Annotated in this window: 221 protein-coding genes, 3 tRNA genes and 3 pseudogenes (1 of these 227 cut by a window edge); 142 read left to right on the forward strand and 85 right to left on the reverse strand. The window is 70.1% G+C overall.

Features of this window, described 5'->3' with window-relative positions; genetic code table 11:
* Positions 1-578, reverse strand: partial view of an aminotransferase class IV gene (locus tag ACSHV8_RS43545; protein ID WP_436525918.1) — the 5' portion only. Its footprint begins 157 nt before the window's first position; the window shows 578 of its 735 coding nt (coding positions 1-578); the start codon lies at positions 576-578; the stop codon falls past the left edge of the window.
* A 55-nt stretch (positions 579-633) separates the two neighbouring features.
* Here ACSHV8_RS43545 and ACSHV8_RS43550 point away from each other — a divergent pair, with 55 nt between their 5' ends.
* From ACSHV8_RS43550 to ACSHV8_RS43585, 8 genes and pseudogenes are all read left to right on the forward strand, one after another.
* Positions 634-1,032 (forward strand): Fur family transcriptional regulator, encoded by a 399-nt coding sequence (locus ACSHV8_RS43550; RefSeq protein WP_436525920.1) that lies wholly within the window; start codon positions 634-636, stop codon positions 1,030-1,032.
* Positions 1,033-1,040: 8 nt separating this feature from the next.
* Positions 1,041-2,066 (forward strand): CAF17-like 4Fe-4S cluster assembly/insertion protein YgfZ, encoded by a 1,026-nt coding sequence (ygfZ, locus tag ACSHV8_RS43555; protein WP_436537219.1) that lies wholly within the window; start codon positions 1,041-1,043, stop codon positions 2,064-2,066.
* A 125-nt stretch (positions 2,067-2,191) separates the two neighbouring features.
* On the forward strand, positions 2,192-2,923 hold the full coding sequence (locus ACSHV8_RS43560; protein WP_436525922.1) for a 3-keto-5-aminohexanoate cleavage protein: 732 nt from the start codon (positions 2,192-2,194) through the stop codon (positions 2,921-2,923).
* A complete protein-coding gene (locus tag ACSHV8_RS43565) occupies positions 2,920-3,849 on the forward strand; it encodes an asparaginase (RefSeq protein ID WP_436525924.1) in 930 nt (309 codons plus the stop codon). The genes ACSHV8_RS43560 and ACSHV8_RS43565 overlap by 4 nt, the downstream gene beginning before the upstream one ends.
* A gap of 79 nt (positions 3,850-3,928) precedes the next feature.
* A pseudogene (locus ACSHV8_RS43570) lies at positions 3,929-4,271 on the forward strand (helix-turn-helix domain-containing protein); the annotation flags it as partial.
* Between the two features lie 127 nt (positions 4,272-4,398).
* The gene (locus ACSHV8_RS43575; protein ID WP_436525926.1) at positions 4,399-4,908 is read left to right on the forward strand and encodes a hypothetical protein; all 510 of its coding nucleotides are present in this window, start codon (positions 4,399-4,401) and stop codon (positions 4,906-4,908) included.
* A gap of 201 nt (positions 4,909-5,109) precedes the next feature.
* On the forward strand, positions 5,110-5,424 hold the full coding sequence (locus ACSHV8_RS43580) for a DUF2516 family protein (protein ID WP_436525928.1): 315 nt from the start codon (positions 5,110-5,112) through the stop codon (positions 5,422-5,424).
* A gap of 58 nt (positions 5,425-5,482) precedes the next feature.
* Entirely contained in the window at positions 5,483-6,367 is an 885-nt protein-coding gene (locus tag ACSHV8_RS43585) for an alpha/beta fold hydrolase (protein ID WP_436525930.1), read from the forward strand.
* Positions 6,368-6,766: 399 nt separating this feature from the next.
* On the opposite strand, the gene ACSHV8_RS43590 is transcribed toward ACSHV8_RS43585, so the two are convergent.
* Both ACSHV8_RS43590 and ACSHV8_RS43595 read right to left on the reverse strand, forming a co-directional pair.
* Positions 6,767-7,567, reverse strand: coding sequence for an EI24 domain-containing protein (locus ACSHV8_RS43590; RefSeq protein WP_436525932.1), 801 nt, complete (start codon positions 7,565-7,567; stop codon positions 6,767-6,769).
* Positions 7,568-7,605: 38 nt separating this feature from the next.
* Entirely contained in the window at positions 7,606-8,049 is a 444-nt protein-coding gene (locus tag ACSHV8_RS43595; protein ID WP_436525934.1) for a hypothetical protein, read from the reverse strand.
* Positions 8,050-8,130: 81 nt separating this feature from the next.
* Between ACSHV8_RS43595 and ACSHV8_RS43600 the strand changes: the two genes are divergently transcribed.
* A complete protein-coding gene (locus ACSHV8_RS43600) occupies positions 8,131-8,643 on the forward strand; it encodes an O-acetyl-ADP-ribose deacetylase (protein ID WP_436525936.1) in 513 nt (170 codons plus the stop codon).
* Positions 8,644-8,647: 4 nt separating this feature from the next.
* Here ACSHV8_RS43600 and ACSHV8_RS43605 read toward each other — a convergent pair whose 3' ends face one another.
* The 3 genes from ACSHV8_RS43605 to ACSHV8_RS43615 all read right to left on the reverse strand — a co-directional run bounded on the left by ACSHV8_RS43605 (position 8,648) and on the right by ACSHV8_RS43615 (position 11,942).
* The gene (locus ACSHV8_RS43605; RefSeq protein ID WP_436525938.1) at positions 8,648-9,661 is read right to left on the reverse strand and encodes a LacI family DNA-binding transcriptional regulator; all 1,014 of its coding nucleotides are present in this window, start codon (positions 9,659-9,661) and stop codon (positions 8,648-8,650) included.
* A 10-nt stretch (positions 9,662-9,671) separates the two neighbouring features.
* Positions 9,672-11,075, reverse strand: coding sequence for a GH1 family beta-glucosidase (locus ACSHV8_RS43610; RefSeq protein ID WP_436525940.1), 1,404 nt, complete (start codon positions 11,073-11,075; stop codon positions 9,672-9,674).
* Positions 11,076-11,180: 105 nt separating this feature from the next.
* Positions 11,181-11,942, reverse strand: coding sequence for a maleylpyruvate isomerase family mycothiol-dependent enzyme (locus ACSHV8_RS43615; protein ID WP_436525942.1), 762 nt, complete (start codon positions 11,940-11,942; stop codon positions 11,181-11,183).
* Positions 11,943-12,003: 61 nt separating this feature from the next.
* Between ACSHV8_RS43615 and ACSHV8_RS43620 the strand changes: the two genes are divergently transcribed.
* Complete coding sequence (locus ACSHV8_RS43620) at positions 12,004-13,077, forward strand: UDP-N-acetylmuramate dehydrogenase (RefSeq protein ID WP_436525944.1); 1,074 nt, start codon at positions 12,004-12,006, stop codon at positions 13,075-13,077.
* Here the strand turns inward: ACSHV8_RS43620 and ACSHV8_RS43625 are convergent.
* Positions 13,074-13,745, reverse strand: a complete 672-nt coding sequence (locus ACSHV8_RS43625; RefSeq protein ID WP_436525946.1) for a CAP domain-containing protein — start codon at positions 13,743-13,745, stop codon at positions 13,074-13,076. The genes ACSHV8_RS43620 and ACSHV8_RS43625 overlap by 4 nt on opposite strands.
* Before the next feature lie 413 nt (positions 13,746-14,158).
* On the opposite strand from ACSHV8_RS43625, the gene ACSHV8_RS43630 reads away from it, so the two are divergent.
* The 25 genes from ACSHV8_RS43630 to ACSHV8_RS43750 all read left to right on the forward strand — a co-directional run bounded on the left by ACSHV8_RS43630 (position 14,159) and on the right by ACSHV8_RS43750 (position 36,176).
* Complete coding sequence (locus ACSHV8_RS43630; protein WP_185038054.1) at positions 14,159-14,857, forward strand: response regulator transcription factor; 699 nt, start codon at positions 14,159-14,161, stop codon at positions 14,855-14,857.
* 103 nt (positions 14,858-14,960) lie between these two features.
* Complete coding sequence (locus ACSHV8_RS43635) at positions 14,961-17,312, forward strand: chemotaxis protein CheW (RefSeq protein WP_436525949.1); 2,352 nt, start codon at positions 14,961-14,963, stop codon at positions 17,310-17,312.
* 1 nt (position 17,313) lies between these two features.
* Positions 17,314-17,751 (forward strand): chemotaxis protein CheW, encoded by a 438-nt coding sequence (locus ACSHV8_RS43640; protein ID WP_436525951.1) that lies wholly within the window; start codon positions 17,314-17,316, stop codon positions 17,749-17,751.
* Positions 17,751-18,623 (forward strand): hypothetical protein, encoded by an 873-nt coding sequence (locus ACSHV8_RS43645; protein WP_436525953.1) that lies wholly within the window; start codon positions 17,751-17,753, stop codon positions 18,621-18,623. Before ACSHV8_RS43640 ends, ACSHV8_RS43645 begins: the two co-directional genes overlap by 1 nt.
* A gap of 13 nt (positions 18,624-18,636) precedes the next feature.
* Positions 18,637-19,809: a protein-glutamate methylesterase/protein-glutamine glutaminase gene (locus tag ACSHV8_RS43650; protein ID WP_436525955.1), complete on the forward strand. Its 1,173-nt coding sequence runs from the start codon at positions 18,637-18,639 to the stop codon at positions 19,807-19,809.
* The gene (locus tag ACSHV8_RS43655) at positions 19,806-20,651 is read left to right on the forward strand and encodes a CheR family methyltransferase (protein WP_436525957.1); all 846 of its coding nucleotides are present in this window, start codon (positions 19,806-19,808) and stop codon (positions 20,649-20,651) included. Before ACSHV8_RS43650 ends, ACSHV8_RS43655 begins: the two co-directional genes overlap by 4 nt.
* Entirely contained in the window at positions 20,648-21,043 is a 396-nt protein-coding gene (locus tag ACSHV8_RS43660) for a response regulator (protein WP_436525959.1), read from the forward strand. The genes ACSHV8_RS43655 and ACSHV8_RS43660 overlap by 4 nt, the downstream gene beginning before the upstream one ends.
* A complete protein-coding gene (locus tag ACSHV8_RS43665; protein WP_436525961.1) occupies positions 21,040-21,525 on the forward strand; it encodes a chemotaxis protein CheX in 486 nt (161 codons plus the stop codon). The genes ACSHV8_RS43660 and ACSHV8_RS43665 overlap by 4 nt, the downstream gene beginning before the upstream one ends.
* Positions 21,522-21,884 (forward strand): response regulator, encoded by a 363-nt coding sequence (locus tag ACSHV8_RS43670; RefSeq protein ID WP_436525963.1) that lies wholly within the window; start codon positions 21,522-21,524, stop codon positions 21,882-21,884. Before ACSHV8_RS43665 ends, ACSHV8_RS43670 begins: the two co-directional genes overlap by 4 nt.
* A gap of 7 nt (positions 21,885-21,891) precedes the next feature.
* The gene (locus ACSHV8_RS43675; RefSeq protein WP_436525965.1) at positions 21,892-22,380 is read left to right on the forward strand and encodes a hypothetical protein; all 489 of its coding nucleotides are present in this window, start codon (positions 21,892-21,894) and stop codon (positions 22,378-22,380) included.
* 156 nt (positions 22,381-22,536) lie between these two features.
* Positions 22,537-22,983, forward strand: a complete 447-nt coding sequence (locus ACSHV8_RS43680; RefSeq protein ID WP_436525967.1) for a flagellar hook assembly protein FlgD — start codon at positions 22,537-22,539, stop codon at positions 22,981-22,983.
* 51 nt (positions 22,984-23,034) lie between these two features.
* On the forward strand, positions 23,035-24,309 hold the full coding sequence (locus tag ACSHV8_RS43685; protein ID WP_436525969.1) for a flagellar hook protein FlgE: 1,275 nt from the start codon (positions 23,035-23,037) through the stop codon (positions 24,307-24,309).
* 205 nt (positions 24,310-24,514) lie between these two features.
* The gene (locus ACSHV8_RS43690; RefSeq protein ID WP_436525971.1) at positions 24,515-24,796 is read left to right on the forward strand and encodes a flagellar FlbD family protein; all 282 of its coding nucleotides are present in this window, start codon (positions 24,515-24,517) and stop codon (positions 24,794-24,796) included.
* A 1-nt stretch (position 24,797) separates the two neighbouring features.
* Positions 24,798-25,589, forward strand: a complete 792-nt coding sequence (locus tag ACSHV8_RS43695) for a flagellar motor protein (RefSeq protein WP_436525973.1) — start codon at positions 24,798-24,800, stop codon at positions 25,587-25,589.
* Between the two features lie 5 nt (positions 25,590-25,594).
* On the forward strand, positions 25,595-26,671 hold the full coding sequence (locus ACSHV8_RS43700) for a flagellar motor protein MotB (protein ID WP_436525975.1): 1,077 nt from the start codon (positions 25,595-25,597) through the stop codon (positions 26,669-26,671).
* Between the two features lie 14 nt (positions 26,672-26,685).
* Positions 26,686-27,144 carry a flagellar basal body-associated FliL family protein gene (locus ACSHV8_RS43705; RefSeq protein WP_436525977.1) on the forward strand — a complete coding sequence of 153 codons (459 nt, stop codon included), beginning with the start codon at positions 26,686-26,688 and terminating at the stop codon, positions 27,142-27,144.
* Between the two features lie 113 nt (positions 27,145-27,257).
* Positions 27,258-28,208 carry a flagellar motor switch protein FliM gene (locus ACSHV8_RS43710; protein ID WP_436525979.1) on the forward strand — a complete coding sequence of 317 codons (951 nt, stop codon included), beginning with the start codon at positions 27,258-27,260 and terminating at the stop codon, positions 28,206-28,208.
* Complete coding sequence (gene fliN / locus ACSHV8_RS43715; protein ID WP_436525981.1) at positions 28,205-28,972, forward strand: flagellar motor switch protein FliN; 768 nt, start codon at positions 28,205-28,207, stop codon at positions 28,970-28,972. The genes ACSHV8_RS43710 and fliN overlap by 4 nt, the downstream gene beginning before the upstream one ends.
* Positions 28,973-28,983: 11 nt before the next feature.
* The gene (gene fliO, locus ACSHV8_RS43720) at positions 28,984-29,424 is read left to right on the forward strand and encodes a flagellar biosynthetic protein FliO (protein ID WP_436525983.1); all 441 of its coding nucleotides are present in this window, start codon (positions 28,984-28,986) and stop codon (positions 29,422-29,424) included.
* A 4-nt stretch (positions 29,425-29,428) separates the two neighbouring features.
* A complete protein-coding gene (gene fliP, locus ACSHV8_RS43725; RefSeq protein ID WP_436525985.1) occupies positions 29,429-30,304 on the forward strand; it encodes a flagellar type III secretion system pore protein FliP in 876 nt (291 codons plus the stop codon).
* The gene (locus ACSHV8_RS43730; RefSeq protein WP_436525987.1) at positions 30,301-31,065 is read left to right on the forward strand and encodes a flagellar biosynthetic protein FliR; all 765 of its coding nucleotides are present in this window, start codon (positions 30,301-30,303) and stop codon (positions 31,063-31,065) included. The genes fliP and ACSHV8_RS43730 overlap by 4 nt, the downstream gene beginning before the upstream one ends.
* A gap of 13 nt (positions 31,066-31,078) precedes the next feature.
* Positions 31,079-32,164 carry an EscU/YscU/HrcU family type III secretion system export apparatus switch protein gene (locus ACSHV8_RS43735; RefSeq protein WP_436525990.1) on the forward strand — a complete coding sequence of 362 codons (1,086 nt, stop codon included), beginning with the start codon at positions 31,079-31,081 and terminating at the stop codon, positions 32,162-32,164.
* Between the two features lie 154 nt (positions 32,165-32,318).
* Positions 32,319-34,361 (forward strand): flagellar biosynthesis protein FlhA, encoded by a 2,043-nt coding sequence (flhA, locus tag ACSHV8_RS43740; protein ID WP_436525992.1) that lies wholly within the window; start codon positions 32,319-32,321, stop codon positions 34,359-34,361.
* Positions 34,351-35,955, forward strand: a complete 1,605-nt coding sequence (locus tag ACSHV8_RS43745) for a hypothetical protein (RefSeq protein ID WP_436525994.1) — start codon at positions 34,351-34,353, stop codon at positions 35,953-35,955. The genes flhA and ACSHV8_RS43745 overlap by 11 nt, the downstream gene beginning before the upstream one ends.
* A gap of 17 nt (positions 35,956-35,972) precedes the next feature.
* On the forward strand, positions 35,973-36,176 hold the full coding sequence (locus tag ACSHV8_RS43750) for a hypothetical protein (RefSeq protein ID WP_436525996.1): 204 nt from the start codon (positions 35,973-35,975) through the stop codon (positions 36,174-36,176).
* Between the two features lie 102 nt (positions 36,177-36,278).
* On the opposite strand, the gene ACSHV8_RS43755 is transcribed toward ACSHV8_RS43750, so the two are convergent.
* Genes ACSHV8_RS43755 through ACSHV8_RS43765 form a run of 3 tightly spaced genes read right to left on the reverse strand, consistent with a single transcriptional unit; the run spans position 36,279 to position 39,878 of the window.
* On the reverse strand, positions 36,279-38,384 hold the full coding sequence (locus ACSHV8_RS43755; RefSeq protein ID WP_436525998.1) for a flagellar hook-length control protein FliK: 2,106 nt from the start codon (positions 38,382-38,384) through the stop codon (positions 36,279-36,281).
* A gap of 43 nt (positions 38,385-38,427) precedes the next feature.
* Entirely contained in the window at positions 38,428-39,414 is a 987-nt protein-coding gene (locus tag ACSHV8_RS43760; RefSeq protein WP_436526000.1) for a transglycosylase SLT domain-containing protein, read from the reverse strand.
* Entirely contained in the window at positions 39,411-39,878 is a 468-nt protein-coding gene (locus ACSHV8_RS43765; RefSeq protein WP_436526002.1) for a flagellar export protein FliJ, read from the reverse strand. The genes ACSHV8_RS43760 and ACSHV8_RS43765 overlap by 4 nt, the downstream gene beginning before the upstream one ends.
* Positions 39,879-40,479: 601 nt before the next feature.
* Between ACSHV8_RS43765 and ACSHV8_RS43770 the strand changes: the two genes are divergently transcribed.
* Positions 40,480-40,647 carry a hypothetical protein gene (locus ACSHV8_RS43770; protein WP_436526004.1) on the forward strand — a complete coding sequence of 56 codons (168 nt, stop codon included), beginning with the start codon at positions 40,480-40,482 and terminating at the stop codon, positions 40,645-40,647.
* A 161-nt stretch (positions 40,648-40,808) separates the two neighbouring features.
* On the opposite strand, the gene ACSHV8_RS43775 is transcribed toward ACSHV8_RS43770, so the two are convergent.
* The 11 genes from ACSHV8_RS43775 to ACSHV8_RS43825 all read right to left on the reverse strand — a co-directional run bounded on the left by ACSHV8_RS43775 (position 40,809) and on the right by ACSHV8_RS43825 (position 50,307).
* A complete protein-coding gene (locus tag ACSHV8_RS43775; protein ID WP_436526006.1) occupies positions 40,809-42,116 on the reverse strand; it encodes a FliI/YscN family ATPase in 1,308 nt (435 codons plus the stop codon).
* On the reverse strand, positions 42,113-42,781 hold the full coding sequence (locus tag ACSHV8_RS43780) for a FliH/SctL family protein (RefSeq protein WP_436526008.1): 669 nt from the start codon (positions 42,779-42,781) through the stop codon (positions 42,113-42,115). Before ACSHV8_RS43780 ends, ACSHV8_RS43775 begins: the two co-directional genes overlap by 4 nt.
* On the reverse strand, positions 42,765-43,790 hold the full coding sequence (gene fliG / locus ACSHV8_RS43785; protein WP_436526010.1) for a flagellar motor switch protein FliG: 1,026 nt from the start codon (positions 43,788-43,790) through the stop codon (positions 42,765-42,767). Before fliG ends, ACSHV8_RS43780 begins: the two co-directional genes overlap by 17 nt.
* 37 nt (positions 43,791-43,827) lie before the next feature.
* Positions 43,828-45,447: a flagellar basal-body MS-ring/collar protein FliF gene (fliF, locus tag ACSHV8_RS43790; protein ID WP_436526012.1), complete on the reverse strand. Its 1,620-nt coding sequence runs from the start codon at positions 45,445-45,447 to the stop codon at positions 43,828-43,830.
* A 1-nt stretch (position 45,448) separates the two neighbouring features.
* On the reverse strand, positions 45,449-45,808 hold the full coding sequence (gene fliE, locus ACSHV8_RS43795; protein ID WP_436526014.1) for a flagellar hook-basal body complex protein FliE: 360 nt from the start codon (positions 45,806-45,808) through the stop codon (positions 45,449-45,451).
* Between the two features lie 2 nt (positions 45,809-45,810).
* Entirely contained in the window at positions 45,811-46,203 is a 393-nt protein-coding gene (locus ACSHV8_RS43800) for a flagellar basal body rod protein FlgC (RefSeq protein WP_436526016.1), read from the reverse strand.
* 2 nt (positions 46,204-46,205) lie between these two features.
* Positions 46,206-46,553 (reverse strand): flagellar basal body rod protein FlgB, encoded by a 348-nt coding sequence (locus ACSHV8_RS43805; RefSeq protein ID WP_436526018.1) that lies wholly within the window; start codon positions 46,551-46,553, stop codon positions 46,206-46,208.
* Positions 46,554-46,732: 179 nt separating this feature from the next.
* A complete protein-coding gene (locus ACSHV8_RS43810; RefSeq protein WP_436526020.1) occupies positions 46,733-47,053 on the reverse strand; it encodes a hypothetical protein in 321 nt (106 codons plus the stop codon).
* Positions 47,054-47,061: 8 nt separating this feature from the next.
* On the reverse strand, positions 47,062-47,445 hold the full coding sequence (gene fliS, locus ACSHV8_RS43815) for a flagellar export chaperone FliS (protein WP_436526022.1): 384 nt from the start codon (positions 47,443-47,445) through the stop codon (positions 47,062-47,064).
* Positions 47,446-47,501: 56 nt separating this feature from the next.
* A complete protein-coding gene (gene fliD, locus ACSHV8_RS43820; RefSeq protein ID WP_436526025.1) occupies positions 47,502-48,908 on the reverse strand; it encodes a flagellar filament capping protein FliD in 1,407 nt (468 codons plus the stop codon).
* 148 nt (positions 48,909-49,056) lie between these two features.
* A complete protein-coding gene (locus ACSHV8_RS43825; protein WP_436526027.1) occupies positions 49,057-50,307 on the reverse strand; it encodes a flagellin in 1,251 nt (416 codons plus the stop codon).
* Between the two features lie 245 nt (positions 50,308-50,552).
* On the opposite strand from ACSHV8_RS43825, the gene ACSHV8_RS43830 reads away from it, so the two are divergent.
* From ACSHV8_RS43830 to ACSHV8_RS43860, 7 genes are all read left to right on the forward strand, one after another.
* Positions 50,553-51,038 (forward strand): flagellar protein FlgN, encoded by a 486-nt coding sequence (locus tag ACSHV8_RS43830; RefSeq protein ID WP_436526029.1) that lies wholly within the window; start codon positions 50,553-50,555, stop codon positions 51,036-51,038.
* Entirely contained in the window at positions 51,038-52,471 is a 1,434-nt protein-coding gene (flgK, locus tag ACSHV8_RS43835) for a flagellar hook-associated protein FlgK (RefSeq protein ID WP_436526031.1), read from the forward strand. The genes ACSHV8_RS43830 and flgK overlap by 1 nt, the downstream gene beginning before the upstream one ends.
* Before the next feature lie 11 nt (positions 52,472-52,482).
* Entirely contained in the window at positions 52,483-53,415 is a 933-nt protein-coding gene (locus ACSHV8_RS43840; RefSeq protein WP_436526033.1) for a flagellin, read from the forward strand.
* 2 nt (positions 53,416-53,417) lie between these two features.
* The gene (locus ACSHV8_RS43845; RefSeq protein ID WP_436526035.1) at positions 53,418-53,855 is read left to right on the forward strand and encodes a flagellar assembly protein FliW; all 438 of its coding nucleotides are present in this window, start codon (positions 53,418-53,420) and stop codon (positions 53,853-53,855) included.
* An 82-nt stretch (positions 53,856-53,937) separates the two neighbouring features.
* Complete coding sequence (gene csrA / locus ACSHV8_RS43850; protein WP_436526037.1) at positions 53,938-54,177, forward strand: carbon storage regulator CsrA; 240 nt, start codon at positions 53,938-53,940, stop codon at positions 54,175-54,177.
* Positions 54,178-54,318: 141 nt separating this feature from the next.
* The gene (locus ACSHV8_RS43855; RefSeq protein WP_436526039.1) at positions 54,319-54,999 is read left to right on the forward strand and encodes a hydrolase; all 681 of its coding nucleotides are present in this window, start codon (positions 54,319-54,321) and stop codon (positions 54,997-54,999) included.
* Between the two features lie 74 nt (positions 55,000-55,073).
* Positions 55,074-55,892: an SRPBCC family protein gene (locus ACSHV8_RS43860; protein ID WP_436526041.1), complete on the forward strand. Its 819-nt coding sequence runs from the start codon at positions 55,074-55,076 to the stop codon at positions 55,890-55,892.
* Between the two features lie 205 nt (positions 55,893-56,097).
* Here the strand turns inward: ACSHV8_RS43860 and ACSHV8_RS43865 are convergent, their stop codons facing one another.
* A complete protein-coding gene (locus tag ACSHV8_RS43865; protein ID WP_436526043.1) occupies positions 56,098-57,870 on the reverse strand; it encodes a PAS domain-containing sensor histidine kinase in 1,773 nt (590 codons plus the stop codon).
* Between the two features lie 68 nt (positions 57,871-57,938).
* On the reverse strand, positions 57,939-58,151 hold the full coding sequence (locus ACSHV8_RS43870; protein WP_436526045.1) for a DUF7455 domain-containing protein: 213 nt from the start codon (positions 58,149-58,151) through the stop codon (positions 57,939-57,941).
* A 216-nt stretch (positions 58,152-58,367) separates the two neighbouring features.
* On the opposite strand from ACSHV8_RS43870, the gene ACSHV8_RS43875 reads away from it, so the two are divergent.
* On the forward strand, positions 58,368-59,798 hold the full coding sequence (locus tag ACSHV8_RS43875; protein WP_436526047.1) for a S8 family peptidase: 1,431 nt from the start codon (positions 58,368-58,370) through the stop codon (positions 59,796-59,798).
* A 156-nt stretch (positions 59,799-59,954) separates the two neighbouring features.
* Positions 59,955-60,371 carry a response regulator gene (locus ACSHV8_RS43880; RefSeq protein WP_436526049.1) on the forward strand — a complete coding sequence of 139 codons (417 nt, stop codon included), beginning with the start codon at positions 59,955-59,957 and terminating at the stop codon, positions 60,369-60,371.
* On the opposite strand, the gene ACSHV8_RS43885 is transcribed toward ACSHV8_RS43880, so the two are convergent.
* Together ACSHV8_RS43885 and ACSHV8_RS43890 are read right to left on the reverse strand one after the other, a co-directional pair.
* Positions 60,325-61,101, reverse strand: coding sequence for a class I SAM-dependent methyltransferase (locus ACSHV8_RS43885; protein WP_436526051.1), 777 nt, complete (start codon positions 61,099-61,101; stop codon positions 60,325-60,327). The two genes, ACSHV8_RS43880 and ACSHV8_RS43885, sit on opposite strands and share 47 nt — an antisense overlap.
* Positions 61,102-61,106: 5 nt before the next feature.
* Positions 61,107-61,862, reverse strand: coding sequence for an SDR family oxidoreductase (locus ACSHV8_RS43890; RefSeq protein WP_436526053.1), 756 nt, complete (start codon positions 61,860-61,862; stop codon positions 61,107-61,109).
* A 94-nt stretch (positions 61,863-61,956) separates the two neighbouring features.
* On the opposite strand from ACSHV8_RS43890, the pseudogene mshA reads away from it, so the two are divergent.
* Positions 61,957-63,280: pseudogene (gene mshA / locus ACSHV8_RS43895) on the forward strand (D-inositol-3-phosphate glycosyltransferase).
* Positions 63,274-63,780 carry a YbjN domain-containing protein gene (locus ACSHV8_RS43900; RefSeq protein ID WP_436526055.1) on the forward strand — a complete coding sequence of 169 codons (507 nt, stop codon included), beginning with the start codon at positions 63,274-63,276 and terminating at the stop codon, positions 63,778-63,780. Before mshA ends, ACSHV8_RS43900 begins: the two are co-directional and overlap by 7 nt.
* A 754-nt stretch (positions 63,781-64,534) precedes the next feature.
* Here the strand turns inward: ACSHV8_RS43900 and ACSHV8_RS43905 are convergent.
* The 3 genes from ACSHV8_RS43905 to ACSHV8_RS43915 all read right to left on the reverse strand — a co-directional run bounded on the left by ACSHV8_RS43905 (position 64,535) and on the right by ACSHV8_RS43915 (position 68,077).
* Positions 64,535-65,668 (reverse strand): MFS transporter, encoded by a 1,134-nt coding sequence (locus ACSHV8_RS43905; protein WP_436526057.1) that lies wholly within the window; start codon positions 65,666-65,668, stop codon positions 64,535-64,537.
* Between the two features lie 153 nt (positions 65,669-65,821).
* Positions 65,822-66,019 carry a hypothetical protein gene (locus ACSHV8_RS43910; RefSeq protein ID WP_436526059.1) on the reverse strand — a complete coding sequence of 66 codons (198 nt, stop codon included), beginning with the start codon at positions 66,017-66,019 and terminating at the stop codon, positions 65,822-65,824.
* Between the two features lie 768 nt (positions 66,020-66,787).
* Positions 66,788-68,077 carry an MDR family MFS transporter gene (locus ACSHV8_RS43915; protein ID WP_436526061.1) on the reverse strand — a complete coding sequence of 430 codons (1,290 nt, stop codon included), beginning with the start codon at positions 68,075-68,077 and terminating at the stop codon, positions 66,788-66,790.
* A gap of 113 nt (positions 68,078-68,190) precedes the next feature.
* Here ACSHV8_RS43915 and ACSHV8_RS43920 point away from each other — a divergent pair, with 113 nt between their 5' ends.
* Positions 68,191-68,937 carry a phosphoglyceromutase gene (locus tag ACSHV8_RS43920; protein ID WP_436526063.1) on the forward strand — a complete coding sequence of 249 codons (747 nt, stop codon included), beginning with the start codon at positions 68,191-68,193 and terminating at the stop codon, positions 68,935-68,937.
* A 57-nt stretch (positions 68,938-68,994) separates the two neighbouring features.
* Here the strand turns inward: ACSHV8_RS43920 and phoU are convergent, their stop codons facing one another.
* Complete coding sequence (gene phoU, locus ACSHV8_RS43925; protein WP_436526065.1) at positions 68,995-69,648, reverse strand: phosphate signaling complex protein PhoU; 654 nt, start codon at positions 69,646-69,648, stop codon at positions 68,995-68,997.
* A gap of 199 nt (positions 69,649-69,847) precedes the next feature.
* Here phoU and ACSHV8_RS43930 point away from each other — a divergent pair, with 199 nt between their 5' ends.
* Together ACSHV8_RS43930 and ACSHV8_RS43935 are read left to right on the forward strand one after the other, a co-directional pair.
* Positions 69,848-71,134, forward strand: a complete 1,287-nt coding sequence (locus ACSHV8_RS43930; protein WP_436526067.1) for a sensor histidine kinase — start codon at positions 69,848-69,850, stop codon at positions 71,132-71,134.
* Positions 71,135-71,163: 29 nt separating this feature from the next.
* Positions 71,164-71,847 (forward strand): response regulator transcription factor, encoded by a 684-nt coding sequence (locus ACSHV8_RS43935; RefSeq protein WP_067697652.1) that lies wholly within the window; start codon positions 71,164-71,166, stop codon positions 71,845-71,847.
* On the opposite strand, the gene ACSHV8_RS43940 is transcribed toward ACSHV8_RS43935, so the two are convergent.
* Positions 71,829-72,674, reverse strand: a complete 846-nt coding sequence (locus tag ACSHV8_RS43940; RefSeq protein WP_436526070.1) for a hypothetical protein — start codon at positions 72,672-72,674, stop codon at positions 71,829-71,831. The genes ACSHV8_RS43935 and ACSHV8_RS43940 overlap by 19 nt on opposite strands.
* An 85-nt stretch (positions 72,675-72,759) precedes the next feature.
* On the opposite strand from ACSHV8_RS43940, the gene ACSHV8_RS43945 reads away from it, so the two are divergent.
* The gene (locus ACSHV8_RS43945; protein WP_436526072.1) at positions 72,760-73,581 is read left to right on the forward strand and encodes a sugar phosphate isomerase/epimerase family protein; all 822 of its coding nucleotides are present in this window, start codon (positions 72,760-72,762) and stop codon (positions 73,579-73,581) included.
* An 824-nt stretch (positions 73,582-74,405) separates the two neighbouring features.
* On the opposite strand, the gene ACSHV8_RS43950 is transcribed toward ACSHV8_RS43945, so the two are convergent.
* On the reverse strand, positions 74,406-74,945 hold the full coding sequence (locus tag ACSHV8_RS43950) for a CGNR zinc finger domain-containing protein (protein ID WP_436526074.1): 540 nt from the start codon (positions 74,943-74,945) through the stop codon (positions 74,406-74,408).
* A gap of 89 nt (positions 74,946-75,034) precedes the next feature.
* Here ACSHV8_RS43950 and ACSHV8_RS43955 point away from each other — a divergent pair, with 89 nt between their 5' ends.
* The 5 genes from ACSHV8_RS43955 to ACSHV8_RS43975 all read left to right on the forward strand — a co-directional run bounded on the left by ACSHV8_RS43955 (position 75,035) and on the right by ACSHV8_RS43975 (position 78,869).
* Entirely contained in the window at positions 75,035-75,955 is a 921-nt protein-coding gene (locus tag ACSHV8_RS43955) for a proline dehydrogenase family protein (protein ID WP_436526076.1), read from the forward strand.
* Between the two features lie 161 nt (positions 75,956-76,116).
* Positions 76,117-76,329, forward strand: coding sequence for a helix-turn-helix domain-containing protein (locus ACSHV8_RS43960; RefSeq protein ID WP_014694808.1), 213 nt, complete (start codon positions 76,117-76,119; stop codon positions 76,327-76,329).
* 188 nt (positions 76,330-76,517) lie between these two features.
* Complete coding sequence (locus ACSHV8_RS43965; RefSeq protein ID WP_007465623.1) at positions 76,518-76,619, forward strand: 30S ribosomal protein bS22; 102 nt, start codon at positions 76,518-76,520, stop codon at positions 76,617-76,619.
* A gap of 148 nt (positions 76,620-76,767) precedes the next feature.
* Positions 76,768-77,847 (forward strand): NAD-dependent epimerase/dehydratase family protein, encoded by a 1,080-nt coding sequence (locus ACSHV8_RS43970; protein WP_436526079.1) that lies wholly within the window; start codon positions 76,768-76,770, stop codon positions 77,845-77,847.
* On the forward strand, positions 77,844-78,869 hold the full coding sequence (locus ACSHV8_RS43975; protein WP_436526081.1) for a lysophospholipid acyltransferase family protein: 1,026 nt from the start codon (positions 77,844-77,846) through the stop codon (positions 78,867-78,869). Before ACSHV8_RS43970 ends, ACSHV8_RS43975 begins: the two co-directional genes overlap by 4 nt.
* Before the next feature lie 142 nt (positions 78,870-79,011).
* Here the strand turns inward: ACSHV8_RS43975 and ACSHV8_RS43980 are convergent, their stop codons facing one another.
* Together ACSHV8_RS43980 and ACSHV8_RS43985 are read right to left on the reverse strand one after the other, a co-directional pair.
* On the reverse strand, positions 79,012-80,178 hold the full coding sequence (locus tag ACSHV8_RS43980; RefSeq protein ID WP_436526083.1) for a DUF5667 domain-containing protein: 1,167 nt from the start codon (positions 80,176-80,178) through the stop codon (positions 79,012-79,014).
* 175 nt (positions 80,179-80,353) lie between these two features.
* On the reverse strand, positions 80,354-81,205 hold the full coding sequence (locus ACSHV8_RS43985; RefSeq protein ID WP_436537221.1) for a sigma-70 family RNA polymerase sigma factor: 852 nt from the start codon (positions 81,203-81,205) through the stop codon (positions 80,354-80,356).
* Between the two features lie 479 nt (positions 81,206-81,684).
* On the opposite strand from ACSHV8_RS43985, the gene ACSHV8_RS43990 reads away from it, so the two are divergent.
* The 8 genes from ACSHV8_RS43990 (at position 81,685) to hemB (ending at position 90,118) form a co-directional block, all read left to right on the forward strand.
* Positions 81,685-83,202: a class I adenylate-forming enzyme family protein gene (locus ACSHV8_RS43990; RefSeq protein WP_436526085.1), complete on the forward strand. Its 1,518-nt coding sequence runs from the start codon at positions 81,685-81,687 to the stop codon at positions 83,200-83,202.
* Positions 83,203-83,275: 73 nt separating this feature from the next.
* Positions 83,276-83,524, forward strand: a complete 249-nt coding sequence (locus tag ACSHV8_RS43995) for a glutaredoxin family protein (RefSeq protein ID WP_436526087.1) — start codon at positions 83,276-83,278, stop codon at positions 83,522-83,524.
* A gap of 11 nt (positions 83,525-83,535) precedes the next feature.
* Entirely contained in the window at positions 83,536-84,177 is a 642-nt protein-coding gene (locus ACSHV8_RS44000) for an HAD family hydrolase (protein ID WP_436526089.1), read from the forward strand.
* A gap of 232 nt (positions 84,178-84,409) precedes the next feature.
* Positions 84,410-85,150 carry a redox-sensing transcriptional repressor Rex gene (locus tag ACSHV8_RS44005; RefSeq protein ID WP_436526091.1) on the forward strand — a complete coding sequence of 247 codons (741 nt, stop codon included), beginning with the start codon at positions 84,410-84,412 and terminating at the stop codon, positions 85,148-85,150.
* Positions 85,147-86,460, forward strand: a complete 1,314-nt coding sequence (locus tag ACSHV8_RS44010; protein WP_436526093.1) for a glutamyl-tRNA reductase — start codon at positions 85,147-85,149, stop codon at positions 86,458-86,460. Before ACSHV8_RS44005 ends, ACSHV8_RS44010 begins: the two co-directional genes overlap by 4 nt.
* On the forward strand, positions 86,457-87,419 hold the full coding sequence (gene hemC / locus ACSHV8_RS44015) for a hydroxymethylbilane synthase (RefSeq protein ID WP_436526095.1): 963 nt from the start codon (positions 86,457-86,459) through the stop codon (positions 87,417-87,419). Before ACSHV8_RS44010 ends, hemC begins: the two co-directional genes overlap by 4 nt.
* Positions 87,416-89,002, forward strand: a complete 1,587-nt coding sequence (locus ACSHV8_RS44020; protein WP_436526097.1) for a uroporphyrinogen-III synthase — start codon at positions 87,416-87,418, stop codon at positions 89,000-89,002. The genes hemC and ACSHV8_RS44020 overlap by 4 nt, the downstream gene beginning before the upstream one ends.
* 126 nt (positions 89,003-89,128) lie before the next feature.
* Positions 89,129-90,118 (forward strand): porphobilinogen synthase, encoded by a 990-nt coding sequence (gene hemB / locus ACSHV8_RS44025; RefSeq protein ID WP_436526099.1) that lies wholly within the window; start codon positions 89,129-89,131, stop codon positions 90,116-90,118.
* A 30-nt stretch (positions 90,119-90,148) separates the two neighbouring features.
* On the opposite strand, the gene ACSHV8_RS44030 is transcribed toward hemB, so the two are convergent.
* Entirely contained in the window at positions 90,149-91,165 is a 1,017-nt protein-coding gene (locus ACSHV8_RS44030; protein WP_436526101.1) for a GNAT family N-acetyltransferase, read from the reverse strand.
* 199 nt (positions 91,166-91,364) lie between these two features.
* Entirely contained in the window at positions 91,365-92,309 is a 945-nt protein-coding gene (locus ACSHV8_RS44035) for a hypothetical protein (protein ID WP_436526103.1), read from the reverse strand.
* Positions 92,310-93,009: 700 nt separating this feature from the next.
* Here ACSHV8_RS44035 and ACSHV8_RS44040 point away from each other — a divergent pair.
* The 3 genes from ACSHV8_RS44040 (at position 93,010) to ACSHV8_RS44050 (ending at position 97,625) form a co-directional block, all read left to right on the forward strand.
* Positions 93,010-93,219: an FmdB family zinc ribbon protein gene (locus ACSHV8_RS44040; protein ID WP_436526105.1), complete on the forward strand. Its 210-nt coding sequence runs from the start codon at positions 93,010-93,012 to the stop codon at positions 93,217-93,219.
* A gap of 741 nt (positions 93,220-93,960) precedes the next feature.
* Positions 93,961-96,528 (forward strand): ATP-binding protein, encoded by a 2,568-nt coding sequence (locus ACSHV8_RS44045; protein WP_436526107.1) that lies wholly within the window; start codon positions 93,961-93,963, stop codon positions 96,526-96,528.
* 80 nt (positions 96,529-96,608) lie between these two features.
* Positions 96,609-97,625 (forward strand): potassium channel family protein, encoded by a 1,017-nt coding sequence (locus ACSHV8_RS44050; RefSeq protein ID WP_436526109.1) that lies wholly within the window; start codon positions 96,609-96,611, stop codon positions 97,623-97,625.
* Positions 97,626-98,023: 398 nt separating this feature from the next.
* Here the strand turns inward: ACSHV8_RS44050 and ACSHV8_RS44055 are convergent, their stop codons facing one another.
* Together ACSHV8_RS44055 and ACSHV8_RS44060 are read right to left on the reverse strand one after the other, a co-directional pair.
* Positions 98,024-99,046, reverse strand: a complete 1,023-nt coding sequence (locus ACSHV8_RS44055) for a 2-oxoacid:ferredoxin oxidoreductase subunit beta (RefSeq protein WP_436526111.1) — start codon at positions 99,044-99,046, stop codon at positions 98,024-98,026.
* Entirely contained in the window at positions 99,039-100,892 is a 1,854-nt protein-coding gene (locus ACSHV8_RS44060; RefSeq protein ID WP_436526113.1) for a 2-oxoacid:acceptor oxidoreductase subunit alpha, read from the reverse strand. Before ACSHV8_RS44060 ends, ACSHV8_RS44055 begins: the two co-directional genes overlap by 8 nt.
* A 163-nt stretch (positions 100,893-101,055) precedes the next feature.
* Here ACSHV8_RS44060 and ndhC point away from each other — a divergent pair, with 163 nt between their 5' ends.
* The 5 genes from ndhC to ACSHV8_RS44085 are packed head-to-tail and all read left to right on the forward strand — an operon-like array spanning position 101,056 to position 103,567.
* A complete protein-coding gene (ndhC, locus tag ACSHV8_RS44065) occupies positions 101,056-101,433 on the forward strand; it encodes an NADH-quinone oxidoreductase subunit A (RefSeq protein WP_436526115.1) in 378 nt (125 codons plus the stop codon).
* A gap of 52 nt (positions 101,434-101,485) precedes the next feature.
* Positions 101,486-101,977 carry a DivIVA domain-containing protein gene (locus ACSHV8_RS44070; RefSeq protein WP_436526117.1) on the forward strand — a complete coding sequence of 164 codons (492 nt, stop codon included), beginning with the start codon at positions 101,486-101,488 and terminating at the stop codon, positions 101,975-101,977.
* A complete protein-coding gene (locus ACSHV8_RS44075; RefSeq protein WP_436526119.1) occupies positions 101,974-102,468 on the forward strand; it encodes an SRPBCC family protein in 495 nt (164 codons plus the stop codon). The genes ACSHV8_RS44070 and ACSHV8_RS44075 overlap by 4 nt, the downstream gene beginning before the upstream one ends.
* Positions 102,465-103,043, forward strand: coding sequence for a DNA-3-methyladenine glycosylase I (locus tag ACSHV8_RS44080; protein WP_436526121.1), 579 nt, complete (start codon positions 102,465-102,467; stop codon positions 103,041-103,043). The genes ACSHV8_RS44075 and ACSHV8_RS44080 overlap by 4 nt, the downstream gene beginning before the upstream one ends.
* A gap of 5 nt (positions 103,044-103,048) precedes the next feature.
* A complete protein-coding gene (locus ACSHV8_RS44085; RefSeq protein ID WP_436526123.1) occupies positions 103,049-103,567 on the forward strand; it encodes a hypothetical protein in 519 nt (172 codons plus the stop codon).
* Here the strand turns inward: ACSHV8_RS44085 and ACSHV8_RS44090 are convergent.
* Together ACSHV8_RS44090 and ACSHV8_RS44095 are read right to left on the reverse strand one after the other, a co-directional pair.
* Positions 103,564-104,349: an enoyl-CoA hydratase-related protein gene (locus tag ACSHV8_RS44090; RefSeq protein WP_436526125.1), complete on the reverse strand. Its 786-nt coding sequence runs from the start codon at positions 104,347-104,349 to the stop codon at positions 103,564-103,566. The two genes, ACSHV8_RS44085 and ACSHV8_RS44090, sit on opposite strands and share 4 nt — an antisense overlap.
* Entirely contained in the window at positions 104,346-105,143 is a 798-nt protein-coding gene (locus ACSHV8_RS44095) for a PaaX family transcriptional regulator (RefSeq protein WP_436526127.1), read from the reverse strand. Before ACSHV8_RS44095 ends, ACSHV8_RS44090 begins: the two co-directional genes overlap by 4 nt.
* Before the next feature lie 273 nt (positions 105,144-105,416).
* Between ACSHV8_RS44095 and ACSHV8_RS44100 the strand changes: the two genes are divergently transcribed.
* On the forward strand, positions 105,417-105,584 hold the full coding sequence (locus ACSHV8_RS44100; protein WP_014447667.1) for a DUF3117 domain-containing protein: 168 nt from the start codon (positions 105,417-105,419) through the stop codon (positions 105,582-105,584).
* Positions 105,585-105,661: 77 nt separating this feature from the next.
* Positions 105,662-107,065 (forward strand): leucyl aminopeptidase family protein, encoded by a 1,404-nt coding sequence (locus ACSHV8_RS44105; protein ID WP_436526130.1) that lies wholly within the window; start codon positions 105,662-105,664, stop codon positions 107,063-107,065.
* Here ACSHV8_RS44105 and ACSHV8_RS44110 read toward each other — a convergent pair.
* A complete protein-coding gene (locus ACSHV8_RS44110) occupies positions 107,039-107,650 on the reverse strand; it encodes an O-methyltransferase (RefSeq protein WP_436526132.1) in 612 nt (203 codons plus the stop codon). The genes ACSHV8_RS44105 and ACSHV8_RS44110 overlap by 27 nt on opposite strands.
* Positions 107,651-107,909: 259 nt before the next feature.
* Between ACSHV8_RS44110 and ACSHV8_RS44115 the strand changes: the two genes are divergently transcribed.
* Together ACSHV8_RS44115 and ACSHV8_RS44120 are read left to right on the forward strand one after the other, a co-directional pair.
* Positions 107,910-109,175 (forward strand): S1C family serine protease, encoded by a 1,266-nt coding sequence (locus ACSHV8_RS44115; RefSeq protein ID WP_436537223.1) that lies wholly within the window; start codon positions 107,910-107,912, stop codon positions 109,173-109,175.
* Positions 109,176-109,246: 71 nt separating this feature from the next.
* The gene (locus ACSHV8_RS44120; protein ID WP_436526134.1) at positions 109,247-109,699 is read left to right on the forward strand and encodes a preprotein translocase subunit TatB; all 453 of its coding nucleotides are present in this window, start codon (positions 109,247-109,249) and stop codon (positions 109,697-109,699) included.
* 164 nt (positions 109,700-109,863) lie between these two features.
* Here ACSHV8_RS44120 and ACSHV8_RS44125 read toward each other — a convergent pair whose 3' ends face one another.
* From ACSHV8_RS44125 to ACSHV8_RS44135, 3 genes are read right to left on the reverse strand one after another with little or no spacing between them, the layout of a single operon-like run.
* Positions 109,864-111,012 (reverse strand): Mrp/NBP35 family ATP-binding protein, encoded by a 1,149-nt coding sequence (locus tag ACSHV8_RS44125; protein ID WP_436526136.1) that lies wholly within the window; start codon positions 111,010-111,012, stop codon positions 109,864-109,866.
* 21 nt (positions 111,013-111,033) lie between these two features.
* A complete protein-coding gene (locus ACSHV8_RS44130; protein WP_436526138.1) occupies positions 111,034-111,558 on the reverse strand; it encodes a DUF1003 domain-containing protein in 525 nt (174 codons plus the stop codon).
* The gene (locus tag ACSHV8_RS44135) at positions 111,555-112,829 is read right to left on the reverse strand and encodes a magnesium transporter MgtE N-terminal domain-containing protein (protein ID WP_436526140.1); all 1,275 of its coding nucleotides are present in this window, start codon (positions 112,827-112,829) and stop codon (positions 111,555-111,557) included. Before ACSHV8_RS44135 ends, ACSHV8_RS44130 begins: the two co-directional genes overlap by 4 nt.
* Positions 112,830-112,856: 27 nt before the next feature.
* Between ACSHV8_RS44135 and ACSHV8_RS44140 the strand changes: the two genes are divergently transcribed.
* Positions 112,857-113,720: a PhzF family phenazine biosynthesis protein gene (locus ACSHV8_RS44140; protein ID WP_436526142.1), complete on the forward strand. Its 864-nt coding sequence runs from the start codon at positions 112,857-112,859 to the stop codon at positions 113,718-113,720.
* A 132-nt stretch (positions 113,721-113,852) separates the two neighbouring features.
* Here the strand turns inward: ACSHV8_RS44140 and ACSHV8_RS44145 are convergent, their stop codons facing one another.
* Together ACSHV8_RS44145 and ACSHV8_RS44150 are read right to left on the reverse strand one after the other, a co-directional pair.
* Positions 113,853-114,353, reverse strand: coding sequence for a hypothetical protein (locus ACSHV8_RS44145; protein WP_436537225.1), 501 nt, complete (start codon positions 114,351-114,353; stop codon positions 113,853-113,855).
* Between the two features lie 5 nt (positions 114,354-114,358).
* On the reverse strand, positions 114,359-115,057 hold the full coding sequence (locus ACSHV8_RS44150) for an HAD family hydrolase (RefSeq protein WP_436526144.1): 699 nt from the start codon (positions 115,055-115,057) through the stop codon (positions 114,359-114,361).
* Positions 115,058-115,191: 134 nt separating this feature from the next.
* Here ACSHV8_RS44150 and ACSHV8_RS44155 point away from each other — a divergent pair, with 134 nt between their 5' ends.
* The 3 genes from ACSHV8_RS44155 to ACSHV8_RS44165 all read left to right on the forward strand — a co-directional run bounded on the left by ACSHV8_RS44155 (position 115,192) and on the right by ACSHV8_RS44165 (position 118,111).
* On the forward strand, positions 115,192-116,124 hold the full coding sequence (locus tag ACSHV8_RS44155) for a DMT family transporter (RefSeq protein WP_436537227.1): 933 nt from the start codon (positions 115,192-115,194) through the stop codon (positions 116,122-116,124).
* 273 nt (positions 116,125-116,397) lie between these two features.
* Positions 116,398-117,042, forward strand: coding sequence for a hypothetical protein (locus tag ACSHV8_RS44160; RefSeq protein ID WP_436526146.1), 645 nt, complete (start codon positions 116,398-116,400; stop codon positions 117,040-117,042).
* Between the two features lie 133 nt (positions 117,043-117,175).
* Positions 117,176-118,111, forward strand: coding sequence for an SDR family NAD(P)-dependent oxidoreductase (locus tag ACSHV8_RS44165; protein WP_436526148.1), 936 nt, complete (start codon positions 117,176-117,178; stop codon positions 118,109-118,111).
* Positions 118,112-118,751: 640 nt separating this feature from the next.
* Here the strand turns inward: ACSHV8_RS44165 and ACSHV8_RS44170 are convergent.
* From ACSHV8_RS44170 to trxA, 3 genes are all read right to left on the reverse strand, one after another.
* Entirely contained in the window at positions 118,752-119,159 is a 408-nt protein-coding gene (locus tag ACSHV8_RS44170) for a CoA-binding protein (RefSeq protein ID WP_436526150.1), read from the reverse strand.
* A 369-nt stretch (positions 119,160-119,528) separates the two neighbouring features.
* Positions 119,529-121,454 carry an intein-containing Rv2578c family radical SAM protein gene (locus ACSHV8_RS44175; protein ID WP_436526152.1) on the reverse strand — a complete coding sequence of 642 codons (1,926 nt, stop codon included), beginning with the start codon at positions 121,452-121,454 and terminating at the stop codon, positions 119,529-119,531.
* Positions 121,455-121,598: 144 nt separating this feature from the next.
* Positions 121,599-122,024, reverse strand: a complete 426-nt coding sequence (trxA, locus tag ACSHV8_RS44180; RefSeq protein WP_436526154.1) for a thioredoxin — start codon at positions 122,022-122,024, stop codon at positions 121,599-121,601.
* A 478-nt stretch (positions 122,025-122,502) separates the two neighbouring features.
* Here trxA and ACSHV8_RS44185 point away from each other — a divergent pair, with 478 nt between their 5' ends.
* From ACSHV8_RS44185 to ACSHV8_RS44215, 7 genes are all read left to right on the forward strand, one after another.
* The gene (locus ACSHV8_RS44185) at positions 122,503-123,135 is read left to right on the forward strand and encodes a TrmH family RNA methyltransferase (protein WP_436526156.1); all 633 of its coding nucleotides are present in this window, start codon (positions 122,503-122,505) and stop codon (positions 123,133-123,135) included.
* A 73-nt stretch (positions 123,136-123,208) separates the two neighbouring features.
* Complete coding sequence (locus tag ACSHV8_RS44190) at positions 123,209-123,871, forward strand: DUF6758 family protein (protein ID WP_436526157.1); 663 nt, start codon at positions 123,209-123,211, stop codon at positions 123,869-123,871.
* Positions 123,872-123,978: 107 nt separating this feature from the next.
* Positions 123,979-124,137: a hypothetical protein gene (locus tag ACSHV8_RS44195; RefSeq protein WP_014447648.1), complete on the forward strand. Its 159-nt coding sequence runs from the start codon at positions 123,979-123,981 to the stop codon at positions 124,135-124,137.
* A 9-nt stretch (positions 124,138-124,146) separates the two neighbouring features.
* Entirely contained in the window at positions 124,147-124,962 is an 816-nt protein-coding gene (locus ACSHV8_RS44200) for a PH domain-containing protein (protein WP_436526158.1), read from the forward strand.
* Positions 124,959-125,813 carry a PHP domain-containing protein gene (locus ACSHV8_RS44205; RefSeq protein WP_436537229.1) on the forward strand — a complete coding sequence of 285 codons (855 nt, stop codon included), beginning with the start codon at positions 124,959-124,961 and terminating at the stop codon, positions 125,811-125,813. Before ACSHV8_RS44200 ends, ACSHV8_RS44205 begins: the two co-directional genes overlap by 4 nt.
* Before the next feature lie 51 nt (positions 125,814-125,864).
* Entirely contained in the window at positions 125,865-126,482 is a 618-nt protein-coding gene (locus ACSHV8_RS44210; protein ID WP_436526160.1) for a MarC family protein, read from the forward strand.
* A 92-nt stretch (positions 126,483-126,574) separates the two neighbouring features.
* Entirely contained in the window at positions 126,575-127,402 is an 828-nt protein-coding gene (locus ACSHV8_RS44215) for a RecB family exonuclease (protein ID WP_436537231.1), read from the forward strand.
* Between the two features lie 29 nt (positions 127,403-127,431).
* Here ACSHV8_RS44215 and ACSHV8_RS44220 read toward each other — a convergent pair whose 3' ends face one another.
* Both ACSHV8_RS44220 and ACSHV8_RS44225 read right to left on the reverse strand, forming a co-directional pair.
* Entirely contained in the window at positions 127,432-128,286 is an 855-nt protein-coding gene (locus tag ACSHV8_RS44220) for an oxygenase MpaB family protein (protein WP_436526162.1), read from the reverse strand.
* Between the two features lie 90 nt (positions 128,287-128,376).
* Positions 128,377-128,808 carry a Fur family transcriptional regulator gene (locus ACSHV8_RS44225; protein WP_436526164.1) on the reverse strand — a complete coding sequence of 144 codons (432 nt, stop codon included), beginning with the start codon at positions 128,806-128,808 and terminating at the stop codon, positions 128,377-128,379.
* A gap of 168 nt (positions 128,809-128,976) precedes the next feature.
* Between ACSHV8_RS44225 and ACSHV8_RS44230 the strand changes: the two genes are divergently transcribed.
* Positions 128,977-129,447: a DUF2231 domain-containing protein gene (locus ACSHV8_RS44230; protein WP_436526166.1), complete on the forward strand. Its 471-nt coding sequence runs from the start codon at positions 128,977-128,979 to the stop codon at positions 129,445-129,447.
* Between the two features lie 137 nt (positions 129,448-129,584).
* On the opposite strand, the gene ACSHV8_RS44235 is transcribed toward ACSHV8_RS44230, so the two are convergent.
* On the reverse strand, positions 129,585-129,917 hold the full coding sequence (locus ACSHV8_RS44235; RefSeq protein WP_436526168.1) for a translation initiation factor 2: 333 nt from the start codon (positions 129,915-129,917) through the stop codon (positions 129,585-129,587).
* A 64-nt stretch (positions 129,918-129,981) separates the two neighbouring features.
* Here ACSHV8_RS44235 and ACSHV8_RS44240 point away from each other — a divergent pair, with 64 nt between their 5' ends.
* On the forward strand, positions 129,982-130,161 hold the full coding sequence (locus ACSHV8_RS44240) for a hypothetical protein (protein WP_203743160.1): 180 nt from the start codon (positions 129,982-129,984) through the stop codon (positions 130,159-130,161).
* A 202-nt stretch (positions 130,162-130,363) separates the two neighbouring features.
* Here the strand turns inward: ACSHV8_RS44240 and ACSHV8_RS44245 are convergent, their stop codons facing one another.
* Positions 130,364-130,855 carry a hypothetical protein gene (locus tag ACSHV8_RS44245; RefSeq protein ID WP_436526170.1) on the reverse strand — a complete coding sequence of 164 codons (492 nt, stop codon included), beginning with the start codon at positions 130,853-130,855 and terminating at the stop codon, positions 130,364-130,366.
* Between the two features lie 226 nt (positions 130,856-131,081).
* On the opposite strand from ACSHV8_RS44245, the gene ACSHV8_RS44250 reads away from it, so the two are divergent.
* Positions 131,082-131,303, forward strand: a complete 222-nt coding sequence (locus tag ACSHV8_RS44250) for a hypothetical protein (protein ID WP_436537370.1) — start codon at positions 131,082-131,084, stop codon at positions 131,301-131,303.
* A gap of 62 nt (positions 131,304-131,365) precedes the next feature.
* On the opposite strand, the pseudogene ACSHV8_RS44255 reads toward ACSHV8_RS44250, so the two are convergent.
* Positions 131,366-131,587, reverse strand: a pseudogene (locus ACSHV8_RS44255) (FmdB family zinc ribbon protein); the annotation flags it as partial.
* A 366-nt stretch (positions 131,588-131,953) separates the two neighbouring features.
* Positions 131,954-132,574: a 5-formyltetrahydrofolate cyclo-ligase gene (locus ACSHV8_RS44260; protein WP_436526172.1), complete on the reverse strand. Its 621-nt coding sequence runs from the start codon at positions 132,572-132,574 to the stop codon at positions 131,954-131,956.
* An 81-nt stretch (positions 132,575-132,655) separates the two neighbouring features.
* On the opposite strand from ACSHV8_RS44260, the gene ACSHV8_RS44265 reads away from it, so the two are divergent.
* The 6 genes from ACSHV8_RS44265 to ACSHV8_RS44290 all read left to right on the forward strand — a co-directional run bounded on the left by ACSHV8_RS44265 (position 132,656) and on the right by ACSHV8_RS44290 (position 138,924).
* On the forward strand, positions 132,656-134,794 hold the full coding sequence (locus ACSHV8_RS44265; protein ID WP_436526174.1) for a diguanylate cyclase: 2,139 nt from the start codon (positions 132,656-132,658) through the stop codon (positions 134,792-134,794).
* Positions 134,795-134,854: 60 nt separating this feature from the next.
* Complete coding sequence (locus tag ACSHV8_RS44270; RefSeq protein ID WP_436526176.1) at positions 134,855-135,766, forward strand: UTP--glucose-1-phosphate uridylyltransferase; 912 nt, start codon at positions 134,855-134,857, stop codon at positions 135,764-135,766.
* Positions 135,763-137,073, forward strand: a complete 1,311-nt coding sequence (locus ACSHV8_RS44275) for a molybdopterin molybdotransferase MoeA (protein ID WP_436526178.1) — start codon at positions 135,763-135,765, stop codon at positions 137,071-137,073. The genes ACSHV8_RS44270 and ACSHV8_RS44275 overlap by 4 nt, the downstream gene beginning before the upstream one ends.
* Positions 137,074-137,709: a GNAT family N-acetyltransferase gene (locus ACSHV8_RS44280; RefSeq protein ID WP_436526180.1), complete on the forward strand. Its 636-nt coding sequence runs from the start codon at positions 137,074-137,076 to the stop codon at positions 137,707-137,709. It begins immediately after the preceding gene.
* Between the two features lie 113 nt (positions 137,710-137,822).
* On the forward strand, positions 137,823-138,581 hold the full coding sequence (sepX, locus tag ACSHV8_RS44285; RefSeq protein WP_436526182.1) for a divisome protein SepX/GlpR: 759 nt from the start codon (positions 137,823-137,825) through the stop codon (positions 138,579-138,581).
* A 269-nt stretch (positions 138,582-138,850) separates the two neighbouring features.
* Positions 138,851-138,924 (forward strand) — tRNA-Ala (locus ACSHV8_RS44290).
* A gap of 64 nt (positions 138,925-138,988) precedes the next feature.
* On the opposite strand, the gene ACSHV8_RS44295 is transcribed toward ACSHV8_RS44290, so the two are convergent.
* The 6 genes from ACSHV8_RS44295 to ACSHV8_RS44320 form a co-directional block, all read right to left on the reverse strand.
* Positions 138,989-140,245: a tyrosine-type recombinase/integrase gene (locus ACSHV8_RS44295; RefSeq protein WP_436526184.1), complete on the reverse strand. Its 1,257-nt coding sequence runs from the start codon at positions 140,243-140,245 to the stop codon at positions 138,989-138,991.
* Between the two features lie 2 nt (positions 140,246-140,247).
* A complete protein-coding gene (locus ACSHV8_RS44300; RefSeq protein WP_436526186.1) occupies positions 140,248-140,457 on the reverse strand; it encodes a helix-turn-helix domain-containing protein in 210 nt (69 codons plus the stop codon).
* Between the two features lie 109 nt (positions 140,458-140,566).
* Positions 140,567-142,306 (reverse strand): replication initiator, encoded by a 1,740-nt coding sequence (locus tag ACSHV8_RS44305; RefSeq protein ID WP_436526188.1) that lies wholly within the window; start codon positions 142,304-142,306, stop codon positions 140,567-140,569.
* Positions 142,296-142,571 (reverse strand): hypothetical protein, encoded by a 276-nt coding sequence (locus tag ACSHV8_RS44310; protein WP_436526190.1) that lies wholly within the window; start codon positions 142,569-142,571, stop codon positions 142,296-142,298. Before ACSHV8_RS44310 ends, ACSHV8_RS44305 begins: the two co-directional genes overlap by 11 nt.
* A complete protein-coding gene (locus ACSHV8_RS44315; protein WP_436526192.1) occupies positions 142,568-142,984 on the reverse strand; it encodes a helix-turn-helix domain-containing protein in 417 nt (138 codons plus the stop codon). Before ACSHV8_RS44315 ends, ACSHV8_RS44310 begins: the two co-directional genes overlap by 4 nt.
* A complete protein-coding gene (locus ACSHV8_RS44320; RefSeq protein WP_436526194.1) occupies positions 142,984-143,511 on the reverse strand; it encodes a hypothetical protein in 528 nt (175 codons plus the stop codon). Before ACSHV8_RS44320 ends, ACSHV8_RS44315 begins: the two co-directional genes overlap by 1 nt.
* A 204-nt stretch (positions 143,512-143,715) precedes the next feature.
* On the opposite strand from ACSHV8_RS44320, the gene ACSHV8_RS44325 reads away from it, so the two are divergent.
* Together ACSHV8_RS44325 and ACSHV8_RS44330 are read left to right on the forward strand one after the other, a co-directional pair.
* Positions 143,716-144,489 (forward strand): GntR family transcriptional regulator, encoded by a 774-nt coding sequence (locus ACSHV8_RS44325; protein ID WP_436526196.1) that lies wholly within the window; start codon positions 143,716-143,718, stop codon positions 144,487-144,489.
* Positions 144,486-145,094 carry a GNAT family N-acetyltransferase gene (locus ACSHV8_RS44330; RefSeq protein WP_436526198.1) on the forward strand — a complete coding sequence of 203 codons (609 nt, stop codon included), beginning with the start codon at positions 144,486-144,488 and terminating at the stop codon, positions 145,092-145,094. Before ACSHV8_RS44325 ends, ACSHV8_RS44330 begins: the two co-directional genes overlap by 4 nt.
* 608 nt (positions 145,095-145,702) lie before the next feature.
* Here the strand turns inward: ACSHV8_RS44330 and ACSHV8_RS44335 are convergent.
* Both ACSHV8_RS44335 and ACSHV8_RS44340 read right to left on the reverse strand, forming a co-directional pair.
* Positions 145,703-145,775: transfer RNA gene (locus tag ACSHV8_RS44335), tRNA-Ser, on the reverse strand.
* Between the two features lie 857 nt (positions 145,776-146,632).
* Entirely contained in the window at positions 146,633-147,139 is a 507-nt protein-coding gene (locus ACSHV8_RS44340) for a DUF2199 domain-containing protein (protein ID WP_436526200.1), read from the reverse strand.
* Positions 147,140-147,282: 143 nt separating this feature from the next.
* Between ACSHV8_RS44340 and ACSHV8_RS44345 the strand changes: the two genes are divergently transcribed.
* Positions 147,283-148,527, forward strand: a complete 1,245-nt coding sequence (locus ACSHV8_RS44345) for a GAF domain-containing sensor histidine kinase (protein ID WP_436526202.1) — start codon at positions 147,283-147,285, stop codon at positions 148,525-148,527.
* Positions 148,528-148,580: 53 nt separating this feature from the next.
* Here ACSHV8_RS44345 and ACSHV8_RS44350 read toward each other — a convergent pair whose 3' ends face one another.
* The 3 genes from ACSHV8_RS44350 to ACSHV8_RS44360 form a co-directional block, all read right to left on the reverse strand.
* Positions 148,581-150,878: a bifunctional polysaccharide deacetylase/glycosyltransferase family 2 protein gene (locus tag ACSHV8_RS44350; protein ID WP_436537233.1), complete on the reverse strand. Its 2,298-nt coding sequence runs from the start codon at positions 150,876-150,878 to the stop codon at positions 148,581-148,583.
* Between the two features lie 50 nt (positions 150,879-150,928).
* Complete coding sequence (locus ACSHV8_RS44355) at positions 150,929-151,627, reverse strand: hypothetical protein (RefSeq protein WP_436526204.1); 699 nt, start codon at positions 151,625-151,627, stop codon at positions 150,929-150,931.
* A 582-nt stretch (positions 151,628-152,209) separates the two neighbouring features.
* Positions 152,210-153,790 (reverse strand): dolichyl-phosphate-mannose--protein mannosyltransferase, encoded by a 1,581-nt coding sequence (locus ACSHV8_RS44360; RefSeq protein WP_436526206.1) that lies wholly within the window; start codon positions 153,788-153,790, stop codon positions 152,210-152,212.
* Between the two features lie 60 nt (positions 153,791-153,850).
* On the opposite strand from ACSHV8_RS44360, the gene rsmI reads away from it, so the two are divergent.
* Positions 153,851-154,702: a 16S rRNA (cytidine(1402)-2'-O)-methyltransferase gene (gene rsmI, locus ACSHV8_RS44365; RefSeq protein ID WP_436526208.1), complete on the forward strand. Its 852-nt coding sequence runs from the start codon at positions 153,851-153,853 to the stop codon at positions 154,700-154,702.
* On the opposite strand, the gene ACSHV8_RS44370 is transcribed toward rsmI, so the two are convergent.
* Positions 154,699-155,592 carry a hypothetical protein gene (locus tag ACSHV8_RS44370; RefSeq protein WP_436526210.1) on the reverse strand — a complete coding sequence of 298 codons (894 nt, stop codon included), beginning with the start codon at positions 155,590-155,592 and terminating at the stop codon, positions 154,699-154,701. The two genes, rsmI and ACSHV8_RS44370, sit on opposite strands and share 4 nt — an antisense overlap.
* Before the next feature lie 131 nt (positions 155,593-155,723).
* On the opposite strand from ACSHV8_RS44370, the gene metG reads away from it, so the two are divergent.
* Together metG and ACSHV8_RS44380 are read left to right on the forward strand one after the other, a co-directional pair.
* Positions 155,724-157,526, forward strand: coding sequence for a methionine--tRNA ligase (metG, locus tag ACSHV8_RS44375; RefSeq protein WP_436526212.1), 1,803 nt, complete (start codon positions 155,724-155,726; stop codon positions 157,524-157,526).
* A gap of 216 nt (positions 157,527-157,742) precedes the next feature.
* Positions 157,743-159,065 carry a hypothetical protein gene (locus ACSHV8_RS44380; protein WP_436526214.1) on the forward strand — a complete coding sequence of 441 codons (1,323 nt, stop codon included), beginning with the start codon at positions 157,743-157,745 and terminating at the stop codon, positions 159,063-159,065.
* 48 nt (positions 159,066-159,113) lie between these two features.
* On the opposite strand, the gene ACSHV8_RS44385 is transcribed toward ACSHV8_RS44380, so the two are convergent.
* Positions 159,114-160,148: a hypothetical protein gene (locus ACSHV8_RS44385; RefSeq protein ID WP_436526216.1), complete on the reverse strand. Its 1,035-nt coding sequence runs from the start codon at positions 160,146-160,148 to the stop codon at positions 159,114-159,116.
* A gap of 70 nt (positions 160,149-160,218) precedes the next feature.
* Here ACSHV8_RS44385 and ACSHV8_RS44390 point away from each other — a divergent pair, with 70 nt between their 5' ends.
* The 5 genes from ACSHV8_RS44390 to ACSHV8_RS44410 all read left to right on the forward strand — a co-directional run bounded on the left by ACSHV8_RS44390 (position 160,219) and on the right by ACSHV8_RS44410 (position 165,428).
* Positions 160,219-161,139, forward strand: a complete 921-nt coding sequence (locus ACSHV8_RS44390; RefSeq protein WP_436526218.1) for a TatD family hydrolase — start codon at positions 160,219-160,221, stop codon at positions 161,137-161,139.
* A 29-nt stretch (positions 161,140-161,168) separates the two neighbouring features.
* A complete protein-coding gene (gene rsmA, locus ACSHV8_RS44395) occupies positions 161,169-162,050 on the forward strand; it encodes a 16S rRNA (adenine(1518)-N(6)/adenine(1519)-N(6))-dimethyltransferase RsmA (RefSeq protein ID WP_436526220.1) in 882 nt (293 codons plus the stop codon).
* A gap of 2 nt (positions 162,051-162,052) precedes the next feature.
* Entirely contained in the window at positions 162,053-163,000 is a 948-nt protein-coding gene (locus tag ACSHV8_RS44400) for a 4-(cytidine 5'-diphospho)-2-C-methyl-D-erythritol kinase (protein ID WP_436526222.1), read from the forward strand.
* A gap of 87 nt (positions 163,001-163,087) precedes the next feature.
* A complete protein-coding gene (locus ACSHV8_RS44405; protein ID WP_436526224.1) occupies positions 163,088-164,887 on the forward strand; it encodes an ABC-F family ATP-binding cassette domain-containing protein in 1,800 nt (599 codons plus the stop codon).
* 79 nt (positions 164,888-164,966) lie between these two features.
* The gene (locus ACSHV8_RS44410; RefSeq protein ID WP_436526226.1) at positions 164,967-165,428 is read left to right on the forward strand and encodes a DUF4383 domain-containing protein; all 462 of its coding nucleotides are present in this window, start codon (positions 164,967-164,969) and stop codon (positions 165,426-165,428) included.
* Positions 165,429-165,489: 61 nt separating this feature from the next.
* Here the strand turns inward: ACSHV8_RS44410 and ACSHV8_RS44415 are convergent, their stop codons facing one another.
* Positions 165,490-166,122 carry a TetR family transcriptional regulator gene (locus ACSHV8_RS44415; protein ID WP_436526228.1) on the reverse strand — a complete coding sequence of 211 codons (633 nt, stop codon included), beginning with the start codon at positions 166,120-166,122 and terminating at the stop codon, positions 165,490-165,492.
* Positions 166,123-166,212: 90 nt separating this feature from the next.
* Here ACSHV8_RS44415 and ACSHV8_RS44420 point away from each other — a divergent pair, with 90 nt between their 5' ends.
* From ACSHV8_RS44420 to ACSHV8_RS44465, 10 genes are all read left to right on the forward strand, one after another.
* Complete coding sequence (locus ACSHV8_RS44420; RefSeq protein ID WP_436526230.1) at positions 166,213-167,133, forward strand: resolvase; 921 nt, start codon at positions 166,213-166,215, stop codon at positions 167,131-167,133.
* 19 nt (positions 167,134-167,152) lie between these two features.
* Positions 167,153-167,223, forward strand: a tRNA-Gln gene (locus ACSHV8_RS44425).
* Between the two features lie 106 nt (positions 167,224-167,329).
* Positions 167,330-168,772 carry a bifunctional UDP-N-acetylglucosamine diphosphorylase/glucosamine-1-phosphate N-acetyltransferase GlmU gene (glmU, locus tag ACSHV8_RS44430; protein ID WP_436526232.1) on the forward strand — a complete coding sequence of 481 codons (1,443 nt, stop codon included), beginning with the start codon at positions 167,330-167,332 and terminating at the stop codon, positions 168,770-168,772.
* Positions 168,773-168,882: 110 nt separating this feature from the next.
* A complete protein-coding gene (locus ACSHV8_RS44435; protein WP_436526234.1) occupies positions 168,883-169,863 on the forward strand; it encodes a ribose-phosphate diphosphokinase in 981 nt (326 codons plus the stop codon).
* 362 nt (positions 169,864-170,225) lie between these two features.
* Positions 170,226-170,834 (forward strand): 50S ribosomal protein L25/general stress protein Ctc, encoded by a 609-nt coding sequence (locus ACSHV8_RS44440; protein WP_436526236.1) that lies wholly within the window; start codon positions 170,226-170,228, stop codon positions 170,832-170,834.
* Between the two features lie 80 nt (positions 170,835-170,914).
* Positions 170,915-171,526: an aminoacyl-tRNA hydrolase gene (gene pth / locus ACSHV8_RS44445; protein ID WP_436526238.1), complete on the forward strand. Its 612-nt coding sequence runs from the start codon at positions 170,915-170,917 to the stop codon at positions 171,524-171,526.
* A 137-nt stretch (positions 171,527-171,663) separates the two neighbouring features.
* Positions 171,664-173,415, forward strand: a complete 1,752-nt coding sequence (locus ACSHV8_RS44450) for an exopolysaccharide biosynthesis polyprenyl glycosylphosphotransferase (RefSeq protein WP_436526240.1) — start codon at positions 171,664-171,666, stop codon at positions 173,413-173,415.
* Positions 173,416-173,435: 20 nt separating this feature from the next.
* The gene (locus ACSHV8_RS44455; protein WP_436526242.1) at positions 173,436-174,326 is read left to right on the forward strand and encodes a 3'(2'),5'-bisphosphate nucleotidase CysQ; all 891 of its coding nucleotides are present in this window, start codon (positions 173,436-173,438) and stop codon (positions 174,324-174,326) included.
* Between the two features lie 51 nt (positions 174,327-174,377).
* The gene (gene cysD / locus ACSHV8_RS44460; protein WP_436526244.1) at positions 174,378-175,289 is read left to right on the forward strand and encodes a sulfate adenylyltransferase subunit CysD; all 912 of its coding nucleotides are present in this window, start codon (positions 174,378-174,380) and stop codon (positions 175,287-175,289) included.
* Positions 175,289-176,581 carry a sulfate adenylyltransferase subunit 1 gene (locus tag ACSHV8_RS44465; RefSeq protein WP_436526246.1) on the forward strand — a complete coding sequence of 431 codons (1,293 nt, stop codon included), beginning with the start codon at positions 175,289-175,291 and terminating at the stop codon, positions 176,579-176,581. The genes cysD and ACSHV8_RS44465 overlap by 1 nt, the downstream gene beginning before the upstream one ends.
* A 7-nt stretch (positions 176,582-176,588) precedes the next feature.
* On the opposite strand, the gene ACSHV8_RS44470 is transcribed toward ACSHV8_RS44465, so the two are convergent.
* The 3 genes from ACSHV8_RS44470 to galE all read right to left on the reverse strand — a co-directional run bounded on the left by ACSHV8_RS44470 (position 176,589) and on the right by galE (position 179,835).
* Positions 176,589-177,392 carry an ATP-binding protein gene (locus tag ACSHV8_RS44470; protein WP_436526248.1) on the reverse strand — a complete coding sequence of 268 codons (804 nt, stop codon included), beginning with the start codon at positions 177,390-177,392 and terminating at the stop codon, positions 176,589-176,591.
* Positions 177,393-177,721: 329 nt separating this feature from the next.
* Entirely contained in the window at positions 177,722-178,864 is a 1,143-nt protein-coding gene (gene galK, locus ACSHV8_RS44475; RefSeq protein ID WP_436526250.1) for a galactokinase, read from the reverse strand.
* Positions 178,861-179,835, reverse strand: a complete 975-nt coding sequence (galE, locus tag ACSHV8_RS44480) for a UDP-glucose 4-epimerase GalE (protein WP_436526252.1) — start codon at positions 179,833-179,835, stop codon at positions 178,861-178,863. Before galE ends, galK begins: the two co-directional genes overlap by 4 nt.
* A gap of 137 nt (positions 179,836-179,972) precedes the next feature.
* Here galE and trpS point away from each other — a divergent pair, with 137 nt between their 5' ends.
* The 12 genes from trpS (at position 179,973) to ACSHV8_RS44540 (ending at position 191,404) form a co-directional block, all read left to right on the forward strand.
* A complete protein-coding gene (trpS, locus tag ACSHV8_RS44485) occupies positions 179,973-180,998 on the forward strand; it encodes a tryptophan--tRNA ligase (RefSeq protein WP_436526254.1) in 1,026 nt (341 codons plus the stop codon).
* A gap of 5 nt (positions 180,999-181,003) precedes the next feature.
* Entirely contained in the window at positions 181,004-181,534 is a 531-nt protein-coding gene (locus ACSHV8_RS44490) for a 2'-5' RNA ligase family protein (protein WP_436526256.1), read from the forward strand.
* 21 nt (positions 181,535-181,555) lie between these two features.
* Positions 181,556-182,476: a YihY/virulence factor BrkB family protein gene (locus ACSHV8_RS44495; RefSeq protein ID WP_436526258.1), complete on the forward strand. Its 921-nt coding sequence runs from the start codon at positions 181,556-181,558 to the stop codon at positions 182,474-182,476.
* Between the two features lie 8 nt (positions 182,477-182,484).
* The gene (locus tag ACSHV8_RS44500) at positions 182,485-182,871 is read left to right on the forward strand and encodes a hypothetical protein (protein WP_436526260.1); all 387 of its coding nucleotides are present in this window, start codon (positions 182,485-182,487) and stop codon (positions 182,869-182,871) included.
* A 22-nt stretch (positions 182,872-182,893) separates the two neighbouring features.
* A complete protein-coding gene (locus ACSHV8_RS44505) occupies positions 182,894-183,130 on the forward strand; it encodes an SCO4848 family membrane protein (RefSeq protein ID WP_436526262.1) in 237 nt (78 codons plus the stop codon).
* 256 nt (positions 183,131-183,386) lie between these two features.
* Entirely contained in the window at positions 183,387-184,484 is a 1,098-nt protein-coding gene (locus ACSHV8_RS44510; RefSeq protein WP_436526264.1) for a BMP family lipoprotein, read from the forward strand.
* Between the two features lie 157 nt (positions 184,485-184,641).
* On the forward strand, positions 184,642-186,120 hold the full coding sequence (locus tag ACSHV8_RS44515; RefSeq protein ID WP_436526266.1) for an ABC transporter ATP-binding protein: 1,479 nt from the start codon (positions 184,642-184,644) through the stop codon (positions 186,118-186,120).
* Entirely contained in the window at positions 186,117-187,376 is a 1,260-nt protein-coding gene (locus ACSHV8_RS44520) for an ABC transporter permease (protein WP_436526268.1), read from the forward strand. Before ACSHV8_RS44515 ends, ACSHV8_RS44520 begins: the two co-directional genes overlap by 4 nt.
* 4 nt (positions 187,377-187,380) lie before the next feature.
* Positions 187,381-188,649 carry an ABC transporter permease gene (locus ACSHV8_RS44525; protein WP_436526270.1) on the forward strand — a complete coding sequence of 423 codons (1,269 nt, stop codon included), beginning with the start codon at positions 187,381-187,383 and terminating at the stop codon, positions 188,647-188,649.
* Between the two features lie 80 nt (positions 188,650-188,729).
* Positions 188,730-189,443, forward strand: a complete 714-nt coding sequence (locus ACSHV8_RS44530; protein WP_436526272.1) for a cytidine deaminase — start codon at positions 188,730-188,732, stop codon at positions 189,441-189,443.
* A complete protein-coding gene (locus ACSHV8_RS44535; RefSeq protein ID WP_436526274.1) occupies positions 189,440-190,717 on the forward strand; it encodes a thymidine phosphorylase in 1,278 nt (425 codons plus the stop codon). Before ACSHV8_RS44530 ends, ACSHV8_RS44535 begins: the two co-directional genes overlap by 4 nt.
* Before the next feature lie 6 nt (positions 190,718-190,723).
* The gene (locus ACSHV8_RS44540; RefSeq protein ID WP_436526276.1) at positions 190,724-191,404 is read left to right on the forward strand and encodes a DUF4272 domain-containing protein; all 681 of its coding nucleotides are present in this window, start codon (positions 190,724-190,726) and stop codon (positions 191,402-191,404) included.
* Positions 191,405-191,419: 15 nt separating this feature from the next.
* Here the strand turns inward: ACSHV8_RS44540 and ACSHV8_RS44545 are convergent, their stop codons facing one another.
* Complete coding sequence (locus tag ACSHV8_RS44545) at positions 191,420-192,271, reverse strand: putative RNA methyltransferase (protein ID WP_436526278.1); 852 nt, start codon at positions 192,269-192,271, stop codon at positions 191,420-191,422.
* A 26-nt stretch (positions 192,272-192,297) separates the two neighbouring features.
* Between ACSHV8_RS44545 and ACSHV8_RS44550 the strand changes: the two genes are divergently transcribed.
* The 5 genes from ACSHV8_RS44550 (at position 192,298) to ACSHV8_RS44570 (ending at position 198,814) form a co-directional block, all read left to right on the forward strand.
* The gene (locus tag ACSHV8_RS44550; RefSeq protein WP_436526280.1) at positions 192,298-193,419 is read left to right on the forward strand and encodes an adenosine deaminase; all 1,122 of its coding nucleotides are present in this window, start codon (positions 192,298-192,300) and stop codon (positions 193,417-193,419) included.
* A gap of 452 nt (positions 193,420-193,871) precedes the next feature.
* Positions 193,872-197,351, forward strand: a complete 3,480-nt coding sequence (locus ACSHV8_RS44555; protein WP_436526282.1) for a sensor histidine kinase — start codon at positions 193,872-193,874, stop codon at positions 197,349-197,351.
* Positions 197,348-197,752 carry a roadblock/LC7 domain-containing protein gene (locus ACSHV8_RS44560; protein WP_014447580.1) on the forward strand — a complete coding sequence of 135 codons (405 nt, stop codon included), beginning with the start codon at positions 197,348-197,350 and terminating at the stop codon, positions 197,750-197,752. The genes ACSHV8_RS44555 and ACSHV8_RS44560 overlap by 4 nt, the downstream gene beginning before the upstream one ends.
* 89 nt (positions 197,753-197,841) lie before the next feature.
* Positions 197,842-198,222 carry a DUF742 domain-containing protein gene (locus ACSHV8_RS44565; protein ID WP_436537235.1) on the forward strand — a complete coding sequence of 127 codons (381 nt, stop codon included), beginning with the start codon at positions 197,842-197,844 and terminating at the stop codon, positions 198,220-198,222.
* Between the two features lies 1 nt (position 198,223).
* Positions 198,224-198,814, forward strand: a complete 591-nt coding sequence (locus ACSHV8_RS44570) for a GTP-binding protein (RefSeq protein WP_436537237.1) — start codon at positions 198,224-198,226, stop codon at positions 198,812-198,814.
* 943 nt (positions 198,815-199,757) lie between these two features.
* Here ACSHV8_RS44570 and ACSHV8_RS44575 read toward each other — a convergent pair.
* The 5 genes from ACSHV8_RS44575 to deoC form a co-directional block, all read right to left on the reverse strand.
* Positions 199,758-202,064: a transposase gene (locus ACSHV8_RS44575; protein ID WP_436526286.1), complete on the reverse strand. Its 2,307-nt coding sequence runs from the start codon at positions 202,062-202,064 to the stop codon at positions 199,758-199,760.
* A gap of 64 nt (positions 202,065-202,128) precedes the next feature.
* Complete coding sequence (locus tag ACSHV8_RS44580; RefSeq protein WP_436526288.1) at positions 202,129-202,998, reverse strand: DNA primase; 870 nt, start codon at positions 202,996-202,998, stop codon at positions 202,129-202,131.
* A 104-nt stretch (positions 202,999-203,102) separates the two neighbouring features.
* Positions 203,103-203,918 (reverse strand): aldehyde dehydrogenase family protein, encoded by an 816-nt coding sequence (locus ACSHV8_RS44585; protein WP_436526290.1) that lies wholly within the window; start codon positions 203,916-203,918, stop codon positions 203,103-203,105.
* 28 nt (positions 203,919-203,946) lie between these two features.
* Positions 203,947-205,371, reverse strand: a complete 1,425-nt coding sequence (locus tag ACSHV8_RS44590) for an aldehyde dehydrogenase family protein (RefSeq protein ID WP_436526292.1) — start codon at positions 205,369-205,371, stop codon at positions 203,947-203,949.
* A gap of 5 nt (positions 205,372-205,376) precedes the next feature.
* A complete protein-coding gene (gene deoC / locus ACSHV8_RS44595; RefSeq protein ID WP_436526294.1) occupies positions 205,377-206,306 on the reverse strand; it encodes a deoxyribose-phosphate aldolase in 930 nt (309 codons plus the stop codon).
* A gap of 60 nt (positions 206,307-206,366) precedes the next feature.
* Here deoC and upp point away from each other — a divergent pair, with 60 nt between their 5' ends.
* On the forward strand, positions 206,367-206,999 hold the full coding sequence (gene upp, locus ACSHV8_RS44600) for a uracil phosphoribosyltransferase (protein ID WP_436526296.1): 633 nt from the start codon (positions 206,367-206,369) through the stop codon (positions 206,997-206,999).
* 169 nt (positions 207,000-207,168) lie between these two features.
* On the opposite strand, the gene ACSHV8_RS44605 is transcribed toward upp, so the two are convergent.
* Positions 207,169-207,657 (reverse strand): NUDIX hydrolase, encoded by a 489-nt coding sequence (locus ACSHV8_RS44605; protein ID WP_436526298.1) that lies wholly within the window; start codon positions 207,655-207,657, stop codon positions 207,169-207,171.
* A 204-nt stretch (positions 207,658-207,861) separates the two neighbouring features.
* Between ACSHV8_RS44605 and ACSHV8_RS44610 the strand changes: the two genes are divergently transcribed.
* Both ACSHV8_RS44610 and ACSHV8_RS44615 read left to right on the forward strand, forming a co-directional pair.
* On the forward strand, positions 207,862-208,965 hold the full coding sequence (locus ACSHV8_RS44610) for a DegT/DnrJ/EryC1/StrS family aminotransferase (RefSeq protein ID WP_436526300.1): 1,104 nt from the start codon (positions 207,862-207,864) through the stop codon (positions 208,963-208,965).
* Positions 208,962-209,966: a Gfo/Idh/MocA family protein gene (locus tag ACSHV8_RS44615; RefSeq protein WP_436526302.1), complete on the forward strand. Its 1,005-nt coding sequence runs from the start codon at positions 208,962-208,964 to the stop codon at positions 209,964-209,966. The genes ACSHV8_RS44610 and ACSHV8_RS44615 overlap by 4 nt, the downstream gene beginning before the upstream one ends.
* Before the next feature lie 67 nt (positions 209,967-210,033).
* Here ACSHV8_RS44615 and ACSHV8_RS44620 read toward each other — a convergent pair whose 3' ends face one another.
* From ACSHV8_RS44620 to ACSHV8_RS44630, 3 genes are read right to left on the reverse strand one after another with little or no spacing between them, the layout of a single operon-like run.
* Entirely contained in the window at positions 210,034-210,549 is a 516-nt protein-coding gene (locus ACSHV8_RS44620) for a hypothetical protein (RefSeq protein WP_436526303.1), read from the reverse strand.
* On the reverse strand, positions 210,546-211,742 hold the full coding sequence (locus ACSHV8_RS44625; RefSeq protein ID WP_436526305.1) for a glycosyltransferase: 1,197 nt from the start codon (positions 211,740-211,742) through the stop codon (positions 210,546-210,548). The genes ACSHV8_RS44620 and ACSHV8_RS44625 overlap by 4 nt, the downstream gene beginning before the upstream one ends.
* Entirely contained in the window at positions 211,739-213,361 is a 1,623-nt protein-coding gene (locus ACSHV8_RS44630) for a glycosyltransferase family 4 protein (RefSeq protein ID WP_436526307.1), read from the reverse strand. Before ACSHV8_RS44630 ends, ACSHV8_RS44625 begins: the two co-directional genes overlap by 4 nt.
* Before the next feature lie 538 nt (positions 213,362-213,899).
* On the opposite strand from ACSHV8_RS44630, the gene ACSHV8_RS44635 reads away from it, so the two are divergent.
* The gene (locus tag ACSHV8_RS44635; RefSeq protein WP_436526309.1) at positions 213,900-215,279 is read left to right on the forward strand and encodes a glycosyltransferase; all 1,380 of its coding nucleotides are present in this window, start codon (positions 213,900-213,902) and stop codon (positions 215,277-215,279) included.
* Complete coding sequence (locus tag ACSHV8_RS44640; protein ID WP_436526311.1) at positions 215,272-215,859, forward strand: hypothetical protein; 588 nt, start codon at positions 215,272-215,274, stop codon at positions 215,857-215,859. The genes ACSHV8_RS44635 and ACSHV8_RS44640 overlap by 8 nt, the downstream gene beginning before the upstream one ends.
* A 60-nt stretch (positions 215,860-215,919) precedes the next feature.
* On the opposite strand, the gene wecB is transcribed toward ACSHV8_RS44640, so the two are convergent.
* Positions 215,920-217,008 carry a non-hydrolyzing UDP-N-acetylglucosamine 2-epimerase gene (gene wecB / locus ACSHV8_RS44645; RefSeq protein ID WP_436526313.1) on the reverse strand — a complete coding sequence of 363 codons (1,089 nt, stop codon included), beginning with the start codon at positions 217,006-217,008 and terminating at the stop codon, positions 215,920-215,922.
* A gap of 105 nt (positions 217,009-217,113) precedes the next feature.
* Between wecB and ACSHV8_RS44650 the strand changes: the two genes are divergently transcribed.
* Entirely contained in the window at positions 217,114-218,358 is a 1,245-nt protein-coding gene (locus ACSHV8_RS44650) for a hypothetical protein (RefSeq protein ID WP_436526315.1), read from the forward strand.
* Between the two features lie 154 nt (positions 218,359-218,512).
* A complete protein-coding gene (locus ACSHV8_RS44655; protein WP_436526317.1) occupies positions 218,513-219,796 on the forward strand; it encodes a nucleotide sugar dehydrogenase in 1,284 nt (427 codons plus the stop codon).
* Between the two features lie 74 nt (positions 219,797-219,870).
* Here the strand turns inward: ACSHV8_RS44655 and ACSHV8_RS44660 are convergent, their stop codons facing one another.
* Positions 219,871-220,395, reverse strand: coding sequence for an acyltransferase (locus ACSHV8_RS44660; protein WP_436526319.1), 525 nt, complete (start codon positions 220,393-220,395; stop codon positions 219,871-219,873).
* A gap of 174 nt (positions 220,396-220,569) precedes the next feature.
* Between ACSHV8_RS44660 and ACSHV8_RS44665 the strand changes: the two genes are divergently transcribed.
* A complete protein-coding gene (locus ACSHV8_RS44665) occupies positions 220,570-221,253 on the forward strand; it encodes a GOLPH3/VPS74 family protein (protein ID WP_436526321.1) in 684 nt (227 codons plus the stop codon).
* 24 nt (positions 221,254-221,277) lie between these two features.
* Here ACSHV8_RS44665 and ACSHV8_RS44670 read toward each other — a convergent pair whose 3' ends face one another.
* Together ACSHV8_RS44670 and ACSHV8_RS44675 are read right to left on the reverse strand one after the other, a co-directional pair.
* Positions 221,278-222,927 carry a phospho-sugar mutase gene (locus ACSHV8_RS44670; RefSeq protein WP_436526323.1) on the reverse strand — a complete coding sequence of 550 codons (1,650 nt, stop codon included), beginning with the start codon at positions 222,925-222,927 and terminating at the stop codon, positions 221,278-221,280.
* Between the two features lie 23 nt (positions 222,928-222,950).
* Positions 222,951-224,834: a protein kinase domain-containing protein gene (locus ACSHV8_RS44675; protein WP_436537239.1), complete on the reverse strand. Its 1,884-nt coding sequence runs from the start codon at positions 224,832-224,834 to the stop codon at positions 222,951-222,953.
* Between the last annotated feature and the right edge of the window lie 174 nt (positions 224,835-225,008).

Here is a 225,008-nt window from a genome sequence, read left to right on the forward strand (position 1 = left end):
GGGCGCAGCCCGACCGTCGGCGCCAGCGACAGCAGGTGCGCCGCGGTGATCCCGGGCAGGATGGGTGCCTGTTCCCACGGGACGGTGCACAGTTCGTCGCCGGCCAGCCACACCACCGACGATGTGGGGCCTTCCAGGACGTACCCCTCGCTGGAGAGCCAGACCACGTCGTCAGCTTGATGTCGCGCCGCCCAGCGGCGGGCCGCGAAGTTGCTCGCGTAGGAGAGTGACTTGGCGGCGGACAGCGACCACGGCGGGCGGCGTGTGACGGTGACGCCGAGGTCGGCGCTGAGCACCCGGATTCCGTCGTGGCGTTCGCGCAGCACTTGGGCGGGGATTTCGGTGACGCCGACGTGCAGCAGGTTCCGCGTGTAGATGATTCTCATCGCACCGACTTGTCCGATAAAGCGCGACAGATCGGGCGGTTCAAAAACTGGCAGGTCGAGCAGCGCCGCCGACCGGGTCAGGCGCGCGAGGTGCTCGGCCAGCAGCCACGGCCCGGACGGGCGCAGATGCAGGGTCTCGAACACCCCGTCCCCCAGAAGATCGGCGGGGGACACCAGGATCTGCTCGTTCATCAACGTGAAACTAGCGAACTATGCTCGTGGGGTGTCCGCCACTTCGCTTGCCGCCATGCTTCGAGAGCGCGGCCTGCGGCTCACCCCGCAGCGCCAGCTGATCCTGGAAGCAGTGCACGAGCTCGGCCACGCGACCCCCGAGTCGGTGCACAACGCGGTCCGCGAGCGGGTCGCCGGAGTCAACATCACCACTGTGTATCGGACGCTGGAGCTGCTGGAAGAGCTCGGCCTGGTCAATCACACCCATCTCTCGCACGGTTCGCCGACCTATCACGCGGCCGGGGAGCATCAGCACGTCCATCTGGTGTGCCGGTCCTGTGGCTCGATCGAGGAGATGGATCCGGCCGTGCTGCGCCCGGTCTGTGATCAGCTGCTGGCCGAGCGGGATTTCCGGGTCGATGTGGGGCACGTCTCGCTGTTCGGGGTTTGTGGCAAGTGCAAGGAGTCGGAGTGACCGTCGTCATGGTCGAGGATCTCGACCCCAGTTCGGCCGACGCGGGCGTTCCCGCGCACTTCGGCGACCCGATGAAGGAGCAGCGGCTCCTGGAGACCGCGGTCGGCCTGGTCGATCGGTCGAATCGGGACGTCATCGCCGTTCCGGGTCCGGAGCGGGCGAGCTGGCTGCACACGCTGACCACGCAGCATCTTTCCGCGCTCTCCAGCGGCGAGGCCAGTGAGCTGCTGGTTCTCTCCCCGCACGGGCACGTGGAGCAGCACGCCTTCGTGACCGAGGACGGGACGACGGCCTGGCTCGACACCGAGCCCGGGGCCGGCGCCGGCCTTTTGAAGTATCTGGAGATGATGCGCTTCTTCACCCAGGTCGAGCCGCGCGAGGCGACGGGCGAGATCGCGGTGCTCTCCCTGGTCGGGCCGGCCGCGGCCGACCTGTTCCCCGACCTGGCGGCACCCCGGGTGGGCGCGGTGCCGGGTCCGAAGTTCGCCGCCGGGTCCGTGCCACCCGAGGCCACGGCCATTTATTCGGTACGGACTTTTGAGGGCGGCCTGGCTCGCCGCGTCCCGCTCGGTGTGGACCTGCTGGTGCCCCGCCAAGCGAAGACTTCCGTGATCGAGAAGCTCGGCGTGCCCCGCGCCGGCCTGTGGGCTTACGAGGCGATCCGCGTCGCCGCCCGCAGCCCGCGCCTGGGTCACGAGACCGACCACAAGACGATCCCCGCCGAGGCCGACTTCCAGGCGGCCGCCGTGCACCTGGACAAGGGTTGCTACCGGGGGCAGGAGACGATCGCCCGGGTGCATCACCTCGGCCGGCCGCCGCGCCGCCTGGTCATGCTGCACCTGGACGGGATCGCCACCGACCACCCGCCGGTGCACGGCACGCCCGTGGAGTTGGACGGGCGGGCGGTCGGTTTTGTCGGGACCGCGGTGCGGCATCACGAGTTGGGGATGGTCGCGCTGGCCGTGCTCAAGCGGAACGTGGCCGACGACGCGCGGTTGACCGTGGGTGAGTCGGCGGCGGCGATCGACGCCTGATCGGCGGCTGAGGGGCGGCGTGGCCGGCGCTTGAGGGCGGTCGGTGGCTGGCTGCTTGTGGGGGCCTGCTTCCGCCGTACGGCGAAAGCGGTTTTGGTTTTCGGTGCCGGAAGCCCGATGGCAGGATGACCGGCATGACCGGGACCTTGATCACCGTCGCCCCGACCGGCGCGGAGAGCGACAGGACGGACGTGCCGGCTCGGCCAGAGACCCTGGACGAGCTGGTCGCGACCGCGAAGGAGTGCGAGGCGCTCGGCGCCTCGATGATCCGTGTGCACCTGCGGGACGCGGACGGGCGGCGGACCGTGGACGCGCTGCGCGAGTCGACCGGGCTGATCGTTCAGCTCGCGTCCGGCCGCGCGGTGGACGGCGTGGAGATGGCAACGTGCGCGGTTGATGCCGCGTCGCACACCCGGCTGCGGGCGAGCGGAGTCGTTGCGACGTACGAGATCACCGACCTGGGTCAGTTCGCCGGCCTGCGGCGACTGCTCGACGAGCACGGGCTGCCGTTCGGCGGGCACGTTCACCTGGACCTGGTGCTGGGCGCGCCCGGCGGGATGCCCGGCACGGCGGCCGCGCTCGTCGCGTGCGAGCAGGCGATCCGCGACCTGCCGCCCGGGACCACGTTCTCAGCGACCGGCGTCGAGACCGCCACGATCCCGGTTCTGCTGACCTCACTGGCGACCGGCGGTCACCTGCGGGTCGGATCGGAGGACACCATCCGGTACGACAGGAGTCGTCTCGTCGAGTCGAACATGCAGCTGGTGGCCCGCGCGGTCGGGTTCGCCCAGCTGGCCCAGCGCACGCCGCTGACCCCGGCCCAGGCGCGCGAGCTGCTGGGGGTTCCGGCCCGATGAGCAGCAGCAGCGTTGTCGTCGCCGAGGTGGTCCGCTCCGGGTTCGTCGAGAGCGTGCACCACGGGATCATCGCCTTCAGCGACAAGTCGGGCGTGGGCGAGATCGGTCAGCCGTTCTTCCCGCGCTCGTCCAACAAGCCGTTGCAGACGGTCGGGATGCTGCGCAGCGGTCTCGTGCCGCGCGAGGAGACCGACCTCGCCATGATCAGTGCCAGTCACGATGCCGAGCCGTTTCACGTGGATCGGGTGCTCGGCATCCTGGCCGCGGCCGGGCTCGGGCCGGAAGCGCTCGGCTGCCCGGCCCAGCTCCCGCACGGCGAGCAGGCGCGTGACGCGTGGCTGCGGGGTGGGGGCGGCCCGGAGCGGATCCTGATGAACTGCTCGGGCAAGCACGCCGGGATGCTGGCGACCTGCGTGGTGAACGGGTGGGACCTGGGCACGTACCTGGATCCTCGGCACCCTCTGCAGGTCGCGCTGGCCGACGCGGTGAGCGAACTCACCGAGGAGCCGATCGCGGCCGTCGGCGTGGACGGCTGCGGTGCCCCGGTCCTGGCCGTCACGCCGATCGGGCTGGCCCGGGCCTTCCAGCGGCTGGTCGAGGCCGAGCCGGGCACGCCCGAGCGGCGGGTGGCCGACGCCATGCGGGCGCATCCGGAGCTGGTGGCCGGGACCGGGGCGCCGGACACCGTACTGATGGGCGCGGTTCCCGGGCTGCTGATGAAGAGCGGGGCCGACGGGGTGGTGGCGGCGGCCGTGCCGTCGGTCGGCGGGGTCGCGGTGAAGATCTCCGACGGGGCGATGCGGGCCCGGGTGCCGGTGCTGATCGAGGCGTTGCGGCGCCTCGGGGTGTCGACACCCGACCTGACGGAGCCGGTGCTGGGCGGCGGACAGCCGGTCGGCGAGGTTCGCGCGGTCCGGTTCGCCTAACGCCCGTGTGGGATGACTCACGCTAGCTCTTGTTAGCACTTTGCTTGCAAGAGCTAGCAGGGCGCGCTAACTTCGGGACATGGCCAACAAGGACCTGCCCCAGGACATCGGAACCTTCATCCGCGACCTGAGGCAGACCGCGAAGATCTCGCTGCGGCAGCTCGCCGACAAGGCCGGGGTGAGCAACCCCTACCTCAGCCAGATCGAGCGTGGCCTGCGTAAACCGAGCGCCGAGGTGCTGCAGCAAATCGCCAGCGCCTTGCGTGTGTCGACGCCCGCGATGTATTTGCGGGCCGGACTGCTCGATGGCGAAGGCCAGCAGGGAGTGCTGGCCGCCATCGCGGTCGACCCGGAGCTCACGATCGCGCAGAAGCAGTCCCTGACGCAGATCTACGAGACGTTCCGCAACGAGAACGCTCGGAACGCGCCCGTTCCCCAGGAGCCGGCGCCCGTGACAGACCCCTCGGAAGAGGAGGAGCTGTTGAAACAGGCCCTGCTCGCGGAAGAGAGCGGCGCGCCCCGGACCACCCCGATCGCCGAGGAGACGAAATGACCGAGCAGACCAAGACCAAGATCCCGACCCCGCTGTACGCCGCGGCCGGCGCCGGTGACCTCGCCTACCAGCAGCTTCGTAAGCTGCCGGCCGTGCTGACCGAGCTGAGCGACCGCGCTGTCGCCTCGCTGCGGACGGCCAACGTGCAGGCCGGCGAGTTGCAGAAAAAGGCCGCCGTCCAGGCCGGTGAGCTGCAGAAGAAGGCGGCCGGGACCGACTTCGACGCGCTGCGCACCAACGCGCAGACCGCGGCCACCGCGTTCGCGCAGATCGCCCAGGAGCGGGCCGTCGCCGCGTACACCGCCCTCGTCGCTCGCGGCGAGAAGGTCGTCGGCACCGGCATCGTCGAGTCCGCCGAGGTGGTGAACGCCGACATCGAGGCCACCGAGGCGCCGAAGGCCGTCGAGGCCGCGATCGACGAGGCCAAGGCCGTGGAGTCGGCCGAGGCCGCCCCGAAGCCGCGCAAGCGGGCCAAGGCGACCCCGGCCCCGAAGCCGGGCGAGTAACAAGCCCAGGCGCGGCCGTCTCCCGCTCTCCACTTTTTGCGCGAGCGGCCGTCCCCTGCTTCCTCAGTTCTTTACGCGAACGGCCGTCCCCCGCGGGGCGGCCGTTTCGCGTTCCCTCCACGGCGTTCGTTGCGGGACCGGCTTTGCGACATGATCGGCGGGGCCCGGCGTTGTCGCGGGACGCGGCATAGACTTCCCGGCATGGCTCTCTCCGCGCCGATCTTCTTCGACGATGTTCGGTACTACACCGAGCAGGTGATTCTGCTCCTGGCACTGATCCTGGAAACCGTCGCGTTCGTCCACTGCCTGACCCAGCGCGGTGCGGCCTTCCAGGCGCTCGGCACCCTGCCCAAGGGTGCGTGGGCTGTGATCATCGGCTTGTGTGGCCTCCTGACCTGGTGGGGGAGTTCCGCACTGGGCATTTTCGGTCTGGTCGGGATCGCGGCCTCGATGATCTACCTGCTTGACGTACGCCCCGGCTTGCGCGACATCGCCGACGGCAAGGGCTTCTGGTGACCCTGGCGCCGGTTGTGGGAGCGGGCGCGGCGGTTCGTGTGGTTTCGGTAGGTCGGGTGTGAGGGGACGCTTCGGCCCTCCGCCACCCGACGGCGGTCCGCGCCTGCAGCGCGCCGACCAGACCGGGCCGCGATCGGGTCGCCCTACGCTGCCGGGTGCGGCGACCGAGGTGGTCACTCTCCCTTCCGGCGTACGGATCGAGCAGCTGATCACCGGCACCGGCGAACCCATGACGGTCTTCGCCCACGGCCTGGCCGGGGACATCGTCGGCACCCGCCCGCTCGGTAGCGGAGTCGTCGGCCGCCGCACCTTCTTCCAGTTCCGTGGCCATGGCCGCTCCGACGTGCCGCCCGGCCCGTGGAGCTTCGGGGACCTGGCCGCCGACCTGCGTGGCGTATCCGACCTGGCCGGCGCGACCCGGGCGCTCGGCGTCAGCATGGGCGCGGGCGCGCTGTGCCGCCTGCTCGCCGAGACGCCGGACCGCTTCGAACGCGTCGTCCTCTACCTCCCGGCCCCGCTCGACGGCCAACGCCCCGAGGCCGCCATTCAGCGCCTCGACCGGCTGCTCGCCTCCGTCGAATCCGGCGAAGCCGCGATGATCGCCAACGCGGTCGAGGCCGAACTGCCCCCGTCGGTCCGCAACACCCCGGCCGGCTGGAGCTACCTCCGGCAGCGCGTCGAACAACTCCAGCGTGACGGCCTGGCCCCCGAACTCGCGACGCTCTGGACCGCCCCGGCGGTTCCCGACGACTCCCTCCTCAGAGCGTTTCGTGGCCGCGCCCTGGTCCTCGGCTGCCGGGACGACGAGATCCACCCGGCCGCCTGGGCCGAGCGGCTGGCCGAGCTGCTCGGGGCGGACCTGCACATCTACGACCGCCCGGCCGTCCTCTGGACCAACCGCAACGACCTTCGCGATCGAGTATCCGCCTTCCTGAACGCCTGATCCGGGTTATCCACACTGGCCGGTTATCCACAGGCCAGGCACGTGATCTTCCGGTTTTCCGCGACAATGGAAGCAAGGGCGGCCCCCTTGGGGGCGGGTGGGCCCTGTGGTGAGGGCGACCCGCCAGCCGTAACCCACCGCTGACCCGGCACCCCCGAAACAGCCATGAGAACCAGCCGAGCCCGTCGAGCCGGCGCTGGCGGCTGGGTTTGGGCGGCGTAGGCGACCGTGAGTGCCAGCTGGGCCTGTCGGGCTGGTGCTGGTGGCTGGGTTCGGGCTCCGAGGTCGACCGTGGGTGCCAGCTGAGGTTTTCGAGCTGGTGGCTGGGAGCGACACCGTGGGTGAGTGCCGCGGGCGTGAGCCGGGCTGCGGGGTGAGTGGGGCTGCGCGGCGGGGGCGCTACAGGGAGTTCACCGTCGTGATGTCGATGGGTTTGCCGAGGACTCGGCGGGCGAGAAGGGTCGCGCCGGCGATGGCGGCGGGCATGAGGAGGATGGCGCCGAGGGGGATGAGGAAGGCGCAGAAGACCGCGACGCCGAAGCCGAGGGTGAGGGGCACGTTGGCGGCGAGGGCGACGCGGCGGTGGCGGAGGCGCTGGCCGCGGCGTTGGAACGGGACGCCGGTGAGTTCGAGGGCGAGCAGCCAGCCGCCGACGGCGGCGGCCAGGACCGGGATGACGGTTTGGCCGACCAGTGGGAGGAAGCCGAGCAGGAACAGGGGGATGCCGGCCAGGATGGAGAGGGCGATCAGGCGGATCGAGTCGGCCAGGCTGCGGCGCAGGGAGCTCCAGAAGCCGACCTCGACCGCGTCCGGTACGCCACCGAAACGGTCCTCGACCAGTTCGGAGATGCGTTCGTAGAACGGGTCGCCGATCAGCAGGGTGACCGCGGTGAAGGTGAGGATGCCGAGCAGGAGGGCCAGGCCGACCAGGCCGGCGCCGGCCAGGACTTCGACGAAGTCGCGCCAGAAGCCGGACCAGTCGTCGGCGAACCAGGTGACCTTGGCCGAGAGGTCGGGCAGGAAGCGCAGGAGCAGGACCAGGGCGATCGTGTAGATCACCCCGGAGATCAGCGCTGGGAGCAGGCCGAGGCCGAGCAGCCGGGGGCTGCGCAGGACCAGGCCGAGGCCGCGGCCGAGCAGGCCGGCGCCGACGGCGAATTGACGAACGGCGGTCAGCGGCCGATTCGGATCTTCCTTCACGCCCCGCGAGCTTAGTGGTGCCTGTCCTGTTTCCCCTATCAGGAATTCGAGCTGGCCGTGGCCGAGGGTTCGGCGCTGGTGCTCGGGGCGACGCTGTCGGACGGGGTCGGTGTGGGGTCGGGCGGCCCGGTGATCTGCGTGGGTGTGGGTACCGGGGGCATGCCCAGGATCGGTGGCGGCGACGAGGTGGGTACGGTCGCCGGGGGTGCCGTGACCGGAACCGTGACCGTCTTGGTGATCACGGTGCTGCTGATCACCACGACCGGGGCGGGGTCGCCGGCCGGGGAGTGCCCGGTGTAACCGGTGGTGGTGTGGGTTCGGGCGGGGGCTACGCCGAGGCCGTCGCTGCCGCCGGCGCCTCCGGTCTCCGGGGCGGCGGCGGTTCGTGCGACGGGTGTGCCCAGCGCCCAGCCGACCACGACGGCGAACGGAAACCCGATCGCCAGAACACCGATAAAAACGGATTTAGGGGACAAGCGCACGTTGGGAACATCGCTCGGGAGCGGGAAAAGTTACGGTTTCCGGACATAAGCCGCAGAAGACGTGCGGGTGATAATCGTGTGATGAAGATCGAACTGGTGGAAGGGGACATCACGGCCCAGCGGGTGGACGTGATCGTCAACGCGGCCAACTCCTCGCTGCTCGGCGGGGGTGGGGTGGACGGCGCGATTCATCGCCGAGGCGGGCCGGAGATCCTGGCCGAGACCCGGAAACTGCGAGCGGCCAAGTACGGGCGCGGGCTCCCCACCGGTCAGGCCGTGTCCACCACGGCCGGGCGGCTGCCGGCCCGCTGGGTGGTGCACACCGTCGGGCCGGTCCACAGTGACACCGAGGATCGCTCCGAGCTGCTGCGGGCCTGCTACGCCAACTCGCTGCTGGTGGCCGACGGGCTGGGAGCCGAGACGATCGCGTTTCCGCTGATCTCGGCCGGCGTCTACCGGTGGCCGGTGGAGGACGCGGTCCGGCAGGCGCTGGACGTGCTGCGGGCCGCCGAGCCCGAGCACCTGCGGACGGCCTACCTCGTGCTTTTCGGGGAGGCGGTGGCGGCTACCGCCCGTACCGTCGCAGGCTTGTGAAAAATCATGCGGAATCGCGGACTATGAGCTCGGTGGGGAGCACGAGGGATTCCGGCACGTCGGGGTCGCCGCTGATCAGCAGGAGCATCTGGCGGGCCAGGGTCTGACCGATCTCGGCGATCGGCTGGCGGACCGTGGTCAGCGGCGGATCGCTGTAGCGGCTGATGTCGAAATCGTCGAAGCCGATCACCGCGACGTCCGACGGGACGGAACGCCCGGCCTCGCGCAGCGCCAGCAGCGCGCCGTGCGCCATCAGGTCGGAGGCGACGAAGACGGCGTCCAGGCCCGGATCGCGGTCGAGCAGCGCCCGCATCCCGGCGATGCCCGACTCCCGGGTGAAGTCGCCGGTCGCGATCGACTCGGGCAGGCCGGCCGCGCGCAGCGTGTCCCGATACCCGGCGAGGCGTTCGACGCCGGCGACCATGTCCTGCGGGCCGGCGATCGTTGCGATCCGCCGCCGGCCGCCGTCGATCAGGTGACGGACCGCGGCCGCGACACCGCCGGCGTGGTCGACGTCGACGAACGGCACCGGGGGCTCGGCCGTCATCGGGCGACCGCTGCAGATCACCGGGATGCCGCGGCGGGCCAGCACGCCGGGCAGCGGGTCGGCGCCGTGGATGGAGGCGAACATGACGCCGTCGACGTGGCCGGCGACCGCGTACCGCTCGACGCGGTGGTGGCCGGCCTCGGAGCCGGTCATCATCAGCACGAGCTGTTTGTCCGCGGCCTCCAGCTCCATGCCGACACCGCGGATGATCGCCGGGAAGAACAGGTCGTCCGAGAAGACCCGGTTGGCCGTCTCGGGCAGGATCAGCGCGATCGAGTCGGTCCGCTGGGTGACCAGGCTGCGAGCCGCTTGGTTCGGCACGTAGCCCAACTCGTCGACGGCCTGGTTGACCGCCTCCCGGATCGCGACGGCGACCGTGGTGGAGCCGTTGACGACGCGGGAGACGGTCGCCCGGGACACTCCGGCCCGCTTGGCCACCGCTTCCAGCGTGGGCCGCTCCCGCGTCGTCACAAATCGCTCCTTACGAAAGCCCGTTGCGCTTGATCACCTCGCGGTACCACTTCGCGCTGTCCTTGAGCACCCGCTGCTGCGTCGTGTAGTCGACGTGCACGATACCGAAGCGCTTCGCGTAGCCCTCGGCCCATTCGAAGTTGTCCATCAGAGACCACAGGAAGTATCCCCGCAGATCCACTCCGGCGGCCAGCGCGTCGTAGCAGGCGCGCAGGTGGCCGTCGACGTAGTCGATCCGGCGGGTGTCGGCGACATCGCCGGTCGGGCCGGGGCCCTCCGGGAACGCGGCGCCGTTCTCGGTGATCATCAGCGGGGTGCCCGGGTAGTCCTTGTGGATCCGGGTGAGCAGCCGGGTGAGGGCGGCCGGCTCGATCGGCCAGTTCATGTCCGTGACCGGGCCGACCGGCGGGCGGAACGCGATGCCCTCGCTGCCCGGGTACGACTTGTCGCCGGGCGCGCCCGGCTTGGCCGACACGTACGACGGGTTGTAGAAGTTGATCCCCAGCACGTCGATCGGCTGGTTGATGACCGCCAGGTCGCCGTCCTTCAGGTAGGACAGGTCGGTCAGGCGGGAGATGTGCTCCAGCACGTCGGCCGGGTACTCCCCGCGCAGCAGCGGGTCGAAGAAGATCCGGTTGGCCAGCCCGTCGATCAGCCAGGCGGCGTCCCGGTCGGCCGAGTTCTCCGGGTCCACCGGGTAGACCTCGCACGGGTTCAGCGTGATGCTGATCCGCCGGGCGCCGGCCGCCCGCAGCGCCTGCGCGGCCAGGCCGTGACCCAGGTTCAGGTGGTGCACGGCGGCCAGGGCCTTGGCCGGGTCCTGCACGCCCGGGGCGTGGATGCCGGAGCCGTAGCCGAGGTAGGCCGAGCACCACGGCTCGTTCAGGGTGGTCCAGGTGCCGACCCGGTCGCCGAGGCGCCGGTACACCACCTCGGCGTACTCACCGAAGGCCTCGGCGGTCTCCCGGTTGGCCCAGCCGCCCCGGTCCTCCAGCGTCTGCGGAAGGTCCCAGTGGTAGAGCGTGACGACCGGCTCGATGCCCTTGCCGAGCAGCTCGTCGGTCAGCCGGTCGTAGAAGTCCAGGCCCTTGAGGTTGACCGGGCCGGTACCGTCCGGCCGCACCCGCGGCCAGGCCACCGAGAACCGGTACGAGGCCAGGCCCAGATCGGCCATCAGCGCCACGTCGTCGGCGTACCGGTGGTAGTGGTCGCAGGCGATGTCGCCGGTGTGGCCGGCGAACACCTTTCCCGGCGTACGGCTGAAGGTGTCCCAGATGGACGGGCCGCGACCGTCCTCCCGCGCCGCGCCCTCGATCTGGTACGAGGCCGTGGCCGCGCCCCAGACGAAGCCGTCGGGGAAGGTGATCCCCGCACGCGCCGGCTGCGCCGACGTGGACGTGACGGTTGCCGTCATGTCTTCACCGCTTCCTTGTTCCGCATGATCAGTCGCCTCAACTTAACCGGTTCATCTTACGAGATGGAACCGGCGCCGGGACGGGCCTGCGGAGTGAAGTGGCCGTCAGCCGGTTCGGAGGGCCTGGAACAGCCTCGGATCGCCGCTGATGGCCAGCTGGTCCGGGCGTTTGCGGCCCATCAGCACCAGCTGAAGATCGCTTGTCGTGCCCATCGCCTTGGCCCGCGCGTGGTGATCGTCGGTGTCCAGGATCGTTCCGATGTCCAGCAGCGCTATACCCGCACCGCGCAGCCGGACGAACCACTCCTGCTCGGCATCCGTCCCGACCAGGTGCACCACGCCGTGCAGGTCGGTCGGACCCTGACGCCGGCCGGCCGGCAGCCAGGTGTCCAGGATCTCGGCCACCCCGTCGGTGGCCAGCTTCGTCTCGATCGGGGTCGGCCGGCCGGCCGCCGCCTCGGCGTCCCAGCGGTGCACCGAGATCTCGTGCGCGATCCGCCGGTCCCAGAAGACCGCCCGTTTCGGCTGGGGCGCCCAGTTCCACGCGGGGAAGTCCGGGTCGAGCGCCTCCAGCGTCTCGATCGTCCCGGTCAGCTCGCGGCGGAGCTGGTCGAGTGCCTCGTCCCACTCCGGGCGCGGCTCGGGCGCCGGGTCGGCCTCGGGACGCTCGGTCACCCCGCGCGTGACGGTGGCCCGCACCCGGCGCAGCGTGTCCAGCAGGTGGAAGGTGAGGTCGGCGGTGGTCCAGTCGGGGACCTGCGGGATCGGCTCGCCGGGTCCGGTCTCGGCCACGGCGTCCCACAGCGCCGGGCCGTCGGCGCGCAGAGCCGCCAGCCAGAAGTCCTTCGTCGCGTGCAACCTGGTCATCGAAGTCGTCTCCCGCTCGGCCGGACCGCCGGTGCCAACACTTGCGCCTGATGAGCTTAGGGTGAACGGCGTGCCCGACGCATTCGCCGATCACCTGACCGACACTTCCCAAATCCTGGCGGCTTACACGACGCTACGCCTCGGCGGCCCGGCCGGCACGGTGACCACCGCTGTCGACACGGGCGAGGCCATCGCCGCGGTGCGGCGGACCACGGTCGAGGGACGTCCGCTGCTCGTCCTGGCCGGCGGCAGCAACGTCGTGATCGGTGACGCCGGCTTCGACGGCGAGGTGCTGCTGCTGCGCAACCGCGGGGTCGAGGTGGTCTCCGAGGGCGCCGGCGAGGTGGTGGTCCGGGTCGCCTCCGGCGAACCCTGGGACGACTTCGTGGCGTACGCGGTGAGTAGTGGCTGGTCGGGCGTCGAGTGCCTGTCCGGTATCCCGGGCGCGGCCGGCTCCACGCCGATCCAGAACGTGGGGGCCTACGGCCAGGAGGTGGCGCACACCATCACGGCGGTGCACGCCTACGACCGGCTCGACGACCGGCAGCTGGCGATGACGCCCGAGGAGTGCCGCTTCGGCTACCGGTCCAGCGTGTTCAAGCACAACGACCGTTATCTGGTCACCGCCGTGGACTTCCGGCTGACCAAGGAAGATCTTTCAACCCCGATCAGGTACGCCGAACTGGCGCGCCAGCTCGGTGTCGAGGCCGGCGACCGGGTGCCGCTGGACCTCACGCGCGAGACCGTGCTGAAGCTGCGCGCCGGCAAGGGCATGGTGCTCGACCCGGAGGACCGCGACACCTGGTCGGTGGGCTCGTTCTTCACCAACCCGGTGGTCTCGGCCGCGTTCTTCGCCGAGGTGACCGCGGCCCGCGGTGAGATCCCGGGCTGGCCCGGTGAGGACGGCACGGTGAAGCTCCCGGCGGCGTGGCTGATCGAGCGGGCCGGTTTCCCGAAGGGCTTCGGCGACGATCGGGTGGCCATCTCCACCAAGCACACGCTGGCGCTGACCAACCGCGGCGACGGTGACACCGAGGCGCTGCTGGCTCTGGCCCGGACCATCCGGGACGGGGTGCGAGACCGGTTCGGCATCGAGCTGCACCCCGAACCCGTACTGGTCAACTGCGCTCTCTAACGCCAGCCGAAGGTCTGGGTGTAGTAGGGCGTGCCGTCCGCGGCGTAGACGATGGCCGCGCCCATCTTGCGGGCACCGCAGTTGAGGATGTTCGCCCGATGTCCGGGGCTGGCCATCCACGCCTTCATCACCTCGGCCGCGGTCGGGTAGCCCCAGGCGATGTTCTCGCCGGCCGGCGCCTGATAGCCGGCCCGCTCGGCCCGCATGGCGAAGGTCGAGCCGTCCCGCCAGACGTGACTGAACAGCCGGGTCCGGGCCATGTAGTAGCTCTGCGCGGCCGACGCCACGATCAGTTCGTGGTCCACCCCGAGCTGGGGGCAGCCGGCCGCGACCCGCTCCCGGTTGGTCAGACGGACCACCTGGTGCATCAGCTTGCGGGCGCGAGCCTTCTCCGGGTCCGGAGTGGCCGCTCCGGCCGGGATCGCGGCGAGGTTCGGCGTGATCGTCGTCTCCGGGGTGGACGTCGTTGTCGCCGAACCGGGTGACGCCGCCGGAGTGGGAACCTCGGTCGGCTTCGCGGCGTCGCCGGCGTTGCCCGGTGGGCGTTCCGGGACGACCGGCCCCTGGGCGTGCACCGCGTGCGGCAGGGCGAAGAGCGCGACGGGCAGAGCTATCAGTACAGGTCCCGCCGCTAGTGCGGAGGCACGTCGTACCACCTTGTCGAACACGGGTTCCTCCCGGATCCGTGTGGACGCGATTCGTCCACCAGGGTTATCCGACCCCGTACTTGGCCACTTGTCACATCTTTCGCGGAATGGCGGAAATGTCGTACTGGAAATGAAATCCTGGGGGGATGGTCGGGCCGGCCGTGGTCCCTCGACCGTGTGCGCCGCCCGGTCCCGGGCGGTCGGCCGGTTCCTCGAAGACCGGGCCGTGTGCCGGTCCTTTGCCCGCTAAACTGTCACTGTCCGTAAATAGGCGGTGACATCACGCTATGGTGTCTTTGCGCCTTTGAATATCCCGCTCGCGGTCGTGTGAGCGGTGCCAGGCAAGACACCGAATTCCCGGCCCTCCAGGGCCCGGGGATCGGCCGTGCCCGAAAACGGGTGCGAGCGCGGGTTGGGGGCAGGGTGAACACACGATGAGTCGCCTACTCGTGGTCGAGGACGACCCGGACATCGCACTCGCCCTGCGGCTGTTGTTCAGCCGCGCCGGGTACGAGGTGGCCCATGCCGCGGACGGCCGTTCCGGCTTGAAGGAGGCCTACGCCGAGCACCCCGACCTGGTGGTGCTGGACGTGGGCCTGCCCGAGATGGACGGCTGGCAGGTGCTGGAGCGGCTCCGGGACGTCTCGGACGTGCCGGTGCTGGTGCTCACCGCGCACGGCCAGGAGGCGGAGAAGGTGCGCGGCCTGCGCGGCGGCGCCGACGACTACCTGACCAAGCCGTTCGCCAACAACGAACTGCTGGCCCGGGTCGAGGCCCTGCTGCGGCGCTCGTCGAGCGGGCAGAACAGTTGGGCCAGCCAGATCTACGACGACGGCCTGGTGCATCTGGATCCGACCAAGCGCCGGGTCTACGTCAAGGGTGAGGAGAAGCGGCTCACGCCGACCGAGTTCCGCCTCCTCAACGCACTGGTCCGGCACGCCGGGGCGGTGCTTTCGCCCAACCAGCTGCTGACCCAGGCCTGGGACGACCCGACCGGCATCGGCCAGGAGCGGGTCAAGTTCGCGGTGCTGCGGCTGCGGCGCAAGCTCGGCTGGTCCGATCCGGACGAGTCGCCCATCGAGTCGGTTCGTGGATTCGGATATCGCTACCGCCGCCCGGGTGGAGAGGCCTGATCTTTTCGGGGACACCCGACAGATGAGGCGTATCGGGCGAGTCTTCTCAGTTGGCGCCCGCGAGGGTCGATGAGGGCTGTGAAGCCGAGCAGGAGGAGTTGACGTGGAAGACCTTGGTGAGATCGTCGGCGAATTCCTGATGGAGTCCCACGAGAACCTGGACCAGATCGACCGGGACCTCGTGAGCCTTGAGCAGGAACCGGACTCGCGTGACCTGATCTCCCGCATCTTCCGGGCGATCCACACGATCAAGGGCACGAGCGGGTTCCTGGCGTTCTCCCGGCTGGAGAAGCTGGCCCACGCCGGCGAGTCCCTGCTGTCCCGGCTGCGTGACGGCGTCCAGCCGGTCACCCCGGACACCATCACCGTGCTGCTGCTCTGCATCGACGGAGTCCGCTCGCTGCTCGCCTCCATCGAGGAGAAGGGCACCGAGGACGAGGTCGACGTCGACAGCATGATCGTCCGGATCAAGGCCCAGATGGACGCGCCCACGGACGGGGCTGCCGCGGCTCCGGCGGCCGCGCCCGCTCCGGCCGCCGCGGCCGAGACCCCGGTGACGGTCGAGGACGCGCCCGCGGCCACCCGCCCGGCCCCCGAACCGGTCGCCGAGCAGCGGCAGCCGATCGGCCAGATCCTGGTCGACGCCGGCGCCGCCCAGCCGGCCGACGTCAGCTCGGCCCTGCAGCAGCAGATCGAGGGCGACGAACGCAAGCTCGGCACGATCCTGCTCGACGAGGGGAAGACCCAGCCGGCCGCGGTCAACGAGGCCCTGCAGTCGCAGGCGCCCAAGCGGAGCATCGCCGACAGCGCGATCCGGGTCGACGTGGACCTGCTGGACACCCTGCTGAACATGGTCGGCGAGCTGGTGCTGGCCCGTAACCAGCTGGTCCGCGGCGTGATGGAGATCGGCGACTCCGGCCTGGTCCGCAGCGCCCAGCGGCTCGGCATGATCACCAGTGAGCTGCAAGAGGGCATCATGAAGACCCGGATGCAGCCCATCGAGCACATCTGGTCCAAGCTGCCCCGAGTCGTCCGGGACCTGAGCAACTCGCTCGGCAAACAGGTCGAGCTGGTCATGCAGGGCAAGGAGACCGAACTCGACCGAAGCCTGCTCGAAGCGGTCAAGGACCCGCTGACCCACCTGGTGCGCAACGCGGTCGACCACGGCATCGAGGACCCGGAACGCCGGGCCGCCAGCGGCAAGGGACCCGTGGGCACGCTGACCCTGCGCGCCTATCACGAGGGCGGGCACGTGGCGGTCGAGGTGGCCGACGACGGCGCCGGCCTGAACGTCGAACGGATCGCGCAGAAGGCCGTGGAGAACGGACTGCTCCGCCCGGAGCAGATTCCCAACATGGACAAGCGCGACATCATGGCGATGGTCTTCCAGCCCGGCTTCTCCACCGCGGCCAAGGTCACCAACGTGTCCGGCCGCGGCGTCGGCATGGACGTGGTCAAGACCAACATCGAGAGCATCGGCGGCGCGGTCAGCGTCGACTCGACGGTCGGCGAGGGCACGGTCTGGCGGCTCACCATCCCGCTGACCCTGGCCATCATCCAGGCCCTCACCGTCGACTGCGGCGACCAGCGGTACGTGGTTCCCCAGGTCGCGGTGCTCGAACTGGTCTTCGTGGACGGCAAGGCGACCAAGGTCGAGTACGCCTCGGGCGCGCCCGTCTACCGCCTGCGCGGAAAGCTGCTCCCGCTCGTCCGGCTGGACCGGGCGCTCGGCTTCGAGATCGGCGGGGACCAGGGCGTCTACATCATGGTGCTGCAGGCCGACGGCCGACGGTTCGGCCTGGTCGTGGACCGGGTGCTGAACACCGAGGAGGTCGTCGTCAAGGCGCTCAACTCGCGGCTCAAGGACATCGGGATGTACGCCGGAGCCACCATCCTCGGCGACGGCAAGGTCGGCCTGATCCTGGACGTGTCGTCGCTGGCCCGCCGTTCGCACCTGGCCGTGGACTCGGAGCGGGAGAACGTCATCGAGAAGCGCACGCAGGGCGGCGGGGGGACCGAGCGTCTGCTGGTCACCGCGGTCGGCGAACGCCGCGTGGCGATCCCGCTCGACACCGTCACCCGGCTCGAGGAGTTCCCGCGCGATCGGCTCGAACACGCCGGATCCCGCGAGGTGGTCCAGTACCGCGGGCAGATCCTGCCGCTGGTGCGGTTGTCGCATCTGCTCGGGGCGTACGGCGAGGAGCCGGAGGGCGAGACCGTGTCGGTCGTCGTCTACAGCGAGGGCGGACGAAGCGTGGCGCTGGTGGTCGACCGGATCGTGGACATCGCGGAGAACTCGACGACGGCCCGCCGGGACGCCGACGAGGACGGCCTGGTCGGCACCGCGGTGATCCAGCAGCGGGTGACCGAACTGCTCGACGTTCGCCGGGCGATCCTCGCCGCGGATCCGAACTTCTACAGCGATGCCGGCGACGAGATGCTGGTGGAGGTCTGACATGGCGAGTCGCCAGTTCGCCACCTTCGAGGTGGACGGCCAGCTCTTCGGCGTCGAGGTGCACACGGTGCAGGAGGTGCTCTCGTACAACGAGTACACCCCGGTGCCGCTGGCCCCGTCGGCCGTCGGCGGCCTGTTCAACCTCCGCGGTCAGGTGATCGCGGCGGTCGACCTGCGGGTGCAGCTCGGGCTGGCCCGGCAGGCCCTCACCGGCCCGGTGATGAACGTGATCCTGCGGGGTGACGGCGAACCGGTGAGCCTGCTGGTCGACAAGATCGGCGAGGTGGTCGATCTGGACGACGAGACGTTCGAACCGCCGCCGGACACGCTGAGCGGCCCCACCCGGGAGTTGGTAGTGGGCACGTTCAAGCTGGACGGGCGCCTGATGCTGGCCCTCGACGTCAATCAGGCGGTCGACACGTACCGCGCGACGATCTGATGTACAGCCTGGTCAGCGCCCCCGTCCTGGGCTTCGACCTGACTCGCCTGCCGGGTGGGTCGTCGGCCGCCGAGGTGTTGCTGCGCGCCCTGCGCCTGCAGCGTGACGACCTGCCCGTGCTCGCCGAGCGGCTCCCGGACGAGGGTGTCCGGGGCCCGCTCTGGGTCGAGGTGGAGAGCGCCGCCCGCCGGATGCCCAACCTCAAGGGCATGTCCAAGGATGATCCGGCCGGAAACCTCGCCCTGGTCGAACGCGCGCCGATCGGATCGGTCGACTCGCTGCTCACCTGTCTCCGGTACGACGTCATGTCGTGGACCTGGGAGGGCACGGGCCGGGACGCGCGGCAGACCGAGGAGGCGGCGGCCGCGACCGCGCTGCTCTGTGACGCGGCGGTCGCCACGTACCTGCGTGAGGTTCTGGACGACGACACCCGGCGACGGCTCGGGGCCGGCTGGGTGGCCGCCGTGAAGAAGCTGCCGGCCGGTGCGCCGATCGATCTCGGCCCGCACCACTACACCGTCTCCGCCCTGCTCGACCGGTTGCGCACGCTGCGACCGGAGGATCGGGAGCGGGTCGCGACGGCCGCCGACGACGCCCGGCGCAACACCGCCGGATGGTCGCCCGCCGTGCACTCGGCGTCCTGGGCGGCGTACCTCTCGGATCGGGTCCGGACCGCCGCCGCGGCGCAGATGCTGCTGGTACAGGCGGTCGACACGGCCGGAATCTCGCTGGCCGATCGGGCCGGTGGGGTCTGGAACATGCTCAGCGGCGCCGTTCAGGCGCTGGTGGTCCGCGATCTGCTGGACACCGCAACGGCGCACCGGCTGCTCGCACCGGTCGTCGCGGCGCTCGGTCCGGCCTGGCTCGGTTGAAGGGAGTGGTCGAATGATCTCGGTTCTCGTCGTCGACGATTCCGTGGTGGTCCGTCGGCTGATCGTCGACGCTCTCGGGGAGGCGCCGGGCATCCAGGTGGTCGGCACCGCGTCGAACGGCCTGCTCGCGCAGGCCAAAATCGACCAACTCAAGCCCGACGTGATCACCATGGACATCGAGATGCCGGAGATGGACGGCATCGAAGCCGTCCGTGAACTCCGGAAACGGCATACGCAGCTGCCGGTGATCATGTTCAGCACGCTGTCCGCGGCCGGCGCCACCGCGACCCTGGAGGCCCTCTCCGCGGGGGCGACCGACTACGTCACCAAGCCCAGCAACGTGGGCTCGGTGAAGGAGTCGATCCAGGCCGTACGGGACCAGCTCGTGCCGAAGATCCAGGCGCTCGGCGGTCGTCGCCGCCCGCCGGCCGGTGCACCGGCGCGGGGCCCGGCCCCGGCGGCCGGTGTCCGTCCGGGCGCCGCTCCGGCCCGGCCCGGTCTGCCGCCGACGAGCGCGGCCCGGCCCGCCGCGGCCGGTCCGCCGCCGCCCGCGGGTCGTCCGGCTGCTCCCCGCCGCGCGGCCGGGGGCCGGATCGACATCCTGGCCATCGGCTCCTCCACCGGCGGCCCGGACGCGCTGACCAAGGTGCTGCTCGGCCTGCCGGCGGATCTGCCGGTACCGGTGGTGATCACGCAGCACATGCCGCCGGTCTTCACCAAGATGTTCGCCGAGCGGCTCGATCGCAGCACCCCGCTGAAGGTGGTCGAGGCCGGCGACGGGATGGAACTCGCCGCGGGCACGGTCTACATCGCCCCGGGCGACCGGCACCTGGTCTTCAACCGCAAGGGCACGTCGACGCTGACTCAGCTCAGCAACGCGCCGCAAGAGAACTCGTGCCGGCCCGCCGTGGACGTGATGTTCCGGTCGGTGGCGGCGCTGTACGGCGGCACCGCCTTCGCGACGGTGCTCACTGGGATGGGACAAGACGGACGGGGTGGTGCGAAAGTGCTACGCGACGCGGGCTGCGAGATTCTGGCCCAGGACGAGGCGAGTTCGGTGGTCTGGGGCATGCCCGGCGCCGTGGTCGGCGCGGGGCTGGCGGACGAGGTTCTGCCTCTCGACCGGATCGCGGCCGCCCTGCTCACGCGGGTCCGGGTGGGCCGCTCCGCGGCGGTGGCGCGATGACCCTGTCCCAGGCGGAGTTCACGTTCGTCGCGAACCTGGTGCGGCGGGAGGCGTCGATCGTGCTCGCCGCCGGCAAGGAGTACCTGGTCGAGGCCCGGCTGATCCCGGTCGCCCGGGCGGTCGGGGCGGCCAACGTCAACGACTTCATCAACGACCTGCAGAAGCGGCCCAACCCGCAGTTCCAGCGCAAGATCATTGATGCGCTGACCACGAACGAGACGTCCTTCTTCCGGGACCGGGAGCCGTTCGCCGCGCTCACCGACGTGGTCCTGCCGGAGCTCGTGAAGTCGCGGGCCAGCGTGCGGAAACTCCGCTTCTGGTCGGCCGCCAGTTCGAGCGGGCAGGAGGCGTACAGCCTGGCCATCACGCTGCAGGAGTCGCTGCCCGCGGGCTGGTCGTTCGAGATCCAGGGCACCGACATCTCCACCGCGATGGTCGAGCGGGCCGAGAAGGCCGAGTACAGCCAGGTCGAGGTCAACCGGGGGCTGCCCGCCACCCAGCTGGTCCAGTACTTCGAACGGGCGGGCGCCCACTGGCGGATCATCCCGGCGCTGCGCCGGAACGTCTCGTTCAAGCACATGAGCCTGACCGCGCCGTTCCCGCCGATGCAGCCGTTCGACGTGATCTTCCTGCGCAATGTCCTGATCTATTTCGACGTCGCGACCAAGCGGCAGGTACTGCAGAACGCCGCCAAGATCCTGCGCCCCGACGGCTGGCTGTTCCTGGGCGCCGCCGAGACGACGATCGGTATCGACGACAACTACGAGCGGGTGGCCGCAGGCCGCACCTCCGCGTACCGAATCCGTAGCGCGGTGCCCGCGGGCGCCGGGAGAAGGGGATGACGCCGATGCGCGCCATGGTGATCGACGACTCGCGCGCGATGCGCATGATCCTCAAACGCATCGTCACGAAGCTCAGCTTCGAGGCGGTGGAGGCCGGCGACGGCAAGGAAGCGCTCGATCTGCTGGCCGACATGACCGAGGTGCCGGAACTGGCCCTCATCGACTGGAACATGCCCAACATGAACGGGCTCGAGTTCGTGGTGAAGGTCCGTTCGGACCCGCGGTTGCGTGAGATGACCCTGGTCATGGTCACCACCGAGAGCGAACAGAGCCAGATCGTCCGGGCGCTCGCCGCGGGTGCCCACGAATATGTGATCAAGCCCTTCACCGAGGGCGCCATGATCGAGAAGCTGGCCCTTCTGGGCCTCGTGCCGACCGGAGCGAACTCATGAGTGTCGAAGTCGAGGTGGACGAGAACGACCTCGCTGAGATGGTGGAACAGGTGTGGGAGGCGTACCTGGACCCGGAGGGCGTGAGCCCACTGATGCAGACGTACGACGAGAACCAGCCCTCCGAGGTGCACTCCTCGGTGTCGATCACCGGATCGTGGAGCGGGCACATCGTGTACGCGTCCTCCCGGGCCGCCGCCCAGCGCGCCGCGGCCGCGTTCCTGGCCATGGAACTGGAGGAGGTCAGTGAGGAGGACATCTCCGACACGCTCGGTGAGTTGGCGAACATCGTCGGCGGCAACGTGAAGGCGATGCTCCCGCCGGGCGCTCAACTGTCACTCCCGCAGGTAGTGCTCGCGCCGGAGAGCTCGGCGCGTTATCCGAACACCGAACGCATCAGCGGCGTCTATGGACTCTGGGAAGGCGAGCCGGTGTCCATTTCGATGTGGCAGAGCAGCACAGACACGAAGGAGGAGGGTGCATGAAGATCCTCATCGCCGATGACAGCCGGGTGATGCGGCAGATCGTCGTTCGTACCCTGCGGCAGGCCGGGTTCGGCGACCACGACCTGGTCGAGGCCGCGGATGGCCAGGAGGCCTTCGACAAGACCACGGCGGAACACCCGGACCTGGTCATCTCGGACTGGAACATGCCCGGTATGACCGGTATCGAGGTGCTGCGGCAGCTCCGGGCCGCGGGCAACAACGTCAAGTTCGGTTTTGTCACCTCCGAGTGCACGCCCGAGATGAAGACCGCCGCCGAAGCCTCGGGTTCGGCCTTCTTCATCGTCAAGCCCTTTACCGCTGAGCGATTCGACGAAGTCTTCGCTCCTATTTTGGGATGATTGCGACATGTCAGACGTCTCGGTTCTTCCCGGCTCTCTAGCCGTACGAAATCTGTTCGAGGACCTTCTCGGTCGTGAGGTCATCGTCAGCCCCGGCGACCCGCTCAGCGCGGAAGAGGTCCGGACCGCCACGGTCGCGATCTTCACGGACGCCGGCCAGAAGATCTACGCGGCCATGGGTCTGCAGCTGAGTCTGGCGGCGAACGCCGGCGCCGCGCTCGGCTTGCTGCCGGCCGGTGCCGCCGAGGACAGCATCGACGAGAAGCAGCTCTTCCCGAACCTGGCGGAGAACGTCTTCGAGCTGTGCAACATCTTCACCAGCCTCCTCAACAAGGAGGGTGCGCCGCACGTCAAGCTCTACCAGGTGATCTACCCGGGCATGGAGCTGCCGAGCGACGCCCGCGCGGTGCTGCTCGCGCTGGGCCGGCGACTGGACCTGATGTGCGAGGTCAGCCGGTACGGCAAGGGCAAGCTCAGCCTCTCGCTGGCGCCCTGAGGCCGCGGCCGGGCCGCGCCCGCGAGCGCGGAAAAACTGAAGATCTCCTGTAGCGGGCCCACCGAATAGGTGGGCCCGCGATTTTTTTTGGGGCCTAAGCAAATCCGGGGGCGGGCCGAAGATGGTGTTGAGCTTGCCAAGGGACAGGAGAAGTCAATGACCTCGCCGACCTCTGGATTCGGCGCCACCGGCGCCTCTTCCGAAGCCGCACAGACCGCCGCAGCGCTGAAGGCCGAAGCCGCGAAGCGGCAGGCCAAGGACAAGGACCTGGGGGACAAGGACACCTTCATGAAGTTGTTGGTGGCCCAGCTCAAGTACCAGGACCCGTCCAACCCGGCCGACTCGACCCAGTTCCTCGCCCAGACCGCGCAGTTCACGCAGGTCGAGAAGCTGGAAGACATGATCAACATGATGAAGTCGCAGCGCATGACGAGCGCGGCGCAGATGGTCGGCAAGACGGTGACATTCCAGGACGCGACCGGTGCGACCCAGACCGGTGTGGTGTCCGCGGCAAAGCTCAACGGGGACAGCGAACCGACCCTCAAGGTCGGGAACACGGATGTAGAGCTGTCCAAGGTCACGGAGATTCAGCAGACCGCTTGATAAGACCGCCCCTTTCGTAAATCCGCTTTCGATTCCTAAGGACGATCTTTAATGCTGCGTTCTCTCTACTCCGGTATCAGTGGCCTGCACGCGCACCAGCAGATGATCGACGTCACCGGTAACAACATCGCGAACGTCAACACGGTGGGTTACAAGACGCAGTCGGTCGAGTTCCAGGACACCCTGAGCCAGATGGTCGGCGCCGCCGGCTCGCCCCAGAACAACATGGGCGGTACGAACCCGTCCCAGGTCGGCCTCGGTGTCCGGGTCTCCGGCATCAACTCCAACTTCAGCCAGGGATCGGCGCAGACCACCGGCAAGTCCGGCGACATGATGATCCAGGGCGACGGCTTCTTCATCACCCGCCAGGGCAACGAGCAGATGTACACCCGGGCCGGCTCGTTCAGCTTCGACGCCAACGGCACGCTCGTCACCTCGACCGGCCAGCCGGTCCAGGGCTGGACCGCGGTCGACGGCAAGGTCAACGCCGGTGGCCAGCCCGGCGACATCAAGATGCCGCTGGGCGCGACCATCCCGCCCGCGGCGACCACCACGATCACCCTCAAGGGCAACCTGACCAGCGACTTCCCGGAGAACAAGCTGGCCACCGAGGACGTGGTGTCGATCCCGGTCAAGGTGTTCGACAAGGAGGGCGCCACGCACACGGTGACCGCCAAGTTCACCCGGACCATCGACCCGAACCGGAGCACCGGTGACGTGCCGGACACCACGTGGGACGTCGCCCTCTACGACGAGGACGGGAACGCGATCTCCGGGGCCACCGGTGAGCTCGACCTGACCAGCGGCAAGGCGATCGTCAGCGCCACCGACTCACCGGCCACCGGTGAGCTCGACAAGGACGGCAACATGCAGGTCGGGGACTACAAGGTCAACATGGCCGACATAACCATGTACTCCGGGCAGTCCGACGCCCGGGTCTTCAGCACCGACGGCCAGACGGCCGGCGCGCTGACGTCGCTCGCCTACACCGTCTCGGACACCGGTGAGATCACCGGTGTCTACAGCAACGGCTTGAAGCAGACGCTCGGCCAGGTCGCCATGGCCACCTTCAAGAACCCCGAAGGCCTGGAGAAGGTCGGCAACTCGACGTTCCGCAGCACCGTGAACTCCGGGTACGCCCAGGTGGGCCAGCCCGCCAGTGCCGGCATGGGCCAGGTCATCAGTGGCGCGCTGGAGATGTCGAACGTCGACCTCGCCCAGGAGTTCACCAACCTGGTCGTGGCCCAGCGCGGTTTCCAGGCCAACTCGAAGATCATCACGACCTCGGACGAGATCCTCCAGGAGCTCGTCAGCATGAAGCGCTAGCAGTAGCAGCAGTCTCTCGGCCGGCGGCCGGGGCAGGCGTTCGCGCCCGCCCCGGCCGCCGTTGTGTGAGCGCCGGATCCCGGCAGCTCGCACCCGGATAGCGACCGGCTCGATCTCATCGGCAACCGGGATCGGGCCGAAGTACTAGGCGTAGGGCCACGGAGGGCCCGACACCAGCCAAGGACGACCCAAGGACGGAACAGTCTTGATCCTCGTAACTCGAATCAACGGTGCCGTGTTCGCTCTGAACCCGGACCTGGTCGAGCGTGTGGACTGCACGCCCGACACGGTCGTCACCCTGGTGGACGGCACCAAGTACGTCATCTCCGAGTCGGTACCCGAGTTCATCGACTCAGTGCGCCACTACCGCGCCTCGCTTATCGCCCAAGCAAGCCGCATGGAGCCCGAGCCCGTGGCTGCCGCCCCTGCCTCGTCCGACGACGAGCTCGACGCCAAGGTGCTCCCGCTGCACCGGAAGGAACGCTGACATGGACATCTCAACCATTGTCGGAGTGGTCGCCGGACTGGTGATCGTCTTCACCGTCCAGATCCTGGAGGGCGGCTCGCCGTCCTCCATCCTCCTGATCCCGTCGATGCTCCTGGTGTTCGGTGGCGCGTTCGCCGCCGCCATGGCCGGTGGTGTTCTCAAGGACGCGACCGGGTTCGTCGGAGTGCTGAAGAAGGCCTTCACCGCCAAGGTGACGCCGCCCACCCAGCTGCTCGACAACGTCGTGAAGCTGGCCGAGCGGGCCCGCCGCGAGGGCCTGCTGGCCCTTGAGGACGCGGTCAAGACGGTCGAGCACCCGTTCCTCAAGCGCGGTCTGCAGCTGGCGATCGACGGCACCGACCCGGACGAGCTGCACGACATCCTGCACGCCGAGGTCGCGGCCAAGAAGAAGGCCGACAACGCGGCCAAGAAGTTCTTCGAGAACATGGGCGGTTACGCCCCGACGATCGGCATCATCGGCACGGTCATGGGTCTGGTGCACGTTCTGGAGAACCTCGACAAGCCCGAGACGCTGGGCCACTCGATCTCCGCGGCGTTCGTCGCCACCCTGTGGGGCGTGCTCAGCGCCAACATCATCTGGCTCCCGATGGCGGCTCGACTGACGCGGCTCAGCGCGGTCGAGGCCGAGGAGATGGAACTGGTGATCGACGGTGTCCTGGCGATCCAGGCCGGCTCCAACCCGCGTCTGGTCGCCCAGAAGCTGCGGAGCCTGCTCCCGCCGGACGAGATGAAGAAGGCTGAGGCCATGGCCTCCTCGAAGAAGGCGGCCTGATCTAAATGAGTTCCGGTGGCGGGGGCGCCAAGCGCAAGAAGAAAGGCCATGAGGAGCACGAGGAGCACGTCAACCACGAGCGCTGGCTCGTGTCGTACGCCGACATGCTCACCCTGCTGTTCGTCCTCTTCGTGGTGCTCTTCTCGATGAGTGACATCAACCAGAAGAAGTTCGCCCAGCTCGCTCAGGGTCTGTCGGCGGGCTTCGGCTCCAAGAGCGCGGCGTTCAGCGGAAGCTACGCCCCGCTGGACGGCGCTTCGAACAACGCTCAGATCGTGCAGATCGACCCGGGCTCCAACCCCGGTGACGGCGCGTCCGGCACCGAGGGCCTGAACCAGAAGCAGAAGGCCGCGGTCGACCGGGCCGTGCAGGCCGAGGACCGCAAGAAGGCGTCCGCGAACGCCGACAAGGCAGCGAAGGAGGCGGAGAACATGAAGGAGATCGAGAACAAGATCTCGGATGCGCTGTCCGCCGTGAAGCTGCTGAACAACGTGAAGTTCACGATCGACCAGCGGGGGCTGGTCATCACCGTGGTGACGAACGAGGTCGTCTTCGACGGCGACCGGGCCGACCTGCGCCCGACCGGCGAGAAGATCCTCAACGCGATCGCTCCGACGCTGGCCAAGCTGCCGAACAACATCGAGGTGGACGGCAACACCAACCAGCTCAACTCGAAGACCAAGTACTACCCGAGCGGCTGGGAGCTCTCCGCGGCGCGGGCCTCGACCACGGTCCGCTACTTCACCGGTCACGGCATCCCGAAGAAGCGGCTCAGCGCGGTCGGCTTCTCGGACACCAAGCCGCTGATCGACCCGAAGGACCCGCGCTCGATCACGATGAACCGTCGTGTCGACGTGGTCGTGCTGACCATGCTCACGGCCGACCAGGCGGCGCTGCTGCCCGACGCGGCCGGCACGGACAGCAAGCTGCACTCCGGCCAGACCAGTGCGCAGGCCAAGGCGGCCGCCGAGGCCGCGGCCAAGACGGTCGAGGCGAACAACGCGGCCGGCACGACGGACACGACCAGCACGGACACGACCAACAGCAACTACTCGACCAACGTCGCTGACACCAAGAACTGACTGGGGGGATTCTGATGGCTGACGAGAAGGACACGACCGCGGAAGCGGCGCCGAAGAAGTCGAACAAGATGATGATGATCGTCATTGCTCTCGCCCTGGTGGTTCTGGGCGGCGGCGGGGCCGGGGCGTTCTTCATGCTGAAGAGCGACTCGGCCACGGCCAAGGCACCGGTGAAGGGCATCGTGACCGCGGCCGACAACACCATCACGGTGAACCTGGCCGACGGGCACTACCTGAAGCTCGGCTTTGCCCTGGTGCAGACCAAGGACACCGGTACCGAGGCGGTCGACCTGAACGAGGCCTACGAGATCCTGATCGACGAGTACACCGGCAAGAAGGTGGCCGACCTCTCCACCGAGGAGGGCCGGACGAAGATCAAGGAAGAAGTGGTCGCCAAGCTGGTCAAGGCCTACACGGTGGACAAGAAGCAGGAGGTCATGGACATCTACTACACCTCCTTCGTGACCCAGTAACAGCTGGTGGCAGTCGGGGCGGGTCTCTTCGGGGAGACCCGCCCAGACGTGTATTAAGGGCAGAAAACGGCCCCGGGGCTCAGCGGTTCGCTTAGCCCGCCGATCAGGACGACGTGACCACTGCCGCACGCACCCCGGGCAAGATGTCGCGCCGTGGCCACGGTGCCGGGCCGACGGCATACGACTTCCGCCGCCCGATCAAGCTCTCCCGTGAACACGTACGCACGCTGCAGATCGCCTTCGAGACCTACGCCCGCAGCTGCGGCACGTTGCTGACCACCCGCCTCCGCGCGGTCAGCAACGTCTCGCTGATCTCGATCGAGCAGCTGAACTACGACGAGTACGTGGCTTCCCTGGCCAATCCCACGATCATCGGGGTGGTCACCCTCGACCCGCTGCCCGGCACGGTCCTGCTGGAGATCGCGCAGTCCGCGGTGATGACCGCGATCGACCACATGCTCGGCGGTCCGGGCGGCTCCCAGCCGGAGCGGCCGCTGACCGAGGTGGAGATGCCTCTGCTGCGCGGGCTGATCGAGCGGATGCTGGGCGAGCTGAGGTACGGCTTCGAGAGTCTCGTCGACATCCAGCCGCACCTCAAGGAGATCGAGTACAACGCGCAGTTCCTGCGCGCGCACGCGCCCGGCGACGCGGTCGTGGTGGCCTCCTTCGAGACCAAGATCGGCGCCGAGGAGTGCATCGCCACGCTCTGCCTGCCGTTCAACACGATCCTCCCGGTGCTGTCCCGGCAGGAGGCGGTCGTGCTCAGCGCGGCCGAGCGGCAGGCCAAGGACAAGGCGCTGCGCAACCTCACGGCCGGACTTTCCGCAGCTCCGATCGACGTGGCTGTGCGATTCCAGCCCATTCGGATGCGTACCGATGACATCGTGGATCTACGTCCGGGTGACGTCGTGCCGCTGGGGCATCTGACCAGCCGGCCGCTTGAGGTGACCGTGAACGACATCGTCTTCGCACATGCCGTTCCCGGCAATCAGGGCGCCCGGCTCGCCTGTCTCGTCGTGCCGCCGCCCAACGAGAACTCGTCCAAGGAGTCTGGCCGCTCATGACCGCCCCCACCATCACCGCGCCCCAGCTGTCCCTCGCCCGCCAGGCGGCCGACGCCGCGCTGGCCGTGCTGCCGACCAGCCATACCCTGGTCGCCGGCGATCCCACGGTTCCCGACGCGGGGACGGCGATCGAGGGCCAGGCGGTCACCGCGCGTTTCAGCGGCCCGGCCACCGGCGAGGTGGTCGTGGTGGTCGGCCAGGACCTCGCGGACGCGCTCAAGGAGAGCCCGCTCGGCGAGCTCGACCTGACCGCGGCGGTCCGGCCCGCCCTGGAGGCGGCCGCCCGGATCTTCGGGCCGGTGGTCCTCGACCCCGGCCAGGTGATGGAACCGCAGGTCGCGCTCAGCGCGCTGGCGGCCAAGGAGGGCTCGGTCGCGATTCCACTTCGCGACGACGAGGACGTACGGGCGGTGCTCGCCCTCTCGCTGAGTCCGTGGCCCGGCGAGGATCCGCTGCTGGCCGCCGCGACCGGCGGTGGAGTGGCGCAGCGGACCGAGGCGCCCGTGGTGGGCCGGCGCGCCAGCGGCCTGGACATGCTGCACGACGTGGAGATGGAGGTCTCGGCCGAGTTGGGCCGGACCCGGATGAGCGTGCGGGAACTGCTGTCGCTGACCCCGGGGGCGATCGTCGAACTGGACCGGGCCGCCGGAAGCCCGGCCGACCTGCTGGTCAACGGCCGGCTCATCGCTCGCGGCGAGGTCGTCGTGGTCGACGAGAACTTCGGCATCCGGATCACCGAGATCGTCTCGCCCGGCGCCGAGTAGGGGTCACGACGTTGTCCGGGGTTTCCTACCTCCAGGTCGGCTCGGCCCTGTTCATCGTCTTGCTGATGATGTGGGGGCTGGCCTGGGCGCTGCGGCGCCCGTTCGGAAGAAGCAGCCACGGCCATCTGGCCGTGCTCAACCGTCAGCAGCTGAGCCGGGGGTCGGCGGTGGCCGTGGTCCGGGTGGCCGATCGGGCGCTGGTCCTCGGGGTCACCGACCAGCAGATCAGCTACCTGGGCGAGGCCGACCTGGACGTGTTCGTGGCCGAGCCGCACGAGTACCGCGATCACCTGGTGATCGAGCCGGACGAGGTGTTCACCAGCAAAGGGGACCTGCCCGGGTGGCATCCGGCGGCGCCGGGCGGGCCGGACCACCACCACGGCTCGATCCTGTCGCCCAAGACCTGGACCTCGACTCTCGAGTTCCTGCGTGAGCGGACTACGAGGCGATGATGTGATGCGACGCGCGATAGTGCTGCTGTTCGCGACGGTGGGGCTGGCGCTGGCTCTGCCGGCTCCGGCTTCGGCGGCTCCACCGGGGGCGGGGGCGGCGGCCATGGCCGTACCTCAGCAAGCGCCGGAGGCGCCGGCCGAGCCGGCGGCGAAACAGCTGCCGCGAGCACCGCGACCGGTGCCGAAGGCGCCGGCGACGTCGCCGCCGAGCATCAACCTCAACATCAACGGCACCAACCCCGACGGCAGCCGCCCGGCGTCCAGCCTGGTGATCGTTCTCGGTCTGACGCTGCTCTCCGTGGCGCCCGCGCTGCTGCTGCTCTGCACGTGTTTCACCAAGGTCTTCATGGTCCTCGGGATCACCCGCAACGCGCTGGGCCTGACCACGCTGCCGCCCAACCAGGTGATCGCCGGGCTGGCCCTGTTCCTGAGCCTTTTCATCATGGGACCGACGGTCTCGCAGATGAACGACGTCGGCGTGCAGCCCTACCTGAAGGGCGACAAGACCCAGTCGCAGGCGTTCAACGACGGCATCAAGCCGCTGCGCGAGTTCATGTGGAAGACCACCCGGGACGACGAGCTGGCGCTGCTGATCAAGGTGTCCGGCGAGAAGCAGCCGGCCAACCGGGACGCGGTGCCGCTGACCACGCTGGTCCCCGCGTTCGTGCTCTCCGAGCTGCGGGCCGCGTTCATCATCGGGTTCGTCATCTTCATCCCGTTCCTGATCATCGACCTGGTCGTCTCGGCCTCGCTGATGTCGCTGGGCATGATGATGCTGCCTCCGGTGACCGTCGCGCTGCCGTTCAAGCTGCTGCTGTTCGTGCTGGTCAACGGGTGGGGGTTGATCATCACGGCGCTGGTCGGCTCGTACAAGACATGAACCTCGACATCCCGATCGCCGAGCTGATGGCGATCATGCTGGGGGCCTGCCGGACCGGCGCGTGGATGGCGATCTGCCCGCCGTTCAACTCGCGGATGATCCCCACGCCGGTGAAAGCGCTGCTCTCGGTGGCCATGGCGCTGCCGATGGCGCCCTACCTGCGGGGCACCCTGCCCTCGCTGGAGACGTCGGCGCTGCTGCTGGCGGTCGGGATGCAGATCTTCATCGGGTTCGGCCTGGGCTTCATCACGGCGCTGCTGTTCGCCGCGCTGCAGGCCGCCGGTGACCTGCTCGACCTGTTCGGTGGGTTCACGCTGGCCACCGCGTACGACCCGCTGGGTTTCAGTCAGAGCTCGATCTTCGGGCGCTTCTACAACCTGGTCGCGGTCACCCTGCTCTTCGCCAGCGACGGGCATCAGCTGATCCTGCGCGGGTTCCTGCAGAGTTTCCGCACCCTGCCGCTGAACACCACGTTCTCGTTCGAGACGTTCAGCCGGCTGCTGGTCTCCGGCATCGGCGAGATGTTCCTGTCCGCGCTGCAGATCGCCGGGCCGCTGATCTGCGTGCTCTTCCTGGCCGACGTGGCGCTCGGCCTGCTCAACCGGGTGGCGCCGGCGCTCAACGCGTTCCAGCTGGGCTTCCCGGTCAAGATCTTCCTGGTGGTCACCCTCTCCGGCCTGGCCATCTCGACGCTCCCGGGCATCCTGCACACCCTGGTCGAGCGGGCGGTCACCGCCGTCATCAAGCTCGGCGGCGGCTAAAAGGGGGTGTTAGTTGTCCGGCGAGAAAACCGAACAACCGACACAGCAAAGGCTTAAAAAAGCCAAACAAGAAGGGCAAATTGGGCGTACGCCCGATCTGGGCGCCTGGTTCGGAATGCTCGCGGCCAGCGTGCTGCTGCCGCGCACCCTCAAGCAGGCGATGGAGCATGCCGAGGAACTGATCGGCAAGGTCCCGGACGTCATCCAGAACCCGGATCCGGCCAAGACCCTGGTCCTGTTCAAGGAGGGTCTGTTCGGCGCCGCCTGGGCGGTCGCGCCACTGGCGTTCACGCTGATGGCGGTCGGTGTCGCGGCGGCCGGCGCGCAGGGTGGCATCCGGGTCGCGACCAAGCTGTTCGTGCCCAAGTTCAACCGGCTCAACCCGTTCAGCGGCCTGAAGAAGATCGCCGGCCCGCAGGCGCTCTGGGAACTCACCAAGTCCCTGTTCAAGACCCTGGTGCTGGGGGCCGTGCTCTACATGACCCTCAAGAGCATCGTGCCGCAGCTGATGCAGGCGGGCCGGCTGCCGCTCACCGCCCTGCTCGCGATCGTCACCGACTCGGTGATCGCGCTGATCCGGGCGGCCGCGATCGCCGGTATCGCGATGGCCGGGGCGGACTACCTGGTGGTGCGCCGGCGTACCCAGAAGCAACTGCGGATGACCAAGGAAGAGGTCAAGCAGGAGAACAAGAACACCGAGGGCGACCCGCTGATCAAGGCGCAGATCCGGGCCCGGCAGATGGCCATGTCCCGGAATCGGCAGATGGCCGACGTGCCGACCGCGGACGTCGTGGTGGTCAACCCGGTGCACGTGGCGGTCGCGCTCCGGTACGAGCCCGAGAAGGGCGCGCCGCGGGTGGTGGCCAAGGGCAAGGGCCCGCTGGCCGCCAAGATCCGCGAGCTGGCGACCGAGAACCGGGTGCCGATGGTGCAGGACGTCGCGCTGGCCCGGGCGCTCAACTCGGGATGCGAGATCGGCCAGGAGATCCCGGCCGAGTTCTTCGGGGCGGTGGCCCGGGTGCTGGCGTTCGTGATGAGCCTCAAGGCGCGGGGGTCGGCGGCCGGCCTGCACCGCAGCCCGAATCCCACCACCGTCTGAGCATCGGGATCGCCACTCCAACCCCAGTTCCGCCATGACGTAACCGAAAATTCGGGAGATTTACTCACATCGCGGGCGGCAAGCAGGGAAGATCGGGGCGTGGCGGTGCCACAGGGGTCCCAGTGACGGCGACGGAACGCCGAGCGGAGGTGTCGTGAAAAACCGGAACCTCAGCAAGCTCGCCGTACCCATCGGCGTCATCGGCATCATCATCATGATGGTCGTCCCGTTGCCGACCTTCCTGCTCGACCTGTTCATCGCCCTCAACATCACGGTCGCCCTGCTGGTGCTCCTGATCAGCATGTTCGTCGAGAAGCCGCTCGACTTCGCGGTCTTCCCGGCGCTGCTGCTGGTGATGACGCTGTTCCGGCTGGCGCTCAACATCAGCGCGACCCGCCTGGTGCTGCGCGACGGCGACGCCGGCAAGGTGATCCACGCGTTCGGCAGTTTCGTCGTCGGTGGCAACCTGGTCATCGGCCTGGTCATCTTCTCGATCCTGGTGATCGTCCAGCTGATCGTGGTGACCAAGGGGGCCGAGCGGGTCGCCGAGGTCGGCGCCCGGTTCACCCTCGACGCGATGCCCGGTAAGCAGATGGCGATCGACGCCGACCTGAACGCCGGCCTGATCGACGAGTCCGGGGCCAAGAAGCGCCGGGCCGAGGTGGCCGCCGAGGCCGAGTTCTACGGCGCGATGGACGGTGGTTCCAAGTTCGTCAAGGGCGACGCCATCGCCGCCATCATCATCACGCTCATCAACCTGATCGGCGGCTTCGCGGTCGGCATCCTCCAGCACGGGCTGGCGCCGGCCGACGCGATGAACCAGTACAGCATGCTGAGCATCGGCGACGGCCTGGTCTCCCAGGTGCCGGCGCTGCTGCTCTCGGTGGCCACCGGTCTGATCGTGACCCGCTCGGCCACCTCGGGCGACATGGGTTCGAGCGTCACCGCCCAGCTCAGCCAGAACCGGCTGGCGCTGCGCATCGGCGGGGCCGCGGCCCTGGCCCTGTGCGTCATCCCGGGCCTGCCCAAGGTGCCGTTCCTGCTGGTCGGCGTGACCGTGCTGGCGATCGCCCAGCGGGTCAAGGAGAAGCTGCCGGAGGAGACGATGCCGATCGCCGAGGCGGTCGAGATGCCGGCCGCCGACTCGCCCGAGTCGCTGCTCGGCGAGATGCGGATCGACCCGCTGGAGCTGGCCCTCGCCCCCGACCTGGTCGACCTGGTCGAGGCCAGCGGCGGCGACCTGCTCGACCGGGTGCGCGCGCTGCGCCGCAAGATGGCCCTGGAACTCGGGGTGATCATGCCGCCGGTGCGGACCCGGGACGACCTGGACCTACCGCTGTCGTCGTACGCGATCCGGATCTCCGGCACCGACGCCGGCAGCGGCCAGGCACCGCCCGGCACGGTCCTGGCCATCGGCGAGGGCCTGCAGGCGCTGCCCGGACGGGCCGGCGTCGAACCGGTCTTCGGGCTGGCCGGCAAGTGGGTCCCGGCCGAACTGCACTACCAGGCCGAACTCTCCGGGGCGACGGTCGTCGACCGGGCCTCGGTGATCATCACGCACCTGGCCGAGGTGGTCCGCAACAACGCCAGCCGGCTGCTCGGCCGGGAGGACGTGCGCGCCCTGACCGACATGGTCAAGCGCACCCACCCGGTGGTGGTCGAGGAACTGACCCCGGGGCTGCTCAGCCTCGGCCAGATCCAGAAGGTGCTGCAGTCGATGCTCGACGAGGGCGTGCCGATCCGCGACCTGGTCCGGATCTTCGAGTCGCTGTCGCTGCGGGCCAAACTCTCCACCGATCACGACGGCCTGGTCGAGGCCGCCCGGGCCGCGCTCGGCCCGGCCATCGCCGCCCAGTACGCGACCGCGGGCCGGCTCACCGTGATCACGCTCGACCCGATGCTCGAGCAGAGCCTGCTCGAGTCACTCCGGCCCAGTGAGACCGGCGCCTTCATGGCGATCGACGGCATGCGTGCCGAGGCGATCGTCAGTGAGGCCGGCCGGCTCGCCGAGGCCGCCGAGCAGCAGGGCCTGAACCCGGTCCTGGCCTGCTCCCCACAACTGCGGTTGCCGCTGATGCGACTTCTGCGAGCCGGTTCACGCCGGGTGCAGGTGCTGTCGTACAGCGAGATCTCTGGTTCCACCGCACAGATCGAGACGATAGGGGTGGTGAACGGTGCCTACGCGGGTGCTGCTTGAGGGACCGGCCATCGAGCCGTTACTGGCTCAGGTACGTGACGAGTACGGCTCGCGCGTCCGGATCATCTCCGCCGACAAGGTACGAAGCGGTGGCATCGGAGGCTTCTTCGCGAAGCAGCACTACGAGCTCTCCGTCGAGGTACCGGACGCACACGAGGACAGTGAGGACAAGGTGGCGCAACAGACCGTTGCCGAGAACGGCACGAACCCACTGGAACGGCTGCTCGAACAGGCCGAGTCCCGGGATCGGTTCAACGCTGACGCGGCAGTCGCGCAGCCTCCCGGACGACCATCGGCCCCGAAACTGGGCCCGGCACCCGGACTGGGTGACCGGCTGGGCAGCCGGGACGCCGGCATCGGGGACACCGGGGCGGCGTTCGCCGAGCTGATGGCCGGCCTGGACGTGGCCAGTCATCTGGGCGAGGCGACCCGGCCCGGCAACCGGATACGGCAGCCGGCCGACCCGGCGGTACGCCCGTTCACCCCGGCCATCGCGACCGAGTCACCGGTCAACGGGGGTGCCCGGCCCAGCCTGCCGGCCGCCCTGCCCGGACGCCCCGGGAGAGCGGCGCCACCACCGGTCCCGGTCTCACCGGCCCCGGCGGCACCCCGGCCGGTGTCGCCGGCCCCGGTCTCGCTCGTGCCCGAGGAGGTCGCGCCGCACACCCGCCGGGCCGTGCAGCAGAGCCCGGCGCCGGCCCCGATCCGGACCGCCGAGCCGAGCGCCGCACCACCACGGGCCGCGTTCCAGACCATGCCGTCGACCCCGGTCCGGTCCGCCGCCGAGGTCTACGGCCTGCCCGACGACGCGGCCCCGGTCTCGCCCGCCCCGGCCGCCGCGCCACCGGCACCACCGCCCAAACCGGCGACGGTCCGGGCCAAGGCCGGCAGCGACCTCGACCCGGTGCAGCGCAACCTGATGACCGTGGGCATGCCCGAGGAGATGGCTCGGCAGATCACCGGCGGGGACACGTACGCCGGAGTGCTCAGCGTGCTCGCCTCCCGCCCGGCCGCCCCCGGCATCCCGGACGGGCCCGGCGAGATCCTGGTCATCGCCGGCGAGGTGCACACGGCCGTGCCCATCGCCAAACAGCTGCTCGAACAGATCCACGTGGACCAGACCCACCTGCTGCTGGCGGCGCCGTCCACGGCCGGGACCGGGCTGCACTCGTCCCGGCTGATCTCCAGCCCGGGGGCGGCCGAGTCACGCGCCGACAAGCTGCAGACCTCGGACCATCCGTGGATCGTGGTGATCGACGCACCGGTCGGCGGCACCGACGAGTTCTGGGTCAACGAGATGTGTGACGCGCTCGGCGCCACCGCGCTCTGGGCCGTCGTCGACGCCACCCGCAAGACCGCGGACACCGCCCGTCACCTGCGCAATCTCGGTGAGGTGGAGGCGCTCGTGGTGCACAGCGTGGAACTCACGTCGGACCCGGCCTCGGTGCTCGGACTGGACGTGCCGATCTTCTCGCTGGACGGTAAACCGGCCACACCGCACGCCTGGGCCGCGATGCTGTGCGCCCGGATCGCCGCCGAGGTGATGCCGGCCGCCGCCTCGCCGCGCCGGGCCACGCGTACCAGCCGGCGATGATCCGACCGTCGGTCCTGGTGTTCGCGCTGCTGATCAGCCTGCCGGCGTGGTACCGGCTGATGTTCGACCAGCTCGAATTCACCCAGGTATTGATCCGGTTCCTGATCGCGGTGCCGATCGCGGCGATTCTGCTGGCCGCTTTCCGGTTCGTGACCTCGGGATATGGCATCACCGAGGAGACACCGGCGACGCCGGTCGATCCCAGACCGTTGGAAGAGTAAGCGGGTTACGAGAAGCACTGGTGCCTTGGGGAAGAGCTATCAGTGTTGCGGCGCCGGCCCTGAACAGGACCGGCGCCGACTCGTATCTCAGGCGTGGCTGCCTCAGGCGTGGGTGTCGAATCGGCCGGGGCTGACCCGCCGGGTCGTCACCGGGGCCGGCTCGTTCGGGAGCTCGGACTCGCGGCCACCGCCCTCGCCGCCGCGCCGCCCGGACCCGCCACCGGCCGCCTCGAACTGCTGCCGCGCCTGATCCTGCTGCGGCGAACCCTGACGCAGGTCCAGCGAACAGTTCCCGAACCCGGATTCCTGCAGCTCACGCCGCAGATCGTCGAGCCCCTGGCGGAGCGCGTCGGTGCCCGCGTCGGTGCCACCGGTCAGCTGGACGGTGATGTCACCGTTGCGGATCTCGGCGACCACCTGGACCGGACCGAGGTCGACCGGGTGCAGCTGCACGGTGAGCCGGTGCACGCCGTCGGCGTCCAGCCGCAGCGGGGCGATCCGCATGGCGATCTGCTCGGCCGGCGGTCCGGTCGGAACCGGAGTGCTGTTCGCGGCCACCGGAGTCGCCGGTGCGGCCGGGGCCGCGGCCTGCGGGGCGGCCACTCCGGGCAGCGGGGCGCCCGGCGGGAGTCCGGTGTCGGCGACGGGCTGCGCCGCCGGCATCGCGGTGGGCGCGGTGGGCGGCGCGGCTGCGGCTTCGGGCATTTTTTCCGCCGTACGGGCGGTCTCCGCCCCCGGCTGCTGCCCCGACCCGCCGGGCGAACCGTCACCGGTCCGGCCGGCGTCGGCGCCCGGAAGCGGAACGTCCGCCCCGGGGACCGCCGCCGCGGTGGCGTCGGTGGGTACGGCGGTGTCGCGGCCCTTCTCGGTGGTGGTGGACTCGGCGGTCGCGCGGGCGGTGGAGGCCCAGGCCGGGCGGGCCGGAGTCCCGGCGATCGCGGCGGTCGCGGGCTGGGGCGTACCGGTCTGAGCGGCGGTGACGACGCCGGGCTGAAGGGCTCCCGGTGCTCCGGGCGGGCCGGCCGGTGTGCCCGGCACGACGGGGCCGGCGGTCGCCGGGTTCGCGGTGGCGGCGGCCGGGTTGGGCTGGGCCGGACCGGTGGCCTGGGCGAAACCGGTCGCGCCGGCGGCCGGCTGGGGTGTGGTGGCGGCAGCCGGGGCGGCCTTCGCGTCGGTGGTGGCGACGGCGGCCGTTCCGCTGACCTTGGCCGTGGGCGCGGTCTCCTGGCCCGCGACCGGTGCGGCCGGGCCGATCAACGGCTGGGCGGTCATGGCGGCGACGGTGGCGGCGGCCTGCTCGGTGCCGGCGGCTTGGCCGGTCCCGGCGGTCGCGGTCTCGCCGGTGGCCTTGGTCTTCGGGTCCTGCTCCGGGCGGTCCTTGCCGCGGGTCTCGGCCGGCTTGTCGTTGGTGACCGCGCCGGTGGAGTCGTCCTTGTCGGCCGGCTGCGGGGAACGGTCGTCGCCGGCCCGGTCATCGGCGGCTCGCGCGGCCCGGTCATCGGCGGCTCGCGCGGCGCGATCGTCGGCCGCTCGGGCCGCGCGGTCGCCCGCCGCCCGGGCCGCCTGGTCATCGGCCGCGCGGGCGGCCGAGTCGGCGCGGCTGGTCGCGTCGGCTCGGCTCGCGGCGTCGGCCCGGGCCGCGGCGGCGCGGTCGGCGGCACGATCCGCCGCGGCCTGTTCCGAGGCAGCGCGATCCGAGGCAGCCCGATCCGAGGCGGCCCGATCCGAAGAGGCCCGTTCGGTGGCGGCACGGTCCGCGGCGGCGCGGTCGGCCGTGCGACGTGCGTCGGCCCGTTCGGTGGTGGCCTTGGTGGCCGCACGATCAGCCGCATTTCGGTCGGCGTCACGGCTCGCGGCCCGCTCGTCCGCGGCCCGGTTGCTGTCGGCGCGCTCCAGACCCGGCCGGTCCAGAGGCGCGGCCCGGTTCAGGGCGGCCCGTTCCACGCCGGCCCGGTTCGCGAGAGCGCGCTCGGTGGCCGCACGATCGGCGGCCCGGCCCGCGGCTCGGCTCTCGGCCGCCCGGCGGTCGGCCGTCCGGTTCGCCGCCCGCAGGTCGGCGGCCTGCTCGGCCACCTCGTCCTGCTCGTCGCGGTCCAGCTCGGCGGAGAGCGCCGAACCGAAGTCCGCCCCGTCCTCGCGCCGCGCGGCCTGGCGACGGCCGGTCTCGGTAGCGGGCCGGTGCTCCGGTCCCGTCACGGAACTCGGCATGATCATGCCACTCCTCACCACTCGAAACGGATTGACGAGAACCTCAGCCGCCGAGCGCGGCCAGGGCCTTCTGCACCTTCGGCACGTACGCCTGCGTCTCGCTGAACGGCGGAATACCGCCGTACTTGTGCACGGCCCCGCCGCCCGCGTTGTACGCGGCCAACGCCAGCGGCACCGACCTGAACTCCTTCAGCAGGCCCTTCAACATCTTCGCGGCGCCATCCACGGCCTGCTCCGGGTTGAACGGGTCGTCGACGCCGAGCCCCCTCGCCGTACCGGGCATGAGCTGCATCAAACCGCGCGCACCGGCCGGGCTGACCGCCCGCGGGTCGTAGCCCGACTCCACCTTCGCGACCGCGGCCAGCAGCTTCGGGTCGACGTTGTACTTGGCGCCGGCCTTGAGGAACAGATCCGCGTACGGCACCCCGGCCAGCCCGCCCCCGGCCACCGACCCGCGCAGCCCGGCCGGTCGCAGCGCCGACATGTCCTGCACAGCCGCGGCCGGCACGTTGTCGATGATCCGCCGGATGGTGCTCGGCTTCTCGTAGACCGACTCGACCTTCACGTGGTCACCCGGCTTCGGCGCGGCGATCATCTTGTTGTCGCCGATGTAGATCGCCACGTGATGCACCGGCGAACCGAACGCCAGCACGTCACCCGGCTTGGCGTCGCCGAGACTGGCCACCGGGCGGCCCGCGGTCGCCTGCTGCCACGAGTTGCGCGGCAGCTTGACGCCCAGATCCTCGTACACCTGCTGGACCAGACCGGAACAGTCCAAACCCTTGGACGGGTCGGTGCCACCGAAGACGTACGGCGTACCCAGGTACTTCCGGGCGGCGGCGACCACCTCGTCCCCACTCGGGCCGGCCGCCGACCCCAGGGCCTGCCCCGTACCGGTCGCCTTGGCCAGCGCCGACGCGAACTTGTCACCCGACGCGTCCGTACCCAGCGCGGCCGGCGGCGGGGTCAGACCGAGCTGCTCCTGCAGCTCGGAGATCCGGGACATCACACCGCTGACACCGAGGCTCATGCGTCGCTCCCGTTCTCGTCCGAGGGCGCCGCCACGCCCCGGGCCGCGTTCCGTGCCTTCGAGGTGACCGCCAACTCGTCGAGGTTGGCCTGGTCGGTACGCAGATCGTTGGCCTTGACCATGGCGGCGTGCCGCTCCGACAACATCTCCACGGCACGCCGGCGCTTCGCGGCATCGGTCAGGGCGGCCATTTTGCCCCGCTCGGCCTCCTCGGCGTCGGTGACCATCCGCTGCGCCCCGAACACCCCGGCCGCCAGCGACTGCCGGGCCACCAGGGCGGCCACCATCGCCCGAGCCGAACCCTCACTCGGCGCGTCCTGGCCGACCAGATCCAGCTGCCGGCGCTTCACCAGAGCCTGCGCCTCCCGGATCTCCTGACGCGACTGGACCAGCTCGCCACGGGCGGCGTCCTCCTGCGCCTTGCGTGCACGCAGTACCGGAGTGAGTCGGAAGATGCGGTTCACGTTGGCCTCCTAGCGGGGCCGACAGGCCCTCACATTCCCGCTTCGGCCTCCGGCCAGATCGACTGAGCCCCTGCACCCAACCCGCAACAACTGAACCCCTCGCGACGTCCGCCGTGCTCCCGCCCGCCCCCGCGACACACCGTTTCCCCCACTTCCTTCCCGTACGCCCACAAAGCCCCCACCACAACCTCCCCGCCCCCAACACGCCCCGCCGCCCGGCACGACTTCCGCTCCGCACCGGCGCGCCCGGCCGTCGCCCGCCCGGCCCGGCACCCTGCCCGCCCAGCCCAGCCGTGCCCGCCCAGCCGTTCCGCACCGGCGCGCCCGGCCGTCGCCCGCCCGGCCCGGCACCCTGCCCGCCCAGCCCAGCCGTGCCCGCCCAGCCGTGCCCGTCCAGCGCCGCGCGCCCAGCCCTGGGTGCCAGCTCGCGGCTGTCGGCTGGTGCTGAGGGCTGTTCGCGGCGTCCGGATCCAGCCGTGAGTGCCAGCTCGCGGTCGTCGGCTGGTGCTGGGGGTTGTGTGCGGGGCTCGGATTCAGCCGTGAGTGCCAGCTTGCGGCTGTCGGCTGGTGCTGAGGGCTGTTCGCGGGTCCGGATTCAGCCGTGAGTGCCAGCTCGCGGTCGTCGGCTGGTGCTCAGGGCTGCTTCGGGGGCTCGGAAGCAGCCCTCACGACCAGCTGGGCCGCCCGCCCCATGATCAACACCGCAGCCATGATCAACACCGTGACCATGATCGACTGCTGGGAGCAGGCCCACCCCAACCTGGGGTAAGCCCCCGTTGAGCATTGTCGTCGGGTTGGGGGTGATCGTGTTGGGGGCCTGTGGACAACCCGCTGGTGTGGAAAACCCGCAACACGCTGCGAGACCTGCTATCGCCGTACGGCGAAATCTTGAAGCGGAACCACCCGCAAGCCGCCGCCGTCGGGGTGGTTTCAGGTGGTCGCGAGCAGTGCGCGCAACGCGGCCCAGGCGTCGTCGGCGGTGACCCGCTCGTCCAGGTCTTGGCGCAGGAAAGCGCTGATCTGGGGCCAGGCCGCGTTGGCCCGGTCGGCTTCCGGGTTGGTCCCGGGCACGTAGGCGCCGATCTCGACGAGTTCCCGGACTTCGCGGTGAGCGGCCATCAGGCGCCGGAGTTCGGTCGCGTCGGCCCGCTGCTCCCGCGAGGTGATCTTGTTGGCGACCCGGGAGATCGAGTCGAGCGCCTGGATGCTGGGGAAGTGTCCAGCGGTGGCGAGTTTGCGGTCGAGGACGATGTGCCCGTCGAGGATCGAGCGGGCCGCGTCGGCGATGGGTTCGTTGTGGTCGTCGCCTTCGACCAGGACCGTGTAGAGGCCGGTGATGCTGCCGCGGGCGCCGGGCCCGGCGCGTTCCAGCAGTGAGGCGAGCATCGCGAAGACCGATGGGGGGTAGCCGCGGGTGGCCGGGGGTTCGCCGACCGAGAGGCCGACTTCGCGCTGGGCCATCGCCGCGCGGGTGACGCTGTCCATCATGAGCAGGACGTCGGCGCCTTCGTCGCGGTAGTACTCGGCGATGCGGGTGGCGACCGAGCCGGCCCGGAGCCGGACGAGCGGGGGTGTGTCGGAGGTGGCGATCACGACGACCGAGCGGGCCAGGCCTTCTTCGCCGAGGTCGTGTTCGATGAACTCGCGGACTTCGCGTCCGCGCTCGCCGACCAGGGCGACGACGTTCAGTTCGGCCGACGTGCCTCGGGTGATCATGCTCATCAGGGTGGATTTGCCGACGCCGGAGCCGGCGAAGATGCCGATGCGCTGGCCGCGGCCGCAGGGGACGAGCGTGTCGAGGACCCGTACGCCGAGCGACATCGGCCGATCGACGAGTTGGCGTTCCATCGCGGAGGGCGGTGCCTGTTCGATCCCGACCAGTTGGCCGCGCAGCGGGGGGCCGCCGTCCATCGGGCGGCCGAGGCCGTCGAGGATGCGTCCGCGCAGGTCGGGGCCGACCGAGATGCGTAGGGGCCCGCCGGTGCTCATGGCCGGGGTGCCGGTGCCGATCCCGGCGATCGGGCCGAGGGGTAGGCAGTTGAGCTGCTGGCCGTCGAGCGCGGCGACTTCGGCGAGGACCGCGCTCGGCCCGGTGCCGATCTGCAGGAGTTCGCCGACCCGGGCTTCCAGGCCGCTGACCGTGACCCGCAGGCCGACCGCGCCGGTGACCCGGCCGGAGACGGTGGGCCGGGCGGCGCTGACGGCGGCCTGCATGCGGTGCTGGAAGACGTCGGTCATATCCGCAGGGCCTCCCGGGCCCGGATGATGGCCGCCTCGATGGTCGCGTCGACGGTGGCGGTGCCGGTTTCGGCGATCGCGTCGCCGCCGCGCAGGCTCGGGTCGGGGCGCAGGTTGATCTGGCGGCCCTGGTAGTCGAATTCGCCGTCGGCGTCACCGACCAGGTTGGCGTAGTCGTCGGGGTGCAGCCGGACCACCACGTTGCCGTGTTCGGGGGCGGCGGTCATGGCCCGGCGCAGCGCGTCCTGCCCGCGTTCCGGATCGTCGCGCAGGTTGCCGGCGACGATCGCCTCGGCCAGTTCGAACGCGCTGGACAGGACGAGTTCTTGCAGCTCGGTGAAGGTGGGCATGAGCTGGTTCTCCAGCTCGGTGACGGCCCGGCCGAGCGCGTTGACGGCGTGGGCCAGGGCGGCCGACCGGCGCTGCTCGTGGTGTTCTTCGGCGGCCTGGGCGCGGGCCGCGGCCTCTTCGGCGGCGGCCACGGCGTCGCGTTTGCCCTGGGACCAGCCTTCGGCGTATCCGGTGGTCCGGGCGGCCATCCGTTCCTCTTCGAGGACTTTCGGGTCGTTCGGTTCGGGCGGTCGCAGGTCGGTGGAGAACCGGGCGGTGGCCACGTTCTGGGCGGTCACCCCGCGCAGGACCGGGCTGTCATGCGATGAGCTCATCGGCCTCGCCGCCACGCTGGATCTCGATCTGACCGGAGTCTTCGAGGGTACGGATGACGCCGACGATCTTGGCCTGGGATTCCTCGACCATCTTGACCTTGACCGGGCCGAGCAGGTCCATCTCTTCGAGCAGGTTCTCCCGGCCGCGTTCGGACAGGTTCTTGGTGACCTTGTCGCGCACGCCTTCGGGCACGCCTTTGAGCGCGGTGGCCAGGTCGGCCGGCTCGACCTGGCGCAGGATGAGCTGTACCGCCCGGTCCTCCAGGTTGATGATGTCCTCGAACATGAACATCCGCCGGCGGATCTCCTCGGCCAGCTCCGGGCTGCGGGCGTCCAGGGCTTCCAGGATGAGGCGTTCGGTCGTACGGTCGGCCCGGTTGATGATGTCGACCAGTGGTTGCAGGCCGCCGACGGTGGAGAGCTCGTCCGGCTGCAGGACGCTGGACAGCTTGCGCTGCAGCGCGCTCTCCACCTGCCGGATGATGTCGGGCGAGGTGCGGTCCATGATCGCGATGCGGTGCGCGACCTCGGTCTGCACTTCCAGCGGCAGGCCGGCCAGGATCGACGAGGCCAGGCCGGCCGGGATGTGCGCGAGGACCAGCGCGATGGTCTGCGGATGCTCGTACTGCACGTACGAGAGGAGTTGCCGGGGGTCGGCGTTGCTGAGGAAGTTGAACGGGATGTCGTTCATCGACGCTTCGAGCCGGTCCAGGATCATTGCCGCCCGTTCCTTGCCGAGCGACGCCTCCAGCAGCTCACGGGCGTAGTCCATGCCGCCCGACCCGGCGAACCGGGTGGTCGCCATGGCGTAGAACTCGTCCATCACGTCGTCGACCTGGACGGGGTCGAGCTTGCCCAGCCGCGCGACCTCCGCGGAGAGCAGCTCGACCTCCTTCTCCGACATGTTCGCCAGCACCTGCGCGGATTGGTCCCGGCCGAACTGGATCAGCATGATCGCGGCCTTGCGGACGCCCGTCATGGAGAGCGTGGTGAGCGCGGGTGTTGACAACGCCTACTCCTCGAACCGTCTTTCGTGCGTGCGGGGGTCAGTGGTGCGTCGCGTCGGCGGACATCCAGCCGCGCAGCAGGGTGGCCATCTCGTCCGGCTTCTCCTTGACCATCTCTTCGATCTCGCGGTGCCGTTCCTCGCGAGACTCGTCGCGCTCCTCCACCGCTATCCCTCCCTCGATCATCGCCGCCGCGTGCATGGCCTGGGTCGCCTCCAGTTCGGCCTGGCGTTGCGCGTCCAGTGCGGCCTGCATCTCCTCCAGGTGCGCCTTTTCCTCGGCGGTGAGCTGCTGGCGGCGCTTGGCCCGCTGGCTGGCCCGCCAGGCCAGGAAGATCAGCGCCAGTACGACGAACGCGAGCGCGCCGGTCTTGATCAGGGTGAGTTGCTTGTTCTGCTTGTCGGCGGCGGCCGCGGCGGCCAGTTCGTTCTTGGCCGCCTGCTGGGCCGAGGTGTCGAACGGCATGGCGCTGACCGCGATGGTGTCGCCGCGGGTGGAGTCGATGCCGGCGGCCGAGCTGACCAGCTGCTGCACCTGGGTCGGGTCGACCGAGGCGGCGGTGGTGCTGTCCAGCAGGACGGCCACGTTGAGCCGGCGGATGCTGCCGGGCGCCTTGCGGCGGACCTCCTGCACCTCGTTGAGGGCGTTCTGCCGGGCGTCGTTCTTGTTGGCGTACTGCCCGTTCGAGCCGGCGCCGTTGGGCACCTGGATGTTGTCCGGGCCGAGCACGCCGCCGTTCCCGACGCCGCTGCCGCTGTACGTCTCGGAGCTGGACGTCTCGGAGAGCGACGGCAGGGAGGGATCCGAGCTGTACGTCTTGCTGCGCGTCTCGGTCGAGTCGAAGTCCAGGTCGGCGGTGGTGGTGACCACCGAGTGACCGGGTCCGACGAGCCGGTCGAGCATGCTCTGCAGCGACGCGTTCATCCGGTTCTGGAATTCGACGGTCTGCGCCTCGGAGCCGCTGTCGCCGCCGGTCGCGACCGCTTCGCCGCCGCCGGTCGAGAGGATCTTGCCGTCGGCGCCGGCCACGGTGACCTGGGTCGGGTCGAGGCCTTCGACGCTCGATGCGACCAGGTGCACGATGGCCTGCACCTGGTCGCCGCTGAGCGGGCTGGTCGCCTTGGAGGCGACGAGCACCGACGCGGTCGGTTTGGCGGCGTTGTCGGCGAACACGTCCTTCTGCGGCAGCACCAGGTGCACGGTGGCCGCCTCGACGCCGTCGATCGACTTGATGGTCTTGGCCAGCTCACCCTCCAGCGCCCGCTGGTAGTTGGCGTGCTGCATGAAGTCGCTGGTGGTGATGCCCTGCTGGTCGAGCAGCGAGTAGCCGGTGCCCTCGTCGTTGGGCAGGCCCTGGCCGGAGAGCGACAGTCGCAGAGTGTTCACCTGGTCGCGCGGCACCATGATGGTCTGACCGTCGTTGGCCAGCTCATACGAAGTGTTGGACTTCTGGAGCGACTCGACGATGGCACTGGCGTCCTTCGTCGACAGATTATTGAAGAGGATCGCGTACGACGGTTTCGCCGCCCACGTCGCGAAGAAGTACCCACCGACGACGATGGCGACAACGGCGAAAATCGTGACAGCCTTCTGTCCCGGCGTGAAGGACTTGAAGGTGTCCGTTATGCGGCGTACCGGTGCGGGAAGGCGGTCAGTCATGTCAGGCCTGCATCCTCATGATCTCTTGGAAGGCTTCGACGGCCTTGTTACGGACGGCAAGAGTCATCTGAAGCCCGAGGGACGCCTCATTGGCGGCCATCGTGTACTGGGCCGGGTCCTGAAGCGTCCCGTTGGCGACCTGGACGGCGAGGTCGTTCGCCTTGTCCTGGGAAGCCTGAACGCTCTCCAATCCCTTGGAGAGCATCCGGGCGAAGTCGGTGTTGGGGCTGGCCGTCTTGGCGGCCTCGTCGAAGTCCAGCGAGTCGGAGATCTTGGACAGCCCGGAGGTGCCGGACGTTCCCGAGATGCCGTTGATCCCGCTGAAGCCGGAGATCGCGCCGATGGGGTTGATCGCGGTCATGACTACTTCCCGAGGTTGATCGCGGCGGCGTAGGCGTCCCGCGCCCGGTCCACGACCGAGAGGTTGGCCTGGTAGGAACGCTGCGCCATCATCATCTGGGCCATCTGGCTGCCCATGTCGATGTCCGGCCGGCGGACGTAGCCCTGTGCGTCGGCGAGCGGGTTGTCCGGTTCGTAGGCCAGGATTCCCTGCGCGCTGCCGAGCTGAACGCCGGCGACCTCGGCGCCGTTGCCGTCCTGCGCGGCCCGGGCCTGAACGTAGCGAGCCTGGAACGCGTTCTCGGACGTACGGCTGGTGTCGTTCATGTTCGCGATGTTGTCGGAGACCGCGTCGAGCCACTTGCGGTACACGGTGACTCCGGTGCCCGCGACCCCGATGGCGTTGAAGATGCTCATCCTCAGGCTCCCTTGATGGCGTCGCGCAGCAGGCCGTACTTGCTGTCGATGGCCCGGAGGGTGAGCTGGTAGCGCATCGTGGTGTCGATGTGCGACAGCGTCTCCTCGTCGAGGTTGACGTTGTTGCCGTTGAGCCTGGTGGGCTCCAGCGACTCCTGGACGCTCGGGGTGATGCCCAGCGGCGACTGACCGCGAGCGACGGCACCCGAAAGAGCCTCCTCGAACTTGACCTTACGGGCACGGAAGCCCGGGGTCTCGACGTTCGCGATGTTGTTGGCAATGGCGTTCTGCCGGGCCGACAGGCCGGTGACAGCGACGCGCAGTGCGGACGTGGAAAGATCGTCGAACACTTCGCAGCTCCCTGATCATTCGCCTCTGGTCGCCGTTCCGTGGCTGTTCGGTGAGCAATCCGTGCTCGTACCATGCAGTTCGGCGAGCCCGGCGTTCCGCTGAGCGTCAGACGGTTGCTGCGAGGTTGCACACGAAAACGTCCCGGATCCTCAGGCGAGGATCCGGGACGTTCGTGGTCTTACATAGCGCAATCCAGGTAAACCGGTCGTTTCACCGCTTCGCCGGTCTCGATCCGGGCGGTCACCGCGGTCTGCTGCCGGTTCGCGGTCAGCCGCCGGGCGATCTCCTCGGCCGCGGCCAGCTGGCGGGTGAGGATCTCGTCGGCCCGCGGCTTGAGCTCCAGCGGGAGCGCGCCGAGGTCGGTCGGCGGCTTCCAGATGTCGGCCGGCGGGGTGTCCGCGTGGCGGTGCTCGTCGGCGAGCATCGCCTCGACGGCCGCGACGTCCATCTCCAGCTCGTCCAGCGCCGCTGTCCAGGCGCCCCGCCAGTCCTCGGTCATGGCTTCGCTCAACTCTGTGTGGCGGCGGCCACGGCGGCTTCACGCCAGGCGTCGCGCAGGGGTTCCAGCAGCTTGCGGCAAGCGGCCACCCGCTCGGGGCTCTTGGCGATGTTCGCCCCGATCAGCTCGGAGAGCAGGAAGCCGTACAGGTTGGCCAGGCCGGGCGCACCCTCCCAGGCGTTCACGTCGAGCGTGATCCGCAGCTCCAGGATGATCTCCTGGGCGTGGTTCAGCTTGTCGTTGGCCATCGCGAGATCACCGCTGATCAGCGCGTCCTCGCCCTGCGTCAGATCCAGGATCAACCGGTCGTAGAGCATCGTCAGCAGCTTCGCGGGCGAAGCCGTGTTGATCGAGTCCTGCAGGTAGCGGTCGCGAAGGTGAGGCGCGGTCATGGGTCTCCTCGGTCAGGGCCGGCGGCGGGCGGGTCGTCGGTCAGTCGTACGGAGTGTCAGCTCAGGCCGGCCAGCTGTCCGGAGAGCCAGGAGCCCTGGTCCTTCAGCTTGCCGAGCGAGGTCTCCAGCGCGGTGTACTGCCGCTGGAGCGCTTCCTTCTTCGCGGCCAGGCGTACGTCCCAGTTGTCGATCTGGTCGTTGAGCGAGTCGATCTCGCTCTTGCGCCCGGTGATCACGGCGGTGACCGCATTGGTCTGCGTGTCGGTCAGCTTGCGGACCTTGGCGCCGAACGCCATGCCCGCTTCCTGGACCTTGGAGGGGTTGTCGGAGTACGCCTTGTTGAACTCCGTCGCGTCGAACGAGAGCGTCCCCTCCTTGGTGAGAGAGATGCCCAGCTGGTTCAGCGAGCCGAAGTCGATGGTCGAGGTCGACTCGACACCGTTGGCGTCCTTCGACGTCTTGTCGTACGACAGCCCGTTGCTGACCATGCTGAGCAGCGCCGCGTTCATCTGGCGGACGGTGAAGTCGCCGGTGAGCGGGGAGCCCTTCTTGGTGTCGAGGTCGTACGCGGTCTGGGACTTGATCTCGGCGAGCGAGGCGTTGGCCGCGTCGACCAGGGCCTGCATCTTGCCGGCGATGGCGCTGGTGTCACTGGCCGCGTTGACCGTGACGTTCTTCTCTTCCTTGGTCACGGTCAGCGTCACGCCCGGCATCAGCGCGCTGAACGTGTTGGTCGTGCTGTTGACCTTGTACTCCGAGGCGGTGCCCGGGTTCATGGTCAGCACCGCGTCCTGGCCGGCCGTGGTCGTCGGGCTGGCGCCGCCGGACCCGGTGTTCTCCAGGCCGGAGATCTCGAAGCCGTTCGCGGCGCCGCTCTTCATGCTGGTGAACTGCACGACGCCGGCGGTGCCCGAGGTGTTGACCACGGTGGCGCGGATGCCGAGGGTGGCCGACTGGGCGTTGACCGCGGTGGTCAGCTTGGCCGCGGTCCGCGGCTCGTCGACCGTGATGGTCACCGGGTTGCCGACGGCGGTGAACTGGTTGTCGCCGTTGGCGTCCTTGGCCCAGCTGCCCGGCTGGATCGTGATCGAGGCCGGGTAGATGCCCTCGGCGCTGGTGTCGTCGGCGGTGAGGACCGTGGCCTGCGAGCGGGCCACCGACGTGACGTCGAACGTCGCGCCGCCGGACATGCCGGTCAGGCCACCGGTGGCGGTCGCGGTGACGGTCGACGAGCTGGAGGTCGCCGTGAGAGCACGCCACGAGCCGAGCGAGGCCACGTCCTCGGCCGCCGACTTGGTCGCCTTGAGCTTCGCGTTGACCGACTGGTACGACGCGACCGCGTTCTGAGCGGTCTCGACCTTGGTCTTGAGCTTGGTCTGTGGGGCGGCCTCGACCTGCATCAGCGAAGCGATCATGGACGAGGTGTTGAGACCACTGACAAGGCCGTCAACGGAGGCGGTCACAGGAGCCTGCCTTTCCTACCGAGGTCGGAGTACCCAGGGCGAGAGCGGAGCGGGGGCAGCCGGCTGATTTCCCGGCTACCCCCACCTCTTCGGTCGTTCCCAGATTGAATTCAGCCGCTACCGGTTGTTATCCGGTTGCGGTCCGCGGTCAGCGGAGCAGCGACAGCACGTTCTGCGCGGACTGGTTCGCCTGCGACAGCATCGAGGTGCCGGCCTGGGTGAGGATCTGGTTGCGGGTGAAGGACACCATCTCCTGCGCCATGTCGGTGTCACGGATACGCGACTCCGACGCGGACAGGTTCTCCACCGACACGTTGAGGTTGTTGATGGTGTGCTCGAAGCGGTTCTGGTGGGCACCGAGCTTGGCCCGGGTGTCCGAGACCGACTGGATCGCGCTGTCGAGCGCATCCATCGCCTCGGCCGCGCCCGACTTGCCACCGGTGGTGGTGGCCGCCCGGGTCAGGTCGAGGTTGCTCAGGCCCAAAGTCTTCGAGTTGATGGCGCCGATGCCGACGCTCAGGGTCTCGCCCGAGTTCGCGCCGATCTGGAAGGCGCCCGGCGTCGCGCCGGTGGTCGCCGTCGAGGAGACGGCGTTGAGGCCCAGGTCACCGGCGGTGATGGTGAAGCCGGTGGTGCCGGACGCGGTGAACTTCATGTCGCCCGTGGTCTTGTCGACGTCGGCCGAGAGCTGCAGCGTGACGTCGCCGTAGCCGGCGTCCTTGAGCGCGGTGGAGATCGCGTCGTTGACCTTCGCGGCCGCCGCGTGCGGGCTGAGAGCGGTCGTGTTGCCGTTCTTGTCGGTCTCGGTCAGGTCGACGTCGGCGATGTTGATCGCGACGGTCTTGCCGCCCAGGCTGGTGATCGACATGCCGGTGGACTTGCCGCCGGCCGGCATGGTCGGCGTGGCCGGGTCACCCGGGTTGGCACCGGCGGTGCCGTTGATCGTCGTGCCGGCGCCGGTGGCGGCCATGCCGAAGGTGCCGTCGAGCAGCTTCGACTTACCGAACGCGGTCGTGTCGCTGACCCGGTCGATCTCGGACGACAGCTGGTTGAACTCGGCCGCCGCGGCCTTCTTGGCGTCGTCGTCGAGCGACGCGTTGTTGGCCTGGACGGAGAGGTCACGCATACGCTGCAGCATGCTCGTGGTCTCGTTGAGCGCACCTTCAGCGGTCTGCACGACGCTGATCGCGTCCTGAGCGTTGCGGACCGCGACCTTGAGGCCACCGGTCTGCGCGCGCAGGCCCTCGGAGATCGACAGACCAGCCGCGTCGTCGGCCGCCCGGTTGATCCGGAAGCCGCTGGACAACTTCTCCAGTGACTTCTGCATCTGACCGTCGGTGACCGACAGGTTCCGGTAGGCGTTCTGGGCGGCGATGTTCTGGTTGATACGAAGACCCATTGGGTGATTCCTCCTTGACTGGGGTCTTGATCGGCCCATCCATGAGCCGGTGTGTTGCGCCTTTCCCTTCGGCGGGCCGTCGAGAGGCCCTGAGGATTCTCCGAGAATTCTTCGGGCTTTTCGGTCGTACCGGAAAAATGCCGATCGGGAGAAAGCGCTCAGCGGCACCGCGAACATGCCGACCTGTCCGAATGAGCGGGTTGCCAAAGGGGTGCGGCCCGACCAGCGAACGACGGAGGACCAGGGTGAGCCTGACCGACCTGGCCAGCGTCCTGTGGCGCTCTCGCGAGCTGCTGGAGATGCTGCTGTTCAAGCTTGAGGAGGAGCAGCTGCTCCTCGCGGCCAACCGGTCGCGCTGGCTCAGCCACGCCACCCGGGAGGTGGAGGTGGTGCTCGACCAGATCCGCCAGACCGAGGTCATCCGGGCCGCGTACGCGCAGGACGTCGCCGCCGAGCTCGGACTCAACCCGGAGGCGTCGCTGGGCGAGCTCGCCGACGCCGCCCCGGATCCCTGGTCGGACCTGTTGCACCAGCACCGCAAGGCGTTCCTGCTGCTGACGTCGGAGATCCGGGCCCTGGCCGACGTCAACCGTGACCTGCTCACCGCGGGTCAGCGCGCGGCTCGCGAAACCATGCTCGTGTTCGCCGAGACTGTGGAAACGTACGGGCCGCAGGGCCAGACCGTCACCGGCGGCGTCCGCCGCCCCACCCTCGTTGATGAGGCGATCTGATGGGCAGCACTTTCAGTGGACTCAACACGGCACTGACCTCCCTGTACGCGCAGCGGCGCGGCTTGGACGTCACCGGCCAGAACATCGCGAACGCGAACACCGAGGGCTACACCCGGCAGCGCGTCACGCTCCAATCGCAGAACGCCAACCTGGTGCCCGGCGTGTACGCCACCACCACGGCGGTCGGCAACGGCGTCACCGTCTCGTCGGTCGACCGCCTCCGCAACGCGGCCCTGGACCAGCGCAGTTACACCGAGCACGCGAGCTCGGCGTACCACAACGCGCGGGCCGGGTCGTACAACCTGATCGAGGACGTGTTCGCCGAGCCGAGCGACACCGCGCTGCAGGCCCGGATGGCCGACATGTGGGACGGCTGGAACGCGATCACCACCAACCCGGACCAGCTGGCCGGCAAGTCGGCGGTGCTGGAGCAGGCCACCACTGTGGCCTCGACGCTCAACGACGCCGCGTCGTCGCTGAACAACCAGTACAAGTCGGCCCGGACCGGCTTGGACACCTATGTGGAGGACGTCAACAAGGCGGCCGACTCGGTGGCCAAGCTGAACAACCAGATCGTCATCGCCACCCAGGCCGGCCTGCAGGCCAACGAACTGCAGGACCAGCGGGGCCAGCAGATCCTCAAGCTGTCCGAGCTGGTCGGGGCCAGCGCCACCGAGTTGCCGAACGGCGCGATCAACGTCTTCGTCGGGAGCGCCCCGCTGGTCAGCGGGTTCTCGACGCGGGCGATCGAGATCGAGCCGGGCGGCGCCACCCGCCTGGAGGACCTTGCCACCAGCGAGGTCAACCTGCGCTGGGCCGACACCAAGGCCGCGGTCGGCGCCGGGGGCAGCATGGGCGCCTCGATGGAGCTGCTGGCCAAGGGCGGCACGCTGGACACCATCACCAAGCGCCTGGACACGGTCGCGCAGAAGCTGGCCGACTCGGTGAACACCGCCTACAAGGCCGGGTACGCGACCGACGGCACCACCGGCGAGCCGTTCTTCGTCCGCAACGACACCGGGGCGACCACCGGGGTCACCGCCGCGCAGATCAAGGTGGCGGTCACCGACCCGAGCAAGCTGCAGATCTCCAGCGGCGACCCGACCGGCGTGCCGAAGATCCTGGACGGCAACGTGGCCGACCAGATCTCCGACCTGGCCGACTCCAAGACCGACGCCGACGCCGAGTACCAGTCGATGATCGGCGAGCTGGGTGTCTCGGCCCAGGCCTCGATCCGCCGCCGGGACGTGCAGAACGCGGTCACCGATCAGGTGGACGCGTCCCGGGACGCGGAGTCCGGGGTGAACCTCGACGAGGAGATGACGAATCTGCTCACGTACCAGCGCGGATACGAGGCGGCCAGCCGGGTGCTCACCACGATCGACTCGATGCTCGACCAGCTGATCAACCGAACCGGCATGGTCGGTAGATAAGGGAGCCCGACATGAGCAGCAGCCCCAGGGTCACCGAGAGCAGCGTGCGTACCCGCACCATGGCCAGCCTGCAGCGCAACCTGAGCCGGACCCAGCAGGCGCAGGACCAGATCTCCAGCGGCAAGCAGCTGAACCGGCCCTCGGACTCGCCGACCGGCACGGTCACCGCGTTGCAGTTGCGCGGCGAGGTACGGGCGAACAAGAAGTACTCGAACAACGCCGACGACGCGGTCGGCCGGCTCGGCGTGGTGCAGGACAACCTGCAGTCCTCGGTGGAGCTGCTGACCGTGGCCCGCAACCTGACCCTGGAGGCCAAGAGCGGCGGGCAGGCCACACCGGAGGCGAACAAGGCCCGGGCCGCCCAGCTCGAACAGATCAAGGGCAACCTGATCCAGTTCGCCAACTCGAAGTACCTGGACCGGCCGGTCTTCGGCGGGTCGACCCCGGATGCCACCGCCTACGACACCGGCGGCAGCTACGTCGGCGAGTCGGCCGGCGAGACGCTGCGGGCGATCGGCCCGAACGCCAAGGTGCGGGTCGACGTCCGTGGCCCCGAGGTGTTCGGTGACGACCAGATCGACGACGGTAACGGTGGTCTGGTCGACAACCCCACCCAGATGTTCCGCGTCCTGGACAACATCATCGACGCCATGAAGTCCGGTGATGCGGACGCGATGGACACGGGACTACAGAACCTCGACAAAGCGTCTGATCTCGTGAAATCCACTCTTTCGGACGTAGGCGCCCGATACAATCGGGTTACACAGATGAAGCAGTCCGCTGAGGATCGCTTGATGTCCGTGTCGTCGCAGCTGTCCGATATCGAGGACGTCGACCTGCCCAAGGCGATCATGGATTTGCAGCTCCAGCAGACCTCGTATCAGGCCGCCCTGGCCGCCACGGCCAAGGTGATCCAGCCCTCGCTCATCGATTTCCTGAGGTGACCATGACTACTCGCACCATCTCCCGACCGCTCGAGGCCACGATGACCGATCCGTCGCTGGGTCTGCCGACCATCTCGATGGCGGTGCCCATGCCTGGGTTCCCGGCGCACAAGGAATTCGTCCTGGTGCGACTGAACGACGACGGTCTGCTCTACGCCCTGACCTCGCTCGACAACCCGGAGCTGCGGTTCCTGGTGGCGCCGCCGGAGCCGTTCTTCCCGGAGTACGCGCCGGAGATCGACGAGTCGGTGTTCGCGGCGCTGAACACCAAGGACTCGGATCGGGTCCTCCTGCTGACGATCATCACCGCGAGCAAGGAGGAGACCACCGCGAACCTCCTCGCCCCGATCGTGGTCGACCGGGACAGCATGCGGGCCATGCAGACGATCCTCACCGGCTCCGGCTACCCGGTCCGGGCGATCATGAACCGGACGTTCTGAACCTCATTCAAAGGCGCGGCCGCGTTCTCTCGCGGCCGCGCCTTTGTCATGCTGTCCGTTCCATGGATGGAGGAGGACGTCGATGCTTGTGCTGACCAGGCGGGCCGGAGAGAGCGTGATGATCGGCGACGAGGTCGTCATCACCGTGCTGGAGGCCCGTGGCGATGTCATCCGGCTGGGCATTCAGGCCCCGCGTGACGTGCAGGTGCACCGCGAGGAGGTGTACCGGGAGCTGCAGGAGGCGAACCGGGCCGCCGCGTCGCCGACCGACGAGGCGGTCGACGCGCTGACCCGGTTGGTGAACGACAAAGCCGTGGATTGAGGGCGCACCTCACCTGCACCGGCGGCTGACCCCGCGGACAACGTGCGGCGAGCATTCTTCTCCACGACGGAGAACTTCAGTCGGGGAGCGGTCGTGGGCTCAAAGCGGGAATCAGTCATCGGTACCGCGCTGGATCTGACGGTGGATGCCCACGTGCACACCGGTTTCTCGGCCGGGCGGGATGCCGTCGGCGTGGTGGTCTCGGCCGCCGACCGGGCCGGCTTGACCGCGCTGACCTTCGCCGACCAGGCCGGTCCGGACACCACCTGGCTGAACGCGTACGCCGACGCGGTGCGCCGGGCCCGGCACCGCACCGAGATGACGCTGCGGGTGGCCGCCGAGGTCGAGGTCGTCCGCCCGGACGGCTGGCTGGCCCTGCCGCCCGATCTCACCCAGCTGGACGCGCTGTCGGTGGCCACCTCGGCGCTGCCGCACGGCGACGAGCTGCTCGACGCTCGTGCGGTTCGCGCCCTGGTGGCCGGCGGCGGTGCGACCGCCGAGCAGGTCGCCGAGCAGTTGATCGCCGCGACCGTGCGCGGTCTCGAGCGTGCCTCCCGGTACGTGCCGACCCAGCTCGCCCGGCCGCTCGCGCTGCTGGCCCAGGCCGGAGTGGACGACGCCGCGGTGTCGCCGGCGCTCATCGCCGATCTGGCCTCGGCCTGCCGTACGACCGGAACCGTGGTCGAGATCAGCGAGGCGTGGCGCAGCCCGTCCCCGCGCCTGGTCGCGCTGCTGCGGGAAGCCGGCGTGACGCTGGTGCCCGCGAGTGACGCCCGGTACGCCGCCGAGGTGGGCGGCTGGCAGTACCTGCGACGAGTCTGAACGAAAGGCAAACACGGATCGCACTCGTCTCCGTACTCTCTGTCATGCCAGCACTTCAGCATGGGAGAGATGCGATGAGTATGGTTCAACAGGCCATCGAGGTGAGTGCACCGCTGCACACGGTGTACGAGCAGCTCGCCGCGTTCGAGAACTACCCACGGTTCATGACCGGCGTCCGGCAGGTGACCACCACCGGCACCGACCAGACGCACTGGATCATGGATGTGGACGGCAAGCGCCGTGAGTTCGACGCGCAGATCATCGAGCGGACACCGGACGAACGGGTCTCCTGGTCGACCATGGAGGGCCCGCTGCTCGCCGAAACCCTCACGCTGCGGCCGATGGGCGAGACCAAGACCCAGATCGTCGCCCAGCTCGAGGCCGACATCGCGTTCCTCATGCCCAGCGACCGGCACGGCCAGGAGTCGCTGAACCGTCGCCTCAAGGCCGATCTGACCACGTTCAAGGGCCTGGTCGAGAGCGGCGTCCTGGGCGGGCGCCCGATCCCCACCGGCGCCGGCGTCCGACGCCTCCCTGGCCCCTCGCACACCCTGTTCAGCTCGGACTTCGCCTCGCCGGCCTCGGTCGCCACCCGCGTCCACCGCCATCCCCCGGCCACCCAACCGGCCCCCGGCGGACCGGGCGCGGGCTGGGACAACGGCGCCGCCGACCTCGGCAACGCCGACCCGACCGGCCTCGGCCTGACCGACAACCCCCTGCATGCCCCGGCCGGCGCCGACCCCGCGCTCTCCGGCGGACGCACGGTGACCAAACGCGGCACCGGCCCGATGAGCGGCGGCGTGGCCGGCTCGGCCCGCATGGGCGGACGCACCCCGGCCAGCGACATCTGGGGCAGCGGCATGATCAACGAAGAGGATCGCGGCATCGGCTGACCACCCCGAAGATCAACTTCAAGATCTTCATTGCCTATGTCCGCCGTGGTCCCGATCGTCGCTCCCGCGGGGACCCTTCCGGTCTGAGCAGGGCGCTGGCGCGCCCAGAACGCTCAGCCCGAAAGGGCGACGTGGTCGGTTGGTTGCGGTCAGAGCACAAAACCCCGAATGGCCGCCGCGCCGTGTGCGCGGCGGCCATTCGCGGTCAGCGGGGGGCGGCTTCGAGGGTGACCAGCAGGCACGCGCCCCGCGGTTTTGCGTGCTCGTAACGCACCGACCCGCCGTTCGCCTCCACCAGGTGCCGCACGATGAACAGCCCCAGCCCGGCCCCGCGGATGAACCGCCCGAACACGCTGGGCAGTACGTCCTCGGGAATCCCGGCCCCGCTGTCCTGAACGGTCAGCAGCACGGTCCCGCCGGCCTGCGGGCAGGCACCGACCCGGACCGGCGCCGCCCCATGGGTCAGCGCGTTCTTCAGCAGGTTCTCCACCACGACGGCGAGATGTCCCCGGTCGGCCAGCGCCGACAGTTCCTCGTCGATCGCGATCTCCACCCGGTCGTCGGCGCCGGCCGCGGCCCGGACCAGTTCGAGCAGCGGCACCGGCACCCGCCGCGCGGTCACCGTCCCGGTGTCCAGCCGGAACAGCAGCTGCAGGTCGTTCATCATCTTGACCAGCCGCCGGGTGTTCTTGTCGATCTTCTGGGCCAGTTCCAGCCGGACGTCGTCGGGCAGGTCGGCCCAGTCGGCGCTGAGCAGCTCGGCCAGGCTGGCGATGGAGCTGATCGGCTGGGCCACGTCGTGGGTCAGCATCGAGGTGAGGTCGTTCTTGAACGCGAGCGCGGTGGCCAGCCGTTCGTTGCCGCGTTCCAGCTCGGCCGCGTGCGAGGTGAGCGCCTCCTCGGCCTCCTTGCGGGAGGCGATGTCGACGCAGGTGGCCACGTATCCGCGGGTCGCCCCGGCCGCGTCCGGGATGGCGGCCATGGTGGCCAGCACCGGCACCGCGGTGCCGTCGGCCCGGGGGAGCAACCAGTCCCCGCCGCTGCCCGGTGGCGGCAGCGGGGGCGGTTCGCGCAGGTCGTCGTGCTGGCCGGTGAGTTCCCGCCAGCGCCGGTTGACGTCGATCACGCGGTAGTTGGCGTCCAGCACCATGACCGCCTCGTTCATCGACTGGAGCAGCGTGTCGGCGAAGTCCTGCCGGTCGCGCAGCTCGGCGACCAGGCGTCGCTGGCGGCGGTCGGCCAGGTCCAGGGTCCGTACGAGAAAGGCGAGTAATCCGAGAAGGCCGAGAGCGGCCAGGATGGCGCCGGTGCTGACCGCCGCGGCCGGCCGGCTCAGCCCGGTGCGCACCGCGAACGCGCTGACCAGCGCGGCGATCAGCGGCGCGGCGATGAGCGCGGGGGCCAGCCGGCGCACCGCGGTCCGCGGCCCGGACTGGTCCAGGGTGCGTAGCGGCCCGGCCTCGGGGCGGGCCAGAATGGCCCCGGCGGTGAGCGCGAGCAGGGCCACGGCCAGGTAGAGCGGCATTACCCCGGCCGGTTCCTGCCCGTTGGGGAAGGTCGCCGCGAAGAGCCGGGGGACGAGCGCGACCAGCGCGACCGTGGCCGCGCCGAGCAGCAGCGGGTCGGCGACCCGGATCGGCACCTCGCCGTCGCGGCGGGGCAGTCGCAGGTCGAGGCAGGCCAGCGCGAGCCCGGAGAGCAGGGTCGCCACCGCGGCGGCCGGATGCCGGTCGAGGGCGGCGCCGCCGAGGATCGCCGCGGTCAGCGCGAGTCCCGCGGCCGGGCCGGTGCGCAGCCGGCTGTCGAGCGGGAGGACCTGGAGGAGCAGGGCGAGCCCGGCCGGAACCAACGCGACCGCCGGAGTGGTCGTGAGACCCTCCGGCGGCGCGGTGATGTCGGACGTACGCGTGTTCAGGATGCCGAGGATGGTGACGGTGATCCCGGCACAGCCGGCGATCAGCCGGGACAGCCTGCCCACGCCACGTGCCGCGATACGCACATATACCCCCATGACGTGAGGAAATGAGCATATCGCGACATGCGCGGTTACTTACCCGCCCAGGCGAACCCTTCCTCCAGGCGGATCTTGCTGGCCACACGCGCGATCTCGGCGTGCATCCGGTTTGCGTGGTGGCCACAGAAGGCCAGGTCGCCGCCGCTGCTCAGGGTCACCTCCAGCTTGGCGGCCGCGCCACAGCGATCGCAGCGCTCGGTCAGTTCGCCGACGATGTCGATCTCGGGCGACAGCAGGGTGGTCATATCGCTCTCCTTGCTCAAGTGGCGGTGTGCAGCGGTCCTGACAGCGGAACAAATCGGCCCTGGGTGGGAGGGCCTTAGTCCTTCGCCCGGTGAATCGGCGCAACGTGGTCGCACCCGGACGAGACCTGGACCCGCACTTCTCCAACTTCAGGATTTCCCTCAAGTCGCTCCGGCATGCCATTCGGCGCCGGGGCACCTACTTGAGGGAGACTTTTGATGCTCGGTTCCGACGCCCGTCGCTTGGCCGTCCGTTTCGCGGCCGTCGCGAGCGCCGCCACCGTTTCTCTTTACGGTTTCACCGCGCCGGCCTCGGCCGCCGCTGTTCCGGCCGCACCTCGGACCGGGACGATCCTGGAGGCCGGCGCCGCCACGGCCATCCCGGGCAGCTACATCGTGGTTCTCAAGGCCGGCGCCTCCGATTCGCAGGATCTGATCTCCCGGTACGGCGGTCAGACCCTGGACAGCTACAAGGCCACCGTACGCGGATTCCACGCCCGGATGTCCGAGACCCAGGCGGCCCGCCTCGCCGCCGACCCGGCCGTCCAGTACGTCGAGCAGGACGCCGTGATCGAGGCGGCCACCACCCAGCCCGGCGTCACGTGGGGCCTGGACCGGATCGACCAGCGCGTGCGCACGCTGGACAGCAAGTACACGTACCGCTCGGCCGCGAACGTCACCGCGTACGTGATCGACACCGGCATCCGCACCTCGCACCGGGAGTTCGGTGGCCGCGCGAGCAGCGGCTACGACTTCGTCGACGACGATCGGGTCGCCGACGACTGCAACGGGCACGGCACGCACGTGGCCGGCACGATCGGCGGGGCCACGTACGGCGTCGCCAAGGACGTCAAGCTGGTCGGCGTCAAGGTGCTGGACTGCGACGGCTCCGGCTCGTACTCCGACTTCATCGCCGGCATCGACTGGGTGACCGCGCACGCCAAGCTGCCCGCGGTGGCCAACATGAGCATCGGCGGCCCGCAGAGCCAGGCGCTCGACGACGCCGTCAACCGTTCGATCGCCCGGGGCGTCACGTACGCCGTGGCGGCCGGCAACGACAACCGCAACGCCTGCCGCTTCTCGCCGTCCGACACCTCCAACGCGATCACCGTCGGCGCCGTGGACAGCGCCGACCGGCGGGCCTCGTTCTCCAACTACGGCGCCTGCCTGGACATCTTCGCGCCCGGCGTGAACATCAAGTCGGCGTCGCCCGACTCGAACAGCGCCACCGCGATCATGAGCGGTACCTCGATGGCCAGCCCGCACGTGGCCGGCGCGGCCGCGCTGGTGCTCGGCGCCCACCCGAACTGGACGCCCCAGCAGGTGCGGGACGACCTGGTCACGCACGCCGACGCCGGCCTGGTCCGGAGCGCGGGCGCCGGCTCGCCGAACAAGGTCCTCTTCACCGGCTACCTGAACGACGCCGTGAACGCGGCCCGGGCGGCCCGGGTGGCCGCGGCGGCCAAGGCCGCTCGGGTGGCTGCGGCAGCGAAGGCGGCCCGTGTGGCTGCGGCGGCGAAGGCCGCTCGGGTGGCTGCGGCGGCCAAGGCCGCTCGGGTGGCCAAGGCGGCTCGGGTGGCCGCCGCGGCCAAGGCCGCGAAGATCGCCAAGGCGAAGGCGGCCGCGAAGGCGGGCAAGAAGCGCCGCTGACCCCGATCCCGGCACACGCCGCGCGACGCATGACGCGTCGCGCGGCGCTGTGTTTTCCGGCCGAGATCGGCCGTCCGGCCGGGGGTGCGGCAAAGTGCCCAACTCATCGGTCCGGGGCGGCTAGCGTGAGATCGACCCCAGCCCCGAGGAGGACGCATGTCCGAGGCGCCGGTCGCCGCTACGCCGACCATCCTGGTCGTCGACGACGAAGAAGATCTCCGCGACATCATGCGCCGCATGCTGGAGCGCAAAGGCTACGCCGCCATCACGGCCGGTGACCCGGACGAGACGATCTCGGTCTGCCAGAACCACCCGGGCGAGATCCACGTCATGGTCACCGACCTGACGCTGCCCGGCGAGCAGTCCGGCGGCGAGTTGGCGGCCGCCGTCCGGAAGATGAGGCCCAAGATCCAAGTGATCTTCATTTCCGGCCTGCCCAAGGACATCGCGGTCGCCAAGGGCCTGGTCACCGAGGACGACATCCTGGTGAAGAAGCCGTTCACCGCGGACGCCCTGCTCGAAGCCCTCAAACGGGTCCTGGAAGAAGGTCCGGACGAGGCCACGGGACCGTGAGTTCACCCAGGCGCCAGCGGGCCGGGCCGTCGAGCACGGGCCGGCCCTCGTCCCGCAGCCGGCGGACCGTGGCCAGCCAGCGCTGCCGCGGCCCGAACGGGGTCGCCTCGGTCTCCCACGCCCGGCCCAGCGCGCGCAGCAGCTCGTGCACCGGGTGACCGGGCACGTTGTGGTGGATCAACGCCTTCGGTAGCCGCTCGGCGAAGACCGCCGGATGCTGCAGATCGGGCAGCCGGGCCGACAGGGTGAGCGTCGACGGCTCGCCGTCCTCGACCACCGCCCACGTCGCGATCCGGCCCAGTTCGTCGCACGTGCCCTCGACCAGCAGCGCGCCGCTGCCGGTCATCTGTCGCCAGGCCGCGTCCACCCCGTCCTCCGGGTACTGCCGGAGGACGTTGAACGCGCGCACCACCACCGGCGCGAGCCCGGCCAGCTCGAAGCCGCCCCGGCGGAACTCCAGGTGCGGGGGGTCGGCGAAGGGGAGGGCGGCGCTCACCCGTACGGGATCGATCTCCAGACCGACGACCGTGACGTCCGGGCGGACCGCGGCCGCCAGCCGCCCCCGAAGCTCGACCGCCGTGACCGGCGTCGCGCCGTACCCCAGATCGACGACCAGGGGCACGGCGGCCGACGTCAGAAGATCCCCGCATCGGTACGCGATGAAGTTGTCCACCCGCCGCAGACGGTTCGGGTTGGTCGTGCCCCGGGTGATCGCCCCGACCGGTTTCACCTGGACTACAGCTCCCGGTGCACCTTGTGCTGGGCGGCCTGGGCGATCGGCCGGATCACCAGGCGGTCGATGTTCACGTGCTGCGGCCGGGTCGCCGCGAACGCGATGACATCCGCGATGTCGTCGGCCACCAGCGGCTCCTTGACGCCCGCGTAGATCGCGTCGGCCCGCGCCTGATCCCCGCCGAAGCGGTTGAGCGAGAACTCGTCGGTCCGGACCATGCCCGGGTCGATCTCGATCACCCGGACCGGCTTGCCCGACAATTCCAGCCGGAGTGTCCCGACGAGTGCGGTCTGGCCGTGTTTGGCCGCGACATAACCCCCGCCACCCTCGTACGGCGTGAAGGCCGCGGTCGAACCGACGGTCACGATCGTCCCGGCCCCGCTCGCCTCCAGCGCCGGCAGCAGCGCCTGGGTGACGCGCAGCGTGCCCAGCACGTTCACGTCCCACATGGCCTGCCAGTCGGCGACCGCCCCGTCGGCCACCTGGTCCAGCCCGACCGCCCCGCCGGCGTTGTTGACCAGCAGCGCGAGCGGCGCGCCGAGCTCGGCCACGGCGGCGGCCAGCCCGGCCACCGACTCCTCCGAGGTGACGTCGCACACGACCGCGGTCACGTTCGCGCCGATCTCCTTCACCAGCGCGTCCAGCCGGTCGGCCCGCCGGGCCGCGGCGACCACGTGGAAACCCTCACCGGCCAGGCGCCGGGCGGTCGCCGCGCCGATGCCACTGGATGCTCCGGTGACCACTGCGATTTTCTGCATGTGCAGATCTAACCGCATGACCTGAGTCACCCCGGCCCGGCTGCGTAGTGGTTCAGCCCACGCCGATGGGGAAGATGACAAGTGTGCAACAAGCTTGTTCCGGTTGAACACTGGCGGAGGGATTGAACGTGGTCGAGGTCAGCTGGCCCACTCCGCGGCGCATCGCCACCCTCTCGGTGCACACCTCCCCGCTGGAGCAGCCGGGCACGGGTGACGCCGGCGGGATGAACGTCTACATCGTCGAGGTGTCCAAGCGTCTCGCCGCGGCCGGCGTCGAGGTGGAGATCTTCACCCGGGCCACCTCCAGCGATCTGCCCCCGCTGGTCGAGATGTCGCCGGGCGTGCACGTCCGGCACGTCACCGCGGGGCCGTACGAGGGGCTGAACAAGGAGGAGCTCTCCTCCCAGCTCTGCGCGTTCACCACCGGCGTGCTGCGGGCCGAGGCGGCCCACCCGCCGGGCCACTACGACCTGATCCACTCGCACTACTGGCTCTCCGGCCAGGTCGGCTGGCTGGCCCGGGAGCGCTGGGGCGTGCCGCACGTGCACACCGCGCACACCCTGGCCAAGGTGAAGAACCGCCTGATCGCCACCGGTGACCGCCCCGAGCCGAAGGCCCGGGTGATCGGCGAGGAGCAGGTCGTCGCCGAGTCCGACCGCCTGGTGGCCAACACGCGCTTCGAAGCTCAGGACCTGATCAGGTATTACCAGGCCGACCCGGCCCGGGTCAGCGTCGTGGAGCCCGGCGTCGACCTGGAACGCTTCCGCCCCGGCGACGCCGACCGGGCCCGGTTCGGCCTGCCCGAGCGGGACCGGATCGTCGCCTTCGTCGGCCGTATCCAGCCGCTCAAAGCGCCCGACGTGCTCATCTCGGCACTGGCCGAGCTGCGCGCCCGCGGCACCGAGAACGTGACGCTGGTGATCTGCGGCGGTCCCAGCGGCAGCGGGCTGGACAAGCCCACCGCCCTGATCGACCTGGCCGCCACGCTCGGCGTCACCGACTCGGTGGTGTTCCTGCCCCCGCAGACCGGCGCCGGCCTGGCCGCGCTCTACCGGGCCGCCGACCTGGTGGCCGTGCCGTCGTACAACGAAAGCTTTGGTCTTGTCGCCCTTGAGGCGCAGGCGTGCGGCACCCCGGTCGTCGCCGCCGCGGTCGGCGGCCTGGTCACCGCGGTCCGCGACGGCGAGAGCGGCGTGCTGGTCGACGGCCACGACCCGGCCGACTGGGCGCGCGTGCTGGACCGGCTGCTCGCCGCGCCCGGCTTCCGCCACCGGCTGTCGGCCGGCGCGGTCGCCCACGCGTCGCAGTTCTCCTGGGATCGGACCGTGGAACGCCTGCTCCGGGTCTACCGTGACGCGGTGAGCGAGCACCGGGCGATGATCGCGGCCCGGCTGGAAGGGGCGGCGTGGGCATGGTGACCGATCTGATCGAGCGCGTCCTCGACGAGCGCGAGCTGGAGTGGGAATCCACCGGCGAGTCGTCCTATGTGGTCACCCTGCCCGGCACGCACAAGCTGAAGACCGCCTGCAACCTGATCGTCGGCGAGCACGCGCTGCGGATCGAGGCGTTCGTGATGCGCCAGCCCGACGAGCGCCGCGAGGAGCTGTGGGCCTGGCTGCTGCGGCGCAACGCCCGGATGTTCGGGGTGACGTTCTCGATCGATGCGGTCGGCGACATCTACCTGACCGGGCGGGTGTCGCTCAAGGGCCTGGACGAGGACGAGCTGGACCGGCTGCTGGGTTCGGTGCTGACGTATGCCGACGAGTCCTTCGACACGATGCTGGAGATCGGTTTCGGTACGTCGATCCGCCGGGAGTGGGAGTGGCGGGTCAAGCGGGGCGAGTCCCTGGCCAACCTCCAGGCGTTCAAGCACTTCGCCGCCCCGGCCGCCGATCCCGCCGGCTCCGCGTCGGCCTAGGGCAAACCTGTCGCATCCCGCCGGCTCCGCGTCGGCCTAGGGCAACCCCGTCGCATCCGGCCGGGCGCCACTTCTCGTGCGTCGGAGCAGCTCGGCTCCGGGGCCGGGTTGGGTGCCGCGTGTTGACGGCAGCCCGGCGGTGTGCTCCGGGCTCCGGTCGGGCGTCGTCCCGGCCTGCTCGGCAGCGCCTCGACAAGATCGCCGTGGCCTGCGCAAACGCGATCTTCCCAGCTTGAATTCACCTACTCGTCACCCGCCGTCAAGGTCATCCGGGTGCCCGGACTGATTCGACGCCCATCATTTCCTCACCCGGCCGGAGTCGTTATTTCTCCCGGTATCAAGGAGTCCGGACGAGTGAATGGCGGATCGTCCGATCGGTTGGTTGTTGGCGATTGTGACGCCTGAGACAGATGTCGACACGAATACGGGTTGTGAGGCTTGACTGCCCCAACTAGCGTGGTCGATGGACGCCGAGCCGTCAGTTCGGGGAACGGGACGATCAGCAATGATCTCCACGGATCGGCGTTTGGGGACGGGTGGCATAAGCCGTTGGGGGACGGCGCGACCCGAGACCGGCGGTTAGTGCGGGCGACGCCTATGGGGATGGGGGTCGCCCGCCGCCGCCGGTGCTTTTGTTTGCGGGCCGGCGCGCGAAGGATCTCGCGTTCATCGAATTCCCGCGCGCCCATTCGTTTATTGCACGGACCGTGCACGTCCGTCCGATGTGTTCAGTGCCGACGCCGTACCTCGAAGATCAAAATCGTGTCGGCAATGACGAACCATCACTGTGGACGGTCATCGCGGCCACCCTGCGCTCCCGCGCCGGCCCGGCCACCAGATGCAGTCCGGCGCCGAGCAGCCCCACCGCGCCCACCACGAGCCAGTGCCACGACCCGAAGAATTCCAGCCCGGCCCCGCCCAGAGCCGGCGCCACGAACGATGCCGCCGGGAAACTCAGGAAGAACACCGCCTGGTACCGCCCCCGCAGCAGCGGCGGTGCCAACTCCGAGTTGATCGCGGCATTCGGCGGTGCCGCGAGCATCCCCCCGACCGTCCAAACGGTCGCGGCGGTCAGATAGACGGCCAGGCTGTCGGCCGCGACCAGCATCGCGAACCCGCCCGCCATCACCACCATCGACAACGCCAGCACCCGATCCTTGCGCCGCCCGTCGATGATGCCCGGCACGAACAGTTGCCCGACCACGATCAGCGCCCCGCCGAGCGCCGTCACCAGGCCGTAGTCACCCGGCCCGAGCCCGTCGTCGTGCATCGCGAGCGGCACGATCGTGTTGGTCTGCACGTTCAGCAGCGCCTGCAGGATGGTCAGCCCCACAAAAGCCAGAAAGATCCGATCGGCGAAGACGGTCCGCAACCCCGGCGAACCGCCTTTGGCCGGCGCGACCCGGCCCAACGTCTCCGGCACTTTCCAGGCGATGATCACCGTCGTGATCAGCGTGCTGGCCGCATCAAGCAGGAACAACCCCAGATAGCTCCACCGGGCCAGCACCCCGGCCAGCAGCGACGCCCCCGCAGTGCCCAGATTGAACGCCCAGAACTGCAGATTGAACGCCCGCAGCCGACTCCCTGCCGGCACCACATCGGTGATCGCCGCGACAAACGCCGGCCCCGGCATCGCCTGAGTCAGCCCCAACAGCAGACACAGCCCGGCAATCACCGGCAGCGCCGTACTGAACGCGATCGCCACCAGCACCGCGGAACAGGCCAGATGCGACCAGAGCAGGGTCGGCCGCCGCCCCCACCGATCAGTCAGCACACCACCGGTCAGAGTCCCAAAAATCCCACCGATCCCGTACGTCCCCACAACCAGTCCCGCCAGCGCCACCCCGGCCCCACGCTCCGCCGTGAGATAGAGCGACAGGTAGAGCACCGCGAACCCGCCGACCCGGTTGATGAGCAGTCCCGCCCAGAGAAACCAGTACACGCCGGGCTGGCCCCCAACCGCACCCCGCAGCCACCCCCGCACCCGCTCACCCTTCCCACCCCGCACCACCGCGCCGCCTACACCGCTCACGCCGCCCGCTCAGCTCACGCCGCCGCCGCCCACTTCGCCCGCATCCGTGCCGCCCGCGTCCGTGCCGGCCGTGCCGCCCGCATCCACGCCGCCGCCCACGTCGCCCGAGCCGTCGCCGTTGTCGCCCACGCTGCCGCTGTCACCCGCGTCGTCGCCCACGCCGCCGCTGTCACCCGCATCGTCGCCGCAATCGCCGGCGCTGCCCACGCCGCCGTTGCCCGCATTACTGCCGCTTCCACGCCGTTGCCTTGCCCTACACCATTGCCTTACCTGCTGCCGTGCCGGCGCTCTGGCCGGCGCCGCCCAGCTCATCGCTGGCCCAGGACCCGTCGCTCCGGCCCGCGTTCCCGTCCAGCAACAAACAGCAAACTTTCCTAACCGTAACGGGTGAGACCTGTCCGCGCACAGAGCCCACCCTCCCGAAGGGGGTGAGCCCCCGCGACCATCGTTGCCGCAAACCCCAAGGTCATGTAGGTCGCCTGTGGACAAACCGCCAGTGTGGATAACCCCAAACGACCACCAGCCCGGCCTAAGCTGGGGCCGTCCGAGAAGCGGCGCAGTCAGGCACGGGTTACGGGCCGCGTCGACGTGGCGCGAGACCGGTGCGTCGCGGCGTGATGCCAGGCCGATGTGGCGCGGGTTGGCGCGGCGCGGGGCCAAACCGGCGCGGCGCGGCGCGGCGTGGGGCCGGCGTGGCGCGGGGCGCAGAGCCGACGTGGCGCGAGGCGCGGGGCCGACGTGGCGCGGGGCCGACGTGGCGCGGGGCCGACGTGGCGCGGGGCTGGGCCGACGTGGGATGGCGTGGGGTGGCGTGGCGCGTGGCGCGGGGCCAACGTGGGGTGGCGTGGCGCGTGGCGCGAAGCCGGAGTGGCGTGGCGCGTGGCGCGAAGCCGGAGTGGCGTGGCGCGAAGCGGGCCGCGTGACGGGACGCGGACCAGGCCAGGCCAGTCCAGCCGATCGAGGCGCGTCCCGCCCTCAACTCCCCGAGCCGCTAGCCGCCAAATCCGACGAGGCGACCCCAGCCCCCGTGTATCCACCCCCCACGGCAAGCCTTTCTTCTTCCGTACGCCGAAAAATTGCCCGGCGTTCCCGAGCCGGCCCAGCCAGAAGATGTCCCACCCCAGCCAGAACGCAGAGCCCGAAACACCCCACCCACAGCGCCGCCGACCCCAACCCTTGGAGGGTCAACCCGCCCAGTACGGGCGCCAGCGCCGTCCCCACCGACCAGGACAGCGAGTTGAGCCCTTGATACCGCCCCCGGAGCGCCGCCGGCGACAGCGCCGCCAGTGTCGCCGCGTTGCTGGGTGATTGCAGCATTTCGCCGAGTGTCCAGATCACCACGGTGACCGCGTAGACCCAGGCCGAGTGTGCGACCGCGACGAGCCCGAATCCGATGCCCACGATCACCGATGCGACGGCGAGGACGCGGTAGGGCCGGTGCCCTTGGATGAGTCGGGGCACGAAGAGTTGCCCGGACACGATCAGGATCCCGTTGACCGCGATCACCCACCCGTATGTCGAGGCGGAGAACCCGTCGGCCAGCATCGCGATCGGCAGGGTCGACGCGTGTTGGAGGATGACCAGCACGGACAGCAGGTTGATCAGGAGGAACACGGCGAACGCGCGGTCGCCGAGTGCGGCTCGCATGCCGCCGCGCGGGGCCGGTCCGGCTGTGGCGCGGCGGGCGGGCCGGGTCTCGGCCAGGAAGATCAGTGTGATTGTCGCGGTGACGAGTGTGGTTGCCGAGTCGACGACGAAGAGCAGCAGGTAGTCGAATTGGGCGGCGAATCCGGCGGCGATCGCGGCGAGCGCGAATCCGAGGTTGATCGCCCAGTAGTTCAGTGAGAACGCCCGGACCCGGTCTTGTTCGGGCACGATGTCGACCATCATGGCGGAGAAGGCGGGCCGCACTCCTTCGGCGAAGAGTCCGAGCAGCGCGGTGACGATCAGGATCTGCGGGTACGTCTTGGCGAATCCGAGGGTCAGCATCAGGGTCGCCGCGCCGAACTGGGCGATCAGCATGGTGGGCCGGCGCCCCCACCGGTCGGCGAGGACGCCGCCGGTCATGGTGCCGATGGCCCCGCCGACGCCGTAGAGGCCGATGACCAGGCCGGCCTGGCTCTGTGTGAAGTGGCGGTCGCTGGTCAGGTAGATGCTTAGGAACAGCACCACGAACGAGCCGATGCGGTTGATCAGCGTGCCGGTCCAGAGGAACCAGAACTGCCGGGGCAATCCGCCCGCGGCCTGCCGTAACCACCCTCGCACAAGATCCCCCGTAAGCACTGAAACCGGCCTCACTCCCTTACAACCTAGGGGATCGGGCAACCGATTTTCCACCCGCCCGGACCGGCGCCGGATGCGGCGGGGAAGATGTGGTCATGACTGGAACCCTGGTGCTGTTGCGACACGGCAACAGCGAGTGGAACGCCAAGAACCTCTTCACCGGCTGGGTCGACGTGGACCTGGACGCCAAGGGCGAGGACGAGGCCCGCCGCGGTGGAGAGCTGCTCAAGGAACAGAACGTGCTGCCCGATGTCGTGCACACCAGCCTGCTGCGCCGCGCGATCCGGACGAGTGAGATCGCCCTGCACATCACCGACCGGCACTGGATCCCGGTGAAGCGTTCGTGGCGGCTCAACGAGCGGCACTACGGCGCTCTGCAGGGCAAGGACAAGAAGCAGACCCTCGAGACGTACGGCGAGGAGCAGTTCATGCTCTGGCGCCGGTCCTACGACGTCCCGCCGCCGCCGATCGAGGACGACTCGGAGTTCTCCCAGTCGACCGACGCGCGGTACGCGGACCTGCCGCCGGAGATCAAGCCGAAGGCCGAGTGCCTGAAGGACGTGCTGGAGCGGGCTCTGCCGTACTGGTACGACGCGATCGTCCCGGATCTGCGGGCCGGCAAGACCGTGCTCGTCGCCGCGCACGGCAACTCGCTGCGCGCGATCGTCAAGCACCTCGACGGCATCTCCGACGAGGCGATCGCCAAGCTGAACATCCCGACCGGCATCCCGCTGCGCTACGACCTGGACGAGAACCTGCGTCCGATCACGGCCGGCGGTACGTACCTGGACCCGCAGGCGGCCAAGGAGGCCGCGGCCGCGGTCGCCAACCAGGGCCGTTGATACGAGGCGGGGCCGGGACACCCCCGTGGTGTCCCGGCCCCGCTCCCATCCGGGCGGTCAGTCCTGACCCGCGACCGGCTCTCCGGTGACCAGGTAGATCGTGTGCTCGCTGATGTTCACGGCGTGGTCGGCGTACCGCTCGTAGAACCGGCCGAGCAGCGCGCCGTCGATCGCGGTCTCCGCCCCGTACGGCCAGTCGTCGGCCAGCATGATCTTGAAAAGCTGACGCTCCAGGTCGTCGATCGCGTCGTCGTCCTTCTCCAGCTCGGCGGCGAGACCGGCGTCGCTGTGGGTCAGCACCGTGGTGATCTTCTCGGCCATCTGGTCGGCGATCTCGGCCATGCCCTTGAAGACCGGGCGCAGTTCGGCCGGCACGGCCGGCGACGGGTGCCGCCGGGCGGCGGTCTTGGCCACGTGCTCGGCCAGGTCGCCCATCCGCTCCAGGTCGGCCGAGATGTGCAGGGCGGTGATGGCCCGGCGCAGGTCGATCGCGACCGGCGCCTGCCGGACGATGATGTCGGCCACCTTGGCCTCGACCTGGTTGAAGATGGCGTCCACGTCGGCGTCACGCTGGATGACCGACTGAGCGGCTTCCAGGTCGGCGGTCAGCAGCGCGGTCGTCGCCTTGCGGAGCGCGGCGCGCACCGACTCTGCCATGGTCACCAGCAGGCGGCTCACTTCAGTGAGTTCGGCCTGGAACTCCTCGCGCATGATTTAAAGTCCCGATTGTCGGGGCCGCCCCGCCTCGTGGGTAACGGCCGAGGTTGCAGCTCACGCTAGGTCGACAGAGCTTCCCGGACATGAACACCGGTGAACGACGCCAGGCCCGGCGGTGAACTTTATTCGACGCGCGCCCGGTTCGTCCCTTTGGCCTTGTGGTCCAGGTAAACAATGACCCTACGATCGCTGCGTGGAATGGGGATACGCCGTCGGCTTGGTCTCAGCCGCGCTGGCCGTCGGTGTCGGTGCTGGGCTGACTCTCGCCCGTTTTCGCCGGCCGCCGGCGGAGGACGCGGTCGGGACCGGCTCACCGGAGGGGAGAGCCGCCATCGAACCGGACGACGATCGCCCGGCAGGTAAGAACGGTCTGAAGGGGCTCGGCCGCAAGAGCCTCGATTCACTACGGGTCGGAGTCGTCGTCCTCGACGCGGACGACTACCCGGTGCTGGTCAACCCGGCCGCCCGGGCGATGGGCCTGCTGCGGTCCGGTGGCGCTCCGGGCACCATCGCGGCGCACCCCATCCTGCGCACGCTGGCCGGCCAGGTGCGGCGCACCGGCGTACGCCGAGAGGTTGAACTTGATCTTCCGCGGGGTCGTGCCGGTGGCGCGCAGGCGCCGCTCGGCCTTCACCTGAGGGCGGTCGCGCTGAATGCGACGCACGTCGCCGTCGAGGCGGCCGACGTGACCGAGTCGCACCGCCTGGCCCGGGTCCGGCGTGACTTCGTGGCCAACGTGAGTCATGAGCTGAAGACGCCGATCGGCGCGCTGCAGCTGCTGGCCGAGGCCCTGCTGGACGCGACTCAGCTGCCCGAGTCGGTGCCCGAGGCGCAGTCCGAGGACCTGATGGCGGCCCGCCGGTTCGCCGAGCGGATCCACCACGAGTCGGCCCGGATGGGTCGCCTGGTCAGTGAGCTGCTCGAACTGAGCCGGCTGCAGGGCGCCGAGCCGCTGCCCAGCCCCGAGCCGGTCGCCCTGGACTGGGTGGTCGCCGAGGTGCTGGACCGCACGAGAACGACATCTTCCGCCAAGGCCATCGAAGTTACCTATTCCGGGCCTAAGGGCCTGATGGCGTACGGTAGCGACAGCCAATTCGCCACAGCGGTGACGAACCTGGTGGAGAACGCGATCGCGTACTCCGGCCCGGACACCAAGGTCGAACTGACGATGCGGCAGGAAGACGACTGGATCGAGATCGATGTCGCGGATCAGGGCATCGGCATCTCTCCGCAGGACGTGGATCGGATCTTCGAACGGTTCTACCGAGCCGATCAAGCCCGTTCCCGGGCGACCGGCGGGACCGGCCTCGGCCTCGCCATCGTCAAGCACATCGCCACCAACCATGGTGGCCGCGTGGACGTGACCAGCGCTCTCGGCGCCGGTTCGACGTTCACTCTGCGCCTACCGGCGCGCCCTTCGGAATCCCCCTCGCCGTCACCGACGGCAATTGAAATCGAGTCCGGTGTGACCCGGCAATGACCAGGTCGCCGACGACGGAAGGAACTTCATTGGCCCGCGTGCTCGTGGTCGAGGATGAGGAGTCGTTCTCCGACGCCCTGTCGTACATGCTGCGCAAGGAAGGTTTCGAGGTCTCGGTCGCCGCGACCGGCACCTCCGCCCTGACGCAGTTCGACCGGACCGGTGCCGACATCGTGCTGCTCGACCTCATGCTGCCCGAGATGTCCGGCACCGAGGTGTGCCGTCAGCTCCGGCAGCGGTCAGCCGTCCCGATCATCATGGTCACCGCCCGGGACAGTGAGATCGACAAGGTCGTCGGTCTGGAGATCGGGGCCGACGACTACGTCACCAAGCCGTATTCGCCGCGTGAACTGGTCGCCCGGATCCGGGCCGTGCTGCGTCGCCAGGGTGGCGAGGCGGCCGAGGTCAGCACTCCGACGCTGGCCGCCGGCCCGGTCCGGATGGACGTCGAGCGGCACGTCGTCACCGTCGACGGCGCCGGGGTGCAGTTGCCGCTGAAGGAGTTCGAGCTGCTCGAACTGCTCCTGCGCAACGCCGGCCGGGTGCTCACCCGCGGCCAGCTGATCGACCGCGTCTGGGGCGCCGACTACGTCGGTGACACGAAAACCCTTGACGTCCACGTCAAGCGTCTCCGCTCGAAGGTCGAGCCGGAGCCCAGCGCCCCCCGCTACATCGTCACCGTGCGTGGTCTCGGTTACAAATTCGAGCCGTGAGCGGAACGCGGCGAGGCGGGTTCGCGACCGCCTCGCCGTTTCGGCGGGGTTTGCGCGGCGGTGGTGGCCGGATGGACGGCGACCAGGCCGGACTTGATCCGGGCGTCGCAGACCTCGGCCAGCTTCCGGTAGGCCGCCTCGCCGATCAATTCGGTCAGCTCCGGCGCGTACGACAGATACATCGCCTCGGTCCCGACATGCGCCTCCGGTGACGAGGTGCACCACCAGGCCAGGTCGTGCCCACCGGGGCCCCACCCGCGCCGGTCGAATTCGGTCAACGTGGACTGCAGCAGTTTCGTCCCGTCGGCCCGCTTGATCCAGTCCTGCTCGCGGCGGATCGGCAGCTGCCAGCACACGTCCGGCTTGTACTTCAGCGGATGCACCCCGTCCCGCAACGCCTGCGCGTGCAGCGCGCACCCGCCCCCACCGGCGAAGTCGGCGTCGTTGAGGAACACGCACGGCCCGTCCTCGGACCGGGTCGCGGTGCGCCGGGCCGGTTTCGTGCCGTCCACGGTGTCCATCTCGGTCCACTTGTTGAACCCGCGCCGGTGCCGCTGCCACGTCTCCGGGGTGAGCTTGGCGACGGCGCCCTTCACCCGGTTCTCGTCGTCGGCGTCCGTGAAGAACGCGCCGTGCGAGCAGCAGCCGTCCTCGGCCCGGCCGGGCAGAATGCCGTGGCAGGACGACCCGAACACGCAGGTCCAGCGGGAGAGCAGCCAGGTCAGGTCGGCTCGGACCAGGTGTTGATCGTCGGCGGGGTCCAGGAACTCGATCCATTCCCGAGGGAAGTCGAGTGATACTTCCACGGGGCGTCGGGCGCGGCTCATCCCGCTCAGAGTACGCGGTCCTATGGATCATGACCGTTTGGCGCGGATTTATCCGGGCGCGCCGGACGTGGTTACGCTTGGGGGCGTGAGTTCTCGAGTTCCCGTGCTCCTCTCCAGCTCCTCGGTCTTCCCCGAGCCGACCGCGGCCGCGTTCGAGATGGCGGCCACGGTGGGCTACGACGGGCTCGAGGTCATGGTCTGGACCGATGCCGTCAGTCAGGACGCCGGAGCCCTGAAAGGCCTGGCCGACCACTACGACGTGCCCGTCCTCTCGGTGCACGCCCCCTGCCTGCTGGTCACCCAGCGGGTGTGGAGTTCCGACCCCTGGGAGCGTCTCAGCCGCGCCGCCCAGCTCGCCGAGTCCCTGGGCGCGCCCACCGTCGTCGTGCATCCGCCGTTCACCTGGCAGCGTGACTACGCCAAGAATTTCGCCCCCGGCCTCGCCAAGGTCCAGGCCCGCCACCCCGACCTGACCTTCGCCGTCGAGAACATGTTCCCGGTCAAGATGGCCGGCCGCTGGTTCGTGCCCTACACCCCGGGCTGGGATCCGACCGAGACCGGCTTCGACGCGTACACGCTGGACCTCTCCCACTGCGCCGCCTCCCGCATCGACTCGCTGGCCATGGCCGACAAGATGGGCTCCGCCCTCAGCCACGTCCACCTGGGCGACGGCACCGGCGAGGCCCGCGACGAACACCTCGTCCCCGGCCGCGGCACCCAGCCCTGCGCCGAGCTGCTGCGCTCCCTCGCCGGCCGCGGCTTCACCGGCTCGGTCGCCCTGGAGATCAACACCCGAAAAGCCGCCAGCCGCGCCGTCCGCGAAGCCGACCTCCGCGAGTCCCTCGAGTTCGCCCGCCACCACCTGGCCCCCGCGGATTCCTCCCGCCCGGCGATCAGCAAGGCGTAAACCCCAAGATCAAATTCTTCATTGCCTCGGTCCGCCGTGGTCCAGATCGTCGCTCCCGCGGGGACCCTTCCGACCTGAGCAGGGCGCTGGCGCGCCCAAAACACTCAGCCCGAAAGGGCGACGTGATCTTCCGGTCGCGGTCAACCCAAACCCCCCAACCCCCCCCAAACCCCCGAACCCCCAGCCGGCCCCAGGCCGCGCGCTGCCGACCGGCCCAGCGCGCACGCTGCGCGAGGTGGCTGCCACTCCAGGCTTCGCCCGCGGCGCGCGCTGGCCAGCTGGCGCTGAGGGTTGTTTTTTCGGGCTCAAGCAGCCGTGAGCGCCAGCCGGGACCTGGCCGCGCGCTGCCGACCGGCCCAGCGCGGGCGTCGCGCGAGGCGGCCGCCACTCCAGGCTTCGCCCGCGGCGCGCGTTGGCCAGCTGGTGCTGAGGGTTGTTTTTTCGGGCTCAAGCAGCCGTGAGCGCCAGCCGGGACCTGGCCGCGCGCTGCCGGCCTGGCCGGCGCGGGCGTCGCGCGAGGTGGCTGCCACTCCAGGCTTCGCCCGCGGCGCGCGTTGGCCAGCTGGTGCTGAGGGTTGTTTTTTCGGGCTCAAGCAGCCGTGAGTGCCAGCCGGGACCTGGCCGCGCGTTGCCGGCCTGGCCGGCGCGGGCGTCGCGCGAGGTGGCTGCCACTCCAGGCTTCGCCCGCGGCGCGCGTTGGCCAGCTGGTGCTGAGGGTTGTTTTTTCGGGCTTAAGCAGCCGTGAGTGCCAGCCGGGACCGGGACCGGGACCGGGACCGGGACCGGGGGCGGGGGCGGGGGCGGGGGCGGGGGTCGGGCGGGGGTTAGGCGGGGGTGAGGGTTTGGGCGGCGCGTTTGCGGGCTCGGTGGGCGGCGACGTGGGAGCGGGTCGCGCAGCGCTCGGAGCAGAAGCGGCGGCAGTTGTTGGAGGACGTGTCGAGGTACACGTTCCCGCAGCGTTCGTCGGCGCAGATGCCGAAGCGGGCGCTCCCGTACTCACACAGCCAGACCGACAGCCCCCACACGGCGCCGGCCAGGTATTCCGCGCTGACCGAGGAGCCGCGGCTGGCCACGTGCATGTGCCAGTCACTGGCGTCGTGGCCGGAGATGCGTGGCTGCACCGGGTAGGCCTCCAGCAGACCGTTGAGCTCGCGCACCGCGTCCATGTCGCGACCGCTGGTGCCGAACTCGAACACCTCGCGCAGCCGGCGCTGCGCACGGCGGAAGACGGCCAGGTCCTTCTCGACGACCTGGTCCCGCATGTACTCCAGATCGCCGGCGAACAGGGCCCGCAGACCCGCGAGATCGTCCAGGCCGGCGTTGACGAGGTCGACCGCCGTCCGCGCGTACGCATCGAAGTTCACCCGACCACGGTAGCCGCCCCGAGGCGCGAGGTGCGATTCCTCGACCGCACTGTCGCGCCGTCAACAGGCTCGGCGGTTAACGTAGGCCCATGCTCCGTTCCCTGTTTCTCGCCGCGGCCGGCTCCGCCCGGCTGGAGCGGCTGGTCGAGTCCGCGCCCGCCGGCCGGGGGGTGGTGAAGCGCTTCGTCGCCGGTGACGGCGCCGAGGAGGCGCTGGCCGTGTCCCGCGAGTTGGCCGACGACGGGCTCGCGGTCAGCCTGGTCCACCTCGCCGAGGACACCGAGTCGCCGGAGCAGGCCCGCGCGGTCCGGGAGGAGTATGTGGCGCTTCTCGCCCGGCTCCGGACGGCCGGCTTGGCCCCGGCCGCGGAGGTCAGTGTCAAGTTGTCCGCGCTCGGTCAGCGGATCGACGAGAAGGTCGCCCAGGAGCATGCCCGCGCGATCTGTGCCGCCGCCGCGGAGTCCGGCACGACGGTGACCTTGGACGCGGAGGATCACGGCACCACCGACGCGACCCTGGAGACCTTGTTCGAGCTGCGGCGGGATTTCCCGTCGACCGGGGCGGTGCTGCAGGCGCACCTGCGGCGCACCGAGGGTGACTGCCGGGAGCTGGCCGTGTCCGGTTCGCGGGTGCGGCTCTGCAAGGGGGCGTATTCGGAGCCCGAGTCGGTGGCGTTCCAGTCGCCGCTGGACGTCGACAAGGCGTACGTCCGATGCCTGAATATTTTGATGTCGGGTGAGGGCTATCCGATGGTGGCGACGCACGACCCGAGGCTGATCGCGATCGCCGAGGACCGGGCCCGCTGGTTCGACCGTTCCACCGGGGAGTACGAGTTCCAGCTTCTGCACGGCGTGCGCCCGGATGAGCAGGCCCGGCTGGCCGCGACCGGTCATACGGTGCGCGTCTACCTCCCGTACGGGAAGCAGTGGTTCGGGTATTTGATGCGCCGATTCGCCGAGCGCCCCTCCGGTGTGTCCTCCCTGGCTAGTGCGGTTTCGGCGCGGAAGTGACTCTTTCGGGCTAAACGGACACGGATCAGGCGTGTCGCACTTGACTTTTTGTGGGCAAATTACGGAACGCGACGCCCTGGTCACAGCCGCATCGATACGGTTCTGATGACACGCACGTTCGCCCGGCGGAGCGTGCCTGCGAAAGGATCGGTGCGACTGAGATGACGGGTCCAGCCCAGACCGAGGAACGCCTCTCGGAGGTACGGTTCCTGACCGTGGCCGAGGTGGCCACGCTGATGCGGGTCTCCAAGATGACTGTCTACCGGCTCGTGCACGGCGGTGACCTCACCGCCGTCCGGGTCGGTCGTTCGTTCCGCGTGCCGGAGCATGCGGTGCACGAATATCTCCGGGGCGCGTTCTCGCAGACCGCCTGAGGGCGGGCCTGCCGGGGTCGTGTTGGCCCTTGCCGAGCGGGCCGGTACGCTGGACCGGTTGGTTCCCGGGTCGACTTGCGCCGCTGAGTGCTCCGAAGAGGGGCGCAGTAACGGCGCTGTCCCGGGCGCCGTCCAGATCGGTACCGGCCGAGCCGGTTCCACTCAAACATGGTTCGAGAGGCTGTCGTATGGGCTCCGTGGTCAAGAAGCGCCGCAAGCGTATGGCGAAGAAGAAGCACCGCAAGCTGCTGCGCAAGACCCGCGTCCAGCGTCGCCGTTTGGGCAAGTGACGGACGGCCGGGTGCTTCACCCGGCCCTCGCCGTCGCTTGCCGACCCCGGCCCGAAGCCGGGCCGTCCGCCGCCGGACCCAGGTCCGTGAGCGTGACGACGTCCGGCGCCGGGCCCAGTTCTGAGGCTCAGCATCGAAAGGTGCGCTCGTGGTGACCTCACCGCCCAGCGTTGTCGTGGTCACCGGAGTCAGCCGATTTCTCGGCGCATCCGTGGCCGCCCGCCTAGCCGCAGATCCCCGGATCGACCGTGTCGTCGGTCTGGACCCGCATGACCCGCCGGCACGCCTTCTCGGCCTGCTCGACGGGGTGGAGCGGATCCGGGCCGACGCGCGCGCGGCCACCGAGGCCATTGCCGGTCTCGGTGCCGAGGCTGTCGTCCATCTGGCGGTGACGAGCGTCCCCGACCCGGCCCATGGCGGCCGCGCGGGGATGAAGGAACACAACGTCATCGGCACCATGCAGGTGCTGGCCGCTGCCCAGGGTGCGCCGAACCTGCGCAAGCTGGTGGTGCGTTCCTCCACGGCCGCCTATGGCGCGTCGTTCCGCGACCCCGCGGTCTTCACCGAGGACACCGAGCCGCGTGCGGTGCCGCGTGGCCCGTTCGCCCGGGACATTCTCGACATCGAGGGGTACGTGCGTGGCTTCCGCCGCCGCCGGCCCGAGGTCGCGGCGACCGTTCTCCGCTTCGCCCCGATGATCAGTTCGTCGGCCGAGACGTCGCTGACCCGCTACTTCGCCCAGCCCGTGGTCCCCACCGTGATCGGCCGCGACGCCCGCCTGCAGTTCGTGCACGTGGACGACGCGCTCGAGGTGCTGCACCGCTCGGTCGTCGAGGACCATCCGGGCACCTTCAACGTTGCCGGTGCCGGCGTGCTCATGCTGTCCCAGGCGGTTCGCCGGGCCGGCCGCATCGCCGTGCCGCTGCCCGAGACCGGGCTGTCCACCGCCGCCGCGCTCGTCCGCCGTCTCGGCGTCGAGCAGATCGGCCTGGACCAGATCGACCTCTTCGTGCACGGCCGGGTGGTCGACACCTCCCGGCTGATCCGTGAGTTCGGCTTCACCCCGCGCACCACCGCCACCGCGTTCGAGGAGTTCATCGAGGCCCACGCGGCCGGCTCCTCGCTCACCGCCGACCGGCTCGCCGCCGCCGAGCGGGCGATCCTGGACGGCATCCGGCGGGTGCGGGCGGCGGCCGACGCCACCCCGGCCGGGAGCGACCACTCGTGAGCCAGGACGAATTCCGTGACGTGCTGCCCGGGACGGCCGAGTTCCGGCTGCCCGAGCCGTCCCCACCGAAGAAGATGAACGGCCGCCGCCCGATCCCGGAGAAGCCGGACGAGCAGGTGGCGAAGCTGGAGTCGACCGCCGAGCCGGCGGCCGCGCCCGAGCCGGCCGCGGAGGCGGAACCGGCCGCGATCGACGTGTGGGACCGCCGGGTCGCGGACGGCCTGGCCTTCCTGCGACGGCGGCTCGCCGGGGCGTATGAGGTCGACGAGTTCGGTTTCGACCCGGAACTGACCGAGGCCGTGTTCCACCCGTTGCTGCGGGTGCTCTACCGCGACTGGTTCCGCACCGAGGTGTTCGGTGCCGAGAACGTGCCGGTCGACGGTCCCGGCCTGGTCGTCGGCAACCACTCGGGCACCCTGGCGCTGGACGCGCTGATGCTGACCGTCGCCCTGCGGGAGAACCACCGGCACCTGCGCCTGCTCGGCGCCGACCTGGTCTTCCGGGTGCCCGGGATGAGCGAGCTGGCCCGCGCGGCCGGCGCCACGGTCGCCTGCAACCCGGACGCCGAGCGGCTGATGACCGGCGGCCAACTGGTCGGCGTGTTCCCGGAAGGCTTCAAGGGCATCGGCAAGAAGTTCGCCGACCGCTACAAGCTGCAGCGCTTCGGCCGGGGTGGCTTTGTGTCGGCCGCCCTGCGCACCGGCACACCGATCGTCCCGGTCGCGATCGTCGGCGCCGAGGAGATCTATCCGATCCTGGCCGATCTGAAGCCGCTGGCCCGCCTGCTCGGGGTGCCGTATTTCCCGGTCACGCCGACGTTCCCGTGGCTCGGCCCGCTGGGTCTGATCCCGCTGCCCAGCAAGTGGCTGATCCAGTTCTGCCCGCCGATCCCGACCGCGCATCTGACCGAGTTCGCGGATGATCCGCTGGTCGTCTACAACTTGGCTGACCAGGTCCGGGAGACGATTCAGGCGTCCCTGCACGAACTGCTGCAGAAACGGCCCGATCCGTTCGCCCGGTGACGACTGGCGCGAACCGTCCTATAGTGACGATTGAGGGGCGGCCCCGGAGAGATCCGGCACCGCCCCTCGCCATCCTTGATGGCGTCGCCTCCGGCGCCGCGGCATTGCGCCCTTGGCGGTCGCAATGCGGGGGTGCTGTGGTTCAGAAGATGTTGCCCAGCAGGCCGCCGAGGACGCCGTCGTCGTCGGACTCGACGCCGTCGCCGGTGGGGGTGGCCGCGGGGGCCGGGCTGGTGGTCACGCCGCCCGCCGGGGCGGTCGTGACCTGCGCCGACTTGGTCCGCTGAGTCTGACCGCCGTTCACGCCGGCCGTGGTCCCCGGCTCGGCCGTGGTCCCGGCCTGTGCCGGCTTGGTCGGCGCGGCACTCGAACCGCCCGGCTTGGTCGTCGTCTTGCCACCGTCGCTGTTGCCGCCGCCGTGCGTTCCGCTCGGTGGCGTCTTGTCGGTCGGCTCGTCGCCGCAGCCGTGCAGTTTCGGGCCGAGCTGATCGGTTCCGGCCGGGACGAGCTTCTCGCAGTCCAGCCCGGTACGCAGCTGTTCGGTCCGCTGGGTCACGTCCTGCAGCAGCCCGAGCGAGGTCAGCGCCCGTTCCCGGTTGACCGTGGACAGGTTCTGCAGCGCCGGTTCGAACGTCGAGCGCTGGTCCTTGACGAACGCGTCCAGTGTGGTCAGCTGCGCGGCCTCCTTGCGGGACACCGCGGCGGTGGTGATCAGTTTGACGCCCTTGCGGGTGTCCGCGTCCATGTCGTCGAGCACGTTCCGGAACCCGTCGGCGTTCCCGCTCATCGCGGTCGCCTCCCGCAGCCGGTTGCGCGCGAAGTCCAGCGACAGCTGCCCGCGGCTGGCGTCCGAGCCGGCGATGGCCAGCTGGGCCCGCTCGGTGGAGCGCTTCACGCCGTACAGTGCGTCACCCGGAGCCGCGCTCTCGCTGGCCGCGGAGATCCCGGAGACGGCCATCGCGCCGGCGGCGACGCCGAGCACGATCGCGCCGCGGGTCCGGAACCGGCGGGCGAAGACCGACCGCCGCTCCGGGGACTCGGCCGGCGGCTCGGGATCGGCCTCGACCGCGGTCCGGCCGATGCCGTCGCGTTCGGCCGTGGCGACCAGCATGGCGCGCAGTCCGACGCGGAACTCGGGATCGACCTGCCCGGCCGGGCGGGTGGCGGACAGTCGGTGGCTGAGCGCCACCAGTTCGGTCAGCTCGTCATCGGCGTGGCCGGGGATGTGGTACCGACCGGCGTCACCTAGATCGTCGACGTGTTCCGCGAAGCGCTCGGCGCTCCGGGAGCTCGGAAAAGGGAACTTCACCGCGGGCACCTCCCCTCGCTCGTGAGTGTCCCGCCGGCCCTTGTGCCGGCGTCGGCGACCGGGCCGCGGGTGGCCGCCGGGGGTCGCATCCGGACAAACGCGCGACACGCGGGTCCGGTTACGGGTGCGGAGAGGGACCATCGGGTATCGGAGATCGACATCCGAAAGCGCCCGATCAAGACTGGAATCCTTCCGGCAGGAGCCGGTTCAGCGCTCGCACCGCGCGGTACTGCAGGGCCTTGATGGCGCCCTCGTTCTTGCCCATGGTTTGCGCGGTCTCGGCCACCGAGAAGCCCTGCAGGAAGCGCAGCACGATGCACTCCTGCTGCTCGGGGTTGAGCTGTTTGACCGCGGTGAGCAGGGCGACGTTGGTGATGTGGTCGACCACTGCGGACTCCGGGCTGCCCTCCGGGCCCCGGTCCTCGCGGTCGGCGTCGAGCACGTCACCGGTGGTCACCTCAAGCCGGTAGCGACCGGACTTGAAGTGGTCGGCGACCAGGTTGCGGGCGATGGTGACGAGCCAGGCGCCCAGGTCACGGCCCTGCCAGGTGAAGCTGCCGATGCGCTTGAGGGCGCGTAGGAACGTGTCCGAGGTGAGGTCCTCGGCGAGCTGACGGTTGCCGACCCGGAAGTAGACGAAGCGGAAGACCGTGTCCACGTACCGGTCGTAGATCAGGCCGAACGCCTCCGAGTCGCCGCCCTGGGCGCGCTCGACCAGCGCCCACACCGCGGCCGCCGGGTCGCCCCGGTCGGGCCGGGCCGGATGCTTGGGCGGCTCGATCTCGGTCGGCGGGCCGGTCTTGCTCTGGGTGGGCAGCACCACGGTGTGATCGGTGCCGGGTGCCTCGCTCTCCGGCAGGTTGGAACGCTGCCCGGCGGTCGGCTGGGACGGCGGCCGGGGCGCGCCGAGCCGGTTGCCGCCGAACTTGCCGTTGGCACCGGGAGCCGGCACGGACGGCGAGTTGTTGATCGGCCGGCGATTGCCGGTGCGCCGCGGGCCATCCCCGCGGATCGCATTGGTGATCATCCCGTCGACCGATTCGCGGATGGCGTTCAACCCGTCAGTGATTGCGTGCCTCCCGGCAAGGACGTCGCGGTGGTACGGGTCCCCGGCGTACACATGAGTCACTGCGCCTCCTCAACCCGGCGGGCCTGCGGCGACCGTGAATCCGTCCCGCCAGACAGGGATTCACGGCGTTTCCGTCCTTTGTGTGGCACAGCGGCCTCCTCGGGATGAGGGTGGTCACTCGCATACAAAAGGGGTGGGGTAACCCGCGGAAATCGCCGGTAACCTCACCCGTTCGTGTGGAGTCCGTTACACAGACCGGAAGTATTGCTGAGTTCGGACACGAGGAGTCGCACACCATGTGCGCTGCGCGCAAAGCCGCGAATCCGTCCGAACTCGGCATCCGGTATCAAGGTCACCCTGTCTGATCCGGGGCCCGGACCAACGGACGGGATGTCCGCTATCCCGGACGGGTGATGTTTGTGCCAGACTCGGGCGTCGTGGAGGAACCCGCCCGTGATCCGGTCGCCGAGGCCGCGGCCCGACGTCCCGATGCCCCGGCTCTGATCGCCGGCGACACCGTCCTGACCTGGTCCGATCTGGATGCCAAGGTCACCTCGGCGGCGCACTTCCTGGCCGGCCGGACGTCGCCCGGCGACCGGGTCGCATCCGTGCTCGGCAATACCGTGGACTTCGTCGTCACCTGGTTCGGCACGTTGCGGGCGGGCCGGATCGCGGTCCCGCTCAATCCGGGCTACACCGCCGACGAGGTGACGCACGCACTCACCGACGCCGGCTGTGCGCTGATCGTGATCGGACAGACGGACCAGTTACGACTCGGACTGCGCACTGGTCCTAATTCAAACCAAGTCTGTGTGCGTCCGGATTTCGACAATGCCGTGACCGTCGAGCTCCCGCGGCCGGCCGCCGGTGATCTCGCCGTGCTGCTCTACACGTCGGGGACCAGCGGGCGGCCGAAGGCGGCGATGCTCACCCACGGCGCGCTCGCGGCCAACCACGAACAGCTCGACCGGATCGAGCCGCCGGTGGTCGGCCCGGACGACGTGGTGCTGCTCGCGGTGCCGTTCTTCCACGCGTACGGGCTGAACACCGGCCTGGGCAGCGTCGCCCACCACGCGGCGACCGGCGTGCTGGTCGAGCGCTTCGACGCGGCGGCGACGGCCGACCTGGTCGCCCGGCACGGCGTGACCGTCGTGGTCGGTGTGCCCGGCATGTATCAGGGCTGGTCACGGCTGCCGAGCGGGGTCGACGCGCTGGGCGGGCTGCGGACCGCCGTGTGCGGCGCGGCGCCGCTGGACCCGATCACCGCGGCTCGCTTCCGGGCGGTCACCGGCAAGACGATCATTATCGGGTACGGCCTGACCGAGTGTGCCCCCGTGCTCACCACGACCGCGGTGAGCGACCGGGAGAAGACCGGCTCGATCGGGCGGCCGCTGCCCGGGGTGGAGCTCTCCCTCCGTACGCGCAATGGTTTTGAATTGTGGCGAGACGGCACGGTGTCGCCGGAAGAAGATCTCGCCGAGCTCGACCTCGCGCCGGCCGTGTCGGCCGGGACCGATCCGGGCGAGATCGTCGTCCGCGGGCCCAACCTGTTCGCCGGTTACTGGCCGGACGCCGCCGGCGGGCCGGACGCGGACGGCTGGTGGCCGACCGGGGACATCGCCTACGCGGATGCCGACGGGGACCTGATCCTGGTCGACCGGATCGGTGAGTTGATCCTGGTCAACGGCTTCAACGTCTATCCTGCGGAGATCGAACGGGTGCTGGACGCCCATCCGCGGGTGGTCGAGGCGGCGGTGGTGGCCCGGCCGGACAAGCAAACCGGGCAGCGCCCGCACGCGTACGTCGTGGTGACCGGCGACCCGGCGCCCACGGTGACCGAGCTGCAGGTGCACTGCGCGGCGCGGCTGGCCCGGTTCAAGCTGCCGTCCGTCGAACTGGTCGCCTCGCTGCCGCGCTCGCCCAGCGGCAAGGTCCGGAAGAGGGAGCTGTCATGAGCGAGCTTGTGAGTGAATCATCGGGCTCAGTTGTTGACTCATGTCGACGCCGGAGCGAAGCGGAGGTGGCGGCATGAGCCGCATCACCCTGATCAGCCGGGATGGCTGCCATCTGTGCGAGGTGGCCGAGCAGACGCTCGACCGGATCGCGCCGGGGGAGTGGACCCGGGTCGACGTGGACTCGTCGATCGAGTTGCAGCGCGACTACGACGACCGGGTGCCGGTGATCCTGCTCGACGGGCGGGAGCACGGGTACTGGCGGGTCGAGGAGGCCCGACTGATCCGGGATTTGGCTCGACAGCCGGGTGAGTCACACCTGTAGGTTCCTTGGTCGTGACAGCAAAGCACCTGGTCTGGGACTGGAACGGAACCCTTCTCGACGATCTTCACCTGGTCGTGTCGTCGACCAACTCGGCCTTCGCCACGGTCGGCGGGCGGTCGGTCGAGGCCGACGAGCACCGGCGGGCGTTCCGTCGCCCGGTCGCCGAGTTCTACGCCGAGATGCTGGGCCGGGCGGTGGACGACGAGGAGTTCGGCCGGCTGGATCGGATCTTCCACGACGCGTACCGCCTGGGGCTGACCGACATCAGCCTGGCCGCCGACGCGATGGCCGCGATCAAGACGTGGCCGGGCTCGCAGTCGCTGCTCTCCATGTGGTTCCACAACGAGCTGGTGCCGGCCGTGGAGACCTACGGGCTGTCCGGCGTGTTCACCCGGATCGACGGGCTGCGCACCGAGGTCGGCGGCGACCTGAAGGCCGGGCACCTGGCCCGGCACCTGGAGGGTCTGGGCGTGGCCGGCGCCGACGTGGTCCTGATCGGCGACTCGCTCGACGACGCGTCCGCGGCCGACTCGGTCGGTGCCGGTTCGGTCCTTTACACCGGCGGCTTCACCGATCCCGTGAGATTGCGCGAATCGGGCCGTCTCGTGGCCGACTCACTCGTCGATGCGGTGAAGATGGCCATGTCACTCTGAGTCAGGTGGCCCTGGCGGGGTCGGAACGGTAATACTCGACAGGTCGGCTCGACTAACACAGTCGAGTCGATCTTGTCCAATTGTCCCGACAAGATCGCGATTTGTGCACGCCTTCACAAGCGCCTACTCTGTGGCTTCGACGAGCCCCGCTACCACAGTCACCCCACGAGGGTCTCACCGGTATCGCACAGAACGGGCTCACCGCAGGTTCGCCTCGTCGGCACGGAGTCAGATGAGTCAGCAGCGTCACGGAAGCACGCCCGGCGAAGCCGGTGGCGTCCCGGCCTTCCCGGAACTCCCGGAGGCGACGATCGCGCGGCTGCCCGAATACCTGCGCGCCCTTCATCATCTGGCCGAGGCCGGCGCTGAAACGGTATCCAGCGAGGGTCTGGCCGCTGCGGCCGGGGTCAACTCCGCGAAACTCCGCAAGGATCTCTCACATCTGGGGTCGTACGGGACCCGGGGCGTCGGCTACGACGTCGCCCTGCTGGTCGACCAGATCGAGTACATCCTCGGCCTCGACAAGAACCGGGCGGTCTGCCTGGTCGGCGTCGGCAACCTGGGGCACGCGCTGGCCGGTTACGCCGGCTTCGCCAGCCGCGGCTTCCGGGTCGTCGCCCTCTTCGACGCCGACCAGAAGAAGGTCGGCGAAGTGATAAACGGCATGGCCGTACGCCATATCGACGACCTCGACGCGGTCGCCGCGCAGGAGTCGATCGCGATCGGCGTCATCGCCACCCCGCCGACCGCCGCCCAGGCCGTGGCCGACCTGCTGGTCGCGGTCGGTGTGACAAGCATCCTGAACTTTGCGCCATGCGTGCTGTCGGTTCCGCCGAACGTCGATGTGCGCAAGGTGGATCTGGCCATCGAGTTGCAGATCCTCTCGTTCCATGAACACCGCAAGGCGTCGCTGACCGCCCTTCCCGGCGGGGCCGGCGACACCGCGGGTGACCAGGAGGCAGTCGGGTCGTGAATCTGCTCAGCATCGGTGCGTCCTACCGCACCGCCGACGTCGCCGTACTGGAACGGCTCAGCATTCCGGAACCCGAGATACCGCAGCTCCTGCAGAAACTGGTCGCTCAGCCGTACGTGAGCGAAGCCGTGCTCGTCTCGACGTGCAACCGCGTCGAGGTGTACGCGGCGGTCAGTGGCTTCCACGGCGGTCTCGGTGACATCTGCAACGTGCTCTCCCAGCACTCCGGCATTCCCGCCACCGAGCTGGCCGGGCACCTCTACGTGCACTACGGCGAGGCCGCGGTCCGGCACTCGTTCCAGGTCTCGTCCGGCCTCGACTCGATGGTCGTCGGCGAGGCGCAGATCCTGGGGCAGCTGCGGAACGCGTACCACGCGGCCACCGAGTCCGACACCCTCGGCCGGCTGCTGCACGAGCTGATGCAGCAGGCGCTGCGGGTCGGCAAGCGCGCGCACGCCGAGACCGGCATCGACAAGGCCGGTCAGAGCGTCGTCACCGCCGCCCTCGACGTCGCCGCCGAACACCTCGGTGGCGACCTGACCGGGCGACCGGCCCTGGTCATCGGGGCCGGCGCGATGGGCGCGCTCTCCATCGCCACGCTCACCCGCAGCGGCGTCGGACCGCTGCGGATCACCAACCGCAGCGCCGACCGGGCCGAGCGGCTGGCCGAGGCGTACGGGGCCACCGCGGTTCCCATCCTGGACCTGGAACAGGCGCTCAGCGAGGTGGACATCGTGGTCAGCGCGACCGCGTCCACCCAGCCGGTGCTGACCCGGGACCGGCTGCGCACCGCGCTGGCCGCCCGCACCTCGCCGAACCCGCTGGTCGTGCTCGACCTCGCGGTGCCGCGCGACGTCGCCCCGGACGCGGTCGGGCTGCCCGGCCTGATCGTGGTCGACATCGACGGGCTGGCCGCCGGACGCCGGGCCGCCCCGGCCGCCGCCGAGACGGCCGCGGTCGAACAGATCGTCGCCGGCGAGGTGGACAACTTCCTCGGCTGGATGCGCGGGGCGGAGATCGCGCCGACCGTGGCCGCGCTGCGCACCCGCGCCGAGGAGGTCGTCTCGGCCGAGATGCGCAAGCTCCTGGGCCGACGGCCGGAATTCACCGAGGAGCAACGGGCCGACGTTTCCCGTACCCTGCACCGGGTCGTCCAGCAGATCCTGCACTCGCCGACCGTGCGGGTGCGGCAGCTGGCCGCCGAGCCGGGTGGCGATCAGTACGCCGCGCTGCTCCGCGAGCTGTTCGACCTGGACGTCCCCCTGGCCACCCACGCTGATGCCGTACCCGAGATCGGAGGGAAAGCGTGACCGTCACACCGCTGCGCCTCGGAACCCGGGGGAGCAAGCTGGCGCTCACCCAGTCGCAGACCGTCGCCGACGAGCTGACCGCGGCCACCGGCCGGGCCGTCGAACTGGTCCGCATCGTCACGCCCGGCGACACGTCGTCGGCGCCGGTCGCCCAGCTCGGCGTCGGCGTGTTCGTCTCCGCGCTGCGGGACGCGCTGCTGGCCGGTGAGATCGACTTCGCCGTGCACTCGTACAAGGACCTGCCGACCAGCGAACACCCGCTCCTGGCGATCGCCGCCGTGCCCCGCCGGGAAGACCCGCGGGACGCTCTGGTGGCGCGGGACGGGCGTACGCTCGCCGACCTGCCACCCGGGTCGCGGATCGGCACCGGAGCGGTCCGGCGGATCGCGCAGCTGCGCTCGCTGGGCCTGGAGTTGCAGCTCACGCCGATCCGGGGCAACATCGACACCCGCATCGCCCGGGTTCTCGGCCCCGAGGCCGACCTCGACGCGGTCGTCCTGGCCCGGGCCGGAATCGCCCGCCTCGGCCGGACCGCCGAGATCACCCAGACGCTGGACCCGATGCTCATGCTGCCCGCACCCGCCCAGGGTGCGCTGGCCGTCGAGTGCCGGTCCGGCGACACCGACCTGGTCGAGCTGCTGGCCGCGCTCGACCACGCACCGACCCGCGCCGCCGTCCTGGCGGAACGGGCGTTGCTGGCCACGCTGGAGGCCGGGTGTGCCGCCCCGGTCGCCGCTTACGCCCGCCTCGTCCGGGGTGGGCATGCCGGCTCGGCCCCCGAGGACGGGCATGGCGAGGAGATGATTCACCTGCGCGGTGCGGTGATCAGCCCGGATGGGGTTCGAGCCATCCGGCTGTCGCGCACCGGAACGCCCGCCGGGGCGGCGGAGATCGGCAAGGCACTCGCCGCCGATCTCCTCGACGCCGGCGCCGATACCCTGATGGGGAGCACAGAATGACCACCCGCACCGCCCGTAAGCCAGCCGGACGCATCGCGTTCATCGGCGCCGGACCCGGCGACCCGGAGCTGCTGACCCGCCGCGCGTATGCCGCGCTGACCGATGCCGACCAGGTGGTCTACGACCGGGGCGTGCCCGATTCGCTGCTGTCCGCGATTCGCGCCGACGCCAAGGAGGACGCCCAGTTCAGCCCGGCCGAGGGTGCCCCCGGTGACGTGGCCAAGGTGCTGCTCTCCGCGGCCAAGTCCGGCCTGTCGGCCGTGCACCTGGTGGCCGGCGACCCGTTCGGCCACGACTCCGTGGTCAAGGAGGTGCAGGCGGTCGCCCGTACCGCCGTGCACTTCGAGGTGATCCCGGGCATCGGGCAGGCCGAGGGCGTCGCCGCGTACGCCGGTGTGCCGCTGCCCGGCGTCCGCATCGCCGCCGACGTCGACGACGTCACCACGCTGGACTTCGACGCGCTGGCCGGCGCCGCCCAGAAGGGCTCGTTCGCCGTCGCGGTCGACGCCGGTGACCTGGCCGCCGTCCGGGACGGGCTGCTCGCGGCCGGCGTCGAGCCGGGTGTTCCGGTCGGCGTGACCGGCGACGGCACCGGCGAGACGCAGTACACCACCACCTCGACGGTCGACAGCTTCGTCGCTGCCGCGCTCGGCTTCACCGGCCGGGTCGTGCTGACCGTCGGCGCCGAGGTCGGCGAGCGGGACGCGCTCAGCTGGTGGGAGAACCGCCCCCTGTACGGCTGGAAGGTCCTGGTCCCGCGGACCAAGGAGCAGGCCGGCGCGATGAGCGCACGACTGCGGGCCTACGGCGCCATCCCGTGCGAGGTGCCGACCATCGCGGTCGAGCCGCCGCGCACCCCGGCGCAGATGGAACGCGCGGTCAAGGGCCTGGTCGACGGCCGGTACGCCTGGGTGGTCTTCACCTCGGTCAACGCGGTCCGCGCGGTCTGGGAGAAGTTCGCCGAGCACGGCCTGGACGCCCGCCACTTCGGCGGCGTGAAGATCGCCTGCATCGGTGAGGCCACCGCCGAGGCGGTTCGCGCGTTCGGCATCCAGCCCGAGATGATCCCGGCCGGCGAGCAGTCCAGCGAAGGCCTGCTGGCCGAGTTCTCGCCGCACGACGAGATCCTCGACCCGGTCGGCCGGGTGCTGCTGCCCCGGGCCGACATCGCGACCGAGACCCTCGCGGCCGGCCTGATCGAGCGGGGCTGGGAGGTGGACGACGTGACCGCGTACCGGACGGTGCGGGCCGCGCCGCCGCCGGCCGAGATCCGCGACGCGATCAAGTCGGGCGGGTTCGACGCGGTGCTCTTCACGTCGTCCTCGACGGTGCGGAACCTGGTCGGTATCGCCGGGAAGCCGCACGCGCGTACCGTCGTCGCGGTGATCGGGCCGAAGACCGCCGAGACCGCGATCGAGTTCGGGCTGCGGGTGGACACCCAGCCGCAGAACGCCTCGGTGCCGGACCTGGTCGAAGCCCTGGCCGAGTACGCGTTGGAGCTGCGCGAGAAGCTGGCCGCGATGCCGGCCAAGCAGCGTCGCGGGTCCAAGGTGCAGGGGCCGACGGCTCTTCGCTTCCGCTGATGTGTCGTAGAGCGCGCCGGGGGATTCCCCGGCGCGCTTTTCTTTTGTGGCGCGCTAGGTTTTAGCTCTATTCGCCTTGCTTTTCCGATCGCTTTGGGCGATTTGGACGCTTTAGGGAGAACATCGATGTCCTTCCCCGACATCCGCCCGCGCCGCCTCCGGCGCACCCCGGCGATCCGCCGCCTCGTCGAGGAGACCCGCCTCGCCCCGGCCGAGCTGGTCCTGCCGCTCTTCCTCAAGGAAGGGCTGAACGAGCCGCGCCCGATCAGCTCCCTGCCCGGCGTCGTCCAGCACAGCCGTGAATCGCTGCGCAAGGCCGCCCACGAGGCGGTCAGCGCCGGCATCGGCGGCCTGATGCTGTTCGGCGTGCCCGAGAACACCAGCAAGGACGAGACCGGCTCGGCCGGCCTCGACCCGGACGGCATCCTCAACGTCGGCATCCGCGACCTGCTCGCCGAGGTCGGCGACGCCACTGTGATCATGAGCGACCTCTGCCTGGACGAGTTCACCTCGCACGGGCACTGCGGCGTGCTCGCCCCCGACGGCTCGGTCGACAACGACGCCACGCTGGAGATCTACGCCGAGATGGCGGTCGCCCAGGCCGCGGCCGGCGCCCACGTGGTCGGCCCGTCCGGGATGATGGACGGCCAGATCGGCGTGATCCGCAAAGCGCTCGACCGGGCCGGCTACCAGGACGTGGCCGTGCTGGCCTACGCCGCGAAGTACGCGGGCGCGTTCTACGGCCCGTTCCGCGAGGCGGTCGAGTCGACCCTGCAGGGCGACCGACGGCAGTACCAGCAGGATCCGCCGAACCTGCGCGAGGCGCTGCGCGAGGTCGACCTGGACGTGGCCGAGGGTGCGGACATGGTCATGGTCAAGCCGGCGCTGCCGTACCTCGACGTGATCGCCGCCGTCCGCGACCGCGTGGACATCCCGGTCGCCGCCTACCAGGTCTCCGGGGAGTATGCGATGGTCGAGGCGGCCGCCGCCAACGGCTGGATCGACCGCGAGCGCGTCATCCTGGAATCTCTCACGTCGATCAAGCGGGCCGGCGCCCAGATCACCCTCACCTACTGGGCCCTGGAGGCCGCCCAGATGCTGCGCTCCCGCTACTGAACGAGTTTCTGCGGAGCGCAGCGGAGCAATTCAGCTCGGTTCCAGGCGCTGCACGAGCTGGGCCACATCGGCGATGTACTCGAACCAGTCGCGGTCCGACTGGTAGCCCAGCTCGGCGTTGACCTTCAGCATCGACTCGTTGTGCTGCGCGTTCCAGGTCTGCACCTGGCGCAGGCCGGTCTCGGCGGCGCGCAGCTCGAACAGCATCCGCGCCTTGATCGCGCGGTCGATGCCGTAGCCCCGATGCTCGCGGACGACGATCGTGTCGTACTGATCGGCCCGCTCCGGATGCTGCGCCGGCACGACCACCTCGGTCAGCCCGGCCACCGAACCGGTCGACTCGTGGATCGCCAGCACGATGTACGGCTTCAAGCCGCGCCGGTGCAGCGTGTCCAGCGACTCCTGGAGCCGGTCCGGGTCCGACGAGCGCGGCGTCAGGTCGAGATCGTCGTCGTCGGTCTGCGCCTCGGCCTTCGCCCGCGCATACGGTTCGAGCAGCGTGCGGGGCGGGCCACCGGGGTGATACTCCACCCGGTACCCACTACTGATGCCGCTGGCCATCGTGCCCAGGGCGGCCCAGTCGACCGTGTCCAGACTCAGGACACTGCGGGTCTCCACATACTCCCGTTCGAAGCCGAGCGACTCGTAGAAGCCGATCGCCGGGGTGCCGCCGATGGCCTCAACCCCAATTGACGAGAAGCCTTCGAGGTACGCCCGTCGGGCCGCCACCGCGAGCAACTCCCGCCCCAGCCCACGACGCCGCAACTGGGGCTTGACCAGGATTTCGAGCACGCCGATGTCGCCCAGCAGCAGGATGCTGACCAGGGCGTAGATCTCACTCTCCCCCTCGGGGAGCCGATCATCCTCGGCGACCCAGCAGATCCGGCGCTCACCCGGCATGGTCTCGGCCAGATAGTCCCTGACCTGCACGTCGCGCCAGGGTGGATCGTCCGGGAGGTCGGTCGCGAGCACGGCGTTGACCGTCTCCACCAGCGAGTGGATCTCAGCCGCGGACGCGGAGCGGGGATCCCATTCACGCACCCTCACTCGTACATCGTGCCGTTTACCCGACCTTCATGGAAGTGCTGACCACGCAAAAGTACGCATCCACTCACCGAGCGTCGCCATTGCTCGCTCCCCGAAGCCGCCACCAAGCCCCCGCCCCGCCCCGATCCCACCACCGATTCCCACCCGCCCCGCACACCCGGCCGCGCCCCGCGCCCCCGGTCGGCGGCCTGGCGCGGAATCAGGTGCGGCTGCGCTGGCCGTAGTCGTTGGCCGCCTCGAAGATCTTCTGCGCGGACGCCTTGAGCGTGCCGCCGTCGTAGTTCAGGATCGCGTCCCACCAGGAGTCGGCCCGGGACAGGTCACGAACGCCACCCTTGGCGTCCTTGCACAACTGGGTCGCCGCGACCAGGGCGGCGTCGTCGATGTCGTTGATGTCGGCGGTCCCGTTCCGGTCGGCGTCCACCTGGAACGACTTCCAGACGCTGGGCACCAGCTTCATCGGCCCGACCTCGCGGTCATACGTCGTGTCCTGGTCCAGAACGCCCTGATCGGTGTCGTTGACCAGGAGCCGGCCACCCTGCCCGTCCAGCGGCAGGCCGTAGATCGTCGGCTGGGCCACCCCGTCCACGCTGAGCACCGCGCCGTTCGAACTGCCGTGCCCGGACGCCACCTTGCCGATCGCGGCCAGCGTCGTCCAGGTCAGGTGACAGGTCGGCGTGGTCTGCGCGGTCACCAGTTCCGCGTAGCCGTAGGCCTGAACCGCGATCACCGGGATCCCGGCCTTCGTCCCGGCGGTCTGCGCCCAGGAGGCCAGGGCATCGGCCGGCCGGGTCACGGTGGCCGCGCCACCGTTCGGCACGCCACCGGGCAAGCCACCGTTGGGAATAACCCCACCGGTTGTGCCCGGCACCCCGATCCCCGTAGCCGGCGGAACGGTGAACCCCGGAACCACCCCGGTGCCCGTGGCGGTGGGCAGACCCCCGACCCCGTAGGGATCGCTCGCCGACGGCGCCGGGGCCGCTCCCGCAGCCCCGAAGGTCGGCGTGACACTCGGGGTAGGCGCGGCCTCCAGGGCGCGCGGAACCAAATAGGCCCCCGCCGTACCCGCGGCCCCGATCAGGCCGACCACGACGACACTGGGCAGGATCACGCGCCCGCTGGGCCGCCGAGCCCAGGCGGCCACACCACGGCCACCCCGCCCGACCAGCCCGAGTGATCGCCGAGCCAGCCCCCGCTCAGCAGGCTTCGCCTCACCGGCCTCGGCCTTCCCGTCCCCGGCCGCACTCGCGGCTGAGTCCTTACCCGCGGCTGAGTCCTTACCCGCGGCTGAGTCCTTACCCGAAGTCGAGTCCTTGCCCGGCTCCACAGCTTTGCCCGGCTCCGAGGACTTGCCCGGCTCCACAGCTTTGCCCGGTTCCGCGACTTTGCCGCCCTCGGCCGCCTTGCCCGGTTCCGCGACCTTGTCGGCCTCCGTCGTTTTGCCGGATTTGGCGTCGGCCTCCGCGGCCTTGCCGGATTCACCGCCCGCTTTCGCACCCTCGCCGCCCGCGGAAGCCGGGCCAGATTCGGCAGCCTCGTCCGCCGTGGCGGCACCCTTTTCCGGGCTCACCTCAGCCGCAGCGCCACCCGCCACCGACGTATCCGACTTTTCGGACCCGGCCGGCCGCACATGCCTGCCGCCCTTGCTCGTCTCGACCGGCGCCGCCCCGGAACTGCCCAACGGGCCGCCCTGATGGGGCGCCGCCGCCCGCAACTCCGGCCGCTCTGCTGGGGTCTTCGGTGCCTCCGCCACGCGTCCGACCCTACCGGGCTCCGACGAACGTTGGGAAAGTCGCCGGGGACCTGTGGACAACGCCTGGGCGAAGGCGCTTTACGCTGGTCGGATGCCGCGTTATGACTACCGCTGCCGCGCTTGCGGCGACACCTTCGAGGTCAGCCGCCCGATGATTGCGGCCGCCGACCCGGCCGCCTGCCCGCAGGGCCACGACGACACGGTCAAGCTGCTGTCCACAGTCGCCGTCACCGGCCGCGGCGGCGCTGCTCCGGCCCCCATCGGCGGCGGAGGCTGCTGCGGCGGCGCCTGCGGATGCTGACCAGGCCCAGCTGACCAGACTCGGCTGACTAACCCGGCAGCCGCGCCCACCACCCAGGCCTGAGCGAATCAGGTCCAACCCCACAACAGGTTTTGGGGTAACCGTGCCCACCCAAGCACGCCGCCCCGGAGGGTTTCGCGTTCTGGACGCGCCAGCGGCCAGCGAAGCCCTCCGGGGCCCCCGCGGGAGCGACGGTCTGTACCCCGGCGGACCTGGGACAAAATGATCTTGATCTGAGAAGTGCTATTCCAGATCAACCGCAGCGGGTCAAGGCGCCAGACCTCGCCTCACCCGAAGGAGTGACTTGTGCCACTCCTTACTGCAAACCGCTCGATACCGGTCGAGCGTCGACATTGGTGGCCAACCGGCTGTCCATTCTCACCCCGGGTAATCGGCCTCCAACCCCCTGCCGACAAATCCGCCCAGCTCAGCCCCAATGTCCCGGACAATGGGACGACACGTACGGGTACACCCGAACGTCTCGGCGGTTTTGCCCGAGCGCCTCGTTTCCGCGTTCGATCTCTTTCGTTACGACACGCGTAGTCCCGTATGCCGACGTCGATCCCACTCTTCGGTGATGTCCTCCGTAAGGGGTCGGCCGTGGCGGGAACTTGGTTACTGTCCGTTTCTACGATGGGCGGTGACTCTGAGATACGTCAGCATGAGTCCGCGACTTCCAAAGGGGGCGGAGGTTCCACCGTGTCGGGACGGCTCGAGCTACCCAGCGGCCTCGTGACCTTTATGTTCACTGACATAGAGGGATCAACACGACTGGCCCGGATGCTCGGTGACACCTATCGCGCTGTGCTGAATGCACATCGCTCTGTGTTACGCGCTGCGCTGAGTGACTTCGGCGGTGTCGAACTCCTTACGGAGGGTGACTCTTTTTTCGTGGCGTTCGACAACGCCGATGCCGCTGTGGCGGCCTGTGTGGAGGCTCAGCGGAGGCTGGCCGCGTTCAACTGGCCGCGCTCCGACGCTGTCCCGAAAGTCCGGATGGGGCTGCATACGGGCTATGCCACGCCGATCGGCGTCGAGTACGCCAGCGCCGAGGTGCACCGCGCGGCCCGCGTCTCGGCCGCCGCGCACGGCGGGCAGGTGCTCTGCTCGGAGGCCACCGCCCTGGCCGTTACCACCACGTTCACCACGGCGACGGCGGCCGCGGAGACCTTGGACGGCGTGGACATGCTCGACCTGGGCGCGTTCCGGCTGCGCGGCTTCGACGACGACGAGCGGATCTTCCAGGTGCTCGCGCCCGGTCTGGAGCGTGAGTTCCCCCGCCCCCGGACCGCCGAGGCGCCCCGCCACAATCTGCCGGCCGAGCACTGCTCGTTCGTCGGGCGGCACGCCGAGACCGCCGAGCTGGCCGAGCTGATCAGCCATCACCGGCTGGTCAGCGTGGTCGGCCCGGGTGGCGCCGGCAAGACGCGGCTCGGTCTGGCCGTGGCCGAGCAGGTGCTCGACGCCTATCCCGGTGGGGTGTGGACGATCGACGCGGCGACCGCGACCGGTGGGTTGCCGACCGCGCTGGCCTCGGCGCTGGGTCTGCGTCCGGAGCCGGGCCGCCCGATGATCGAGACGCTGGTCGAGCAGTGCGCCGAGCGGCGGATGCTGGTCATCCTGCAGACCTGTGACGCGGCGCCCGGGCTGACCGCGAATCTGGTGCACCGGCTGCTGTCCCGCTGCCGCCGGCTGGACGTGCTGGCCACCGGCCGGGCGCCGCTGGGCCTGCCCGGGGAGACCGTGTGGCGGATTCCGCCGATGGCCCCGGCCGACGCGTTCGCGCTGCTCAAGGAGCGGGCGACGGCGGCCCGGGGTGGCCGTCGGGGTGACGACGACGAGCAGTTGGCCGAGTTGGCCGCCCGGTTGGAGGGTTCGCCGCTGGCGATCGAGCTGGCCGCGGCCCGGCTGCGGCTGCTGCCGGCCGAGCTGCTGGCCCGGCGGCTGGACGACCCGATCGGCGCGCTGGACAGCGACGCGTGCGGTGAGGGCCGGCACGACAGCTTGCGGAACAGTCTGGAGTGGTCGTACCGGAGCCTGGGCAGCCGGGCGGCCGAGCTGTTGCGCCGGCTCGCGGTCTTCGCCGGGCCGGTGGATCTGTCGACGGTCGACTGGTGTGGGGAGGGCGCTCTCAGTGCGCTCTCCGAGTTGGCCGAGAAGTCGCTGATCGAGGTCGTGCCCGGGCCGCGGTACCGGATGTCGGATCACGTCCGGTCGTACGCGCTGCGCCGTCTCGCCGACGCCGGGGACGAGCCGGCCGTCCGGGACCGTCATCTCGCCTGGTCGCTGGACACGCTCACCAATGTCGCGGTGGACACCGACGGCCAGTTGCGGACGGTGTCGCTCACCGACCTGGGCCCGTACGTGGACGAGTGGCAGGCCGCGTTGCGCTGGGCCTCGGCGGGTGGGGACGTACGGTCCGGCCTGCGTCTGGCCGGCGCGCTGAACCCGTGGTGGCGGGAGCACGGCGGCGCCGGTGAGGGCCGCACGCTGCTGACCCGGTTGTACGAGCGCGCCGACGCCGACTCCGAACCGGCCGAGCTGGCCCGGGCCTACCTGATCCACGCCGACCTGGCCGACGATCCGGCCGAGCGGGACGAGTTCCTGCTGCGGGCCGAGGCCGCGGCCCGTCGCGCCGGCGACCCGGCGCTGCTGGTCCGGGCGCTGGGCAGCCGCCGGATCCGGCTGGACGAGCACGGCGAGGAGGCGACCGAGACCTCGTGCCGGTCGGTGATCGCCGAGGCCGAGCGGGCCGGGGTGGCGACCGAGTCGCTGCCCGCGGTGCTGTCGCTGGCCGAGCTGTTCTGGCGGCGGGGCGCGCTGACCGAGGCGGCCGAGCTGCTGGGTTCGGCCCGCCAGCTGGAGGCCGGCCGGCCGGAGGATCGTGGCCGGCGTTCGGTGGACTGGCTGCTGGGCATGGTCGCGCTGCGCCGCGGCGATCTCGTGGCGGCGCACGATCACCTGGTGGTGGCCCTGCGGTCGCGTCTGCGGCACGGTTTCCGGGGTGCGGCCGCGGATGCGGTGGCGGCGATCGCGGCCCGATGCGCGCTGGGCGGTGACGCGGTGAGCGCGACAGTCCTGTTCGGTGGGGCCGAGGCGGCTCGCGGGGCGCGTCGCACGGAGTCGTTCGGCGCGTTCTGGTCGGAGCAGCAGGTGGCGTTGCGCCTGGCCCTCGGGGACGCGGCGTTCGACGCCGCCTACGCGGACGGTGCCAATCTGGGCTTCGACCACATCGTCGCGATGGCGCTGGCGATCCAGCATCCGGACCTGGAGGACGGTGCCGCACGGTTCGCGCAGATCGTCCGCTGAACCGGCTCGTGCTGAAGATCGGATGATGCGGATCACCCCGACTACTGATCTGATTAGGGTGTGTCCGTGCAGGCGCTTCCATGATTCATCTCCCGCTGGTCCGACAGGGACCGCTGCGAGCTCTGACCGTCCGGCTGGCGATGGCGTGCGCCCTGGTGCTGAGTGCCGTGACCGTCGTCTACCTGGACCGGGACGGCTACCGCGACGTGAACGCGGACGGGTTGAGCCTGCTCGACTGCTTCTACTACTCGGTCGTCTCGCTCTCCACTACCGGCTACGGCGACATCACCCCGGCGACTCAGGGCGCCCGCCTGGTCAACGTCCTGTTCATCACGCCCGCCCGCGTGCTGTTCCTGATCATCCTGGTCGGCACCACCCTGGAAGTGCTGACCGACCAGTACCGCAGGGGCCTGCGGATCAGCCGGTGGAGGCGGAAGTTGAAGGACCACGTGATCATCTGCGGCTACGGCACGAAGGGCCGCGCCGCGGTCGCCGCGCTGCTGGAGACCGGTTATGACAAGTCCCGCATCGTGATCGTGGAGAACCGGGAGGCCGCCGTCCGGCAGGCCACGGCCAACGGTTTCGTGGTGATCGAGGGCAGCGCCACCCGCTCCTCGGTGCTGCTGGAAGCCGACGTGAAGAACGCCAAGTCGGTGATCATCGCGACCGATCAGGACGAGGCGTCGGTGCTGATCACGCTGACCGTCCGCCAGCTCACCGCCGGCCAGGTCCGGATCATCGCCGCGGTCCGCGAGCAGGAGAACGCCGCGCTGCTCAAGCAGTCCGGCGCCCACCACGTGATCGTCTCCTCGTCCACCGCGGGCCGCCTGCTCGGCCTGACCACGACCGCGCCGCCGCTCATCGACGTCGTCGAGGACCTGCTCACCCCCGGCCAGGGCATGGCCCTCGCCATGCGCTCGGCCGAACGTTCCGAGGTCGGCCAGAACCCGCGCCAGCTCCCCACCCTGGTCGTCGCCCTGATCCGCCGCGGCAAGGTCCTCCCGCTCGGCGGCGAACAGGCCGTCAACATCGAAACCGGCGACCTCCTCGTCTACATCCGCGACGAACAGACGGCCTCCCCGGGCGTCTCGGTCTGACCCCGAAGATCAAATTCTTCATTGCCTCGGTCCGCCGGGGTACAGACCGTCGCTCCCGCGGGGACCCTTCCGACCCTCGCAGGCCGCTGGCGCGGCCAAAACGCGACGCCCGAAAGGGCGACGTGGTCGGCTGGTTGCGCTCAGAGCAACAAACCCGCCCACGCCCGAAACCGCCCACCAGCGTCCTGTGCGTCAGCCCACGCGAGGCTGCGGCCCACCCAAGCCCCAGCCGCGGGGTCCCGCCCGTCGGCTGGCACTGAGGGCTCTAAAAACGGCCGGAAACAACCCTCAGCACCAGCTGAGCCCGCGACCCGCGCTGCGGCCCGGACCGAGGCGGAGGTCGCGGAGAGGGCTGGGCGGGCGCGGGCGGAACGCCGTACGGGAAAGGGAAAGCCTGGTCAGAGGATGGTCCAGGTGTCGCCGGTGTTGAGGAGGTCGTTGAGCATCTCCTCGGGGGTGCCGGTCGCCTGCGCCCGGGCGTCCAGCAGCTGTTTGCGGACGATCTCGTCGTAGGACGGCCGCTCCACGCTGCGGAACACCCCGATCGGGGTGGTGTGCAGGTCGGAGCCGGAGAGCCGGGAGAGCGCGAATGCGTACGCCGGGTCGTCCACCGTCGCGTCGTGGATCAGCGGTGTCCCGCCTTCCTGGACGCGCAGCCCGAAGCTGCCCTCCGGATGGACCACCGACCACTGGTTGTCGCGTCCGAAAGTGATCGGCTGCCCCTGTTCCAGCCGGATCAGGTGCTCGTCGCGCGACTCCGCGTCCTTGATCAGGTCGAAGGCGCCGTCGTTGAAGATGTTGCAGTTCTGGTAGATCTCGACGAACGCGGAGCCCTCGTGCTCGGCCGCGGCCCGCAGCACGGACTGCAGGTGTTTGCGGTCGGAGTCGATGGTGCGGGCCACGAAGGTCGCCTCGGCGCCGAGGGCCAGCGACAGCGGGTTGAACGGCGAGTCGGCCGACCCGGCCGGCGTCGACTTGGTGATCTTGCCGAGTTCGGAGGTCGGTGAGTACTGCCCCTTGGTCAGGCCGTAGATCCGGTTGTTGAACAGCAGGATCTTCAGGTTGACGTTGCGGCGCAGCGCGTGGATCAGGTGGTTGCCGCCGATCGAGAGCGCGTCGCCGTCCCCGGTGACCACCCAGACGCTCAGGTCGGGGCGGGACGAGGAGAGCCCGGTGGCGATGGCCGGCGCGCGGCCGTGGATCGAGTGCATCCCGTAGGTGTTCATGTAATACGGGAACCGGGACGAGCAGCCGATCCCGGACACGAAGACGATGTTCTCCCGGGGGATGCCGAGCTCGGGCATGAAGCTCTGCACCGCGGCCAGGATCGCGTAGTCCCCGCATCCGGGGCACCAGCGAACCTCCTGGTCGGACTTGAAGTCCTTCATGGTCAGCTTCAGCGGGACCGTCGAACTAGCCATTCTTGACCACGTCCTCCAGCATGCTCTCCAGCTTCGCGGCCGTGAACGGCAAGCCGCTGACCTGGTTGAACGGCACCGCGTCGACCAGATACCGAGCGCGGATCACGTGGGCGAGCTGGCCCAGGTTCATTTCCGGGATGACCACTTTCTCGTACGATTTCAGGACCTCGCCGAGGTTGGCCGGCAGGGGCGACATGTGACGCAGGTGCGCCTGCGCGATCGTCAGCCCGCGCTGGCGCAACGCCCGGCAGGCCGCCCCGATCGGCCCGTACGTCGATCCCCAGCCGAGCACGAGCACGCGGGCGGCCTCCGACGGGTCTTCGATGTCGACGTCCGGGACCGGGATCGCCTCGATGCGCGCGGCCCGCGTTCGTACCATGAAATCGTGGTTTTCGGGGTCATAGGAGATGTCGCCGGTCTTGTCGGCCTTCTCCAGCCCGCCGATCCGATGTTCCAGCCCTGGTGTGCCCGGGACCGCCCATGGTCGGGCCATGGTTTCCTCATCGCGCAGATAGGGGAGGAATCGGCCGTCGGGGGCGTTGGGTTCGGTCGCGAACGACACCGCCAGATCGGGCAGCTCGTCGACCGACGGCAGCAGCCACGGCTCGGAGCCGTTGGCCACGTAGTTGTCGGAGAGCAGGATGACCGGGGTCCGGTAGGTCAGAGCGATCCGCGCCGCCTCCAACGCGGCGTGGAAGCAGTCCGACGGTGACTTCGGCGCGATCACGGCCAGGGGCGCCTCGCCGTGCCGGCCGTAGAGCGCCATGTTCAGATCGGCCTGCTCGGTCTTGGTCGGCATGCCGGTCGACGGCCCGGCCCGCTGCACGTCGACGATGACCAGCGGCAGCTCCAGCGCGATGGCCAGCGAGATCGTCTCGCCCTTGAGGGCCACGCCCGGCCCGGAGGTGGTGGTGACGCCCAGCGCGCCCCCGTAGGCCGCCCCCAGCGCCGCCCCGATCGCCGCGATCTCGTCCTCGGCCTGCATCGTGGTGATGCCGAACCGCTTGTGCTTGGAGAGCTCGTGCAGGATGTCCGAGGCCGGCGTGATCGGGTAGGCGCCCAGGAAGAGCGGCAGCTTGGACCGCACGGCCGCGGCCACCAGCCCGAGCGCGAGCGCCTGGTTGCCGGTGATGTTGCGGTAGGTCCCCGGCTGCATCTTGGCCGGCTTGATCTCGTAGCGCACCGAGAAGAGCTCGGCCGTCTCGCCGTAGTTCCACCCGGCCCGGAACGCCGTCTTGTTGGCCTCGACCAGTTCCGGCCGCTTGGCGAACTTGCGCTCCAGGAACCGCAGGGTGGACTCGAAGGGCCGCGAGTACATCCAACTGAGCAGACCCAGCGCGAACATGTTCTTGGCGCGCTCGGCGTCCTTCTTGGCGATGCCGAGGCCGGCCAGCGATCCGACGGTCATCGAGGTCAGCGCGACCGGATGCACCGAATACCCGGCCAGGGAGCCGTCGTCGAGAGGATTGTCCGCGTAGCCGACCTTGGCCAGGTTGCGCTTGGTGAACTCGTCGGTGTTGACGATCAGGTCGGCCCCGGCCGGCAACTCGGACAGATTCGCCTTGAGCGCGGCCGGGTTCATCGCGACGAGCACGTTCGGCGAGTCGCCCGGGGTCAGGATGTCGTAGTCGGCGAAATGGACCTGGAAACTCGACACGCCGGGCAGGGTTCCTGCGGGCGCGCGGATCTCGGCGGGAAAGTTCGGCAGCGTCGAGATGTCGTTGCCGAGCTGGGCGGTCTCCGAGGTGAACCGGTCACCGGTGAGCTGCATTCCGTCCCCGGAGTCCCCGGCGAAACGGATCACCACCCGGTCCAGCTGCTCGACTCGCTTCGCGGGAGCGGCCACGTTGCAACCTCCAAAGAGCGCGGGCGCACGTCGATGAAGCCGGCCCGCACATCGTCACTTCCACACTACTTCGCCACCCCTTACGGAAGCGGCCGCGGACCGTTGCCCACAGTAGCCAGGTGGTGCTCCCGCGAGCTAGTGGTCTTGGGTAGGCTGCCCGATCGTGGACGGATATCTCGGCTCGTACGCCACCCTCGGGCTCGTCCTGGCCGCCGGGGTTCTGCTGTTCGTGGCCGCCTTCGGGGCGAACCGTCTGCTCCGCCCGGCGCGTCCAGCCGAGCCGGCCGGCAAGCGGATTCCGTACGAGAGCGGCATCGATCCGGTCGGCGGGGACTGGGCGCAGGCGCAGATCAGGTACTACGTGTATGCGTACCTTTATGTGCTTTTCGCGGTGGAAGCCGTTTTCCTCTTCCCGTGGGCGGTGATCTTCGATCTCCCCGGGTTCGGCGGCGCCGCGATCGCTGAGATGGGCGTCTTCGTGGCTGTGCTCGCGCTGGGCATTCTCTATGCGTGGCGTAAGAAGATCTTGACCTGGACATGAGACTCGGGTGGCGGACTCGCCTACGGAAAGCCGACATGTCAACATCGTGCGCATGAGTCAGCTTCTGCTCTTCATTGTCGTAGCACTGGTCGTCGGGACGATCGTCTTCGGCGTGACCGTTCTCCTGAGCGGGGGCGACTCCGGGCTCACCCCGGTCGAGCCCGACGGCCAGTCGGTGCCACTGCCCGGTGACCGCCCTCTCGGTGAGGACGACATCGCCCGGACCAGGTTCGACACCACCTGGCGGGGGTACCGGATGGCTCAGGTCGATCAGGCGCTGCAGCGCGCGGCGTACGACATCGGCTACAAGGGTGAGCTGATCGGTGTCCTGGAGGCCGAGGTGACCGCGCTGCGCGAGGGCCGGACCGAGGACGCCGACGCGCTGCGCGCCGCCCGCGAGGCCGCGATCGCGCCGTCCCAGGCCGTGCCCGCCGAGAAGGAGTCGACGGACCAGAAGGACGCCGACGAGGACGGCCCGGTGGCGGAGGTGGCCGAGATCCCGCCGGCCACCGCGGCCGACGAGGAGCCGGCGGAAAGCCGATGAGCAGCGGCCCAGCCGGGGGTGCCGAGGATGTCACCCGTCCCGGCTCAGGGGAGTTCACCGCCACGGTGATCGTGAACGCCCCGGCCGCGAAGGTGTTCGCCGCGTTCATGAACTGGGAGAAGCAGGGCGAGTGGATCCCGTTCACCCGCGTCCGGGTGGTCGAGGGCGACGGCGGCGAGGGCAGCCTGGTCGAGGCGGTCACCGCGATCGGCCCGGCCATCCTGCGCGACGAGCTGCGCGTGGTGAAGGTGAACGCGCCGTACGAGGTCCGCGTCGTGCACTGCGGCAAGGTGCTCCGCGGCCCGGGCTCGATGCGCTGCACGGCGATGTCCGGTGACCGCACCCAGGTCGTCCTGCACGAGTGGTTCCACCTGCCGCCCGGCCCGGTCGGGAAGATCGCCTGGCCGGTGTTGTGGCCCGGTTCCAAGCTCGGTTTCACCGGCGCGCTGAAGAAGTTCGGCCGCCTCATCGAACAGGGGCGGCTCCCGTGACCGACGATCTCGCGTTCGGCGAGGACGGAAAGGCCCGCTGCTTCTGGGGCGGCAGTTCGCCGGAGTACGCGGCCTATCACGACGACGAGTGGGGCCGCCCGGTCCGCGGTGACGACGCACTGTTCGAGCGGCTCACCCTGGAGGCGTTCCAGTCCGGCCTCTCCTGGATCACCATCCTGCGCAAGCGCCCGGCCTTCCGGGCCGCGTTCGACGACTTCGCGATCGCCAAGGTCGCGGCCTACGACGAGAGCGACGCGACCCGGCTGATGGCCGACGCGGGCATCGTGCGGAACCGGATGAAGGTCGACGCGGCGATGCACAACGCGCGGGTGGCCGTCGATCTCGCCCCGGGCGAGCTGACCGAGCTGCTCTGGTCGTTCGCGCCGGCGCCGAGGCCACGTCCGGCCGGGATGAAGGACGTGCCGGCCGTGACCCCGGAGTCCACGGCCATGGCCAAGGCGCTCAAGAAGCGCGGATTCAGATTCGTCGGACCCACCACCGCGTACGCGTTGATGCAGGCCACCGGCATGGTGGACGACCACCTGATCGGCTGCTGGGTCCCCGTGATGGGATAGGGACCATGGCGCAATGGTCGGTGATCATTCCTTCGGAGCAGTGGGCGACGGAACGGTTGTTCCAGCAGGACGTCGTGGTCGTGCAGGGCGGCCCGGCCGGTGTCGCCGCCGGTGACCAGGCCCTGCTGGTCGCCGACGAGCAGGTCGTGGCCCTGGCCCGGGTCGAGAAGACGGGTGGGTATGTGGCCCTGGCCTACCTGCGCCGGGCCTTCGACGAGCCGATCCCGGCCCCCGGCCTGACCACCGGCCCGGTCGACGAGGCCGACTTCCGCCGGTTCGCCGACCAGCTCGGCCGGACCCCGCCGAAGCGGAACTGGCTGGTCAGCGTCGCCATGCCGATCGAGGCGGCCAACCCGGCCGAGGCCGTCCGGCAGTACTGGTCGCACGTGAACGAGCTGGGCCCGCGCGAGCTGCCCACCTACGTCTGGCCGTCCGGCGACGAGCTGGCCATGCAGGCCTTCGTCCTCGGGGTCGAGGCGAACCAGGACCCCGAGGAAGAGGACGAGGAAGAGGACGAGGGCTAACGGCCCTCGTACACCGGCTTCTGCTTGTTGACGAAGGCGGCCACCGCGTTCTTGTGGTCGGCCGTGGCACCGCAGATCGACTGTGCCTGGGCCTCGGCGGCCAGCGCGTCGGAGAGCGTGCCGGCGTCACCGATCGACAGCTCGCGCTTGATCGCGCCGTAGGCCACGGTCGGCCCGGCGGCCAGTCGCGCGGCCAGCTCCTGGGCGACCGGCAGCACCTGCTCGTCATCCTCCAGAAGCTTCGAGAGCATGCCGATCTCGTACGCCCGCTGGGCCTTGACCGGCTCGGCCAGCAGCAGCAGCTCGACCGCCCGGGCGTGCCCGACGATCCGCGGCAGCGACCAGGAGATGCCGCTGTCGCCGGCCAGGCCGACGTTGGCGAAGGCCATCAGGAACGACGTCCTGGGCCCGCCGATCCGGAAGTCGGCCAGCAGCGCCAGTGACGCGCCGGCGCCGGCCGCCATCCCGCGGACCGCGGCCACCACCGGTTTCGGCATGCTGGCGAGCCGCTGGGCGATCGGGTTGTAGTGCACCCGGACGGTGTCCAGGTCGGTGCTCTTCTCCAGCATGGCGGCGTGCTCGCGCAGGTCCTGCCCGCCGCAGAACGCGTTCCCGGCGCCGGCCAGCACGATCGCCCGGCAGGACCGGTCGGATTCGAGCTGGGCCAGGGTGTCCCGGAGGGCCTCCTTGAGGTCCACGGTGAACGAGTTCATCGCCTCGGGACGGTTCAGGGTCAGTGTGACGACCGCGTCAGTGCGGTCGACGAGGAGCACGTCGGTCATGGCGCGAATCTACCTTTGTCGTGCAGGCAACGTTCGACGTAGCGATCGGACGCCGGGCGCAGCCGGGCCGCGTGTTTGTCGAAGAAACCCGCGGCCCGCAGGCCCGGCCAGCCCGACGGCAGCAGGGCGGCCGGCAGTTGCGGATCGTGGAACAGGAACGAGCGCCACGCGTGGACCAGGCGGAAACGGGCCGCGTAGGCCTCCTCGTCCGAACTGCGCGCGGTGACCGCTTTCACCACCGGCCGCAATGATTCCTCGAACTCCAGGTACGACCGCCCGATCCGATCCAGGTCCCAGGCCCGGCCGACGATCTCGGACGCGCCCGCGGAACCGGCGGTGTGGCTGGCGCTGAAGCGGTCGTAGGCCGTACCGGCCTCCTCCAGCGCGGCCTCCAGCTCGTCGGACGCACGCGGGGCGACCCAGACCTGCTCGCTGAGCGGCCCGTACCCGAGAAAGGCCATCCGGTCGGCCTCGCGCCGGGCCAGCGGCGGCTCGTGCAGCATGATCAGGTCGAAGCGGCCGTCCCAGCCGCCACGACCGGTTCGGTACACCCGCGCGGCGGCCTCGTCCAGCCGGCGCGCCGCCTTGGGAGTGAGTAGATAGCCCGGTCCGGAGGCCAGGCGCAACGGATGCAGCCAGCCCTGTCGCACCATTCGCGACACGGCCGTGCGGACCGCCGGGGCTGCGATGTCCAGCGGAGCGAGCAGCCGCACGAGGGCGGCGACCGGGGCTCGGGAGCCCCGGGTGCGCAGGTAGTCGCCGTACAGGTCGAAGAGTGCGGACCGCGCCTGCATGACCGCACATTGTGACAGCCCAAAAGACGATATGCTAGATGCTGTCACATCCGCCCGGGCTGGGTTTGGGTTCGCCGGTGTTCATCAGGGAAAATGTTTGATCGGCACGGTGGGCCGCAACGCGTGGAGACGTGAAACGGCCTGTACGGCCGCCGGTCGGAAACGAGCACCGCGGCACGTGGGGCTGAGCACGTGACGTGGCTGCTGGCATTCCAGGAGCAAGTGGCTGTGGGGCAACCCACCGACCCTGACGTAGGTCTGAGGGGAGACAAGATGGCGGCGATGAAGCCGCGGACGGGCGATGGTCCGCTGGAGGTCACCAAGGAGGGTCGTGGCATCGTCATGCGCGTCCCGCTGGAGGGTGGTGGCCGTCTCGTCGTGGAGATGACCCCGGACGAGGCCAACGCGCTGGGTGACGCGTTGAAGTCGATCGCCGGCTGACGTTTCACGCGAGCCCGCCGGTACGGTACCGCCCGTACCGGCGGCCTTTCCACGTCTTACGGAAAGGTCATCCTCCCGTGTTTCCGATCGCGTTCACCGAAGCGCTCGACGAGCAGCGCACCTGGATCGTCCCGGCCGGCGAGACCCTGCCGGGCGACGTCGGCGCCGAGGTGACGGCCCTGTCCGGCTCCTCGAAAGCCGGCGACGTAACCGTCCTTCAACGTCCGTCCCGGCGGCCCGCGCGGGTCCTCGTGGCCGGCGTCGGCGACGGCCACGAGGCCGGCTGGCGGGCCGCCGGCGCGGCGATCGTCCGCGCCCTCGACGACGACGAGCACGCCCAGATCCGGCTCCCGGACGACGCCCCGGAGGCGGCCGTGCGCGGCCTCGCCGAGGGTCTCTGGCTCGCCGCCTACCGCTATCGCTCCGCACCGCGACCGCCCCGGACAGGGACGGTCGAGTTCGTCGTCTCCGATTCTTCGGCGTACGCCCACGGCCTCGCCCAGGCGCACGCGACGGCCACCGCCGCGTGGCTGGCGCGCGACCTCACGAACACACCGGCCTCCGAGAAGACCCCGGCGTGGCTCGCCGACCAGGTCGTCGCCGAGGCCGCGACCCGTCCGGGCCTGACCGTGACGGTCCTCGCCGGCGACCAGCTGGAACGCTTCGGCGGCCTGCGGGCGGTCGGCGGCGGCTCGGTCTCGCCGCCGCGCTTCGTCGAGCTCTCCTGGACGCCGCCCGGGGTGGAGTCGCCCCGGCACGTGGTCCTGGTCGGCAAGGGCATCACCTTCGACACCGGCGGCATCTCGATCAAGCCGCGCGACGCCATGAAGCTGATGAAGAAGGACATGGGTGGAGCGGCCGCGGTCATCGCCGCCACGCTCGCCGCGGCCGACCTGAGCCTTCCGGTACGGGTCACCGCCCTCACCCCGCTGGCCGAGAACGCGGTGAGCGGATCGGCCTTCCGCCCCGGCGACGTGATCACCCACTACGACGGGTCGACCAGCGAGAACACGAACTCGGACGCCGAGGGCCGGATCGTGCTGGCCGACGCGCTCGCCTACGCGGCCGAACGCCTCCGGCCCGACCTGGTCCTGAACCTGGCCACGCTGACCGGCGCCAACGCGGTCGCCCTGGGCAAGCGCACGGCCGCCCTCTACAGCCCGGACGACGCCCTGGCCCAGGCCCTCAAGGCGGCCGGCACCGCGGCCGGCGAGCAGATGTGGCAGCTCCCGATGCCCACCGACTACGTCGACTACCTGCGCAGCGACATCGCCGACCGGATCAGCGCCCCCCAGGGCCCCGGCTCGGTCATGGCCGCCCTGTTCCTGCGCGACTTCTTCGGCGACACCACCTGGGCCCACCTGGACATGTCGGCCCCGTCCTGGGCCGAGTCCGCGGATGGTGAACTGACCAAGGGCGCCACCGGCTGGGGCGCCCGCACGCTGATCCGCTACCTATCCACGCTTGACGGCAGTCAGTAGTCCGGCACCGGACGAGATCACCGCGGGGATCCAGTCGTCGGACTCGCGGATGGCCTTGACCGTCTCGCGGACGGTCAGGGTGTCCACGTCGCGGGCGGCCGGGTCGTTGATCCGGCCGTTCGCGTGGACCCCGTTGACGATCAGCACGCCGCCGGGCCGCAGCAGCCGCAGCGCCGCCTCGGTGCACGCGGCGAACTCGGTGGTGTCCGCGTCCACGAAGATCAGGTCGTAGGCACCGTCGGCCAGCCGGGGCAGCACGTCCAGCGACCGGCCGCTGATGATCCGGGTGCGCGACGGCGCGAAGCCGGCCTCGACGAACACCCGCCGCGCGATCCGCTGGTGCTCGTGCTCGACGTCGATGGTGGTGAGCACCCCGTCCGGCCGCATGCCGCGCAGCAGCCAGATGCCGCTCACCCCGGTGCCGGTGCCGATCTCGACGACGGCCTTGGCGTTGCCGGCCGCGGCGAGCAGCCGCAGCACCGAGCCGGCGCCGGGGGAGACGCACGGCAGGCCGAGCTCGTGCGCGAGCGAACGGGCGGTCTGCAGGATCGGGTCCTCGGCCGCGTAGGTCTCGGCGAACGGCATGGAGTGGCCCGGTTGCTGGCCGAAGGAGCGGGCGGCGGGACCGATGATGACGAACCTCCGTGCAGCGCGAGGGGCGAGGTGGCGGCGAACCGCGCACATCGGATAAGAGAGTAGAGCGACGGTCACCCGTGATGCACGGTGCTGTCGATGGATAAACAGGCCGTTCGTCGCGGCGGGGCTCCGGCTGGGCGGCACGGCGCTCCGAATCCGTGTCATCCTGGATGCGCGAGGCGGGCGAATGACGAGTGGAGGCCCCGACGTGACCGACGGCTGGAACTGGCGCCGGCCTCCCACGGCGCCGCCTGTGCCCGGCGGGCACCCGTCGCCGCCCGGGTCGCCCTGGTGGACCGATGCGCTCAACGATCCGTGGCGGGACCCGCAGGCCCCGTCGGCGGTCGTGCTGCCCGCGCCCGCGCCGACCGGTGGCCCCGCCCTGGACCCGGTTCCCGACCCGGACGCGCCCCGGCGGTCGTACGCGCCAATTCTTTTGATTTGCCTGGTCACCGCCCTGTTGGCCGGTGGGCTGGGCGGCACGCTCGGGTTCGTCTTCGCGGTCCGCGGGGGCTATGTGAGCAGCGCCGGCACCCAGCTCGGCGCCTCCGGTCAGCAGACCCCGGCGGTGGCCGAGCGCGACCCGGAATCGCTCGCCGGGGTGGCCAAGCAGGTGCTGCCCAGCGTCGTCACGGTGCACGTGACCGGCGCGATCGGCTCCGGTTTCGTGGTCTCCGCGGACGGCTACGTGATCACCAACGACCACGTCGTGGACGGCGCCGGCACCACCATGAGCGTCTCGTTCAGCGACGGCTCGACCGCCTCGGCCAAGCTGGTCGGCCGCTCGCCGGAGTCCGACATCGCGGTGATCAAAGTCGCAAAATCCAATCTGCCCGCGGTCGAGTTCGGCGACTCGGACGCCATCGCGGTCGGTGACCCGGTGCTCGCGTTCGGTTCACCGCTCGCGCTGGAGAACACCGTGACGTCCGGCATCGTCAGCGCCCTGGACCGCACGATCGAGGCCGGCGAGTCCGGCGGCACGACGCGGTACTACGCCGCCATCCAGACCGACGCCGCGGTCAACCAGGGCAACTCCGGCGGTCCGCTGGTCAACGCGGCCGGCCAGGTCATCGGGGTCAACTCGGTGATCCGCTCGGTCGGCGGGGCCGACACCGAGGCCGGCAACATCGGTCTCGCCTTCGCCATCCCGATCAACCAGGCCAAGCGCATCGCGCAGGACATCATCGACACCGGCAAGGCCCGGCGCACGGTGATCGGCGCCGAGGTCACCACCGGCGGCAGCACCGCCACCGGTGCCCGGCTGCGCTCGGTCGAGCCGGCCGGCCCGGCCGCCGCGGCCGGTCTGAAGGCCGGTGACGTGCTCACCAAGCTGAACGGGCATCCGCTGCAGGACGGCACCGACCTGATCGCCCTGGTGCGCAAGCAGGCGCCGGGCGCCGTCGTCGCGGTGGAGTACAGGCGCGGCACCAAGACCGCGTCCACCTCGGTGACGCTCGCCGCAGACACCAACTAACAGCCTTCCGGGGTGTTCGCGGAGAGAGTCCGTGCGTACGCTTGCTCACGGATGCCCTTGGGAGGTCGCACGTGTTCGAGAATCTGAACGCCTGGGAGATCGGTGCGCTGCTCCTGCTCGCCCTGCTGATCTTCGGCGAACGCCTGCCCAAGGTCATCGGCGACGGGATGAAAATGGTGCGTGGCCTGCGCGCCATGGCGCAGAACGCGACGAGCGACCTCAGCAAGGAGCTCGGCACCGACATCCAGCTGCAGGACCTGCATCCGAAGGCGTTCCTCCGCAAGCACATCCTCAGCGAGGACGACGAGCAGGCGCTGCGCAAGCCGCTGCAGAGCCTCTTCGACGACGTGAAGCAGGATCTGAACGGGGTCAAGGGCGAGTTCGAGGGCGTCAAATCCCACCTGAACGAGACGGCCGCCGACCTCAAGAGCGCGACCAGCCGCTCTTCTGCCGCTGTTCCGGCCGCCGACCCCGCACCCCCGGCGATTCGCCCGGCCCAACGTTTCGACCTAGACGCTACATAAGTCGGCTCCGCTCCGCTCCGCGGCGATTCGCCTGGTAACCGGTGAGGTGGCACGTGATTTTCCGCCACCCGCAAACCCCGCGGGCGTCGAAAAATCAGGTGCCACCTCGCCGGCGGCGAATCGCGGAGGCCGGAGTCTCGTGACTTGTCGCGTCGGGCGGTGAACTAGCCGCGCTTGGCGTTGACCATCAGGCCGAGGGGCTTGCCGACCAGGGACTCGCGGCGGACGGCGAGCTTGTCGGCCACCGCGTCGAGAGCCTTCGCGGCCGGCGCGTCCGGGTCGGCCAGGACGATCGGGGTGCCGGCGTCGCCCGCCTCACGCACCCGGGTGTCCAGCGGGATCTGACCGAGCAGCGGCACCCGCGCGCCGACGGTCTGGGTCAGCGACTCGGCCACGGTCTGCCCGCCGCCCGCGCCGAAGACCTCCATGCGCGACCCGTCCGGCAACTCCAGCCACGACATGTTCTCCACCACGCCGACCAGGCGCTGGTGAGTCTGCAGGGCGATCGCGCCGGCCCGCTCGGCCACCTCGGCCGCCGCCATCTGCGGGGTGGTGACGACCAGGATCTCCGCGTTCGGCAGGAGCTGGGCGAGGGAGATCGCCACGTCACCGGTGCCCGGCGGCAGGTCGAGCAGTAGCACGTCCAGATCGCCCCAGTAGACGTCGGCCAGGAACTGCTGCAACGCCCGGTGCAGCATCGGACCCCGCCAGACCACCGCGGCGTTACCGGCAGTGAACATGCCGATCGAGATCACTTTCACACCGTGTGACTGCGGCGGCATGATCATGTCCTCGACCCGGGTGGGCCGGCTCTCCACGCCGAGCATCCGCGGCACCGAATGCCCATAGATGTCCGCGTCGACCACACCGACCGACAGGCCCCGCTTGGCCAGCGCGGCGGCCAGGTTCACGGTCACGCTGGACTTGCCGACCCCGCCCTTGCCGCTGGCCACCGCATAGACCCGGGTCCGGGAGCCGGGCTGGGCGAACGGGATCTCCGGCTCGGCCGTACCCCCGCCGCGGAGCGTGGTCTGCAGGTTCTTGCGCTGTTCCTCGTTCATCACCCCGAAGTTGATCTCGGCACCGGTGATGCCCGGGATCTTCGTGACGGCGGCGGTGATGTCGTTGGTCAGCTTGTCCCGCAGGGGGCAGCCGGCGACGGTGAGCAGCAGGTCGACCTTGACCAGGCCGTCCTGCACGGTGAAACCCTCGACCATGCCGAGGTCGGTGATCGGGCGGCGGATCTCGGGGTCGTCGACGGTCGCCAGAGCAGCCTGGATGGCGTCCTCGAGGGTGGATGCGGGTGCGGACATGGTTGCCATGCTACGTCGAGGTCAGGGGTGGTCTTCTTCCCACTCCATACGGGCGCGCTTCTCCCGCCGCAGCGCGGCGTCGTCCAGCTCCCCGGCCAGGCGGGTCAGCTCGGAGCGCAGGAAATCCCTGGTCGCGACCTCGCCGAGAGCGATCCGCAGGGAGGCGATCTCGCGGGTCAAGAATTCCGTGTCGGCCTTCTGGAGAGTCGCCCGGCGTCGATCCTCCTCCATGGTCAGGCGGTCCCGGTCGGCCTGCCGGTTCTGCGCCAGCAGGATCAGCGGCGCCGCGTAGGACGCCTGCAGCGACAGGATCAAGGTCAGGAACGTGAACGTGTACGGGTCGAACCGCATCCCCTTCGGCGCCAGCGTGTTCCAGGCGAACCAGGCCCCGATCACGATCGTCATGTAGACGATGAACTTGGCCGTCCCCATGTACCGGGCGATGCTCTCCGACCAGCGGCCGAACGCCTCCGGATCGAACTTCGGCAGCAAGACCCGCCCCGGCTCGCGAGGCTGGTCCAGCCGATCCCTCCGCGTCTCGCTCACGAGTCCTCCTCGTCGTCGTGGGCGTCGCGGTCACGCCAGTCCCGGGGCAGCGAGTGGTCCAGCACGTCGTCGACGGTGACCGCGCCGACCAGCCGGTTCGTGCTGTCCACGACCGGCATGGCGACCATGTCGTACGTCGCCATCCGCCGGGTGATCTCGGGCAGCCCGATGTCCGGCCGCAGCGGCTCGATGTCGCTGTCCACCAGCCCGCCCACGATCGACGCGGGCGGCTCCCGGAGCAGGCGCTGGAAGTGCACCATGCCCAGATACTTCCCGGTCGGGGTGGCGCTCGGCGCGCGAGCGACGAACACCTGCGCGGCCACCACCGGGGACAACTCGGGTTCACGGATCCGGGCCAGCGCCTCGGCGACCGTCGCATCCGGGGTGAGGATCACCGGTTCGGACGTCATCACACTGCCCGCGGTGCCCGGGCGGTAGTTCATCAGCTGCCGGACCGGGGCGGCCTCCTCCGGCTCCATCAGGTCCAGCAGTACCGCCTGCTCTGCCTTGGGCAGCTCGGCGAGCAGGTCGGCGGCGTCATCCGGATCCATCCGCTCCAGCACGTCGGCGGCCCGCTCCCGGTCCAGCCGGGCCAGGATCTCCACCTGGTCGTGCTCGGGCAGCTCCTCCAGCACGTCGGCCAGCTTCCGGTCGCTGAGCGCGGTCGCCACCTCGTTACGGCGTGCGTCCGGCAGGTCCTGCAACGCGTTCGCCATGTCGGCCGGGCGCATCTGCTCCAGCAGCGCCAGCAGGTTCGACGTGCCCTGCGTGTCGGTCGGGCCGACCAGGTTGCGAACCCGGTCGTACTCCACCTGGTAGATGTGTCCGCGCCGGGCCAGCCGCCCGGTGTGCTCGCGGACCGCGAGACGGGTGACCACCCACTCGGTGTTCCGGTTCAGCTCCATGCTGATGTCCACGACGATGGCGTCGTGCGCCTCGCCGCCCTCCTGCTCCGGATCCACGGTGACCCGGCGATCCAGCAGATCCTCCAGGACCAGCAACTCGTTCGGCCGCTTCTCGAACCGGCGCAGATTCAGCGACCCGGTGCCGAGCACGACCGACTCGGCGTCCATGCCGGTGATCCGGCCGATCGGCAGGAAGATGCGCCGGCGCAGCGCCATCTCGGCCACCAGCCCCACCACCTGCGGCGGCCGGTTCGTCGTGCGCAGCCGCACCACCGCGTCGCGCACCCGCCCGACCCGGTCGCCGTTGGGGTCGAACACCGGCAGACCGGCCAGGCGGGCCAGATAAACCCTCGTCCCCATGGTCACAGCCCAACATTAGGTTAGGGTCCGGACATGTCCACCGTGGCCTACGAGATCGTCGACGTGTTCACGGATCGGCCGTTCAGCGGCAATCCGCTCGCCGTGGTCCTCGACGCCGAGCATCTGGACACCGCCCAGATGCAGACGCTGGCCCGCGAGTTCAACCTGGCCGAGACCACGTTCGTGCTGCCACCGACCGATCCCGCGGCGACGTACCGGGTGCGGATCTTCACCGGCTCGGCCGAGTTGCCGTTCGCCGGCCACCCCAGCGTCGGCACCGCGGTCACCCTGATGCGCCTGGGCCGATTCGGACCGGGCCGGGTGGTGCAGGAGTGCGGCGCCGGACTGCTGCCTCTCGACGTGACCGCCTCCGGCTCGGCGACACTCACCGGGGCCACACCCCGGCTCGGCGCCCCGGTCGACCTCGGCACCCTGCTGGAGATCACCGGCCTGACGGCCGACGACGCCGCTGGTGATCCACGCACGGCGGGCTGCGGTCTCGATTGGGACTTTTTTCCCGTACGGCGTTCCGCCCTCGCTGCCGTCCACCTCGACCCGCGGGCCGCGGACCGGCACGGAGTGACCGGCGTCAGCGTCTTCGCCTGGGCCGACGGCGTCGCCCACGCCCGCGTGTTCGTCCCCGGCGACGCGGTGTGGGAGGACCCGGCCACCGGCTCGGCGGCCCTCGGGCTCGGGGTGTGGCTGGTCGGGGCCGGCCTGCTCCCGGCCGACGGGGTCTCGTCGTTCCGCGTCCACCAGGGCGTCGAGATGAAACGCCCGTCGGTCCTGGACTGCACGGTCACGGCGGTCGCCGGCGCGGCCACGTCAGCCACGGTCAGCGGCCACGTCTACCCGGTCGCCACCGGCAAGATCACCGTCCCGCCCTTCATCGGCTGAACAGTCCCCGCCGCTCCCAGGGGGGCGTCCCAATGCCATTGTCGCGCGCCGGCACCGGCCCCGCTGATGCCCTGTGGACAACCTCGTACTGTGGATAACTTTTTGGTGATCAACAGCCCGGTGAGCTGCGGGTCAGCGGCGGACGACCTTGTGCAGCCGGAACGGCTTGCGTGTCTCGACCCGGGCCGGCGTCTCCCGCGGCGTCGCCGCCCCCGAGGCGTCACCCAGCCCGGCCCCGGCGACCAGCGTCTCCTCGGCCGGGGTGATCCGCAGCAGCGCGCAATCCGAGGCGGCCCACCGGGCCACGACCTCGTCGGCGCTGCCCGAGGCGTTCAGCCGCTTGCCGGCGAGCTGTGGCGCGATCTCGGCCCACTCCGGCCCGTTCGGGTCGAGGCGGGCGACCTCGGCCCCGGTCGACACGATCAGGCCGCCGTGGTCGCCGCGGAGGCGGACCGTGGCCTGCCGGGCCTCGGCCAGCCCGGGGGCGAACTGCTCCCCGGGCCCGGTGATCACGGCCAGCGAGCTCTCCACCGGCATGCACCACAGCGCGTACGCCGGCCCGTCGCCCACCGAGATCCAGGCGACGGCGGCCTTCTTGATCGCCTCATCGAGCACACCGGTCACCCGAGTGATGGTAGTCAGACCAGCACCGGCGCGTGGTCCAGGAGCGAGAGCACCTCGGTGAGGGACCGCACCGTACGCCCGGCGAAGTTGGTGTCGGCGTCGAAGACCAGATGGTTGGCCAGATCGTGGGCGGCCAGCCGGACCGGGGTCATGCCGACCGCGGCGGCGCCGGTCAGCTCGTGGCTGCCGCCGTCCCCGACGTAGAGGCAGTCCTCCGGGGACACGCCGAGCCGCTCGCAGGCGGCCAGGTAGATCCTCGGGTCCGGCTTGCAGACGCCGAGCTCGACCGAGAAGATCTGGGCGTCCAGCAACGGCGCCACCGGGAGCCCGGGCAGGAAGGCGGGAAGCTCGTGGGTGCAGTCGCTGATCAGTGCCGTGCGCACGCCGCGGCCGCGGATCGCGGTGAGCACCCTGACCGCGTCCGCCCGCAGCTGGGTGTCGGCGCGCAGCGCGTCGACCCGGGCCGGCGTGGCCGCGCGGATTGCGCCGGGCCGCGGGCGGCCGCCGGCCTGCTCGATCACCCAGCTCAGGGTGGCCTCGGCCGATCCGTAGCGCCCGCAGGCCCGTGCCCGGAACGTCCGGTCGAGCACGCCCCGCACCGCTTCCGGGTCGGCGCCGAGCGATCGGGCGATGTCGGCGTGCTGTGGACCGCGCTGGACCGAGCGGGTGAGAGTGCCGAAGAAGTCGAACACCACCGCACGGAATGCGGGCATGGAAATCGGCCTCCAAGGCATCGAGGGGTAGAAATCGACGAGGAATCGTCGGTGACTGTAGCGACTCCGTCACTGTCCGCCAACCGACAGTGGCAAACGTCCCTGCTCGCGCGTGCAAGAAATGACGGCCGGTGATGAATATGCGCTCATCAGGGCAACCGATCGCCCCGCTGACAGTGTTGGCGCTGGTGGTGGCCGTGCTCGCGGTGTCTTCGTCGGCGCCGCTGATCGCGTTCGCGTCGGCTCCGGCGCTGGCGGTCGCGTTCTGGCGCAACGGGCTCGCGTCGGTGGCGCTCACGCCGATCGCGCTCGGCCCGCGCCGCGGCGAGGTGCGCGAGGCGATCCGCGGCTCGCGGCGCCGGGCCGGAGTGTTCTGCCTGCTGGCCGGGGTCGCGCTGGCCGCGCACTTCGGGACCTGGATGCCGAGCGTCCAGCTGGGCACGGTGGCGACGGCGACCGCACTGGTCGCGACCCAGCCGGTGTGGCAGGGACTGATCGCGGCCTGGCAGGGGCGGCGTCCGTCGGCCGGCGGATGGGCCGGCATCGCGCTCGCGGTGGCCGGTGCCGCGTGGGCCACCGGGGCCGACGTCGGTGTCTCCGGGCAGGCCGTCCTCGCCGACGTGCTGGCGATCCTCGGTGCGATCTTCGCCGCGATCTACACGGCACTGGGCGAGCAGGCTCGCTCGGCGCTCAGCACCACCACGTACACCTGGATCTGTTATGGGGTTTGCGCGGTGCTCCTGCTGATCGTCTGTTCAATCGGAAAAATTCAATTGATTGGGTACGACGGGAAGACCTGGACAGCGATTCTGGCGCTGGTCGCGGGTGCCCAATTGCTGGGGCACTCGATGTTCAACTATGCGCTGCAGCACACCACGGCGACCACGGTCAGTGTCCTGATCCTGCTCGAAGTGCCGGGCGCCGCGCTGCTGGCCTGGTTCTGGCTGGGCCAGGCGCCCCGGCCGGGCGCGCTCCCGGGGCTCGCCCTGCTCATGGCCGGTGTCGCCGTCGTCGTCCTGGGCGCCGCCCGAACCGCTCGCCGCCCCACCCCGGCCCTCGCCGACTGACACCCCGGAGGGCCGGCCGGCCTCGGGCGAGTCGCGGGGTGGCCGAGGTGCGGGGCGGGTGGCTCCGGCGTACCTCCAAAGGGTTTTGGTTGTGCGGAAACGGAGCGTGAGTGGCGCGCGAAGCCGGACCGTCAACCTTGTCGCCGGATTTGTTCCTTTTGGCGGGCTTCAGCCCGTGACCGCCGGACCTGGGCCGGTCGTTGCACCTTCGGCCGGTCTGTGCGTCGCCGGGGTGGCGTGGCCGGGGCGCGCACGGTAATGAGGAGGGATGCGATGCATCGGGTACGGCTCAGCCGGCTGCTCCTCGCCGGAGTGCTCATGATCAGTGGTTGTGGCGAGTTCGAGAGCGCCGACCAGCCGGAGCCACCCGGCACGGCCGGCAGCTGGCGGACCGCGGGGTGCGAGTTCAGTCGCGCGCCGGAATTCGTGGAACGTGGCGGATTCCGGATGCCGATCACCCCGGCGCCGCTCAGCGCCGCGATGGAACGCATCGAGCAGGCCGGTCGGCTGCGATTCCGGGACAGTTTCGCCGGGCTCGAGGTGGACCAGCGGCGGGTCCGCGCGATCGTCTACCGGGTGCCGACCGTCTCCACCGAATTCGACGACTTCATCCGCGAAACCGCCGGGGCCGCCTGCATCGTGGTGCGCGATGCCGCGCACGGTGTCGCCGAACTCGACGTCTGGCACGACCGGGTCGTCACCGATCTCGCCTACTGGACGGTTCGAGGTGTGCGCATCGTCACGGTCGGCAGCCGCCACGACGGCGCCGGCCTGGAGATCGGCACCCGCGACCTGGACAAGGCCCGGGAGGAGATGCCGGCCCGCTACGGCACCGACGCGCCGTTGATCTTCGTCGAACAGGGCCCGGCCACGCCGCTCACCGACGCCTGGGTGGTAATGCCGGAACAGGACGACTGAATTTCCGCGTGTCGGAAAACCCGGTCCGGGATACTCGGGGTGCAGGTCGGGCCTTCCGCCGGGCCGGGGCGCCGGATGCGCCACGGAGACGCGGATGTTTGCCCCTGTTGACGGGAGCAGGCAGGATCGCCGCATGGTCTTCGACGCCCGCTCCACCGGCGGCAGCCCCTCGCGGCGTGACGCCACCCGTCCGGCCGACGGCCGGCCACCCCGGACCGGTGTGCCCGGCAGTGATCCGGACCGCCCGGTCGAGATCACGCCAGAGGTCGTCGAGGCGGAATTCGAGGAAGCAAGTGCGGAGGCCGCGGTGACATTGCGTCTGGACGGGAAAGTGGCGCTGGTCACCGGCGCCGGCAGCCCCGACGGGATCGGGTATGCGACCGCCCGCCGGCTGCGTGACCTGGGCGCGCGGGTGGCGATCGTCTCCACCACCCGGCGCATCCACGAACGCGCCTCCGAACTGGGGATCACCGGCTTCGTGGCCGACCTCACCGACGAGTCCGAGGTGGGCGCGCTCGCCGACGCCATCACCGACCAGCTCGGCGACGTCGAGGTCCTGGTCAACAACGCCGGCCTGGCCAGCCGGGCCAGCCCCGAAGTGCTCCGGCCGGTCGCCCAGCTCACGCTCGACGAGTGGAAAGCCGAGATCGACCGGAACCTGAGCACCGCATTCCTGTGCAGCCGCGCCTTCGTCGGCGGCATGTCCGAACGCGGCTGGGGCCGGATCGTCAACCTGTCCGCGACCGCCGGGCCGGTCAACGCGCTGCCCACCGAGGCCGCCTACGCCGCGGCCAAGGCCGGTGTCGTCGGGCTGACCCGGGCGCTCGCGATGGAACTGGTCGCCGACGGCGTCAACGTGAACTGTGTGGCCCCCGGCACGATCTACACTGCGGCCTCCACGGTCACCGAGATCAAACAAGGCTTGGGTACGCCGATAGGCCGCCCCGGCACCCCCGACGAGGTCGCGGCGGCGGTCGCTTTCCTCTGCTCGCCGGCCGCCTCCTACATCACCGGCCAGATGCTGGTCGTCGACGGCGGCAACAGCGTTCGCGAGGCCCAGTTCCGCTAACCCACCCAACCCCACCCCGAGCCGCCACCACCGGTGTGTGGCTCCCCGGCCCAGCCCCCGGCTCGGCCCAGCCGCTCGGCCCAGCCCCCGGCTCGGCCCAGCCGCTCGGCCCGGGCCCCGGCTCGGCCCTCGGCCATGCCGCGGCCCGAGCCCCCCGTCGCCGTGCCGCGCCGCCGTGTGTCGCTCGCTGGCCCGGCCCTGCCGCGGCCCGAAGCCGCCCCCGGATGTGCCGTGGCCCGAGCCTGCCCCTCCCGGCTGTGCCCTGGCTCCCCGTGCCGCGGCCCGAGCCTGCCCTCGCCGTGCCACAGCCCGAGCCGATCCTGCCAGCTGGTGCTGACGGCTGTCCGGCACGGCATCGCCCCGCCGTGAGCCCCAGCTGAGTTCAGTCAGCTGGAGCTGATGGTTGTCCCGGGTGCTGTTTTCAGCCGTGAGTGCCAGCCGAGTTCCGTCGGCTGGAGCTGAGGGCTGTCTCGGGCGGTGTTTCGAGCCGTGAGTGCCAGCTGAGTTCAGTCGGCTGGTGCTGAGGGTTGTCTTGGGTGGTGTTTTCCAACCGTGAGCGCCAGCTGGGGGTGGGGAGCTGGTGCCTGTGGCTGCCACGCTCGGGGGTTTCCTGGGTCCAGCGGTGCTGGATGGGTGAATGTCAGGGGAGTTTGGTGAGGCTGTTGACGGCGCGTTCGACGGCGAGGCAGCGGTCCTCGATGTAGTCGATGCCGGCCTCCTCGGCGATCCGTCGCGCTTCCGCGGAGAAGATGCCGCTCTGCAACCAGACGGCCGGCGCACCGATGGCCACGGCCTGACGGACCACGTCGGCGGCGTCCCGGGACGGGCGGAACACGTTCACCAGATCGACTGGCTCGCCCAGATCGGCCAGCGTCGGCACGGTCTTCACCCCGAAGATCTCGTCGACGAACGGGTTCACCGGGATGATCCGCCACCCGTGCCGCAGGATCTGCAGGGGCACCGTGTGCGCCGGCTTGTACGGATCCCGCGAAGCTCCGACCACCGCGATGACGTTCGCTTCCGCCAGGAGCTGCCGTGCACTACGCATACGCCTGACTCTATCCACGCCCACCTGCGAACGGCTCGTCACTGATCTCTTCCTCACTCCACCCGGAGCCCGCCCGAAGCCCCATCGAAGGCCCACCCGAAGTCGCGCATGCCCGAGCGCCGCGATCCGGTCAGGAGGCCCTGTTAGAAGGCCCGGTCGAGGGGCCCGGTCGAACGGCGCGGTTAGGCGGGCGCGACCGAATGGCCTTGCGTGACCCCTGGGCGGCCCGACATAACTCCGAGCCGCAGGCTCGGCGTCCCGCCCTGGTCGAGGTGGTCCGCCGCGTTGCCCTGGTGGCCGAGCGCGCATCGCCCGGCTCAGCTTCAGCAGGGTCGGCCCGGGGCGGCCCCGAGCGCGGCCGAGGCGGGGTTACAGGAGGGTGAGCTGGTTGGACTCGGGCGTGGTGGCCTCCGGGGTGGGCAGGGCACGGAACTGGGCGGGACTGGGCCGGTGAAGGCCGTGCCGGCGGGCGGCCATCCGGACCCGGGCCGACAACTCGTCTTGATAGACGCGAGGCGAATAAGCCCCGTTGGCGAACAGCTCGCGGTGGCGGGGGACCAGCCGGGGGTGCTCGCGGGAGAGCCACGCCGCATACCACTCCCGGGCGCCGTGGCGCAGGTGCAGCGGGATCGGGGTGACGCTGGTGGCGCCGGCCGCGGCGATGGCGGCGACTGTTTCCTCGATGGAATCCTCCGTGTCGGTGAGGCCGGGGAGGATCGGGGCGAGCAGGACGCCGACCGGGAAGCCGGCATCGGTCAGGCGGCGGACGGCGTCGAGACGGCGGCGGGGGCTGGGGGTGCCGGGCTCAGCCGAGCGCCAGACCCGCTCGTCGAGGAAGCCGACGGAGAAGGCGAGCCCGACCTCGGTCACCTCGGCCGCCTGCTTCAACAGGTCCAGGTCGCGCAGGATGAGCGTGCCCTTGGTGAGGATGGAGAACGGGTTCGCGTGGTCGCGCAGCGCGGCCAGGATTTCCGGCATCAACTGATAACGCCCCTCGGCGCGCTGGTAGACGTCGACATTCGTGCCCATCGCGATGGGGGCGCCGGACCAGCGGGGCTCGGCGAGCTCGCGGCGGATCAGCTCGCCGGAATTCACCTTCACGACGATGCGGGAGTCGAAGTCGTGGCCGGGGTCGAGGTCCAAATATTTGTGGGTGCTGCGGGCGAAGCAGTTGTGGCTGACCACCCCGTCGGCGATGAAGTCGCCGGTGCCGGTGGAGATGTCGAACAGCGGCAGGGTGAGGCCGAGATCCTCGATGTCGGCGACGGCGAGCCGCCGGTCGGCGCGGACCCCGACGCCGGACGCGTCGAGCGGGGCGTCGAGCACGCCGGTGAGGTGGCGGAAACGCAGCGCGGACCAGAGGTCGCGGCCGGTCTCGACCCGGCCGGGGCGCTCGGCCCGGCACGGCACCGGGGTGCGGCTGGTCAGGCCCAGGTGGGTGAGCGCCTCGGTGATCCAGCGCAGGTAGATGCGGTCGGTGCTCTCGAAGGCGATGGCGAGCCGCTCGGCCCGGCCGACCGCCCCGAACGCGCCGGCCAGGAACCCTTTGAACCACTCGCCGGACGGCAGCTCGGGCCAGCGCAGCGCGTCGGGCAGGGAGATGTCGTCGAGGTAGCCGTCGGCCCGGACCCAGGCGTCGCCCTCGCGGGCGGCCCGGCTCGCGGCGTCACCGCGGAGCAGGCCGCACAGATAGCCGGCCTGATAGTCCGGTGACTCCTTGGGCGGCTCGGCGAAGTGGCCGACCCCGAACATCAGGTCGCCGATCGCCAGCGTCGGCTGGTGCGGCTCGGAGGGGCTCACGAACCGCCAGCCGCGGTCGGTGAGGAACCGGTGGTCGCCGCTGGAGACCAGCCGGGTGCCGTCGGCCAGGGTGACCCGGTAGGACGGCTTGCTGGTGGCCCAGTGGTCGAGCACGGTGGTCGGCACGTAACGCCGGTGCGGCCCGGCGCCCATCGTGCCCATCACCGAGTCGCCCGGGCGGATCTCGGCGAGCCGGCGGGTCGACCCGTCGGCCATCAGGATCGGGGTGTCGCCCGAGAGGCAGTAGGTGCAGGCGTGGGAGCAGCCGCGATAGGGGTTGACGGTCCACTGGAACGGCACGCGGGACGCGCCGGGAACGCGGTTGATCAGCGATTTCGCGCGGATCTCGTAGAACGTCATGCCGGCGAACCCGGGGGTGTCGAAGGTGCGGACGGTCGCGCCGGGCAGCGCCAGCGGCAGGGGTGGAGCCGCGGGCGCTGCCCTGTCCGGGAGCGAGCCGTCATCGGCGCGTGCCGACAGGTGTGACCATCGCATGGCGGATATTCGAACACACGTTCGAGATCATGTCCACCGCTTCGAAGAGACTGTGGACACGTACGGCGTACCTCTGTGGAAAAGCGCAAGGCCCGCGGACCGGAACCGGACCGCGGGCCTTGCGTGAGCTGGTGTTCCAGCTGGTCAGTTAGATGCGCCGCTCGTCGCGGCAGCGGGCTCCTCGGCGTCGTTCGCCTTGGGGTCGTGGGCCTTCTTGTGCGCCGCGACCTGGTCGCGGACCTCGTCCATGTCGAGCTGCTCGACCTTTTCGATCAAGCTCTCGAGGGCGGACTCGGGGAGCGCGCCGGGCTGGGCGAAGACCACGATGCCGTCGCGGACCGCCATGATCGTCGGGATCGACCGGATGTCGAACTTGGCGGCCAGCGCCTGCTCGGCCTCGGTGTCGACCTTGCCGAAGGTGATCTCCGGGTGCTTCTCCGAGGACCGCTCGTAGGTCGGCGCGAAGCGTACGCAGGGCCCGCACCAGCTGGCCCAGAAGTCGACCAGGACGATGCCGTCGTTACTGGTGACCTCGTCGAAGTTCGCTGTGGTCAGCGCAACCGTCGCCATTGATGCCTCCGTCTGCGGGAATCGCTTTCGTCGGGTGAAACTCCTGGCACCACTTCACCATTCCCGCTCTGGACGCCGTGACACGTGTCCTACGGCACCATCCGCGCGGGACGGCGAGGCGACCGGAAGCCACCATCGTAACTGATAGTAGGCGTACGGTGTCAGGTTGGCGACACCACCCGCAGGTGAGATCTGTCCATGATCACGCCATCCGGGGCATTTGCCCAGGCTGTGTGTTGCCTATGGGAACGCGCCCACGCGACCCAAAGAATTGTTAATAAACCTAAATGTGAGCTGCGTCACACCTGAAAGTCCTTCACATGGATACGGACGGTGAGGCAAACTCTTTCCCAACAGAGCGTGGGCGGCGGGTGCCGGGGAGGGCCCCGCCGCTCATTGCGTCCCCCTCCGGTTCGCCCGGAGGGGTGGTTCCCGGCTGCGTGAGAGTGTCCGCGCCGGATGAGTAGCCTAACGCCCCATGACCGTGGGCGAGGACGAATCCACCGAGGTCGGCGTGGGTCCCTGGGTGGGTGAGCGGCCTGTCGGCGAGCACTACGACCCCGAGTTGCTGGAGAACGGCGACCGGCGCAACGTGGTGGACCGCTACCGGTACTGGACCCGTGAGGCGGTGATCGCCGACCTGGACACCCGCCGTCACGGCTTCCACGTCGCGATCGAGAACTGGCAGCACGACCTGAACATCGGCACCGTGGTCCGCAACGCCAACGCGTTCCTCGCCGCCGAGGTCCACATCGTGGGTCTCCGCAAGTGGAACCGGCGCGGAGCCATGGTCACCGATCGTTACCAGCACGTGCGGCACCACCCCACGATCGAGGAGTTCGTGGCCTGGGCCGCCGCCGCGGAGATCCCGGTGATCGGCATCGACAATCTGCCCGGCTCCCGGCCGATGGAGACCGTCACCCTGCCCCGGCGGTGCGTGCTGCTCTTCGGCCAGGAGGGGCCCGGACTCTCCGGCGTGGCGAGAAGCGCCTGCTCGCAGCTATTTTCCATTGCACAGTACGGATCAACCCGGTCGATCAACGCGGGTGTGGCCAGTGGGATCGCGATGCACGCGTGGATCCGCGCGCACGCCGGCCCGCCGCCCGCCTGAGGTCGGGCCTGTTCCGCCGATCCGCTTGACGGGGGCTCCCCGGACCCGCACGGTATGGAGTGTGGGTGTCACGGTGAGTTGCCCCAGATGTGCTGATCAGGTCCGGAAGCCGGACCTGATGCACAGCCACTGGCGCTGCGACAACTGTGGCGACGTCTCGCCGTTCCACGTCGCCGAGCACATCAGTGCGGAGATCGTCGGGACGGTGCTGCGCGAGTCGGCGTCGGATGCGGAGCGGCTGCCGCTCTGGGGGCCATGGCCGCTCCCGTCCGGCTGGACCGTCACCGGGGTGGGCTGGGCCGGCGACGACCGGTCCGGGGTGCGGGCCACCGCGCTTGCCTGCAGTGGCCCGGAGCCGCTCGGTGGTGGCCCGGCCGACCTGGTCTTCATCGCCGAGCAGCCGGGTGTCGGACTGGGCACCCGCTTCGCCGGCATCCCGGGTATCGACCCTGGTTACCTGCTCTCCGAGACGCTGGCCGACCGCGGTCCGTGCGCCGGCCCGCACGCCAAGATCAAAGTGGGTGGTCACCCGACTCCACTCTGGTGTGTGAAGTCTCCTGAGGACCGCAGCGCGTACGTGAGTGAGGCCAAAGGAATTTGGCTCTATGCGGTAGCGTGGCCCGCAAGCGCGGGCTACCTCCTCGCGGAGCATGTCGTTCTGCACGACCTGTCCGAGGGAGTTCCGCCCGAGCTCGTGTTCGGTGCGCCCTCGCCGTACCTGCACGGTCGTGTCTGACCGACAATCGGCTTTCCGGGCACTTTGTTCACACGGGGCTACGGAGCTGATACCGTCAGTACTGCCGCGGCGCTGTTTGTCACCCGCACCAGAGGAGAAGGCCCGCCATGATCAAGAAGGTCCTCACCTGGCTTGGTATTGCGTTCTTGATCTTCTTTATCGCCTTCAACCCGAGATCGGCCGCGGCCGTCTTCGAGTCGCTGGGCGGGACGATCGCGGACATCGCGCGAGGCTTCGGCACCTTCTTCACCGACCTCGTCGCGTAGCATTCGTACATGGATCCTGGTGAGCCGCGCGACCCGCGAGGCGAGGGCGCCCAGCGCTCTCCGGACGACGATGAGGCCTTCAGGTTTCGGGACCCCGCGTTCGAGGACACCGATCCTGGTCGGACACGTGCCGAGACCTATCCGGACGATGACCGGTTTACTAATCGCGCGCGCCGTGGCGACGACTACGACGACCCCGATCAGTACGAGTCGCCGGTCTTCACCGAGGAGGAGCTGGAGGGGCTCGACCGCAGCAGCGGTCCGCGCCGCTTCCTCCCCCTGGAGGATGAACCGACCACACTGGTCGCCCGCTACCTCTTCCCCACCGAGCGCTATCGCGGTGAGTGGAAGCGGCACTGGATCCACCTGTCGCTGCCGCTGAGCATCGGCGCCGGCGCGACCCTCCTGCTCGGTTATCTGGCCGGCTTCCTGACCCGGCAGAACATCAACGGGATGGTCACCGTCGCGGTGCTGATCTGGCTCGGCGTGATCAGCTGGGTGGCCTGGAAGGTCTTCGACTGGTATTTCGACCGGTTCATCCTCACCAACAAACGGGTGATGGTGGTGAACGGCATCGTCACCCGCAAGGTGGCGATGATGCCTCTGCTCCGGGTCACCGACATGAAGTATGAGCAGTCGGCCCTCGGCCGGATGCTCAGCTACGGCACGTTCGTGCTGGAGTCGGCCGGCCAGGACCAGGCGCTCCGCGAGGTCAAGCACCTGCCGAACCCGAACGAGCTGTATCTCCGTGTGGTCGAGGAGATGTACGAGCCGCAGGCCGTCGAGGCGCGGCTCGGCAAGGACGACGAGGGAGACGACGCCTGAGTCGCCGGATCGATCTGCACTGTCACTCCACCGCCAGCGACGGCACCCTGACCCCGGCCGAGCTGGTCCGGGCGGGTGCCCAGGCTGGGCTGGACGTCATGGCGATCACCGACCACGACACCACCGGAGGCTGGGCCGACGCGGCCGCGGCCCGTCCCGACGGGATGCTGCTGGTGCGCGGCGCCGAGCTGTCCTGCCGGTGGCACGGCGTGCACCCCGGGATCTCGCTGCACCTGCTGGCGTACCTTTTCGACCCGGACGACCCGGCGCTGGCGGCGTCGATGCTGGCGTTGCGCGACGATCGGGAGCAGCGGGCCGAGCGGATCGTGGAGTTGCTGCGGGCCGACGGGGTGCGGATCACCTGGGACGAGGTGTTCGGCTACGCCGCGGGCGGCTCGGTCGGGCGACCGCACATCGCGCAGGCGCTGATCCGGGCGGGGCTCGTGAAGAGCACCGACGAGGCGTTCGCATCGTCCTGGCTCGGGGCGCGTTACTTCGTACCCAAATCGGATCTTGATGTTTTTGATGCCGTCGCGGCGGTGCGTGCGGCCGGTGGGGTGCCCGTTTTTGCTCACCCGCGGGCGACAAAACGTGGACGCGTCGTGCCGGACGAGTTGATCGTCGACCTGGCTGATGCGGGGCTGTTCGGCCTGGAAGCCGACCATGAGGACCACTCGCCGGCCGAGCGGGAGGAGATCCGGGCGCTGGCCGGAAGGCTCGGTCTCGTGGTCACCGGCTCGTCCGATTTTCACGGTACCCACAAGACGGTGCGACTGGGAGCATTCCAAACTGCCCCCGAGGTGTACGAGAAAATCGCGGCCGCCGCGACCGGAGTGCCCGTCCTCGGGTGACGATCGACGCACCAGCCTGCGCGCGACAGTGCCGCCCCCTACCTTGATCGGGTGAATCTCAAGCTGTTCGGCGAGTTCTTCGTGACCCTGCTGGTGATCGTCGACCCGCCCGGCATGGTGCCGGTCTTCCTCGCCCTCACCGGCGCCATGCCCTCGAAGGCCCGCAACCGGGCCGGCACCCAGGCGGTTCTGCTCGCCCTCGGCGTGATCATCGGGTTCGCGGTGGCCGGTCAGACCCTGCTGGACTACCTGCACGTGCAACTCCCGGCCCTGCAGGCGGCCGGCGGACTGCTGCTCGTGCTGGTCGCGCTGCAGCTGCTCACCGGCAAGACCGACGAGCCGCAGGAGCAGGGCGGGACCAGCAACGTCGCCCTGGTCCCGCTGGGCACGCCGCTGCTGGCCGGCCCCGGCGCGATCGTCGCCACCATGCTGTTCGTGCAGCGGGCCAAGAGCCTGGACGAATACCTCATCCTCGGCGCCGCGATCCTGGCCGTGATGGCGACCGTGTGGCTGGTCCTGCGCTTCTCCGGGCTGATCGTGCGGCTGCTGCGCCCGGCCGGCATCGAGGTGCTCACCCGGATCGCCGGCCTGCTCCTCGCGGCCATCGCCGTGCAGCTGATCGCCGACGCGATCTTCGCCTTCGTGGAGCTGTACGCGCCGAGGTTCTGACTTTCTTTTTTGTCGGAGGGGGCTGGCAGGATTGGCGCGTGCCTCCCACCAGGAACCGTGCCGCCGTCCCCGAGCAACTCGGCTTCGCCGGGATGCCCGAGAAACTCTTCGTCTGCACGCCGAGCAAGCTCGGCGCGTTCATCGACTGCCCCCGGCGATACAAATACTCGTACGTCGACCGCCCCAGCCCGCCCAAGGGGCCGCCCTGGGCGCACAACTCGCTCGGCGCGAGCGTGCACACGGCCCTGAAGAACTGGTATGCGTTGCCGCCCGACCGCCGGGGGCCGGAAGCGCTGCCCACGCTGCTGAAGAGCACCTGGGTCCGGGAGGGCTACCGGGACGTCGAACTGGAACGGGCGGCGTACCGGAAAGCACTCGACTGGCTGGAGACCTATGTCGCGACCCTCGACCCCGAAGAGGAACCGCTCGGGGTCGAGCGGGTCGTCGCGGCCAAGACCGCCGTCCTCGCGCTGAACGGGCGGGCCGACCGGATCGACGCCCGCGTCGGCGACGACGGTCCGGAAGCGGTGATCGTCGACTACAAGACCGGGCGCAGCGGGCTCGACGCCGACGACGCGCGCGGGTCACAGGCCCTGGCGCTGTATGCGTATGCGGCCCAGCGGGTCTTCCGGCGGCCCTGCTACCGGGTCGAGCTGCATCACCTGCCGACCGGGACGGTGGCGGCGCACGAGCACACCGAGGAATCGCTGGCCCGGCAGGTCCGGCGGGCCGAGGAGACCGCGCAGGACATCATGGCCGCGGAGAAAGCGGTGGCCGCGGGGGCGGATCCGGATGAGGCGTTTCCGGTGAATCCGGGGTCGCTGTGCGGGTGGTGCGACTTCCGGAAGGTGTGTCCGGCCGGGGCTGAGGTGGTGGGCAAGGAGCCGTGGGCGGCGGTGGAGCATTTGGGTGCTTCATAGCCTTCGTGGGCGATTCAGCCGTAGGCGATTCAGCCGTGGGCGACTCGGGTGAGGGCGGCCTGGCGGGCCGGGGAGACGCGGTATTCGGCCGGGAGGACGGCCAGGATGCCGGCGAGCAGCGTGCGCAGGCCGCGGGCGGACAGGCCGGCGGCCAGATCGGTGGTCGGCCAGCCCGGGGCGCCGTAAAGCTTGCGGGCCCACGGCGGCAGCAGGCCGATCGCGGTGCCGGCCAGGCCCAGATAGGCCCAGCGGGGCGGGCCCAGGGTGAGGCCGAGCCGCAGCGCCCGGCCACCCCAGGTGTCCGGGATCGGCGGAACGGTCAGGAGGAACGCGGCCTCTGCGCCGTCCCGGGTCAGGCCCAGCTCCGGGCGCATCGCCGCGTAGAAGTCGGCGACCGCCGCGGCCGTCGACGGCACGGTCGCCGGGTCCAGGCCGACCAGGGCGGCGGCTCGCAGTTGCTCGGTGTAGTAGGCGTCGACCTCGTCCGGGGTCAGGTGGACCCCGGCCCGCAGGGCGGTGGTCAGGAACGACTCGACCTCGGCCACGTGCACCCAACGCAGCAGATCAGGGTCGTCGATCCGGAAGGATTTTCCCGTACGCGGATCGACTCCCTCCAATCGGGAGTGCAGCTTCCGCAGCCGGGCGCCGGCGTCCTCGACCTCGGCGGTGCTGCCATAGATCACCGTGGCGACGTAGTTGGACGTGCGGACGAGGCGGCCCCACATGTCCGACCGGTACCCCGACTTCTGCGAGACGGCGGCTACCGCACGGGGGTGAAGGGCCTGCAGATAGAGCGAGCGCAGCCCGCCGAGCATCAGGATCGGCTCCTGATGCAGCTTCCAGGTGATCGAATCCGGCCCGAAGAGCCCCACGTCGCCCGTCATCCGTGAAGTATGCCGCGGCCCGCGCGTGGAATCAGGCCGTGTCCGGCGGGCGCGTGGTCAGGCGGTGTCCGGCGGCCGCTCGGCGCGTGGTCAGGCGGTGTCCGACAGGCGCTTGGCCTGGCAGTCCGGGCATAAGCCCCAGAACGTCACCTCGGCCTCGTCCAGCGCGAACCCGTGACTGTCGCTCGGGAACAGGCAGGGCCGCTCGCCGACCGCGCAGTCGACGTCGGCGATCGCCCCGCAACCTCGGCAGACGATGTGATGATGGTTGTCGCCGACCCGTGCCTCGAACCGTGCCGGGCTGCCGGCCGGCTCGATCCGCCGGGCGAGGCCGGCCCGGGAGAACGCGCCCAACACGTCGTAGACGGCCTGTGTGGAGACCGAGTCGAGGCGGGTGCGAACCTGCCGGGCGATCTCGTCCACCTCGAGGTGACCGCCACCGGTCAGCACTTCGAGCACGGCAAGCCGGGGGCGGGTCACCCGCAGGCCGTGCGTGCGCAGAAGTTCCTCACCGGTGGACATCCGTCCATGACAGCACGCCTGGGCGGTTTCCCCAACCTCAGGGAAGTCACAGATCCGCAGGTCCCGTAGCTGAACCGGAATCGGATTTCCGATGTAGTTCCTGACGGGGGGATGTTTGCGCCGTCAGACAACTCTAAGCTAGCGATCACCCCGGACCCAGGAGGAAAAGTGTTCGACCAGGTCAACGGCTTGCCCGTACATATTCTCGTGTTGCACGCCGCGGTCGTGTTCGTGCCGCTACTCGCGCTCGGTGCGGTGGTCTACGCGCTCGCCGCGCCGTGGCGGCCCAAACTCGCGTGGGCGGTGGCGATCCTCGGCGTCGTGGCGCCGATCTCGACGTTCGTGGCCAAGGAGTCCGGCGAGAAGCTCTACGACAGCAAGATCTCGACGTTCTCGCCCAAGGGCAAGGAGATCCTCGCCGATCACATGGACTTCGGAACGATGACGTTCTGGTTCTCGCTCGGGCTGGGCGTGCTCGCCCTGATCATGGTGGCGCTGACGTTCCGGCCCGAGCGGAAGCTGCCGGTCGTGGTGAACCTGGCCTTCATCGTGCTGTCGCTGATCTTGGCCGCCGGAAGTGGTTACTACATTTTCCGTACGGGCGACTCGGGGGCGACCGCGGTCTGGGGCACCTACTAGTCCCGGACTTCTCCACAGCGCCGCCGGGCCGAACGGCTCGGCGGCGCTGTCGTTTCCACGCCGAACCGCGGCCCGGTGGCGCTGTCGTTTCCGCAGCCTCGTTTGCCGGTGGCCGTCGCGTTCCGTCGCGGGCGTGGTCAGAGCAGGGTGCGGCCGCAGAGCAGGCAGATCAGGATCAGTGCGATCGCCCCGGCGACCAGGCCCACCCCATACGTCACCGTCCGGGCCGACCCCTCGGCCTCGTCGATCGCATCCATGTTCTGGGTAGGCATGTGACGCGGCGGGGGTGGCGTCGCGATCGTCGGCGGCCGCCAGTGCGGCGCCGGCGGGTCCGTCCGCGGCGGGCCCGGATAGGACGGTGTCTCGGGGGCGACGGGCTGATCCTGAGGCGGACGGCCGAGCGAGGCGGCGCCGGGATCGGGCCGCTGCCAGTACGCGTCGCCGGCCGGGCCACTGGTGGGGGAGCTCACGTTCACCGACGGTACAGCCGGAGGGGGACGACGGCCGAAGCGATGTCGGCTTACCCTTCTAGGCGTGGACATCCTGGATGGCCCCGAGCGGGACAACGACGCCGAGCGCGAGGTGGACTTCGACTCGGAGGAGGCGCCGGTGCTGCCCGACCAGACTCGGGACGACACCGAGCGCGGCTGGGGCGAGCACGGTCACTCCAACGACGACCGCCTGCTCGACGACCGCCCGCCGCACTGGGGCTGAGACTTCGGCATCGCGCCGACGGGTTCACGACTCGTCGGCCGCTCAGTGTTACCCGCAGACACTCAACACGCCTCAGGCCAGCCGGCTCGCCTCAGGCCGGCCAGGCCAGCCGGTTCGCGCCACCTGATTCACGGCGTCGCCACCGATCTTGCTGCTCCGCCCCAGGAATCCTCGCCCGCTGTGGATCACCTCGGGGATCGGCTCAGCCGGGCCGGATCAGGATGGCGAAGCCGTGACCGGCGCCGCTGACCGCGCGCCCGGCCTGCTCCGGCGCGAGCGCCAGTAAGAGCCCGCCGGTCGTCGGATCATCCGCGCCGGTCACGTCGAGAACCAGTGCCGAGCTCGCGATCGGCGTGCTGTCCCCCTCGGCGTCGAGCCGTAGCAGGTCGACCCGGTTCCCCGGATGGACCAGAGCCAGCGCTGTCGGATCGGCCAGCCGCACCGGAACACCGACCGCGCCCGCCGGGATCGGGGGTTTACCGCTGACTCCGGGCGCGGCCGATGTTGTCGCCTTGGCCGTGCTCACGGCCGGCGCCGCCGACGTCGTGCACGATGCCACCGGGCGTAACCAGACGGCCCCGGCGGCGGTCGCCAGCAGGATCGCCACGACGGCGAGCCGGAGCAGACCACCGCGCCCGGGTGGTCGCCACCGCACCGGATCCAGGCGCTCGCTCCGATCACGGGACCGCCCCATCGCTCTGCCCTCCTGCTGCCGCGGACGTGCTCAGGCGGGCGAGGCTAGGCGAAATCGATGATCGTCCGCTCCGGGCCTGTGGATAACCACGCACTGTGGATAACCGCGGGCCGGGCTCCGGCGGGAGCTAGGTTTGGGCGAGCGCGCGGCCCGGCCGGTTTTTGGACAACAAAAGAGCATTTGCGGGTACGGCACGAGGGCGTGTCGTGATCACGACACGCCCTCGGTGAGCAGTTGGGGTCAGGAGGCCGCGGCGGCCTTCGCCCCCGAGGTCGAGCTGCTCGACGACGTCGTGGAGGACGAGGTCGAGGACGTGGTGCTGGTCGTCGTCGTGGAGGACGACGAGCTGTCCGAGGACGAGGTGCTGTCCGCCTTCTTCGTCGTCGAGTCGCCCGCGGTGCCCGACTTCTCCGCGCTCACGTTGCCCGAGCGGGAGTCGTTGCGGTAGAAGCCGGAGCCCTTGAAGACGATGCCGACCGAGTTGAACACCTTACGGAGCTTGCCGTGGCAGTTCGGGCACTCGGTGAGCGCCGGGTCGGAGAAGGACTGAACGGCTTCGAGCTGCTCACCGCACTCGGTGCAGGCGTACTGGTAGGTAGGCACGGCTCCTCCGGATCTGTCGGCTGCTGGCACTCGCCAACTCCGAGTGCCAATGTTGCGGCATCGGAGGTCAATTCGTCCACTCCGGCCCCGGTCTGAGGTCCCTGCGTGCCGCCGGATGTGACGAAGCACGCCTTGCAAACCCGGCCCGGCCCGCCGCAACCCGGCCCGGCCCGCCGCAACCCGGCCCGGCCCGCCGCAACCCGGCCCGGCCCGCCGCAACCCGGCCCGGCCTGTCCCGCCGCAACCCGGCCCGGCCCGGCCTGTCCCGCCGCAACCCGGCCCGGCCCGGCGTGGCCCGCCCGACGCGGAACGGTCCGGCCGTCATGCCCGCGCGCCCGGGCAGAGAAGCCGATCGGAGGCGTCGGGGCGAGCCGGGAGCCGGCGGCCGGCCACGGGGTGAGCCAGGGCCAGGGCGCAAGCGGGCGAGCCGGGAGTTGGTGGTGATGGCGAGGGGCGAGGCGGAAGGGGCGAGGCGGGAGAGGGCGGTGAGTCGGGCTAGCGGGCCGAGGGGCGCGGGGAGAAGCCCCCGGCCGGGGTGAGGACGCCGTGGACGGCCCGGTCGTGGGGTTCGGCCGGGACCTCGTCGAGGGCCTCGTGGTCGTAGAGGAGAGCCACGACCACCGGCCCGGGTTCGGGCAGGCGGGAGAGGGCGCGGTCGTAGGAGCCGCCGCCGCGGCCCATCCGTAGACCGTCTCGCCCGACGGCCAGGGCCGGGACCAGGATCAGGTCCGCCGAGCGGAGGGCGGACACCCCGAGGCGGGGTCCGGTCGGCTCCTGGAGGCCGCGACGGCCGGTTTCGAGGGAACCGGTGTACTCGGCCCAGTCCAGGTCGTTGTCGGGCAGCAGGACCGGCAGAAGCAGTCGGCCGCCTTCGGGTAGTGCGGAGCGGAGCGCGTCCGGAAGGTCGGGGCCGCCGGGTTCCGAGGCGGACGGGACGTAGGCGGCGATGGTTCGCGCGGCTGAACGCCGTACCCAAGCAAGGGTTTGATCTTGAAGTTGGGTGGTGGCCGCGGCGCGGTCGGCGGCCGAAAGTGATCGACGGGCCGTAAGTAGGTATGTGCGCAGCGTGATCTTGTTTTGGGGTGATTTTTCCGCATCACCGGTTAAATCCGACATGCAACACCCCCTTTTGAAAAGCGGCAAACGGTGCACACTATGTCAGCATCGCTCCAAAGAGGGCCACTCCCGGGAGGATGTGTGACATTACGTGGCCGGCTCACCAGTGCGTTTTTGGTGGTCGTGCTCGGTCCGGTCCTGCTCGGGTCCGTCTTCGTCGCGCTGACCGTCGCGGCGGTCAGCCGGGACCGGACGAACGAGCGCCTTGATCATGCCGTGACGACCGTCCGAGCGGCGGTCGGAGCGATCTGTGGGCAGTTGCAGGCGGCGGCCGACGCGGTCGCGGTGGTTCCGGCGGAATCGCGCGCCGGGGTCGCCGACCAGCTGATCGCCCGCGGACTGGCGGCCGACATCCGCATCGGCGACGATCCCGAGGCCGCAGCGCCGGGCGAGCAGACGCCGGGCACCACCGCGCCAGGGATCGCCGCCGGGCCGGGTGTCGCCGCGCCGGACGGACCGGCGCCGGGGACCGCCGCCGCGCCGGATGCGCTCGCGCCGCGGGAGGCCGCGCCGCCGGACACGCCTGCGCCGCGGATTGCCGCGCCCGGCACGGTGCGGTCGCAGGAGGCCGCGTCGCAGGCCGGCTGGCAGGACTGCGCCGCCCCGGACGGGACGCAGGCCGGCGCGCTCTCCGCGTCCGCCCGGGGCGAGGGCGTCAGCGTCGTCGCGGCCCAGCCGGTCGACGCCGCCCTGTTGAGCCGCCTCGGCGACGCGGCCGGGGTCGCGGTCGCGCTTCCCGTGCCCGGCGCGCTCGGGGTCCCGGAGGGCGACACGGTCCGGCGGGTCGGGGCCGCGCCGGGGCAACCGTTGACGCTCACGCTGACGGCGGTGCCGGACGAGCCCGGTGTCCGGTACGCCGTCATCCCGCTGATCGTCCTGGTCACGGCCGCCGTCGCGGTGGTCGCGGCGCGATGGCTGGCGCGGTCCACCACCCGGCCGCTCGGGGATCTCGCGTGGGCGGCCGACCGGGTGGCCAACGGCGATCTGGACACCCGGGTGCCGATCCCGCGGCCGGACGAGCTGGGCCGGCTGGCCGGGACGTTCAACCGGATGACCCGGGAGTTGCAGTCCTACGTGCAGGCGCTGACCGCCAGCCGTGACCAGTTGCGGCGGCACCTGGCGATCCTCGGGGACACCCTGTCCAGCACCCACGACCTGGACCGGATCCTGCCGGTGATCCTGCGCACGGCGATGACCGCCACCGGCGCCCGGGCCGGCCTGGTGCTGCTCGTCGACCCGGCCGACGGGACGCTGGCCGTTCGTTGCGGGGCCGGGCTGACCGGTGACTGGGACGTGCCGCCGGCCGAACTGGCGCGGCGCCGGCTGGTGCTCGGGCGCGGCGTGCTCGGCGCGGTGGCCGCTTCCGGTAATCCGCTGCGCGGTTCGACCGGGGTGGTGGCCGAGGAACCGGCCTGCGAGTCGTACGTCGCGGTGCCGATCTGCGCACCACCTTCGGGTGAAGACCAGGAGCCGGGTCCGGGCACGCTCGGCGTGCTGGCGCTCTACGACCGGCTCGGCAGTTCCACCTTCGACGACGCCGACCTGCGGACTCTTCGTACTTTCGCCGGGCAGGCCGGGGTGGCGGTGCACAACGTTCGGGTGCACGAGGAGGCACAGCGGCTGTCGTTGACCGACCCGCTGACCGGGCTGTGGAACTACCGTTACCTGCGCGAGGTTCTGCGCCGGGAGGTGGAGCGGGCCAGCCGGTTCGGCCGGATGCTCACCGTCCTGGTGCTCGACCTCGATCACTTCAAGGAGGTGAACGACACGTTCGGGCACCCGGCGGGCGATCAGGTGCTGGGCGAGTTCGCCCGGCGGATCCGGGTCGGCCTGCGGGAGGTGGACGTGGCGTTCCGGCAGGGTGGGGAGGAGTTCGTGGTGCTGTTGCCGGAGACCGACGCGTACGGCGGGGTGATCGTCGCCGAACGTCTCGGCGCCCTGGTCCGGGACCGTCCGGTGCAGCTCGATCCGCGGCGTCCCGGCCGGCCCGACCAGACGTCGATCAGCGTCTCGATCGGCATCGCGGTCTTCCCCGAGCACGGCGAGTCCGCACAGCAGGTGCTCGATGCCGCGGACGAGGCGCTGTACGCGGCCAAGAACGCGGGCCGTGACACGTATCGTCTCGCGGAGAGCGTTTCGTCCCGTGTGTCCGAGGGGAATTTCGATCCCGCCCCCGCCGGGAGTGGGCCGCAACAGCCGAGACGCGCTCTCGGCCGATAGTCTCGCGGCATGCTTGCGAGCGATACAGCCGGGCACGAACCAGCGAAGGTGCGGTGACTGATGACGATGAACGCGCAGAAGTCGGGCAAGCGCGCGGTCAAAGCGGTGATTCCGGCGGCCGGCCTGGCAACGCGTTTCTTGCCAGCCACCAAGGCCGTTCCCAAGGAGCTGTTGCCGGTCGTCGACCGGCCGGTGCTGCAGTACATCGTCGAGGAGGCGGCCGCCGCCGGGATCACCGATGTGCTGCTGGTGACCGGGCGCGGCAAGACCTCGATGGTCGACCACTTCGACCGCCGGCCGGATGTGGAGCAGCGGCTGGAGGAGAAGGGCGACACCGAGCGGCTCGCCGCCGTCCGCCGGACCAGTGAGCTCGCCGACATCTACACGGTCCGCCAGGGTGAGCCCCTCGGTCTCGGGCACGCCGTCGGGACGGCCGCCTCGCACGTCGGCGACAACCCGTTCGCGGTCCTGCTCGGTGACGAGTTCGTCGACGAGGGCAGCCCGCTGCTGCCCGACATGCTCGACCTGCAGGCCCGCACCGGCGGCATCGTGCTGGCGTTCATCGAGGTCACGCCCGAGGAAACGTCCCGTTACGGGATCGCCTCGGTGCGCGAGTCCGACCTCGGTGAGGGCGTCGTCGAGGTGACCGGCCTGGTCGAGAAGCCGTCGCCGGCCGACGCGCCGAGCAACCTGGCCGTGGTCGGGCGGTACGTGCTTCCCGGCAAGATCTTCGAGGCGATCGCCGACACCAAGCCCGGCAGCGGCGGTGAGATCCAGCTGACCGACGCGATGGCGGCGCTGCTGGAGGCCGGCGTCCCGGTGCACGGCATCGTCTACCGGGGCATCCGCTACGACACCGGGCAGCCGCTGGGCTATCTGCAGACCGTTGTCCAGCTCGCCGTCCAGCGACCCGATCTGGGCGAGGAGTTCCGGGCCTGGCTCACCGACTTCGTCGGTGGTCAGAAGGGATGACCGCTACGGCCGATGCCGAGGCGGCCGCCAACGAGCTGATGCCTCTCGCCGAGTACCTGGGCAGCGTGCTGCGCAGGTTGCGGGCGCTGCCTCCGCTCGACCTCGATCTCACCCAGGCGCACGGGAACGTGCTCGCGGCCGACGTGATCGCGCCGCACCCGTTCCCGGCGTTCGACCAGGCCGCGATCGACGGATACGCGGCCCGCTGGGAGGACCTGGCCGGCGCCGGACGCCTCGGGGCGCACCCGGCGTTCGGCCAGTTCGACAACCCGGCCCGCGGCGTGCGGCTGAACGTGGTCGGCGACCTCGGCGCGGCCAGCTGGCGGCCGGTCCGGCTGACCGCGGGCACCTGCTTCTCGGTCGCGGCCGGGGCGCCGCTGCCGCTCGGGGCCGATGTGGTCGTGCCCGTGCACTGGACCGATCAGGGCATGGCCGCGGTGGAGATCCTGCACGCCCCGAAACGTGGTTCCGGGGTGCGGCGGGCCGGTGAGGAACTGGCCGTCGGCCAGGTGCTGGCCACCGCCGGGTCGTACGTGACGCCGCCGCTGGTGGCCACGTTCGCGGCCGCCGGGATCGGGCACGTGATGGTCCGGCCCAGTCCACGGGTGGTCGTCGTGGCCACCGGGGACGAGCTGGTCGACGTGGGCCGGCCCAGCCAGCCGGGGCAGGTGGTGGACGCGAACTCCCACGCGTTGACGGCGGCGGCCGTCGAGGCGGGGGCTCTGGCGTACCGAATAGGAATTTGTGATGACGACCCGGAAGGGCTGCGCGGCCTGCTGGAGGACCAGACGCTGCGGGCCGACCTGATCATCACGACTGGTGGTACCGGCACGGGACCCGGCGACATGCTGCGCCGGGTCCTGTCTCGCCCCGGGACCGGTCGCGGCACCGTCGAGTTCACCGACGTCGCGCTCTGCCCGGGCACCGTGCTCGGATTCGGCACGGTCGGCGGCGAAGAGGTGCCCGTGGTCTGCCTGCCCGGTGAGCCGGGCGCCGCGCTGATCGGCTTCGAGGTGCTGGCCCGCCCGGCGATCCAGCTGCTGGCCGGGGCCGAGCCGGTGTTCCGCCCGAGCGTCAAGGCGCACCTGCTGGAGACCGTCTCCTCGCCCGGCGGGCTGCGCGAGTTCCGCCCGGCGCACATCGCGGAACGGCGTGGTGGTGGTTACACTGTGCAGCCGCTCGCCGGTGGGCCGTACACTCTCTCCGGTTTGGCCGAAGCCAACGGACTGCTCGTCCTCGGTGAGCGAGTCACCACGGCGGCGGCCGGCTCGACCGTGGACGTGTTGCTGCTCGACCGGAGGCGATGAATGCTCGGGGCCACCCCCGGCTGGCCCGCAGTGCTGGCGGACGGGCCGGTGTTGCTGCGGCCGTACAAGCGCTCGGACGCGCGCGCCTGGTCCGAGGTGCGGATCGCGAATCAGGCCTGGCTGGCCCCCTGGGAGTCGGCGCCGCCGGGCCCGTGGGCGGAGATGAACTCGACCCGGGCCTACAGCTACGTCTATCGCGACATGAAGCGGGCCGCCCGCCGCGGCGACAGCATGCCGTTCGCCGTCTGCCTGGTCGAGGACGGTCGGGAACGCCTGGTCGGGCACGTCAACCTGGGCAACATCGTGCGGCGGGCGTTCGCCTCGGCCTACGCGGGTTACTGGATCGACTACCGGGTCGCCGGCCGGGGTGTGATCCCGACCGCGCTGGCGCTCGCCGTCGACCACGCGTTCGGGCCGGGCGGGCTGCACCGGATCGAGGTCAACATCCGCCCGGAGAACGGGCCGAGCCGCCGGGTCGTCGAGAAGCTGGGGTTCCGCGAGGAGGCGTACCACCAGCGTTACATGCACATCGACGGCGGCTGGCGTGATCACTTGGGGTATGCGATGACCAGCGAGGAGGTGGCCGCCGAAGGTGGCCTGCTCTCCCGGTGGAAGCGAGTTCGCGCCGCCAAGTGATCTTGGCGCCGGGAAGGCCGTCGGCGCGGCGCGCGAAATATCCCCGCTACCGCCCGTAACCTCGCATTCGTCGTGTCATTTTTCATCTGATCTGTCGTGGCGGAACGAAAGGGGTGAGGGTGCCGACCTCGGTGCTCCTCGCCGTCCTCGCCGCGGCCGGGCTGCTCGCCCTCGCCCCGGCGCTCGTTCGCCGGTACGACGCCACCGAGCGCCTCGCCGCGGAACGGGCGTCGTCCACGGCGCGGGTGCTCCAACGCCAGCGCCGTCGACGGACCGTGCCCGGACGCCGACCGATCAACACCGGCCGACGCGTCACGGTTACGCTGCCCGCCCCAACGAGTGAACCTGACGCCCCGAAACCCCAGCGCCGCCTCCGCCTGGTCACCGGCCGCCGTCCCCAGCGTCGCGTTCCGCAACGCCGCGGCACCCCGGCGGTCGTCCGCCGCCGCCGCGTCTTCGCCGCGCTGCTGCTGCTCAACCTGATCGAACTGGTCGGCGTCCTGGCCGTCGGCCCCGGCTTCTGGATCAGCTTCGCGGTCACCGGCTCACTCCTCGGCCTCTACCTGGTCCACCTGCGCAATCGCGCCCTGGTCGACCGCCGCCGCCGGCGCGTCCAGGCCCGCGAGGCGGCCTGGCTGGCCGCCCGCCAGGCCGAGGTCCGCCGCGAACAGGCCCGCCGGGCCGCCGCCCGCCGCGAGGCCCAACGTCGACTCGCCGCCCAGAAAGAAGCGGTCCGGCGCGCGGCCATGGGCCTCGACCGCGAACCGTCCGACCTCCCGGTCGCCGCCAACGGCGGCTCGGTGTCCTACCGCCGTCGCGGCGGCCTGCGCGGACGCCCCTACGAGGCCGGCGGCCGCCACCACACCGCCTGAAGATCAAATTCTTCATTGCCCCGGTCCGCGGTGGTCCAGATCGTCGCTCCCGCGGGGACCCTTCCGGGCCTCGCAGGGCGCTGGCGCGCCCAGAACGCGAGACCCTCCAGGGCGACGTGGTCGGGTGGTTGCGGTCAGAGCAACAAACCCGTCAACGGCCGGGGCGCGGTCTCCACCGTCGCCAGGGGAGGGGCGGTTCGCGGGGGTGACGGGGGACCTGTTAACCTTTCGGAGGTTCCACGGTGAAGGCCTCACCGGGGGACTGACCAGGGGCTGTGGCGCAGTCTGGTAGCGCACCTCGTTCGCATCGAGGGGGTCTGGGGTTCAAATCCCCACAGCTCCACCCATGCCTGATCTGGCCAGCGGAAACGCTGGCCATTGATCGTTAGGCCCAATTCCGGCACAACTCAGAGCAGGATCAGGTTTTTACCGCCTCCCTGACGCCGGTCCTCAGCGGCCAGCAGACCGGTACCGATGACGTTGCGTCGGCGGTCCTTCTTCGGCCACCAGTGCACGTAGGTCTCCAGCGTGATCCTGAGGCTGGAGTGGCGTAGCGCGTTCTGCACGTCGGTCGGGTCGAGGTTGGCCGCGATCAATGCTGTGGCGAAGTAGTGGCGCAGTGAGTGGAAGGTTCCCTCTAGGGGCCAGCCCGCTGACTTGCGCCATCCCGCCCAGAGCTTTGACCACGCCTGATCATGAAACGGTCGGCCGTAGTCGTCGGTGAACAGCAGCTCGGCGACGCGCCGGGCCGCAGGCTTGCCCGGATCCGGTGTTCCCCGAGTGATGTCGGGTAGGTCGACAGAGACGGGCGGGAACCGCCGGACGTGTTCGGCGATAGCGGCTGCAACCGTGTCGTCTAGATCGACGTCACCGATCGATCCGGATTTCGGTGGTGCCAGGTAGAAGCCGCCGTAGACGGTCTTGTGAAACCGCAGTTGTTGAACGACGTGGACCTGCTGATGTTCGGAGTCGATGCAGCGCGACCCGCTTTCGGTGCCGAGGACTTCACCGAGGCGCATTCCCTCCCCTGCTCCGAGCCAGATGGCAGCGCGATAGCGGGGCGGAACGGCGTGCAGTAGGGCAAGGACGTCTTCAGTGGTGGGCACCCACTTCGGGGCGCGGGAGAAGCCGCGAAGGATCGCGGAGATGCGGACGGCTCGACAGGGGTTGTCGGCGATGACTTTGTCGACCACTGCGGCGTTCAGAATGGTGTTCAGCACATCGAAATAGGTCTTGATCGAGGACTGCGCGGCTTCCGCATCTATCAGTTTGGCGACCCATTCGAGGAGATCGGTGACGTTGATCGCTCGGATGGGGCGGTCGCCGAAGTAGGGGTAGTGGTGATGACGGAGCCGCGAATCGAGGTGCCGTTGGTAGTCGAGAGCCTGGCTGACCTTCCGGGAGTGCCGCCAGCGTTCGGCGTACTCGCGATAGGTGACGCGTCGCTCGGCTTGGTCGAGGCGGGTTTCCGGTGCGCGACCGGTGCGGGCATCGAGATCGAAGACGTCGGCATCGGCCTTGCGCTCGAACAGCCGTTCCCTGGGTAGGCCGTTGGCGTCTTCGTAGCGGCAGCGCCAGCGTTTGCCCCTGCCGTGCCGCTTGGACTTGAGGCGCTCGTTGTTGGGGCCGCGTTTGGTCAAGTACCAAAGGTCGTCTACGGGCATGGTCAGGCCACCTGGCTCCGGAACCATGCGCGGACGTCTGCCGGGTCGTAGAGGAGGTGTCGACCGGGCTTTGCGGCGGGAGGCCCTTTCCGGCGGTGCCGCCACTGGTAAAGGGTGCCGACCGAGGTCCGGAGGAATGCCGCCGTCTCCTCGACAGTCCACAGTTCGGCGTCGAGGCGATCCTTAGCCGGTTCGGTCTGTATGTGGGCCATGTCCGTATCTCCTTCGGATGTAGCGAAAGGGAAAACGGATCGAGCCGCGCTTGGTCGGCGATCAGGATGCGGTACCTGCAGCAGGCAGGGGCGGTACGAGCGGTGCGTTCTATGCGGCTTGCGCGGGCAGGTCGCGGAATGGCGAGCCCCGCTCGTGAGCGAGTTCTTCGCGGCCGGTGTTGCGTCGCTCGCGGGCCATGGCGGCGGCGGTGTTGGCGAGGAGGGCGTCGCCGAGGGTGTGCCAGCCGACTCCGGCGAAGCCGAGGATGCCGACAGTCAGGGCGTCGCCGTTGCTGTCGGCGTCGAGCGGGCCAGCATCGTGGGTGTTGTGGTCGAGTTCGGTGGTGCGGCGGTAGGTGATGCGGGCGGCGCGGAGGGCACCGAAGGTGGTGGAGTAGCGGCGGGCTTTGGTGAGGAAGTGGCCGCCGAAGCCGAGCATGTGTGCCCAGCGGCGGAGCCGCGCATACGGGCTCGCGTCGGCCGTGATCGCCGGTGGGGTGTCAAGGTTGCCTTGACGCTGGGTCGGTTTCCGGATCGGCCGGCCAAGTTGCCAGCAGGCGGCGATGAGCCGGTCGGTATGGCCGCCTACAGGGTTGATCCGGTCCTCGGTGTCGGCGGTGATCCGGGTCGACTGGTAGCCGGTGGCCTCGGTGCCCTTGGTGGCGTATTTAGCCAGGTAGGCGGCGGCTTGGGCGTCGGAGACGTCGCCGGTGCCGGACAGCCGCAGCGGTCGTAGGTCGAGACCTTTGTCGGGGTCGCCCCAGGCGATGGGCCAGCCGTCGGGCTGGTCGGGGTGGGGTGGGGCGGTCTCCGTGGTGACGGTGCCTGCATGGTGGAGGGCGGCGATCAGGTCGTCGACGGTGAGCCCGGCTGGGGGCGGGGCGACGGCGTCGGGGTCGTGGGGGTCGATGCCGTCGAGGCGGACCAGGGCGTGGAAGTGCACGGCTCCGCGTCGTTGCATCTCGGCGGCTTTGCCGTGGGAGAGCCGGATCGGCGCGATGGTCCGCGGTGAGCCGTTGGGCCCGATGACCCGGTGTCCGGGGATGCCGCGCTGGCGGCAGAGGCGTTTGAGGTAGCGCAGGGCGTTCTGGGTGGTGCGGTGCCAGAGTTTGCCGGTGAACAGGTTCCAGACGGCTTGGTGCTGGTGGTCGTAGCAGTCGAGGCAGAACGGCTGCCCGAGCTGGGGATCGTCGGGGTCGTGGCGTTTCCAGCAGACGGGGGTGACGTCGTGCTCGCAGGCCGAGGTGCTGCGGCGGGCGTGACAGGGTTCGGGGCGGCAGTCGCAGCGGCGCCGGTCGCGGCAGGTGTGCCGTTTGACGTGCCGGGTGTGCACCGGGCCGAACGACGGGGCGGTGAAGGTCGCAAACACGGCCGGGTGCCGAGCGACGGTGTCCGGGACGCCTTTGCCGCCGACAAGGCCGGAGCGCAGGAGTTGGAAGGCGTCTGCCTGGTAAGTGGCGGCGCAGGAGGGGCAGATCGAGTGGCGGCGGTTGCCGCACACCTTGTAGATCGCCGCGTCGGGCATGTCGTCGGTGTGCCGCTCGCTCAGCAGACGACCGGTAGCGGGCTCGATGGTGGCGACGATGCCGGACAGCCGGATCGGGCGGGAACATCCGGCAGCGGCCGAGACATGGTTTAGCCAGCTGAAGTAGTCGCCGGTTCCGGCTCGGGCGAGGGCTTGGCCGGTGGCGGTGTAGTCCGGTGGTGGCGGTGTCCAGGAAGATTTCCCGTTGAGCGGCTGGCTGGCTAGCGGCTTGGCGGGAAGTTTTGCGGTGGGGTTGCCGGTGACCCCGGCCCGCTGCGCAGTGAAGGCGGGGGCCGGGGATACCAGGCTGAGGTCAGCGGCCACAGGCCGCCTCGCTCTGCGGACAGGTGCCCTCACCGAGGAGGGCGTAGGGGTGGCGGAAGGCGTACTCGATGAGCACGGCGTACCGCTCGGGGATAGGTTCGCGGTGTTGTTCCCAGAGGAACAGGTACCGCAGCAGCTCGTAGGTTTTCGGCAGGGTGATCCCGGCCGCGTGGGCGAGGACTTCGATGCGGCCGATGAGCTGCAGGGGTTGCCAGCCGAAGGCGAGCCGACGGCGGTGGCAGGGGTGCAGTGTGGTGGCGGTCATGTGGTGGCCGCCGTGATCAGGATGTCGACGTTGACGTCGAGGACGCGGGCCAGTTCAGTGAGGACCGCGAGGTTGGTGCACGGCCGGACGCCGCGTTCGACCTGGGACAGCCAGGACTCGGAACGGCCGAGCAGAGCGGCGCAGGTGACTTGGTTGAGTCCGCGCCGCAGGCGAAATCGGCGGATGAGCCGGCCGATGGACGGCTGCGGCCTGGCCGCAGCAGGGGTGATCGGGTTCCGGGAAGCCGAACGCCGAATCGGCGTAGCGGCGGGACGGGTCGCCGGGACGACGGTGGCCGCCGCAGCGGCCGGGGTGCCGGATGCGGTTGTTCCGAGCTGCCGCGCGGTGGCGGAGTGCTCGTACCAGGAGAGGAGGGCCAGCGGCAGGCCCGGCCGGGTTGTGGTGGTGGTCATCAGGCCACCGCCTGGGTGCCGAACTGGTCGGCGAGGGTGTCGACCGTGAGTGGGTCGAAGTGGTGCCGGGTGGCATAGAGCCGGACGACGCGGGCAGCGGGTTCGGTGAAGTCCCACCGAACGGAGTCCGGGCAGAACCGGGTGATGGTCTCTTTGTCGCCCCGCAGGGCGGCGTACTCGATGACATCCGCGACGGCGCGGAGGGTGTCGCGTCCGATCTGCCGGGCGACCGGGGTGACGGTGTGGACCAGCCGGGAAATCCCGTTGGTCGTGGACATGACGTCGTCGTAGTACCGGACGTAGCCGGAGGCGTAGATGGCTACGCGCAGTTCCCAGATGCTCAGGTGAGCGAGGTCGAACGGTGCGGAGTGCGGGACGGGGACAGGCCGGAAATCAGCGTGGGTGATGGGCGGGCCGAAGCTCGCGGGCGCGGTCGTCGAAGGGGTCGACGCATCCGACTCCTGCCAAGGAGAGGACGGCAGGGCCGGTGCGGGTGACAGATGACCCGAGGCGGGACGCGCGGACACAGGGGTACGCTGAGCAGGCATCGTTTTGGTCCTTTCGCGAGAGACCGATGCACCTGGCCTCGACGGAGTTGCACCTCCGTCGGGGCTTTCTTGCGCCTTACGATGTCGAACTTGTTGGGTTGTACCAACAAGTCATGTGTAGCAGGCCACTGCGCGGGGGGTCAATGGGTTGTTAGCCTGTCGGTACAAGTAGGCGAGGTGCTTATGTCTCTCAATCCGGCCGACACGCGGCCGCTCTACCAGCAGCTTGCATCGCTGCTCCGAGACCAAATCCGTACTGGCGAGCTGCAGCCTGGGGCGAGAATGCCCACTGAAGGCGAGCTGTCACAACGCCTGTCCACCAGTCGCAACACGGTCCGACTCGCGATCGATGTGCTGAAGAAGGAGGGCTTGGTCGTCTCTCATCAGGGGCGCGGCAGCTTCGTGCGAACCGAACCTCCGCTGCGGTACTACGCGTCGTTGACCGGTTCACGTAGCCGGCGGCTTGAGGCGCAGCGAAGGAAAGACACCTTCACGCAACAAGTCGAGGCTCAAGGCAAGCAGGCACGCCAGGTCAGCACCGTGGAAGTGATCGCGGCCACGGCTGAGATCGCGCGTCACCTCTCGGTGGGCGAGGGAGTATCCGTTGCCGTGCGACGTCGAATCATGTTTGCGGATGACCAACCGTTGCAGCTTGGGGACAGCTACTACCCGCTGCATATCGTCGAGAACAGCAAGATCATGGACGACGCAGATGTCGTCGAGGGCACGGACCAAGTGCTTGAAGACCTGGGTCACACTCCGAGCTGGTACGAGGACGAAATTACCTGGCGCATGCCTACTGCCGAAGAGGCAACGAAGCTGCACCTGAGTACTGGAATTCCGGTCGGTCGACTCGTACGAACAACGCTCGACCAGGACAACAATCCAATTGAGGTCTACGAGGTTATCCTCCCTGGAGATCGGCACGTTCTCCTGTATGAGGTGGATGCCAAGTGAACATCCAGCCCGTTGTCCTCACCGGCAAGGTCGTTCGCTTGGAGCCCTTGGGGCTCCAACACGTTGGAGATCTAGCCATCGCTGCCGACCATGACGAGATATGGACCTATCTCGATGAACCGACCCCTGGCACGCCTGCTGCCATGCAAAGGCTCATTCAGGATGCCCTAGATGAGCAGGGGCGAGGCGTCCGGATTCCCTTTGCCATTATCGATGTTACGACTGGCAGAGCCGTTGGGAGCACCAGCTACATCGACATCCGGCCGCGCGATCGGGCGGTAGAAATTGGCTGGACCTGGATGACGCCGAGCCAATGGCGCACGGGTTCCAATGCCGCCGCAAAATTACTCTTGCTGAGGCATGCGTTCGAAAGCCAGAACGCTGGGCGGGTGGCTATCAAGACGGACCTACGGAACGTCAGGTCGCAGAAGGCCATCGAACGCCTAGGCGCTACGCGAGAAGGCGTCTGGCGCAACCACCGGATTCTGAGCGATGGAAGCTACCGCCACACGGTGTACTACAGCGTAATTGACTCGGAATGGCCCACCGTGCAAGACCGGATCGTAGAACTAACCGCCCGTTACGGGGTAAACGCAAACGAGTAAGCCCCCGGTCGGCTGCCGCTGATCGTGTGCAAACTTTCTGTACGTCTTCAAGGCGGCCCGAAACGGGCCGCTCACGCCGCCGCCTGGGCGTCGTGGTCGCCCCTGGCAAGCCGGGCGGGGCGACCACGCCATCGCCCGTCGGCTGGCGTGCAGGGCGGACAATCGTGGGCCGCCGTGACGTCAGACGGCGGAGAGGACAGATAGAGAGGTAGGGCGGTCGGCAGCCGACCGGCGCGGCCTGGTCGACGCGGCCGAGCTGCCCGCGCCAGGCGGTAGCGCGGGTGGCCGGCCGTCGGATGCCGGGGGCGGCGGCGCGCATGGTGTCCGGGCCGCCCCTCCGTCGTCAAGGGCGCTTCGCGTCGCAAGCGACGGCCACAAACCGGCCGCCCCTGACGCCGGAGCCTCTGCGGCCCTCGCGGCCAGAGGGTCAAGCGGCAGGCCGGTGGCCTGCCCGCAGGAGGGCGCACGCCGCCGCCCCCGTCACCGACTCTGCGCATCGCAACCTGGTGTCAAGGTTGTATTGACACCGAAGATCGCGGCGGATGGCCTTGAAGTAGAAGTTGCCAGCCCTCGTTGGGGGCGAGAACGGCCTAAGCCGCCCCGCCCCGTCCGGCCGATGGGACTTGAACCCACAACCCCCGACTTAGCAGGTCGGCGCTCTAACCGGTTGAGCTACGACGGATCCGACGCTACCTGTTCAACAAGATCACCTGGCACAGATCCGGCACAACAGAGACCGAAAGCCAGTATCAAACGATGTAAGTCGATGAAAGTGTATGGGCAGCTCAGGGGTGCGGTACGTCCAAGTCTGTCGTATCTCCGCAGGCCGTAGGGTCTATGGGGTTCAAATCCCCACAGCTCCACCAAAAATCAGTGCCCTCAGTTCGCGTCAATCGCGAACCGGGGGCATTTCTTCATTCCCGCCCCGACCCACACGTGCCCGCTCCCACCGGAGACGCGCGACGTGATGGGCCGCGCCGCCGCGTCGGCTTGACCAAGCGGGCCGCTGGCCGGTGCCGTGCGGCGCGGCTGGACCTCGCGCCAGCCGCGGCCTTGCGTCGGCCCCGGCCCGTGAGCCGCGGCCTTGCGTCGGCCCCGGCCCGTGAGCCGCGGCCTTGCGTCGGCCCCGGCCCGTGAGCCGCGGCCTTGCGTCGGCCCCGGCCCGTGAGCCGCGGCCTTGCGTCGGGCCCGGCCCGTGGGGCGCGGCCTTGCGTCGGCTCGGCGGGCAGGCGCGGTGCCGGGTTCTTGGCTGGTGCTCAGGGCTGTAAAAACGGGCGGGAACGACCGTGAGCGCCAGCCGGCGGGCGGGGGCGCGGCTGGGGCTGGTGTGGCGGCGGCCTCGCGTGGGCCGAGCCGTAGGGCTGGGGTGGGTGGTGGGGCTGTGGGTGGGTTTGTTGCTTTGAGCGTGACCAGCCGACCACGTCGCCCTGGAGGGGGTCGTGTTTTGGGCGCGCCAGCGCCCTGCGGCCCCCGCAAGGGTCCCCGCGGGAGCGACGGTCTGTACCCCGGCGGAGATAGGCAATGAAGATCTTGAGGGTTTATGGGCGATGTAGGTGGAAGCTGGCGATTTCTTCGACGCGGGAGCGGAAGATTCCGGCGCGTTGTTCTATCGCCAGGGGGTGGCCGGTCGGCTCCAGCTCGATGTATGGGGGCTGGCCGACCGGGCGGGTGTGGACCATGGTTTTGAGGTTGAGCGTGGTGGGCTCGTAGCCGTCGATCGTGTTGGCGAGCCAGCCGAAGTACGGGGGTTCGGTCTCGCGGCCGGGCTGTTCCCAGACGTCGACCGCGCGGGTGAAGTTCGGGCGGCTCAGGGACACCCACATGCTGTAGGTGAAGATGTCGCCGGTGTCCCAGACCGGGAGTTCGATCAGGCCGCGGATGAAGAACCGCTCGCCGGTGATCACGCACAGGTCGGAGTCGAGCAGGCAACTCTCGTCCTCGGACATCTCCGGGAGCCAGACGTCCGGGGACTGCGCGGCGAAGCTCAGCGGGGGGCCGCCGTGTGTCGAGCCGCACGTGCCGCACGCGAACTCGTCGGTGTTCATGGGCGCGAAGCATACGGCGATGACCTGAAGTGATCATCGGCACGCCGGGCAAAGTCACACTCGGACTGTGCGGGATTTGGGCGAAATGTGAAGGTGGCTACTTTTGCGTGGTACCTCTGAAGCGAGTCTCGGAGGTGACCGCAATGAAAGCACCCCTGCCCGACAACGAGATCGAGCGGCTGGCCGCGCTCTACTCGCTCGACATCCTGGACAGCCCACCGGAGAAGGACTTCGACGACATCGTCGCGCTGGCCGCCGGCGTTTGTGAGACGCCCGTGTCCATGGTCAGCCTGGTCGACGCGGATCGGCAGTGGGCCAAGGCCAGGACCGGCTCGGATCTCGCCGAGACGTCCCGCGACCTGTCCTTCTGCGCCCACGCGATCCTCGGCCGCGATCTGCTGATGGTTCCCGACGCGCGGGAGGACCTGAGGTTCGCCGACAACCCGGCGGTGACCGCTTCCGACGGCATCCGGTTCTATGCCGGGGCGCCGCTGATGACCACCGACGGGTTCGCGCTCGGCACGCTCTGCGTGATGGACACCGAGCCGCGGCGGCTGGCCATGGAACAGCAGCAGGCGCTGCGCGCGCTGGCCCGGCAGGTGACCGCGCAGCTGGAGTTGCGGCGGTACGCGTATGCGCTGGCCAACACCACGGCCCGGCTGCAGGAGCTGGAGCGGCGCAAGGACGATCTGGCCGGGCTGGTCGGCGGGGAGCTGCGGTCGTCGCTGCGGCTGATGTCGTCGTACCTGGAGAACCTCGGCAACACCGGCTACCACGACGCCGAACTGGGGGACCTGGTCGGCCGGGCCGCCGCCGCGCACTGCCGCGGGTTCCGGGAACTGATCGACCACCTGACCCAGATGGCCGAGGCCGGGCTGGGCGGGGACAGCCTGCACATGCGGCAGTGCGACCTGACCCGGGTGACGCAGCGGGCCGTGGAGGCGGTCCGCCCGATCGCGGCCAGCAAGCACATCTGGATCCTGAACCAGGCCGGCGGGCCGTCGCTGCCGATCATCGCCGACCCGGTACGGCTCGAACAGGTGCTGACGCATCTGCTGTTCGCGGCCGTGAAGTACACGCCGGAGGGCGGCCGGGTGCGGGTCGGCACCGAGATGGAGTCCGGCCCGACCGTGCGGCTGGACGACATGGACCTGCCCGACGGGATGCGCCCGGACCTGTTCCCGCACCTGTACTACGGGGCGATCGCCAACCCGGCCGACGTGCCCGGACCGGACCGGGGGCTGGCCGTCGCCAAGCGGATCCTGGACGCCCACCACGCGACGGTGGCGCTCTCCGACCGGCCCGGGGACGGGACGTCGCTGCACGTGGTCTTCCCGTACGCCGACATGACCCCGGACGAACTGCTCCGGGACCTGGCCGTGGCCTAGAAAGAGGCCCGCGGCCCACCGGCTGCAGTCGGTGGGCCGCGGGACCGGCCTGGCTAGTCCCGGGACGCCCGGGACGGCACGGCCGGGGTGGTCGGCGGCGCGACCGCCCGCCCGACCGGCTGCTGCTGCCGGGGCACCTCGGCCTTGGTCGGCGGCCAGCTGTCCACGACCGGGGCCACCGGCTCGACGACCGGCGGGAGCACCGGTTCAGGCGGTGGGGCCGGCTGGGCGGTCAGCCCGGTGCGGTTCAGCTTGTGCCAGCGCAACCGGCCGCCGGTCATCGCCGTGGTGGCCGACTGGATCAGCACGAGGTACATCAGCTGCCGGTACGCGAACTGCTGCAACGGCAACCGCCAGAGCGGCTTGAGCGACTCCCGGTCGAAGCGGAACGCGACCGCGGCGGTGAACAGCTGCAACGCCAGCATGCCGAGCCAGGCGATGAGCGTCTCCCGGAGCTCCCAGAAGACCAGGCCGTAGACGAGCATGACGTCGACGACCGGGGCGAGCATCGGCAGCGCCACCCCGAACAGCGCGAGGAACGGCAGGCCGACCCGGCCGAAGCGCCCGGACGGGCCCTTGTCGAACAGCGCCCGGCGGTGCTTCCACATCGCCTGCATGGTCCCGTAACTCCACCGGTACCGCTGGCGGTAGAGCTGCTCCAGCGTTGTCGGCGCCTCGGTCCAGGCCTTGGCGTGCTCCTCGTAGACGACCCGCCAGCCCTCCCGGCACATCGCCATGGTGACGTCGGTGTCCTCGGCCAGCGTCTCGTCGCTGACCCCGCCGACCTTGGTCAGGGCCTCGCGGCGGAACGCGCCGATCGCCCCGGGCACGGTCGGCATGCAGTTCAGCGTCTCGTACAGGCGGCGGTCCAGGTTGAAGCCGATCACGTACTCGATGTGCTGCCAGGTCGCGACCATGCTGGACCGGTTGCCGACCTTCACGTTGCCGGCGACCGCGCCGACCGTCGGGTCGGCGAACGGCTGCACCAACCGGCGGATCGAGTCCTCCTCGAAGATCGTGTCGCCGTCGACGGTCACGATCAGGTCGTGCCGGGCCAGCGCGATCCCGGTGTTGAGGGCGTTCGGCTTGCCGCCGTTGGGCACCCGGACCACCCGGACGTTGCGCAGGTGCAGGCTCTCCACGATGTCGGCGGTGCCGTCGGTGGAACCGTCGTCGACGACCACCACCTCGATCTGCGGGTAGTCGCCGAGGGCCAGCGAGCGCACGGCCGCCTCGATGCCCTCCTTCTCGTTGTAGGCGGGCACGATCACCGACACCGGATCGGTCACCGGGGGACCCCAGCTCCAGCTCTTCTTGCGCCGCTGCCGGGCGTGCCGGGTGGCGAGGAGCAACAACAGGGCGGTACGGCCGATGGTCAGCAGACCGACCACGACGAACAGCGCGGCGACGACCGTGACGAGACCGTCGGCCAGCCGTACCGTCCAGATCAGCCCGGCGCCGCGCCACACGTCGCCCCGGGCGGCCGGCGGGTTCTCCGGCAGGGTCGGGATGACCGTGGCGCTCTCCGGGGCGCGGCCGGCCTTGACGTCGGCCGCCTGCTCCTCGATGCCCAGGTTCAGACCCTCGGTGACGGTGGTGAACCGGTATCCGCGGGCCTTCATCATCGGGATGAACTTCCCCAGGGCCCGTACGGTCTGAGCGCGGTCGCCCCCGGAGTCGTGGAACAGGATGATGGCCGAGCTCTGGCCGGCCGGCATGGCGTTGCGGATGATCTGGTCGACGCCCGGCCGCTGCCAGTCCTCGCTGTCCAGGTCGTTGACGACGACCAGGTAGCCGGCCTGTCCGGCCTCCTTGACGATTTTCCAGTTGGCCTCGTCGATCGCCTCGGACTTGGACGAGTACGGGAAGCGGGCCAGGTTGGTGTGCACGCCGGTGGCCCGGGCGATGGCCGTCTGGTTCTGGGAAAGCTCCAGGTGCCGCCGCCACGGGGCGAGCAGCTGCATGTTCGGGTGGGTGAACGTGTGCAGGCCCAGTTCGTTGCCGTCGGCGACGATGTCCTTGGCCAGCGCCGGGTGCCGGGCGACCTGGGAGCCGACGACGAAGAACGTGCCGTGCGCGTCGTTCTCCCGCAGCACCTCCAGGACCTTCGGGGTCCACTCCGGGTCGGGCCCGTCGTCGAAGGTGAGCGCGATGGTGCGGTCCGGCAGCCGGCTGGTGCTCTCCTGCCCGCCGGTGGTGTTGATGATCGGCCCCCCGCCGCGGATCGACAACGGCACCCCGGACTGGTCGCCGACCTCGGTCTCCTTGTGGTCGGCGGTGAACTCGGAGTTGATGTACGCCTGCACCACGAGCACACCGACGAAGAGCGCGAGCAGCAGCGAGGCGAGCATCACCCGGGGGCGGGGCAGGATGCGCCGGCGGCTGCGCCCGCGGTTACGGCTCACGCCGGTTCCCCGGAGGAGGACGGCGCCGGTGAGCCCGTGTCGGCCGGGTCGTCACCGAGCGGGCCGCTCGCCTCCGGCTGGATCTTGGTGGTGCCGGTCGACACGGGCGGCGCGGGCGGGGCCGGCGCCACCACCGGGTCGGCCGGCTTGGTGGTGGTCGGGTCGGCGGCCGGGGTCGTGGTCGTCGACTCGGTGGGCTTGGTCGTGGTGACGGCCGGCGTCGGGGTCGGCTTGGTCGTCGGCGCCTTGGTGGCCGGTGGCGTCGTGGCCTTGGCCGGTACGGGCTTGGTGGTCGCGGCCGGTTTCGCGGTCACGGTGACCGTGGGACGGGCGGCCGGCCGGGCCGGGTTGACCGTCGACTCCACCGGCGGTGCGGTGGCCGGGGCGCTCGTCGGGTTCACCGCCGGGGCCGGGTTGGGCCGGGGCGGCGCCGGATCGGCCTTCTCGTCGTCGTCCATCCCGGGCAGCGGTAGCACGGCGCTGGAACTCACCGGGCCGCCGGCCAGGCTGACGCTGACCAGCCCGCCGTAGGAGACGACGAGGATGCCGAACCCCAGGGCGATCCGGCGGAGCATGCGGCTCCGCCGACCGGTGGAGTCGACGAACACCGGGGCCGGCGTCGCAACGGCGATCACTTCCGTGTCCGGAATTCGCTGGTCGGCGGTCTTCTGGTGTTGGGTCTCCTGCGTTGTCACGCGGCGAGCTTAAGAACATTTATCGCGATCTTGGCGCTTGTCACCTATAAGGGTGATGGCCGACTGATGCGGCTAAAAGGGACGAAAGGGTGACCCGGGGAATTTGACCCGGTGGCGTGGGCGGTGTCCCTGGCGGCGGTCGATCCGCTGAGCTGCAGTGCGGTCGCGGGCCCGAATACGTTACGCCAGATTCGGGATCTAATTGCTGTCGCATTCCCGACCGTGGAGTTGAATCGTATTCATGAGATGGTATGCGTAATAAGTACTATAAAAGAATATTGTCCGAATCGCTGGGATGCTGGGATCGGCACGGCAATCCGTGGCGAACACCCGTTGTGCGGCGCATCCATGCTCGTTAAGCTGCATCTTGCGCGCCCCTATCGCCCGCTTCCCCCGTGGCAGGCGATCGGGGCGCGCCCTATTTTCCGGCCCGTGTCCACTCCGGGCGGTTCTTGATCGACCGGCGGATGCCCCGTGATCAGCGAAAAGCGGCAAAGATCCACGCTTGGCCCAAGTCCACAAAGGTCCCCCGAAAGCGACGAAGCCCGGCGAAAACGCCGGGCTTCACGCGTACGGGGGAGCCTAGATCCAGCGACTTCCCAGCCACATCCGGATGGACCAGTCGTCGTACGGCATCGTCCGGCCCACGAAGATCGGATAGAAGTACGCGAAGCAGAGCGCGATGAGCACCATGTACGTCGCGGCGACGACCACCCCGATCAGCTGCCGATCGGTTCTCGCCGAGCCGGAGGCCATCCCCTCCGGTGGTGTCATGATCGCCCCGAGGACGTAGACCACCGCCAGGATCAGGAACGGCAGGCCGGGCATCAGGTAGAACGAGAACATCGTCCGGCCGTCCTTGACGGCGAAGTAGAACCACGGCAGCAGACCGGCCATCGCCCCGGTGAAGATCGCGAAGGCCCGCCAGTCGCGCCGAGCGATGCCGAACCAGACCAGCGCGAACAGCGCCGGCAGGAACGACCACCACAGCAGCGGCGTGCCCAGCAGCAGGATCTCGGCCGCGCAACTGGTCGACCCGCAGTTGCCGTTGCCGTTCCAGTAGAACGCGACCGGCCGCCCCAGCAGCAGCCACTGCCACGGCCAGGACTGGTAGACGTGCTTCTCGGTCAGTCCGCTGTGGAAGTTGTACGCCTCGGAGTGGTAGTGCATCAGGTTCAGCAGCGCACCCAGGATCGGCGGCTCGCTCAGCCCGTTGGCCTCCCGGTAGTGCCGGAAGTAACCCGTGTCGGTGACGAACCAGCCGGTCCAGGTGGCCAGGTAGAAGATGATGCTCAGGACGAAGCTGAGAATCAGGTACCCGAAATCGCCGAGGATGCCGGCGACGAACGGGCCGCGGACCCGGGCCGAGCGCCGCGCCTGCCAGCGCCAGGCCACCACCAGGGCGGCGAAGAACGGGGCGAAGAACAGCGCGCTCCACTTCACGCCGCAGGCCAGGCCGAAGAAGACGCCGCTGAGCAGCAGCCACCACGGCACGATCCGGGGGATCCGGTGGGTCGCCGCCGGGTCGAAGCCCTTGGCCAGCTCGTCGCGCCAGCGCCGCCGGTAGTGATCCCGGTCGAGCACCATGCAGGCGAACGTGAGCAGCACGAAGAGCCCGAGGAAGATGTCCAGCAGCGCCGTCCGCGACAGCACCAGCTGGAAGCCGTCCAGGGTCATCAGCAGACCGGCCATCCCGGCCAGGACCGTGGACCGGAACATCCGGTAGGCGACCCGGATCAGGATGAAGATCATCAGCGTGCCGGCCACCGCGGCGGTGAAACGCCAGCCGAGCTCGTTGTTGCCGAAGATCTTCTCGCCCACGGCGATGAGCCACTTGCCCAGCGGGGGATGCACCACGTACGCCGGGCCGTTGGTCTTCTCGTCCCACTCGACGCCGTGCTGGAGCATGTCCCAGGCGTCGGTCGGGTAATACACCTCGTCGAAGATGTAGCCCTTGGGGTTGCTCACCCCGGCCAGGCGCAGGATGCCCGCGGCCACCGTGATCACCACGGTGACCAGCCAGGACCAGGGTTCGAGCCGGTTGTCCAGCGTCGACAGGCGCCGCCGGACGAGGTCGGGCACCACGCGTAGACCCTGGGGAGACTCCGCCCCGGCGGGGGAGTCCGCGGTGGTGAGATCTGTCTCCGCTGTCGCCGTCGTCACCCCGCGATCGTAGGCTGCCGAGCTTTGAACTGAAGCCCGGGCGTGTGATGGACTTTTCCGGTGTCTCGTGAAGAAGTAGGAGTTGGCCGGGTCGTCCTGGCCGGTGCCCCGCTCGGCAACATCGGTGACGCGTCGTCCCGGCTGCGGGAGGTGCTCGCCGCCGCCGACGTGATCGCGGCCGAGGACACCCGCCGTCTGGGCCGCCTGGTCAAGGACCTCGAGGTGACGCTGACCGGCAAGGTCGTCTCCTACTTCGAGGGCAACGAGGAGTGGCGCACGCCCGACCTGGTCAACGAGCTGGCCGCCGGCGCGACCGTGGTGGTGATCACCGACGGGGGTATGCCGAGCGTGTCCGACCCCGGGTACCGGCTGGTCCGGGCCGCCCTCGACGCCGGCTACCCGGTCACCGCCGCGCCCGGTCCGAGTGCGGTCACCACCGCGTTGGCGCTCTCCGGTCTGCCGAGTGACCGCTTCGTCTTCGAAGGCTTCCTTCCCCGTACGGGGTCCAACCGCCGTTCCCGCCTCAAGGAACTCGCCGGCGAACCGCGCACACTCGTCTTCTTCGAGGCGCCGCACCGGATCGCCGGGACCCTGGCCGACCTGGTCGCGCTGTTCGGGGCCGACCGGCCGGCCGCGGTCTGCCGGGAACTGACCAAGACGTACGAGGAGATCCGCCGCGGCACGTGCGAGGAACTGACCACGTGGGCCACCGAGGGTGAGCCGCGCGGCGAGATCACCCTGGTCGTGGGCGGTGCGCCGGACCGTCCGGCGGAACGTCCGGCCGACGACGAACTGCGTGCGGCGGTCGCGGCCCGCGAGGCGGCCGGCGAGTCACGGCGTGACGCCATCCAGACCATCGCCGATCAGTACGGGTTGAAGAAGCGCGACGTCTACACCCTCGTACACAGCTAATAGGCCGCGATCAGGAACCCGCCCAGCAGCAGGAGCGGGCCGGCGACGCTGGCCAGCAGGGCGCCGCGCCGGGCCCGGGCCGACTCCAGCCGGCGCGCCCCGGTCGCCCCGGCGATGCCGTAACCGCAGGTCAGCACGATCAGGAAGCCGAGCGCCCAGCGCAGGTGCAGGAGCAGGCCGGGCGGTACGGCGTAGGCCTGGGTGCTGCCCGGGCTGACCATCCGCGCGCCGGTGACCGCGCCCGGCTCCCGGGCCGGCCCGGCGATGCCGAGCAGGGTCACCCGGCGGACCGTGACCCGGCCGTCGTCGGCCGCGAACTGGCCGGTGCAGCGCTGGGTGAGGCCGTCGCCGTGGCAGCGCGTGGTGATCGCGTACCCCCGGTCGCCGTGCCCGACCGCGAGCCAGAACGGCTCGGCGCTGACCCAGGCGAAGAACGCCGCCACCAGGCTCAGCGCGATCAGCGCGAGCAGCGCGGTGACCGGGTTGGCGGACGGCTGCCGACGCCGGCGGCCCGGTCGCGGGTCGTTGCGGGCCTCGGCCGCGATGCGCGCCTCGTCGGTGTGCCAGAACGGCGAGTTCTCCATCCGCTCCAGGCGGTGGGCGGTAGCCGGCGAGGCGTCCTCGGGCAGGGGCGGCAGTGGCTCCTGGGGTGGACTCAGGGAGACGGTCGGCTCGTCGGCGACCTGCCCCGGCTCGATGATCATCAGCTGGTCGGCGGTGGCCAGGTGCTCCTCGGTGTCGGCGGCACCGGCCGCGCGAGCCTGCTCGCCGGCCTGGTCGGCCCACTCCTGCGAGCTCGGCAGCCGCTCGGTGTCGCCCTGCCACCACGTGGGGTCCGGATCGACCTGGGCCCACGGGTTTTCCCCTGGTTGCGGTGTGTTTCCGGTCACCCGCCCAGTCAACTACGGTGCTCGTCGCCGATGCCGCCAATAGCCGGGCGTGTCGGGACAAATCGGTCGGCAAGGGCGGGCGGCGGCAATCCGTTCGCGGAGCTCCGAGAGGGGTCACTACGCTTGGCGTCATGAGTCACGTTCTCGCCGCGGTCGCCTGGCCCTACGCCAACGGCCCGCGCCACATCGGTCATGTTTCCGGCTTCGGGGTGCCTTCCGACGTTTTCAGCCGGTACATGCGGATGGCCGGCCACGACGTGCTCATGGTCTCGGGCACCGACGAGCACGGCACCCCCATCCAGGTCCAGGCCGACGCCGAGGGGGTCACCCCGCGCGAGCTCGCCGACCGCTACAACCGGGTGATCGTCGAGGACCTGCACGGGCTGGGCCTGACCTACGACCTGTTCACCCGGACCACCACGCGCAACCACTACGCGGTCGTGCAGGAGCTGTTCGAGGGCCTGCACACGAACGGGTACATCGTGGCCCGCACGACGCTGGGCGCGATCTCCCCGTCCACCGGCCGCACCCTGCCCGACCGCTACATCGAGGGCACCTGCCCGATCTGCGGCTACGACAAGGCCCGCGGCGACCAGTGCGACAACTGCACCAACCAGCTCGACCCCGAGCAGCTGATCAACCCGCGCTCCCGGATCAACGGGGAGACCCCGCAGTTCGTCGAGACCGAACACTTCTTCCTCGACCTGCCGGCCTTCGCCGAGGCGATCGGCTCCTGGCTGGAGCACCGGGAGAACTGGCGCCCCAACGTGCTCAAGTTCTCCCGCAACCTGCTGGACGACCTGCAGCCCCGGGCGATCACGCGGGACCTGGAGTGGGGCGTGCCGATCCCGCTGGACGGCTGGCGCGACCGGGCCGACAAGCGGATCTACGTCTGGTTCGACGCGGTCATCGGCTACCTGTCGGCGTCGATCGAGTGGGCCCGGCGCACCGGCGACCCGGAAGCGTGGCGCCAGTGGTGGTCGGCCGACGCGCAGGGCAAGGACGCGCTCGGCTACTACTTCATGGGCAAGGACAACATCGTCTTCCACTCGGTGATCTGGCCGGCGCTGCTGCTCGGCTACTCCGGTGAGGGCGACAAGGGCGGCCAGGCCGGCTCGCTCGGCAAGCTGAACCTGCCGACCGAGGTCGTCTCCAGTGAGTACCTGACGATGGAGGGCAAGAAGTTCTCCTCCTCCAACCGCGTGGTCATCTACGTGCGGGACTTCCTGGAGCGCTACGACGCCGACGCGCTGCGGTACTTCATCGCCGCGGCCGGGCCGGAGTCCAACGACACCGACTTCACCTGGGCCGAGTTCGTCCGGCGCAACAACGACGAGCTGGTCGCCGGCTGGGGCAACCTGGTCAACCGGTCGATCTCGATGGCCGCGAAGAACTTCGGGGTGATCCCGCCGCTCGTCTCGCCGACGCCGGAGGACGAGGCGCTGCTGGCGGTCGCGCGGGCCGGTTTCGCCACGGTCGGCGAGCTGATCGGCAAGCACCGGCAGAAGGCCGCGATCGGCGAGGCGATGAAGGTGGTCGCCGAGGCCAACAAGTACCTGTCCGAGCAGGCGCCGTGGAAGCTGAAGGCCGAGGAGGACAAGCCGCGCCAGGGCACGATCCTGCACGTCGCGCTGCAGGTCGTCGCCGACGCGAACACGCTGCTCACGCCGTTCCTGCCGCACTCCGCGCAGAAGGTGCACGAGCTGCTCGGCGGGGTCGGCGTGCACGCCCCGATGCCGGAGATCGTCGAGGTCGACGACCTGGACGGCGGGCCGGGCTACCCGGTGCTGACCGGCGACTACACCGTCGGCGCGCGCTGGGAGTCGGTGCCGCTGGTGGCCGGGACGCCGCTGAACGCGCCGAAGCCGGTCTTCCGCAAGCTGGAACCGTCCGTGGTGGACGAGGAACTGGCCCGGCTGGCCGGCGACTCCTGATCCACTGATCCGACGAGAAGGGCCCGGCGCTGCCGGGCCCTTTTTTGTGCCTCGGCTTACTGGAAACAGGATTGATCAAAATTCGCTGGGAGGCTAAATTGATCGACGCCACGGGGGAACGTTGGCGTTTCGTCGATCTGGGACCGTTCTGACGTCCAGATCGTCCAACTAGTCCTTCATGTGGTTCTGGTACCCCTCGAAGGAGCTGGAACTTCCTTGAAACCACGTTTGGCCAGGCCGCTGCTGGCGGCCCTTGTCGGCGGTGCGCTGATCGCGAGTGGCGCGGTCGCGGGTTCGCCGGCCTACGCCGACACCACCACCGGCGAGGGCGGGACCGTCGTCACGACGGATCCGACCGACACCACCACGCCTCCGGTCACCGACCCGGGGACCGGCACCGAGCCGGGCACGGGAACTGAGCCGGGCACTGGCACCGAGCCGGGCACCGGGACCGAGCCCGGAACTGGCACCGAGCCGGGGACGGGAACTGAGCCGGGTACCGGCACTGAACCCGGAACTGGCACTGACCCCGGCACCGGCACTGACCCCGGCACCGGCACTGACCCGGGAACCGGGACTGGCACCGATCCTGAGCCGGAAGTGGACAAGGAGCCGCCGACCGGCAACTTCAAGCTGAACCTGAGCTCGATCTGGATCGGGCAGAACGTCATCCTCACCCAGAACGAGTCCGACTACTCCGACAAGAAGGACCCGAACTCCGCGATCACGCGGTACATCGACTTCGGTGACGGCAGCCACGTCACGCTGCTCCCGGGCCAGGCGAGCTTCCCGAAGACGTACAGCAAAAGCGGTGTTTTCAAGGTCAGCGAGATCTTGACGGACTCGTCCGGCAACGCCTCGCTGCCGATCACGAAGACCGTTTCGGTCACCGTGCCCGGGCGGGTCACGCTGAGCACGCACACCGTGTGGCCGGGCCAGCGGTACACCTTCAAGGTCGACCGCGTGCCGGCCGGCACCAACCGGTACGAGGTGCAGTGGGGTGACAACTCCTCGAACTCGTTCTCCGGCGCCAACCGGACCATCACCGCGCTGTTCTACCACTACAAGAACTCCAGCTTGGTGGTCAAGGGCAAGCGGCAGCTCTACATCCGGTACCGGAACGCGAACGGCTACAGCAGCTGGATCAGCGCCGGTTCGATCACGGTCCGCACGGACAAGTGGCGCCCGGTCGTCACGATCACGAAGCCGTCCAGCGCGAACCGCGTGAAGTCGTGGAACGTGGTCCGGGGCACCGTCTCCGACCGGGGGTCCGGCGCACCGTACGTGTACGTCTGGCTCACCCGCGTGAGCGGCAACAAGCTCTACTGCATGAACGAGCACAAGAAGTGGCTCCGGATCTACACCTCGGAGCAGTACGAAGCCAAGTGCACCCCGGTGGCCATCAAGGCCGTCAAGGGCAAGTGGTCCTTCAAGGCACCCGGCCAGGCCAAGGGCGACCTGTACGTCGACGCGGCCGCCTGGGACTGGGGCGACCACGGGGGTTACCGCAGCCTGCGCGTCAAGCTGACCAAGAACTGATCACCACATGAGGAAAGGGCCGGCGATCGCCGGCCCTTTTCGCGTTCCTCAGATGTGGTAGGCGATCTCCGCGATGTGGTGATCGCGCAGCTCGTCGATCGGCGCCCAGGCCTCATACACCCCGCGCTCGTAGCAGCGCGCTCCGGTCGCGTTGAGCCCGTCGCCGTCCGGCCGCAGCAGCCGCAGCCGGGCCCACGTCTCGTCGCGCTGCAGCACCCAGCACGGCACCCCGCGCCACTGCGCCTGCTCGGCGCGGCGGCTCAGCGTCTCCACCTGGTAGCGGGCGGCGCGGGTCAGCGCGCGGACCCGGAACTCGCCGGGCGGGTCGGCGACGGCCTCGTACTCCTTGCCCTTGATCGTGCCGACCAGCTTGGCCGTGCCGGTCACGGTGCAGGGCACGTACTCCCGGTCCGGGCTCACCCCGGGCAGCTCGTCGAGCAGCGGGCGCCAGCGCGGGCCGGCCAGCCGCAGCCAGCCGTGCTGCTCCGGCTGGTACGTGTACAGGATGACCTCTTCGCCGCCGGGCACGTGCGCGACCAGCTGCGCGTTGGCCGGGATCGGCAGGTCGGCGAAACCGGCGGTGACGTACTCCGGGATCAGGTCGTCGGTGCTCGGCGTGAACCCGGTGCCCAGCACCATCGCGCCGATCCGGGAGTGCGCCGGCAGCGGGGACAGGCCCGGCTGGGCCGGCGCGGCCGGCACCTCGTAGTCGGCCGGGTCGGTGGCCCGCCAGCGCAGCGCGAACGCGACCCGCCCGTCGGCGGCGCCGTCCGTGCGCAGCAGGCTGAGCTGATCCGGCTCGGTCAGGTGGGCGATGTCACAGGAGCGGTAGCAGAATCCGTACGGGAGCCAGCCGCCCAGATGCCCGGCGACCTGCGCCGGGGACAGCAGCTTGGTCATCCGGGTCCCGCGGCGTACCGCGGCCGTCTCCCGGATCGCACGCAGCGTGGTGTCGTCCCGATGCACCGCGGACTGGCTCATCGACTGCACGGCCTGCCAGGTGAGCCCACGGCGCAACGGTGCCATCAGAGGAGGCTCGAGCGGGTCGGCGCCCAGCTGGCTGTCCTCACCGATCACGGTCACTCGGCGGAACTTAAATGATCGTTATGGATGCCAGGTGAACGTTCGGTTACCAGAGGACGGGCCGTGCAGAATGTCTCACATGTCGTCAACTCCCCCCAACAGTCCGGCCGAGAAGCGCCGGGCCAAGGCCGCCCGCCGGGCCGGCGAGTTCCCGCCCGCCCCGGATCCCCTGGCCGTCCCGGTCTTCGACAGCCACACCCACCTGGACCTGACCATTCAGGAGGCCGGTGTGCCGGGCGGCGCCGACGGGGTCGCCGACCCGGTGCAGGCCCTGATCGTCGCGGCCGCCAAGAACGGCGTCGACCGCCTGGTCCAGGTCGGCGTCGACGTGGAGTCGTCACGCTGGGGCGCCGACATCGCCGACCGTCACGACGCCGTGCTCGCCGCGGTCGCCCTGCACCCCAACGACGCCCCGCGCGTCGCCGACCTGGACGAGGCGCTGCGCGAGATCGACACGCTGGCCGCCCGGCCGCGGGTCCGCGGCATCGGCGAGACCGGGATGGACACGTTCCGCACCGGCGACGACGGGCAGGCCGCGCAGGAGACCAGCTTCCGGGCCCACATCCAGATCGCCAAGCGGCACGGCAAGGCGCTGATCATCCACGACCGCGACGCCCACGCCGACGTGCTGCGCATCCTCGACTCCGAGGGCGCCCCGGACACCGTCGTCCTGCACTGCTTCTCCGGCGACGCCGAGTTCGCCGCCGAATGCGTGCGCCGCGGCTACTTCCTCAGCTTCGCCGGGACCGTCACCTTCGCCACCGCCGGCAACCTGCGCGAGGCCGCCGCGATCACCCCGCCCGAACTGATGATGGTGGAGACCGACGCGCCCTACCTGACACCCGTCCCGCATCGGGGCCGGCCCAACGCGTCCTATCTGATTCCGATCACCGTACGGGCCCTGGCCGCGGCCCGCGGCGTCGACGTCGACGCGCTGTGCGCGCAGATCTCGGCCAACGGCGAGCGGGTCTTCGGCCCCTGGCACCGGTAGGTGGTAGTCGGCCGCCTAGGCTGCTTCCCATGGCTGACGCACTTCTCGGCCCGGCGGAGATCCGGGAACTGGCCGCCCGCCTGGGCGTCGCGCCGACCAAGAAGCTCGGTCAGAACTTCCTGCACGACCCGAACACCATCCGGCGCATCGTGGCCGCCGCCGGCCTGCGCCCCGACGACGTCGCCCTCGAGGTCGGCCCCGGCCTCGGCTCACTCACCCTGGGCCTGGCCGGCGCCGTCCGGCACGTGCACGCCGTCGAGATCGACCCGGTCCTGGCCGCCGCCCTGCCCGCCACCGTCACCGCCGCGCACCTCACCGTGCACCCGGCCGACGCGCTCAAGGTCACCGGCGACCGGTTCGACCCGGCACCGACCATGCTCGTGGCCAACCTGCCGTACAACGTGGCCGTCCCGGTCGTGCTGCACCTGCTGGCCGAGCTGCCCACCCTGCGCGGCGGCCTGGTCATGGTGCAGAAAGAGGTCGCCGACCGGCTCATCGCCGGGCCCGGATCCAAGGTGTACGGCGTCCCCTCCGTCAAACTGGCCTGGTACGCCGAGTCCCGATCGGCCGGTAAGGTCCCGCCCGCGGTGTTCTGGCCGGTGCCCAACGTGGACTCCGGTCTGGTCGCGTTCACCCGCCACGAGCCACCGGCCGGCGCCGCCCGCACCGACGTGTTCACCGTGGTCGACGCCGCCTTCGCCCAGCGCCGCAAGACCCTGCGCGCCGCCCTGGCCGGGTGGGCCGGCGGTGCCGCCGAGGCCGAGCGCATCCTCGTCCGGGCCGGCATCAGCCCGCAGGCCAGGGGCGAGTCCCTGACCGTGGGGCAGTTCGTCGCGATCGCCGCGGCGGCCACAACGTCCGAGCACGGCGGTAAGCTCAGCGCGTCCGGCGTACAGCCCGAGGAGGCGTAAGGATGACCGAGGCCTGGGGTCCGGACGACGACGAGCCGCGCCCGCACAACGGCCCGGTCCGGGTGCGCGTCCCGGCGAAGATCAACCTGCACCTCGGCGTCGGCCCGCTGCGCCCCGACGGCTACCACGAGCTGAACACCGTCTACCACGCGATCAGCCTGTTCGACGAGATCACCGCCCGCCACGGCGACACCCTCACGCTCACCATGGAGGGTGAGGGCACCGGCGACCTCGAACTCGACGAGACCAACCTGATCATGCGGGCCGCCCGGGCCCTGGCCGCCCGCGCCCGCGTCCCCGCCTACGCGCGGCTGCACCTGAAGAAAAGCATCCCGCTGGCCGGCGGTCTCGCCGGTGGCAGCGCCGACGCGGCCGCCACCCTGATCGCCTGCGACCTGCTCTGGGGCCTCGGCCTCGCCCGCGACGAGCTCGCCGAGGTCGGCGCCCAGCTCGGCTCCGACATCCCGTTCCTGCTGCAGGGCGGCACCGCCCTCGGCACCGGCCACGGCGAGGCGGTCAGCCCCATCCTGGCCCGCCCCACCACCTGGCACTGGGCGGTCGCCGTGGCCGACGGCGGCCTGTCCACCCCGGCCGTCTACCGCGAACTCGACACCCTGCGCGCCAGTTCCTGGCCACCGGCCCCGCTCGGCAACGCCGACCGGCTGATGGCCGCCCTGCGCCAGCGCGACCCCGAAGTCCTCGGCGCCGCCCTCGGCAACGACCTGCAGGCCGCCGCCCTCGCCCTGCGCCCGCAACTGGCCGACGTGCTCAAAGCCGGCACCGAGGCCGGCGCCCTGGCCGGCCTGGTCTCCGGCTCCGGCCCCACCTGCGTCTTCCTCGCCGCCAACGCCGCCCACGCGCAGGAGATCGCCGACGGCCTCACCGCCGCCGGGGTCTGCCGCGGAGCGGTCACCGCCCGGGGACCCCAGCCCGGAGCGCGGGTAATCTAGACCGGTGCTCCCGCGGGCTGCCCGCCGGACACCATCTGGACCACGCCGCAGCCCCGCGGTACCCCGCGAGACAGGATTTTTTGCATCGTGGCCAACATCATCAACCTGGACCGGGTCAACAAGGGCTACGGCGCCGCCGGTCAACTGCTCACCGACGTCTCCCTCGGCCTGGACGACGACGCCCGCCTCGGCATCGTCGGCCTCAACGGGGCCGGCAAGTCCACCCTCCTGCGCATGCTCGCGAAAATCGAGGAACCGGACTCGGGACGCGTCACGCACCGCCGTGACCTGCGCGTCGCCAACCTGCCGCAGACCCTCAACCTGGCCGCCGAGGCGACCGTGCGCGACGTCGTGCTCGGCACCGCCTGGCTGCCCCAGGGCATGGGCGCCGAGCACGAGTGGGCCGGCGACTCCGGCGTCCGCCTCATCCTCGACGGCCTCGGCATGGGCTACCTCGGCCTGGACACCCCGGTCGGCCCGATGTCCGGTGGCGAACGCCGCCGCGTCGCGCTCGCCGCCCTCCTGGTCCGCGAGAGCGACCTGCTCATCCTCGACGAGCCCACCAACCACCTCGACGTCGCCGGTGTCGACTGGCTGGCCAAGCACCTGCTCACCCGCAAGGGCGCGCTCGTCGTGGTCACCCACGACCGCTGGTTCCTCGACGCCGTCTGCACCATGACCTGGGAAGTCGTCGACGAGCAGGTCCACACGTACGAGGGTGGGTACGCGGCCTGGATCCTGGCCCGCGCCGAACGCCAGCGCGTCGCCGCCTCCGTCGAAGCCCGCCGGCAGAACCTGCTCCGCAAAGAGATCGCCTGGCTGCGCCGGGGCCCGCCGGCCCGTACGTCCAAGCCCAAGTTCCGGATCGACGCCGCCAACGAACTCATCGCCGACGTCCCGCCGGTCCGCGACACCGTCAGCCTGCAACGGCTGGCCACCACCCGGCTCGGCAAACAGGTCTACGACCTGGAGAACGTGACCCTCAACGCCGGACCCAAGCCGATCTTCCAGGACCTGACCTTCCAGGTCGGCCCCGGCGACCGGATCGCCATCCTCGGCGCCAACGGGGCCGGCAAGACCACCCTGCTGCGCCTGCTCGCCGGCATCACCAAGCCCGACGGCGGACGCCTGGTCACCGGCTCGACCGTACGGCCGGCGTTCCTCTCCCAGGAGCTCAAGGAACTGCCCGGGCACCTGCGCCTGCTCGAAGCCGTCGAAGAAGTCGCCAAACGCGTCCAGCTCGGCGACCGGGAACTCTCCGCCGGCCAGCTCGCCGAAGTGTTCGGCTTCACCGACAAGCGCATCTGGACCCCGGTCAGCGACCTCTCCGGAGGCGAACGCCGCCGCCTGCAGATGCTGCGCCTGCTCGCCACCGAGCCGAACGTGCTGCTCCTCGACGAGCCCACCAACGACCTGGACACCGACACCCTCGCGTCCCTGGAAGACCTGCTCGACTCCTGGCCCGGCACGATGATCGTGGCCAGCCACGACCGGTACCTGGTCGAGCGCGTCACCGACAAGGCGTACGGGATGTTCGGCGACGGACGGCTCGTCCACCTCCCCGGCGGCATCGACGAATACCTCGGCCGCATCCACGGGACCGGGCCTGCGTCCGTACCGGAAAAGCAGCAACCGCAAGCGGCGCAAGCCGCGACCGGCCTCTCCCAGAGTGAGCTCCGCCAGGCCAAGAAAGATCTTGCCCGGATGGAACGCCAGATGGACAAGCTCACCGAGAAAGAAGCCAAGATCAACGAAAGTCTCGCCGAACACGGCAGCGACTACGACAAAATCGTAGATCTGGAAGCCCAGCTCAAGGCCGTCCGCCAGGAACGCGAAGAAGTCGAGATGGCCTGGCTGGAACTGGCCGAGCAGGTGCCCGGAAACTGATCCGGGGGGTGTACCTGCGCCGCTTGTCGCGGATACGCGAGAATCGGGACGACAACACCTGACCTTGGAGACGGACAGCATGGCGCATATTCCGGTCAACCACCCCCTTCGGCCGATGTACCGCTTGGCCGGTTTTGTCGCCGGTGCGTACCTGGTGGTCTTCGGCATCATCGGCTTCGGCATCACCGCCGGTGACAGCTTCACCGGGCACACCGGCGACCGTGTACTCGGACAGAGCAGCAACCTGCTCTGGTCGATCATCACCGTCGTCGTCGGCGCCCTGGTGATCCTCGGCACCGTCGTCGGCCGCAACGTCGACGTCGCCGTCGACAAATACCTCGGCTGGGGAATCCTCGTCCTCGGCAGCTACTCCATGGCGACCATCCGGACCGACGCCAACCTCTTCGGCGCCAGCATGTCCACCGTCGTCGTCACCTACATCGTCGGCCTGCTGCTGATCACCATCAGCCTCTACAGCAAGGTCGCCGCGCCCAGCAAGGCCGGCGCGCCGCGGCAGGTCCGGGAGGGCCGCACCGCCTGAACCGGTCCGCCCACGATGGCCGTCCCGCCTTTCCTGAAGGCGCGGCGGCCATCTCTGCTTGTCAGCGGCCCTTCCGAGTGATCAACCCCGGCTTCGCCTCCAGATTCGACAACCCGTTCCAGGCCAGATTCACCAGATGCGCGGCCACCATCTCCTTCTTCGGCCGCCGAGCCTCCCGCCACCACTGACCCACCAGCGCCACCATCCCCACCAGCGCCTGCGAATACAACTCGGCGAACCTCGGATCCAGACCCCGCGTCCGGAACTCCCCGCCCAGCAGATGCTCCACCTGATGCGCCACATCGTTCATCACAGTCGAGAACGTGCCCGCCGGCGCCAGCGACGGAGCCTGCCGCGCCGACAACACCTGAAACCCGTGCGGCTCCTCCTCGATGTAATCCAGCAACGCCAACGCCGCCTGCTCCAACAACTCCCGCGGATGACCCGCCGTCAACGCCGCCGTGATCCGATCCAGCAGCGCGCGCACCTCGCGGTCGACAACCACCGCGTACAGGCCTTCCTTGCCGCCGAAATGCTCGTAGACCACCGGCTTGGACACCTTCGCCCGGGCCGCGACCTCCTCGACACTCGTCGCGTCATAGCCACGCTCGGCGAACAACTGGCGGCCGATGACGATCAGCTGCTCGCGGCGCTGGGCGGCGGACATCCGGACCCGGGGCTTCTCCTCGGTCATTGGGTCATCCTGCCAGGGAGTTGTCGCGGGTACAGGGTTGGCACATTTTCGCTCTTACAGTTCGTCGATTTTTGGTCCTAACGTCGAGACATGGAGATGAACGGTTATTCCGGCAATGAGGATGTGCGAGCCGAGGCGCGGAAGCTGCGGGTCGACCCGGGTTTGTCCAGGTCACAGCTGATGAAGATGTTCGGCGTGGGGAACGGGACGCTCACCGAGTGGCTCAAAGGGATCGACCCACCCGACTGGACTCGGCGGCCGCGGGCCAAGGACGACATGCGGGAGCTGGCTCGGGAACTGCGGGGCGAGGGGCGGACGGTACCGGAGATCGCGGAGGCGCTGGAGGTGTCGAAGTCGTCGGCCTATCTGTGGACTCGGGACATGCCGTTGGACGCGACGCCGGAGGAGGCGGCGGCGCGGCGCAGCCGGCACTCGAAGAACGTTGCCGAGGCCCGGTGGAAGCCGCTCAACGAGCAACGTGATCGCTCCCGCGCCGTGATCAACTCGACGGGTGCCGACTGGGTCGGTGAGCTCACCGACCGGGAACTCCTCCTGGTCGGTGCGATGGCCTACTGGTGCGAGGGCCAGAAGGCAAAGCCGTGGGAGCCAAACCGCTGCCGCGTCAAGTTCATCAACAGCGATCCGGATCTGGTCTTGCTTTTTGTGCGGTTCATGGAGGTGCTCGGCGGCGATCGCCGGGAGCTCCGATATCGGATTCACATCCACCAGTCCGCCGACGTGGGGGCGGCGGAGCGGTGGTGGGCCGATGTGGTCGGAGTGCCCGTCGAGCGATTCATGCGTGCGACGCTGAAGACGCACAATCCCGTCACGGTGCGGCACAACACTGGTGACGACTATCGGGGCTGCTTGATCATCGATGTCCCCAAGTCGCGCGAGGTCTACTGGAGGATCGAAGGTTTGATCGCGGGGATCGGACGCGCGGACGGCGTGCCCATGAAGGTCACCCGTCAGGCATCGTCCGCTTTCCACGAGGGAGGCCAAGGGCGCTAGGCTAAGAACCCAGTAGTAGTCGGCCGTGGTGTAAGGGCAGCACCTCAAGTTTTGGTCTTGATTGTCCGGGTTCGAATCCTGGCGGCCGAGCATGTTTTGTGGTATGAGCGTCCCGGCGGGTGGCTCATTTGGCGTGCCACGCTGAGCTTCGCGTGGCCGCCGCCGACATGTCTCTGCCAAACGATGGAGTTTCCGCGTGAGCCAGGCCCCCAGCCGTACCGTTGTTGTCCTTGCCGCTGGTGAGGGCAAGCGGATGAAGTCCGCGACGCCCAAGGTGCTTCAGCCGCTGCTCGGGCGCACCCTGCTCGGTCATGTCCTGCACGTCGCCTCGGAGATTCGGGCTGATCAGACGCTTGTGGTCGTGGGGCACAAGGCCGACCAGGTGGGCGCGTTCGTGTCCGAGGTTGCTCCGGCGGCGGCGTCGGTGTTGCAGGAGCAGCAGAACGGGACGGGGCACGCGGTCCGGATCGCGCTTGATGCCGCGCCCGAGTTGTCCGGCACCGTGGTGGTGTTGAGCGGGGATGTTCCGCTGCTGCGGGCGGAGACGGTGGAGGCGCTGCTGGCCACGCACGAGCGGGCGGGCGCGGCGGCGACGGTGCTGAGTGCCGAGGTGGATCGGCCGGCCGGGCTGGGCCGGATCGTGCGGGACGCGAAGGGGAACCTGGAGCGGATCGTCGAGGCGAAGGACGCGTCGCCGGATGAGCTGGCGATCCGGGAGATCAATTCGGGGATCTACGCGTTCGACGCGGCGATGCTGCGGGAGGCGCTGGGCAAGCTGTCGACCGATAACGCGCAGGGCGAGGAGTATCTGACCGACGTCTTCGCGATTCTGGCCGGTGAGGGTCATCCGGTGGCGATCGAGGTGGCCGAGTTCGCGTACGAGACGTTGGGTTGTAATGACCGGGCGGAGTTGTCGCGGCTTCGGGTGCTGATGCGCGATCGGGTGAATGACGCGTGGATGCGTTCGGGTGTGTTGTTGCTGGACCCGGCGACGACGTGGATCGACGTGACGGCGACGTTGGAGCCGGACGCGGTGGTGGATCAGAACTGTCAGATTCTGGGTTCGTCGTCGGTGGCGACGGGCGCGGTGATCGGCCCGGATTCCACTCTGGTGGACACGTCGGTGGCGGCGGGCGCGTCGGTGTTGCGGTCGCATTCGGTGGGTGCGGTGGTCGGCCCGGAGGCGACGGTGGGGCCGTATTCGTATCTGCGTCCGGGTACGAAGCTGGCGCGGAAGTCGAAGGTCGGCGGTTTCGTGGAGACGAAGAACGCCGAGTTGGGCGAGGGCGCGAAGGTGCCGCACCTGTCGTATGTGGGTGATGCGGAGATCGGTGCGAAGGCGAACATCGGCGCCGGCACGATTTTTGCGAACTATGACGGGGTGCGGAAGAGCCGGACGGTGGTCGGTGAGGCCGCGTTCGTGGGTTCGGATTCGGTGTTGATCGCGCCGGTGGAGATCGGTCCGGGCGCTTACGTAGCGGCGGGCTCGGCGGTGCAGAAGAATGTTCCTGCGGGCAACCTCGGGGTGACGCGGGCGCAGCAGCGCAACATCGAGGGCTGGGTGCGGATGAAGCGTCCGGGCACGGTGTCGGCGGCGGCCGCCGAGCGGGCTGCGGATATCACCCCTGAGCAGGAGTGATCCAGCGGGGGTGAGGCATCCCACGTGGTGCCCTGGAAACGTGGCGGTTACGTGGCCGCAAGGGATACTTCACGGGAACCCACCCCCTATTCCACGGGAGCAGCGAGCCGATGGGCAGCATCGTCGCGGAGAACCGTAAGAGTTTGATGCTCTTTTCCGGCCAGGGCTTCCCGCAGCTGGCCGATGAGATCGGTCAGGTGCTCGGTGTGGCGCCGACGCCGTCGGACTCTTATGAGTTCGCCAATGGTGAGCTTTTTGTCCGGTTCAAGGAGTCGGTGCGCGGCTCGGATGCCTTCGTGGTGCAGTCGGTGACCGAGGGTGTGAACCGGTGGGTCATGGAGACCCTGATCATGATCGACGCGTTGAAGCGTGGGTCGGCGAAGCGGATCACGGTGGTTCTGCCGTTCTATCCGTATTCGCGGCAGGACAAGAAGCACCGTGGTCGTGAGCCGATCTCGGCCCGTCTGGTGGCGGATCTTCTGAAGACCGCCGGGGCGAACCGGATTCTGACGGTCGACCTGCACACGGCGCAGATCCAGGGCTTCTTCGACGGCCCGGTGGATCACCTGTTCGCGATGGACATCCTCGCGGAGTATGTGGAGAAGAAGTTCGCCGGTCGTCCGATGACGGTGGTGGCGCCGGATTCGGGCCGGGTGCGGGTGGCCGAGCGGTGGACGGACCGGCTGGGTGGTTGCCCGCTGGCGTTCATTCACAAGACGCGCGATCCGATGAAGCCGAACCAGGTGGTGGCCAACCGGGTGGTCGGTGAGGTCGAGGGCCGGGTGTGCCTGATCGTGGACGACATGATCGACACCGGTGGGACGATCGCGAAGGCCGCGGACATCCTGTTCGACGAGGGTGCGGCCGATGTGATCGTGGCCTCGACGCACGCGTTGTTGTCGGATCCGGCGACCGAGCGGTTGAAGAACAGCCGGATCTCCGAGGTCGTGGTGACGAACACGTTGCCGCTGACGCCGGAGAAGCAGCTCGACAAGATCACTGTGTTGTCGATCGCGCCGCTGTTGGCGCGGGCGATCCGCGAGGTGTTCGACGACGGTTCGGTGACCACCCTTTTCGGTGGTTTGAGCTAATTCACGAGGGGTGAGGGCGTCCGCTCGCCGGTGTTGCCGGCGAGCGGACGCTCTCCGTGTTTTTGGGTTGATTTTTTTCGGGTACGTCGTGGGTGTGCCGGACCCGCTGATTTCTGCGGGTTCGGAGCAGGTAAGCTAGTGCGGTTGCCACGGCGAGGGTGCCCCGCGGTCTGCTGAGGTTCGCAGTCCGCTCGAGGCTCCGTGATCGACGCGGTGCTCCGGGCCTGTGCCCAGCGCGCCCCCTTGCCCGGCAGCGCCGGCGACGGCTGACACGCCGTCGTTGATCAGCACCGAAGCACTGCTGGATACCGCAGCCGCAGACTTAGACGCAGCCCGCATCGAAGAGTTTCAGGAGTTTCCCCGTGTCCGAGGTAAAGATCAGCGCCGAGCCCCGTACCGAGTTCGGCAAGGGTGGTGCCCGCCGCACGCGCCGGGCCGGCCTGGTGCCCGCAGTGCTGTACGGCCACGGTGAGGCGCCGCAGCACATCGCGCTCCCGGCCCGTGAGTTCGCGGCCGCCATTCGTCATGGTGGTCTGAACCAGATTTTCACGATCGACATCGCCGGTAACGCGGCCGCCACCCTGGCGCTGCCGAAGGCGATCCAGCGTGACCCGATCAAGGACACGTACGAGCACATCGACCTTCTGATCGTGAAGAAGGGCGAGAAGATCCAGGTCGACGTCCCGGTGACGCTGACCGGTGAGGCCGCCAAGAACACGCTGATCACGCACGAGTCGAACACGGTCGCCGTGATCGCCGACGCGCTGAACCTTCCGTCCGAGCTGCTCGCGTCGCTCGACGGCAAGGAGGCCGGTTCGCACGTGACCGCCGGTGAGCTGACCCTGCCGAAGGGTGTCGAGCTCGCGGTGGACGCGGAGACGGTGCTGGCGTTCATCAACGCGGCGCAGAGCACCACGACGGCCGCTGAGGACGAGGCCGCCGGCGGCGAGTCCGCCGAGGCTGCGGAGTAGTTTTTTTCGGGTGCTCGCGCGCGTCGCGGGTCCGCGGTAAGCCAGTTCATCAGGGAAAGTGCCGGACGGCACTTTCCCTGATGTGTATCCGGAAGGCGGAGAGGGTGACGGACGAGGCGCCGTGGCTGGTGGTGGGCCTGGGCAATCCGGGCCGGGAGTACGCGGCGAACCGGCACAACGTCGGTTTCATGGTGGCTGATCTGCTGGCGTCGCGGGTGGGCGCGAAGATGGGCCGGGCGAAGCGGGCGCAGGCCGAGATGGCCGAGGGCCGGCTGGGGTTCGGCGGGCCGAAGCTGGTGCTGGTGAAGCCGCTGACGTTCATGAACCTTTCCGGGGCGCCTGTGGTGTCCTTGGCGCAGTTCTTCAAAGTGCCCGTGGCGCATGTGATCGCGGTGCATGATGAGCTTGATGTGCCGTTCGGTCAGGTTCGGGCGAAGCTCGGCGGCGGTGAGGGTGGCCACAACGGGCTGCGTTCGATGTCGAAGTCGCTGGCGAGCAAGGACTACGCGCGGGTGCGTTTCGGCATCGGGCGGCCCCCGGGGCGGCAGGAGCCGGCGGATTTCGTGCTCTCCGACTTCTCCTCGGCGGAGCGCAAGGAGCTGGACTTCCTGGTGGATCGGGCGGCTGACGTGGTCGAGGCGGTCGTGCTCGAGGGTGTCGAGTGGGCGCAGAACAAATACCACGGAAGTTGATGGGCCGGGCCGGAACTGAGTGACCGTTTGGGTCGATTTGTCTGCCTGGTCATACCGTGACGGGTCCGCCGTCCGTCCGTTGGTCACCACAGGCGCACGGGTTCGGTGCGCCGCCGACGTGACGGGGGGTTCGTGGGATGTCTCAGGACGTGTCCGAGGGCCGGACGGACGCGTTGACCGAGCCCACGGTGAGCCTGCCGGTGGTCGTGCGGCCGGAGCGCGGTCCGGCCGAGCCGTCCGTCAACCAGGGCCCGCAGCATCCTCCGCTGCGGTACGCGTCCGGCCGTAATTCCCGGATCCCGGGCCCGGTCGCCCCGCTCAGCCCGCCGCCGACGGGGTCCGAGGGCCGCAACGGCGCGCCGCGCGCGGGGCAGGGTGCGTCCGATCCGGCCCGGAACCGGGCGATGGAGCGGCACTGGTCGCCGCAGCGCAACCGTTCGTCGGCGGCCCGCCCGTTCACGCGGCCGCGGGGGCGGCACGCGGCGATGTCGCGACGGCAGCGGTGGGAGGGGCGCTACGTGCGCTCCCTGGTGCTGTCCGACCTGCTGGCCGGGATCGGGGCGGGCGCGGCCGGGTTCGCGCTGCGGTTCGGGGCCGATGTGACCGCGTACAACCGGGCCTATCTCTGGGTTTCGGCGTTGCTGCCGGTGGTGCTGCTGGCCGTGCTGGCGGTGTCGCGGGCCTACGAGCGCCGGTACCTGTTCGTCGGCACGGATGAGTACCAGCGGGTGATCCGCGGCGGGGGCGGTCTGATCGCCGGGGTGGCTCTGACCTCGTACGCGCTAGAACTTGATCTTGCAAGGTCTTATGTTCTGGCCGCCCTGCCGGCGGCGGTGGTCTCCGTGCTGGTGCTGCGGTTCGTGCTGCGCAAGCGGTTGCACTGGGCCCGCGCCCGGGGCGAGGCCCTGCGCCGGGTGATCGTGGTCGGTCACGAGCTGTCGGTGATCGGGATCGCCCGGCAGTTGCGCCGCGAGCGGTATCACGGTCTGGAGGTGGTGGGCGCGTGCCTGCCCCCGGGGGCCGACGGGATCGAGGTCGACCTGCCCGTGTACGGCACGTTCGACGACGTGGCGGCCGCGGTCGAGCTGGCCGACGCGGACACGGTGGTGGTGCTCAGCTGTCCCGAGCTGGACGGCGCGGCGGTCCGGCGGCTGGCCTGGCGCCTGGAACGCGACGAGGTCGATCTCGTGGTGGCCAGCGCGCTGGTGGACGTCGCCGGGGCGCGCACCACGATCCGGCCGTTCGACGGCCTGCCCATGCTGCACGTCGAGCATCCCCGCCTGCACGGCGGATCGCGCCTGGTCAAGGAGCTGGTCGATCGGGCCGGGGCGCTGCTGCTGCTGATCCTGTTCGCGCCGGTGCTGCTCACCGTGGCGCTCTGCGTGAGTCTCACGTCACGCGGGCCGGTACTCTTCCGGCAGGTGCGTGTGGGACGAGACGGGCAGAAATTCCGCATTTTCAAGTTCCGCAGCATGTACGTCGACGCCGAGGCCCGGTTGACCGAGCTGAGGCATCTCAACGAGCACGACGGTGTGCTCTTCAAGATCCGTGACGACCCTCGGGTCACCCCGGTCGGTCAGTGGTTGCGCCGGTTCTCGCTGGACGAGCTCCCGCAGCTGCTGAACGTGCTCTCCGGGCGGATGTCGCTGGTCGGCCCGCGTCCCCCGCTGCCGACCGAGGTCGCCGCGTACGCGGACGACGTGCGGCGCCGCCTGGCGGTCAAACCGGGGATGACCGGCCTCTGGCAGGTGTCCGGGCGGTCGGACCTCTCCTGGGAGGAAGCGGTCCGGCTCGACCTGCGCTATGTCGAGAACTGGTCGCTCAGTTTGGATCTGGTGATCCTGTTGAGGACGATGACTGCAGTGGTGCGCTCGTCGGGAGCGTATTGACTCGGATGAGGAGCGAGACGATGGGCGAGCAGACGCAGACGTCCGCACGCGTGGCCGGCCAGCGGGACGGCGCCGAGAGCGGCGCACCATCGGTGATCGACGCCGCCTTCGCCCGGTGGCTCGCCGACCGGGCCGGGCAGGAGCTGCTGCGGGTGCGCGCCGAGATGGGCTTCGCCGACGGCAAGGCGCTCAAGGCGGCCGGTGACAAGGCCGCGCACGACCTGCTCCGCGCCGAGCTGGCCCGCTGGCGGCCGGCCGACGCGGTGCTGTCCGAGGAGGACGAGCACGCCCGCGTCGCCTGGCGCGAGGGCGAGCCGGACACGGTCCGCCCGGACCGGCTGGCCGCGTCCCGGGTGTGGATCGTCGACCCGCTCGACGGCACCCGCGAGTTCTCCGAGGAGGGCCGGGCCGACTGGGCGGTGCACGTGGCGCTCTGGACCGCCGACTCGTCCAATCCGGCCTGCCTGGCCGCGGGCGCGGTGGCGATGCCGGCGCAGCACCGCACGATCGCCACCGACCACCCGCCGGCCTACCCGCCGATGCCGCTGGAGTCGGCCACCGGCGGGATGATCCGGATCGCGGCCAGCCGCACCCGGCCGCCCGCGTTCGTGACCACGCTCGCCGAGGAGCTGGGTGCCGAGCTGGTGCCGATGGGCTCGGCCGGGGTGAAGATCGCCGCGGTGATCAACGGCGAGGCCGACGCGTACGTGCACGCCGGTGGTCAGTACGAGTGGGACTCGGCCGCCCCGGTCGCTGTGGCGCTGGCCACGGGACTGCACGCGTCGCGCATCGACGGGACTCCGCTCGGTTACAACCGGGCCGATCCGAAGCTGCCTGACCTGGTGGTCTGTCGTAAAGATCTCGCTCCTCGGTTGCTTGCTGCGATCAGCAGGCATCTTCCGCCAGAATGACGAGCCGGCCTTGGCCGTGGAAAATCGCAGAATGAGCTGGGGATTGAACTTATGAGCCAGACGAAGGACTATCGCGTCTCGCATCTGGATGCACTCGAAGCGGAGAGCATCTTCGTCATGCGGGAGGTTATGGCCGAGTTCGAGCGCCCGGTGCTGCTCTTCTCCGGCGGCAAGGACTCGATCGTCATGCTCCGCCTCGCGGAGAAGGCGTTCGCCCCGGGACGGGTCCCGTTCCCGGTGATGCACGTCGACACCGGCCACAACTTCCCCGAGGTCCTGGAGTACCGGGACCGTCGGGTCGCCACCCTCGGGCTGAACCTGGTCGTCGCCAGCGTGCAGGAGGCGATCGACGCCGGTACGGTCCGCGAGCTGCCCGACGGCACCCGCAACCGGATCCAGACCCCGGTGCTGCTGGCCGCCGTGGAGAAGTACCGGTTCGACGCCCTCTTCGGCGGCGCCCGCCGTGACGAGGAGAAGGCCCGCGCCAAGGAGCGGATGTTCAGCTTCCGCGACGAGTTCGGCCAGTGGGACCCGAAGAACCAGCGCCCCGAGCTGTGGTCGCTCTACAACGGCAAGCACCACCCGGGCGAGTCGATCCGGGTGTTCCCGCTGTCCAACTGGACCGAGCTGGACGTCTGGCACTACATCGCCAAGGAGCGGATCGAGCTCCCGAGCATCTACTACGCCCACGACCGTGAGGTCGTCGAGCGCAACGGGATGTTCTACGCGGTCAACGAGTTCATCCAGCTGCGCGACGGGGAGACCTCCGAGGTCCGCCGGGTGCGGTACCGGACGGTCGGCGACGCGTCGCAGACCGCCGCGGTGCTCTCCGAGGCCGACACGGTGGAGAAGGTGATCGACGAGGTCGCCGCGACCCGGATCACCGAGCGTGGCGCGACCCGCGGTGACGACAAGGTCAGCGAGGCCGCGATGGAAGACCGCAAGCGAGAGGGTTACTTCTGATGAGCCAGGCCGTTCTGGAGCCGGGGGCCACGCGCAACATGGACCTGCTGCGGTTCGCGACCGCCGGCAGCGTGGACGACGGCAAGTCGACCCTCATCGGGCGTCTGCTGTACGACACCAAGACCATCTTCGAGGACCAGCTCGAAGCGGTCGAGGTGGCCAGCGCCTCCCGCGGTGACGAGTACACCAACCTGGCGCTGCTCACCGACGGCCTGCGGGCCGAGCGCGAGCAGGGCATCACGATCGACGTGGCGTACCGGTACTTCGCCACCCCGCGGCGCAAGTTCATCATCGCCGACACCCCGGGGCACATCCAGTACACCCGGAACATGGTCACCGGCGCCTCCACCGCCGACCTGGCCCTGATCCTGGTCGACGCCCGCAAGGGCCTGGTCGAGCAGTCCCGCCGGCACGCGTTCCTGACCAGCCTGCTGCGCGTGCCGCACCTGGTGCTCTGCATCAACAAGATGGACCTGGTCGACTGGGACAAGGACGTCTACGCCAAGATCGCCGACGAGTTCACCTCGTTCGCGGCCAAGCTCGACGCCCCGGACCTGACGATCATCCCGATCTCGGCGCTCAACGGCGACAACATCGCCTCCCGGTCGGACAAGTCGCCGTGGTACGAGGGCCCGTCCCTGCTGCACCACCTGGAGCACGTGCACATCGCGTCCGACCGCAACCTGGTCGACGTCCGCTTCCCGGTGCAGTACGTGATCCGTCCCCAGTCCACCACGGTCACCGACTACCGGGGTTACGCCGGTCAGGTCGCCTCCGGCGTGCTCAAGCCGGGCGACGAGGTGATGGTCCTGCCGTCCGGCCTGACCAGCACGATCGCCGCCATCGACACCGCCGACGGCCCGGTCGACCAGGCGTTCCCGCCGATGTCGGTCACGGTCCGGCTCAACGACGAGATCGACATCTCGCGCGGTGACCTGATCTGCCGCCCGCACAACGCCCCGGCCGTCGCTCAGGACATCGAGGCGATGATCTGCTGGATGGACGAGACGGCCAAGCTGCGCGTCGGCGGGAAGTACACGATCAAGCACACCACGCGCACGGCCCGCACGGTCGTCCGCGGCCTGCAGTACCGGCTGGACGTCAACACCCTGCACCGCGACGAGTCGGCCGACGGTCTCGGGCTCAACGAGATCGGCCGGGTCCGGCTGCGCACCACGGTGCCGCTGCTGGCCGACGAGTACCGGCGCAACCGCACCACCGGCGGCTTCATCCTGATCGACGAGTCGACGAACCGGACCGTCGCCGCCGGCATGATCATCGAAGCCGGCTGACGTTGGTTCATGGGCGGCGGTCCCGGACCGTCGCCCACACCACCTTGCCGCCCTCGGCCGGCCCGGCACCCCACAGATCGGCCGTCTCGTGCACGGTCAGCAGCCCCCGCCCCCGCTCGTCCAGCGGAAGACCGGGCCGCGGGTGCGCCGGCCGCCGCAGGTGCGGCATCACCGGCGAGCCGTCGGCCACCGACAGGTGCAACCCGGCACCGCGCCGGCTGACCACCACCCGGATCTCCGTGCCGGCGTGCTCGACCGCATTCGTCACCAGCTCCGACATCACCAGCCGGCTCGGATGCAGCAGCCGCGCCAGCCCCCAGGCCAGGCACGCGTCGCTGACCAGGTTCCGCGCCGCGCTCGGCGCATCCGAATCGGGTTGCAGCGTCGCCACCAGGCGTTCCCCGTCCGGGATCCGGCCCGCCACGGCCACCCGGGCCTGCCGCACCCGCGCATAGACCGGCAGGAACCGCCCCGCGCCCAGTCCCTGCATCCGGTCGGCCAGCGGCAGATCCGGCGGCACACACAGCGCCAGATGCATCGGCGGCTGCAGCGCGGCCGCCACCGCCCGCGCGGTCGACCAGGTCGGCACACTCTCGCTGCGCGGATCGAGCAGCCGGCTCAGGTCCACGATCAGCGCATCCGGGTGCTCGGTGAAGCACCGGCGCAGCGTCGTCGACGTACTGCGCCGCAGCTGATCGTCCCAGGGCCCGCGCACCGTGACCAGCGAGACGGCGGCGTCCGCGGCGAAGTCGACGCGGACGGAGACACCTTGCGCGGTGTCATCGTGAAGATACGGTGGGCTGACCCCCATGCGCCCACCATAACCGCGCTCCGGGCCACCGGCGGCCGGCCTCGCTCCTGCGGGTGATCGAACGAAAGGCCAGGTGGGGGACGCCCGAACGGCTCAGTGCACCCACTCCACCGGCCCGGCCTTCGCGCCCGAACAACCCCAAGATCAAATTCTTTATTGCCTATGTCCGCCGGGGTACAGACCGTCGCTCCCGCGGGGACCCTTCCGACCTTCGCAGGCCGCTGGCGCGGCCAGAACGCGAAGCCCGGAAGGGCGACGTCGGTCCGTGGTCACGCTCAGAGCAACAAAAAGGCTGGGCCGCCCGTGGGAGGGCGGCCCGAGCTGGTGGGTCAGAGTTTGGTGGCGCCCGGGCCGGCCACCGCGACCCAGCTGGTCGGGGCCGTGAAACCCCGCTCCGCGTAGGCCGCGGCCACCGCGGCGGCGGTCTCGTCGGCCCGGGCGGCGTCGATCAGGGCCAGGACGCAGCCGCCGAAGCCGCCACCGGTCATGCGCGCGCCGTACGCCCCCGCGGCCAGCGCCGTGGAGACGGCCACGTCCACCTGGTCGACGGTGATCTCGAAGTCGTCGCGCATGGACGCGTGGGATGCGGTGAGCAGCGGCCCGATCTCCCGGACCTGGCCGGCCCGCAGCAGGGCGACGGTGTCCAGGACCCGCTGGTTCTCGGTGACGATGTGCCGGGTGCGCTTGCGCAGCACCTCGTCGCCGAGCCGGTCCAGCGCGCCGGGCAGGTCGTCGACGCCGACGTCGCGCAGCGCGGTGACGCCCAGGATGGCGGCCGATTCCTCGCAGCTCTTGCGGCGGGCCCCGTACTCGCCGTCGACGTGCTGGTGCGGCGCGTTGCTGTTGATCACCAGGATGGCCAGGCCGGCGGCGGCCAGGTCGAACGGGATCTGTTCGATCTCGTACGACCGGCAGTCCAGGAACAGCGCCTTGCCGGCCTCGCAGCGGATCGACGCCGACTGGTCGAGGATGCCGGTGGGGGCGCCGACGTACAGGTTCTCGGCGCGCTGGGCGATCGCCGGGCGCCGTTCCAGCGGCACGTCCAGCCCGCCCAGGTCGATCAGTGCGGTGAGCACGGACGACTCCAGTGCGGCGGACGACGACAGGCCGGAGCCGAGCGGCACCTCGGAGTCGATCGCGATGCGGACGGCGGGTGGCTCGAAGCCGGCCTCGCGCAGCGCCCAGACCACCCCGGCCACGTACGCGCCCCAGCCGGTCACCTCGCCCGGCTCGGTGATCCCGAACGTCACCGGTTCGGGCGCGAGGGTGGAGCAGACCGCGAAGGTCCCGTCCGGGGACGGGCCGACCGCGGCCACGGTGCGCTGCGGCAGCGCGAAGGGCAGCACGAAGCCGTCGTTGTAGTCGGTGTGCTCGCCGATCAGGTTGACCCGGCCGGGCGCGGCCCACAGGCCGGCCGGCTCTTCGCCGTAGGCCGAGGTGAAGGCGGCGACGGCGGACGCGGAGATGCTCATGCCACGTGCTTCCGGTAGAAGGTCCATGCGTCGCCGATCATCTCCTGGAGGGTGTTCTTCTCGGGCACCCATCCCAGTTCCGACCGGGCCCGGTCGGAGGACGCGACCAGGGTCGCCGGGTCGCCGTCGCGGCGGGGCGCGATCTCGACCGGGATGGCCGCGCCGGTGACCTCGCGGGCCGCCTCGACGACCTGCTTGTTGGAGAAGCCGTTCCCGTTGCCCAGGTTGTAGATCTTGTGCTCGCCGGGCGTGGCCGCGTCCAGCGCGAGCAGGTGCGCCCGGGCCAGGTCGGCCACGTGGATGTAGTCGCGCACGCAGGTCCCGTCCGTGGTCGGGTAGTCGTCGCCGAACAGCTGCAGCTTCTCCCGCTTGCCGGCGGCGGCCTGCAGCGTGATCGGGATCAGGTGCGTCTCCGGGTCGTGGCGCTCGCCGATCTCGTGGCTGTCGCTGATGTACGCCCCGGCCACGTTGAAGTAGCGCAGCGACACCGCGGCCAGGTTGTGGGCGAACGTCTCCGAGGTCAGCGCCAGGTCGAAGGTGAGCTTGGTCGACCCGTACGTGCTGGTGGGTGCCTTGGCGGCGGTTTCACTGATGGGAATCTCGACCGGGTTGCCGTAGACCGCGGCGGTCGACGAGAAGATCACCCGCGGCACCCGGGCGGCGCGGATCGCGTCCAGCAGGGCGAGCGATTTCACCACGTTCTCGTGCCAGTAGAGCTCCGGCTTGGACATCGACTCGCCGGCCGCGATCAGCCCGGCGAAGTGCAGCACCGCGTCGAAGCCGGCCTCGGGCGTGAGGACCTGGGCGGCGTCGGCGATGTCGGCCTCGACGAACGTCGCGTCCGGGGCGACCGCCTCCCGGAAGCCGGTGCGCAGGCTGTCCAGCACGACGACCTCGTGACCGGCGTCCAGCAGCAGCCGGCTGGTCACGCTGCCCACATAACCGGCGCCGCCGGTGACGAGCAATTTCACGGCTTTGGCTCTCCTTCTGGCGGGAATGGCGATCATAGAATCACGCGGAAGCGCTCATAAGTCAACAGGTTCGAACATCGTCCCACGGCGGTGAGGGGGTTTTCGGTATCCGGTCCGAGACTGACACAATGGCCCTCATGTCCGACGTTGCCCGCCGCCCGCGAGTGCTCTCCGGCATCCAGCCGACCGCCGATTCCTTCCACCTCGGCAACTATCTGGGCGCGGTGCGCAACTGGGTGGCGATGCAGGAGACCCATGACGCGTTCTACTGCGTGGTCGACCTGCACGCGATCACCATGGGCCATGATCCGGTCGCGCTTCGTAACCGTACTCGGGTTTCGATCGCCCAGTTGCTCGCCGTCGGACTGGACCCGGAGCGGTGCACGCTCTTCGTCCAGTCCCACGTGCCCGAGCACGCGCAGCTCGGCTGGGTGCTCAGCTGCATCACCGGTTTCGGCGAGGCCGGCCGGATGGTCCAGTTCAAGGACAAGTCGACCAAGGCCGGGCAGGACAGCACCACGGTGGGCCTGTTCACCTACCCGATCCTGCAGGCCGCCGACATCCTGCTCTACCAAGCCGACCAGGTCCCGGTCGGCGAGGACCAGCGCCAGCACCTGGAGCTGACCCGCGACCTGGCCCAGCGGTTCAACACGCGCTTCGCGCCGACCTTCACCATGCCCTCGGCGTACATCGTGAAGGACACCGCGAAGATCACCGACCTGCAGGACCCGACGATCAAGATGTCCAAGTCGGCGTCCTCGCCCAACGGCATCATCGAGCTGCTGGAGGACCCGGCCCGCTCGGCCAAGAAGATCAAGTCGGCGGTCACCGACACCGGGCGCGACATCCTCTACGACGAGGTGAACAAGCCCGGCATCAGCAACCTGCTGACCATGTACGCGGCGCTCACCACACGCACCATCGACGAGCTGCTGGAACAGTACGACGGGCGCGGCTACGGCGACCTCAAGAAGGACCTGGCCGAGGTGCTGGTCGAGTTCGTCAAGCCGATCCAGGAGAAGACGAAGACGTACCTGGACGACAAGGCCCAGCTCGACAAGATCCTGGCCGTCGGCGCCGAGAAGGCCCGCGCGGTCGCCTCGGTGACGCTGGCCAAGACGTACAAGAACGTGGGTTTCCTCAGCCCCGCCCGCGGGGCCTGAGACCCGTGGGTGATCCCGCTCGGACGCGCATCGGCGTGGCCATCGACATCCCGGAGCCCTGGGGGACGATGCTGACCCGCCGGCGCGCGGAGGCCGGCGACCCGCAGGCCGCCTGGACGCCGGCGCACGTCACGCTGCTCGGACCGACCGAGGTGGACACCGACGCGCTGCCGGCGGTGGAGAAGCACCTGGAGGCGGTCGCCGCGGCCCAGCCGCCGTTCACCGTGCACCTGCGCGGCACGGGCACGTTCCGGCCGGTCACCGAGGTGGTGTTCGTCAGCCTGGCGATGGGTATCAGCGAGTGTGAGCTGCTCGCCGAGGCGATCACCCGGTCCGAGGACATCCGCCGGGACAGCCGGTTTCCGTACCATCCACACGTCACGGTCGCCCAGGACGTGGCGCCGGAGGCCCTGGACGCGGTCTTCGACGACCTGGCCGGGTTCTCCTGCCGGTTCCCGGTGCCGTCGTTCACGCTCTTCTCGCACGGTGGCGAGGGTCCGTGGCGGCCCCGGCGTGACTTCCCGCTCGGTGGCTGATCTTTCGGTTACGGTCGCGCGGTGAACCCTATCGATCGGGCGTATGACGCGGTCGCGGCCCGGATCATGGCGGTGCGCTATCGCTCCCGCTACTTCGACCACCTGTGCCGGGCGCTGCTGCGCTACGACGGTGTCCAGGGTGGCCGGCTCGCCGCCGCCAGCGCGTACTACGGCTTCTTCGCCGTGTTCGCGCTGCTGCTGATCGGTTACTCCATCTTCGGGTTCCTGCTGACCAGCAACACGCAGCTCTTCGACCTGGTCCACGACTTCCTCCGGCAGAACCTGCCGTTCCTCGACGTGCAGGCCATCCTGGACAGCAAGTCCACGGTCGGCATCGTCGGCATCCTCGGCCTGACCTTCACCGGTATCGGCTGGGTCGAGGCGATCCGCTCCTCGCAGCGGCACATCTGGCGGCTGCGCGAGCAGCCCGGCTACTTCGGTATCCGGCAGGCGGTGGACCTGGGCGTGCTGATCGGCATCCTGATCCTGCTGGCGCTCACCCAGCTGGCCGTCTACGGCCTGGAGAAGTTGCTCGACTGGCTGGCCGACGGCGGCTTCCAGACCACCCTGTCGGTGGTCAGCCTGATCCTCACGCTCGGCGTCAACATGCTGCTCGCGGCCGCGCTGCTGGCCGCGGTGCCCCGGCTGCGGATGACCGCGCGCCGGATGGGCCCGCCGGTTCTGCAGGTCGGGATCGGACTGATGCTGCTCAACACCGTGGGCAAGACCTTCGTCTCGATGGTGCAGCGCAATCCGGCCTACGGCCTGGTCGGTTCCGCCGTCGGCGCCCTGGTCTATCTGTACGTGTTCCACCAGCTCCTGCTCTTCGGCGCGGCCTGGGCGGCGACCAGTCCGCACGGGCGTGTGGTGGACCTCTCAGCTGACGATAAAACCGCCCCGGTGGGGCAAAACCTCTGGATCCGGGACGCCCGCCCGCGATGATGTCCTGCGTGGGCACTCTCGTCACTCTGCATCTGCCGCCCGGCTCGCCGCTGACCGACGTGCCGTGGGTGATCACCATCGGTTCCCTGGGCGACCGGGAGGACTGGGATCCGGTCGTCTGCGGTCCGTACGAGCGGGACCACGCGATCGCCCTGGCCCGCGCCGTGGTCGCCGACGACGACCTGATGGCGGTGGTCGAGCCGATGCTGCCGCTGGACGGCGCGGACGCGATCCGCAAGGAGATCGACGCGATCCGGGCGATGGCCGAGGACGACACCGCGCCCGGTGACGAATTGCTGGCCGAGCCGGGCATCGGCGGCCCGCCCCCGCCCACTCCGGAGCCGTCCGAGGTGCACGCCGGCTGGCGGCGGATAGCCGCCCGTCTGAGCCGCTGAGCACGCTGCGATACTCGTCGCCGTGGTGATCTCACGGCGGTGGGCGGCGTTCCTGGTGGCGGTCGGCGTGTGGACGTGGGTGATCTGGCCCCGCTTCGGTCTCGCCATCTACAAGGACGACCGCTCGTTCGACGGCGGCACCCCGACCGCGTTCCTCTGGGTGCACGCGATCCTGATCGGGGCGTCGCTGATCATCGGTACGACGGTCGGAGTCCTGGGCGTGCGCGCCTGGATCGCCGTACGCAAAAAGCAGCCGTGACCAAAAGGTGACCGCAACCGGAGCAAACCGTTACCGGGAGGGGTTGCCGACGGCGAAGATTAATCTCCGGTTACGTGGCCACCGGGCAATTCCTCTGGGAACCCACCTAAAGCGGCAGACAAAATCCCTGGTGATTGCGGCGCGATAACGGTGCGCCAACAGTCCGTACCGAACGCCTGCCGACCACATGGCCCGCAGTTACGCTGCCGACCTGAGACCCACCGAGAGTGTCGGTGAGCAGTGGAAGGAGGGCGTCTTGCGCCCAGTACGTGGGAAGCGGATCGTGGCGATTCTCGCGGCAGGTGGGCTGACGCTCGCGGCCGCCGCTTGTGGTGACGCTCCGGCGGACACCCCGTCCGGTAGCTCCAGCTCGGCCGCTACGGCCGCGGCTTACAAGGCCTGCATGGTCACCGACACCGGTGGCATCGACGACAAGTCCTTCAACGCCTCCGCCTGGGCCGGCATCCAGGCCGCCAAGGGCGAGGCGAGCAACGTCGACCCGAAGTACGTCTCCTCGTCCTCCGAGGCCGACTACGAGCCGGGCCTGCGTAACTTCGTGACCCAGAAGTGCGACTACATCCTCGCGGTCGGCGGCCTGATGGGTGACGCCACCAAGAAGGTCGCGACCGAGAGCGCCAGCTCCCAGTTCGCGATCGTGGACAGTGGCAGCTCCGGCACCAACGTCTACCCGATGCAGTTCGCCACCCAGCAGGCCGCCTTCCTGGCCGGCTACCTGGCCGCGGGCTACTCGAAGTCCGGCAAGGTCGGCACGTACGGCGGCCTGAAGATCGCTCCGGTCACCATCTTCATGGACGGCTTCGCCGACGGCGTCGCCTACTACAACCAGAAGAAGGGCAAGACCGTCCAGGTCCTGGGCTGGGACAAGGCGAAGCAGAACGGTACGTTCGCCGACAGCTTCATCGACCAGAACAAGGGCAAGACGATCACCCAGACCCTGGTCTCGCAGGGCGCCGACGTGATCCTGCCGGTCGCCGGCGGCACCGGCCTGGGCACCGCCCAGGTCGCCAAGGACTCGTCCGGCAAGGTCTCGGTCATCTGGGTCGACCAGGACGGCTGCAAGAGCGCCGCGCAGTACTGCGACGTCTTCCTCAGCACGGTCGTCAAGAACGTCGAGGAGGCCGTCAAGGAGTCCGTGGTTCTGGGCGCCAAGGGCGAGAAGCTCTCCGCGACCCCGGGCTACATCGGCACCCTGGAGAACGACGGTGTCAGCCTGGCGCCGTACAACCAGTTCGACAGCAAGGTCGACGCGACCCTGAAGACCGAGATCGACCAGCTGAAGAAGGACATCATCAGCGGAACGGTCAAGGCCGAGTCGGCCAGCGCACCGAAGTGACCTTCCGGTAGTAGCATTCGGCCGCCGCGCGGTCCCGGGTTCGCGCCCGGGACTGAGCGGCGGCTCGCGTTACCCCTCCACCAGGACCAGCACCGAGACTCGGGAGATTCCGCTGAAACTGGAACTGCGCGGCATCACCAAGCGCTTCGGCGACCTGGTGGCCAACGACCACATCGACATCACCGTCGAGCCCGGCGAGGTGCACGCCCTGCTGGGTGAGAACGGCGCCGGCAAGTCGACCCTCATGAACCAGTTGTACGGCCTGCTGCAGCCGGACGAGGGGCAGATCGTCGTCAACGACGAGCCCAAGGTCTTCCGCAGCCCCCGCGACGCGATCGCGGCCGGCATCGGCATGGTCCACCAGCACTTCATGCTGGTCCCGGTCTTCACCGTGTCGGAGAACATCGCGCTCGGCGCCGAGGAGGTCCGCGGCGGCCCGCTCGGCTGGCTGGACCGCCGCCGCGCCCGCCGGGACGTCATCGAGACCTCGAAGAAGTTCGGCCTGCCGGTCGACCCGGACGCGCTGATCGAGGACCTGCCGGTCGGCGCCCAGCAGCGGGTCGAGATCGTCAAGGCGCTGACCCGCGACGTCGACCTGCTGATCCTGGACGAGCCGACCGCGGTGCTCACCCCGCAGGAGACCGACGAACTGCTCGCCGTGATGCGCTCGCTCACCGAGATGGGCAAGTCGATCGTCTTCATCACGCACAAGCTCAAAGAGGTCAAGAAGATCGCCGACCGGATCACCGTGGTCCGCCGCGGCAAGATCGTCGGCACCGCCAGCCCGGACACCAGTGAGGACGAGCTGGCCGCCCTGATGGTCGGCCGCGCGGTCAGCCTGGAGGTGGAGAAGACCCCGGCCGAGCCCGGCCGCGCCGTGCTGCAGGTCTCCGGCCTGGTCGTCGACGACGATCGCGGCATCCGCGCGGTCGACGGCGTGGACCTGGAGGTCCGGGCCGGCGAGGTGCTGGGCATCGCCGGCGTTCAGGGCAACGGGCAGACCGAACTGGTCGAGGCCGTGATGGGGCTGCGCGAGGTGCGCGCCGGCACGGTCGGGCTGGACGGCGCCGACCTGGCCGGCCTGAGCACCAAGCGGATCCTGCGCTCCGGCGTCGGTTACGTCCCCGAGGACCGCAGCCACGACGGTGTGGTCAAGGAGTTCAGCGTCGCCGAGAACCTGATCCTGGACATGTACGACCGCGAGCCGTTCGGCAACGCGTTCCGCCTGGACGTGTCCAAGGTCGGCAGCAACGCCAAGGAGCGGGTCGAGCAGTTCGACATCCGGTGCCAGACCCCGGAGTCCCCGGTCGGCACGCTCTCCGGCGGCAACCAGCAGAAGGTCGTCATCGCCCGGGAGATGTCCCGGCCGCTGAAGCTGTTCATCGCGTCCCAGCCGACCCGCGGCGTGGACGTCGGCTCGATCGAGTTCATCCACGGGCAGATCATCCACGAGCGCGACCAGGGCACCGCCGTGCTCGTGGTCTCCAGCGAGCTCGACGAGGTGGTCGGGCTCGCCGACCGGATCGCGGTGATGTACCGCGGACGGATCCTGGCCGTCGTCTCGCCGGACACCCCGCGCGAGGAGATCGGCCTGCTGATGGCCGGGATCACCGGCGGCAACGAGGAGATGAAGTGACCGCCGAAGCGACCGCACCGGCTCCGGAGAAGGAGCCGGCCGAGAAGGAGACGTTCCTCAACGTCTTCCTGCGCAACCTCTGGTCGTCCAACAGCGTGACCGTCACGGTCCTGTCGATCGTGCTCGCCGTGATCATCGGCGCGGTGCTGATCGTGGTGTCCGACTCGGCGGTGCTGGCGAAGTTCAGCTACTTCACCGCCCGCCCCGGCGACGCGCTCGACGCGAGCTGGACGCTCATCAGCTCGGCCTACTCGGACCTGCTCAAGGGCTCGCTCGGCGACCCGCAGGCGTTCAGCGACTGGTTCGCCGGCACCGGCACCTGGCAGGCGGCGTTCGCGCCGCTCTCCGAGACGCTCACCTACTCCGCCCCGCTGGTCTTCACCGGCCTCTCGGTCTCGCTGGCCTTCCGCGGCGGCCTGTTCAACATCGGTGCCCAGGGCCAGGCCGTGCTCGGCTGCATCGCCGCCGGGGTGGCCGGCTTCACCTTCGGCCTGCCGATCGTGCTGAACCTGCTCGTCGCGCTGGTCGCCGGCGCACTCGGCGGCGCCCTCTGGGGCTTCCTGCCCGGCCTGCTCAAGGCCCGGACCGGCGCCCACGAGGTGATCACCACGATCATGCTGAACTACACGGCCGGGCTCTTCCTGGCCTGGCTGGTCATCCAGAAGGGCGTCCAGCAGCCCGGCCGCACCGACGCGATCAGCAAGGTGGTCGCCGAGTCGGCCCAGCTGCCCTCGTTCGGCGGCGTGCTCCGGGTGAACCTCGGCATCGTGCTCGCCGTCCTGGTCACGGCCGGGGTGGCCTGGCTGCTCAACCGGTCGGCGTTCGGCTTCGAGCTGCGCGCGGTCGGCTCCAACGCGCACGCCGCGCGGACCGCCGGCATCAGCGTGGCCAAGACGTACACGCTGCTGATGGCCGTGGCCGGTGGTCTCGCCGGGCTCGGCGGCGCCACCCAGGTGCTCGGTACGGCGTACGCGCTGACCCCGTCGGTGGCCGGCAACATCGGCTTCGACGGCCTGCTCGTCGCCCTGCTCGGCCGCAACCGCCCGTGGGGCACCCTGCTCGCCGCGATCCTGTTCGGCGTGCTCCGGGCCGGCGGCAACCGCATGCAGTCCTACACCGGCATCTCGCTGGAGCTGGTCAACGTGCTGCAGGCTCTGATCGTCATCTTCATCGCCGCCCCCGCCCTGGTGAAGGCGATCTTCCGACTTCGTGCCGCCCGCGCCGCCGGGCTCGGCGTCTCTCCGGCGAAGGGCTGAGGACATGTCGACCGCGACTGTGGAGGCGGCGACCGAGGTCGCCGCGCCGGAACCGTTCTGGAACCGGCTGCGCCGCTTCGGGGTGGCCCTGATCGTGCTCGGCGGGCTCGCCGCGGTGCTGTTCGGATCGCTCGCGCCGAGCAAGGACGCCCGGTTCACGCTCACCGAGGACGCCGCCGGCGCCGCTCTGTCGATCAACGGCCAGTTCGGTGCCGTGCTGTTCGGCGTGCTGACCCTGGTGGCCGGTGGCCTGCTGGTGGCCGGCCTGCTCAAGCGCTGGTCGAACGCGCTGCTGGTGATCGGCATCGTGACGTTCGTGCTGTCGTTCCTGTGCTGGCAGGTGGCCGGGCAGTTCATGTCGCTGGAGGACACCCTCAGCGGCACCATGGACCTGGCCCTGCCGCTGGTGCTGGGCGCCCTGGCCGGTGTGCTGGGCGAGCGGTCGGGCGTGGTCAACGTCGCGATCGAGGGCCAGTTCCTGATGGGCGCGTTCGCCGGGGCCCTGATCGGCACCATGGCCGGCAGTGTCTGGGCCGGCCTGATCAGCGCGGCCATCGGCGGTGTGATCATCGCGGCGATCCTGGCCGTGCTCTCGATCCGCTACCTGGTCGACCAGACCGTGGTCGGCATCGTGCTGAACCTGTTCGCGCTCGGCATCACCGGCTTCCTCTACGAGCGGCTGATGCAGCCCGACGCGGTGAAGTACAACGCGCCGCCGCAGATGCCCACCGTCAAGATCCCTGGGCTGGCCGACATCCCGGTGCTGGGCCCGGTCTTCTTCGACGCCACCCCGCTGCTCTGGATCGCGCTGATCCTGGTCGCGGTGATCCACTTCGGGCTGAACCGGACCCGCTGGGGCCTGCGGACCCGGGCGGTCGGCGAACACCCCACCGCGGCCGACACGGTCGGTATCCGGGTGCGCGGCCTGCGCTACCTGAACGTGCTGCTGGGCGGCGTGGTGGCCGGTCTCGGCGGGGCGTACTTCACGCTGGTGGCCACCGGCAGCTTCACCAAGAACATGACCGCCGGCGCCGGCTTCATCGCGCTCGCGGCGCTGATCTTCGGGCGGTACACGCCGATCGGGGCGTTCGGGGCGGCGCTGTTCTTCGGCTTCGCGCAGAAACTGGCGTTCTACCTGAGCGCGATCAACAGCCCGGTGCCGAACCAGTTCCTCAGCATGCTGCCGTACCTGGCCACGATCATCGCGGTGGCCGGCCTGGTCGGGCGGGTGCGCGCACCGGCCGCGGACGGCCTTCCGTACGTCAAGAGTTGATTCTCCGCTGAAGTCGGATGCCCGGGCCTGGCCCGGGCATCTGTCGTTCACGGACCGGACAGTGGGGCAGAATCGAGATCATGGAGATCGACTGGGCGGCGCTACGAGCAGCCGCCATCGAGGTGATGCGACGCGCCTACGTGCCCGCGTCCGACTTCCCGGTCGGCGTGGCCGCCCTGGTCGACGACGGCCGGGTCGTGGTCGGCTGCAACGTGGAGAACGCGTCCCTCGGCATGACCCTGTGCGCCGAGTGCGGCATGGTCGGCGCGCTGCACGCCACCGGCGGCGGCAAGCTGGTGGCGATGTCCTGCGTGGATGCGACCGGTGGCCCGCTGATGCCGTGCGGACGCTGCCGGCAGATCCTGTGGGAGCACGGCGGCCCGGACATGCTGGTCGAGGCGCTGCCCCGCCCGCTGCGGATGGACGAGTTGCTGCCGCACGCGTTCGGCTGGGTGGACATGGAGAAGGTCACCGGCCCGGCCGGCGGCCCCGAGGTCCCGGCCGAGCTGGCCAAGTGGCGCGGGCGCGGGACGGTTTTCGTGCACCCGGACCTGTCCGGCGGCACGACGATCTGGACCGGTTACTGGGAGCGCTCGTCGGGCGCTCCGGGCACCGGCGAGGACAAGGGCATCCTGGAGGAGGCGCCGAATTTCCCGACCGCCTCCGCCGCGGTGGCCTGGGGCCTGGTCCGCAGTCCGCGGATCGTGGTGGTCGATGCCGAGGGCGGTCTGTCCTGGGCGGGCGAGGGTGAGCTGCCGGACGGGATCCCGCAGCGGTGGAAGGACGAAGCATGAGCGGCATCGCCGCGGTAGACGTGATCCGGGCCAAGCGGGACGGTCACGTCCTGTCCGACGCCCAGATCGACTGGGTGGTCGACGCGTACACGAAGGGTGTCGTCGCCGACGAGCAGATGTCGGCGCTGGCCATGGCCATCCTGCTGCGCGGCATGACGCCGGCCGAGATCGCCCGCTGGACGGCCGCGATGATCGCCAGCGGCGAGCGGCTGGACCTCTCGGCGGTGTCCCGGCCGACCGCCGACAAGCACTCCACCGGCGGTGTCGGCGACAAGATCACGCTGCCGCTGACCCCGCTGGTCGCGGCCTGCGGCGTGGCCGTCCCGCAACTCTCCGGGCGCGGCCTGGGCCACACCGGCGGCACCCTGGACAAGCTGGAGTCGATCCCCGGCTGGCGGGCCCGGCTGAGCAACCAGGAGTTCATCGCCCAGCTCCAGGACGTCGGCGGCGTCATCTGCGCGGCCGGCGAGGGTCTGGCCCCGGCCGACCGCAAGCTCTACGCCCTGCGTGACGTCACCGGCACCGTCGAAGCGATTCCGCTGATCGCCAGCTCGATCATGAGCAAGAAGATCGCCGAGGGCACCGGCGCGCTGGTGCTCGATGTCAAGGTCGGCTCGGGCGCGTTCATGAAGGACCTGGCCCAGGCCCAGGAGCTGGCCCGGACCATGGTCCAGCTCGGCAAGGACAGCGGCGTCACCACCGTCGCCCTGCTCACCGACATGAGCACCCCGCTCGGCCTGGCCGTCGGCAACGCCAACGAGGTCGCCGAGTCGGTCGAGGTGCTGGCCGGGGGTGGCCCGTCCGACGTGGTCGAGCTGACCCTGGCCCTGGCCCGGGAGATGCTGGCCGCGGCCGGCGTCGACGCCGACCCGGAGAAGGCGCTGGCCTCGGGCGCGGCGATGGACAGCTGGAAGGCGATGATCCGGGCGCAGGGCGGCGACCCGGACGCGGCCCTGCCGGTCGCCAAGCACACCGAGACGCTGCGGGCCGAGTCGGACGGCGTGGTGACCACCATGGACGCGTTCGGCATCGGGGTGGCCGCGTGGCGGCTCGGCGCCGGTCGCGCCCGCAAGGAGGACCCGGTCAGCTTCGGAGCCGGCGTGCAGCTCAAGGTCAAGCCGGGCGACCGGGTGAAGGCCGGTGACGTGCTGCTTGAGCTGCGCACCGACGAGGAGTCCCGGATGGAGGCGGCCCGGGCCGACGCGGTCGGCGCGATCGTGATCGGGACCGATGCCCCCACCTCGGCCGGGCTTCTCCTGGACCGCATAGCCTGACGCACCATGACGAAGGCCGCTCCCGATCCACGCGCGGTTCGCGAGGCCAGCCTGGACGAACTGACCAGGCTGGGCCTGCCGTTGCCGCCGCTCTCGTTCCCGCTGGTGTGGGAGCTGGGCGACACGGTCGAGCTGCGCCCGGTGGCCGAGTTGGAGGCCCGGGCCGCGGTGCTGCACGTGGTGGTGGCCCGCTGTTTCGGGATGCCGACCGAGGCGGCGATGAGCTGGTTGCTCGCCTCGCACCTGGTCGAGCTGGTCACCCCGCCGGAGTGGCAGTTCGTGATCGGTGCCAAGGGTGACCACCGGTCGTTCGTGCTGCACCACGACGCCGTGTTCGCGCTGGCCTACCTGCTCGGCCTGGGGCGGCATCTGGACCCGACGGTGCCGCCCGACGATCACCTGATGAGCCAGATGCCGGATCTGCCCTCGGGCGAGACCTTCGGCCGTTGGCGGTCCCGGTCGCTGGTCGCGGTCCGGGACGCGGCCGAGGCGGCGGTGCTGCTCGATCTCTACTACTGCCTGGACTGGGCCTACCAGGAGGCCGAGAAGGGCGGGCGGCCGCTGCCCGGCGAGGTCGACAGCAACGCGATCGGGCAGCGGCGATGGGCGCTGGAGTGGGCCGTGATCTTCCACGGTCCCTACCACGAGAAGCCCCCGGAGTGGGAAGAAGTCGACCTTTCGGTCTGAGGACCCAAAGACCTTTCAGACCCGCTTCCCGTACGTCGTGAGCACCACCGCCGCCGTGACCGTCACGTCCCGGGTCGGCAGGTCGTCCACCGCGACGTGCCGGGCGCTCGGCGTCATCCCGATCAGCGTGCGCGCCTCGGCCGCGGTCAGCCGCATCTCGTGGCGCAGGGTGCGGGCCTCGATCGACCGGAAATGTTCATCGAGCGTTTCGCCCACCCGCGCCGCCTTCTCCGGGTCGACCTGGATCAGGCCGTGCGCGGCGACCAGCTCGGCCAGGTGGTCGGCGGCCGGGGTGACCACGAGCAGCCGGCCGTCCGGGCGCAGCACCCGGTGAAACTCGGGGCCGTTGCGCGGGGCGAAGACGTTCAGGATCACGGCGGCGCGGGCGTCGGCGACCGGGAGCGGGCGCCACAGGTCGGTCAGCACGGCGGCGGCCCGCGAGTGGGCCCGGGCGGCCCGGCGCAGCGCCGGTTTGGACACGTCCAGGCCGAGACCGACGGCCGTGGGGGCGGAGTCGAGCACGTGGGCCAGGTAGTCGCCGGTGCCGGTGCCCGCGTCGAGGATCAAGCGGTCGTCGCGCGCTTCCCGCCGTACCGTAATCGGATCTTGATCTTCGGGGGTCTCGATGGTCTCGGCCAGCGCCCGGGCGATGAAGGTGTAGTGACCGGCGGCCAGGAAATCGGCCCGATCGGCGATCATCTCGGCGCTGTCGCCGGTGTGCGGGAGCCGTCCGGCGCTCAGATCGGCGTAGCCCTGCCTGGCCATGTCGAAGCTGTGCGACCGGGGACAGCGCAGGGCCCGATCGTGGCGTGCGAGTGGTTCTCGGCACACCGGGCACCTCAGGTACGGCAATGCGCCATCGATCATTCGGTTCTTCCCTCTACGCTTCTCTGATGGCTGGCATCGCGCACTCGGACATCGTCAAGGCTCCCAAGGTTCTGCTGCACGACCATCTGGACGGCGGACTCCGCCCGTCGACAATCGTGGAGCTGGCCGCCCAGGTGGGCCATGAGCTGCCCGAGACCGACCCGGCCCGCCTGGGTGACTGGTTCGTCGCGGCGGCCGACTCCGGCTCGCTGGAACGGTACCTGGAGACGTTCGCGCACACCGTCGCGGTGATGCAGACCGCCGAGGGCCTGCACCGGGTGGCCAAGGAGTGCGCGCTCGACCTGGCCGCCGACGGCGTGGTCTACGCCGAGGTCCGCTACGCCCCGGAACAGCACCTGGAGGGCGGTCTCACCCTGGACGAGGTGGTCGAGGCCGTGGAGGCGGGCTACCGCGAGGGCAGCGCCGAGGCGGCCGCCAACGGCACCCCGATCCGGATCGGCACGCTGATGACCGCGATGCGGCACGCCGCCCGGTCGCAGGAGATCGCCGAGCTGTCCGTGCGGTTCCGCGACGCCGGGGTGGTCGGCTTCGACATCGCCGGCGCCGAGGCCGGCTTCCCTCCCACCCGGCACCTGGACGCCTTCGAGTACCTGCAGCGGGAGAACTTCCACTTCACGATCCACGCGGGCGAGGCGTTCGGCCTGCCGTCGATCTGGGAGGCCATCCAGTGGTGCGGCGCCGACCGGCTGGGTCACGGCGTCCGGCTGATCGACGACATCACGGTCCCGGCCGCCGGCCCGAGCGAGGTCACCGCGACCGGGGGCACCCACTCGGCGCCGCCGGTGCTGGGCCGCCTCGCGGCGTATGTGCGGGACAAGCGCATCCCGCTGGAGCTCTGCCCGTCGTCGAACGTGCAGACCGGCGCGGCCGAGTCGATCTCCTCGCACCCGATCAAACTGCTGCACGACCTTCGCTTCCGGGTCACCGTCAACACCGACAACCGCCTGATGAGCGGTACGTCGATGAGCCGCGAGATGGGACTGCTGACCGAGGCGTTCGGGTGGGGCTGGGCGGAACTGCAGTGGTTGACCATCAACGCGATGAAGTCGGCGTTCATCCCGTACGACGAGCGATTGGTCCTGATCAACGAGGTGATCAAGCCGGCGTATGCCAAGTTGGTCGGCTGAAATCCGGCGTTTCGCGATTTTAGGGGATCCGGGCGTCCGTACGGCAGACGAAATTACCTGTCTGGATCCCTGACTCCACCGTTCGGCTACACTCCCGCCTACAAACTTGGCATAATCCGGCATCTCGCCTTGCCGATCGCGGGGGGATCGAGCCATCGTTCTCCTGTCGCGATCGACTACGATCTGACTCGTCGGCCTGCGCCCCACCCCCCAACGCCGCGCCGACCACGTTCGAGTGACTTTGAGAAATAAGCAGCTCTACAGGCAGTGATTTCAGACCGGCGATGTCCAACTACGACGTTGCAACATCGCGTCACACAACCGGTCCGTGTCCGCCTGCTCTTTCTCTTTGACACTCGTCGTGATGGAATCTCGGGGGCCCGACCCGGCGAGTCGGCCGTGCGCGGTGCCCGGCGAGCCGAATGCCGGGCCCGAATCAGGAGGACGGTGACGTGAGCAAGCGCCCTAGTGAGGCGGACGGCGTCATGTCGCGTCTGCGTCGACCCACGGGTCGGCTGCGAGACCTACCCATCTGGTCCAAGCTTGGTCTGATCATGCTCGTGCCGACCGTCGCGACGATCATCGTCGGCGTCAACGGTCTGGTCGAGCACATCGATCAAGCTGATACCGCTGAGAACACCCGAACCCTCGCCGTCCTGGCCGAAGCTGCGGGCGGCCTCGCCGACCAGCTCCAGGACGAGCGGGCGTACGCGGTGGAGATGTCCGTCGCCCAGGACAAGACCCTGGTCACGACGGTCAACAAAAAGCTCCTGGCCTCGGCCACGCCCAAGTACAACGGCGTGCACACCAAGGTCGACGCGGCCATCCAGCGATATGCGCAGCAGCGGACCGCGGTGGACAACCAGCCCGAGCGCGTCAACCTGATGCTCTCCCGCCTCGACAACAACCTGGGCGACCTCTCCACCTTCCGGAGCAAGGTCACCAACCCGGCCAGCGGCGAGAGTGTCGACAGCGTCACCGGCACCTACAACAAGCTGATCGATGACCTTCTGGCCGTGCGCGACGCCGCCGCCCAGCAGGCCACCGACACCACGCTGAGCGACCACCTGCGGGCGGTCGCCGAGGTTGCCCGGGCCAAGAACTTCGTCTCCAAGCAGCGCTACCTCGGGCACGAGGCGATCGGGCTGCAGAGCTTCAGCACCGCGCTCCGGCAGGAGTACCTCACCGCTGACACGGGCTTCAACCTCGCCGTGAACAACCTCAACTCGGTTGCCACCAACGGTGAGGACACGCTCTTCAAGAAGACCACCCAGAACAACGACGCCTCGCGGTCGGCCAGCAACCTGTCCGGTCCGCTGCTGGCGAACTCGGGCAGCGACATCAGCGGCTATCACCTGACCACCGATGGGTGGGACAAGGCGATGTCCGACTACGACGACACGTTCCGGCAGGTCGAGGAGTCTCTCGACAAGAACATCGTCGCCGAGGCCACGGACAAGCGGAACACGACGAACCGTACGGTTTTCGTCGAGACCAGCGTCCTGCTCGGCATGCTGCTGCTGGCCATCCTGTTCGCGTGGTTGGTCGCCCGGTCGATGGCCCGCTCGCTGCGTGAGCTGCGTCAGGGTGCCCTCGCGGTCGCCCAGTTCGGTCTGCCCCACGCGGTCTCGCGGCTGCGTGACCCGGCGCTCTCCGCGTCGCTCACGCCGGCCCAGGTCGCCGACCAGATCGCCGAACCCCTCCCGGTGCGCAGCCGGGACGAGTTCGGGCAGGTGACCGAGGCGTTCAACGCGGTCCACCTGGAAGCCGTGCGGACCGCGGCCGAGCAGGCCGCCCTGCGGGCCTCCGTCGCGACCATGTTCGTCAACCTCGCCCGCCGTTCGCAGATCCTGGTCGACCGGCTCATCGGTCACCTGGACCGGCTGGAGCGCGGCGAGGAGGACCCGGACCGGCTGGCCGAGCTCTTCCAGCTCGACCACCTGGCCACCCGAATGCGGCGTAACGACGAGAACCTCCTGGTCCTCGCCGGCGCCGACTCCACCCGTGTGCAGCGCGAACCGGCCGCCCTGATCGACGTGCTGCGCGCCGCGCAGTCCGAGGTCGAGCACTACACCCGGATCGAGTTCGGCGTCATCGACCGGGAGATCGAGGTGGCGGCGCACGCCGTCAACGACATGGTCCACCTGGTCGCCGAGCTGTTCGACAACGCGACCGCCTTCTCCCCGCCGAACTCCAACGTTCTGGTCGAGGCGCGGCGGGTCGGCGACAGCGCGGTGCTCTCGGTCGAGGACCACGGCATCGGCATCAGCCGCGAGCAGTTGCGGGACCTCAACGAGCGTCTCGCCAACCCGCCCACGGTGGATGTGGCCGTCTCCCGCATGATGGGCCTGGTCGTGGTCGCCCGGCTGGCGAACCGGCACGGCGTCCGCGTCGAGCTCCGCCCGGCCGATCGTGAGCGGGGTACTGTCGCTGAGGTGGGTCTGCCCATCTCCGTCCTCGCGTCGGCGGCCTCGGCCCGGATGCCGGGTGGTTACGACGCGCCGCCGGCCGCGATGCCGCCGTTCGGCGAGCCGCTCGCACTGGAGAGCGGCCGTGGTGGATACCCGGGGACCAACGGCACGAACGGTTCCGTCCCGGCCTGGTCCGACCTCACCGGTGCGGCCCCGTCCAACGGTTTCGGTGGCGGCTCCAACGGCTTCGGCGGCGGACTCGGCTCGAACGGGTTCGGTGGCGGTCACACCAACGGCTCGGCCAACGGCTTCAACGGCTCGCTCGGCGGCGGCTTCGGCCCCCGCAGCAACGAGCCGCTCCCGCCGCTGCCGTCCGCTCCGATCAGCTCCGGCCCGCAGGGCTTCGCCGGTCTGGACGAACTGGCCCAGCGCCGCAACGGCAACGACTACCAGCGACCCGACGGTGATGTGAACGGCTTCGGCCCGACCATCCCGCGCCAGCTCCCGGCCAACCCCGAGAGCCAGGGCCGCAACCCGTTCATGCCGCCGGTCTCGGCCCCTCCGGTTCCGTCGGCCCCGCCGGTCACCTCGGCCCCGCCGGTTCCGTCGGCGCCGCCGATCTCCGCCGCGCCGATCTCGGCCGAGCCGACATCGTTCGCGTCGGCCCCGCCGGCCTGGCCGCCGGTGGCCAACGACCGCGAGACCCCGCACGTCCCGGAGAACCTGGCCGCGGCCCTCGACATGACTGCCGAGATCCCGCGGTACCGGCCGGACAACGTCGACTCGTACCCCGAGGTCGCCCGCCCGGTCAACCCGCCCATGGCGGCGTTGCCCGCGTCGGCCCCGCCGGCGTATGACGCGGTCAAGCCGGTCAGTGGCCCGGCCATCGACCAGGCGACCGCGGCGGCCCAGATCTCCTCCGCCCGCGAGGGTGCGGTGCCGTTCGCCGACGAGACCATGGAGCTGCCGATCTTCCGGGAGCTCGAGTCGGCCTGGTTCACCACGACCCAGGCGACCAAGCCGGCCGTCTCCGGCACCGGCGAGGAAGCCGTGGTCTCGCAGCGGATCCCCACCGGCGAGCCGATCCGGACCGCCGGGGTGCCGCAGCAGGCGCTGTCCCCGGAGGCCCGGGAACTCGACGCGGCCACGGTCGGTGCGTCCGCCTCGGCGGCCGGTGCCGGCTCCTACGGCGGCGGTGCGGCAGCGGCGACGGCCACGAACCCGTGGCAGACCGCGGCCGACGACGGCTGGCAGGCCGCTCGTAAGGCGTCCGAAGTCACCATCGACACGACCACCACGGCGGGCCTGCCGAAGCGCACGCCGATGGCGCAACTCGTCCCCGGCGGTGTTGACCGGGGCGGTAACTCCGTCCAGCGCCGTACGCCCGAGGGGGTCCGCGGTCTGCTGTCCGCGTACCACCGGGGTGTCGCGCGCGGTCGCACCAAGGAACAATCGACCAACCCGGAGGAGACTCCGGGAGGGCAGCAGCCCTCGCAGGCTGGCAAGGAGCATGAGGCATGACATCTACGCAGGATCTCGGTTGGCTCCTCGCCAACTTTGCTGACCGCGTTCCCGGGGTCGCGCACGCGATCGCGGTCTCCGCCGACGGCCTGCTCCTGGCAGCCTCGCGGGACCTCCCCCGGGACCGCGCCGACCAGCTGGCCGCCATCGCGTCCGGTCTGGTCAGCCTGACCCAGGGTGCGGCGCGCTGCTTCGAGGGCGGTGCCGTTCTGCAGACGGTCGTGGAGATGGACAATGGGTTCCTGTTCCTGATGTCTATCTCCGACGGCTCCTCGTTCGCGGTGCTCGCGGCTCGCAGCTGCGACGTCGGACAGGTCGGCTACGAGATGGCCCTCCTGGTCGACCGCGTCGGCGAGGCGCTGACCCCCGCGCCGCGGTCTGCGGCCGGGGTGCTGGGCTGAAGGCGCAGTGAGCCGGCCCATCCGGCTACTGTCCAAAAACTTGAGAACCAATACACTTCGAGGGGCCGAGGGAGGGGTTGACGGTGACGATGCCTGAACGCGATGAGCCGACCGGCGCGCTGGTAAGACCGTACGCCGTGACCCGTGGTCGGACCCGGCCGAAGCTTGAGATAGCGCTGGAAGCGCTGGTCGAGACAACCGTGCGTGGCCGCTCCGGAGGTTTTCGCGGCGGACATGGCGGAGGCGAGCATCAGTACATCGCGCAGATGTGCGACAACGGCCGAGTGCAGTCGCTCGCCGAAATCGCCGCACGCATGCAGCTGCCGCTCGGTGTGGCTCGTGTGATCGTCGCCGACATGGCCTCTGATGGCCTGCTGGCGGTGTACGAGCCCACCTCGCTAGAGGACGAGACCGACGCGGTAGGCACGGAACTGCTGGAAAGGGTGCTGAGTGGACTTCGCAGGCTCTGACATGTCGCAACGTCCCGCTGCGGGCGGACGCGTGACATCGGCGAAGATTGTCATCGCCGGTGGCTTCGGCGTCGGTAAGACGACGCTGGTGGGCTCGGTCTCGGAGATCACCCCACTGACCACCGAGGCGATCATGACCTCGGCCGGTGTGGGCGTCGATGACAACCGGCAGGTGCCGGGGAAGATGACCACCACGGTCGCCATGGACTTCGGGCGTATCAGCATCGATCGCGACCTGATCCTGTACCTGTTCGGCACGCCTGGCCAGACGCGATTCTGGTTCATGTGGGACGAGCTGGTCCGGGGCGCGATCGGTGCGGTGGTCATGGTGGACACGCGTCGGCTCGCCGACTGCTTCGCCGCCATCGACTTCTTCGAGCACCGCCGCTTGCCGTACCTGGTGGCGATCAACTGCTTCGATGGCATGCAGTATCACAACCCGCAGGACGTCCGGGACGCACTCGCGATCTCGGGCGACGTGCCGGTCGTGAGCTGTGACGCCCGCAACCGCGAGTCGACGAAGAACGTCCTCATCTCGCTTGTCGAGTATGTGCTGACGATGCGTCGCTCGCGTGCGGTAGCGCCCGCCTGACGAACGGTGAAAGCCCCGCTCCGTGCGACGGAGCGGGGCTTTCGCGCGTCTTCAGCCAACCTACTTCCGCACCCGATCAACAACGTTGAGTAACCACCCGCCGGTCGAGGCCCCGCCGGCCGGCGCTGAGTGTCGCGCCGAAGCCCCCACACAGCCACGAGCACCAGCCAAGAGCAGCCAGCTGGCGCTCACGGCTGCCTGAGGGCTTCCTTGCAGCCGTGAGCACCAGCCGAGAGCAGTCAGCTGGTGCTCACGGTTGCCTGGGGGCTTCCTTGCAGCCGTGAGCACCAGCCGAGAGCAGTCAGCTGGTGCTTCACGGTTGCCTGGGGGCTTCCTTGCAGCCGTGAGCGCCAGCTGCGGGCGGTCAGCTGGTGCTGGGGGTTGTGTCGGAGGGCTTGAGGCAGCCGCCAGCACCAGCTGGGGCCTGGAGCCGCGCGGACGGCCAGCCCACGGCGTACCTCCGAAGCAACCGGATCCGAAGCCGACCATGCGCGGCGGCTGGAGCTGAACCACAGCGGGGGCCGCCTGGTGAGCTGGGGTGACCGAGGGTCGGCCGGGGGTGGCGGCTGGGCAGTGGGCAGGGCGGGGGCCGCCTGGTGGGCTGGGGTGACCGAGGGGCGGCCGGGGGTGGCGGCTGGGCGGTGGGCAGGGCGGGGGCCGCCTGGTGAGCCGGGGTGACCGAGGACCCGCCGGGCGGCGGCAGCTGGGCCGTGGGCAGAGCAGGGGCCGCCTGATGAGCCGGACGACCGAGGTCCGGCAGACGTACCGGGCGGCATACGAGCCTGGGTGACCGGGAATCGACCGTGAGGGCCCGCCTGGGCCGCGAACCCACCCAGAGCCACCCCAAGTACCAGCCCGCCAACCGGAAACGGCCCTAAGAGCCGACAGCCGGAAAATGAACCGGCCGCGACCCCCGAAGGGCCGCGGCCGTCTCTTCAGAACCTCAGCGATTACCGCCGTATCCAGCCCCGTTGTTCCGATATTCATCGGCCGGCTGTCCATCCCGGGTGAAGTCCCACCCGCCAGCTGCTTCGCGCCCGGGCCGCCCGCCCATCGCGAACCCGCCGATCTCCTGCCCACGCCGCCACCCCCGGAAGTATCCGGTGGTGTGCGCCGCGATAGAAGCGGCGTCGCGCACGATGCGCAGCGGACGTTCTTCACGGACCGTCGTGCCGGGCACCAGGTTCGCCTGGGGCACCCGCTTGGGCAGCCCGGCCGAGGTTTCCGCAGCCACCGCCGGGGTCGCCGCTTTCTGCGCCGCCCGCCAGCCGCTGTCGTTCGGGTTGGCCCATTCCACGTTGGCCCCGGGGTCGCTGGTGCCGCCGGTGAACCACGCGGACCGGGCCGCGGCGAAGATCAGCAGGTCGCCGTCGCTGCCGTCGGCCGGGACCGGCGGTGCGGTGCTCCGGTCGAGGGCGGTGATCCGCGGCGGCAGGTCTTCGACCGGCATGGTGCGGGCGCCGCCGTCGATCAGGCGCAGCGACGGCGGGTCGCCGATCTGGTCGATGCCGGGTGCCTTGCCGCGGGAACCGTTGAGCTGGGTGTCGACCAGGTGCAGGGCCGGCGGTTCCTTCGGCATGTCCTGCCACGGCGGCCGGATGCGTCCTTCGGCTCCGGACGATGCGCCCGGCCCGCTGACCGAGGCGGCGGCCGTACGCTGCGGGAGCGCCGTGTCGTCGCCGGTGTTCAGCAGTGGCCAGTTGGCCCGGGAGCCCGGTTCCGGGGTTTCTTCGGCCGGCCGCTGCGTGGGCATGGGCAGGGAGAAGTCGGTTGCGCTGCCGTTGGTGGCGGGCGCCGGGCTGCTGGGCCGGGTGGGCGGCCGGGTCGGGATGACCGTGCGTTGCCGCTCGGCTCGGGCCCGGTTGAGTTCGGCGTTGGTGAGGGTGGGCCGGAACGGCTCACCCGCGTCGGCCGGCGAGCTCGGGAGGCCGCCCGCGGAGATCGGGTTGCGCGCCGCGGGGGAGATCGGGTTCCGCGCGGCGGGCGAGATCGGGCTGCGTGCGGCCGGGGATGCCGGTGCCACCGGGTTGCGGCTGCCCGGCACCGGACGGGTGCCCGGGGTGATCGGTGTCATGCCCGGCGGGGGCGGCGGCACCGAAACCGGACGGTTACCCGGCGTGCTGATCCGGCCGGGGAGGCCGTTGGCCGCGGCCGGGGCGACCGGCGGCGGGCCGATCGGGTCGGGTGCGACCGGGGGTGCGTTCATCGGCTGCGGGACGGCCGGGCCGCCGAGACCGGCCACGGCGGGCTCGGGTCGGCTGCGTCGGCTGAACCGGGAACCGAGGTCGGAGCTGACCGGCGGCGCGGCGGCCGGGGCGGGCGGCTCGGCCGAGCGGCGGGAGGCGCGACGGCCCACGTTCGGCTCGGTGGCCTGGCTGGTGGCCCGGGCGGTGAGGGTGCCGACCAGTGCGGCGCACGCGGCGTCGCAGGTGCGGACGGCGGCGATGGCGTGCCGGACCGCTTCGGCGGCGGCCGGGGCCAGTGACTTGTTGACCCCGCCCCGGCGCGGCGATTCGCTTATCGCCACCTGGAGGGCGGTGACCGCGGCGATCACCTGGTCCTCGGTGCCGGCTCCGGCGCGGGTGAGCTCGATGGCGACGTCCTGCGCGTGGTGCGCGGGTTCGTCGCCGCGGCCGGTCAACCGGCCGGGCTCGGGGATCGCGTCGAGGACGGCCATGGCGAGGGGGTGGGCCGGGTCCGGGTAGGCCCGCAGGGCGGCCGGGTAGAGCTCGCGCAGCACCTCGCGGAGCGCGACGGCCGACGAGTTCCGCCCGGCCAGCATGGCCACGTGCGCGGCCAGGACCGGCTTGTAGCTGACCAGCTCGCGCGGGGCGGGCAGGTTCACGGCGGCGATCGCGCCGGCCTGCAGTGCGCGGGCCAGCCCGATCGCACGCCGGGCGGCGGCCGGGGCGGAGATCTCCTCCGGGGAGTCGTCGTCCGAGAAGCGCTCGGCGAAGTCGTCGGCGTCGTCGTCGTCGACCACGACCAGCGGCCGGCCGGCGGCGGTGAGCAGCGAGGTGACGACGTGGTCGTCACTGTCGGCGGCCACGGCCGCGTCGCTGAACCCCGTCGTCCGTTCCACGAGCAGCGTTCCCAGCAGGGCGTAACCGGCAGGGTCGTCGCTGATCTCGTGGACGCCGAGCAGCCGGCCTGCGTCGTCCACCACGGCAATGTTCAGTGGAGCGGCCGAGGCCGAACGCACCGAATCATCAGCCGACGCCAGACCGCAGTACACGCGCACGAGCGCCACGGCGTCGTCCTCCTCCCCGGGAGTGCTTCTCTGTGGCCAAGGACTGATGTTCCCTGGTAATCGGTCAGTCACGCCAGTCCACAGCAGCAGAGATCTTGCTGATGACCGACCGCCAGCCGAGACTCGCCTGTTGTGCACCGATCTTCTTCAGCCGGCGACGACCGAAGAAACCGCCCATACCACCGTTTTCCGCGGCACGAAGGGAGTCGTCGAGGTCGTCGAGCGGGGAACCGGGCGACAGCGCCAGGATCACCGGCTTGAGCCGGAGGGCGTGCCCGAGGTCCCGGCCCACCTCCCCGGCGGCGATGAGCAGGGGCAGATCCCACGTGTCGTGACCGCCGCGCAGGTTCTCCACCACGAGGTCGAGTTCGTAGCGCTCCTCCGGCAGCGGGTCGATGTCGCTCGACTGTACCCGCTCGGCGAGGTCGCCCCAGCTGTCCAATTGTGCGAGATCGTGGGGAGCACCCGAACGAATGAAGGAGACCAGCGCTTCGGCGTTCTTGAAGGCGAGCAACCGGCCCTTGTGACTGAGGAACATGGGTACTTCCTCGTCGTCCGACTGGGCCTTCGCCTCCTCTTTGTCGTCGTCGGAGTCGGTCTCCTCGTCGGAGTCTTCCTGCTTCTCGTCCTCGTCGTCCTCGGCCAGAAGGGCCTCGTACTCCTCGTCGACGATCACGCCTTCTTCGCCGTCCTCGTCGAGGGCGGCGCGCTTGCGCGAGTCGAACGGGTCGTCCTCCTCGACCTCGATCTCGGTCGGGGTCAGCTCGGAAGCCTTCCGGTACGCCCGGAGGGTCAGGCCGACACCACCCGGGAGCGCGACCTCGATCGGCTCGACGCGCGCCTGCTCCCAGAGCTCACGCCCGTTGAGTCCTTCCGTCGAGGACTTCTCGGCCACCGGCGCGGACGCCTCGGGCTCGTCGGACTGGCTGGTCACGGTTGACCTCCGGGTTGATCTGGGATGGGCGGGACGGGTGACTACCGGCACATACCCTAGTCCGCAACGCTGTGTGACAACGGCCCCGTCCCCTCTCCCGTTTCTCAATAACCCTTCGGATGCCACACCGTCTTGGTCTCGAGCAGCGCGGTCATCGACCGGAGCCCGGGGTCCCCGGTGAAGTCGGTTCCGCCGGCCGGTGGGCGCAGCACCCGCTTGAGGGTCCCGGCGGCGGCCCGTTCCAGCTCGGCTGCCAGCTCGCCGTGCTCGACCCCGGTCAGATCGAGCGCGTTCACGTCGGCGTGCGCGGCCAGCCAGGGTGCGGTCTCCGCGTACTTCCCGGTGAGGATGTTGACGACACCTCCGGGCACGTCCGAGGTGGCGAGGATCTCGGCCAGGGTGATCGCGATCTGCGGGTCCGGGGTCAGCACGACCGCGGTGTTGCCGGTGACCACGGCCGGGGCGATCACGCTGACCAGGCCGAGCAGCCCGGCCGGGGCGACGATCGCGACCACGCCGGTCGGCTCGGGTGCGGAGATGTTGAAGAACGGGCCGGCCACCGGGTTGGCCCCGCCGACGACCTGGGCGATCTTGTCGGACCAGCCCGCGTACCAGACCCAGCGGTCGATCGCGGCGTCCAGTTCGTCGCCGGTGACGCCGAGCGCGGCGAACTCGGCCCGCCGGGCCTCAAGCATCTCGGCGATGCGGTAGAGCACCTGGCCCCGGTTGTACGCGGTGGCGCCGGCCCATCCCGGTTGCGCGGCCCGCGCGGCGACCACCGCGTCGCGGGCGTCCTTGCGCGAGGCGAGGGCCACGTTGTCGCCGTCTGCCACGAACGTCCGTCCTGACTCGCTGCGGGGGAACTTGCCGCCGATGTAGAGCTTGTAGGTCTTGCGGACGGTGAGGCGCGCGGGCGCCACCGGTTCCGCAACCTTCGATGAAGATGACTTAGGCAAGGTACGCCTCCAGGCCGTGACGGCCACCCTCGCGGCCGTAGCCGGACTCCTTGTAGCCGCCGAACGGCGACGCCGGGTCGAACTTGTTGAACGTGTTGGCCCAGACCACCCCGGCGCGCAGCTTGTCGGCGACGGCGAGGATGCGGGAGCCCTTCTCGGACCAGATGCCGGCGGAGAGTCCGTACGGCGTGTTGTTGGCCTTTTCGATCGCCTCGGCCGGGGTGCGGAACGTGAGCACGGACAGGACCGGGCCGAAGATCTCCTCGCGGGCGATCCGGTGCGCCTGGGTCACCCCGGTGAAGATCGTCGGGGCGAACCAGAATCCGCGGTCGGGCAGTTCGCAGGGCGGCGACCAGCGCTCGGCTCCCTCCGATGCCCCGATTTCCGACAATTCCGAAATACGGGCCAACTGGGCCGCCGAGTTGATCGCGCCGATGTCGGTGTTCTTGTCCAGCGGGTCACCGACGCGCAGCGTCGCCATCCGCCGTTTCAACGACTCCAAGACAAGATCAAAAGCCGATTCCTGTACGAGCAGCCGCGACCCGGCGCAGCACACGTGCCCCTGGTTGAAGAAGATCCCGTTGACGATCCCCTCGACCGCCTGGTCGATCGGCGCGTCGTCGAAGACGATGTTGGCCGCCTTGCCGCCCAGCTCCAGGGTGAGCCGCTTGCCGGTGCCGGCCACCGTGCGGGCGATCTCCCGGCCCACCTCGGTCGAGCCGGTGAACGCGACCTTGTCCACATCCGGGTGGGCGACCAGGTAGGCCCCGGTGTCGCCGGCGCCGGTGACGATGTTGACCACGCCCGGCGGCAGCTCGGCCTGCCGGCAGATGTCGGCGAAGAAGAGCGCGGAGAGCGGGGTGGTCTCGGCCGGCTTGAGCACCACGGTGTTGCCGGTGGCCAGCGCGGGCGCGATCTTCCAGGCCAGCATCAGCAGCGGGAAGTTCCAGGGGATGACCTGGCCGGCCACGCCGAGCGGCCGGGGGTCCGGCCCGAAGCCGGCGTAGGGCAGCTTGTCGGCCCAGCCCGCGTAGTAGAAGAAGTGCGCGGCGACCAGGGGCAGGTCGACGTCGCGGGACTCCTTGATCGGCTTGCCGTTGTCCAGCGATTCGAGAACCGCCAGTTCGCGTGATCTTTCCTGAATTATCCGAGCAATGCGGAACAGATACTTGGCGCGTTCGGCCCCGGGCAGCGCGGACCACGGCCCGAAGGCGCGCCGGGCCGCGGCCACCGCACGGTCCACGTCCTCGGCAGTGCCGAGAGCGACCTCGGCGAGGACCTCCTCGGTCGCCGGGTTGACCGTCTTGAAGGTGCCGCCCTCCTTGGCCGGCTCGAAGGAACCGTCGATGAAGAGCCCGTAGGAGGAGTCGACGGAGACGACCGAACGTGACTCGGGCGCGGGAGCGTATTCGAACATCGGCCTCAGTCCAGGGTGAAGTAGTCAGGGCCGGAGTAATGCCCGGTAGCCAACTTGGTGCGCTGCATCAGCAGGTCGTTGAGCAGCGAGGACGCGCCGAACCGGAACCAGTCCGGGCTCAGCCAGTCGTCGCCGACGGTCTCGTTGATGAGCACCAGGTACTTGATGGCGTCCTTGGTGTTCTTGATGCCGCCGGCCGGTTTGACGCCGATCTGCCGCCCGAACTTGGCACGGAAGTCGCGCACCGCTTCGAGCATGACCAGCGTGATCGGCAGCGTCGCGTTGACCGACACCTTGCCGGTCGAGGTCTTGATGAAGTCGGCGCCGGCCAGCATCGCCAGCCAGGAGGCGCGGCGGACGTTGTCGTAGGTCGCCAGCTCGCCGGTCTCCAGGATCACCTTGAGGTGCGCGCTGCCGCACGCCTCCTTGACCGCGACGATCTCGTCGAACACCCGCCCGTAGTCCCCGGCCAGGAACGCGCCCCGGCTGATCACCATGTCGACCTCGTCGGCCCCGGCCGCGACCGCGGCCCGGGTGTCGGCCAGCTTCACGTCGAGGGGGGCCTGGCCGGACGGGAACGCGGTGGCCACGCTGGCCAGGTGCACCCCGGAGCCGGCCAGCGCGGACGCGGCGACCGGGACCATGGCCGGGTAGACGCAGATCGCGGCGACCGAGGGGACTCCCGGGTCGGCCGGATCCGGCCGCCTCCCCTTGGCGCACAGGGCGCGCACTTTGCCGGGCGTGTCGGCGCCCTCGAGCGTGGTCAGGTCGACCATCCGGATCGCCAGGTCGATGGCCTTGGCCTTGCTGCTCGTCTTCACCGATCGGGTGCCGAGCGCGGCCGCCCTCGCCTCGACCCCCACCTTGTCGACCCCGGGGAGGCCGTGCAGGTAGGAGCGGAGATCGGACAGCCCGATGGGCGCTGTCGCAGTCATGAAAGCGATTCTATGCGACCTCAGGACTGTTGATCTTGAGTGAACGGTAGGTTGATCGTCGTGGACGTCCTTGTAGTTGATCACCCGCTGGCCCAGACGCGGCTCACCGCGATGCGCCGGACCGATACCGAGTCCGGCGTCTTCCGCGCCTCCCTGCACGAGCTCACCACGATGGTGGTCTACGAGGCGGCCCGCCTCTTCGCCGTGGAGAAGTTCCCGATCGAGACCCCGGTCGCGCCGACCGAGGGCACCCGGCTGGCCAATCCGCCGCTCATCGTGCCCGTGCTCCGGGCCGGCCTGGGCATGGCCGACGCCGCGCTGGCGCTGCTGCCCGAGTCCTCGATGGGCTTCGTCGGCCTGGCCCGCGACGAGGAGACCCACGAGCCCCGGGCGTACATGGAGTCGCTCCCGGCGGACCTGGCCGGGCAGCCCGTGCTGGTCCTCGACCCGATGCTGGCCACCGGCGGCTCGCTCATCCACTGCTGCAACCTGCTGGCCGAGCGCGGCTGCACCGACATCATCGTCTGCTGCGTGCTGGCCGCCCCGGAGGGCGTCGAGCGCCTGAAGAACTCGGGCCTGCCGCTGCGCCTGATCACCGCGTCGATCGACGAGGGCTTGAACGAGAAGGCCTACATCGTGCCGGGACTGGGCGACGCGGGCGACCGCCAATTCGGCGGCATGCGCAGGTTCTGATGGCCTCGCCTCCGGCTCGGCGGCATTTCGCCCTGACCGGTCGATGACGAGAGCACGAAAAACGACCACGCTTCGCTAGCCGTTTTTCGCACTCTCGTCATCGACGGGCGAAATGCGTGTTGGTCGCGCTTCAACCAAAGAAAATCCCTGATTTGGTACGACCTGAGCGTCATGTGGTTGAGAAGTTCCACGAGAGGGCTCGACCGGAGTCGAACGGCATGACTCCGTGGAAGACCTCGGGCTTCTCGGCGAAGACCAAGGGCAGGAAGTGCCGGTCGGATTCCCACATGGGCAGCCGACCGGCCAGCAGATCGCCCCGATCGACCCAGTGCAGCGAGCCCTCGTCGTTCGCGCTCAGTGGTGTGCCCGACCATTCGGGGATCCGGAACACGAAGCCGAACCAGTTCTCCCCGTTACGGCCGAATCCGGGCCAGGAGATCGTTCCGGCCAGGTCCAGCCGGTGACACTCCAGGCCGGACTCCTCGGCGATCTCGCGCCGCATGCCGGCCATCACGTCCTCGTCCGGTTCCAATTTGCCGCCGAGACCGTTGTAATAGCCGAAGTGGATGTCATCCGGTCGGGTGTCCCGGCGGATCATCAGGACGCGCATACCGTCTGATGAGATTACATAACCCAGCGTAGCCAGGATCGCATTCATAGGGCGTCTCCGCGGTGTTCCGAGAGCTGTGATCAGGTGGAGACGAGAGTAATCAGACGCTAATCCCACCATGCTGTACTGTGGCCTGCGCTGAACGTTGGATACGGCGGGTCGATCGCCGCACTGTCGCAGAGTGCCCGGGCCTTCGCCGCGGATCAACGAGCAAGTCGTCGAGTTGTCACTCTCTGTGCAGGAGGAAGGCCCATGACGGGCTCCCGTGCAACCATCCCACCGGCCCGTCCCGTGATCGGCGAGGAAGAGATCGAGGCCGCCGTCCGGGTGCTCCGCAGCGGCATGGTGGTTCAGGGCCCCGAGGTGGCCGCGTTCGAGCAGGAGTTCTCCGCTCTGGTCGAGGGACGCCACTGCGTCGCGGTCAACTCCGGTACGTCGGCCCTGCAGCTGTCGCTGCTGGCGCTCGACCTGAAGCCGGGCGACGAGGTCATCGTCCCGTCGTTCTCGTTCGCCGCGTCGGCCAACTCGGTTCGCCTGGCCGGTGGCACGCCGGTCTTCGTCGACATCGAGCCGGGCAGCTTCTGCATCGACCCGGACGCCGCGGCCGCCGCGATCACGACGCGCACCGTCGCGATCATGCCGGTCCACCTGTACGGGCACCCGGCCAAGATGGAACAGATCATGGCGCTGGCCGAGGCGCACGGGCTCGCCGTGGTGGAGGACGCCGCCCAGGCGCACGCCGCGGCCGTGAACGGCAAGCCGGTCGGCAGCTTCGGCATCGCCGGCTGCTTCAGCTTCTACCCGACGAAGAACATGCACTCGCTCGAGGGCGGCATGATCACCACGGGTGACGCCGAGTTCGCGCGCAAGCTGCGGCTGCTGCGCAACCAGGGCATGGAGCAGCGCTACCAGAACGAGATCGTCGGCGCGAACATGCGGCTCACCGACGTCGCCGCCGCGATCGGCCGGGTGCAGCTGGGCAAGCTCCTCGGCTGGACCGAGAAGCGCCGCTCGAACGCCGCCTACCTGGACGCGAACCTGAAGGGCGTGACCGTTCCGCCGGTCGACCAGGGGGCGTACCACGTCTACCACCAGTACACGATCCGCGTGCAGGGCGGGCAGGACGAGTTCCAGGCCGGCCTCAAGGAGCACGGTGTCGGCAGCGGCGTCTACTACCCGATCCCGATCCACCGCCTCAAGCCGTTCCTGACCGAGGACGGCAGCGTCGGCCCGTGGAAGCTGCCGGAGACCGACAAGGCGGCCGGCGAGGTCATCTCCCTGCCGGTCATGCCGAGCCTGACCGACGAGGACCTCGAGCGCATCGTGGCCGCGGTGAACGAGGTCGCGGGCGCATGAGCGAGACGGTGTTGCGCGCCGGCCTCATCGGCCTGGGCGCGATGGGGCGTAACCACGCCCGCGTGCTGAACTCCCTGGGCGGCGTCGAGCTGGTCGCCGCCGCCGACCCGTCGCCGTCCGCGGTCGCGCCGTACGGCGTCCCGGTCGTCCCCGACCTGGAGGCGCTGCTCAAGGTCGGCGTCGACTACGTGGTCGTCGCGTCGCCGACCGGCCTGCACGAGGAGCTGGGCCTGCGCCTGGCCGACGCCGGCGTGCACGCCCTGATCGAGAAGCCGCTGGCCCCCTCGGTCGAGGCCGCCCGCCGCCTGGTCGACGCGTTCGCGGCCAAGGGCCTGGTCGGCGCGGTCGGTCACATCGAGCGGTACAACCCGGCGCTGCAGAGCCTGCGGTCCCGCCTGGAGGCCGGCGAGCTGGGCGAGATCTACCAGATCGTCACCCGCCGCCAGGGTCCGTTCCCGGGCCGGATCGCCGACGTCGGCGTGGTCATGGACCTGGCCACCCACGACATCGACCTGACCGCGTGGGTCACCGGCCGTCCGTACGAGCAGGTCGCGGCCCGGACCGCGTCCCGCAGCGGCCGCCCGCACGAGGACATGGTCTCGGCCGTGGCCAGCCTGGAAGGCGGCCTGATGGCGAACCACCTGGTGAACTGGCTGAGCCCGTTCAAGGAGCGGTCCACCGTGATCACCGGCGAGCGGGGCAGCTTCATCGCCGACACGCTCACCGCCGACCTCACCTTCTACGCCAACGGCGCGGTCGGCACCGAGTGGGAGGCGCTGCGCGCGTTCCGCGGTGTCGCCGAGGGCGACATGGTGCGGTACGCGATCCCGAAGCGCGAGCCGCTGCTGGTCGAGCACGAGCGGTTCCGGGACGCGGTCGAGGGCAAGCAGAGCGACATCGTCACCCTGGAGCAGGGCATGCGCACGGTCGAGGTGGCCGCTGCGGTGCTGCGTTCGGCCCGCGAGGGCAGCACGGTGAACATCCCGATCAGCGGTTCCTGATCGACATCGACTGACACGAGAACGGGCGGCCTCCGCGAGGAGAGCCGCCCGTTTTCCGTTCGTGACCTCAGGCGAGGTGTTCCGCGCTCCAGGCCAGCCCGATGCGGCTGCTCGGGCCGAGCTCGTTCAGCACGTCCACCGCCTCCGGCATGGACCGCGTGTCGGTGACGACGATCCACTCGTACGGCTTCGGGGCCCGGGTGATGTGGTTGGCGATCAGCTTGCTGCTCACGTCCTTGCGCAGTCGCTTGTGGACCGGAAGGAACGCGCGCTTGTGGAACCGGTCGGCGACCTTGTTCCGGTACGCCCGGACGGCCGACCCGCCCCGGCGGCCGAACGCCCGCTTCAGCACGAACTCGGGGCCGCGGTAGACCATCAGCCGCTCGATCCGCCAGAGCAGCTCGCCCTGGTGCAGGACCGAGGAGTCGAGCACGGTCACACCCGGGGCGAACGTCTCGTTCTTCCACTGCTTGGCCATCGCGATCACCACGGTGGCGGTGCCACCGGCGGCGACCACCCGGGCCGACTCCTCCACCACCGCGCGCCGGCGACCGGCCCCCACGGCCAGGAACAGAACATTCACTCGAACCACACCCGGTGATGCATCTTGGCCACGGCCGGATAGCCGTAGCGCTCGTCGAGAGTCCGCTGGGCCTTGGCCAGGTCGAGCCCGTGCGGGAAACGGGCCCGCAGCCGCCGGTAGCCCTCGACCAGGGCGGCGTCGTCCTCCTCGACGGCGACCAGCTCGCCGGCGTCCTCCTCGATGCCGGCCAGCGTCTCCTCCGGGCCGCCGCAGCGGGTGACCAGCACCGGCATCCCGGCGGCGACGGCCTCGACGATGGTCACGCCGAAGCTCTCCCACCGGCTGGCGTGCACCAGCAGGTCGTGCTCGCGCATCAGCTGCAGGGCGATCTCCGGGTCGACCGAGCCCAGGAAGGTGACCGCGCTCTGCAGGCCGAGCTCGTCGACCCGCGCGTGCAGCTCATCGCCCAGCTCGCCGTCGCCGACGATGGTGAGGGTCAGCTCGGGGTGCTCGGCGTGGCACTTGGCGAACGCCTCCAGCAGCCAGGTGACGCCCTTGCGGGGGATCAGGCTGCCGGCGTAGAACCAGCGCCGCAGCTCGGTCACCGGCTCCGGCCGGGGCAGGCCGAAGTTGATCGGGTTGGCCACCAGGCTGACCTTGTCGGCGTGCCGGGGGAGCGCCTTCAGCAGCACGTCCCGGGTGCCGTCGCCGACCACGAACAGGTGCTCGCAGCGGTCCAGCACCTTGTCGTACATCTCCCGGGCCTCGGGCTCGTCGAGCAGCGTCTCTAGGAAGCTGGCGTGCTCGGTGACGAACAGCTTGGTCTCCGGCCGCAGGTTGTCCAGCACGGCCCAGCCGCTCGGCAGCGCCTCGTGCACGTGGACCACGGCCGCGTCGATCGGGGCACCGTCGAACGCGGCGTTCAGCGTGGCCGCGTGACGCTTGGCGACGTACGCGAAGTCGCCGCCGACCGGCATCGGCACCGGCAGGTAGTTGAGGGTGGCGCCCCCGTACGTCGGCGAGGTCCGCTTCGATCGGGGCAGCAGCTGCAGGTGCGCCTTGACGATGGCCGCGTCCTCGGCGTCGGACACCCGCGACGACCAGCGGTCGCCGTGGATGACCGTCACCGAGTCACAGCCGGACGCGGTCGCCTCGACCATGGTCCGCACGAACGCCCCGCGGAACGGGAACATCTGGGTCGGATACCAGGGCGTGACGACGGTGACGTGCCGATCGCCCGGCTGCACCGTCATCGGGCGGCCTGCGGCAGCGACTCGGCCGCAGCCGCGGCGACGACCGGCTCGGCCGGCTTCGGCGCCGGAGCGGCCGACGGCAGCAGGCCGGCGTAGACGCTGTCGAGCACGGCCGCCTGGGCCTCCCAGGTCCAGCTCAGCAGCAGGTTGTCCCGGTCGTAGGCGGCCCGGTACTTGTCCGGGTCGGCCATCACCAGGCGGACCACGCGGACGAAGTCGTCCAGGTCCTCCGCCTTGAAGACCTCGCCCTGCCCGGTCGAGCGCACCATCTCGGCCATCGTCCGGATGTCGCTGGTGATCAGCGGCAGCCGGGCGTGCGAGTACTCGAAGAACTTGTTGCTCAGCGCGATCTCGTGGTTGGGCAGGTGGTGCAGGGGGCTGACGGCGGCGTCGGCCGGGCTCAGGTACTCCGACACCTGCCAGTGCGGCACGTACGGCAGCGCGTGCACGCGGTCGGCCACGCCCAGCGACTCGGCCCGCTCGACGATCTGCTCGACCGCCGGGTTCTTACCGTTCGGGTGCACCGAGACCATCGCCAGGTGCACCTCGGGCAGGTGCGGCAGCGCGTCGATGATGATGTCGACGCCGCGCACCGGGGTGATGCCACCGACGTAGGCCAGCAGCGGCACGTCCGGCCCGATGCCGCAGTCGGCCCGCAGGTTCGACACCGCGGCCGCGCTCTCGTCGGCCGCCGGCGCCTGCACCGGCGCGTTCATCACGACGTTGGGCCGGGTGGCCAGCTTGTGCTCCTCCTTGAGGAGGTCGGCCAGCGACGGGGAGACGGTGACCACGGCATCCGCGTACGGCGCGAACTCGGCCTCGTGGGCGGTGATCGCGGGCAGCCACTGGCGGTGGAACTTGGGGACCAGACCGGGCGCGTACTCGTGGGCGTCCCAGACCAGCTTGGTCTTGCGGCCCTTGGCCTGGGCCCGCAGCTTGGCCCGCGCGCCGACCCCGAGCATCCGGAAGTCGTTGGCGTGGATGATGTCCGGCTCCAGCTTGTCGATGGCGTTGCGGAAGGCCAGCTCCCACTGCCACAGCGACGGGTCGAGCCGGCGCCAGGCCCGGTTGCCCATGGTCTTCTTCCAGAAGTACGGCGGGATCCGGGTGAGCAGCGCGTTGCTGTTGCGCCGGGCCGCGCGCAGGCGCATCGTCTCGCGGGCCCGCAGGCGCGTCCACAGGCCCAGGACCTTGTCGGTGACCCGGACCGGGAGCAGCGCGGCCTTGCCCACGGCGTACGCGGCCGAGGAGCCACCGGCCCGGCGCTTGGCGTTCAGCGCGGCGAAACGGGTGGTCAGGTCGGCCTGCCGGGTCTTGATGAGTTCGAGCCGGTAGGGCATCTCCTTGCCCGGCGCGTAGGCGAGCGGCCGGCGCAGGCTGTGGCGCCACGCGGTCGGCTGGACCGAGAGCTTGTCGTCCATCGGCACGAGCCGGACCTCGGCCTCACCGATCTTCCAGGTCTCGAGCGGTGAGTCGCGGCGCTCCCCGAGCAGGAAGACCTCCCAGCCGGCGGCGGCCATCGACCGCGCCTCCTTCTGCACCCGGGAATCGCCCCGTACGTCATTGTCGACGAGCATGACAACGCGGCCACGCTTGATCGGCGACTGATCGGCGGGCATAGACAATCCTCCTGGTGAACGAAGTCCGGCGCGGGACGCGGGAATGGTACCCCTCGGGGTAGTCGCGGCGTCTGCTAAGGGCGGGCGCGGCGATCATGTGGCTCGTTCCCCGGTGAGCGGGCCGATCCGGGGTGGTTCTGTGGTTTTGGTCACACATATTTCCGTGCGGGCCGGCGGGCCGTGACCCACGAACCGGCCGGTGCCGATGCCGCCGCTACGAAGTCCCTGCTCGGCCCCGGGCGGTGCCGGCCGCCGGGCGCGACCCGAACCGGTGGGACAAAATGTACGAGAAGCGGGCCCTGGTCGGCCGCCCCGTAAGGTGTGCCTCCCCGCGTACCGCAAGGCGTGGCCGAACCGCCCGAAGGAAGCCTCGGTCACAGCCGTCCCGGGGCATGGGCCCTACGATGCCTTTGTGGTGACTGGCCCGGCCTCGTTCCCGGTCGCCGGGAACTGATCGGCTCGGAGCGGGTCGCATTCCGCATCGACCAGTTACTCACGCCGGCTGACCCCCACAGCCTATGGATCGTAAAGGAAGGGTATGACCCTCAGCAGACCGAAGGCACCGCGGCTGCTCTACATCGCCTTCTACTTCCCGCCGTCGCGGGCCAGTGGCGTTTACCGGGCTCGCGCGACCGCCAACCACTTCGCCGCGGCCGGCTGGGACGTGACGGTCCTGGCGGCGCCGTTGCGCTTCCTCTACGACGTGGTCGGTTCGGTCGACGAGAAGCTCTCCGAGACCGTCGACCCGCGGATCCACGTGGAGCGTCCGGAGCAGGACCTGACCCGGTGGGAGAGCGACCTGCACAGCATGGGCTGGCTGCAGGGCACCCTGCCGAACGCCGCGCAGCGGCTGCACCGCTGGCGCGAGGAGCGGTACTTCCCCGAGGTGTACGTGTCCTGGTCGCGCAACTCGGTGACCACGGCCCTCGAAGCGCACGCCCGGGAGCCGTTCGACGCGGTGCTGTCCACCGGCAACCCGTTCGCCGCGTTCGCCGCGGCGTGGGAGATCCGCAAGGCGACCGGGCTTCCGTACGTCGCCGACTACCGCGACTCGTGGACGCTGGACCTGTTCAACGACCAGCCGGCGTTCCCGCCCAAGCACCCGGCGTGGGACTGGGAGCAGCGGATCATCGGCGACGCCGACCACACCGTGTTCGTGAACAACGCGCTGCGGTCCTGGCACGCCGACCGGTACCCGAAGGCGGCCGAGCGGATGATGGTCGTCCCCAACGGCTGGGACCCGGACCTGCTCGACGTCGGCCCGGCCACCGGGGCGTCGGCCGAGGATCGGCCGCTGCGGTTCGGTTACCTGGGCACGGTCACCCGCAAGCAGCCGGTGGTCGAGATGGCCGAGGCGTTCCGCCAGGCCCGGGAGTACCCGGAGCTGGTCGGGGCCGAGCTCAACATCCACGGTCACCTGGGCTTCTTCCAGAGCAGCCACGCGGGCTTCCTGCCGCTGCTGGGCCTGGACACGGACGGCACGCCCGACCCGGAGCTGGACCACGGCCTGCGCCTGCGCGGCCCGGTGTCGAAGACCGAGGTCGCCGGCGTCTACGAGCACAACGACGTCCTGGTCTTCCTGGCCGCCGGTGGTAAGTACGTGACCTCCGGCAAGATCTTCGAGTACATGGCGACCGGCAAGCCGATCGTCTCGGTGCACGCGCCCGAGATCGCCGCCCGCGAGGTGCTGCAGGGTTACCCGCTCTGGTTCACGGCCGACAGCCTGGAACCGGGCCTGGTCGCCAAGGCGATGGTCGAGGCGGGCCGGGCGGCTCGCGCGCTCACCCCGCAGCAGCAGACCGAGGCCCGGGAGTACGCGGCCCGCTTCCAGCGGGACATCCTGCTCGACCCGTTGGAGAAGGTGCTCCGGGGCATGGTGCGCCGGCCGCTCCCCGCTGTGGAGGTGAACCATGGCTGAGCCGACCGAGCGCCGGCCCCGCGTGGTGCTGCTGACGCTTACCTACAAGCTCAGCGACAAGGTGCAGGACTACATCGCGGCCCTGAACGGCGCCGGCGTCCAGGTCGACCTGCTGGTCACCGAGCGCCGCACGGTGGAGGACGTCGACCTGGACGACGAACTGGTCAACGTCCACCACGTGTTCGACAAGAGCGAGATGTACGGCTACCCGCTGCGCTGGTTCGAGCGCCGGCTCCTGTTCGACGTGCCGACCAAGGTCTTCACCAAGACCCGTGAGGTGACCCGGGAGGGCGAGCGCCTGCAGGTGCTCGACCGGGCCGCGCTGCGGGCGCGGCGGGGTCAGGCGGCCGTGTCGCAGGGCATCCACCACCGGGTCTTCTGGCCGGTGTACAAGCGGGCGCGTCCGCTGCTGCTGATCTCGCGGGCCAAGAAGCGGGCGCTGAAGAGCATCGACTTCGCGAGCGCGGACCGGATCGTCGCCGCCGACTCGGCCGTCGTGCCGCTGGCCTGGCGGATCGCCAAGCGGTACCCGGGCGTCGAGGCGAAGACCGGGCTGGACCTCAAGCCCTGGGTCAAGTGACGAGGTAGAACGCGAACGAGGGGGCGGCCACCGGCCGCCCCCTCGTTTTTCGTCAGTGGGTCAGCGGACGTTCTCGGCCAGGACCTCGACGACGCGCTGCGCGGCGCGGCCGTCGCCGTAGGGCGCGCCCCGCTCGAACGACGGCGTCGGGCGGGTGGCCAGCTCGCGCCAGGCGGCGGCGTCCAGCTCGGCCGGGTTCGGCACGAGGTGGTTCCAGCCGTCGGCCAGGGTCTCCACCCACTCGGTCTCGGTGCGCAGCGTGGTGCACGGCTTGCCCAGCAGGTAGGCCTCCTTCTGCAGGCCACCCGAGTCGGTCACCACACCGGCCGAGCCGAGCACCGCGGCGACCATCGCCGAGTACGGCAGCGGCTGGCCCGGGTGCACCGCGCCCTGCGCCAGCTTGAGGCCCTGCGACTGGGCCCGGGCCAGCAGCCGCGGGTGGGCCAGCAGCGCCACCGGCACCGGCAGGTCGGCCAGCGCGCCGACCAGGGCGGCCAGCCGCGCCGGGTCGTCGGTGTTCTCGGCCCGGTGCAGGGTGGCCACCAGGTACGGCTGGGACGGGTCGATACCCTCGGGCAGCTCCAGCGCCTGGCCCCGGCCGGCCAGCACGTCGTCGCGGACCTTGAAGCAGACGTCGACCATGACGTCGCCGACCAGGTGGGTGCGCTCGCCCAGGCCCTCGCCGCGCAGGTGGCGCACGGCCTCCTCGGTCGGCGCCAGCAGCAGGTCGGCCGCGTGGTCGGTGAGCACCCGGTTGTGCTCCTCGGGCATGGCCCGGTTGAACGAGCGCAGGCCCGCCTCCAGGTGGGCCACCGGGATGTGCAGCTTCACGGCCGAGACCGCGCCGGCCAGCGTCGAGTTGGTGTCGCCGTAGACCAGCACCCAGTCCGGCTTCTCCCGCTCCAGCACCGGGTCCATCGCGCTGAGCACGGCGCCGGTCTGCACGCCGTGGCTGCCCGAGCCGACGCCCAGGTGCACGTCCGGATCCGGGATGCCGAGCCCGGAGAAGAACACGTCGGACAGGTTGTGGTCGTAGTGCTGCCCGGTGTGCACGATCACGTGCTCGTGCGGGGTGCCGGCGAAGGCGGCCGCGATCGGCGCCAACTTGACCAGCTGGGGACGAGCGCCGACTACGCTCAGTACCTTCATGATGGTGTTCTCCACAGGTCGTCTCCGGGTTTCGCGGATACCCTAGCTGCTGAACGTTTCCGCTATCTTTGGCGCTCCTGACGTGAAACACGGGGGCTTACCCAGATGCGTGACACGCGGAACCCTTTCTCGGCCGTCCGGTCGAGACGCTGGCTGGTCGAGGGCGGCTGTGTCGCTCTCGTGGTGCTGATCGCCGGTCTGCTGTTCGCCGTCCGTTACCAGGACCCGCGGCGAGTCGCCAGCGGCGACAGTTTCTGGTACATGCGGCAGGCGCTGATCTTCACCGGCGTCGACCACACCTCGGCCACCACCGAGGCGGCCCGGCTGATGTGCCGGGACATGAACCGGTCCCTGCGCGCCGAGCGCCAGAAGACCACCTGCACGGCCTACCCCACCGGCGCCATCAAGCCACGCTACCGGGAGATCTTCGCCAGTCGCCCGGGCTTTCCGCTCTTCGGCGCCCCGTTCGTCGCGGTGCTGGGCGTCTGGGACGGCATGGTGGCCGCGACCCTGGTGCTCGCCCTGCTGGCCGCCGCGCTGGCCTACCTGGCCGTCTGGATGGCCACCGGCCGACGGCGGGCCGGGCTTCTCGCCGCCGCGATGCTGTTCGTGCTGCCCTCGGGCTTCGCGATGACCCGGATGCTGGTCGAGAGCGGGGTCATCGCCGGGTACCTGGCCGTGCTGATCGGCGCCATGCTGATCCTGCGCGGCCGGGTCCGGCCCGGTGTCCCGATCATCGTCGTCGCGCTGCTCTGGCTCTTCGCGGTCCGCTCGGCCAGTGGCATGGCGATGAGCCTGGTCCTGATCGCCGGTGGGCCGGCGGCGCTGGTGGCCCGGGGCGGCCGGCGGAATCCGGCGCTGCTGGCCGGTCTCGGCGGGCTGGCCGTCGTCGCCTGGACCGTGGTCAGCGTGGTGCTCAAGCTGCCCGGCTTCAACGAGACCGTGCAGGACCTGGCGACCGTGCACTACACGCTGCCGGACGTGCCGCACCCGGTCAGCTGGCTGCTCGAACGCAACCGCCACTTCTGGCCCGACCACGTCCGCGCCGAGCTCGTGAAACCGTACAAAATCGCCCTGGCGGTCTTTGTTCTTCTGGTTTTCTGGCGGCGGATGCGGCCGGTCGCCGTGCTGTGGATCGCCACCGGCCTGACCGGCGTCCTGATGGTCCTGGTCCACCCGCTGAATTCGGAGTACGACCGGCTGATCGTCCCGTTCTGGATCCCGGTCGCGGCCGTCCTCGGTCTGGCCTCGGCTCTGGCGCTGGACCGGTTACCCAGAGCGGTGCTGCCTAAGCAGCGGGTTCCGGCCGAGGCGGAGCGGACGAAGATACCGGCGTGGCCTACTCTTTGACACGGTCACCGTCAAGCCGGACGGCCGGTCGAGGCTCACTGTGTCGGTCAATACGCTCGGGGCGCGACGTCTCGTCGGTCCGGCCCGGAAGCTGAAACGGCGTCAGCCCGCTTCCGAAAAAGGCCTAGGCCCCGCCAAGGAGGAAGACTCTCGCATGAAGATCTGTGTCGTAGCCCTGGGCAAGATCGGGCTGCCGCTCGCGGTCCAGTTCGCCTCGAAGGGACACACCGTGATCGGCGCGGACGTGTCCGAGCCGACCGTGCGCAAGGTGAACGCCGGCGAGGTCCCGTTCCCGGGTGAGGCCGACCTCGACGTCAAGCTCAAGGAGGCGGTCACCGCCGGTCTCCTCACCGCCACCACCGACACCGCGGCCGCGGTCGCCGAGTCGGAGGCGGTCGTCGTGGTCGTGCCGCTGTTCGTGGACGCGGACGGCAAGCCCGACTTCGGCTGGATGGAGTCGGCCACCAAGGACATCGCCCGTGGCCTGCGCCCGGGCACGCTGGTCAGCTACGAGACCACGCTGCCGGTCGGCACCACCCGCAACCGCTGGGCGCCGCTGCTGCAGGAGGGCTCCGGCCTGGTCGCCGGGCAGGACTTCCACCTGGTCTTCAGCCCGGAGCGGGTGCTCACCGGCCGGGTCTTCGCCGACCTGCGCAAGTACCCGAAGCTGGTCGGTGGCGTGAACGAGTCGTCGGCCGCCGCCGGTATCGCGTTCTACGAGGCCGTGCTCGACTTCGACGAGCGGGCCGACCTGCCGCAGGGCAACGGCGTCTGGGACCTGGGCAACGCCGAGGCGGCCGAGCTGGCCAAGCTGGCCGAGACCACGTACCGGGACGTCAACATCGGCTTGGCCAACCAGTTCGCGCGCTACGCCGACACCCTCGGCATCGACGTGAACCTGGTCATCGACGCCTGCAACACGCAGCCGTACAGCCACATCCACCGGCCCGGTATCGCCGTCGGCGGTCACTGCATCCCGGTCTACCCGCGGCTCTACCTGTGGAACGACCCGACCGCCACGGTGGTCCGGGCCGCCCGCGAGGCCAACGCCGGCATGCCGTCGTACGCGGTGGATCTGCTCGCCGCCGCCGTCGGTGACCTGAAGGGCCGCAGCGTGCTGGTGCTCGGCGCGGCGTACCGGGGTGGCGTCAAGGAGACCGCGTTCTCCGGCGTCTTCCCGACCGTCGAGGAGCTGCAGGCGCGCGGCGCGACCGCGTACGTCTCGGACCCGATGTACACCGACGAGGAGCTGGTCGCCCACGGTCTGCCCGCGTGGGAGGGCCAGGCCGTGGACTCGGCGATCGTGCAGGCCGACCATGCCGAGTACCGGAACCTGACGCCGGCCGAGCTGCCGGGCGTCGAGGTCGTCGTGGACGGCCGGCGCGTGACCGACCCGGAGCGGCTGGGCTCGATCCGCCGCGTGGTGATCGGCGGCTGACGCCGTACCGAATAGTCGGTTTTGAATGGGCCCCTGGCGGAGATGCCAGGGGCCCATTCTCGCAAAAGGGCAGATCAGGGGCGCTGGGAAGGGTCCCGGCTGACGATCTCGCCCTTCTCGTCGACCCAGCCCGCCGGCCGGGCCGGATTGCCGCGCACCAGCTGGTACGGCTCGACGTCCTTGGTCACCACCGAGCCGGCCGCGATCATCGCGCCCTCGCCGACCGTGATGCCGCAGATCAGCGTCGCGTTGGCGCCGATCGACGCGCCGCGCTTGACCAGGGTCGGGGTGATCGTCCAGTCCGGGTTCTGCGCGCGCGGCCGCAGGTCGTTCGTGAAGACCACGCACGGGCCCACGAAGACCTCGTCCTCGATCGTGACGCCCTGGTAGACCGAGACGTTGTTCTGGATCTTGACCCGGTTGCCGACCACCGCGTTCGCGTCGAGGTAGACGTTGCGGCCGATCACGCATTCCTCGCCGACCACGGCGCTGCCCCGCACGTGGGCGATGTGCCAGATCTTGCTGCCGGCCCCGATCCGGGCGCCGTCCTCCACGTCCGCCGACGGGTGGATGAACGGCTCGGTTGAGTTGGAGTTCATGCCGGTAGTCTCCCGCCCGCGGATTTCCGACAAGAAACCGGCTCGGCAACTCGGCGATCGGGCCGTCACCGGGCATGACCAGGCGGTTACCCTGGGTTTTCGCTCCACGGTCGCACCGAGAAGGCCGCCGACCGGCGACTGACTGTCGGGCGCCGAGCCGTTATGTTTTTCTCCATGACCTCCATTCCGCTCGCCGAGGAACTCCTACTTCTCGCGTACGACGATCAGACGGGCAAAGCGATCGGCTCCCGGATCGGGCTCGATCTCGGCATGGCCGCGGCTGTGCTGATCGATCTCGCGCTGGCGGGCCGGGTCGCCTATGTCGACGGTTACCTGCAGGTCAAGGACTCGACGCCGACCGGGGACACGATCGCCGACGCGGTTCTCACCAAGGTGGCCGGCGACCCCCCGCACACCCCGAGCCAGTGGCTGCAGCGCCTGCGGCACCGGCTGCGCACCCGGGTCCTGGAAGACCTGTGCGCCCGCGGCGTCGTCAAGGACGTGGACGAGACCCAGCTCGACTTCATCCACGTGCACCGCTACCCGACGACCGACCCGGCGTTCGAGGCCGAGATCCGGGGCCGCCTCAAGGAGGCGCTGATCACCGACACGGTGCCCGACGAGCGCACCGCGGCCCTGGCCACCCTGCTCTGCGCGGCTCGCATGGAGCCGGCGCTGAAACTGCCGCCGGAGGAGGCCGAGCACGCCCACCGCCGCCTCGAGGCGATCGCGGCCGGGGCCGGATTCGCGGCCGGCGCCAACCTGGAGGACTCGATCGTGCGCCCCAGCGTCGCGCTGGTGGTCGCCACCCTGGGCAAGGCCATCTCGGCCGCCCTGGGCGCCCCCAAGGTCGCCTGAGACCCTGGGGGACACTCAAAGGGGTCAGATGCCGAGGACGGCCGCGATCTCCGCGCGCAGGGCCACCAGCCCGGCGGAGGCGCGGCTCCGGGCCGCGGCCACGTCACCGTCGCCGACCGGTTCGACCACTTCGAGGTACGCCTTGAGCTTCGGCTCGGTCCCCGACGGGCGGATGACGACCCGGGCCGTGCCGGTGCGGAACGTCAGCACGTCGTTCTCCGGGAGCCGGTCGAGGACCTCGCTCACCGGCGTCCCGAGCAGCTCGGCCGGCGGCTCGTTCCGGGCCCGGGTCATCGCCGCCCCGATCTCGGCCAGGTCGTCCACCCGCATCGACAACTGGTCGGTGGCGTGCACACCGAACTCGACGGCCAGCTCGTCCAGACGGTCGCCGAGCGTGCGGCCCTCGGCCTTCAGCCCGGCGGCCAGCTCGGCGACGGTCAGCGCGGCCGTGATGCCGTCCTTGTCGCGCACCATGCCCGGGGCAACGCAGTAGCCGAGCGCCTCCTCGTAGCCGTAGGCCAGCTCCTCAGCGGCCCGGACGATCCACTTGAAGCCGGTCAGGGTCTCCGCGTACGGGACGCCCCGCGCGGCGCACAGACGGCCCAGCAGGGACGACGAGACGATCGTGGTCGCGTACGTGCCGGGCCGGCCCCGCCGGATCAGGTGGTCGGCCAGCAGCGCCCCGAGCTCGTCCCCGCGCAGCGGACGCCAGCCGCCGGACTCCGGGATCGCCACGGCGCAGCGGTCCGCGTCCGGGTCGTTGGCGATGGCCAGGTCGGCGCCGGTGGTCTCGGCCAGCGCGATCAGGTGATCCATCGCGCCCGGCTCCTCCGGGTTGGGGAACGCGACGGTCGGGAACTCCGGGTCCGGCTCGGCCTGGTCGGCGACGACCGCCGGGGCGGCGAAACCGGCGGCGGCGAACGCGGCCACCAGGGTCTCGCCGCCGACACCGTGCAACGGGGTGTAGGCGACGGTCAGATCGCGCGGGCCGTTCTCGGTCAGGACGGCGGCGGCGCTACCCACGTACCCGGAAATGATCTTTTGATCGAGAAGGGTGCCGGCATCACCCAGCGGGACCGAGGCGCCGCTCGCGACCGCCCGGATGGCGGCCTCGATGCCGGCGTCGGCCGGCGGCACGATCTGCGCGCCGGAGCCGGCCGGGCCGCCCAGCTGCGCGCCGAGATAGACCTTGTAGCCGTTGTCCTGCGGCGGGTTGTGGCTGGCGGTGACCATGACCCCGGCCACCGCGTCGAGAGCGCGCACCGCGTAGGCCAGCACCGGCGTGGGCAGCACCCCGGGCATCAGCAGCGCCTCGCGGCCGGCGCCGGTCGCCACCCGGGCGGTCTGCTCGGCGAACTCGCGGGAACCGTGCCGGGCGTCGAACCCGATCACCAGCGGACCCCGGCCGCCCTGATCGGCCAGCCAGGCCACCAGCCCGGCCGCGGCGCGGGTGACCACCGCGAGGTTCATCCCGTTCGGGCCGGCGCGCAGGCGGCCCCGCAGCCCGGCCGTGCCGAACGTGAGGGGCCCGGCGAACCGGTCACGAAGCTCGGCGGCGGTGGCCGGCAGCCCGTCGATCAGTTCACGCAACTCGGCCCGGCTCGCCGGATCGGGATCGTCCGCGAGCCAGGCCTCGGCTGTCGCCCTCAGCTCAATATCAACTTCTGGTGCCATTACGGATTGATAGCACAGAGCCGTCACAGGTTGAGCTGGAAGCTCTCCGCCATGGTGTCGAAATACTTCTTGCTGTCGTCGAACTCGGCGGCCGGAGTGGTCAGGAAGAACGAATACATCGTCCCGTCGACCTGCGTCATCCGCCAGATACCGTGCCGCATGGCGTCACCGGTGCCGCACGTGTACTCCAGCTCGGCGGCGTCCCGACCGGCCATCTTGACGTCGGTGTTCGTCCCGATCGACTTGAACGGGGCCGGACAGTTGGCCGACTTCTTCAGCCCGGTCGGCGCGTTGCTGGTGACGAACTTCTCCGGCGTGGCCTTGCCCGGCTCGGCCAGCACACGCACCTTGCGCAGCTTGTCGGCCGGGTCGATGTAGTCCACGTAGGTGGTGCCGCCGACGGTCCGCTTCCAGCCCGCCGGCACCTTGACCGAGATGGCCTTGTTGCCCTTGTAGTCCTGCGTCGGCACGTCGCCGCCGGACGCGGCCGAGCTGGCCTGCGGGCCGGAGACCGGGGTCTGCGCCTGCGGCTGGTCGCCGCCCCCACCGGTCAGCGAGAAGATCAGGATGATCGCCAGCAGCGCGGCCACGCCGCCCCCGCCGACCGCCAGCTGCTTGTTCCGCGGCCAGCCCCGGAACGTCTCGACGGCCTGGCCGGACTTCTCCTTGACCGTGCCGGTGATGTTCTGCACCACCATGCGGCGCTTTGCGGCCGGGGAGGTCACCACCGTGCCCGGGCGGGTGCCGCCGCCCTGCGGCTGCCACGAGTTCTGCGGCGGGATGACGCTGGTGGCGGCGGTCGGGTAGGCCGGAGCGGGCTCGGGCGCCCGGCGGCGGCCACCACCGGAATTCTGCTGCTCCAGCTTGCTCAGGTGGTCGGTCAGCGACTCGCCGGGCGAGAGCATCGCCCGGCCGCCGATCTGACCGGACGGCGGGATCGCCTGGGTCTCGGCCGCGGGCGGCGTCGACACCGGCCGCGGACCGGGCACCACCGAATAGGGGTCGGTCATCATGTGCGGCGGGTTCTTGCTGGCCAGCGGGCCGGCCAGCTGCTGCCGCAGCAGGGTGCGGGCGGTCTGCACGTCCATCCGCTGGGCCGGGTTCTTCTCCAGCAGGCCCATCAGCACCGGGGTGAGCGAACCGGCCCGCACCACCGGGGCGGGCGGGTCCTCGACCACGGCGTGCATCGTCTCGATCGGGTCACCCTTGTCGAACGGCGGCCGGCCCTCGATCGCCGTGTACAGCGTCACGCCGAGCGAGAACAGGTCGCTGGGCGGCCCGAAGTCCTGCCCCATGGCCCGCTCGGGAGAGATGAAGTGCGGCGAGCCGAGCACCATGCCCGGGGTGGTCAGCTGCACGTCGGTGGGCATCCGCGCGACACCGAAGTCGGTCAGCACGCAGCGACCGTCGTTGCAGATCAGCACGTTGGCCGGCTTCACATCGCGATGCAGCACGCCGTGCGCGTGGGCCACCTCGAGCGCGCCCAGCAGGGCGATGCCGATCTTGGCGACGACCCGGGCCGAGACCGGCCCGTCCTCGATCACCATGTCGGCGAGGCTGCGCGCGTCCAGCAGCTCCATCACGATCCAGGGACGGCCGTTCTCGTGGACGACGTCGTAGACCTGGACGACCGCGGGATGCTGCAGCGCGGCGGCGGCCCGGGCCTCGCGCATGGTCCGCTCATACATCGAGTCGCGGTCGCTCGGGGCCAGGCCGGGCGGGAGGATGACCTCCTTGATGGCCACGTCACGGCGCAGCAGCGTGTCCGCCGCGCGCCAGACCGTGCCCATGCCGCCGTGACCCACTGCGGCGCGCAGCGTGTACCGCCCGCCGATCAGCGTGCCCGGGGCAGCACGTCCGTTGAGGGAAGCCGCGTCACCGCTGCTCCACGTCGGGATCTGAGTCACTGAGGATGCCACCGAGGGGGTCTAGGGGGCTGGGCCAACGGAGCTATCTTGCCCGCTCGCCTGCCGCAACGAAAGTCGCGCCCGGAGTGTTCATCGGGAAACGACCGAGGGTAGTGACAGGGTGGCCGACGGTGGATCCCGTGAAGGCCGCCGCGGCGAGCGCGGACGACCTAC

It is taken from the genome of Actinoplanes sp. HUAS TT8, from assembly GCF_051380535.1.
In the GTDB taxonomy this organism is placed as follows: Bacteria; Actinomycetota; Actinomycetes; order Mycobacteriales; family Micromonosporaceae; genus Actinoplanes.

Coding starts and splice junctions, on each gene's coding strand:
- ACSHV8_RS43550 (WP_436525920.1), top strand. CDS start 634: ATGCTTCGAGAGCGCGGCCTGCGGCTCACCCCGCAGCGCCAGCTGATC.
- ygfZ (WP_436537219.1), top strand. CDS start 1,041: ATGGTCGAGGATCTCGACCCCAGTTCGGCCGACGCGGGCGTTCCCGCG.
- ACSHV8_RS43560 (WP_436525922.1), top strand. CDS start 2,192: ATGACCGGCATGACCGGGACCTTGATCACCGTCGCCCCGACCGGCGCG.
- ACSHV8_RS43565 (WP_436525924.1), top strand. CDS start 2,920: ATGAGCAGCAGCAGCGTTGTCGTCGCCGAGGTGGTCCGCTCCGGGTTC.
- ACSHV8_RS43575 (WP_436525926.1), top strand. CDS start 4,399: ATGACCGAGCAGACCAAGACCAAGATCCCGACCCCGCTGTACGCCGCG.
- ACSHV8_RS43580 (WP_436525928.1), top strand. CDS start 5,110: ATGGCTCTCTCCGCGCCGATCTTCTTCGACGATGTTCGGTACTACACC.
- ACSHV8_RS43600 (WP_436525936.1), top strand. CDS start 8,131: ATGAAGATCGAACTGGTGGAAGGGGACATCACGGCCCAGCGGGTGGAC.
- ACSHV8_RS43610 (WP_436525940.1), bottom strand. CDS start 11,075: ATGACGGCAACCGTCACGTCCACGTCGGCGCAGCCGGCGCGTGCGGGG.
- ACSHV8_RS43615 (WP_436525942.1), bottom strand. CDS start 11,942: ATGACCAGGTTGCACGCGACGAAGGACTTCTGGCTGGCGGCTCTGCGC.
- ACSHV8_RS43630 (WP_185038054.1), top strand. CDS start 14,159: ATGAGTCGCCTACTCGTGGTCGAGGACGACCCGGACATCGCACTCGCC.
- ACSHV8_RS43640 (WP_436525951.1), top strand. CDS start 17,314: ATGGCGAGTCGCCAGTTCGCCACCTTCGAGGTGGACGGCCAGCTCTTC.
- ACSHV8_RS43645 (WP_436525953.1), top strand. CDS start 17,751: ATGTACAGCCTGGTCAGCGCCCCCGTCCTGGGCTTCGACCTGACTCGC.
- ACSHV8_RS43650 (WP_436525955.1), top strand. CDS start 18,637: ATGATCTCGGTTCTCGTCGTCGACGATTCCGTGGTGGTCCGTCGGCTG.
- ACSHV8_RS43655 (WP_436525957.1), top strand. CDS start 19,806: ATGACCCTGTCCCAGGCGGAGTTCACGTTCGTCGCGAACCTGGTGCGG.
- ACSHV8_RS43660 (WP_436525959.1), top strand. CDS start 20,648: ATGACGCCGATGCGCGCCATGGTGATCGACGACTCGCGCGCGATGCGC.
- ACSHV8_RS43665 (WP_436525961.1), top strand. CDS start 21,040: ATGAGTGTCGAAGTCGAGGTGGACGAGAACGACCTCGCTGAGATGGTG.
- ACSHV8_RS43670 (WP_436525963.1), top strand. CDS start 21,522: ATGAAGATCCTCATCGCCGATGACAGCCGGGTGATGCGGCAGATCGTC.
- ACSHV8_RS43675 (WP_436525965.1), top strand. CDS start 21,892: ATGTCAGACGTCTCGGTTCTTCCCGGCTCTCTAGCCGTACGAAATCTG.
- ACSHV8_RS43680 (WP_436525967.1), top strand. CDS start 22,537: ATGACCTCGCCGACCTCTGGATTCGGCGCCACCGGCGCCTCTTCCGAA.
- ACSHV8_RS43685 (WP_436525969.1), top strand. CDS start 23,035: ATGCTGCGTTCTCTCTACTCCGGTATCAGTGGCCTGCACGCGCACCAG.
- ACSHV8_RS43695 (WP_436525973.1), top strand. CDS start 24,798: ATGGACATCTCAACCATTGTCGGAGTGGTCGCCGGACTGGTGATCGTC.
- ACSHV8_RS43700 (WP_436525975.1), top strand. CDS start 25,595: ATGAGTTCCGGTGGCGGGGGCGCCAAGCGCAAGAAGAAAGGCCATGAG.
- ACSHV8_RS43705 (WP_436525977.1), top strand. CDS start 26,686: ATGGCTGACGAGAAGGACACGACCGCGGAAGCGGCGCCGAAGAAGTCG.
- fliN (WP_436525981.1), top strand. CDS start 28,205: ATGACCGCCCCCACCATCACCGCGCCCCAGCTGTCCCTCGCCCGCCAG.
- fliP (WP_436525985.1), top strand. CDS start 29,429: ATGCGACGCGCGATAGTGCTGCTGTTCGCGACGGTGGGGCTGGCGCTG.
- ACSHV8_RS43730 (WP_436525987.1), top strand. CDS start 30,301: ATGAACCTCGACATCCCGATCGCCGAGCTGATGGCGATCATGCTGGGG.
- ACSHV8_RS43755 (WP_436525998.1), bottom strand. CDS start 38,384: ATGCCGAGTTCCGTGACGGGACCGGAGCACCGGCCCGCTACCGAGACC.
- ACSHV8_RS43760 (WP_436526000.1), bottom strand. CDS start 39,414: ATGAGCCTCGGTGTCAGCGGTGTGATGTCCCGGATCTCCGAGCTGCAG.
- ACSHV8_RS43775 (WP_436526006.1), bottom strand. CDS start 42,116: ATGACCGACGTCTTCCAGCACCGCATGCAGGCCGCCGTCAGCGCCGCC.
- ACSHV8_RS43780 (WP_436526008.1), bottom strand. CDS start 42,781: ATGAGCTCATCGCATGACAGCCCGGTCCTGCGCGGGGTGACCGCCCAG.
- fliF (WP_436526012.1), bottom strand. CDS start 45,447: ATGACTGACCGCCTTCCCGCACCGGTACGCCGCATAACGGACACCTTC.
- fliE (WP_436526014.1), bottom strand. CDS start 45,808: ATGACCGCGATCAACCCCATCGGCGCGATCTCCGGCTTCAGCGGGATC.
- ACSHV8_RS43800 (WP_436526016.1), bottom strand. CDS start 46,203: ATGAGCATCTTCAACGCCATCGGGGTCGCGGGCACCGGAGTCACCGTG.
- ACSHV8_RS43810 (WP_436526020.1), bottom strand. CDS start 47,053: ATGACCGAGGACTGGCGGGGCGCCTGGACAGCGGCGCTGGACGAGCTG.
- fliS (WP_436526022.1), bottom strand. CDS start 47,445: ATGACCGCGCCTCACCTTCGCGACCGCTACCTGCAGGACTCGATCAAC.
- ACSHV8_RS43825 (WP_436526027.1), bottom strand. CDS start 50,307: ATGGGTCTTCGTATCAACCAGAACATCGCCGCCCAGAACGCCTACCGG.
- flgK (WP_436526031.1), top strand. CDS start 51,038: ATGGGCAGCACTTTCAGTGGACTCAACACGGCACTGACCTCCCTGTAC.
- ACSHV8_RS43840 (WP_436526033.1), top strand. CDS start 52,483: ATGAGCAGCAGCCCCAGGGTCACCGAGAGCAGCGTGCGTACCCGCACC.
- ACSHV8_RS43845 (WP_436526035.1), top strand. CDS start 53,418: ATGACTACTCGCACCATCTCCCGACCGCTCGAGGCCACGATGACCGAT.
- csrA (WP_436526037.1), top strand. CDS start 53,938: ATGCTTGTGCTGACCAGGCGGGCCGGAGAGAGCGTGATGATCGGCGAC.
- ACSHV8_RS43860 (WP_436526041.1), top strand. CDS start 55,074: ATGAGTATGGTTCAACAGGCCATCGAGGTGAGTGCACCGCTGCACACG.
- ACSHV8_RS43870 (WP_436526045.1), bottom strand. CDS start 58,151: ATGACCACCCTGCTGTCGCCCGAGATCGACATCGTCGGCGAACTGACC.
- ACSHV8_RS43875 (WP_436526047.1), top strand. CDS start 58,368: ATGCTCGGTTCCGACGCCCGTCGCTTGGCCGTCCGTTTCGCGGCCGTC.
- ACSHV8_RS43880 (WP_436526049.1), top strand. CDS start 59,955: ATGTCCGAGGCGCCGGTCGCCGCTACGCCGACCATCCTGGTCGTCGAC.
- ACSHV8_RS43890 (WP_436526053.1), bottom strand. CDS start 61,862: ATGCAGAAAATCGCAGTGGTCACCGGAGCATCCAGTGGCATCGGCGCG.
- ACSHV8_RS43900 (WP_436526055.1), top strand. CDS start 63,274: ATGGTGACCGATCTGATCGAGCGCGTCCTCGACGAGCGCGAGCTGGAG.
- ACSHV8_RS43920 (WP_436526063.1), top strand. CDS start 68,191: ATGACTGGAACCCTGGTGCTGTTGCGACACGGCAACAGCGAGTGGAAC.
- phoU (WP_436526065.1), bottom strand. CDS start 69,648: ATGCGCGAGGAGTTCCAGGCCGAACTCACTGAAGTGAGCCGCCTGCTG.
- ACSHV8_RS43940 (WP_436526070.1), bottom strand. CDS start 72,674: ATGAGCCGCGCCCGACGCCCCGTGGAAGTATCACTCGACTTCCCTCGG.
- ACSHV8_RS43955 (WP_436526076.1), top strand. CDS start 75,035: ATGCTCCGTTCCCTGTTTCTCGCCGCGGCCGGCTCCGCCCGGCTGGAG.
- ACSHV8_RS43960 (WP_014694808.1), top strand. CDS start 76,117: ATGACGGGTCCAGCCCAGACCGAGGAACGCCTCTCGGAGGTACGGTTC.
- ACSHV8_RS43965 (WP_007465623.1), top strand. CDS start 76,518: ATGGGCTCCGTGGTCAAGAAGCGCCGCAAGCGTATGGCGAAGAAGAAG.
- ACSHV8_RS43985 (WP_436537221.1), bottom strand. CDS start 81,205: ATGATCACCAATGCGATCCGCGGGGATGGCCCGCGGCGCACCGGCAAT.
- ACSHV8_RS43995 (WP_436526087.1), top strand. CDS start 83,276: ATGAGCCGCATCACCCTGATCAGCCGGGATGGCTGCCATCTGTGCGAG.
- ACSHV8_RS44005 (WP_436526091.1), top strand. CDS start 84,410: ATGAGTCAGCAGCGTCACGGAAGCACGCCCGGCGAAGCCGGTGGCGTC.
- ACSHV8_RS44020 (WP_436526097.1), top strand. CDS start 87,416: ATGACCACCCGCACCGCCCGTAAGCCAGCCGGACGCATCGCGTTCATC.
- hemB (WP_436526099.1), top strand. CDS start 89,129: ATGTCCTTCCCCGACATCCGCCCGCGCCGCCTCCGGCGCACCCCGGCG.
- ACSHV8_RS44040 (WP_436526105.1), top strand. CDS start 93,010: ATGCCGCGTTATGACTACCGCTGCCGCGCTTGCGGCGACACCTTCGAG.
- ACSHV8_RS44045 (WP_436526107.1), top strand. CDS start 93,961: ATGTTCACTGACATAGAGGGATCAACACGACTGGCCCGGATGCTCGGT.
- ACSHV8_RS44050 (WP_436526109.1), top strand. CDS start 96,609: ATGATTCATCTCCCGCTGGTCCGACAGGGACCGCTGCGAGCTCTGACC.
- ACSHV8_RS44055 (WP_436526111.1), bottom strand. CDS start 99,046: ATGGCTAGTTCGACGGTCCCGCTGAAGCTGACCATGAAGGACTTCAAG.
- ACSHV8_RS44070 (WP_436526117.1), top strand. CDS start 101,486: ATGAGTCAGCTTCTGCTCTTCATTGTCGTAGCACTGGTCGTCGGGACG.
- ACSHV8_RS44075 (WP_436526119.1), top strand. CDS start 101,974: ATGAGCAGCGGCCCAGCCGGGGGTGCCGAGGATGTCACCCGTCCCGGC.
- ACSHV8_RS44085 (WP_436526123.1), top strand. CDS start 103,049: ATGGCGCAATGGTCGGTGATCATTCCTTCGGAGCAGTGGGCGACGGAA.
- ACSHV8_RS44090 (WP_436526125.1), bottom strand. CDS start 104,349: ATGACCGACGTGCTCCTCGTCGACCGCACTGACGCGGTCGTCACACTG.
- ACSHV8_RS44095 (WP_436526127.1), bottom strand. CDS start 105,143: ATGCAGGCGCGGTCCGCACTCTTCGACCTGTACGGCGACTACCTGCGC.
- ACSHV8_RS44100 (WP_014447667.1), top strand. CDS start 105,417: ATGGCGGCGATGAAGCCGCGGACGGGCGATGGTCCGCTGGAGGTCACC.
- ACSHV8_RS44110 (WP_436526132.1), bottom strand. CDS start 107,650: ATGCCGTTCGCCGAGACCTACGCGGCCGAGGACCCGATCCTGCAGACC.
- ACSHV8_RS44125 (WP_436526136.1), bottom strand. CDS start 111,012: ATGTCCGCACCCGCATCCACCCTCGAGGACGCCATCCAGGCTGCTCTG.
- ACSHV8_RS44140 (WP_436526142.1), top strand. CDS start 112,857: ATGTCCACCGTGGCCTACGAGATCGTCGACGTGTTCACGGATCGGCCG.
- ACSHV8_RS44150 (WP_436526144.1), bottom strand. CDS start 115,057: ATGCCCGCATTCCGTGCGGTGGTGTTCGACTTCTTCGGCACTCTCACC.
- ACSHV8_RS44155 (WP_436537227.1), top strand. CDS start 115,192: ATGAATATGCGCTCATCAGGGCAACCGATCGCCCCGCTGACAGTGTTG.
- ACSHV8_RS44160 (WP_436526146.1), top strand. CDS start 116,398: ATGCATCGGGTACGGCTCAGCCGGCTGCTCCTCGCCGGAGTGCTCATG.
- ACSHV8_RS44165 (WP_436526148.1), top strand. CDS start 117,176: ATGGTCTTCGACGCCCGCTCCACCGGCGGCAGCCCCTCGCGGCGTGAC.
- ACSHV8_RS44170 (WP_436526150.1), bottom strand. CDS start 119,159: ATGCGTAGTGCACGGCAGCTCCTGGCGGAAGCGAACGTCATCGCGGTG.
- ACSHV8_RS44175 (WP_436526152.1), bottom strand. CDS start 121,454: ATGCGATGGTCACACCTGTCGGCACGCGCCGATGACGGCTCGCTCCCG.
- trxA (WP_436526154.1), bottom strand. CDS start 122,024: ATGGCGACGGTTGCGCTGACCACAGCGAACTTCGACGAGGTCACCAGT.
- ACSHV8_RS44185 (WP_436526156.1), top strand. CDS start 122,503: ATGACCGTGGGCGAGGACGAATCCACCGAGGTCGGCGTGGGTCCCTGG.
- ACSHV8_RS44195 (WP_014447648.1), top strand. CDS start 123,979: ATGATCAAGAAGGTCCTCACCTGGCTTGGTATTGCGTTCTTGATCTTC.
- ACSHV8_RS44200 (WP_436526158.1), top strand. CDS start 124,147: ATGGATCCTGGTGAGCCGCGCGACCCGCGAGGCGAGGGCGCCCAGCGC.
- ACSHV8_RS44215 (WP_436537231.1), top strand. CDS start 126,575: ATGCCCGAGAAACTCTTCGTCTGCACGCCGAGCAAGCTCGGCGCGTTC.
- ACSHV8_RS44220 (WP_436526162.1), bottom strand. CDS start 128,286: ATGACGGGCGACGTGGGGCTCTTCGGGCCGGATTCGATCACCTGGAAG.
- ACSHV8_RS44225 (WP_436526164.1), bottom strand. CDS start 128,808: ATGTCCACCGGTGAGGAACTTCTGCGCACGCACGGCCTGCGGGTGACC.
- ACSHV8_RS44245 (WP_436526170.1), bottom strand. CDS start 130,855: ATGGGGCGGTCCCGTGATCGGAGCGAGCGCCTGGATCCGGTGCGGTGG.
- ACSHV8_RS44260 (WP_436526172.1), bottom strand. CDS start 132,574: ATGTCGGATTTAACCGGTGATGCGGAAAAATCACCCCAAAACAAGATC.
- ACSHV8_RS44270 (WP_436526176.1), top strand. CDS start 134,855: ATGACGATGAACGCGCAGAAGTCGGGCAAGCGCGCGGTCAAAGCGGTG.
- ACSHV8_RS44275 (WP_436526178.1), top strand. CDS start 135,763: ATGACCGCTACGGCCGATGCCGAGGCGGCCGCCAACGAGCTGATGCCT.
- ACSHV8_RS44280 (WP_436526180.1), top strand. CDS start 137,074: ATGCTCGGGGCCACCCCCGGCTGGCCCGCAGTGCTGGCGGACGGGCCG.
- ACSHV8_RS44295 (WP_436526184.1), bottom strand. CDS start 140,245: ATGCCCGTAGACGACCTTTGGTACTTGACCAAACGCGGCCCCAACAAC.
- ACSHV8_RS44300 (WP_436526186.1), bottom strand. CDS start 140,457: ATGGCCCACATACAGACCGAACCGGCTAAGGATCGCCTCGACGCCGAA.
- ACSHV8_RS44310 (WP_436526190.1), bottom strand. CDS start 142,571: ATGACCGCCACCACACTGCACCCCTGCCACCGCCGTCGGCTCGCCTTC.
- ACSHV8_RS44315 (WP_436526192.1), bottom strand. CDS start 142,984: ATGACCACCACCACAACCCGGCCGGGCCTGCCGCTGGCCCTCCTCTCC.
- ACSHV8_RS44325 (WP_436526196.1), top strand. CDS start 143,716: ATGTCTCTCAATCCGGCCGACACGCGGCCGCTCTACCAGCAGCTTGCA.
- ACSHV8_RS44340 (WP_436526200.1), bottom strand. CDS start 147,139: ATGAACACCGACGAGTTCGCGTGCGGCACGTGCGGCTCGACACACGGC.
- ACSHV8_RS44345 (WP_436526202.1), top strand. CDS start 147,283: ATGAAAGCACCCCTGCCCGACAACGAGATCGAGCGGCTGGCCGCGCTC.
- ACSHV8_RS44350 (WP_436537233.1), bottom strand. CDS start 150,878: ATGCTCGCCTCGCTGCTGCTCGCGCTCTTCGTCGGTGTGCTCGTGGTG.
- metG (WP_436526212.1), top strand. CDS start 155,724: ATGAGTCACGTTCTCGCCGCGGTCGCCTGGCCCTACGCCAACGGCCCG.
- ACSHV8_RS44390 (WP_436526218.1), top strand. CDS start 160,219: ATGTCTCACATGTCGTCAACTCCCCCCAACAGTCCGGCCGAGAAGCGC.
- rsmA (WP_436526220.1), top strand. CDS start 161,169: ATGGCTGACGCACTTCTCGGCCCGGCGGAGATCCGGGAACTGGCCGCC.
- ACSHV8_RS44400 (WP_436526222.1), top strand. CDS start 162,053: ATGACCGAGGCCTGGGGTCCGGACGACGACGAGCCGCGCCCGCACAAC.
- ACSHV8_RS44410 (WP_436526226.1), top strand. CDS start 164,967: ATGGCGCATATTCCGGTCAACCACCCCCTTCGGCCGATGTACCGCTTG.
- ACSHV8_RS44415 (WP_436526228.1), bottom strand. CDS start 166,122: ATGACCGAGGAGAAGCCCCGGGTCCGGATGTCCGCCGCCCAGCGCCGC.
- ACSHV8_RS44420 (WP_436526230.1), top strand. CDS start 166,213: ATGGAGATGAACGGTTATTCCGGCAATGAGGATGTGCGAGCCGAGGCG.
- ACSHV8_RS44435 (WP_436526234.1), top strand. CDS start 168,883: ATGGGCAGCATCGTCGCGGAGAACCGTAAGAGTTTGATGCTCTTTTCC.
- pth (WP_436526238.1), top strand. CDS start 170,915: ATGTGTATCCGGAAGGCGGAGAGGGTGACGGACGAGGCGCCGTGGCTG.
- ACSHV8_RS44450 (WP_436526240.1), top strand. CDS start 171,664: ATGTCTCAGGACGTGTCCGAGGGCCGGACGGACGCGTTGACCGAGCCC.
- ACSHV8_RS44455 (WP_436526242.1), top strand. CDS start 173,436: ATGGGCGAGCAGACGCAGACGTCCGCACGCGTGGCCGGCCAGCGGGAC.
- cysD (WP_436526244.1), top strand. CDS start 174,378: ATGAGCCAGACGAAGGACTATCGCGTCTCGCATCTGGATGCACTCGAA.
- ACSHV8_RS44465 (WP_436526246.1), top strand. CDS start 175,289: ATGAGCCAGGCCGTTCTGGAGCCGGGGGCCACGCGCAACATGGACCTG.
- ACSHV8_RS44470 (WP_436526248.1), bottom strand. CDS start 177,392: ATGGGGGTCAGCCCACCGTATCTTCACGATGACACCGCGCAAGGTGTC.
- galK (WP_436526250.1), bottom strand. CDS start 178,864: ATGAGCATCTCCGCGTCCGCCGTCGCCGCCTTCACCTCGGCCTACGGC.
- trpS (WP_436526254.1), top strand. CDS start 179,973: ATGTCCGACGTTGCCCGCCGCCCGCGAGTGCTCTCCGGCATCCAGCCG.
- ACSHV8_RS44525 (WP_436526270.1), top strand. CDS start 187,381: ATGTCGACCGCGACTGTGGAGGCGGCGACCGAGGTCGCCGCGCCGGAA.
- ACSHV8_RS44530 (WP_436526272.1), top strand. CDS start 188,730: ATGGAGATCGACTGGGCGGCGCTACGAGCAGCCGCCATCGAGGTGATG.
- ACSHV8_RS44535 (WP_436526274.1), top strand. CDS start 189,440: ATGAGCGGCATCGCCGCGGTAGACGTGATCCGGGCCAAGCGGGACGGT.
- ACSHV8_RS44540 (WP_436526276.1), top strand. CDS start 190,724: ATGACGAAGGCCGCTCCCGATCCACGCGCGGTTCGCGAGGCCAGCCTG.
- ACSHV8_RS44545 (WP_436526278.1), bottom strand. CDS start 192,271: ATGATCGATGGCGCATTGCCGTACCTGAGGTGCCCGGTGTGCCGAGAA.
- ACSHV8_RS44550 (WP_436526280.1), top strand. CDS start 192,298: ATGGCTGGCATCGCGCACTCGGACATCGTCAAGGCTCCCAAGGTTCTG.
- ACSHV8_RS44560 (WP_014447580.1), top strand. CDS start 197,348: ATGACATCTACGCAGGATCTCGGTTGGCTCCTCGCCAACTTTGCTGAC.
- ACSHV8_RS44565 (WP_436537235.1), top strand. CDS start 197,842: ATGCCTGAACGCGATGAGCCGACCGGCGCGCTGGTAAGACCGTACGCC.
- ACSHV8_RS44570 (WP_436537237.1), top strand. CDS start 198,224: ATGTCGCAACGTCCCGCTGCGGGCGGACGCGTGACATCGGCGAAGATT.
- ACSHV8_RS44590 (WP_436526292.1), bottom strand. CDS start 205,371: ATGTTCGAATACGCTCCCGCGCCCGAGTCACGTTCGGTCGTCTCCGTC.
- deoC (WP_436526294.1), bottom strand. CDS start 206,306: ATGACTGCGACAGCGCCCATCGGGCTGTCCGATCTCCGCTCCTACCTG.
- ACSHV8_RS44605 (WP_436526298.1), bottom strand. CDS start 207,657: ATGAATGCGATCCTGGCTACGCTGGGTTATGTAATCTCATCAGACGGT.
- ACSHV8_RS44610 (WP_436526300.1), top strand. CDS start 207,862: ATGACGGGCTCCCGTGCAACCATCCCACCGGCCCGTCCCGTGATCGGC.
- ACSHV8_RS44615 (WP_436526302.1), top strand. CDS start 208,962: ATGAGCGAGACGGTGTTGCGCGCCGGCCTCATCGGCCTGGGCGCGATG.
- ACSHV8_RS44625 (WP_436526305.1), bottom strand. CDS start 211,742: ATGACGGTGCAGCCGGGCGATCGGCACGTCACCGTCGTCACGCCCTGG.
- ACSHV8_RS44630 (WP_436526307.1), bottom strand. CDS start 213,361: ATGCCCGCCGATCAGTCGCCGATCAAGCGTGGCCGCGTTGTCATGCTC.
- ACSHV8_RS44635 (WP_436526309.1), top strand. CDS start 213,900: ATGACCCTCAGCAGACCGAAGGCACCGCGGCTGCTCTACATCGCCTTC.
- ACSHV8_RS44640 (WP_436526311.1), top strand. CDS start 215,272: ATGGCTGAGCCGACCGAGCGCCGGCCCCGCGTGGTGCTGCTGACGCTT.
- wecB (WP_436526313.1), bottom strand. CDS start 217,008: ATGAAGGTACTGAGCGTAGTCGGCGCTCGTCCCCAGCTGGTCAAGTTG.
- ACSHV8_RS44650 (WP_436526315.1), top strand. CDS start 217,114: ATGCGTGACACGCGGAACCCTTTCTCGGCCGTCCGGTCGAGACGCTGG.
- ACSHV8_RS44655 (WP_436526317.1), top strand. CDS start 218,513: ATGAAGATCTGTGTCGTAGCCCTGGGCAAGATCGGGCTGCCGCTCGCG.
- ACSHV8_RS44660 (WP_436526319.1), bottom strand. CDS start 220,395: ATGAACTCCAACTCAACCGAGCCGTTCATCCACCCGTCGGCGGACGTG.
- ACSHV8_RS44665 (WP_436526321.1), top strand. CDS start 220,570: ATGACCTCCATTCCGCTCGCCGAGGAACTCCTACTTCTCGCGTACGAC.
- ACSHV8_RS44670 (WP_436526323.1), bottom strand. CDS start 222,927: ATGGCACCAGAAGTTGATATTGAGCTGAGGGCGACAGCCGAGGCCTGG.